Annotated in this window: 245 protein-coding genes, 4 tRNA genes, 1 pseudogene and 1 riboswitch (1 of these 251 running past the window's edge); of the genes and pseudogenes, 204 read left to right on the forward strand and 46 right to left on the reverse strand. The window is 45.1% G+C overall.

All coding sequences use genetic code 11. The features are described 5' to 3' along the window. From PQG66_RS00885 to PQG66_RS00940, 12 genes are all read left to right on the forward strand, one after another. A protein-coding gene (locus tag PQG66_RS00885; RefSeq protein WP_272034091.1) for an aminotransferase class I/II-fold pyridoxal phosphate-dependent enzyme crosses the window boundary here: on the forward strand, window positions 1–128 show its end. It extends 1081 nt beyond the left edge of the window; the window shows 128 of its 1209 coding nt (coding positions 1082–1209); the start codon falls outside the window, past its left edge; the stop codon is at window positions 126–128. Between the two features lie 220 nt (window positions 129–348). Further along, window positions 349–537, forward strand: coding sequence for an aspartyl-phosphate phosphatase Spo0E family protein (locus tag PQG66_RS00890; RefSeq protein WP_308722269.1), 189 nt, complete (start codon window positions 349–351; stop codon window positions 535–537). 184 nt (window positions 538–721) lie between these two features. Continuing rightward, the gene (locus PQG66_RS00895; protein WP_272034094.1) at window positions 722–1273 is read left to right on the forward strand and encodes a hypothetical protein; all 552 of its coding nucleotides are present in this window, start codon (window positions 722–724) and stop codon (window positions 1271–1273) included. A gap of 46 nt (window positions 1274–1319) precedes the next feature. Further along, complete coding sequence (locus PQG66_RS00900; protein WP_272036395.1) at window positions 1320–1847, forward strand: bifunctional adenosylcobinamide kinase/adenosylcobinamide-phosphate guanylyltransferase; 528 nt, start codon at window positions 1320–1322, stop codon at window positions 1845–1847. 83 nt (window positions 1848–1930) lie between these two features. Beyond that, on the forward strand, window positions 1931–2506 hold the full coding sequence (locus tag PQG66_RS00905; RefSeq protein ID WP_272034096.1) for a cob(I)yrinic acid a,c-diamide adenosyltransferase: 576 nt from the start codon (window positions 1931–1933) through the stop codon (window positions 2504–2506). Next, a complete protein-coding gene (locus PQG66_RS00910) occupies window positions 2503–3495 on the forward strand; it encodes an RluA family pseudouridine synthase (RefSeq protein WP_272034098.1) in 993 nt (330 codons plus the stop codon). The genes PQG66_RS00905 and PQG66_RS00910 overlap by 4 nt, the downstream gene beginning before the upstream one ends. Before the next feature lie 788 nt (window positions 3496–4283). Then, window positions 4284–4649 carry an arsenate reductase family protein gene (locus PQG66_RS00915; RefSeq protein WP_272034100.1) on the forward strand — a complete coding sequence of 122 codons (366 nt, stop codon included), beginning with the start codon at window positions 4284–4286 and terminating at the stop codon, window positions 4647–4649. A 175-nt stretch (window positions 4650–4824) separates the two neighbouring features. Continuing rightward, window positions 4825–5718 carry a 5'-3' exonuclease gene (locus PQG66_RS00920; protein ID WP_272034102.1) on the forward strand — a complete coding sequence of 298 codons (894 nt, stop codon included), beginning with the start codon at window positions 4825–4827 and terminating at the stop codon, window positions 5716–5718. Continuing rightward, window positions 5715–6833: a phosphodiester glycosidase family protein gene (locus PQG66_RS00925; protein ID WP_272034104.1), complete on the forward strand. Its 1119-nt coding sequence runs from the start codon at window positions 5715–5717 to the stop codon at window positions 6831–6833. The genes PQG66_RS00920 and PQG66_RS00925 overlap by 4 nt, the downstream gene beginning before the upstream one ends. A gap of 29 nt (window positions 6834–6862) precedes the next feature. Then, window positions 6863–7549, forward strand: coding sequence for an MOSC domain-containing protein (locus tag PQG66_RS00930; RefSeq protein WP_272034106.1), 687 nt, complete (start codon window positions 6863–6865; stop codon window positions 7547–7549). Between the two features lie 75 nt (window positions 7550–7624). Further along, window positions 7625–8503, forward strand: coding sequence for an ROK family protein (locus PQG66_RS00935; protein ID WP_272034108.1), 879 nt, complete (start codon window positions 7625–7627; stop codon window positions 8501–8503). Between the two features lie 181 nt (window positions 8504–8684). Then, the gene (locus PQG66_RS00940) at window positions 8685–9683 is read left to right on the forward strand and encodes an HRDC domain-containing protein (protein WP_272034110.1); all 999 of its coding nucleotides are present in this window, start codon (window positions 8685–8687) and stop codon (window positions 9681–9683) included. Between the two features lie 91 nt (window positions 9684–9774). Here PQG66_RS00940 and corA read toward each other — a convergent pair whose 3' ends face one another. Further along, on the reverse strand, window positions 9775–10710 hold the full coding sequence (gene corA, locus PQG66_RS00945) for a magnesium/cobalt transporter CorA (RefSeq protein WP_272034113.1): 936 nt from the start codon (window positions 10708–10710) through the stop codon (window positions 9775–9777). On the opposite strand from corA, the gene PQG66_RS00950 reads away from it, so the two are divergent. From PQG66_RS00950 to PQG66_RS00980, 7 genes are all read left to right on the forward strand, one after another. After that, the gene (locus PQG66_RS00950) at window positions 10709–10939 is read left to right on the forward strand and encodes a hypothetical protein (RefSeq protein WP_272034115.1); all 231 of its coding nucleotides are present in this window, start codon (window positions 10709–10711) and stop codon (window positions 10937–10939) included. The two genes, corA and PQG66_RS00950, sit on opposite strands and share 2 nt — an antisense overlap. Before the next feature lie 229 nt (window positions 10940–11168). Continuing rightward, window positions 11169–11293: riboswitch (SAM riboswitch) on the forward strand. Window positions 11294–11420: 127 nt separating this feature from the next. Next, window positions 11421–12338 carry a homoserine O-acetyltransferase MetA gene (gene metA / locus PQG66_RS00955; RefSeq protein ID WP_272034117.1) on the forward strand — a complete coding sequence of 306 codons (918 nt, stop codon included), beginning with the start codon at window positions 11421–11423 and terminating at the stop codon, window positions 12336–12338. Between the two features lie 24 nt (window positions 12339–12362). Further along, complete coding sequence (locus PQG66_RS00960; protein WP_272034119.1) at window positions 12363–13547, forward strand: aminotransferase class I/II-fold pyridoxal phosphate-dependent enzyme; 1185 nt, start codon at window positions 12363–12365, stop codon at window positions 13545–13547. Then, window positions 13544–14731: a trans-sulfuration enzyme family protein gene (locus tag PQG66_RS00965; RefSeq protein ID WP_272034121.1), complete on the forward strand. Its 1188-nt coding sequence runs from the start codon at window positions 13544–13546 to the stop codon at window positions 14729–14731. Before PQG66_RS00960 ends, PQG66_RS00965 begins: the two co-directional genes overlap by 4 nt. Before the next feature lie 221 nt (window positions 14732–14952). Further along, window positions 14953–16089 carry a cyclic dehypoxanthinyl futalosine synthase gene (mqnC, locus tag PQG66_RS00970; RefSeq protein WP_272034123.1) on the forward strand — a complete coding sequence of 379 codons (1137 nt, stop codon included), beginning with the start codon at window positions 14953–14955 and terminating at the stop codon, window positions 16087–16089. 245 nt (window positions 16090–16334) lie between these two features. Next, window positions 16335–17321 carry an aldo/keto reductase gene (locus tag PQG66_RS00975; protein WP_272034125.1) on the forward strand — a complete coding sequence of 329 codons (987 nt, stop codon included), beginning with the start codon at window positions 16335–16337 and terminating at the stop codon, window positions 17319–17321. Next, the gene (locus PQG66_RS00980) at window positions 17318–18331 is read left to right on the forward strand and encodes a zinc-binding alcohol dehydrogenase family protein (RefSeq protein WP_272034127.1); all 1014 of its coding nucleotides are present in this window, start codon (window positions 17318–17320) and stop codon (window positions 18329–18331) included. The genes PQG66_RS00975 and PQG66_RS00980 overlap by 4 nt, the downstream gene beginning before the upstream one ends. A 124-nt stretch (window positions 18332–18455) precedes the next feature. Here PQG66_RS00980 and PQG66_RS00985 read toward each other — a convergent pair whose 3' ends face one another. The 4 genes from PQG66_RS00985 to PQG66_RS01000 all read right to left on the reverse strand — a co-directional run bounded on the left by PQG66_RS00985 (window position 18456) and on the right by PQG66_RS01000 (window position 21778). Next, window positions 18456–19358 (reverse strand): YitT family protein, encoded by a 903-nt coding sequence (locus PQG66_RS00985; protein ID WP_272034129.1) that lies wholly within the window; start codon window positions 19356–19358, stop codon window positions 18456–18458. Between the two features lie 119 nt (window positions 19359–19477). Continuing rightward, window positions 19478–20716, reverse strand: a complete 1239-nt coding sequence (locus PQG66_RS00990; RefSeq protein WP_272034131.1) for a cation:proton antiporter — start codon at window positions 20714–20716, stop codon at window positions 19478–19480. A gap of 4 nt (window positions 20717–20720) precedes the next feature. Next, window positions 20721–21215 (reverse strand): cation:proton antiporter regulatory subunit, encoded by a 495-nt coding sequence (locus PQG66_RS00995; RefSeq protein WP_272034133.1) that lies wholly within the window; start codon window positions 21213–21215, stop codon window positions 20721–20723. A 152-nt stretch (window positions 21216–21367) separates the two neighbouring features. Beyond that, window positions 21368–21778, reverse strand: coding sequence for a hypothetical protein (locus tag PQG66_RS01000; RefSeq protein ID WP_272034135.1), 411 nt, complete (start codon window positions 21776–21778; stop codon window positions 21368–21370). 173 nt (window positions 21779–21951) lie between these two features. Between PQG66_RS01000 and ytxC the strand changes: the two genes are divergently transcribed. The 16 genes from ytxC (at window position 21952) to PQG66_RS01080 (ending at window position 40160) form a co-directional block, all read left to right on the forward strand. Continuing rightward, window positions 21952–22896 carry a putative sporulation protein YtxC gene (gene ytxC, locus PQG66_RS01005; RefSeq protein ID WP_272034137.1) on the forward strand — a complete coding sequence of 315 codons (945 nt, stop codon included), beginning with the start codon at window positions 21952–21954 and terminating at the stop codon, window positions 22894–22896. 430 nt (window positions 22897–23326) lie between these two features. Beyond that, a complete protein-coding gene (gene thrS, locus PQG66_RS01010; protein ID WP_272034139.1) occupies window positions 23327–25264 on the forward strand; it encodes a threonine--tRNA ligase in 1938 nt (645 codons plus the stop codon). A 166-nt stretch (window positions 25265–25430) separates the two neighbouring features. Next, a complete protein-coding gene (locus PQG66_RS01015) occupies window positions 25431–26186 on the forward strand; it encodes a 3D domain-containing protein (protein ID WP_272034141.1) in 756 nt (251 codons plus the stop codon). Between the two features lie 113 nt (window positions 26187–26299). Continuing rightward, window positions 26300–26515: a hypothetical protein gene (locus PQG66_RS01020; protein ID WP_272034143.1), complete on the forward strand. Its 216-nt coding sequence runs from the start codon at window positions 26300–26302 to the stop codon at window positions 26513–26515. A gap of 256 nt (window positions 26516–26771) precedes the next feature. Further along, window positions 26772–27812: a cell wall-active antibiotics response protein LiaF gene (liaF, locus tag PQG66_RS01025; protein WP_272034145.1), complete on the forward strand. Its 1041-nt coding sequence runs from the start codon at window positions 26772–26774 to the stop codon at window positions 27810–27812. Window positions 27813–27815: 3 nt separating this feature from the next. Further along, the gene (locus PQG66_RS01030) at window positions 27816–28853 is read left to right on the forward strand and encodes a HAMP domain-containing sensor histidine kinase (protein ID WP_272034146.1); all 1038 of its coding nucleotides are present in this window, start codon (window positions 27816–27818) and stop codon (window positions 28851–28853) included. Then, on the forward strand, window positions 28850–29512 hold the full coding sequence (locus tag PQG66_RS01035; protein WP_272034149.1) for a response regulator: 663 nt from the start codon (window positions 28850–28852) through the stop codon (window positions 29510–29512). Before PQG66_RS01030 ends, PQG66_RS01035 begins: the two co-directional genes overlap by 4 nt. A gap of 149 nt (window positions 29513–29661) precedes the next feature. Then, complete coding sequence (locus tag PQG66_RS01040; RefSeq protein WP_272034151.1) at window positions 29662–31293, forward strand: S1C family serine protease; 1632 nt, start codon at window positions 29662–29664, stop codon at window positions 31291–31293. Between the two features lie 148 nt (window positions 31294–31441). Further along, entirely contained in the window at window positions 31442–32131 is a 690-nt protein-coding gene (locus PQG66_RS01045; protein WP_272034153.1) for a response regulator transcription factor, read from the forward strand. Between the two features lies 1 nt (window position 32132). After that, window positions 32133–33608 carry a sensor histidine kinase gene (locus PQG66_RS01050; protein WP_272034155.1) on the forward strand — a complete coding sequence of 492 codons (1476 nt, stop codon included), beginning with the start codon at window positions 32133–32135 and terminating at the stop codon, window positions 33606–33608. Window positions 33609–33675: 67 nt separating this feature from the next. Continuing rightward, window positions 33676–34629 carry a 4-hydroxy-3-methylbut-2-enyl diphosphate reductase gene (locus PQG66_RS01055; protein ID WP_272034156.1) on the forward strand — a complete coding sequence of 318 codons (954 nt, stop codon included), beginning with the start codon at window positions 33676–33678 and terminating at the stop codon, window positions 34627–34629. 287 nt (window positions 34630–34916) lie between these two features. Beyond that, window positions 34917–35981, forward strand: a complete 1065-nt coding sequence (gene aroF, locus PQG66_RS01060; RefSeq protein ID WP_272034158.1) for a 3-deoxy-7-phosphoheptulonate synthase — start codon at window positions 34917–34919, stop codon at window positions 35979–35981. Window positions 35982–36389: 408 nt separating this feature from the next. Beyond that, entirely contained in the window at window positions 36390–37814 is a 1425-nt protein-coding gene (gene glnA / locus PQG66_RS01065; RefSeq protein WP_272034161.1) for a type I glutamate--ammonia ligase, read from the forward strand. 237 nt (window positions 37815–38051) lie between these two features. Next, window positions 38052–39140: a 3-phosphoserine/phosphohydroxythreonine transaminase gene (serC, locus tag PQG66_RS01070; RefSeq protein ID WP_272034163.1), complete on the forward strand. Its 1089-nt coding sequence runs from the start codon at window positions 38052–38054 to the stop codon at window positions 39138–39140. Window positions 39141–39282: 142 nt separating this feature from the next. Continuing rightward, window positions 39283–39747 carry a tRNA (uridine(34)/cytosine(34)/5-carboxymethylaminomethyluridine(34)-2'-O)-methyltransferase TrmL gene (gene trmL, locus PQG66_RS01075; RefSeq protein WP_272034164.1) on the forward strand — a complete coding sequence of 155 codons (465 nt, stop codon included), beginning with the start codon at window positions 39283–39285 and terminating at the stop codon, window positions 39745–39747. 167 nt (window positions 39748–39914) lie between these two features. Further along, window positions 39915–40160, forward strand: coding sequence for an AbrB/MazE/SpoVT family DNA-binding domain-containing protein (locus PQG66_RS01080; RefSeq protein WP_090919903.1), 246 nt, complete (start codon window positions 39915–39917; stop codon window positions 40158–40160). Between the two features lie 83 nt (window positions 40161–40243). Here PQG66_RS01080 and PQG66_RS01085 read toward each other — a convergent pair whose 3' ends face one another. Continuing rightward, the gene (locus PQG66_RS01085) at window positions 40244–41155 is read right to left on the reverse strand and encodes a serine hydrolase domain-containing protein (protein WP_272034174.1); all 912 of its coding nucleotides are present in this window, start codon (window positions 41153–41155) and stop codon (window positions 40244–40246) included. 519 nt (window positions 41156–41674) lie between these two features. Here PQG66_RS01085 and PQG66_RS01090 point away from each other — a divergent pair. From PQG66_RS01090 to PQG66_RS01110, 5 genes are all read left to right on the forward strand, one after another. Further along, the gene (locus tag PQG66_RS01090) at window positions 41675–42439 is read left to right on the forward strand and encodes an alpha/beta hydrolase (protein WP_272034176.1); all 765 of its coding nucleotides are present in this window, start codon (window positions 41675–41677) and stop codon (window positions 42437–42439) included. Between the two features lie 11 nt (window positions 42440–42450). Then, a complete protein-coding gene (locus PQG66_RS01095) occupies window positions 42451–43410 on the forward strand; it encodes an ABC transporter permease (protein ID WP_272034179.1) in 960 nt (319 codons plus the stop codon). 17 nt (window positions 43411–43427) lie between these two features. Further along, window positions 43428–44330 (forward strand): carbohydrate ABC transporter permease, encoded by a 903-nt coding sequence (locus PQG66_RS01100; protein WP_272034181.1) that lies wholly within the window; start codon window positions 43428–43430, stop codon window positions 44328–44330. A gap of 58 nt (window positions 44331–44388) precedes the next feature. Continuing rightward, window positions 44389–45990 carry an ABC transporter substrate-binding protein gene (locus PQG66_RS01105; protein ID WP_272034183.1) on the forward strand — a complete coding sequence of 534 codons (1602 nt, stop codon included), beginning with the start codon at window positions 44389–44391 and terminating at the stop codon, window positions 45988–45990. Between the two features lie 182 nt (window positions 45991–46172). Beyond that, window positions 46173–47195: a LacI family DNA-binding transcriptional regulator gene (locus PQG66_RS01110; protein ID WP_272034185.1), complete on the forward strand. Its 1023-nt coding sequence runs from the start codon at window positions 46173–46175 to the stop codon at window positions 47193–47195. A gap of 328 nt (window positions 47196–47523) precedes the next feature. Here PQG66_RS01110 and PQG66_RS01115 read toward each other — a convergent pair whose 3' ends face one another. Both PQG66_RS01115 and PQG66_RS01120 read right to left on the reverse strand, forming a co-directional pair. Further along, window positions 47524–48588, reverse strand: coding sequence for a phosphodiester glycosidase family protein (locus tag PQG66_RS01115; RefSeq protein ID WP_272034187.1), 1065 nt, complete (start codon window positions 48586–48588; stop codon window positions 47524–47526). Beyond that, window positions 48585–48995, reverse strand: a complete 411-nt coding sequence (locus PQG66_RS01120) for a hypothetical protein (protein ID WP_272034189.1) — start codon at window positions 48993–48995, stop codon at window positions 48585–48587. The genes PQG66_RS01115 and PQG66_RS01120 overlap by 4 nt, the downstream gene beginning before the upstream one ends. Window positions 48996–49436: 441 nt before the next feature. Between PQG66_RS01120 and PQG66_RS01125 the strand changes: the two genes are divergently transcribed. The 3 genes from PQG66_RS01125 to PQG66_RS01135 all read left to right on the forward strand — a co-directional run bounded on the left by PQG66_RS01125 (window position 49437) and on the right by PQG66_RS01135 (window position 52248). Further along, entirely contained in the window at window positions 49437–50093 is a 657-nt protein-coding gene (locus PQG66_RS01125) for a response regulator (protein ID WP_272034191.1), read from the forward strand. A gap of 117 nt (window positions 50094–50210) precedes the next feature. Further along, complete coding sequence (locus PQG66_RS01130; RefSeq protein ID WP_272034193.1) at window positions 50211–51437, forward strand: aminotransferase-like domain-containing protein; 1227 nt, start codon at window positions 50211–50213, stop codon at window positions 51435–51437. A 184-nt stretch (window positions 51438–51621) separates the two neighbouring features. After that, on the forward strand, window positions 51622–52248 hold the full coding sequence (locus PQG66_RS01135) for an FMN-dependent NADH-azoreductase (protein ID WP_272034195.1): 627 nt from the start codon (window positions 51622–51624) through the stop codon (window positions 52246–52248). A 145-nt stretch (window positions 52249–52393) separates the two neighbouring features. Here PQG66_RS01135 and PQG66_RS01140 read toward each other — a convergent pair whose 3' ends face one another. Continuing rightward, a complete protein-coding gene (locus tag PQG66_RS01140; protein ID WP_272034197.1) occupies window positions 52394–53278 on the reverse strand; it encodes a DUF2161 domain-containing phosphodiesterase in 885 nt (294 codons plus the stop codon). Between the two features lie 358 nt (window positions 53279–53636). On the opposite strand from PQG66_RS01140, the gene PQG66_RS01145 reads away from it, so the two are divergent. The 7 genes from PQG66_RS01145 to PQG66_RS01175 all read left to right on the forward strand — a co-directional run bounded on the left by PQG66_RS01145 (window position 53637) and on the right by PQG66_RS01175 (window position 64562). After that, entirely contained in the window at window positions 53637–55532 is a 1896-nt protein-coding gene (locus PQG66_RS01145) for a PrkA family serine protein kinase (protein ID WP_272034199.1), read from the forward strand. A 219-nt stretch (window positions 55533–55751) separates the two neighbouring features. Further along, the gene (locus PQG66_RS01150) at window positions 55752–56753 is read left to right on the forward strand and encodes a globin-coupled sensor protein (RefSeq protein ID WP_272034201.1); all 1002 of its coding nucleotides are present in this window, start codon (window positions 55752–55754) and stop codon (window positions 56751–56753) included. A 138-nt stretch (window positions 56754–56891) separates the two neighbouring features. Continuing rightward, window positions 56892–57923, forward strand: coding sequence for a LacI family DNA-binding transcriptional regulator (locus PQG66_RS01155; RefSeq protein WP_272034203.1), 1032 nt, complete (start codon window positions 56892–56894; stop codon window positions 57921–57923). 383 nt (window positions 57924–58306) lie between these two features. Continuing rightward, complete coding sequence (locus PQG66_RS01160) at window positions 58307–61075, forward strand: endo-1,4-beta-xylanase (RefSeq protein ID WP_272034206.1); 2769 nt, start codon at window positions 58307–58309, stop codon at window positions 61073–61075. Between the two features lie 293 nt (window positions 61076–61368). After that, window positions 61369–63849 (forward strand): EAL domain-containing protein, encoded by a 2481-nt coding sequence (locus tag PQG66_RS01165; RefSeq protein WP_272034208.1) that lies wholly within the window; start codon window positions 61369–61371, stop codon window positions 63847–63849. A 197-nt stretch (window positions 63850–64046) separates the two neighbouring features. Then, a complete protein-coding gene (locus PQG66_RS01170; protein WP_272034211.1) occupies window positions 64047–64280 on the forward strand; it encodes a hypothetical protein in 234 nt (77 codons plus the stop codon). Further along, complete coding sequence (locus PQG66_RS01175) at window positions 64281–64562, forward strand: type II toxin-antitoxin system RelE/ParE family toxin (RefSeq protein ID WP_272034213.1); 282 nt, start codon at window positions 64281–64283, stop codon at window positions 64560–64562. It begins immediately after the preceding gene. Window positions 64563–64671: 109 nt separating this feature from the next. Here the strand turns inward: PQG66_RS01175 and PQG66_RS01180 are convergent, their stop codons facing one another. Both PQG66_RS01180 and yhbH read right to left on the reverse strand, forming a co-directional pair. Then, window positions 64672–66108: a SpoVR family protein gene (locus PQG66_RS01180; protein ID WP_272034216.1), complete on the reverse strand. Its 1437-nt coding sequence runs from the start codon at window positions 66106–66108 to the stop codon at window positions 64672–64674. Next, the gene (gene yhbH / locus PQG66_RS01185; protein WP_272034218.1) at window positions 66105–67271 is read right to left on the reverse strand and encodes a sporulation protein YhbH; all 1167 of its coding nucleotides are present in this window, start codon (window positions 67269–67271) and stop codon (window positions 66105–66107) included. Before yhbH ends, PQG66_RS01180 begins: the two co-directional genes overlap by 4 nt. 255 nt (window positions 67272–67526) lie before the next feature. Between yhbH and PQG66_RS01190 the strand changes: the two genes are divergently transcribed. From PQG66_RS01190 to PQG66_RS01230, 9 genes are all read left to right on the forward strand, one after another. Beyond that, entirely contained in the window at window positions 67527–68861 is a 1335-nt protein-coding gene (locus PQG66_RS01190; protein ID WP_272034220.1) for an MFS transporter, read from the forward strand. Window positions 68862–69159: 298 nt separating this feature from the next. Next, window positions 69160–70425: a sulfotransferase family protein gene (locus PQG66_RS01195; RefSeq protein WP_272034222.1), complete on the forward strand. Its 1266-nt coding sequence runs from the start codon at window positions 69160–69162 to the stop codon at window positions 70423–70425. Next, entirely contained in the window at window positions 70425–72356 is a 1932-nt protein-coding gene (locus tag PQG66_RS01200) for an asparagine synthase-related protein (RefSeq protein WP_272034224.1), read from the forward strand. The genes PQG66_RS01195 and PQG66_RS01200 overlap by 1 nt, the downstream gene beginning before the upstream one ends. A gap of 36 nt (window positions 72357–72392) precedes the next feature. Then, window positions 72393–72530, forward strand: a complete 138-nt coding sequence (locus PQG66_RS01205) for a paeninodin family lasso peptide (RefSeq protein WP_272034226.1) — start codon at window positions 72393–72395, stop codon at window positions 72528–72530. Window positions 72531–72670: 140 nt separating this feature from the next. Beyond that, window positions 72671–73615, forward strand: coding sequence for an aldolase (locus PQG66_RS01210; RefSeq protein ID WP_272034228.1), 945 nt, complete (start codon window positions 72671–72673; stop codon window positions 73613–73615). Then, the gene (locus tag PQG66_RS01215; RefSeq protein WP_272034230.1) at window positions 73612–73911 is read left to right on the forward strand and encodes a lasso peptide biosynthesis PqqD family chaperone; all 300 of its coding nucleotides are present in this window, start codon (window positions 73612–73614) and stop codon (window positions 73909–73911) included. The genes PQG66_RS01210 and PQG66_RS01215 overlap by 4 nt, the downstream gene beginning before the upstream one ends. Before the next feature lie 4 nt (window positions 73912–73915). Further along, complete coding sequence (locus tag PQG66_RS01220; RefSeq protein WP_272034232.1) at window positions 73916–74398, forward strand: lasso peptide biosynthesis B2 protein; 483 nt, start codon at window positions 73916–73918, stop codon at window positions 74396–74398. Between the two features lie 46 nt (window positions 74399–74444). Continuing rightward, window positions 74445–75584 (forward strand): nucleotidyltransferase domain-containing protein, encoded by a 1140-nt coding sequence (locus tag PQG66_RS01225; RefSeq protein ID WP_272034235.1) that lies wholly within the window; start codon window positions 74445–74447, stop codon window positions 75582–75584. Next, entirely contained in the window at window positions 75581–77422 is a 1842-nt protein-coding gene (locus tag PQG66_RS01230; protein WP_272034237.1) for an ABC transporter ATP-binding protein, read from the forward strand. The genes PQG66_RS01225 and PQG66_RS01230 overlap by 4 nt, the downstream gene beginning before the upstream one ends. A gap of 149 nt (window positions 77423–77571) precedes the next feature. Here PQG66_RS01230 and cysC read toward each other — a convergent pair whose 3' ends face one another. Continuing rightward, window positions 77572–78210, reverse strand: a complete 639-nt coding sequence (cysC, locus tag PQG66_RS01235) for an adenylyl-sulfate kinase (protein WP_272034239.1) — start codon at window positions 78208–78210, stop codon at window positions 77572–77574. 151 nt (window positions 78211–78361) lie between these two features. Between cysC and PQG66_RS01240 the strand changes: the two genes are divergently transcribed. Further along, complete coding sequence (locus tag PQG66_RS01240; RefSeq protein ID WP_272034241.1) at window positions 78362–78775, forward strand: hypothetical protein; 414 nt, start codon at window positions 78362–78364, stop codon at window positions 78773–78775. 95 nt (window positions 78776–78870) lie between these two features. Further along, a complete protein-coding gene (pdaA, locus tag PQG66_RS01245) occupies window positions 78871–79650 on the forward strand; it encodes a delta-lactam-biosynthetic de-N-acetylase (protein WP_272034243.1) in 780 nt (259 codons plus the stop codon). A gap of 222 nt (window positions 79651–79872) precedes the next feature. Here the strand turns inward: pdaA and PQG66_RS01250 are convergent, their stop codons facing one another. Together PQG66_RS01250 and PQG66_RS01255 are read right to left on the reverse strand one after the other, a co-directional pair. Further along, a complete protein-coding gene (locus tag PQG66_RS01250) occupies window positions 79873–80721 on the reverse strand; it encodes a DegV family protein (protein ID WP_272034245.1) in 849 nt (282 codons plus the stop codon). Between the two features lie 109 nt (window positions 80722–80830). After that, window positions 80831–81298 (reverse strand): hypothetical protein, encoded by a 468-nt coding sequence (locus tag PQG66_RS01255; RefSeq protein ID WP_272034246.1) that lies wholly within the window; start codon window positions 81296–81298, stop codon window positions 80831–80833. Window positions 81299–81477: 179 nt separating this feature from the next. Between PQG66_RS01255 and PQG66_RS01260 the strand changes: the two genes are divergently transcribed. Next, the gene (locus PQG66_RS01260; RefSeq protein WP_272034248.1) at window positions 81478–81864 is read left to right on the forward strand and encodes a DUF423 domain-containing protein; all 387 of its coding nucleotides are present in this window, start codon (window positions 81478–81480) and stop codon (window positions 81862–81864) included. 127 nt (window positions 81865–81991) lie between these two features. On the opposite strand, the gene PQG66_RS01265 is transcribed toward PQG66_RS01260, so the two are convergent. Continuing rightward, on the reverse strand, window positions 81992–82537 hold the full coding sequence (locus PQG66_RS01265) for a hypothetical protein (protein WP_272034251.1): 546 nt from the start codon (window positions 82535–82537) through the stop codon (window positions 81992–81994). Between the two features lie 271 nt (window positions 82538–82808). Here PQG66_RS01265 and PQG66_RS01270 point away from each other — a divergent pair, with 271 nt between their 5' ends. Continuing rightward, complete coding sequence (locus tag PQG66_RS01270; RefSeq protein ID WP_272034253.1) at window positions 82809–83111, forward strand: YunC family protein; 303 nt, start codon at window positions 82809–82811, stop codon at window positions 83109–83111. A 109-nt stretch (window positions 83112–83220) separates the two neighbouring features. Here PQG66_RS01270 and mtnA read toward each other — a convergent pair whose 3' ends face one another. Together mtnA and mtnK are read right to left on the reverse strand one after the other, a co-directional pair. Next, complete coding sequence (mtnA, locus tag PQG66_RS01275) at window positions 83221–84282, reverse strand: S-methyl-5-thioribose-1-phosphate isomerase (protein ID WP_272034256.1); 1062 nt, start codon at window positions 84280–84282, stop codon at window positions 83221–83223. A gap of 29 nt (window positions 84283–84311) precedes the next feature. After that, window positions 84312–85523 carry an S-methyl-5-thioribose kinase gene (gene mtnK / locus PQG66_RS01280; protein WP_272034259.1) on the reverse strand — a complete coding sequence of 404 codons (1212 nt, stop codon included), beginning with the start codon at window positions 85521–85523 and terminating at the stop codon, window positions 84312–84314. A 306-nt stretch (window positions 85524–85829) separates the two neighbouring features. Here mtnK and PQG66_RS01285 point away from each other — a divergent pair, with 306 nt between their 5' ends. The 9 genes from PQG66_RS01285 (at window position 85830) to PQG66_RS01325 (ending at window position 93773) form a co-directional block, all read left to right on the forward strand. Continuing rightward, on the forward strand, window positions 85830–86291 hold the full coding sequence (locus tag PQG66_RS01285; RefSeq protein WP_272034261.1) for a Dps family protein: 462 nt from the start codon (window positions 85830–85832) through the stop codon (window positions 86289–86291). 147 nt (window positions 86292–86438) lie between these two features. Next, window positions 86439–87017, forward strand: coding sequence for a DUF1802 family protein (locus PQG66_RS01290; RefSeq protein WP_272034263.1), 579 nt, complete (start codon window positions 86439–86441; stop codon window positions 87015–87017). A gap of 431 nt (window positions 87018–87448) precedes the next feature. Next, window positions 87449–88231 (forward strand): Fe-S cluster assembly ATPase SufC, encoded by a 783-nt coding sequence (gene sufC, locus PQG66_RS01295; RefSeq protein ID WP_272034265.1) that lies wholly within the window; start codon window positions 87449–87451, stop codon window positions 88229–88231. A 26-nt stretch (window positions 88232–88257) separates the two neighbouring features. Then, window positions 88258–89562, forward strand: coding sequence for a Fe-S cluster assembly protein SufD (sufD, locus tag PQG66_RS01300; protein ID WP_272034267.1), 1305 nt, complete (start codon window positions 88258–88260; stop codon window positions 89560–89562). Next, window positions 89559–90779 (forward strand): cysteine desulfurase, encoded by a 1221-nt coding sequence (locus PQG66_RS01305; protein WP_272034269.1) that lies wholly within the window; start codon window positions 89559–89561, stop codon window positions 90777–90779. The genes sufD and PQG66_RS01305 overlap by 4 nt, the downstream gene beginning before the upstream one ends. Then, complete coding sequence (sufU, locus tag PQG66_RS01310; RefSeq protein ID WP_272034271.1) at window positions 90769–91200, forward strand: Fe-S cluster assembly sulfur transfer protein SufU; 432 nt, start codon at window positions 90769–90771, stop codon at window positions 91198–91200. The genes PQG66_RS01305 and sufU overlap by 11 nt, the downstream gene beginning before the upstream one ends. 20 nt (window positions 91201–91220) lie before the next feature. After that, the gene (gene sufB, locus PQG66_RS01315; RefSeq protein WP_272034274.1) at window positions 91221–92618 is read left to right on the forward strand and encodes a Fe-S cluster assembly protein SufB; all 1398 of its coding nucleotides are present in this window, start codon (window positions 91221–91223) and stop codon (window positions 92616–92618) included. Window positions 92619–92788: 170 nt separating this feature from the next. Continuing rightward, window positions 92789–93502 (forward strand): M23 family metallopeptidase, encoded by a 714-nt coding sequence (locus PQG66_RS01320; protein WP_272034275.1) that lies wholly within the window; start codon window positions 92789–92791, stop codon window positions 93500–93502. A gap of 139 nt (window positions 93503–93641) precedes the next feature. Then, window positions 93642–93773 carry a YjcZ family sporulation protein gene (locus PQG66_RS01325; RefSeq protein ID WP_272034277.1) on the forward strand — a complete coding sequence of 44 codons (132 nt, stop codon included), beginning with the start codon at window positions 93642–93644 and terminating at the stop codon, window positions 93771–93773. A gap of 101 nt (window positions 93774–93874) precedes the next feature. Here the strand turns inward: PQG66_RS01325 and PQG66_RS01330 are convergent, their stop codons facing one another. Next, complete coding sequence (locus tag PQG66_RS01330; RefSeq protein WP_272034279.1) at window positions 93875–94918, reverse strand: HD-GYP domain-containing protein; 1044 nt, start codon at window positions 94916–94918, stop codon at window positions 93875–93877. Window positions 94919–95034: 116 nt separating this feature from the next. After that, entirely contained in the window at window positions 95035–95796 is a 762-nt protein-coding gene (locus tag PQG66_RS01335) for a molybdenum cofactor biosynthesis protein (protein ID WP_272034283.1), read from the reverse strand. Between the two features lie 120 nt (window positions 95797–95916). On the opposite strand from PQG66_RS01335, the gene PQG66_RS01340 reads away from it, so the two are divergent. The 7 genes from PQG66_RS01340 to PQG66_RS01370 all read left to right on the forward strand — a co-directional run bounded on the left by PQG66_RS01340 (window position 95917) and on the right by PQG66_RS01370 (window position 102655). Continuing rightward, window positions 95917–97347, forward strand: coding sequence for a bifunctional metallophosphatase/5'-nucleotidase (locus tag PQG66_RS01340; RefSeq protein WP_272034285.1), 1431 nt, complete (start codon window positions 95917–95919; stop codon window positions 97345–97347). A gap of 105 nt (window positions 97348–97452) precedes the next feature. After that, window positions 97453–98538, forward strand: coding sequence for an HD-GYP domain-containing protein (locus tag PQG66_RS01345; RefSeq protein ID WP_272034287.1), 1086 nt, complete (start codon window positions 97453–97455; stop codon window positions 98536–98538). A 217-nt stretch (window positions 98539–98755) separates the two neighbouring features. Then, a complete protein-coding gene (gene yfkAB / locus PQG66_RS01350) occupies window positions 98756–99892 on the forward strand; it encodes a radical SAM/CxCxxxxC motif protein YfkAB (RefSeq protein ID WP_272034289.1) in 1137 nt (378 codons plus the stop codon). Between the two features lie 44 nt (window positions 99893–99936). After that, window positions 99937–101283: a hemolysin family protein gene (locus PQG66_RS01355; RefSeq protein ID WP_272034291.1), complete on the forward strand. Its 1347-nt coding sequence runs from the start codon at window positions 99937–99939 to the stop codon at window positions 101281–101283. Between the two features lie 275 nt (window positions 101284–101558). Further along, window positions 101559–101816, forward strand: a complete 258-nt coding sequence (locus PQG66_RS01360; protein WP_272034293.1) for a spore coat associated protein CotJA — start codon at window positions 101559–101561, stop codon at window positions 101814–101816. Next, a complete protein-coding gene (locus tag PQG66_RS01365) occupies window positions 101788–102063 on the forward strand; it encodes a spore coat protein CotJB (RefSeq protein ID WP_272034295.1) in 276 nt (91 codons plus the stop codon). The genes PQG66_RS01360 and PQG66_RS01365 overlap by 29 nt, the downstream gene beginning before the upstream one ends. Window positions 102064–102085: 22 nt before the next feature. Then, window positions 102086–102655 carry a manganese catalase family protein gene (locus tag PQG66_RS01370; RefSeq protein WP_272034297.1) on the forward strand — a complete coding sequence of 190 codons (570 nt, stop codon included), beginning with the start codon at window positions 102086–102088 and terminating at the stop codon, window positions 102653–102655. A gap of 196 nt (window positions 102656–102851) precedes the next feature. On the opposite strand, the gene PQG66_RS01375 is transcribed toward PQG66_RS01370, so the two are convergent. The 4 genes from PQG66_RS01375 to PQG66_RS01390 form a co-directional block, all read right to left on the reverse strand. Next, entirely contained in the window at window positions 102852–103844 is a 993-nt protein-coding gene (locus PQG66_RS01375; RefSeq protein WP_272034299.1) for a 3-oxoacyl-[acyl-carrier-protein] synthase III C-terminal domain-containing protein, read from the reverse strand. A gap of 62 nt (window positions 103845–103906) precedes the next feature. Continuing rightward, window positions 103907–104257, reverse strand: a complete 351-nt coding sequence (locus PQG66_RS01380; protein ID WP_272034302.1) for a hypothetical protein — start codon at window positions 104255–104257, stop codon at window positions 103907–103909. 189 nt (window positions 104258–104446) lie between these two features. Continuing rightward, window positions 104447–104815: a carboxymuconolactone decarboxylase family protein gene (locus tag PQG66_RS01385; RefSeq protein WP_272034304.1), complete on the reverse strand. Its 369-nt coding sequence runs from the start codon at window positions 104813–104815 to the stop codon at window positions 104447–104449. Between the two features lie 12 nt (window positions 104816–104827). Continuing rightward, a complete protein-coding gene (locus PQG66_RS01390) occupies window positions 104828–106465 on the reverse strand; it encodes a thiamine pyrophosphate-binding protein (RefSeq protein WP_272034306.1) in 1638 nt (545 codons plus the stop codon). A 361-nt stretch (window positions 106466–106826) separates the two neighbouring features. On the opposite strand from PQG66_RS01390, the gene PQG66_RS01395 reads away from it, so the two are divergent. The 4 genes from PQG66_RS01395 (at window position 106827) to PQG66_RS01410 (ending at window position 110144) form a co-directional block, all read left to right on the forward strand. Then, window positions 106827–107807 (forward strand): Gfo/Idh/MocA family protein, encoded by a 981-nt coding sequence (locus PQG66_RS01395; RefSeq protein ID WP_272034308.1) that lies wholly within the window; start codon window positions 106827–106829, stop codon window positions 107805–107807. Window positions 107808–107913: 106 nt separating this feature from the next. Then, window positions 107914–108819 carry a hypothetical protein gene (locus PQG66_RS01400; protein WP_272034310.1) on the forward strand — a complete coding sequence of 302 codons (906 nt, stop codon included), beginning with the start codon at window positions 107914–107916 and terminating at the stop codon, window positions 108817–108819. 20 nt (window positions 108820–108839) lie between these two features. After that, window positions 108840–109289: a hypothetical protein gene (locus PQG66_RS01405; RefSeq protein WP_272034312.1), complete on the forward strand. Its 450-nt coding sequence runs from the start codon at window positions 108840–108842 to the stop codon at window positions 109287–109289. Window positions 109290–109454: 165 nt separating this feature from the next. Next, window positions 109455–110144, forward strand: coding sequence for an HAD family hydrolase (locus tag PQG66_RS01410; RefSeq protein ID WP_442954989.1), 690 nt, complete (start codon window positions 109455–109457; stop codon window positions 110142–110144). A 180-nt stretch (window positions 110145–110324) separates the two neighbouring features. On the opposite strand, the gene PQG66_RS01415 is transcribed toward PQG66_RS01410, so the two are convergent. From PQG66_RS01415 to PQG66_RS01435, 5 genes are all read right to left on the reverse strand, one after another. Further along, window positions 110325–111503: a YheC/YheD family endospore coat-associated protein gene (locus PQG66_RS01415; RefSeq protein WP_272034314.1), complete on the reverse strand. Its 1179-nt coding sequence runs from the start codon at window positions 111501–111503 to the stop codon at window positions 110325–110327. A 37-nt stretch (window positions 111504–111540) separates the two neighbouring features. Further along, complete coding sequence (locus tag PQG66_RS01420; protein WP_272034316.1) at window positions 111541–112647, reverse strand: YheC/YheD family endospore coat-associated protein; 1107 nt, start codon at window positions 112645–112647, stop codon at window positions 111541–111543. Continuing rightward, window positions 112647–114020 carry a YheC/YheD family endospore coat-associated protein gene (locus PQG66_RS01425; RefSeq protein ID WP_272034318.1) on the reverse strand — a complete coding sequence of 458 codons (1374 nt, stop codon included), beginning with the start codon at window positions 114018–114020 and terminating at the stop codon, window positions 112647–112649. The genes PQG66_RS01420 and PQG66_RS01425 overlap by 1 nt, the downstream gene beginning before the upstream one ends. A 66-nt stretch (window positions 114021–114086) precedes the next feature. Further along, window positions 114087–115277: a YheC/YheD family endospore coat-associated protein gene (locus PQG66_RS01430; protein ID WP_272034320.1), complete on the reverse strand. Its 1191-nt coding sequence runs from the start codon at window positions 115275–115277 to the stop codon at window positions 114087–114089. Window positions 115278–115301: 24 nt separating this feature from the next. Then, window positions 115302–116675 (reverse strand): YheC/YheD family endospore coat-associated protein, encoded by a 1374-nt coding sequence (locus PQG66_RS01435; protein WP_272034322.1) that lies wholly within the window; start codon window positions 116673–116675, stop codon window positions 115302–115304. 231 nt (window positions 116676–116906) lie between these two features. Between PQG66_RS01435 and PQG66_RS01440 the strand changes: the two genes are divergently transcribed. The 3 genes from PQG66_RS01440 (at window position 116907) to PQG66_RS01450 (ending at window position 119233) form a co-directional block, all read left to right on the forward strand. After that, window positions 116907–117254: a YlbF family regulator gene (locus tag PQG66_RS01440; RefSeq protein ID WP_272034324.1), complete on the forward strand. Its 348-nt coding sequence runs from the start codon at window positions 116907–116909 to the stop codon at window positions 117252–117254. A gap of 92 nt (window positions 117255–117346) precedes the next feature. Next, window positions 117347–117634: a hypothetical protein gene (locus tag PQG66_RS01445; protein ID WP_440131244.1), complete on the forward strand. Its 288-nt coding sequence runs from the start codon at window positions 117347–117349 to the stop codon at window positions 117632–117634. A gap of 264 nt (window positions 117635–117898) precedes the next feature. Continuing rightward, window positions 117899–119233: a DRTGG domain-containing protein gene (locus PQG66_RS01450; protein ID WP_272034326.1), complete on the forward strand. Its 1335-nt coding sequence runs from the start codon at window positions 117899–117901 to the stop codon at window positions 119231–119233. A 197-nt stretch (window positions 119234–119430) separates the two neighbouring features. Here the strand turns inward: PQG66_RS01450 and PQG66_RS01455 are convergent, their stop codons facing one another. From PQG66_RS01455 to PQG66_RS01465, 3 genes are all read right to left on the reverse strand, one after another. Then, complete coding sequence (locus tag PQG66_RS01455) at window positions 119431–119751, reverse strand: YtpI family protein (protein ID WP_272034328.1); 321 nt, start codon at window positions 119749–119751, stop codon at window positions 119431–119433. Between the two features lie 93 nt (window positions 119752–119844). Further along, complete coding sequence (locus PQG66_RS01460) at window positions 119845–120333, reverse strand: hypothetical protein (protein ID WP_272034331.1); 489 nt, start codon at window positions 120331–120333, stop codon at window positions 119845–119847. 21 nt (window positions 120334–120354) lie between these two features. After that, window positions 120355–120684 carry a YtrH family sporulation protein gene (locus PQG66_RS01465; protein WP_272034333.1) on the reverse strand — a complete coding sequence of 110 codons (330 nt, stop codon included), beginning with the start codon at window positions 120682–120684 and terminating at the stop codon, window positions 120355–120357. 289 nt (window positions 120685–120973) lie between these two features. On the opposite strand from PQG66_RS01465, the gene PQG66_RS01470 reads away from it, so the two are divergent. From PQG66_RS01470 to PQG66_RS01505, 8 genes are all read left to right on the forward strand, one after another. Beyond that, window positions 120974–124927: a DNA polymerase III subunit alpha gene (locus PQG66_RS01470; protein WP_272034339.1), complete on the forward strand. Its 3954-nt coding sequence runs from the start codon at window positions 120974–120976 to the stop codon at window positions 124925–124927. A 253-nt stretch (window positions 124928–125180) separates the two neighbouring features. Continuing rightward, window positions 125181–125672, forward strand: coding sequence for a phosphatidylglycerophosphatase A family protein (locus PQG66_RS01475; protein ID WP_272034346.1), 492 nt, complete (start codon window positions 125181–125183; stop codon window positions 125670–125672). A gap of 280 nt (window positions 125673–125952) precedes the next feature. Then, window positions 125953–126141: a glutamate decarboxylase gene (locus tag PQG66_RS01480; RefSeq protein WP_272034348.1), complete on the forward strand. Its 189-nt coding sequence runs from the start codon at window positions 125953–125955 to the stop codon at window positions 126139–126141. A 338-nt stretch (window positions 126142–126479) separates the two neighbouring features. Continuing rightward, complete coding sequence (gene accD / locus PQG66_RS01485; protein WP_272036400.1) at window positions 126480–127373, forward strand: acetyl-CoA carboxylase, carboxyltransferase subunit beta; 894 nt, start codon at window positions 126480–126482, stop codon at window positions 127371–127373. After that, on the forward strand, window positions 127374–128423 hold the full coding sequence (locus tag PQG66_RS01490; RefSeq protein ID WP_272034350.1) for an acetyl-CoA carboxylase carboxyltransferase subunit alpha: 1050 nt from the start codon (window positions 127374–127376) through the stop codon (window positions 128421–128423). It abuts the gene before it with no gap. Between the two features lie 146 nt (window positions 128424–128569). After that, complete coding sequence (gene pyk, locus PQG66_RS01495; protein ID WP_272034352.1) at window positions 128570–129997, forward strand: pyruvate kinase; 1428 nt, start codon at window positions 128570–128572, stop codon at window positions 129995–129997. Between the two features lie 133 nt (window positions 129998–130130). Then, window positions 130131–130637, forward strand: coding sequence for an acyl-CoA thioesterase (locus PQG66_RS01500; protein WP_272034354.1), 507 nt, complete (start codon window positions 130131–130133; stop codon window positions 130635–130637). A 7-nt stretch (window positions 130638–130644) separates the two neighbouring features. Further along, a complete protein-coding gene (locus PQG66_RS01505) occupies window positions 130645–131043 on the forward strand; it encodes an FxsA family protein (protein ID WP_272034356.1) in 399 nt (132 codons plus the stop codon). A gap of 155 nt (window positions 131044–131198) precedes the next feature. On the opposite strand, the gene ytvI is transcribed toward PQG66_RS01505, so the two are convergent. Continuing rightward, window positions 131199–132317, reverse strand: coding sequence for a sporulation integral membrane protein YtvI (gene ytvI, locus PQG66_RS01510; protein ID WP_272034358.1), 1119 nt, complete (start codon window positions 132315–132317; stop codon window positions 131199–131201). A gap of 468 nt (window positions 132318–132785) precedes the next feature. On the opposite strand from ytvI, the gene citZ reads away from it, so the two are divergent. From citZ to PQG66_RS01590, 16 genes are all read left to right on the forward strand, one after another. After that, on the forward strand, window positions 132786–133898 hold the full coding sequence (gene citZ, locus PQG66_RS01515) for a citrate synthase (RefSeq protein ID WP_272034360.1): 1113 nt from the start codon (window positions 132786–132788) through the stop codon (window positions 133896–133898). Window positions 133899–134046: 148 nt separating this feature from the next. Continuing rightward, complete coding sequence (gene icd, locus PQG66_RS01520) at window positions 134047–135339, forward strand: NADP-dependent isocitrate dehydrogenase (protein ID WP_272034362.1); 1293 nt, start codon at window positions 134047–134049, stop codon at window positions 135337–135339. Window positions 135340–135367: 28 nt separating this feature from the next. After that, entirely contained in the window at window positions 135368–136309 is a 942-nt protein-coding gene (mdh, locus tag PQG66_RS01525) for a malate dehydrogenase (RefSeq protein ID WP_272034364.1), read from the forward strand. Between the two features lie 133 nt (window positions 136310–136442). Next, on the forward strand, window positions 136443–136868 hold the full coding sequence (locus tag PQG66_RS01530; protein ID WP_272034366.1) for a hypothetical protein: 426 nt from the start codon (window positions 136443–136445) through the stop codon (window positions 136866–136868). Between the two features lie 545 nt (window positions 136869–137413). After that, window positions 137414–138286, forward strand: a complete 873-nt coding sequence (locus PQG66_RS01535) for an SDR family oxidoreductase (RefSeq protein WP_272034368.1) — start codon at window positions 137414–137416, stop codon at window positions 138284–138286. 365 nt (window positions 138287–138651) lie between these two features. Then, a complete protein-coding gene (locus PQG66_RS01540; RefSeq protein ID WP_272034371.1) occupies window positions 138652–138996 on the forward strand; it encodes a cupin domain-containing protein in 345 nt (114 codons plus the stop codon). Window positions 138997–139057: 61 nt separating this feature from the next. Next, on the forward strand, window positions 139058–140887 hold the full coding sequence (gene pnpS, locus PQG66_RS01545; protein WP_272034373.1) for a two-component system histidine kinase PnpS: 1830 nt from the start codon (window positions 139058–139060) through the stop codon (window positions 140885–140887). A gap of 116 nt (window positions 140888–141003) precedes the next feature. Next, window positions 141004–141732 carry a response regulator transcription factor gene (locus PQG66_RS01550; protein WP_272034375.1) on the forward strand — a complete coding sequence of 243 codons (729 nt, stop codon included), beginning with the start codon at window positions 141004–141006 and terminating at the stop codon, window positions 141730–141732. 148 nt (window positions 141733–141880) lie between these two features. Continuing rightward, window positions 141881–143107 carry a methyl-accepting chemotaxis protein gene (locus PQG66_RS01555; RefSeq protein WP_272034377.1) on the forward strand — a complete coding sequence of 409 codons (1227 nt, stop codon included), beginning with the start codon at window positions 141881–141883 and terminating at the stop codon, window positions 143105–143107. 219 nt (window positions 143108–143326) lie between these two features. Continuing rightward, the gene (gene pstB / locus PQG66_RS01560; RefSeq protein WP_272034379.1) at window positions 143327–144082 is read left to right on the forward strand and encodes a phosphate ABC transporter ATP-binding protein PstB; all 756 of its coding nucleotides are present in this window, start codon (window positions 143327–143329) and stop codon (window positions 144080–144082) included. Window positions 144083–144146: 64 nt separating this feature from the next. Further along, window positions 144147–144806 (forward strand): phosphate signaling complex protein PhoU, encoded by a 660-nt coding sequence (phoU, locus tag PQG66_RS01565; protein ID WP_272034381.1) that lies wholly within the window; start codon window positions 144147–144149, stop codon window positions 144804–144806. 245 nt (window positions 144807–145051) lie between these two features. Continuing rightward, window positions 145052–147706: a DNA polymerase I gene (polA, locus tag PQG66_RS01570; protein WP_272034383.1), complete on the forward strand. Its 2655-nt coding sequence runs from the start codon at window positions 145052–145054 to the stop codon at window positions 147704–147706. Window positions 147707–147766: 60 nt separating this feature from the next. Next, window positions 147767–148612: a DNA-formamidopyrimidine glycosylase gene (mutM, locus tag PQG66_RS01575; RefSeq protein WP_272034385.1), complete on the forward strand. Its 846-nt coding sequence runs from the start codon at window positions 147767–147769 to the stop codon at window positions 148610–148612. Window positions 148613–148742: 130 nt separating this feature from the next. After that, on the forward strand, window positions 148743–149561 hold the full coding sequence (locus PQG66_RS01580) for a manganese efflux pump (protein WP_272034387.1): 819 nt from the start codon (window positions 148743–148745) through the stop codon (window positions 149559–149561). 30 nt (window positions 149562–149591) lie between these two features. Further along, on the forward strand, window positions 149592–150188 hold the full coding sequence (gene coaE, locus PQG66_RS01585) for a dephospho-CoA kinase (RefSeq protein WP_272036402.1): 597 nt from the start codon (window positions 149592–149594) through the stop codon (window positions 150186–150188). Next, entirely contained in the window at window positions 150185–150748 is a 564-nt protein-coding gene (locus PQG66_RS01590) for a lytic transglycosylase domain-containing protein (protein WP_272034389.1), read from the forward strand. The genes coaE and PQG66_RS01590 overlap by 4 nt, the downstream gene beginning before the upstream one ends. Before the next feature lie 95 nt (window positions 150749–150843). Here PQG66_RS01590 and PQG66_RS01595 read toward each other — a convergent pair whose 3' ends face one another. After that, window positions 150844–151065 (reverse strand): alpha/beta-type small acid-soluble spore protein, encoded by a 222-nt coding sequence (locus PQG66_RS01595; protein WP_017689472.1) that lies wholly within the window; start codon window positions 151063–151065, stop codon window positions 150844–150846. A 116-nt stretch (window positions 151066–151181) separates the two neighbouring features. Here PQG66_RS01595 and nrdR point away from each other — a divergent pair, with 116 nt between their 5' ends. Then, entirely contained in the window at window positions 151182–151649 is a 468-nt protein-coding gene (gene nrdR, locus PQG66_RS01600) for a transcriptional regulator NrdR (RefSeq protein WP_090920285.1), read from the forward strand. Between the two features lie 189 nt (window positions 151650–151838). After that, a tRNA-Ala gene (locus PQG66_RS01605) sits at window positions 151839–151911 on the forward strand. A 48-nt stretch (window positions 151912–151959) separates the two neighbouring features. Here the strand turns inward: PQG66_RS01605 and PQG66_RS01610 are convergent. Both PQG66_RS01610 and PQG66_RS01615 read right to left on the reverse strand, forming a co-directional pair. Next, entirely contained in the window at window positions 151960–153141 is a 1182-nt protein-coding gene (locus PQG66_RS01610) for a site-specific integrase (protein ID WP_272034400.1), read from the reverse strand. Beyond that, window positions 153142–153324, reverse strand: coding sequence for a hypothetical protein (locus tag PQG66_RS01615; protein WP_272034402.1), 183 nt, complete (start codon window positions 153322–153324; stop codon window positions 153142–153144). A gap of 119 nt (window positions 153325–153443) precedes the next feature. On the opposite strand from PQG66_RS01615, the gene PQG66_RS01620 reads away from it, so the two are divergent. From PQG66_RS01620 to PQG66_RS01800, 36 genes are all read left to right on the forward strand, one after another. Then, window positions 153444–154157: a hypothetical protein gene (locus tag PQG66_RS01620; protein WP_272034404.1), complete on the forward strand. Its 714-nt coding sequence runs from the start codon at window positions 153444–153446 to the stop codon at window positions 154155–154157. A gap of 62 nt (window positions 154158–154219) precedes the next feature. Further along, window positions 154220–155077 carry an ATP-dependent DNA ligase gene (locus PQG66_RS01625; protein WP_272034410.1) on the forward strand — a complete coding sequence of 286 codons (858 nt, stop codon included), beginning with the start codon at window positions 154220–154222 and terminating at the stop codon, window positions 155075–155077. Window positions 155078–155104: 27 nt separating this feature from the next. Then, entirely contained in the window at window positions 155105–155776 is a 672-nt protein-coding gene (locus tag PQG66_RS01630) for an SOS response-associated peptidase (protein WP_272034412.1), read from the forward strand. An 839-nt stretch (window positions 155777–156615) separates the two neighbouring features. Further along, entirely contained in the window at window positions 156616–156966 is a 351-nt protein-coding gene (locus PQG66_RS01640; protein WP_272034413.1) for a hypothetical protein, read from the forward strand. Window positions 156967–157001: 35 nt separating this feature from the next. Continuing rightward, window positions 157002–157069 (forward strand) — tRNA-OTHER (locus PQG66_RS01645). Window positions 157070–157176: 107 nt separating this feature from the next. Continuing rightward, entirely contained in the window at window positions 157177–157833 is a 657-nt protein-coding gene (locus PQG66_RS01650) for a hypothetical protein (RefSeq protein WP_272034415.1), read from the forward strand. 71 nt (window positions 157834–157904) lie between these two features. After that, on the forward strand, window positions 157905–160001 hold the full coding sequence (locus tag PQG66_RS01655) for a golvesin C-terminal-like domain-containing protein (protein WP_442955025.1): 2097 nt from the start codon (window positions 157905–157907) through the stop codon (window positions 159999–160001). Then, a complete protein-coding gene (locus PQG66_RS01660) occupies window positions 159938–160600 on the forward strand; it encodes a hypothetical protein (protein ID WP_272034419.1) in 663 nt (220 codons plus the stop codon). The genes PQG66_RS01655 and PQG66_RS01660 overlap by 64 nt, the downstream gene beginning before the upstream one ends. A 1120-nt stretch (window positions 160601–161720) precedes the next feature. Continuing rightward, entirely contained in the window at window positions 161721–162164 is a 444-nt protein-coding gene (locus PQG66_RS01665) for a hypothetical protein (protein ID WP_272034421.1), read from the forward strand. Continuing rightward, window positions 162161–162388 (forward strand): hypothetical protein, encoded by a 228-nt coding sequence (locus PQG66_RS01670; RefSeq protein ID WP_272034423.1) that lies wholly within the window; start codon window positions 162161–162163, stop codon window positions 162386–162388. Before PQG66_RS01665 ends, PQG66_RS01670 begins: the two co-directional genes overlap by 4 nt. Continuing rightward, window positions 162385–162699, forward strand: a complete 315-nt coding sequence (locus PQG66_RS01675; protein ID WP_272034425.1) for an HNH endonuclease — start codon at window positions 162385–162387, stop codon at window positions 162697–162699. The genes PQG66_RS01670 and PQG66_RS01675 overlap by 4 nt, the downstream gene beginning before the upstream one ends. 183 nt (window positions 162700–162882) lie before the next feature. Next, the gene (locus tag PQG66_RS01680) at window positions 162883–163257 is read left to right on the forward strand and encodes a P27 family phage terminase small subunit (protein WP_272034427.1); all 375 of its coding nucleotides are present in this window, start codon (window positions 162883–162885) and stop codon (window positions 163255–163257) included. After that, the gene (locus tag PQG66_RS01685) at window positions 163238–164935 is read left to right on the forward strand and encodes a terminase large subunit (protein ID WP_272034429.1); all 1698 of its coding nucleotides are present in this window, start codon (window positions 163238–163240) and stop codon (window positions 164933–164935) included. Before PQG66_RS01680 ends, PQG66_RS01685 begins: the two co-directional genes overlap by 20 nt. Window positions 164936–164965: 30 nt before the next feature. Then, the gene (locus PQG66_RS01690) at window positions 164966–166204 is read left to right on the forward strand and encodes a phage portal protein (protein WP_272034431.1); all 1239 of its coding nucleotides are present in this window, start codon (window positions 164966–164968) and stop codon (window positions 166202–166204) included. Next, window positions 166204–166974, forward strand: coding sequence for a head maturation protease, ClpP-related (locus tag PQG66_RS01695; protein WP_272034433.1), 771 nt, complete (start codon window positions 166204–166206; stop codon window positions 166972–166974). The genes PQG66_RS01690 and PQG66_RS01695 overlap by 1 nt, the downstream gene beginning before the upstream one ends. Next, window positions 166967–168097: a phage major capsid protein gene (locus PQG66_RS01700; protein WP_272034435.1), complete on the forward strand. Its 1131-nt coding sequence runs from the start codon at window positions 166967–166969 to the stop codon at window positions 168095–168097. The genes PQG66_RS01695 and PQG66_RS01700 overlap by 8 nt, the downstream gene beginning before the upstream one ends. Window positions 168098–168135: 38 nt before the next feature. Next, a complete protein-coding gene (locus tag PQG66_RS01705) occupies window positions 168136–168378 on the forward strand; it encodes a hypothetical protein (protein WP_272034437.1) in 243 nt (80 codons plus the stop codon). 21 nt (window positions 168379–168399) lie between these two features. Beyond that, on the forward strand, window positions 168400–168675 hold the full coding sequence (locus PQG66_RS01710) for a head-tail connector protein (RefSeq protein ID WP_272034438.1): 276 nt from the start codon (window positions 168400–168402) through the stop codon (window positions 168673–168675). After that, entirely contained in the window at window positions 168672–168926 is a 255-nt protein-coding gene (locus tag PQG66_RS01715) for a hypothetical protein (RefSeq protein WP_272034439.1), read from the forward strand. The genes PQG66_RS01710 and PQG66_RS01715 overlap by 4 nt, the downstream gene beginning before the upstream one ends. After that, complete coding sequence (locus PQG66_RS01720) at window positions 168877–169224, forward strand: phage head closure protein (protein ID WP_272034440.1); 348 nt, start codon at window positions 168877–168879, stop codon at window positions 169222–169224. The genes PQG66_RS01715 and PQG66_RS01720 overlap by 50 nt, the downstream gene beginning before the upstream one ends. A gap of 11 nt (window positions 169225–169235) precedes the next feature. Then, window positions 169236–169613, forward strand: a complete 378-nt coding sequence (gene gp17, locus PQG66_RS01725; protein ID WP_272034441.1) for a tail completion protein gp17 — start codon at window positions 169236–169238, stop codon at window positions 169611–169613. A 5-nt stretch (window positions 169614–169618) separates the two neighbouring features. Then, complete coding sequence (locus tag PQG66_RS01730) at window positions 169619–170203, forward strand: major tail protein (protein ID WP_272034442.1); 585 nt, start codon at window positions 169619–169621, stop codon at window positions 170201–170203. Between the two features lie 14 nt (window positions 170204–170217). Then, window positions 170218–170475, forward strand: coding sequence for a hypothetical protein (locus tag PQG66_RS01735; protein WP_272034443.1), 258 nt, complete (start codon window positions 170218–170220; stop codon window positions 170473–170475). Further along, complete coding sequence (locus PQG66_RS01740; RefSeq protein WP_272034444.1) at window positions 170475–170861, forward strand: HK97-gp10 family putative phage morphogenesis protein; 387 nt, start codon at window positions 170475–170477, stop codon at window positions 170859–170861. Before PQG66_RS01735 ends, PQG66_RS01740 begins: the two co-directional genes overlap by 1 nt. Before the next feature lie 47 nt (window positions 170862–170908). Continuing rightward, window positions 170909–171211 carry a hypothetical protein gene (locus PQG66_RS01745; RefSeq protein WP_272034445.1) on the forward strand — a complete coding sequence of 101 codons (303 nt, stop codon included), beginning with the start codon at window positions 170909–170911 and terminating at the stop codon, window positions 171209–171211. A gap of 62 nt (window positions 171212–171273) precedes the next feature. Continuing rightward, window positions 171274–171759: a hypothetical protein gene (locus tag PQG66_RS01750; protein WP_272034446.1), complete on the forward strand. Its 486-nt coding sequence runs from the start codon at window positions 171274–171276 to the stop codon at window positions 171757–171759. 23 nt (window positions 171760–171782) lie between these two features. After that, complete coding sequence (locus PQG66_RS01755) at window positions 171783–176234, forward strand: phage tail tape measure protein (protein WP_272034447.1); 4452 nt, start codon at window positions 171783–171785, stop codon at window positions 176232–176234. Between the two features lie 10 nt (window positions 176235–176244). Further along, a complete protein-coding gene (locus PQG66_RS01760) occupies window positions 176245–177105 on the forward strand; it encodes a phage tail family protein (RefSeq protein ID WP_272034448.1) in 861 nt (286 codons plus the stop codon). Further along, window positions 177106–178194, forward strand: coding sequence for a siphovirus ReqiPepy6 Gp37-like family protein (locus PQG66_RS01765; RefSeq protein ID WP_272034449.1), 1089 nt, complete (start codon window positions 177106–177108; stop codon window positions 178192–178194). Window position 178195: 1 nt separating this feature from the next. Next, window positions 178196–180166, forward strand: coding sequence for a hypothetical protein (locus tag PQG66_RS01770; protein WP_272034450.1), 1971 nt, complete (start codon window positions 178196–178198; stop codon window positions 180164–180166). Between the two features lie 12 nt (window positions 180167–180178). Next, window positions 180179–180466, forward strand: coding sequence for a hypothetical protein (locus tag PQG66_RS01775; RefSeq protein ID WP_272034451.1), 288 nt, complete (start codon window positions 180179–180181; stop codon window positions 180464–180466). A 50-nt stretch (window positions 180467–180516) separates the two neighbouring features. After that, a complete protein-coding gene (locus tag PQG66_RS01780; protein ID WP_272034453.1) occupies window positions 180517–180648 on the forward strand; it encodes a hypothetical protein in 132 nt (43 codons plus the stop codon). A gap of 96 nt (window positions 180649–180744) precedes the next feature. Continuing rightward, window positions 180745–181125, forward strand: coding sequence for a hypothetical protein (locus tag PQG66_RS01785; protein WP_272034454.1), 381 nt, complete (start codon window positions 180745–180747; stop codon window positions 181123–181125). Beyond that, window positions 181122–181841: a M23 family metallopeptidase gene (locus PQG66_RS01790; RefSeq protein WP_272034455.1), complete on the forward strand. Its 720-nt coding sequence runs from the start codon at window positions 181122–181124 to the stop codon at window positions 181839–181841. Before PQG66_RS01785 ends, PQG66_RS01790 begins: the two co-directional genes overlap by 4 nt. Window positions 181842–181855: 14 nt before the next feature. After that, complete coding sequence (locus PQG66_RS01795; RefSeq protein WP_272036406.1) at window positions 181856–182119, forward strand: holin; 264 nt, start codon at window positions 181856–181858, stop codon at window positions 182117–182119. A 106-nt stretch (window positions 182120–182225) separates the two neighbouring features. Beyond that, window positions 182226–182558: a YolD-like family protein gene (locus tag PQG66_RS01800; protein ID WP_272034456.1), complete on the forward strand. Its 333-nt coding sequence runs from the start codon at window positions 182226–182228 to the stop codon at window positions 182556–182558. A 48-nt stretch (window positions 182559–182606) separates the two neighbouring features. Here the strand turns inward: PQG66_RS01800 and PQG66_RS01805 are convergent, their stop codons facing one another. After that, window positions 182607–183059, reverse strand: coding sequence for a hypothetical protein (locus PQG66_RS01805; RefSeq protein ID WP_272034457.1), 453 nt, complete (start codon window positions 183057–183059; stop codon window positions 182607–182609). A gap of 6 nt (window positions 183060–183065) precedes the next feature. Continuing rightward, window positions 183066–183128 (reverse strand): annotated as a pseudogene (locus PQG66_RS25345) (zinc ribbon domain-containing protein); the annotation flags it as partial. Window positions 183129–183294: 166 nt separating this feature from the next. Between PQG66_RS25345 and PQG66_RS01810 the strand changes: the two are divergent. Genes PQG66_RS01810 through PQG66_RS01830 form a run of 5 tightly spaced genes read left to right on the forward strand, consistent with a single transcriptional unit; the run spans window position 183295 to window position 185276 of the window. Further along, a complete protein-coding gene (locus PQG66_RS01810; protein WP_272034458.1) occupies window positions 183295–183609 on the forward strand; it encodes a hypothetical protein in 315 nt (104 codons plus the stop codon). Between the two features lie 15 nt (window positions 183610–183624). Further along, window positions 183625–184206 carry a hypothetical protein gene (locus PQG66_RS01815; protein WP_272034459.1) on the forward strand — a complete coding sequence of 194 codons (582 nt, stop codon included), beginning with the start codon at window positions 183625–183627 and terminating at the stop codon, window positions 184204–184206. Then, the gene (locus tag PQG66_RS01820; protein ID WP_272034460.1) at window positions 184203–184745 is read left to right on the forward strand and encodes an accessory gene regulator ArgB-like protein; all 543 of its coding nucleotides are present in this window, start codon (window positions 184203–184205) and stop codon (window positions 184743–184745) included. The genes PQG66_RS01815 and PQG66_RS01820 overlap by 4 nt, the downstream gene beginning before the upstream one ends. Beyond that, a complete protein-coding gene (locus tag PQG66_RS01825) occupies window positions 184738–184866 on the forward strand; it encodes a cyclic lactone autoinducer peptide (RefSeq protein WP_272034461.1) in 129 nt (42 codons plus the stop codon). Before PQG66_RS01820 ends, PQG66_RS01825 begins: the two co-directional genes overlap by 8 nt. Before the next feature lie 14 nt (window positions 184867–184880). Next, on the forward strand, window positions 184881–185276 hold the full coding sequence (locus PQG66_RS01830) for a LytTR family transcriptional regulator DNA-binding domain-containing protein (protein ID WP_272034463.1): 396 nt from the start codon (window positions 184881–184883) through the stop codon (window positions 185274–185276). A 258-nt stretch (window positions 185277–185534) separates the two neighbouring features. On the opposite strand, the gene PQG66_RS25350 is transcribed toward PQG66_RS01830, so the two are convergent. Together PQG66_RS25350 and PQG66_RS01835 are read right to left on the reverse strand one after the other, a co-directional pair. Beyond that, window positions 185535–185762: a helix-turn-helix domain-containing protein gene (locus tag PQG66_RS25350; RefSeq protein ID WP_442954992.1), complete on the reverse strand. Its 228-nt coding sequence runs from the start codon at window positions 185760–185762 to the stop codon at window positions 185535–185537. Window positions 185763–185936: 174 nt separating this feature from the next. Continuing rightward, window positions 185937–186320, reverse strand: coding sequence for a helix-turn-helix domain-containing protein (locus PQG66_RS01835; protein WP_272034464.1), 384 nt, complete (start codon window positions 186318–186320; stop codon window positions 185937–185939). 185 nt (window positions 186321–186505) lie between these two features. Between PQG66_RS01835 and PQG66_RS01840 the strand changes: the two genes are divergently transcribed. The 43 genes from PQG66_RS01840 to PQG66_RS02050 all read left to right on the forward strand — a co-directional run bounded on the left by PQG66_RS01840 (window position 186506) and on the right by PQG66_RS02050 (window position 216060). Then, entirely contained in the window at window positions 186506–186775 is a 270-nt protein-coding gene (locus PQG66_RS01840) for a helix-turn-helix domain-containing protein (RefSeq protein WP_272034465.1), read from the forward strand. A 77-nt stretch (window positions 186776–186852) separates the two neighbouring features. Further along, window positions 186853–187308 carry a hypothetical protein gene (locus PQG66_RS01845; RefSeq protein ID WP_272034467.1) on the forward strand — a complete coding sequence of 152 codons (456 nt, stop codon included), beginning with the start codon at window positions 186853–186855 and terminating at the stop codon, window positions 187306–187308. Between the two features lie 28 nt (window positions 187309–187336). Next, window positions 187337–187591, forward strand: a complete 255-nt coding sequence (locus PQG66_RS01850) for a DUF7667 family protein (RefSeq protein ID WP_272034469.1) — start codon at window positions 187337–187339, stop codon at window positions 187589–187591. After that, window positions 187588–187962: a type II toxin-antitoxin system PemK/MazF family toxin gene (locus tag PQG66_RS01855; protein WP_272034471.1), complete on the forward strand. Its 375-nt coding sequence runs from the start codon at window positions 187588–187590 to the stop codon at window positions 187960–187962. Before PQG66_RS01850 ends, PQG66_RS01855 begins: the two co-directional genes overlap by 4 nt. Beyond that, on the forward strand, window positions 187959–188105 hold the full coding sequence (locus PQG66_RS01860) for a hypothetical protein (protein ID WP_272034473.1): 147 nt from the start codon (window positions 187959–187961) through the stop codon (window positions 188103–188105). Before PQG66_RS01855 ends, PQG66_RS01860 begins: the two co-directional genes overlap by 4 nt. 452 nt (window positions 188106–188557) lie before the next feature. Next, on the forward strand, window positions 188558–190138 hold the full coding sequence (locus tag PQG66_RS01865) for an ATPase (RefSeq protein ID WP_272034475.1): 1581 nt from the start codon (window positions 188558–188560) through the stop codon (window positions 190136–190138). After that, on the forward strand, window positions 190135–190305 hold the full coding sequence (locus PQG66_RS01870) for a hypothetical protein (RefSeq protein WP_272034477.1): 171 nt from the start codon (window positions 190135–190137) through the stop codon (window positions 190303–190305). The genes PQG66_RS01865 and PQG66_RS01870 overlap by 4 nt, the downstream gene beginning before the upstream one ends. A 37-nt stretch (window positions 190306–190342) precedes the next feature. Beyond that, complete coding sequence (locus PQG66_RS01875; protein ID WP_272034479.1) at window positions 190343–191245, forward strand: RecT family recombinase; 903 nt, start codon at window positions 190343–190345, stop codon at window positions 191243–191245. A 3-nt stretch (window positions 191246–191248) separates the two neighbouring features. After that, complete coding sequence (locus tag PQG66_RS01880; RefSeq protein WP_272034481.1) at window positions 191249–191596, forward strand: hypothetical protein; 348 nt, start codon at window positions 191249–191251, stop codon at window positions 191594–191596. Further along, the gene (locus PQG66_RS01885; protein WP_272034483.1) at window positions 191593–191958 is read left to right on the forward strand and encodes a hypothetical protein; all 366 of its coding nucleotides are present in this window, start codon (window positions 191593–191595) and stop codon (window positions 191956–191958) included. Before PQG66_RS01880 ends, PQG66_RS01885 begins: the two co-directional genes overlap by 4 nt. Before the next feature lie 9 nt (window positions 191959–191967). Then, on the forward strand, window positions 191968–192726 hold the full coding sequence (locus PQG66_RS01890) for an MBL fold metallo-hydrolase (protein WP_272034485.1): 759 nt from the start codon (window positions 191968–191970) through the stop codon (window positions 192724–192726). After that, window positions 192723–193442 (forward strand): hypothetical protein, encoded by a 720-nt coding sequence (locus PQG66_RS01895; RefSeq protein ID WP_272034487.1) that lies wholly within the window; start codon window positions 192723–192725, stop codon window positions 193440–193442. Before PQG66_RS01890 ends, PQG66_RS01895 begins: the two co-directional genes overlap by 4 nt. Window positions 193443–193455: 13 nt before the next feature. Continuing rightward, window positions 193456–194265: a replication protein gene (locus PQG66_RS01900; protein WP_272034489.1), complete on the forward strand. Its 810-nt coding sequence runs from the start codon at window positions 193456–193458 to the stop codon at window positions 194263–194265. Further along, on the forward strand, window positions 194204–194554 hold the full coding sequence (locus PQG66_RS01905; protein WP_272034491.1) for a replicative helicase loader/inhibitor: 351 nt from the start codon (window positions 194204–194206) through the stop codon (window positions 194552–194554). Before PQG66_RS01900 ends, PQG66_RS01905 begins: the two co-directional genes overlap by 62 nt. Next, a complete protein-coding gene (locus PQG66_RS01910; RefSeq protein WP_272034494.1) occupies window positions 194551–195888 on the forward strand; it encodes a replicative DNA helicase in 1338 nt (445 codons plus the stop codon). Before PQG66_RS01905 ends, PQG66_RS01910 begins: the two co-directional genes overlap by 4 nt. Then, complete coding sequence (locus tag PQG66_RS01915; protein WP_272034497.1) at window positions 195863–196234, forward strand: hypothetical protein; 372 nt, start codon at window positions 195863–195865, stop codon at window positions 196232–196234. Before PQG66_RS01910 ends, PQG66_RS01915 begins: the two co-directional genes overlap by 26 nt. Window positions 196235–196246: 12 nt before the next feature. Further along, complete coding sequence (locus tag PQG66_RS01920) at window positions 196247–196813, forward strand: hypothetical protein (protein ID WP_272034501.1); 567 nt, start codon at window positions 196247–196249, stop codon at window positions 196811–196813. Window positions 196814–196904: 91 nt separating this feature from the next. After that, on the forward strand, window positions 196905–197342 hold the full coding sequence (locus PQG66_RS01925) for a hypothetical protein (protein ID WP_272034503.1): 438 nt from the start codon (window positions 196905–196907) through the stop codon (window positions 197340–197342). A gap of 5 nt (window positions 197343–197347) precedes the next feature. Beyond that, complete coding sequence (locus PQG66_RS01930) at window positions 197348–197761, forward strand: hypothetical protein (protein ID WP_272034504.1); 414 nt, start codon at window positions 197348–197350, stop codon at window positions 197759–197761. Next, entirely contained in the window at window positions 197748–198290 is a 543-nt protein-coding gene (locus PQG66_RS01935; protein WP_272034506.1) for a dUTP diphosphatase, read from the forward strand. The genes PQG66_RS01930 and PQG66_RS01935 overlap by 14 nt, the downstream gene beginning before the upstream one ends. A gap of 16 nt (window positions 198291–198306) precedes the next feature. After that, window positions 198307–198621 carry a hypothetical protein gene (locus PQG66_RS01940; protein ID WP_272034509.1) on the forward strand — a complete coding sequence of 105 codons (315 nt, stop codon included), beginning with the start codon at window positions 198307–198309 and terminating at the stop codon, window positions 198619–198621. Beyond that, window positions 198621–199697 carry a hypothetical protein gene (locus tag PQG66_RS01945; protein ID WP_272034511.1) on the forward strand — a complete coding sequence of 359 codons (1077 nt, stop codon included), beginning with the start codon at window positions 198621–198623 and terminating at the stop codon, window positions 199695–199697. The genes PQG66_RS01940 and PQG66_RS01945 overlap by 1 nt, the downstream gene beginning before the upstream one ends. Beyond that, window positions 199678–201357 (forward strand): DNA cytosine methyltransferase, encoded by a 1680-nt coding sequence (locus PQG66_RS01950; RefSeq protein WP_272034513.1) that lies wholly within the window; start codon window positions 199678–199680, stop codon window positions 201355–201357. The genes PQG66_RS01945 and PQG66_RS01950 overlap by 20 nt, the downstream gene beginning before the upstream one ends. A gap of 24 nt (window positions 201358–201381) precedes the next feature. After that, entirely contained in the window at window positions 201382–202554 is a 1173-nt protein-coding gene (locus tag PQG66_RS01955) for a DNA-methyltransferase (protein ID WP_272034529.1), read from the forward strand. A 72-nt stretch (window positions 202555–202626) separates the two neighbouring features. Then, the gene (locus PQG66_RS01960; RefSeq protein ID WP_272034531.1) at window positions 202627–202863 is read left to right on the forward strand and encodes a hypothetical protein; all 237 of its coding nucleotides are present in this window, start codon (window positions 202627–202629) and stop codon (window positions 202861–202863) included. A 41-nt stretch (window positions 202864–202904) separates the two neighbouring features. Continuing rightward, window positions 202905–203147, forward strand: coding sequence for a hypothetical protein (locus PQG66_RS01965; RefSeq protein ID WP_272034533.1), 243 nt, complete (start codon window positions 202905–202907; stop codon window positions 203145–203147). 21 nt (window positions 203148–203168) lie between these two features. Further along, a complete protein-coding gene (locus tag PQG66_RS01970; protein WP_272034538.1) occupies window positions 203169–203594 on the forward strand; it encodes a hypothetical protein in 426 nt (141 codons plus the stop codon). Next, on the forward strand, window positions 203591–204028 hold the full coding sequence (locus PQG66_RS01975; RefSeq protein WP_272034540.1) for an ASCH domain-containing protein: 438 nt from the start codon (window positions 203591–203593) through the stop codon (window positions 204026–204028). Before PQG66_RS01970 ends, PQG66_RS01975 begins: the two co-directional genes overlap by 4 nt. Window positions 204029–204065: 37 nt before the next feature. Beyond that, window positions 204066–204476 (forward strand): beta-sandwich lipoprotein, encoded by a 411-nt coding sequence (locus tag PQG66_RS01980; RefSeq protein ID WP_272034542.1) that lies wholly within the window; start codon window positions 204066–204068, stop codon window positions 204474–204476. A 71-nt stretch (window positions 204477–204547) separates the two neighbouring features. Continuing rightward, window positions 204548–205060, forward strand: a complete 513-nt coding sequence (locus PQG66_RS01985) for a hypothetical protein (protein WP_272034544.1) — start codon at window positions 204548–204550, stop codon at window positions 205058–205060. Between the two features lie 59 nt (window positions 205061–205119). Continuing rightward, window positions 205120–205581 (forward strand): ArpU family phage packaging/lysis transcriptional regulator, encoded by a 462-nt coding sequence (locus PQG66_RS01990; protein WP_272034546.1) that lies wholly within the window; start codon window positions 205120–205122, stop codon window positions 205579–205581. Between the two features lie 7 nt (window positions 205582–205588). Beyond that, entirely contained in the window at window positions 205589–205786 is a 198-nt protein-coding gene (locus PQG66_RS01995; RefSeq protein ID WP_272034548.1) for a helix-turn-helix domain-containing protein, read from the forward strand. A gap of 125 nt (window positions 205787–205911) precedes the next feature. Further along, window positions 205912–205985 (forward strand) — tRNA-OTHER (locus PQG66_RS02000). A gap of 183 nt (window positions 205986–206168) precedes the next feature. After that, window positions 206169–206333, forward strand: coding sequence for a hypothetical protein (locus PQG66_RS02005; protein ID WP_272034550.1), 165 nt, complete (start codon window positions 206169–206171; stop codon window positions 206331–206333). A 487-nt stretch (window positions 206334–206820) separates the two neighbouring features. Continuing rightward, a complete protein-coding gene (locus tag PQG66_RS02010) occupies window positions 206821–207000 on the forward strand; it encodes a plantaricin C family lantibiotic (protein ID WP_272034552.1) in 180 nt (59 codons plus the stop codon). Window positions 207001–207275: 275 nt separating this feature from the next. Continuing rightward, window positions 207276–210344, forward strand: coding sequence for a type 2 lanthipeptide synthetase LanM family protein (locus tag PQG66_RS02015; protein WP_272034554.1), 3069 nt, complete (start codon window positions 207276–207278; stop codon window positions 210342–210344). Between the two features lie 40 nt (window positions 210345–210384). Then, the gene (locus tag PQG66_RS02020; protein ID WP_272034556.1) at window positions 210385–210822 is read left to right on the forward strand and encodes a cysteine peptidase family C39 domain-containing protein; all 438 of its coding nucleotides are present in this window, start codon (window positions 210385–210387) and stop codon (window positions 210820–210822) included. A 935-nt stretch (window positions 210823–211757) separates the two neighbouring features. Beyond that, entirely contained in the window at window positions 211758–212720 is a 963-nt protein-coding gene (locus PQG66_RS02025; protein ID WP_272036408.1) for a helix-turn-helix transcriptional regulator, read from the forward strand. A 107-nt stretch (window positions 212721–212827) separates the two neighbouring features. Beyond that, a complete protein-coding gene (locus PQG66_RS02030) occupies window positions 212828–213454 on the forward strand; it encodes a type 1 glutamine amidotransferase family protein (RefSeq protein ID WP_272034558.1) in 627 nt (208 codons plus the stop codon). A 236-nt stretch (window positions 213455–213690) separates the two neighbouring features. Continuing rightward, window positions 213691–214290, forward strand: coding sequence for a DJ-1/PfpI family protein (locus PQG66_RS02035; protein WP_272034560.1), 600 nt, complete (start codon window positions 213691–213693; stop codon window positions 214288–214290). 91 nt (window positions 214291–214381) lie between these two features. Beyond that, window positions 214382–214588 carry a hypothetical protein gene (locus PQG66_RS02040; RefSeq protein WP_334220747.1) on the forward strand — a complete coding sequence of 69 codons (207 nt, stop codon included), beginning with the start codon at window positions 214382–214384 and terminating at the stop codon, window positions 214586–214588. Window positions 214589–214679: 91 nt separating this feature from the next. Further along, entirely contained in the window at window positions 214680–215492 is an 813-nt protein-coding gene (locus PQG66_RS02045; RefSeq protein ID WP_272034562.1) for an alpha/beta hydrolase, read from the forward strand. A 46-nt stretch (window positions 215493–215538) separates the two neighbouring features. Continuing rightward, entirely contained in the window at window positions 215539–216060 is a 522-nt protein-coding gene (locus PQG66_RS02050) for a MarR family winged helix-turn-helix transcriptional regulator (RefSeq protein WP_272034564.1), read from the forward strand. A 218-nt stretch (window positions 216061–216278) separates the two neighbouring features. On the opposite strand, the gene PQG66_RS02055 is transcribed toward PQG66_RS02050, so the two are convergent. From PQG66_RS02055 to PQG66_RS02070, 4 genes are all read right to left on the reverse strand, one after another. Continuing rightward, window positions 216279–217679 (reverse strand): prolyl oligopeptidase family serine peptidase, encoded by a 1401-nt coding sequence (locus PQG66_RS02055; RefSeq protein WP_272034566.1) that lies wholly within the window; start codon window positions 217677–217679, stop codon window positions 216279–216281. Between the two features lie 201 nt (window positions 217680–217880). After that, window positions 217881–218177: a putative quinol monooxygenase gene (locus PQG66_RS02060; RefSeq protein ID WP_272034568.1), complete on the reverse strand. Its 297-nt coding sequence runs from the start codon at window positions 218175–218177 to the stop codon at window positions 217881–217883. Window positions 218178–218244: 67 nt separating this feature from the next. Then, on the reverse strand, window positions 218245–218919 hold the full coding sequence (locus tag PQG66_RS02065) for a nitroreductase family protein (protein ID WP_442954994.1): 675 nt from the start codon (window positions 218917–218919) through the stop codon (window positions 218245–218247). Then, window positions 218920–219339, reverse strand: coding sequence for a MarR family winged helix-turn-helix transcriptional regulator (locus PQG66_RS02070; RefSeq protein WP_272034571.1), 420 nt, complete (start codon window positions 219337–219339; stop codon window positions 218920–218922). Window positions 219340–219847: 508 nt separating this feature from the next. Between PQG66_RS02070 and PQG66_RS02075 the strand changes: the two genes are divergently transcribed. The 3 genes from PQG66_RS02075 to PQG66_RS02085 all read left to right on the forward strand — a co-directional run bounded on the left by PQG66_RS02075 (window position 219848) and on the right by PQG66_RS02085 (window position 223585). Further along, entirely contained in the window at window positions 219848–220594 is a 747-nt protein-coding gene (locus tag PQG66_RS02075) for a DeoR/GlpR family DNA-binding transcription regulator (protein ID WP_272034573.1), read from the forward strand. Window positions 220595–220596: 2 nt separating this feature from the next. After that, window positions 220597–221508, forward strand: a complete 912-nt coding sequence (gene pfkB, locus PQG66_RS02080; RefSeq protein WP_272034575.1) for a 1-phosphofructokinase — start codon at window positions 220597–220599, stop codon at window positions 221506–221508. A gap of 106 nt (window positions 221509–221614) precedes the next feature. Then, window positions 221615–223585 carry a PTS fructose transporter subunit IIABC gene (locus PQG66_RS02085; protein ID WP_272034577.1) on the forward strand — a complete coding sequence of 657 codons (1971 nt, stop codon included), beginning with the start codon at window positions 221615–221617 and terminating at the stop codon, window positions 223583–223585. 102 nt (window positions 223586–223687) lie between these two features. On the opposite strand, the gene PQG66_RS02090 is transcribed toward PQG66_RS02085, so the two are convergent. Both PQG66_RS02090 and PQG66_RS02095 read right to left on the reverse strand, forming a co-directional pair. Continuing rightward, window positions 223688–224827, reverse strand: a complete 1140-nt coding sequence (locus PQG66_RS02090) for a zinc-dependent alcohol dehydrogenase (protein ID WP_272034579.1) — start codon at window positions 224825–224827, stop codon at window positions 223688–223690. Between the two features lie 181 nt (window positions 224828–225008). After that, window positions 225009–225869 (reverse strand): SDR family NAD(P)-dependent oxidoreductase, encoded by an 861-nt coding sequence (locus tag PQG66_RS02095; protein WP_272036410.1) that lies wholly within the window; start codon window positions 225867–225869, stop codon window positions 225009–225011. Window positions 225870–226072: 203 nt separating this feature from the next. Here PQG66_RS02095 and PQG66_RS02100 point away from each other — a divergent pair, with 203 nt between their 5' ends. The 5 genes from PQG66_RS02100 to PQG66_RS02120 all read left to right on the forward strand — a co-directional run bounded on the left by PQG66_RS02100 (window position 226073) and on the right by PQG66_RS02120 (window position 230294). Further along, window positions 226073–226507 carry a MerR family transcriptional regulator gene (locus PQG66_RS02100; RefSeq protein ID WP_272034581.1) on the forward strand — a complete coding sequence of 145 codons (435 nt, stop codon included), beginning with the start codon at window positions 226073–226075 and terminating at the stop codon, window positions 226505–226507. A 45-nt stretch (window positions 226508–226552) separates the two neighbouring features. After that, window positions 226553–227461 (forward strand): LysR family transcriptional regulator, encoded by a 909-nt coding sequence (locus PQG66_RS02105; RefSeq protein ID WP_272034583.1) that lies wholly within the window; start codon window positions 226553–226555, stop codon window positions 227459–227461. 42 nt (window positions 227462–227503) lie between these two features. Next, window positions 227504–228244: a spermidine synthase gene (locus PQG66_RS02110; RefSeq protein WP_334220760.1), complete on the forward strand. Its 741-nt coding sequence runs from the start codon at window positions 227504–227506 to the stop codon at window positions 228242–228244. Between the two features lie 153 nt (window positions 228245–228397). Further along, window positions 228398–230038, forward strand: coding sequence for a sensor domain-containing diguanylate cyclase (locus PQG66_RS02115; RefSeq protein WP_272034588.1), 1641 nt, complete (start codon window positions 228398–228400; stop codon window positions 230036–230038). 172 nt (window positions 230039–230210) lie between these two features. Next, window positions 230211–230294 (forward strand) — tRNA-Leu (locus PQG66_RS02120). 130 nt (window positions 230295–230424) lie between these two features. Here PQG66_RS02120 and PQG66_RS02125 read toward each other — a convergent pair. Further along, the gene (locus PQG66_RS02125) at window positions 230425–230616 is read right to left on the reverse strand and encodes a hypothetical protein (protein ID WP_272034590.1); all 192 of its coding nucleotides are present in this window, start codon (window positions 230614–230616) and stop codon (window positions 230425–230427) included. Window positions 230617–230686 lie beyond the last annotated feature (70 nt).

Below are 230686 nucleotides of genomic sequence, written 5' to 3' on the forward strand. Positions count from 1 at the left end.
CAGGAAACGTATTTGGTCCGCAAGGTGAGGGCTTTTTACGCTGCTCTTATGCAACCTCAGTTTCTCAGTTGAACGAAGCATTGGAACGAATCGGAAATTTTGTTTACAAAGTTCAAAAAGAGGGTTAAGACTTAAGGAAGAATCATCAATAAAAAAGACATATGGAACTTTTCCAAAAAAATACTTTCTTTTACAAAATATTGTGATATAATTTCAATTTGAAATGAGTTTTCATATATTTGGAAAATATTTTCTGAGGAGGGGTTAGCTTTGTTTTGTGTTGAATATGATTTACCGACAAATCGTGGACACGTTCTTGCAGAAAGCGATCATGGCGACCGATGGTCGGTGAACCCTGATGACGCATCCTTGCATAACATTTCCTTGGAAGATGAGATCCGTATGCTCCGAAGTAAGATGGAACAGATTTTTCTGGAAGAGAAATCATTTACATCGGACATTGTCATTGAGATCAGCAGTTTGCTGGACTTGAAGATTAACGAATATATGAAGGCTAATCCAGTCAAACCCAAGTAATGAGATGTACCGTTGATAAATGCTGAATATTCGCTAGTGAATATCTAAATAACATAGTGAAGAAGGAGATCCGAAAGGATCTCTTTTTTGCTGCATGCATCTATGGGGCTTGTTGATAAGTGTTGTTTTTTTGCGTGGAACAATTGTGATATATTGGACTTAGGAGACTAAAGGGGGAACTGGAATGAAGAGATTTTGGGGATTAGCCGCAATCATTTCATTAATCTTTGTATTAGCTGGGTGTGGCGGCAAAGACGGATTCACAGTGTTTATAATTGATAATCAAGGTAACCCATCCACTATTTCAGAGCAATTGCAAACCAATTTGCAGAAAAAGCTTGGGGAAGAGCCTAAAGTAGAAATCATTACAAGTGCGATGTATGATGTGCAAAAAATAATGGTTGAATACGCTGCAGGCGAACACGACATCTTCATTTTGCCTGAAAATGATATGAAACAGTACGGTCAGAACGGATCGAATATTCCGCTAGACGATGTATTTGATGTGAAGAAATATGAGCGCGGTGTATTCGAAGGCTCGATCTTGGTTGAAGAAGGCAAGGGCGATGATGGCTCGGATATGAAAAAAGAAACCCGTCTGTACGGCATTCCGCTTGAGAGCATGCAAATGTTCAAGGATGTAAACTATGCCCCAAGCAATCTCTTCGCCACCATTCCATTATCTGCGGCCAATTCGGAAGAGTCGAAAAAAGTACTCAAAGCACTGACTGAGTAACCGCTATTTAGAAACAGGTAGGGAAGGAGGGAGCGGATTGCTGATTATGGTCACGGGCGGCATAGGCAGTGGAAAGACGCGCTTTGCGCTAAAATACGCGGCTCAATTGACTAAGGAAGGTGTATATTTATCCACTGGTGATCATGATCCCGTTATTCCCGAATTGCCATCTGCTCACTACCGTGCTATTCAAGTCGGGAAGGGTTCTAAGCTCGCAGATGTTGTGATCCAGATTAACAGAGAATCGAATCTGTTTCTGGCAGATCAGCGCATTTTGATTGTAGACAGTCTTACCTCTTGGATGGCAGCAAGCTTCAGGACGTCCGTAGATTTAGATCAACAACGTATGGAAACGCAACGTTTAATGGATGCGCTGCTGTCCTACCAGGGGAAAATACTTGTTATTACAAACGAGATGCACGCTAGTTTGAATCCGTCAGAAGAGGAACGTATTTTTGCGGCGAGAATGGCTTCAGTTAACCGGATCTTGCAGACGCATGCAGAGAAGATGTTCATGTTGGTATCCGGTCTTGCGATGGATCTGAGAAGTTTGCAATTGCGTTATGAAGACTAAGGATAGACGAGGGTAACAAGGTCAGGTAAGATGATGCTTCAATATGATTGGTAAGGCATAAATATACAATTGGAGGGATTCGGATGGGGATTTATACACGAACCGGTGACGAAGGTCAGACTTCAGTGATTGGAGGCCGGGTTATCAAGGATGATGACCGGGTTGAAGCTTATGGTACGATTGATGAATTGAATTGCTTTGTTGGTCAAGCCATTAGTCTAATTGATTCTGCCAATGGGGATTTCGCAGACCTGCGTGAACATCTGTTGGAAGTGCAACAGGAACTGTTCGACTGCGGATCTGATTTGGCTTTTGTACGGTTAAGTGAAACAAAATACAAAGTGCGCGATGAGATGGTCACACGTCTGGAGGAGTGGATTGATCAATACGATGCCGAGAACCCGAAAGTGGAACGTTTTATTATTCCTGGGGGAAGCCAGCTCTCATCAGCCCTGCACGTGTGCCGTACGGTGTGCCGCCGCGCAGAACGTCGTACCGTTACGCTTGGACAGCATACGGATATTAATCCGTCGGTGCGTCGGTATTTAAACCGTTTATCTGATTATTTCTTTGTTGTTGCACGGACAGCCAATGCGAGACAACAAGTTGCTGATATTGAATATGTGCGGAGCAAAAAAGTATTCCGCCGTAAAGAGTGAGCTTGTATTATGCGCCGATTACCTACAGAGTGACCGAAGCGGAGGACGGCTGGCTGTTGAAAACCGTGCTTCAGAAACGGCTGCAGGTTTCGCGTAAGCTGTTGTCTAAAATTAAGCTCACCGAGCAAGGGGTTATGCTTAATGGTGAACGGGTATACATCAGTGTGAAGGTGTGTACAGGGGATCTGGTGGAAGTTCGGATGGAGCAAGAAGAATCAGATGATATTTTGCCAGAGGATATTCCGTTTACCGTGCTGTATGAAGACGAACATCTGCTGATTGTGAACAAAGATGCAGGAATTATCGTTCATCCCACCCACGGACATTATACAGGTACTTTGGCGAATGGTGTGGTGCATTATTGGCAAAAGAAAGGCGAGAAGTTCCGCTTTCGGCCTATTCACCGATTAGATCAGGAAACTTCCGGCGTACTTGCCATTGCCAAAAATCCTTACGTGCATCAGCATGTGTCGGAGCAGATGATCGCGGGCACAGTGGATAAAAAATATATCGCGCTGGTGCACGGCAGCCCTGTTCCAGAACAGGGAGCAGTTGACGGCCCGATTGACCGTGATCCAGAAGAGCCGCATCGCCGCATTGTTACACCCGACGGGTATGCGGCTAGAACGTTGTATACCACGCTGGCACGCTGGTCGGATGGAAGCGCTAGTGCGGTTAGTTTGAAGCTGGAGAGTGGGAGGACACATCAGATCCGGGTACATATGACATCCATTGGTTGTCCGTTGATTGGTGATCAGATGTATAAGACGTTACCTGTGCATAACGTAGATGAGCAGACAAGGGGTGTTCGAGAGGAACGGGATACATGGATAGCGCGTCAAGCGTTGCATGCATGCGAACTGAGATTTGAACACCCCATTCTTCGGGAACGCATGACGTTCCAAGCACCATTGCCGCCAGATATGGCAGCGCTGGAAAAGCGCTTGGATATTGAAGCAGCACCTAGAGAGACTGTGCAAAAAAGCTAATGGATAGGTGAAAAAAGCTGGAGATGTAATCAGGGTTGAAAAAGATCAGCGAGCAAAGCGTCTGAACAGCACGCCGCAGGCTAAAGAGCCTTTGGAACTTTGAGGTGTCCAGAGGTTGAAAAAGATCAGCGAGCAAAGCGTCTGAACAGCACGCCGCAGGCTAAAGAGCCTTTGGAACTTTGAGGTGTTCAAGGGTTGAAAAAGATCAGCGAGCGGAGCGTTCTGAACAGCACGCCGCAGGCTAAAGAGCCTTTGGAACTTTGAGGTGTTCAAGGGTTGAAAAAGATCAGCGAGCGAAGCGTTCTGAACAGCACGCCGCAGGCTAACGAGTCTTTAGTACTTTGAGTGTGTCCGGGGTTGAAAAAGATCAGCGAGCGAAGCGTTCTGAACAGCACGCCGCAGGCTAACGAGTCTTTAGTACTTTGAGTGTGTCCGGGGTTGAAAAAGATCAGCGAGCGAAGCGTTCTGAACAGCACGCCGCAGGCTAACGAGCCTTTGGAACTTTGAGGTGTCCAGAGGTTGAAAAAGATCAGCGAGCAAAGCGTCTGAACAGCACGCCGCAGGCTAACGAGTCTTTGGAACTTTGAGTATGTAATGTAACGGCTTTAAGGTATTTTAAAGCCACAGGAAATGAGATGATGGCAAGATGGAGGGCGGTAAGCCCGCATCAGCCAAAAAAGAAAACTGCCGGGCGAGGGTATTGGGATGGAGCGACTTTTGGATTTGCGGAGCAAACCAAGGGAAGCGAGAGACCAAAACCCGAGCCCCTATGATAAGGAAGCGATCCCATGACGAAACTAAAAGTATATCAATATGCCAAATGCGGCACATGCCGCAAAGCTGTGAAATGGCTTGAAGCAAAGGGACATGAGCTGGAACTGATCCCTATTTTCGATACACCGCCTTCAAAAGAGGAATTAACCGAGCTGATTCAGAAGAGTGGACTCGAGATCAAAAAGTTTTTTAACACCAGCGGGGAAGTCTATAAGGAGCAAAAGCTCAAGGATAAGCTGCCCGGGATGTCGGCGGAGGAACAGATTGCGTTACTGGCTTCCAATGGCCGTCTCATCAAACGTCCAATCGTAACCGATGGAGAGAAAGTTACCGTGGGTTTTAAGGAAGATACGTATGAGCAGGAATGGAACAAAGCCTGACAAAGTACCAGAACGAAGCCTTGAATTGTTCAAAATTCAGGGCTTTTTTGGTCCGACGAAGGTTGGCGTAACTATGCTATAATGATAGAATGAGTTTCGATATTTTATATACTATTGAAGTTGAATCCAGACATGGGTGTTCGACTTTCATAGATCAAGGAGAGAACAATTTCAAGTGAATCAACGTAATGAACCTACTTTGTTACTGGTAGACGGTATGGCAGTGTTGTTCCGTGCATTTTATGCGACATCTGCGAGCGGATATATCAGACGGACAAAGGCAGGGCTTCCAACCAACGCAGTCTATGGATTTATCCGTTATTTCTGGGATGCGGTTCAGACATTTGCACCAAGTCACGTAATCTGCTGTTGGGATATGGGGGGCAAAACGTTTCGTGGTGAAGAGTACGCAGCTTACAAGGGTAATCGATCCGAAGCACCGGATGATCTCATTCCCCAGTTTGCTCTGATCCGTGAAGTGATGGATAGTCTGAACATTCCGAATATTGGTGCTGAGGGATTTGAAGCCGACGATTGTATCGGAACTCTCGCCAAGTACTACACCGAAGAGACTGATGTGAATGTGATGGTGCTGACGGGTGATCATGATATGCTTCAGCTGATCAATGATCGTACAAGTATCATTATTATGAAAAAAGGCCACGGCAACTACATGGTGTATAATCCGGAAACATTGATGGCCGAGAAACAGCTAACCCCTCGTCAGATCATCGACATGAAGGGTCTGATGGGAGATGCCAGTGATAATTATCCTGGGGTACGAGGCATTGGTGAGAAGACTGCTTTGAAGCTTGTGCAGGAGTATGGCTCGATTGAAGGGATATTAAGCAATCTGGAAAAACTTACTCCATCAGTACGTAAAAAAATTGAGAGTGATCTCGATATGCTGCATCTGTCGCGCAAACTGGCAGAGATTCATTGTGCCGTTCCGGTTGCTTGCAAGCTGGAAGGTTGTGAATTACGTCTGGATCCCGATATGGTGATGGACAAGTTTGAACAACTTGAGATGAAGAGTCTAGGCTCTTGGATGGGAGTGGCAACTGGGTGAGTAGCAATATGACAGCGAATAGATCAAATAAAAAGTGGTGGACTGGGGCGCTGGCCCTCGTCCTTGCATTACCGGTATTACTATCGGGTGCGGTGGGTTCTCCGCAAAAGGTTGATGCAAAAGGAGCAATTACTACAAAGGTACAGAAAGTAAAAGCAGCAGGACGCAGTTTTACGGTTCAGACCGTTTCCATCCCCAAAGGGACACCGGTAACGGTAGGTCTTGCGAAGAAGCAGGTTGGTCAAACAGCAACATTGCCATCCATTGTAAAAGCATATGGCGCACAAGCAGCAATTAACGGAGCTTTTTTTGAAGCATATCAAGGTGCACCTGATCCCTACGGCATGTTAATAGCAAATGGAAAAGTAATACATATAGGAAGATATGGTACATCCATCGGCTTCAAAGCAGATGGATCCGTTCTAATGGATTCACTTCAAGTGAGTTTGACAGGGAAAGTAACTGATCTAAATGGAAAATCACGCAGCTGGTATGCAACATTTGTTAACCGGACACCTTCTGCAGATGCTAGTATCACCATGCTCTATACCCCTGAACGTGGAGCTAACGTAGGTTTTAAAGGAGGTACAGCGGTGGTGATCGAAAAAGGGATCGTCACTAAAAAAGTCCCTAACACCAATGTAACTATCCCCAAAAATGGATCGGTCCTTATCTTCACAGGCAAGGAGAAGTCTACATCAGATCGTTTCACTGTAGGCTCTACTGTAGAGATGAATTACAGATATACGAATGCAGCGGGTCAAGAAATTCCTTGGCAGGATGTTGTGACGGCTGTAGGTGCTGGTCCACGTCTGGTGAAAGACGGCAAGATATCCGTGAATCCCGCAAGTGAAGGGTTTAAAGATCCCAAGATTTTGAATTCATCCGGAGCGAGAAGCGGAATTGCGATTATGGGCGATGGTTCAATTATGCTTGCTACCGTTTCTGGTGCTACAATGAAAGAATGGGCAGCCGTGATGCAGAAGCTGGGGGCCAAACAGGCGATGAATCTGGATGGCGGTGCGTCTTCAGGTATGTATGCGGGCGGCAAGATGCTGACTTCTCCAGGCAGGTTGTTAAGTAATACGCTCGTATTTGGCGGTTCTATTCGATAAAAAGTGATTGCAGGAGGTATGGAGTAACCATGAAACTTATACCTAATCCAATTCCAGAAGAGGTTAATGCGGCTATTCTGGCCATTAATGTAGGGCAGCCGCAACTACTGCCTGGTCAGAAGCAAGAAGTATGGAGTAGTATCGTGAAGCAACCTGTCGCTGTCCCGGTCTTTCTTTCGTTTACTGGACTGACCGGAGATGCTCAGGCGGATCTGGTGAACCATGGGGGGCCTGACAAAGCTCTGTGTGTCTATGATTATAGCCGTTACGAAGCAATAGAGCAGCAGATGAGTCGAAAGTTGCAATGGGGAGCTTTCGGTGAGAATCTAACCGTTGCAGGTTGTACTGAAGAAACCGTGCGCATTGGTGATGTTTTTGAATTCGGCGACGCGCAGGTACAAGTCAGTCAACCAAGACAGCCATGTTTTAAACTGAGTGCAAGGTATAATTACAAGGCGCTTCCTCTTTATTTTCAGGAAAGTGGACATACCGGTTTTTATTTTCGAGTACTAAAAGAGGGAGAGGTCGGGCCTGCATCACGTTTCAGAAAGATTCGCACCGATGATTCATCGATGACGATTCTGGAAGCGAATCGAATTATGTATCAGGAGAAACAGAATGTGGAAGGAATGCGGGCTTTGTTAGCACTTCCTGCCCTTGCGGACAGCTGGAGACAGACATTACTGAAACGACTGAATAAACTCGAGAGCAACTAAGCTATTTCGCATATCCTACATTTTCTGAAGTCAGTAGAGATTCTTATTTTATTTCAACATAGGAGTGATTACAACGTGGCAGTTTTAGGTGCGATTGAAGCAGGTGGTACGAAATTTGTATGTGGTATTGGAACAGAACATGGTGAGGTTTTGGAACGGATCAGCTTTCCAACAACTACACCAGAAGAGACGATGGCTCAGGTGATCTCTTTTTTTGAAGGCAAAGGCATTGAAGCGTTGGGTGTAGGTACATTCGGTCCGATTGATCCGATTGAGGGTAGCCCGACTTATGGTTACATTACGACAACACCGAAACCACATTGGGGACAGTACAACATGATTGGCAAGCTTAAGGAACACTTTGATGTACCTATGACGTTTGATACCGATGTGAATGGTGCTGCCTTGGGTGAAGCTACCTGGGGAGCTGCCAAGGGGCTGGATAGTTGTCTATATATAACCGTAGGTACAGGCATTGGTGCTGGAGCTGTAGTTGGCGGAAAAATGGTTCATGGATTGTCTCATCCGGAGATGGGCCATATCATGGTACGTAGACATCCAGAAGATACCTACGAAGGATTTTGCCCGTATCATGGGGACTGCCTCGAAGGACTCGCAGCAGGACCTGCTATTAACAAGCGTTGGGAGAAGCCTGCTTATGAACTGCCGGCTGACCACAAAGCCTGGGAGATTGAAGCGCATTATCTCGCACACGCATTGATGAATTATGTATTGATTCTGTCTCCTCAGAAAATTGTGATGGGTGGAGGCGTAATGAAGCAAGAGCATCTGTTCCCGATGGTTCGCCGCAAATTGCAAGAACTGCTGGCAGAATATGTTCAGCATCCGTCCCTTCAATCCGAGATGGATCAGTACGTAGTTTCACCAGGCCTTGGGGATAATGCAGGATTGTGTGGTTCGTTAGCGTTAGCGAAATTGGCCTTGACCAAATAAAGACGCCCATTGACGGATTTTACCATTGTGGTATAATACATCCAACAGCATAGTACGGTTAATGAGGAAGCACCTCTCTTGCAATGATATTTGCAGGAGGGGTGCTTTTTTTGTGCGATCTGGAGACAGGAAGTACCTTGGTTCATTAGCCAGCTGTAACGTTATAAGGAGGGGAACAGCGATGGAAGTGATATTCATGAATAAGTTGTCTAGAATGTCAGATCAGAATGAGGAAATAGCTCAGCTGTGGATTGGGGAGGAGGACAACGCCTGGCATTTAGGATGGAGTCGATATGAAGCAGGCGACCGAGAGGATAAGATCTGGTATGAGGGAACTTCCTGGGAGGAATTACTGCATATTTATCGTCATCAGCTTGCCATGCAGATGAGCGAAGGATACCGTCCATTGTTGCATGGTTTGTATCATGAGAATGAGGATCTGAAGCTGCGCAGTTATGCAGGACAACGTCTGCATTGTTTTAGTGAATTATATGGGAATGAGTCGTTGTACGAAGAACTGTGTGTTTGGCGCAGACAAAAAGCCGCCTCAGATCGAAAAGCCCCTTACTTTGTGGCCACTAATCGACTTTTGCGCATGATCAGTGCTTTTGTTCCACATACGATGGATGAGTTGATGCAGCTACCAGGAGTTGGTGAGAGTAAAGCATCGGAGTATGGGATGGAATGGCTGGAGATGACGAACGGAGTTGAGCGCTCAAGCTCTTTCCCGCTGGATTGGGTATATACGGTGCTGAAAGAAGAAGAGTACGAGAGCTGGTTATACAAGCAGAAAGAGCAGAAATTCAAACAGGAACTGGACAAATTTCTGACTCGTAAAAATGTACTTGAAGGAATGAAAGAAGGACAAACGTTAGAAGAAATCGTCAATCGATCAGGGTTATCTCGCCGGGAATTGATCGAGCTACTGGAAACACTGGATCTGGAAGGATATGATACGGACTCACTGCTTGATGTAGAACTGGCCGTTATGCCTGAAACAGAACAAGAGGCGGTATGGCAGGCATATGAGGAATTGGGAGATACATTCTTGAAGCCTGTGTTACATAAAGTATATGGAGAAGAACGTCCTGAAGGCGGACTGGAGCAAGTATATGAACGATTACGTATGATACGTATCCGTTTTCGCAGACATGTAGAAACCGAACGTAACGCAGGTTAGCCCAGAAAAGACATCAATCAAAAAGACGAAGCCATTCCGGGAGAAGGAGTGCTTCGTCTTATTTTAATTTGCAGCAGGCGTACAGGTGATTTCAGATCCAGTCTTTTTTGCGGAAAATGAAAAACATGCTCAAGCCCAGTGTAACCATCAGGCCGATCACAGCATAATATCCGTATTTCCAGTGCAACTCGGGCATGTTATCAAAGTTCATTCCGTATATTCCAGTAATAACTGTCAGCGGCATGAACACCGTCGTAATTGCGGTAAATACCCGCATGATCTCATTCGCACGGTTCGCTATACTGGATTGATAAGCTTCTCGCAAGTTGCCCATCAGATCGCGATATGTTTCGAACGTTTCCGATATTTTTACGGCGTTCTCATAGATGTCACTGAAATATTTTTGCAACTGATCATCGATGAGACGCAGATCTTTTTTATTCAACGTGTTGATGACCTCTTTTTGAGGTCCCAGCACTTTCTTCAACCATAGAATTTCACTTCGCAGACCGATGATTTCATTCAGATGTGACTTTTTGGTATGCATTAGAATGTCTTCCTCAAGCTTCTCGATCCGCACTTCAATTCGATCACCGACGGTGAAATAATTATCAACAATCAGGTCCACTAAGAGGTAGAGAAAACGATCAGGGGTGCTGATCTCCTGTTCCCAGAGAATCGGCTTCAAAGTACGCAATTCGCTGACTTTTTGTTTCGTTACACTGATGATATAGTGTCTGCCAAGAAATAGATTGACTGCTCGTAGAAAAATCTCTTCATCATCAAAACGAATGCTATTGATTACGATAAAATAATGGTTCTCATAAATCTCGATCTTTGGACGCTGCTCCTCATCACTCAGACAGTCCTCCACAGCCAGATCATGTATGGAGAACAGTGGCTGAAGTACAGCGAGATCGTCCACGTCCGCATCAATCCAGTAGAATCCTTCCGCGGGTGGGGTCAATGCTTGCTGAATGTCATCCACAGGGATAAATACACCATTGTTAACCAACCGGATTTTCATGTTATCTACTCCTTCTGCACCCGCCGTTATGGCGGATTTCATCATTAATATGGGCGCAAAAGAACAGATCAGCCGGTCGGCAGCAGGCCTGAAAATCATGTGTGTACTGCGTACATCATTCTATAATCAAAGGGAAGAAACGTCCCGCTGCCGACATGCTGATGTCAATTCTCTATGCAGTTGTTCGGAATTCGACTGCCAGTTAGGCCTCGGGTCGCCATCCATTTAATATGTCACCTCTCACATAAGGGCTGATAAACACTTGTCTAGTATACCGCTGGTCCAGAGTGCTTTCAAGCGCAAAAATGTGTCTATTTCGCTCTAAGGCAGTGTATGATTGTGAACAATAAACCGTTCCAAAATCTATCCCCAGACCGCTCAACTAACATCTTGACGTGAGAGCAGGAATGTTTTAAAGTAAAAGTTAATATATTTGAACTATAATTGAATACAGCGAAATCTTATCAAGAGTAGGTGGAGGGACTAGCCCGATGAAACCCGGCAACCGGCGATATACCGCACGGTGCTAATTCTTGCAGCGACCAAGCACTCCCGTAGTGCTGTTGTAACTGAGAGATGAGAGAGGCGAATATCTTGTTTACATATGACCTTTCTCGGAATACGAGAGAGGTCTTTGTTATATGCCCCAACTTCTCAACAGTGAATTTCGCGGCAAATGTGATCTATGAACAAGGAGGAGTTAACTTACCATGCCAATTAAAATTCCGGATACCTTACCAGCCAAAGAAGTGCTTGAAGGGGAGAATATTTTCGTCATGGACGAATCGTCTGCATACAAGCAGGATATCCGCCCACTCCGTATCGCGATCTTGAATCTGATGCCTACCAAAGAGACAACCGAAACGCAATTGCTGCGATTGGTGGGTAACACTCCACTTCAGGTCGATGTGGTACTGGTACATCCCAAGTCCCATACTTCCAAGAATACGTCCCAGGAATATCTGGACCTGTTCTATAAAACATTTGATGAGATCCAGCATCGCCGTTTTGATGGTATGATCATTACAGGAGCTCCGGTGGAGCAAATGGATTTTGAAGACGTGAATTATTGGGAAGAAATACAGGAAATCTTCGAATGGACTAAAACCAATGTGACTTCGACAATGCATATATGTTGGGCATCTCAGGCAGGTTTATACCATCATTTTGATGTACCCAAAGTTGCGTTAGATGAAAAGTGTTTTGGCGTATTTCCACATACAATTAACAAGTCTCACGTACCCTTGCTGCGTGGATTTGATGAAGTTTTCAACATCCCACATTCTAGACATACAGAAGTTAGACGCGAGGATATCGAGAAAATCGACAACTTGGAAATTTTGGCTGAGTCAGAGGAAGCAGGCGTATTCCTAGTGGCAACCAAAGACGGGAAACAAATCTTTGCCACAGGCCACGCCGAATATGATCCTTTCTCATTAAAATGGGAGTATGACCGTGATGTCGCCAAAGGTTTAGATATTGTACTCCCGAAACACTATTATCCTAATGACGACCCATCCCGTGTACCTCCAGCTACATGGCGTGCGCATGCTAATTTATTATTCTCTAACTGGCTCAATTACTATGTGTATCAGGAAACACCTTACGATATTGGTCCGCAAATTTAATCGAGATTACAGGAGGATGCAGTAATGGAAGATAACAAGTTGAAAATTGAAAGCCGTTTAGCTCAGATTGGATCCATCAATGAACCGGTTACAGGAGCCGTTAACTTTCCGATCTATCAATCCACTGCGTTCCGCCATCCGAAGCTGGGACAAAGTACTGGATTCGATTACATTCGTACGACGAATCCAACACGTAAAGTACTGGAGGAAGCTGCAGCAGCGCTGGAGTCCGGTGATGCAGGTTTTGCTTGTAGTTCAGGTATGGCAGCACTCCAAACGATCTTTGCGATGTTCGGTCAAGGGGATCACCTAATTGTTTCTCTCGACCTCTACGGAGGTACATATCGGTTGCTGGAACGCATTTTATCACGATTCGGTGTAACGGCAAGTTATGTGGATACGAACGATCTTGAAGCACTGGAGAACATCCGTCAGCCAAATACGAAGGCCGTATTTATCGAGACTCCAACGAATCCGCTGATGATGATTACTGACATTCAAGCGGTAGCTACTTGGGCTAAAAATCACGGGTTACTCACTATTGTGGACAACACACTGCTAACACCGTTCTTCCAGCGTCCAATCGAACTCGGTGCAGATATCATTGTACACAGTGCCACTAAATATCTAGGTGGACACAATGATGTGCTTGCTGGACTGATTATCACCAAGGGTGAGGCTTTATCTGAAGAGATCGCATTTCTCCATAACTCCATTGGAGCTGTGTTATCGCCTAGTGATTCGTACCAATTGATGAAAGGCATGAAAACACTAGCTCTCCGTATGGAACGTCATGAATATAACGCGCTTACCATTGCAAAATTCCTGCTTGAGCATCCGGCCGTTACGGATGTGTTCCATCCGGGATTATCCGATCACCCGGGATATGAAATTCAGAAGAAGCAGTCTTCGGGAAATACAGGTATTTTCTCTTTCAAAGTGAAAGATGCACGCTACGTCGAGCCAATACTGCGTCATATCAAATTGATTGCATTTGCCGAGAGTCTCGGGGGTGTAGAATCACTGATGACGTATCCTGCTGTGCAAACGCATGCGGATATTCCGCTTGAAATTCGTGACGCTGTAGGGGTGGATGATCGTCTGCTTCGATTCTCGGTAGGGATCGAACATGCGGAGGATTTGATCGCTGATCTCAATGCTGCACTACTGGCAGCACAGCAGGAAGTGGAAGGAGGCGTAACTTCATGAGTGAGTCGAGCAACAATAAACCCAATAGGTCAGAACTGAAGTTTGATACGAAATTGCTTCATTTCGGGGATGAGATTGATAAGACAACGGGCGCTTCCAGTGTGCCGATCTACCAAGCTTCCACGTTTCATCATTTTGATATCTTTAATCCACCTCAGCATGATTACAGCCGTTCCGGCAACCCTACACGTCAAGCACTGGAAGATTACATTGCCCTGCTTGAAGGCGGGGTACGTGGATTTGCTTATTCATCAGGAATGTCGGCTATATCCAGTGTGTTCATGATGTTCTCTGCGGGCGATCATCTGATTGTAACGGAGGATGTTTACGGAGGAACTTATCGACTTCTGACGACCATATTAAGCCGGTTGCAGATTGAGACTACTTTTGTGGATATGACCGACCTGGATAAAGTCAAAGCAGCACTTAAGCCGAATACCAAGGCCGTTTATATGGAGACACCTTCCAATCCAACCTTGAAGATTACGGATATTGCAGCTGTGACGTCCTGGTCCAAAGAGCATGAATTGATCACCATTCTGGATAACACGTTCATGACACCGTACTATCAACGTCCGATTGAGCTTGGGGTAGATATCGTTGTACATAGTGCTACGAAATTTCTCGGCGGTCACAGTGATGTGTTGGCAGGTCTGGCTGTTGCGCGTACAGATGAATTGGGTGTGCAGCTAAAACAGCTACAAAATGGGCTAGGCACTGTTCTGGGTGCCCAAGAATCCTGGCTTTTGATGCGCGGCATGAAGACACTGGGCGCACGGATGGCTCACAGTGAACAGAGCACAGCCAAATTGGCTGCGTGGCTCAACGATCGCCAAGATATATCCGCTGTGTATTACCCAGGTTTGAAGGATCATCCTGGCCGAGAAGCACATGAGCGTCAGTCTACAGGCTACGGAGCGGTGGTATCGTTTGACGTAGGTTCAGGTGAACGCGCAAAAGCGGTTCTGAATCAAGTCACACTGCCCATTGTAGCTGTAAGTCTAGGAGCGGTAGAGAGCATTCTTTCGTACCCGGCGATGATGTCTCATGCGGCTATGCCAGCAGAGGTTCGTCATGAGCGTGGCATTACAGATGGCCTTCTTCGTTTCTCTGTAGGACTTGAAGATATAGATGATCTGATTGCAGATCTTGAGCAAGCGTTGCAGTCTAATCCGTTGCGTTAAAGGAATTAGATAAGAATTGGATAAGCACAGTGACCACTGGATATGTAAAAATTTAAACTTATTTTTTAAGCACCTTTTCATAAGGTGCTTTTTTTCACATGTAACCTGTGTTACGATATGTGGAGTACTGAAATGCGATGTTACAGTCAGAACTTGCTTTTTTAACAAGTCAGGACGGTTCGTCGTATTTATTTTCTCTTTACGAGGGAGGCTTTTTTACGATGAGTACGGTAGACCGTATCTTAGATAAAGCCCTTCGGGGCGAGCGTTTAGACCTGGAAGACACGATTCAGTTATTTGAATCCAACGAAGTGGACAAGATCGGTGCTGCTGCTAATGTCATTATGAAACGTATGCACCCTGAGCCATACCGGACATTTGTTATTGGGCGTAACGTCAACTACACGAATGTGTGCGACGTCTACTGCCGTTTTTGTGCTTTTTACCGCAGACCTGGTTCAGAAGAAGGGTATGTTCTGCCAGATGAAGTGATTTTTCAGAAGATTAAAGAAACCGAAGATGTGAACGGAACTGAAATTCTGATGCAGGGTGGAACGAATCCGAACCTGCCTTTTAGCTATTATACGGACCTGCTCAAAGCAATTAAGGAGCGCTTCCCGAATATTACGATGCACTCCTTCTCGCCAGCTGAAATCATGAAAATGGTTGAAGTATCTGACGGTCTGACGTTGGAAGAGGTTGTACGTGCTATTCATGAAGCTGGACTGGATTCCCTGCCTGGTGGCGGAGCTGAGATTCTCGATGACCGTACGCGCCGCAAAATTAGCCGCCTGAAAGGCTCATGGCGTGACTGGATGGATGTTATGCAGACCGCTCACCGGATCGGGATGAATACAACGGCAACGATGGTTATTGGTTTGGGTGAATCGATGGAAGAGCGTGCGTTGCATTTGATGCGTGTACGTGACGCGCAGGATGAGTGCATTGCCAATAAGTATGACTCCGAAGGCTTCCTGGCGTTTATTCCGTGGACATTCCAGCCGGATAATACCAATCTTAAGCTGGAGCGTCAGACACCTGAAGAGTACCTGAAAACGGTAGCGATTAGCCGTCTGGTGCTCGATAATATTAAAAATATCCAATCTTCTTGGGTAACGATGGGGCCTGAGATTGGTAAAAAATCGCTTGAATTCGGTTGTAACGACTTCGGAAGTACAATGATTGAAGAGAACGTGGTATCCTCCGCAGGTGCAACGTACAAAGTGAACATTGAATCCATTCTTCGCCTGATTCGAGAGTCCGGTTATATTCCGGCGCAGCGCAATACTCGATATGAAATTTTGCGTATGTTTGATGATGAGAGTAGTGTGCCAAAAGACTTTGTCATGCAGAACTAACATTTACGTATAGCACTTATAAGTACGTCATTCATATCATTTTTCCTACTAAATGAATGTAGGTCCGTTACAAATAGAAGGGATGAAACAGATCAAACTGTTTTGTCCCTTTTTTATTGTTGTCCACCCATCAAAAAGATCATCAAACAGTACATATTACGCATTTCACGATATGTTATATGGATTTTTAACTGATACAATGGAGGGACAGTTGTCTATTCAACCGTGCTGGGAGGAACAAATCGATGAAAACAAGAAAACTTGGAAAGACAGCACTAGATGTACCTGTTCTAAGCTTCGGTGCATCCTCACTGGGTTCTGTGTTTCGTGATATTGACCGGAATGAAGGTATTCGTACCGTTCATGCAGCGATGGATGCAGGCATGAATTATATAGACGTCTCGCCGTACTACGGATTAACCAAGGCGGAAGCTGTATTAGGTGAAGCGATCCGCAGTTTACCCCGTAGCTCTTATACGTTATCCACCAAAGCTGGACGTTATGGTGAACATGAGTTTGATTTTTCTCGCAAGCGTATTCTATCTAGTGTACAAGAAAGTATGACAAGGCTGCATACAGACTATTTAGATATTCTATTTCTGCATGATATCGAGTTTGTGGCCCCTGAGATCATTATTGAAGAAGCTTTTCCAACGCTGTTAGAACTTAAAGAGCAGGGGGTCATTCGTTACGCGGGGATCTGTGGCCTGCCACTACTTCTGTTTGAAAAAATGTTACCCCAGCTGAATGCGGATGCCATTATCTCATATTGTCATTATGCTTTAAATGATACGTCGTTGTTATCGCTCCTGCCCCTACTGGAGGAAAAAGGGGTTGGACTTGTAAACGCTTCCCCTCTCTCGATGGGATTATTGAGCACCCGCGGAACACCAGCTTGGCATCCGGCAAGTGACCAGGTAAAAGAGCTTTGTCTCCAGGCAGCACAATTCTGTAAGGAGCAGGGCAGTGATATTGCCAAGCTGGCTGTGCAATTCTCCACAGCGAATGAGCAGATTCCGACAACCCTCGTGAGCAGTGCAAGCCAGCGCAACATTGTCAATAATGCGGCCTGGATTGAAGAGCCGATAGATCAGCAGTTGTTAACGGAGGTGCTGCGCATTCTAGCTCCACTACTCAACGAATCATGGCCAAGCGGACTGGATGAATATAACGTAAACGTAAACGCGAACTACAATATAACCTCGAATGCATCAGAGGAGGAACAGCGATGAGAGCTATTGTATGTGAAGAAATGGATCGGTTGGTGCTGAAGGAACTGCCACAGCCCGAAAGAGCAGAGGAAGAAGCATTGGTTGCCATTCGGCGGATTGGTATCTGCGGTACAGATTTGCATGCGTACAAAGGTAATCAGCCGTTTTTTACGTATCCTCGTGTACTTGGTCATGAACTTGCAGGCATCATTGAAGAAATCGGCCCTAATGAGGCTGGTTTAAAGTCTGGGGATCAGGTAAGCATTATCCCTTATCTGCATTGCGGACATTGTGTTGCTTGTCGTTCGGGCAAAACAAACTGTTGTGCTTCCATGCAAGTAATGGGTGTACATGTAGATGGGGGGATGAGGGAACGAATTACAGTGCCCGTCTCTCATCTGCTAAAAGCAGAGGGGTTAACGCTGGATGAGACAGCCATGGTTGAACCACTTAGCATTGGGGCTCATGCTGTACGCAGAGCTGCATTACAACCGGGGGAGCGAGTCGTGGTTATTGGGGCGGGGCCCATCGGACTTGGTGTTATGGCTTTTGCCAAACAAGCAGGTGCTTACGTCATCGCAGTGGATCGTAACCTGGACAGGCTGGAACTAAGCCGAAGCTGGGCTGGGGTAGATGAGATTGTACAAGCAGATGACACGGCGATCCAACGAGTTTCCGAGATTACAGGCGGTGATTATGCGACTGCTGTATTTGATGCGACAGGTAATGTGCATTCTATGAATGGAGCCATCTCGTATGTGGCGCACGGCGGACAGTTAATCTTTGTTGGACTGGTAAAAGCGGATATTACGTTCCATGACCCGGAATTTCACAAGCGTGAGATGAGTATACTGGGGAGCCGGAATGCTACGCGTCAGGATTTTGAACAGGTGTTAACGACGTTGCGTGACAAAAGATTAACGATGGATGGTTATATTACACATAGAACGCCTTTTGATGAACTGCCAAATGCAATAGACATTTGGCTATTACCCGAATCACAAGTGGTTAAGGCAATTGTAGAACTATAATTGTTCATAATCTGAAGGTTAAACGAAAAAAACGCTCGCTTCCGAGTGTTGAACAATGGAGAATCTCCATACAGTTCATCAGGGAAGTGAGCGTTTTATTATGGTCTATACGTATCTAGTTGTTTTATTTCTCTGGATTCGAAACAATGCCTGCATGTGGATCGACATGCCTGACGATCGATTTTAACCAAATCATCTCTAGGAAGTGAACTTCGTAGTACAGTGTCCCTGGAATCTGTCCCATCCAAGCTTCCGTTCCAGCGATGGACGAAGACTCCTTGGCTTCCAGTCTTTTTGGTTCACGACGCAGGCGATTACGTATAGCCTTTTCGATTTGAACGCTTTGTGTAGTCAGAATGCATACTCTGCGCTTTGGAGAGAACCCCCGGAAGGCAAGGTACACCATTTCATAAGCAATCAGATAAGCGATGACAGAATACATAGCCTGATCCCAGCCAAAAACAACACCAGCAGCTGTCAATATGATCAAGTTAAGCAGCATGATTATTTTTTCGATAAGCATCCGTTTTCCGCTAAATACACGTTCAGGCGGCCGAGAGGACGGATCACCGATTTCCAGCGTATCCAGTGTTCCGCCATATCGAACAACAAGCCCGATTCCGAGCCCCAAGCATAATCCTCCAAACATAGCAGCAGCCAGAGGGTGCTCGACGAGTGGCGGCATGGGATGTAACACAATAGCACCGATCGAAAAGACAACCAGACCCAGAACAGTAACTAGTACAAACTTTTTCTTCACTATCTTGTAGGATAGAAATATAAATGGAACATTGAATAAGAACAGAAACAAACCAATTCGAAGCTCAGTCCAATGTGCAAAAAGGGAAGAAATTCCCGTTACACCGCCAATAATTATTTTGTTAGGGTGCAAAAATAACTCAAGTCCCACGGAGGCCAGTACTCCGCCAATGATGACCAAAAAGAGGTTCAACCAGCGACGAGAGGTCGATATGTTACTTTTGGCTGTGCGTGGCATTGGACTAGCCGATATCAGAGGTGCTTTCATAGGTCACCCTCCTTATGTGCGGCGTCGCGAGCCATTCTCCCTGGGGTCTTCACAGAAAGTTCGGCATGTAGCCGCTCAGTTGCTAGGTACAATCATTCGTCTATTGTACATAGACTTGTTTATCCTTCATTTTGTAGAACTCGAGGTTCCTCTTTCTTCTTGCGATGATCTTTGAACTTGAATATTTTATCCAAAATACGGAATACGTGTTTGGACTCTTTCGTTAATAATGGCCCAAGGATCGCTAGAATCAGTACGTACAGTGCAGCGAAAGGTTGAAGCAATGGCAACAGTCCACCAGCCTTACCCATGTTGGCCATAATTATAGAAAATTCACCACGAGATACAATGGTTAATCCGATATTAGCGGATGCCTTTGGTGAAAGACCCGCACTTCGTCCAGCAATCATACCTGCAAGGAAGTTACCAAACAACGTAAGCAGAACGGCAATGATTGCTAGCCATACGGCTTCACCGCCAAGGGACAACGGATCGATAGACAGTCCAAAGCTGAAGAAGAAAATCGCTCCAAAGAAATCACGGAAAGGTAAAATGAGATGTTCAATCCGTTTGGCATGTTCTGTCTCGGCAAGGACAAGACCGACAAGCAACGCCCCAATCGCTTCAGCGACATGGATCGTTTCGGAGAATCCTGCGACAAGGAACAAAGCGCCAAAAACAACAAGAGAGAATAATTCATTGGAACGAATTTTGAGTAATTTATTCAGTAACGGTGTAGCTTTGCGTCCGATAATGATGACAATTAGCATAAAGCCAAGAGCAATCAATGCCGACATGATCACGCCACCGATGGTGGATGAATCACTGAGCACTAGTCCGGAGAGGATGGAGATATATACAGCGAGGAAAACGTCCTCAAACATGATAATACCCAGAATCATTTCTGTCTCCGGATTGGCTGTTCGCTTCAGATCAACGAGTACCTTGGCCACAATAGCACTGGATGAAATCGTAGTAATACCTGCGATAACGAGTGCCTCAGCCGCCGGGAAGCCGGATGCAAAACCGAACACTAATCCTAATGTAAAGTTAATCCCGATATAGATCGAGCCTCCAACAACAATGGAGCGGCCCGATTTAACTAAACGGCCTACTGAAAATTCCAGACCTAGATAAAATAAAAGGAACAGAATACCGATTCGACCCATAAAGTCGATGAACGGCTGGCTTTCAATAAATCGGAAGTCCAAATGCCAGATCTGCATGGCATGTGGTCCCACAGCCATTCCGATAAGAATATAAAACGGAACAACCGAGAATCTCAGTTTTGCGGATAAAAGGCCGGCTGCTGCAATGAGCACCAGCGCCAGACCTACTTCAAAAATCAAATGATCCATCGAATTACCCCCTTCCTGTCATGAGGAGGGACTTGAAAAGCTTCTGTTGGTTCCGTTCGCCAACAGCGACTACCGTAGATTCTGCAGTGATCACAACTTCCGGACCCGGGCTAATGTGTTTCTTGTGGTTTTTCTCCACAACAGCAATGACCGTTGCGCCAGAGTTTTGACGTACATTCAATTCCCCGATGGACTTGCCAATGCATCCAAAGGATGCTTCGATTTTGTACCACTCGATAATCAGATCGTCAAAAGTCACTTCAATATTTTCAAGTTGTTTTGGTTTGTAAGTCAATCCACCAACAATTGCAGCAATCTGTCTTGCCTCATTGTCATCGAGTGTAATCATGGAGATGCTTTGATCTGGATCATCATATTCAAAATGGTACATCTCCCGGCGGCCGTCATCGTGAATAATAATGACGATTTTATCACCGCTGCTTGTTTCAATCTGAAATTTTTTGCCGATTCCAGGCAGGTCTGTTTCGCGTACATCCATGGATAGTATGCCTCCTTAGTAATTGAGGCTGGCCATAGAAGGAAGGCTGATCATTCCCTAGTCAGTCATCTGCTGCTCAAGCGGAACATTCAAACGGCGCAAGGAAACAAGAGCCAGTAATTCCTGACACAGCCGAATATATGATGTGACTCTTATAGAGCGATAGCGTATTTGGGTGCCGCTGGAGAGAGGGATATATACGTGCTGGTACATTTGATGGGTAGCAGAAATAATCTGCGTTTTAACAGACAATACCTCGGTTTGAATGACAGACCTGTTGTGGGTATTCGCAACACAATGAATAGTGCGAGGACAAGAAATACGGGTTTGGTTTGCTTCACGGCGACCAGCTTAGACATCGCTTGTGAGCTTTTGCGAATAACAGGTTTCTGTTGATTCTCGGGTATTTGAGGCAGAATCTCTAGCACTTCTTTATTCGAAGTGGCATCAACGGATACACCAACGGCAGACTCGGTCTGCATTGGGACGGGGAAACACAGCGCCTGAAAGACGCACAAAATAATGATAACCATGTGATGAAGCAGTCTACGATATTGTCTCATGCTTGGCTTCCCCCCTTTCCGTAAAAGATACTGTTATAAAAATAATAACACATTTTTGCGAGATCTCCAAAATTATATACTGAGAAATCATGACACTCTTTCCATCAAACCGCTTCGTATATCCCTATGGGCCTTGCCATATACTTTGAAGAGGAAGGAAAGGAGTGATTCGAATGGAACTATTTGCAGTATGGACGAATGTGTCCGGACAAGACGAGGCAGATTGCTTTTATCAGTGCATCAAGGATAAATTCAAAGGTTTACATATAAGTAAAAGAGGATTTCGGCTTGTCTTTAAACATAAGGATAGCCGGGCAGTCTGGATATGCAGAGGGAATGAGAATCACGAGGATTTCCAGCAATGGCTACCGCAGATTAGTGATTTGCTATCCTTAGGTATTGCTGATTTTATTATGGAGACAAAAGAAAGTAGCATTGTAGAGGGTATGATTGCCAAATCATGTTCCGTGATGGATGAGCATGAGCTTGAGAAAATTCATCGAATCTGTATGCCACTGTTGAGAAACAGTGATATGGATCAGCTAAGCCTTCGCGAACGCCGTCGTACCACATTAGCCAAAGGTTTGCGGCAGGATCTGGAAGAGGTACATTTTTTCCATCTCGAAGGGATCATGAATTTTCGCATAAGGTCTTACAAACAAGAATTGCAGGAATTAGTGGAGTATGCACTTGATGAGTTCTGGATGGATCGCCAGTATGAGGAGTTTATGGGGCTGCTGAAGTACTTTGTTTTTTTTCAGGAGGCGAAAGTTCCTTTGATTCATCTGATTCACATAGGCAAACATGAATTTCAGGTGCTTGATGCGGGGCTTAACGTGCTGCCTGTACAGAAGGATGAGCAGGTGGTTGTTGAGATGCCAGGACTCGAACTGGAAATGGATATTGAAGATATGATTGTGAGTACGCTCATCTCCATATCACCGGAAAAAGTGATGCTGCATACGAGTACACCAGAGCTTCCTATCATCTCAACCATATGCCAGATCTTCGAAGATAAAGTGCAGATATGCCATCAATGTCCTGAATGTGAAGTGTTGCGCTCAGGATTGCTCTCGGGTATTGACGCAGGCGATCTCGGCAATTATAATAACTGTTGATCAAGAATAATTGGAAAAACAAAAGCGTTGATAAAGACATGAACCACACGTTTGATCGGTGCAGAGAGAGGAACCTGGGCTGAAATTTCCTCCGGATATCACGTATGGTTTACCCCTTTGAAGCTGCAATTTTGAAAATAAAGCCTGAACAACCCTACTGTTTAGACGATGGGCGGTTTTATGAGTAAGGATCTGCCGGGTCATGCCCGTTACCGACATGCCAATGAGGGCTGAATTCCTAAAATCAAGGATGATCAGCTGAATTAGGGTGGAACCACGAGATTATTTAACACAACACTCGTCCCTTGCCGGGACGGGTGTTTTTTGCGTGCTTTCCGTTAATCCACAGTGTTGCGGAAGTAAGCTTTAAAGAAGTGTTTATTCAAGAGGCTGGAATGTAACATGTTTATTTACAGGAGGAATGAGACAAATGGCAGTTAACATTAAATTACCGGATGGTTCGGTACGTGAGTATGCAGATGGCAGTAGTATTGAGGATGTAGCCGCTTCGATCAGCAGCGGACTTCGTAAAAATGCGGCAGCAGGTAAGCTGGACGGCATCGTGGTCGACCTATCCACTCCACTTCATGAAGGAGCTTTGGTGGAGATCGTAACGCTGGATTCCCCAGAAGGTCTCGAAGTCATGCGTCACAGTACAGCACACTTGCTGGCTCAAGCGGTTAAACGTTTGTATGGAAACAAAGAAGTACACTTGGGTGTAGGACCAGTTATTGAGGATGGTTTCTACTATGATATGGATCTGGAACACGCGCTGAATCCGGAAGATCTCCAGAAGATCGAGAAGGAAATGGAGCGCATCGTCAACGAAAATCTGCCAATCGTGCGCAAGGAAGTTAGCCGCGAGGAAGCCATTAACATTTTCAATGAAGTTGGCGACCCATACAAACTTGAGTTGATCAATGCTTTGCCGGAAGATAGCGTAATTACGATCTATGAGCAAGGTGAATTTTTCGACCTGTGCCGTGGACCACACTTGCCGTCTACAAGCAAGATTAAAGTATTCAAACTGATGAACGTAGCGGGCGCTTACTGGCGCGGAGACAGCAAAAACAAAATGCTGCAACGGGTGTACGGTACTGCATTTGTGAAAAAAGCACAGCTGGACGAGCATCTGCACTTCCTTGAGGAAGCGCGCAAGCGTGACCACCGTAAACTTGGTAAGGAATTGGAAATGTTCACGTTCTCCCAGTTGGTTGGTCAAGGTTTGCCAATCTGGCTGCCGAATGGAGCCAAGCTTCGTCGTACATTGGAGCGTTACATTGTAGATTTGGAAGAAAGTTTGGGTTACCAGCATGTGTACACACCCGTACTCGGTAATGTGGAATTGTATAAAACATCCGGACACTGGGAGCACTATCAAGAGGACATGTTCCCTAAAATGGTAATGGACAACGAGGAGCTGGTTCTGCGTCCGATGAACTGTCCTCACCATATGATGGTGTACAAATCCAGTATGCACAGCTACCGTGATCTGCCAATCCGTATTGCTGAACTGGGCATGATGCACCGTTATGAAATGTCTGGCGCCCTGACTGGTCTGCATCGTGTTCGTGCGATGACGTTGAATGACTCACACATTTTTGCGCGTCCAGACCAGATTAAAGAAGAGTTCGCTCGCGTTATTGAATTGATTCAGACCGTATATAAAGACTTTGGTATCCACGAATACCGTTTCCGTCTGTCTTACCGTGATCCAGAGGACACCGAGAAATACTTCCAGAACGACGAGATGTGGGAAATGTCCCAGCGTATGCTGCGTGAAGTTGTGGAAGAGCTTGACCTCCCGTTCTATGAAGCAGAAGGCGAAGCGGCGTTCTATGGTCCGAAGCTGGATGTGCAGATTAAAACAGCTCTAGGAAAAGAAGAAACATTGTCGACGGTTCAGCTGGACTTCCTGCTGCCTGAGCGTTTCGAACTTGAATATGTCGGTGATGACGGACAGAAACATCGTCCAGTTGTTATTCACCGTGGCGTAATTAGTACAATGGAGCGTTTTACTGCATTTTTGTTAGAAAACTTCGCAGGAGCATTCCCGCTCTGGTTGTCTCCTGTACAAGCCAAAGTCATTCCGGTATCTGGAAACTACGACGACTATGCCCGTGAAGTAGAGGCGAAGTTGAAACGTGCAGGAATCGCAGCGGAAGCGGATCTTCGCAACGAGAAGCTCGGTTACAAAATCCGTGAGGCACAGCTCGAGAAAATGCCATATATGTTCGTTGTAGGGGAGAATGAGAAAAATGCTGCCTCGGTATCTGTACGTAAACGTGGCGAAGGCGATCTGGGCGTGAAGCTGGTCGATGAGGTTGTTGCCCAGTTAAAAGAGGAAATTGCATCAAGACAGGTTTAACTTAGAACTGTACTCGGTAAAATATGAATCAAAACCGTCAGAGCCCAGGGGTGAATCCATGGGGTTCTGGCGGTTTTTTGTGCTTGTTTTTGCTATGCGTAGCTGGGGGGAGGTATAGAATGATTGGTATTTGGTAACCCTTTGCATGTGAGGGGGAGGTTATACCATGAATAAAAAAAATCCAAAATTCAAAACAAGCCTGAAGTTAATCATCATGTGCAGCTTTATTTTTGCCGGGATGTTGATCAGTTTCAATGAGGCCGAAGCCTATATATTCGAAGAAGAAAGCACAGTGCTTCATATTCAGGATAAAAACGTTCAGGAAAAAACCGAGTTCAATCCGGTTAAGCCACTTTATACGGACAAGGCTGAATTAACGACTCTCGTTTATTTGGGGTTTCTGTGGTCTCCGCAGCCTGTTGTGCTGCCTAAACCTGAATTGCCAGCAAAGCGGGTAATGGATCCGGCTATGCCCGTGTTAGCACCTCGTACAGAACAAATTCTTGAGACTCAAAAGGTGACTGCAACGGGATATACAGCAGGAGTCGAATCTACAGGTAAAACACCTAAACATCCTCAATACGGTATAACGTATTCTGGAGTGAAGGTTCGTCGTGATAAAGAAACGGTTTCTACCATTGCTGCTGATCCGAAACTGTTTCCCATGGGTTCTATTTTGTATATTCCCGGGTATGGTTACGGTATCGTTGCTGACACAGGTTCAGCCATCAAAGGAAATAAGATTGACCTTTATTTTCCGACGACAAAGCAGGTGTACAAAGAATGGGGCAAAAAAGATGTTGAGGTACATGTCATCAAACAGGGCGCTGGAAAATGTACTGAACAGATGCTGACGGAGTTATCTAAAGCGATTGATGTTTATAAAATGGTTCCTGATTCCTGGCTGGATAAAGCCATCTGATAATGGAATGTTATGCCTGAATAACAAAAAGTCTCTCTTCACATAATATTGACTGGGGACGAACCCCGCACTGCAAAAAAGCAGTGTAAATATGAAGAGAGAGGTGATTCGTTGTGGCAAAGAAATCCCAAGGTTACCAAACGCCGAACGAGAAGTACAATGCAGAGTTCGCTGAGGAAAATGGAACGGGCAGTGCTGCTTCTAAAGTGAAGCAATCCGCTCAAAACAAAGTACAAGACAATTACCAAACACCTGACGAAAAATATAACGCCGAGTTTGGTGTAGAGAACACAGGTCAAACGGGCCGTGCAGGTAAAATGAATAAATAAGTTTGTGAACTGCATAAGGAGATAGCTTAGGAATAGGTTAATCTCTGCACAAACAAACAAGAATGAAATACAGATGAGAACACCTTGGAGCGTCATGCTTCAGGGTGTTTTCGTTTATATTTTTAGAATCAAACTTTACATAATTATCCTTAGAACTCGGTCTCGAGACTGAGACAACTTCAACCTGTCGGCGCTGTTAACCTTGTCATGTCTGAGGTACACTGGATATAGAATAAAGTCAAAGGAGACATGAGTGATGAAACGATCTACGCGAGACCGCTGGTGGGTTGGTATACCTCTTATTGCTATCGGCGCATTGATCTTGTTCAGACAATTAGGATATGACATTGATATAGGATACCTGTTCAGAACATATTGGCCCGTCTTTTTAATCTGGTGGGGAATTAAAGGATTAACGGAGATCCGCCGTAACGGAGGATATGCTGCGATTGGGCCGGTGATTGTACTCGCCCTTGGTGGTTTCTTCCTTGCACGTAACATGGGGTTAATCGATTATTCGCTAGGAGGATTCATCCGTTATCTGATTCCAATTCTGCTCATTGGCGGCGGGTTATACGTATTAATTGGACCAGGACATCGGGATCGGAAGCGTCATGATGACGTAACCCCGCCACCACCTGAGAAGCCATATGAGCCGTTATCACCGCAGGACTTGGAGATGCCCTCTTCATTTGATGAAGAATTCGAGAAAACGTTTGGCAAACCTAAACAATCATCAGAGCCAGTCTCCGGAAAGTATTCATCCATGCAGTCCCAAAAGGGATGGCATCAGAGTGCAAACGGTGAAAATTACGGTCATTCTCAACAAAATCACAATCAACAATCAGGTGATCAGAAGTTCGAAGACTTTGGACAATATCATCAAAAGTATGGATATGAGGAAGGGTACGGCAACAAAACGTATAATAAATCGACGTTTATCGGCGACTTTTATATGGGCAAGGAAGTGTTTACGCTGAAACCGATGAATATCTCTGCGTTTGTAGGAGATACGGTGATTGATTTGACCAAGGCTCAAATTCCATATGGTGAGACCAAAATTGTCATTTCACATTTCATTGGTGATGTTAAGGTGTTCGTTCCGGAGGATATGGATCTTGGAATTTCTTTGACGACGAGTTCATTTATCGGGGATATGAAGCTCCTCGATCACAAACGTGGCGGATTTATGGGTAGTGCTCAAGAAGAGACAGCTCATTATCGGGAGGCAGGCAAAAAAGTGCGAATTATTATCAGTGTGTTTATTGGCGATGTCAAAGTAAATAAGGTGGGTTAACGCATGATTCGAACAATTCTCAAAGCAAACAAATGGGAACTGATGACGTATTTTGTGTTAACCGGATTGATCACACTGGGTGGATTCTATATATTGTACGGCAATATGCTTACGGGTGAGGAGCGCACTCGGGCATGGACGTACATTAGCATTGTCGTTGTCGGAACGATCGTCACAGGATATGTAGCAGCACTGCGTCTTCAACGCAAGATTGATCTGCTGGATCTTAACATGCTCAAGGTGTCCAAAGGTAATTTATCGGTTCGTATGCCCGAAGCGGACGATGCTTCTTTTGGCCGGGTGTATCAGGAATTTAATGTGATGATGGAGTCGATAGAGAAAAAAATGAGGCTGCTCCAGCGGCTTGGCGAGCAGGAAGTGATTGAGCAAGAGCAAGCTTCCGAGCGTGCTGTTATCGAAGAACGTAAACGGATGGCCAGAGATCTGCATGATACAGTAAGTCAGCAACTGTTCGCCATGCATATGTCAGCTTCGTCCTTGCCACGCCTGCTGGAGATGAATCCTGAACAGGGGCGTAAGGTGCTGGATCAGTTAATCCAGATGTCTCATATCGCGCAGCGTCAGATGCGAGGGCTGATCGCTCAGCTTCGGCCTGTTGAACTGGAAGGACGTGACCTGGCTGCTGCACTGGATAGCTGGTTTCCGGATTATTGCCGGCAAAATGGTCTAAAGGGTGTAAAAGAGCTGGAACTGGATGGCGGAGTCTCAGATGCCATTGAGCACCAGCTGTTTCTCATTATCCAGGAGGCTGTAGCGAATGTCGTCAAGCACGCTGAAGCTGGGCTAGTCAGCCTGGCCATCCGTGAATCGGAACATCAGATCAGTATGAGTATCAGTGATGACGGGCAGGGTTTCTTGCAGCAGCCTGAACGTCCCGGTTCTTACGGATTGTCCACGATGCGTGAGCGTGCGGAGAAGCTTGGGGGACAGGTGCAGATTATATCCAAGCCTGGAGCGGGAACGACAGTACGTGTGCTCATTCCGAAATTTCAGAACGTGTTAGAGGGGGAGACGGTATGAACGACATAGTAAAGGTAATGATCGTGGATGACCATGATATGGTTCGAATGGGATTGAAGACTTATCTCATGTTAGAGCCTACGTTTCATGTGATCGCTGAAGCGGGGAACGGACAACATGCACTGGACCAGCTTCGTCAGATGAAAGATACAGATATGCCGAATCTGATTCTGATGGATCTGATGATGCCGGTGATGAATGGAGCAGAAGCTACAAAAGCGATTATGTCTGAATTCCCGGGCATGAAAATTGTGATGCTAACGAGTTTTCTTGAAGACGATCTCGTGGTTCAAGCTATTGAGGCAGGGGCGGTAAGTTATGTGCTGAAAACAGTGTCAGCGGAAGAGCTTATCTATGCTCTTCAAGGAGCTCATAGAGGAATGCCAGTGATGACGGGAGATGTTTCTCAGGCTTTAACACGGGGAATTCGGCAGCGGACGGCAAGGGAGAGTGAGTCCGGACTTACAGAACGGGAAAAGGAAGTTCTTTTACTAGTTGCCGAAGGGAAGACCAACAAAGAAATCGGAGAAGAATTACATATTAGTATCAAAACGGTCAAAACACACGTCAGCAACCTGTTGATGAAGTGTGATCTGGATGATCGAACACAGCTGGCGATTTATGCACACCGTCAGGGATGGGTCAAACATAAGAGCTAAAAGTGCTGTTATGACGGGAGTAAGGAGCCATATTGAATGGCTTTTATCTCCTTTTTAATTGTTTTTAAGGTACAGTTAAGGTTTAAAGTACAAAATAAAGACAGTTAAAGAATATCTCTTGCAAATAAGAGATTGGGAGGTAGAGAGGCATGGACGAACGTAATTATAAATCGAATCGACAAGATGAAGAAAAAGAGACCTATCAAAATGAGAATCGTAATCCTGCCGGAAATGATGATTCCTCGTATTATTATTCTTATGGACCATTCCAGTCCGTGAATCAAGAAGATACAGCAAGCCGTCAAGAAGGTAATGTAGAGATTACAAGGCCTGATCCTGTAAAACCTGTACCTGTACACTACAACAGTGAGACCTCTGATTCAACTGGAAGGGGAGCCGGGGGCAGTGGCTCCGGCCATGCAGGACAAGGCAGTGGAAACAATCAAGGCAATTGGAACTATAACAGCCGCAAACCCCGGTCTTCTGTAAGATCGCTGTTGTTTTCTTTTATAGCCGGGATGCTGGTGATTACCGTATTGATGTATACCGCTGACAGAACGAATTTGTTCACGCCAGAAGCTGCATTAGTGAATAATAATGAAACGGCAGCTGAAGCTGCTGCACCGAGCAATACAGGCGGTAGTAATAATGTGACGGCGTCCTTACTGCCAACAGGTAAAGAGGATGTGTCATCCGTGGTGAAGCAAGCCAGTCCGGCCGTTGTTAAAATTGACACCCTTGCCAAACAGTCTTCACGCAGCGGTATTGGACGGGGCGGTGCAAACACGAATGATCCACTTTATCAATATTTCTTTGGTGGTGGATTCGGCGGACCAAGTGGAAATCAGGAACCAGACCAAGGTCAACAGCCTCAAGCAAGTAATCAGCTCGTACCGATGGGGATTGGCTCTGGATTTATTTTTGACAAAGAAGGATATATTCTGACGAACCAACACGTTGTTCAAGGTGCGGATGTCATTCAAGTAACACTTGAGAATCATAGCAAACCTTATGAAGCTAAACTGCTAGGAAGCAGTTTTGATCTAGACCTTGCAGTTTTGAAAATTGAAAAAAATAGTGGAGATAAAGATTTCCCTGTTGCGCCGCTGGGTGACTCTAACAATACACAAGTTGGTGAATGGCTTGTAGCGATCGGTAACCCGGAAGGTTTCGAGCATACGGTAACCGCAGGGGTCCTCAGTGCTAAAGAACGCACGATTAGTATCCCGGACCAAGAAACAGGCAAAACACGTGAGTACAGCCATTTGCTGCAGACAGATGCTTCCATTAACCCAGGTAACTCGGGCGGTCCGTTGCTGAATCTGAATGGTGAAGTCATCGGCATGAACGTTGCCGTAAGTGCGGATGCGCAAGGTATCGGTTTTGCAATTCCGTCGAGTGTCATGTCTGAGGCAGTGAAGTATTTGAAGGAGAATAAAGACGTTCCTAAAGAACCTGTGCCGTTTATCGGAGCTTCTCTTATGAACCTCACACCCGAAGTTGCAAAACAAATGGGAACGGATATTACCGAAGGTTCTGTGGTAGCAAGCACCGTGTACCAATCACCGGCATATATGGCTGACCTGAGACCATACGACATTATTACAGGTGCAAATGGTACACCTTACGCAACAAGTCAAGATTTGATTGACTTTATTAAAACACAAAAAGTCGGCGGAGAAATTACCCTGAATGTTCTTCGTGATGGCAAAAAAATAGACTTAAAAGTGAAGATTGGTAATAAGAATGATTTCAATACGGAACAAACACAGCAGCAATAATTGTCCGAGGAAACGCTTGGAGTAGAGAACGGAAGGGCTTGGCCCTTCCGTTTTTTGCACTGTGTCCCAATCCCAATGTGAGGAAGATGCGAATTGAGCTTTGGCCTGTTACAATGGGAGTACAACGATATGGTAAAGGAGAAAGACCATGCGCTCAACGATTTTAATTGTAGATGACGATGAAAAGATTGTGTCTATGCTGCGACGCGGCTTGGCATTTGAAGGATATGAGGTACAGACCGCTTCTAACGGAGCAGAAGGTCTTAGCAAGTTGATGGACAAGGAGCCAGATCTCGTGGTGCTCGATGTCATGATGCCACAAATTGACGGCTTCGAGGTGTGCCGCAGACTGAGAGAAGCCGGGAGCAAAGTTCCGGTATTGATGTTGACAGCTAAAGATGAAGTGCAGAGCAGGGTGACCGGATTGGATACGGGGGCTGACGATTATTTGGTGAAGCCGTTTGCGTTAGAAGAACTCTTCGCTCGGGTGCGTGCTTTACTGCGCCGCAAAGCAGATGTGGGTAGTGAACCGGATAACCGTCTGGTGTATGAAGATATTATTCTAGATAATGACTCACGTGAAGTGCTTCGGGATGGCAAACGTCTGGAACTGACGGCGAAAGAGTTCGAATTGCTTAATCTGTTCATGCAAAATCCGAGACGGGTATTGTCCCGTGACCTGATTATGGATAAAATCTGGGGATACGACTATAGCGGAGAGTCCAATGTCCTAGAGGTCTATATCGCGATGCTCAGACAAAAAACAGAAGAACATGGCGGCAAACGTGTCATTCAGACCATCCGGGGAGCCGGCTACATTTTGAGAGGTGACTCGTAACATGTCCATCCGGTTAAAACTAACCGCATGGTATTCAGGGATTTTGGCAGCCGTGCTGATTTTTTGGGGTGTTGTCATTTACGCGTTTGTATATTTTAATTCTTATCAGGAAGTTGAACATCAACTGTCGCAAAAAAGCAATAAAATTCTAAGTCAGATCAATCTGAACTTCTTTAATCAGCTGAATCTAAATCTAGATCCATTTACAGAGATTGAATTGCAAGGTTCCCAGATCTATATTCAGTTATCAGATTATGAGACAGGAAACAATAATCGCTCCAACAATATGGAGAAGGTAAATCTGCATTTCCCAGTTATGAGTGCCGAACAGTTGCTTCGTGAACCGGGAATAACAAAACTATATGTGAATGGAACACCATTTATGGTCAAACAAGATCCTATCATTATTAAAATCAATGGTGTTTCGAGCGTCAAAGGTGTTCTTCAAGTAGGGACTGTTGTGAATTCGCAAGAAAGTTTGTTTGAATCGTTACGAAACATTCTTGTATTTGGATGGCTTGTAGCTATGGCACTTGCGATTACCTCGGGCTTGATCCTTGCCCGTAAGTCTATGCGTCCTTTGGTTAATGTGATTGACGCAGCGAATAAGATACAGTCCGGGGATGATCTCAGTGTACGTATTCAATACACAGGACCGAAAGATGAGATTGGACGTCTAATTGAGACAGTGAATAACATGCTGGAGCGTACCGAGCTGTCCTTCCGAGGTCTGGAGGAAACCAATGCAGCACAGCGTCGATTCGTATCTGACGCTTCCCATGAGCTGCGGACGCCATTGACTACAATTCGGGGGAATGTCGATTTTCTCAAGAAGCTGTGGGATCAAGAGCAAGAGGGAGATGACAGGCCAAACCTGGATGAAGAAACGATTAAGCAGATGTCTCTGGAAGCAATAGAAGATATGGCCGATGAGGGCAAACGCATGAGCCGACTGATCAGTGATATGTTGTCACTTGCCAGAGCAGATACCGGACAGAGAATAGAGCTTAATCCCATTCCGCTTCAGATTCTGGTGCAGGAAGTGGCGCGCAGAGCGCAATTCCTAGATCGTCAAGCAGAATGGCTTCCGGGAAATCTATCGATCCTGAATGGCATTTATGTGAATGGAAGCAAGGATTATTTGCAACAGATGCTGTTCATTTTTATCGAAAATGCCTTTAAATACACCCCAGAGGGATCGGTTACACTGGATGCTATATTATACAAAGGGCAGGTTGGAATACGGATCAGTGATACGGGAATTGGCATGGAACGAGATGAGGTACCATTTATATTTGATCGTTTCTACCGGGCCGATGAGTCCCGCGGGGCAACGCCAGGTATCGGATTAGGATTATCCATTGCGAAATGGATTATCGAGGAGCATAACGGGTCTGTTGAAGTTGTAACAAAACGTGGAGAAGGGACCACCTTTATCGTATGGCTGCCGGTTGTCTTTGCTCCGCCTATTGAATAAAGGTATAATAGAAACGACTGCAATTACATCGGCTGTGTAGCCGAAAAAGAAAGCGGGTGGCAACCAAGTGGAAGTATTGCGAATTTCGCCGCGAGGATATTGTTACGGAGTTGTGGACGCCATGGTGCTTGCGCGTCAGGCGGCGCGTAATCTGGATTTACCACGTCCCATTTATATATTAGGCATGATTGTGCATAACAAACATGTGACCGATTCTTTTGAGGAAGAGGGCATTATTACACTTGACGGTCCGAATCGGATGGAGATTCTAAGTCAGGTGGAGAGCGGTACAATTATATTTACTGCTCATGGTGTATCACCAGAGGTACGGAAGATGGCTCGGGAGAAAGGACTCACTACAGTGGATGCGACATGTCCCGATGTGACCAAGACCCATGATCTGATTCGGGAGAAAACGGCTGAAGGATATGAGATTATCTATATCGGCAAGAAGAATCATCCTGAACCGGAAGGTGCAATTGGTGTTGCACCGGACCATGTCCATCTGATTGAAAAGGAAGAAGAGATTGAGGGACTGCAAGTGCCTGCGGGCAAAATTTTGATCACCAACCAGACAACGATGAGCCAGTGGGATATTAAACATATCATGAGCAAGCTGCTGGAGAAGTTTCCTGGGGCCGAGATTCATAATGAGATCTGTCTTGCTACACAGGTGCGTCAGGAGGCAGTTGCTGAACAGGCTGGCCAGTCTGACCTTGTGATTGTTGTGGGTGATCCGCGCAGCAATAACTCCAATCGTCTGGCACAGGTGTCAGAGGAGATCGCGGGTGTGACCGCCTACCGGGTGTCGGATGTCTCCGAGATCCAGCAGGAGTGGTTGAAAGGTGTTAAGAAGGTAGCTGTGACGTCAGGCGCATCAACACCAACACCTATTACGAAGGAAGTTATCCAGTATCTGGAGCAGTATGAGCATGATCAGCCAGAGACTTGGGAAATCAAGCGTACGGTGAACATGAGTAAATTGCTGCCTCCGGTTAGAGAGAAGACACGTACGACTTAATTTCAAAAGGGAACAGAAACATTCCAGTGTGCAGAACTTTCGGGTAATGCACGTTGGAATGTTTTTTTTTTGTCTATATTTTTCGTCTAGATTGAGCCCGATAGAATATCACTTCTTGACGTGAGGGATTAAATATGGTAAATTTGCTTTAGTGATTAAAAGCTTAAAAGCGAACAAGCGTTTAAGTGACACAGAGACGACCGTTCTAAAAGTGATATTTAAAATGAATAAACAATTCAGATGCATAGCGTAAAAAATGCTCTTATACAAGGAAGGATGGGAAAGTTATGATCGTAATTGCTGGCAAGAATACCTCGGAGGATCAGATCCAAGATATCGTTAATGTTATTGAAAAGGAAGGGCTTCAAGCACATGTATCTCGCGGAGAGGATCGCACTATCATTGGTCTAATCGGTAAAGTAGAACCGAAAATGCAGGAGCATCTGCGTCAGATGAAGGGTGTCGAGAATGTGGTGAAGATTTCGAAATCATACAAACTGGCAAGTCGTGACTTCCATCCCGAAGACACAGTGATTTCGATTAAAGGTGTAGATATTGGCGGCAAAGAGCTTGTCGTTATGGGCGGACCTTGCGCGGTTGAATCCGCAGCACAGATTGATGAGATTGCAGGACTTGTTAAAGCTGCAGGTGGGCAAGTACTTCGCGGAGGTGCTTTCAAACCTCGCACAGGTCCTTATAGCTTCCAGGGAACGGGTGTGGAAGGGTTGATCATGATGGCAGAAGCGGGTCAAAAACATGACCTGTTAACGATCACTGAAGTAATGACGCCTGAATATGTAGATATCTGTGCAGAGTATGCAGATATTTTGCAGGTGGGTACACGCAACATGCAGAACTTTGACTTGCTGCGCAAGTTGGGTGAATGCGGCAAACCGGTACTGCTGAAGCGTGGGTTCAGTGCGACATATGATGAATTGCTTAATGCGGCCGAGTACATTCTTGCAGGTGGCAATCCAAACGTCATGTTGTGTGAACGAGGTATCCGTACATTTGAATCTTACACACGTAACACACTCGATTTATCGGCCATCCCTGTATTGCAATCTCTGAGCCATCTGCCAGTTATCTCTGACCCAAGCCATGGTACAGGGCGTCGTGAATTGGTCGAGCCAATGACTAAAGCTTCGGTAGCTGCTGGAGCGAATGGTCTGATCATTGAAATGCATACAGATCCTGATAACTCTATGACGGGAGATGGCGTGCAGTCCTTGTTCCCTGATCAGTTTGCAAACTTGCTGCAAGATCTGGAGAAACTTGCTCCAATTGTGGGTAAAACATTCAATACAGCGAAACAGCCTGCTGCTTTCTTCCCGTCACGTGCAGGTGTATAAAGTAATCATGTCATTCTAAGGTTATACAGATTTGAACCGTACATCTTTTTATTGTTCGCCTTGAACAATTGGAAAGATGTACGGTTTTTCGTCTATTTTGAAGTTGTGAACATAATTATTAACCAAAGGCAAAAAAACATTTGTGATGTTATGTTTTTCAGAAATTCAGGTGATTATTAAGTTTGCTTCACCGCTTTGAACCGATCAAGTGTTAATATAAAACGTTGTTATATGAAATTTTAAATAATTCCAATGTAAGTATATCTAACATGGTTTTAAAAAATACCTTACATAAGTATTGACGATGTTATGTTTTGAATTTTATAATGACGACAGAAAAAATTCGAATATATAGACATTTTCTTCGTGGGGTTGTTTAATGTTCGGAATATTTGGGAGGACGAATACATGTCGGTTGAAAACGTATTGAAGTCAATTCAAGATAACAACATCGAGTGGGTAGATTTTCGTTTTGTAGATTTGGTTGGACGTGTGCATCACATCTCTTTGCCAGCTTCGGCTGTTGATGCAGACACGTTCGTAAATGGAGTAGCGTTTGATGGTTCTTCGATCCAAGGTTTTCGCGGTATTGAAGAGTCCGATATGGTTATGATGCCTGACCCTGAAGCGACTTATGTCGATCCGTTCACTGCACACCCTACACTGAATATTATGTGTGACATTTTTACGCCGGATGGGGAGCGTTATGAGCGTGACCCGCGCAGCATCGCAGTTAAAGCTGAAGCTTTCCTGCAAGAAAGTGGCGTAGGTACTACAGCGTTCTTCGCACCAGAGTCCGAGTTCTTCATCTTCGATGATGTTCGTTATGAGAGTGGCACGAACAGCTCTTCTTATTACGTAGATTCTGAAGAAGCAGCTTGGAACACCAACCGAAAAGAAGAAGGCGGTAATCTTGGCTTCAAAATCCGTACAAAGGGCGGATATGTTCCAGTAGCTCCTATAGATACCCAACAAGATATCCGCAGCGAAATGTGTCGTTTGCTTGAGGAAGCTGGTCTGTCCGTTGAGCGTCACCATCATGAAGTTGCAACAGCGGGTCAGGCTGAAATCAACTTTCGCTTTGATACGTTGAAGAAGACAGCAGATAACTTGCTTGTATATAAATACATTGTGCATAATACAGCACGTCAATATGGCAAAGCAGCAACGTTCATGCCAAAACCATTGTTCGGTGACAACGGTAGCGGAATGCACGTTCACCAATCTATCTTTGATGGGGATTCCCCACTGTTCTATGACAAAGGCGGATATGCTAACCTGAGTGAAATGGCTCTGCACTACATCGGAGGTATTCTGTACCACGCTCCAGCGCTCATTGCTCTAACAAATCCAAGTACAAACTCGTTCAAACGTCTTGTACCTGGTTACGAAGCACCGGTCAACTTGGTATACTCCAAAGGTAACCGTTCTGCAGCTGTACGTATCCCTGTAGCGGCTGTAACTCCTAAAGGCTGCCGGATTGAGTTCCGTACACCGGACTCCACAGCGAACCCTTACTTGGCCTTCTCCGCAATGCTGATGGCGGGTCTGGACGGAATCAAGCGTAAAATTAACCCGACTGAACTTGGGTATGGTCCACTCGACAAGAATATCTATGATTTGTCTGATGCAGACAAGGAAAACATCCGCAGTGTACCCGCTTCCCTCGAAGAAGCGCTGGATGCACTCGCAGCTGACCATGAGTTCTTGACTGAAGGCGACGTGTTTACGAAAGAGTTTATCGAAAATTACATCAATCTCAAACGTGATGAAGCTAAAGCTGTTGCGATTCGTATTCATCCGCATGAGTACAGCCTCTACTTCGACTGTTAATCAGTCGGATTCGGAACTAAAGTGGTTCCAGATCAAAGCCTCCGGGATTCGTTCTTGGAGGCTTTTCCTTGAATTAAACCGTTTATTGCTTTAACTTTGTAGGGTGATAAAGTAATTTGATGATCTGTATTGATAATTCAGTGCATATTGCCCTTGAAGCGGTTAGGGAATACTGATATCATAGCGATAATATTTACTTCATATGTCAGTTAAGGATGGAAAGGGTGGGCGATTTTTTTGACAAAGAGAGCGTATAATTTTAATGCAGGACCAGCGGCACTGCCACTAGAAGTGTTGGAGCGTGCTCAGGCGGAATTTGTAGATTTTCGTAATACAGGCATGTCTATTATGGAGATGTCCCATCGCGGGGCAGTATACGAGTCTGTACATAATGAAGCTCAGGAGCGTATTTTGTCTCTATTGGGAAGTCCAAAAGGTTATAAAGTGCTGTTCTTACAGGGCGGTGCAAGCACACAGTTCGCCATGGTGCCGATGAATCTGCTTGGTGCAGGTCAGACCGCAAGTTATATCATGACAGGCAGTTGGGCTAAAAAGGCTTTGTCTGAAGCGAAGCTGATCGGTGAGACACAGATTGCTGCTTCATCTGAAGCAGACAAATTCATGAAATTGCCGGATGTGTCAAACCTGGAATTGCCTGAACGTACGGCTTATGTTCACATCACTTCTAACGAAACGATTGAAGGCACACAGTTCAAGTCATTCCCTGATACTGGATCAGTACCATTGATTGCAGACATGTCGAGTGATATCTTCTGCAAACCGATTGACCTCAATCAGTTTGACATGATCTATGCCGGAGCGCAGAAAAATCTAGGTCCATCCGGAATTACAGTAGTGATCGCGCGAGAAGAACTGGTGAGTGAATCTCCTAAAACGATTCCGACCATGTTCCGATACAGTACTCACGTTGATAACAACTCCTTATATAACACACCACCGTCCTTTTCCGTATACATGGTTAATGAAGTGTTGAAGTGGATTGAAGAACAAGGTGGCCTAGCCGGTGTAGAGCAAAAGAATATTAAAAAAGCAGAGTTGCTCTACAATACAATCGATTCTTCCGGGGATTTCTTCCGTGGTTGCGTGGCATCAGAAGACCGCTCCTTAATGAATGTGACCTTCCGACTGGCTTCTGAAGAACTGGAAAAGAAATTTATTACAGCTTCGGAGCAAGAAGGTTTTGTCGGTCTGAAAGGGCATCGCAGTGTTGGGGGTCTTCGTGCATCCATCTATAACGCAGCTCCGTATGAGAGCGTAAAAGCTCTCACTGATTTTATGAAGCATTTTCAGCAGACGAACGGATAATGCTATACTGAGTAGAAGTGAGACTTCGAGACCTCAGCTATAGCGGGGTTGAGCCTTCCACATTGACGTGTGGAGGGCTTTTCTTTAGAATTAGAGGATTGTTGTACACTTGAATGTGAGATGAAAAGGGGATAAAACACATATGGCATTACACATCGTACTTGTTGAACCTGAGATTCCTGCCAATACAGGCAATATTTCTCGGACTTGTGCCGCGACTGGTACCCATCTGCATCTCGTACGTCCACTGGGATTCCGGACAGATGATGCAACTCTGAAACGCGCAGGACTGGACTACTGGCATGCAGTTCATATTGAGTATCATGATTCATTCGCAGAGCTTCAGGAAAAGTTCCCTGAGGGACGCTTTTTCTACGCAACCACGAAAGCTAAAAATCGTTATACGGATTTTGAATTTAAGGATGGCGATTTTCTTGTGTTTGGTAAAGAGACAAAAGGACTTCCTCCTGAACTCATTGCTGCCAACCCGGACACTTGTATGAAAATGCCAATGAGCGGTGATGTCCGTTCGTTAAATCTCTCCAATTCAGCGGCTATTATAGTCTATGAAGCGCTCCGTCAGCTCCAATTCCCAGGATTGGATTAGAGAAAACACGTCCAAAACCTTTCGAATCTGCTGAAAAAAACAATTTTCAAAAAAAGGACAAAAATTGTTTATTTACAGCAGGATTCGACAAAAATTTGGCGAATCTATAGATATAGTACTAATGTACCTAGAAATTCAGAGTGAGATAGGAGAGGTGTGCCGTAGCTATGAAGCCAGCCGGAGTAGTTCGCAAAGTTGACCAATTGGGTAGGATCGTATTGCCTAAATCTTTGCGTAAAAGGTATCAAATGAACGAGGGGGATCCTGTAGAAATTTTAGTTCAAGGGGATCATATTATCTTGGAAAGATACCGTCCAAAATGTATTTTTTGCGGATCAATGGAAGATGTCAATGATTTTAAAGAGCGTTACATATGCGCACAATGCTTAGAAGAAATGACTCAGCTTTCATAAAAAGTAAGAACAAAATCGCCATGGAATCTGAGGTTCCTTGGCTTTTTTGTTTTTGCTTACGTTAAGTACTGCACTGTTCCACACTAACATAGCATAGGTAAAATATGCTCCCAGACAGCATTCAGAATTCCTTGCATGTTCTCTTCCTCGCTGTTAATACTGATGACAGCCTGTATGGAAGGGAGGATAATACAGAATTGACCATAAGCTCCATCCGCTCGATAAGCATTATGGGAACAGATCCAGAACTGGTAACCATAGCCTTGTCCCCAATCCCCATCCCCGGTTGTCTCGATCTGTCTACTCGTAGCTTCTCGAATCCACTCAGAAGGAACCAGTTGTCTGCCATTCCAGCGGCCTTCCTGAAGAAGAAACTGTCCAAATCTACTTAATTCCTCATTATTCAACCACAACCCGGCACATCCGAGGGTAATTCCTAAGGGGGAAGTCTCCCATTCGATATTATCCAGACCTAGTGGTTCAAATAGACGTGGAATGAGGTAATCTTTTACTGTTTGACCTACAGCGGCTTGCAGCATGGCCGAAATCATAAACGTATCCCCACTGCTATATGTGAAATGCTCTCCTGGCATTCGGTCTAGTGATAAAGACATATAATGCTTCACCCAGTCCTTTTCTTGTAGCGAGGCTCGTTCGTCCGACCAAAGAGGCGGAGAGTCGTGACCAGAAGTCATACGAAGGAGGTCCCGGAGTTTGATTTCTCGTGGAGAGGGAAGCTCCAACGGACTTGGCTGGGCTTGATCATGCGGGAAGTAATCACCCAATGTGTTATCAAGATTAATCAGTCCTTCCTGAACTGCGAGCCCAACAGCCATGCAGGTAAAAGACTTGCTGACAGAATGCTGTAAACGTCGGTAATCTCCATTCTGATGCCATTCGTCCAGAAGCTGTCCATGCTGTAATACGCGTACAGATTGAACATTGAGCACTTGAGCTGTAATTATGTCGATGAAATCTGTTAGCTTGTTGGACATGATAACCCTCCAGTTTCAGGTGTTCACCTGAAGAAATTCAATCTGGTGAAACGTTTCCGTTAATCTATCGCAAAATTAGAATCCATGTTAGTACATTCTTAGATTGATGTCAATTTTGATTGAATAACACATATGTAATCCTAAATTTCATCACAAAAAATGTTCCTTTTGAGTTTAAAACACAAAAAAAGCCTGTTTTTCGATAATGTGACGCAGAAATTGTAAAAAGGTTATTGACAGGATTTACTGATCGGGATTATGATTTACTCGAAACGATTCGAAGAAATCGCTTCCAAGTTAATAGTTTGTAATCTTAACATGATTAAATCAGCGTTAAACACTTTTGAAACGATTCGAAAGAATCGTTTCGATATTCAAAGTGCACAACATTAGCAGAAAAAAGTAAAAGAACGAAAAGAACTAAATGAACAAAAAGAACCAAAGAAAGAAGAAAAGGGCTAAAAGAAAAAGAGGAAGCCATCCGCAGTAAAAAGCAGCAAGATGAAAGGGGTTACGATCATGGCACACATAACGATTGAAACCGGATCGTCCACACTATGCATGAATACGAGCATCCACGTGGTGTCCAGTGACTCCAGAGAGACTTCAGGCGGTACACTTTATCTGCTTCACGGGGCAGGTGACAATGCGAGTACTTGGCAGCGTCTGACCACCATTGAGATGTACGCAGCCCAGTATGGCTGCACCGTTATCATGCCAGAAGCCAATCGCAGTTATTACACGGATATGGAGTACGGCCTGAATTACTTCCACTACATCACGAAGGAATTACCCGACTTGTGTGGGAGATTACTACGACTGAATTCCGATCCAGCCCAAACGTATGTTGCCGGTTTGTCCATGGGTGGATATGGTGCACTGAAATGTGGGCTTACTTATCCGGAGCAGTACAGTAAAGTGGTGTCTTTATCCGGTGTAACGGACATACAAGCCCGTCTTCGTGATCCTCTTATGCCCGAAGGCATGATCAAAGAAATGAAAGCGGTTTTTGGAGAACGGTTACAGGTGAAGGCTGATCAGGATATCTATGCATTGTCAGCGGGTCTGCTGAAGAAAGGAAAACCTTTGCCTAAAGTGTTAACCTGTTGCGGGGACCATGATCCTTTTGTAGACATGAACCGGGACTATGCCAAGTACATGCAGGAAACCGCATTTGATTTTCGATATGTAGAGACTCCTGGTACGCATGAATGGAGATTTTGGGAGCAACATCTGAAAACGATGTTCGATTTTCTTTATAACGACAACACCATAGTAGAGTGAGGAGATGCGAATTGAAACCTGCAGCCGAAGGACCTAGCAAAAAGCTGAGGGCAAACATGCGTAGCAAGTCCATCTGGACTGAAATCTGGAAACACCGAATGACATACACCCTGTTGATTCCGGGAATGGTCTGGTTGATCCTGTTTGCCTATATGCCAATGGGAGGCCTATCACTTGCGTTCAAAGATTACAAGGCTAACCTTGGAATCTGGGGGAGTCCGTGGAGCGGATTTGAAAATTTTAAATACGTTTTCCGTGATCCAACTTTTATTGATGCCGTATGGCGGACGTTGTACATTAACATTCTGAAATTGATTATTCAGTTCCCATTCCCGATTATTCTGGCACTACTGCTGAACGAGTTGCGGATGCGCAGAGGGAAAAAGTGGTTCCAGACGGTTCTGACGTTCCCGCATTTCCTGTCCTGGATTATCGTATCTGGCGTAGTTATTAATGTGCTTGCGTATGACGGATTAGTAAACAGTGCGCTTGGATTGCTTGGACTGCCAACAATTAATTTCCTTGGATCCGAATCCAATTTTGTTCCCATGTTGCTGCTGACCGACATCTGGAAATCAAGCGGCTGGGGCGCAATTATTTTCCTGGCAGCGATATCCGGTATCGATCAGGACCAGTATGAATCTGCACAGATCGACGGGGCATCCCGAATGCAGCAGATGTTTCGAATTACGTTGCCCAATATTCTTCCAACGATCACCGTCATGTTTATTTTGTCCGTAGGCGGATTGATGTCTTCCGGTTTTGACCAGATCTTTAACTTGGCGAATGCGGCGACGAAAAATGTATCTGAAGTACTCGATGTGTATATTTATCGGATTACGTTCCAGTCATCCACCGACTTTTCATTCTCGACAGCGGTCAGCTTGTTCCGTTCCTTGGTGAACATGGTGCTGTTGCTTCTAGCTGACAGGTTTGCCAAGTGGCTTGGCGGTGACGGTTTGTTCCGATAAGAGAGGAGGAGAATGAGATGAGCAAAAAATCCGGAAGAAAACCGAAAATCGGTACCGAACGAATGACGATTCTGGATTACGTGATATTTGCTATTTTGCTAGTGCTTGCACTGATGATCCTGATTCCGTTCTGGAATGTCATTATGATCTCGTTCGCAACGCAAAAAGAGTATGCTGAAAATCCGTTTCTAATGTTTCCAAAAGAGTTCACGCTAGATTCCTACAAAGCCCTGTTCGCTGATGGAAGCATCCTGTCTGGTTACAAAAATACATTGATTTTGCTAGTTGTTGGTTTGCCTCTTAGCTTATTCCTGACAACAAGCATGGCATACGGTCTAAGTCGTGGCAATTTTCCATTCAAAAAAATACTTTTTTTCCTGGTCCTGTTCACCATGATCTTTAATGGAGGTATTGTTCCTCTGTATCTGATTATGAAATCACTGCACCTTACAGGAACGCTATGGTCCGTCATTCTGGCGGGAAGCTTCAGTGCCTTTAATATGATTCTGATGATGAATTACTTCTACACATTGCCTGAATCGCTGATGGAATCTGCACGGTTAGATGGTGCCGGAGAGTGGAGAATTCTCTTCTCAGTTGTGCTTCCACTGGCAACGCCGATTATGGCAACGATCACACTATTCTACGGCGTGGCTTACTGGAACAGTTGGTATGATGCGATGATCTTCCTGCGAAAAGCAGACCAGTTACCGCTGCAAAACGTGCTAAGAAACATCATTGTAACCTCCACAACGAATGCATCCAATGCATCGAGTGTAGACGCTGTGAAACTGAGCAGTTTCTCGATGGGGATGAAGATGGCTGCGGTATTTGTCACAATGGTACCCATTATGTGTTTCTTCCCAATGCTGCAGAAGCATTTTGCCAAAGGGGTATTAACAGGGGCTATCAAGACCTGATCATACACATAGGTTTTTAATGAAAAAGAAATTCGACTAAAAACATGGGGGTAAAAGCATGCAAACGGGCAAAAAGTTGTCAGTCAAATCGTTATTTGCGATCACACTCTGTCTCTTGATGTTGGTCGTATCCGCTTGTTCCAACAGCAGCAGTACAGAGGGTGGAAACGAGAAGGATGCAGATGGAAATTACAAAGATAACCTGACCATTTCTGTAGCGAATCTGACCGAAGTGAAAAATGGCAATATGGACAATGAGTTCCACAAATTCTGGGAAGACAAATTCAACATCAAATGGGATTACAACTATATTGACTGGGATTCATGGGGGGAAAAGCTTCGCTTGTGGATCAACTCTGGTGACCTGCCGGATGTAGCGGTATGGAACTATGTTCACGGGGATGCAATGAACAACATCGATCAAGGTCTGTTCTACAAGTTCCCCGATGATTGGAAAGAACGCTGGCCAAATGTTGCTGCGGCTTACAAGTTGACAGGGCTCGGTGATAAGTTGGAAGAACTGACAGGCGGAACGTATCTACTGCCAAGACCAATCTACTTTGAAAACAAACCAGCCGATCCGCTAACGAACCAAATTGGGGTTATCGCACTACGTAAAGACTGGGCAAAAGCGGTTGGCTTTGAACTGAAAGATGCCTACACGACATCTGAATTGAATCAGTTCGCTGAACTGGTGAAAGAAAAAGACCCAGGCAAGGTAGGGAATAAGCTGGTGCCATTGTCTTATAACGCTGCCGATGCAATGACCAACATCATTATGCCAAATAGCGTGCATGCAATGACAGATGTTCCTTTCTACAAAGGTGAAGATGGTCAGTTCCACTGGGGTCCAGCAGACCCGGAAACACTGACTGGTTTGAAATTGATGCAAAAAGCGTACAAGGATGGACTGCTTAACCCAGAGTTCTACACATGGAAAAACAATGAAGGACAAAATAACTTCAAAGTAACAGGTACTGCGGCTGTCACCAGCCTGGGTGGACTGGCTTCTTACAGACAAGGTCTGGATTCTGATATAAGGAAAAACCTTGGAGTGAGCAGTGATGATCTTGTTCACACAGCCATTGTTCTTGGTGACGACGGCAAATACCGCAACATGGAGCAAGCCAACTTCTGGTCCGCTCTGATCTTCAATCCGGAGATTAGTGATGAGAAATTCGAACGGATCATGGATCTGATTGATTACTCTGCAACTCAAGAGGGACAATTGCTCATTAACATGGGCTTCGAAGGTACAGATTGGAAATACGATGAGAACAAAGAATTGGTAAGTTTGTTGCCAGAGGGAACTGTATTGGAAGACAAGTATCCTGCTCGTTTTGAAGGACTTTACCTTCTGGGTGATGACTTCAGTGTAGTAAACCCGGCAATCAAAAAAGAGTATCGTGAAAGAGCAGTGGAATTGTTCAAGGAAAAAGCAAAACGGGGTACTGAAAGTAAATCACTTGCTCCATACGATTGGGAAGTTAATTTATACGATTCCAAAGCGAAAAACCAAGCTTCATTCGACTATCCAAGTGAATATGCCAACTTGATTCTCAAAGGCGGAGACTTAGAAGCCAACTGGAAAGAGTGGGTAAATAGCAAAATGTCTCTGGTTCAGCCTTATCTTGACGAATTGAACGAGAAATTCAAGTAAACATAATATTATGAACAGAGTGGGGATGGCAGTAGCGTTCTGCCCCCTCAGTCCATATGAACCCGGTGCGCGGTCTCTCCCCGAACGCAGCCGGGTTCTTTGTTTCAAATGATTTTCAAATAATCTAATGTTGGGTCTTTCGCTAGGGAGGGCCCGACCAACATAATAGAGGAGCGAAAAAGATGGTCAGTATCAAAGATATCGCCAAGAAAGCTGGAGTTTCCATCTCGACCGTATCATACGCGCTGAATGGAAACAACAAAGTGACCGATGAGACCCGTTCTAAAATATTGGCCATTGCTAAAGAGATGAATTATGTTCCTAATGCGGCAGCCAGAACATTAAAGAAGAGAGAGTCACGGATTCTCGGCGTATTTCTCACAGATTTCAGTGGGGATGTATACGGAGATTTGTTAAGCGGGATGAAGGCGGTATGTAATACACACGGATATGATCTCATTGTGTGCAGTGGTAAACAGTCCCATCGCATGCTGCCAGAAAGAATGATTGATGGTGCTATAATTCTAGATCATACATTTGCAAGTGAAGAGCTTATACAGTATGCCGATTGGGGACATAAAATTGTTGTGCTTGACCGGGAGCTGAAACATCCTAACATCAATCAGGTGCTACTGGATAACAAGGCTGGTGCCACACTGGCGATGGAATATTTAATTGAACATGGGCATAAAAAGATTTATGTTGTCACAGGTCCAGAAGGTTCGTTTGACTCCGTACAGCGATTGAAGGCTGTAAGACAGGTTGCGGAGCGTGAGGCCGATGTGGAATGGATAGAAATCACAGGGGATTTCGAGAAAAGCGGAGGGGAGCAAGCGGCAGAGCAGATTTTAGAGACGTATAATGAACCGGCAGCTGTCTTTTGTCTTAATGATGAGATGGCTATCGGTTTATGCGATCGTCTTGCACAGAGTGAACTCCAGGTGGGCCAGCATATTGATGTCATTGGCTTCGATCATATTGAACTTAGTAATTATGTACAGCCTAAGCTCGCAAGCATCGATTACTCCAAACGGAAGTGGGGCGCCCTTGCAGCTGAACAATTAATTAAAATTATCGCTGGAGAACCCGTTGATCACGAGCGAATATATGTCACTTTAATAGAAGGAGAGTCTGTGACAGGACCCAATCAGGTTGATGCAGACGACGTGAAATCCGTGCCACAAGAGCGTGCTGTCAACTATTGAACACGATTTCCAATGGAAGGACCACAGTTTCAATATCCAATGTTAGAACAGGAGGCAGGCTTTAGAGGAATGGCGTATTATTCCTATAAGACTTGTCTTCTTCTGTGTGTAAAAACAAAAAAAGCCTCTCCGAGGAGAGGCTTGCCCTTAAAGGCCTTTTGTTTTGTCGTGGTTGTAGGATGCAGTGAGAATGCCTGTAATAAAGAGCGCTAATACAACAGCGATAATCCAGAACGTCAGTGAAAACGACATACACTTCGCACCTCCTGCACAAACTCATTTACTTCTATTATAACCATATTAATTAGAAAAGGAATGCCTCATCCCATCATTTGTAAAATAAAAAATGAGTCGGCACCGGTCTTAGGTTTCCATCCGAAGGATTATTGATGACACGGTTATTCAGGATTAATGACGAAGATCCACCGCCATCAAGATTGTAGGCATCGACGACCCCGAGTTTGAGCAATCGGCCTTGCATCTCTTCAAGGGTAGCTCCGGAGCTTCCATTCTCGTTATATCCGTCAACAACGATAATGAGTAATTGATCATCCTTATAGTTACCAATAACCGTTCGTGGTGCTCGCTTCGGTGATACTTTCCATTTGTCCGGAATAGTTGTCTTCTTCCCGTTTTTCATAAGAACGGGGACAAAGGTCGCTCCGAACTGTGGTTTTAAACGATCCAGGGAACTTTTATCGAAAAACTTGCCTCCGACCAGCTTGCCTGCATCGTTCAGTCCAACAAAGAACAGGTCTTTAAAACTGGCTTGAAAACCGTTCACGTATTGACCGTTCATGACGGTTGTACTGAGCGGGTAACGCTTGCCGCCACTGTCAGCAAAGCCGCCAGCATTAATACCGGCAATAGCCCCACTACGTTTCACGGCCTGCAGTGTTGTTTCCGATTTGCCAAGTTCACTACTTAAGGCCATTTGCATTGCGCTAGGATCTTTCAGCTTGATCTTCATGGCATACCCTGTATAAGTACCTGGGTTAACCCGATATAATTCAATAGTGATTCGATCACTGTTCACTCGTTCCAGAGGAATGCCGAGTTTGGATGTAATCCGTTTGTTATATATGGTTTCCGGACGAGCGGCTTGAACGGTAGCCTTCTGTACAATGGTTGACATGGTGCTCGTCGTTTTATTGTAGAGTTGGGTCGTTTTTTTAATAGAAGAAGAAGTTTGAACAGCAGCATCCTTTGCTCCCGCAAGTTCTTTGCTGATTGCCTGGGTTCGAGAAGTTACAGGGTCTTCAGGCAAGTTAGCTGGAATGATCGGTTTGGCTTCAAGCTCAGGACGAAAAAACAGCAAGCATAGGACTAATCCTATAAAAGGAGCTAGTGCAAGCATAAAAAAACGATTAACCTGTTTGACGGGTGTAATCATTTGAGCAAGTCCATCTTTTTCTGGAGAGCATCCAGCTGTTTCTTCACTTCACTCAACTGTGTGTACAATTTGTTGCTGTTGTCTGTTTTATTGCTTGCATTATCCTTAGTGAAAGTCAGCAATTCATTAAAGGACTGAACTTGTTCCTGTAATGCCGCTACCTCCGATGAAATCGTTGTTAGCTGCTTTTCGTAGTCGGTTTTCAGCGTGTCAATCTGATGTTGTGTATGGGCCTGAAGCTGGTTGATCATCTGTTGCTGGAGATGGTTACTATAATAGTAGGTACCCACGACTCCTAATGCAATGAGAAGAATCCACATGACCATAAACCATCGAACGGATGACCTTGTCTTGTCTTTGCCGCTCCGGGTGTGATGGATGTCAGAAGACGAGTCGGATAGTTTCATAACATCACTCCTGGTTCGATTTATTGAAGGCTAAAAAATATCAATCCTCATTCTACCACGCTGCTATTGATTACGCAAAAATGAAATTCTTTAAATAATAGAGTAAAAAGAGATTGCATCGGATGGAAGTCCTAGGATACAATTTCTTATAGATGCAATATGTAGGAACTTTGGGTTAGTTTTTCGACTTTTTTTGATAGAAATACAGGAATATAATACTATGTTTTTATCATTTCTGGTATGAAAGGATAGACAACCTGGTGATTTTGTATGAGAAATCGTCAGAAAATAGGTCTTTGTGGAACTTTATTCCTGTGGTTTCTAATTATTCGACATATCCTGACGTTAGCTTCGTCTATACGGGAACTGTCGCATAAACTGCCTATGAGACATAGATGAAAGTAGAATTCAATTGTTTAATACATAACAGGGGGAAATACAATGGAAAAAATATGGCAGGTGGTCATCGTAGATATCCACCCTACCAGTATGTTGGGGACAAAGTTAATTTTGGAAGAGCAACAGGATCTGACGGTTCGGGGCATGACTTCGACAGGTACAGAAGGTCTTGAATTGGTAAGTATGCACAAGCCTGATCTTATCCTGATGGATTATCGTCTTCCAGAGGGACAGGCGGATCAATACATAGCGCAAATGAAAATGTTGTCGAATCACACCCACATCATTATTCTGACAGATGAAGAAAATGTGAAGCTGTTTCGCCATTTGATGAGTATTGGAGCAAGCGGCATGTTATCCAAGCAGGCCTCGCCAAGCCAATTGATTCATCTGATCTCTGGACTAAGAGAGGGGTATGTTTCTATACCTATGGCTTGGTTAAATAGTGAAGATTGGGGGCAACCTGTCGATTCTAAGACAGAACCTTATTTTATTGAACTTACAGAGACAGAAACTTTTATTATGGAAAGAATTGTTCAAGGGGTAACCTATGATAAAATAGCGAGTGAGATTAATGTGAGCAGACGCTCCATTGACAATTATTTGCGTAAAATCTATGTGAAGCTGGAAGTAAGCAGTAGAGCACAGGCGATCGAACGTTATGCTTTATATGCGAGGCAGTCTAAAACATTATCTTGATTGTGTTCTTATCGAACTATTCATGGAATCGTCCGGTTATATTTGGGTTCCAGATGGAATAGGTTGTAGGGCGGCTGCGAGAACAGTTTCGGATTTGGGATGAAGGGGGATCTATCTATGAAATATTTCTTTGCTTCCCGTACCAACAGGCTTTTGTCTTCACCGCTGAGGGATATAAGTGAGATGTCTGGCAAGGAGTATTTCATTTCACTCGCTGAAGAGTTGCCTGCGGAGGAACTTTTTCCGTTCAAACTGTTGGAAGAAGCAGCATTGTCCGTGTTTAGTTCGGGTCCTTCTGCTCTGCAGTATGGTGAGCCAGCAGGTTATGCACCGTTAAGGGAATGGCTGAACAACGATTGGAATAAGCGTAAAGGTATACGGACTGTCTCTGATCAAATTCTGTTAACGACAGGCACACAGCAGGCAATTGATCTCGTGATGCGTCTGCTATTGGAGCCGGGGGACCCTGTGCTTGTTGAACATCCTACTTCTCCCGGTTGTCTTGAAGTACTTGAAATGCAAGGCGCAGCGATTGTACCCGTCCCAGGAGATCAGGACGGCATCCTGCCAGACGTATTGGAACAGCACATGCAGCAGGTGAGACCGAAGCTGCTATTTGCTGCACCCAGCTTTTCTAACCCCACGGGAGTTCTATGGAGTATGGAGCGTAGAGAAGCTGTGCTTGATCTCTGTTCTCGTTATGGAGTACTGCTTGTAGAAGATGACTCTTATGGAGAGCTTCATTTTGATGGTCTGGAGCCAGGCGTGTTCTATCGCAAGTATCCTTCACTCTTCGCTCTGGATACGGCGGATCAAGGTGGACATGTCCTTCACATTGGCTCTTTCAGCAAAACGGTTGCACCTGCACTCCGCACGGGATGGGCCGCCGGACATCCAGCATTGATCCAGGCTATGACATCCGTGAAGCGCATTGCGGATGGACAGTCCAGCCCGATGAATCAGCGTCTATTGTATCAGTTACTTGCACAGTCTCCTTTTCGGTGGATGGATCATTTGTCTATGCTGAACAAGGAGTATAAAACAAGGCTTAAGTTGATGCTTGAATTATTGAAAAGACCTGGATGGAGAGGTTGTAGCTATAATATTCCTCAGGGGGGAATGTATTTATGGGTACAACTGCCTGAAGGACTGAGCAGTGAGGCGTTGCTCAAAGCAGCTTTACGGAAGGGCGTTTCCTTTCTCCCAGGAACGTTATGCTCTACAGGTACGTTGGATCAACAATTCATCAGATTAAACTTCAGTCGCCCGGGCCGTGATGAGTTGCTGCTTGGCATGAATCTGATCAGCGAAGCCATTTCAGAATTCACCGCGCGTAGCTCGTAGACAATGCTAAATGATGGACGTTAAATGATCGGTTACAAATTGATGTGGATTACGTTATTGCATCCACTAACATTTTTATATATAATGTGAATTAATGAGTTGTTGGTTTCTTTATACTGAGCAAGCACGGTTGCGAGTTCAGGATACACACTCATATATTTTAATTAATGGGGGAAATTTCATTATGTCTAATGTTCTTTTTATTAAAGCGAATGACCGTCCTGCGGATCAAGCAATCAGTGTTCAATTGTACGATGCATTCCTGAGCGCATACAAAGAGTCCCACCCAGGTGATACCATCACTGAGCTGGATCTTTACAATACAGATCTTCCATACTACGGTAACACTGTAATTACTGGTGGCTACAAAGCAGCTAACGGTATCGAAGCAACTCCGGAAGAGCAAAAAGCAGCAGCACTTGCTGCACAATTGCAAGATCAATTCCTGGCAGCTGATAAAGTAGTATTTGCTTTCCCATTGTGGAACTTCACTGTGCCAGCACCACTTGTGAACTACATCTCTTACCTGAGCCAAGCAGGAAAAATGTTCAAATACACTGCTGAAGGCCCTGTAGGTCTGGTAGGCGACAAAAAAGTGGCTTTGTTGAACGCACGTGGTAGCGTATATTCCGCAGAGCCTATGGCATCTGCTGAAATGTCCGTTCGTTATGTAACTAACGTACTTAACTTCTGGGGCATCCAAAACCCTGAGTTGGTAATTGTTGAAGGACACAATGCTGCTCCTGATCGTTCCCAAGAGATCGTAGAAGCTGGTTTGAGATTGGCTAAAGAAGTAGCAGCACGCTTCTAAGTTGATCCAATACTGCTCTAAATCAAACGCCCGTCGTTTCCGAATGGAGATGACGGGCGTTTTTTGTTGTGCTGTTTGGAGTGACAGGGAAGCCGAATTCTATTTATGTTTCACGAATGTAAATATAACGCAAGCTCCGTATCGTTCAGTTTTTGGTTGTGTTCAGGAGGTAACGTTCAGTGACCTCGGCAACTTCAGCTATATCAGCAATCTCATCGATTGAATTCAATAATAGTTCCTCCGAGTCGATATAGAATGTCCCATCTGGATGTTGATCTGTCGAGTTATCAGTTTCTCCATCTGTCAGACCATAATCATGCATCATAAGCGCATGTTCCGTCAGTGCCTCTATACCTTTGGTGCTTAGGATATATTTCCCACGAGAAAGACGTTCAAACCAGCCGTAATAGTTTTTCTGCAGAATCGATGCCGCTGAACCTACACCGGTCTGCCGTGCCAGTACAGCGGGTGAAGATTCACCACTGGATCTCAGCGCAGTTGCGACACGTATAGCTTTTTCCCGGTAAGCTGTCATCAACTGCCGGCCTGTACTGCCGCCTGTATTATAGTCTCCGCTCCGTTCACCAAATTCCTTAAGGAGACGCTGGCGGCGTATCCCTCCTTTGCGTGTAGGCTGGGGAAGTCTGCCCGTGCCGGAGTTCATAGCTGGCTCACATAAAACATCGATGAGAGGTGCTTTGGTTTTGTAAAAAGTAACGGTCATTAGCCCCAGGCCAAGCTGACTGCACAGTGCGGTTAGCTCGCCCCAGCGCTGGTTGACAGCTCCGCGCTTACTACGATTGCGCTCCACCGCCAGATAAACAAGCGGGCTGAGTTTCAGGCGTTGCATCCCCTGCAATAGCAGAGACAGGTTAAATGTCTTTTTCATCTCTACAATAAGAGGTTCATCTTGATCTGCTCTAACTCCAACCAGGTCACAATGCTTGACTTCGGCCTTGACATTGAAACCACGTTGCTCAAAAAAAGCTTTGACAGGGGAATAGAGCTCCGTTTCGTATTGTACAGCCATGTATTTACTCCTTCCTGGATCATTTATCCGCATTCATTTCATGGTCCGTTATCCTTGATTAGAACCCTCATTATAGCATAATCATTCTTTTTTTTCTGAGGTCATAAGATGTCTGATAGATCAACAAAAACGTAAATTTCAAGGTGAAGGTTTGAAAAAAAAGAGGTCAACTTATCCTCATCGCCGCATAGGTATGTAATACACTTTTCACATTCATACAAGAGTTTTGGAACAAGGATAGCGGGACTATGCCGGACCGCAGAAGGGTATTCAAGCAGGAGCTGTAATTCTATTGATATCTTCATACCATTCGGAATGGTTGACAATCACACTAAAGGAGCCATGGGAGGTACCGAGCATGAATATTTTTGAACGCGTTGCGGAATATCGGGCAGAGAGTGACCGTTTGTCATGGAACGGAACATTTGAAGATTATATTGCACTGCTGAGAGAGGACCCGACTCCTGCGATGACGGCTCACGCACGAGTATATCAGATGATTGAATCATTTGGGGTAGAAGAGGTCGGAGGGCACAAGCGCTACAAATTTTTCGAGCAGGAAATCTTTGGACTGGATCGTTCCATTGAGAAGCTGGTAGAGGAATATTTTCATTCGGCCGCACGCCGTCTGGATGTACGTAAGCGGATTTTGCTTCTGATGGGACCGGTCAGTGGAGGGAAATCTACACTGGTGACGTTGCTGAAGCGAGGGCTGGAACAATTTTCACGTACAGAAAAAGGAGCAGTCTATGCTATAGAAGGATGCCCGATGCATGAAGAGCCACTGCATCTCATTCCGCTTGAACTTCGGCCTGATGTAGAAAAAGAGATTGGTGTGCGGATCGAGGGCAACCTGTGCCCGTCGTGCCAGATGCGACTTCGCACTGAGTATGATGGAGATATCAGCAAGGTCCGAGTGGAACGGGTTATTATCTCGGAAGATAATCGGGTCGGTATTGGTACGTTTAGCCCTTCAGATCCGAAATCACAAGATATCGCGGACCTTACAGGCAGTATTGACTTCTCTACCATTACCGAATTTGGATCGGAATCTGATCCACGAGCATATCGTTTTGACGGGGAACTGAATAAGGCGAACCGTGGTCTGATGGAGTTTCAGGAGATGCTGAAATGTGATGAGAAGTTTCTGTGGAATCTGCTTTCCCTGACGCAGGAAGGGAACTTTAAGGCTGGTCGGTTCGCGTTGATCAGTGCGGATGAGATGATTGTGGCTCACACAAACGAGTCTGAGTATAAGTCCTTTATTTCTAATAAGAAAAATGAGGCTCTGCAGTCACGGATGATTGTCATGCCGATTCCATATAACCTGAAGGTGTCAGAGGAAGAGAAAATCTACGCCAAGCTCATTCAGCAAAGTGATATGAAACATGTGCATATTGCACCGCATGCGTTGCGAACGGCTGCAATCTTTTCTATACTCACCCGCTTGAAAGAAACCAAGAAACAGGGCATGGATCTGGTGAAAAAAATGCGGATGTACGACGGGCAAGAGGTCGAAGGGTACAAGGAAGCTGATCTGCGTGAAATGCAAAATGAATATTTGGACGAGGGCATGTCTGGTATTGATCCACGGTACGTCATTAACCGGATATCCAGTGCTTTGATTAAGCAGAATCTTCAATGCATTAACGCGCTGGATATCCTGCGTGCAATCAAGGATGGGCTGGACCAGCACGCTTCCATAACGAAGGAAGAACGCGAGCGTTATTTGAATTTTATCGCACTGGCACGTAAAGAGTATGATGAGCTTGCGAAAAAAGAAGTACAGAAGGCCTTTGTATACTCGTTCGAAGAGTCCGCCAAAACATTGTTTGAGAATTATCTGGATAACATCGAAGCTTTCTGCAATTGGTCCAAAATCCGTGATCCGCTCACAGATGAAGAGATGGACCCCGATGAGAGATTAATGCGCTCCATTGAAGAGCAGATCGGTATCTCTGAGAATGCGAAAAAAGCGTTCAGGGAAGAGATTCTGATTCGAATTTCGGCATATTCCCGCAAGGAGCGCAAGTTCGAATATAGCAGTCATGATCGGCTGCGAGAAGCTATTGAAAAGAAACTGTTTGCTGACCTTAAGGACATTGTTAAAATAACGACTTCTACAAAAACGCCAGATGCTGCACAGTTGAAACGGATGAACGAAGTGATCAAACGTCTTATTGAAGAACATGGATATACGGCTGCTAGCGCTAATGAATTGTTAAGATACGTGGGTAGTTTGCTCAACCGCTAAACAGCGGCACCATTCCGAATTAGGTCCTGAAGATTTGTTGTGAGGCTCCTTCGCAACCCATTCAGGACCTTTTTATTTTTAGAAACTTCATTACATAAATATAACAATTTTCAAATTAAATAGTTCTTAAGATATATGTTTGTTTAGGTAGTTTAGTCTATAATCAATTAAATCTTATTAATTAAGAAGAACTTTGATGAGGAGCTGAATTGATCTGATATGGGTAACATTTCAGTAGAAAGACAGAAACAACTGGATTATGTAGGATTAACGGAACAAGATTTTAAACTGCTTGCGGAACATCGCCCTGTTTTCGAGAGGGTTGTTGACGAAGTGGTCGATCATTTTTATAAACATATCGGGAAGTATCCAGAATTGATGGAGCTGATCTCCCGTTTCTCCAATATTGACCGATTGAAGGAAACGCAGCGGATGTACTGGTTATCCATGACAGATGGCAATGTAGATGATGATTATATTGAACAACGTATCACAATTGGACTCGTTCACTCACGCATTGGACTGACGAGCAACTATTATTTGGGCGCCTACATGGCCTATCTGGATATAGCTACCAACGTATTTCAACGGCTTATCCCGGAGTCATGGCATCTCGTCATCCATGCACTGAGCAAAATGTTCAATCTGGATTCACAACTCGTTTTGGAAGCATACGAAAAGAAAGAAAAAGGACAGTTACAGCAGCTTACTGCGGATCAGGACCATACCCTGCAAGCCATTACGAAAATTACTCAGGAGCTCACAGGCATGATTACGGAGTTAAACCAAAATGCAATGTCTATCTCCGCTGTAGCGAATGAAACGGTGGCTTCCCAGGATCAAGCCCATGAGTTACTGGATGAATTGACTGGTGAAATGCAGCAGATTGAGAAGATGGGCGAGCTGATCCGTGAAATATCCGATCAAAGTCACTTAGTCGGGTTGAACGCTGCAATAGAGGCAGCACATGCCGGAGAGTTTGGACGGGGATTTGAAGTGGTTGCGAGCGAAGTGCGCAAGCTGGCAGCGAGCTCCAAAGATGCACAAGGAACGATCCAATCCAATCTGGATCAGATCATGGCAAAATTAAAAAAAGTGCAGCAGGAGTCTGACCGTACATCGATCGGAGCACGGAGCCAAGCGTCACGTTCATCCGAGCTTGCGGTTTTTGCCACAGCCATGGAGAGACTTGCAACAGACTTGAGAAAATTGGAAAATTAGCATCATAAGCCTCGGTTACGCATGGAACCTTTCATACCGTTTTGGGCAATAATAAGCTATAATGGGTAGACAAACCTGCCGATGTTATAGATCATATAGCCGGAGCCAGGAGATTTGAAAAGAGGTCGAGGTGATTAAATGGCTTCCATCCATGATGTGGCCAAAGAGGCGGGGGTTTCCGTTGCAACCGTTTCCAAAGTATTGAATGACTATCCTGATGTTAGCGAAAAAACACGAAAAAAAGTGAACTTAGCCATTGAACTATTAAAATATCAACCGAATGTGGTCGCACGTGGACTGGTTAAACGCCGTTCTTGGACAGTGGGTGTACTGCTAACGGTTCCATTTACTAACCCATTTGTATCCGAATTACTTGAAGGTATCAAAACAGCATTAGAAAACAGCGGCTATGATCTAGTTCGATTATCAACCCGGTTTGATGACCCTACATATTCATTCATTAAGCACTGCCGTAGTCGCAATGTCGATGGCGTTGTCGTTTTCGGTGAGGGCCGTGAAAATAAAAGCATTCAGGAACTGGTCACTGCAGAGATTCCGACCATGTTCATCGACACAGACTTATTTGGCAAACGCGCGGGCTACATTACGACAGACAATGTGAATGGGATTGCAATGGCGGTTAAGCATCTTCATGAGCTTGGGCATCGCAAGATTGCCTATATCTCAGGTACGCTAGGGCCTGCTGTGGCCAATCTTCGTTTAGACGGATATAAGGAAGGGCTTCGTTTGTGTGGCATTCCTTATGCAACGATATATCTGGAAGTCTGTGACTATTCATTTGATGGTGGCGCCAAGGCAGCTCGGCGATTACTGGCTCTTCGGGAACAGCCCACAGGCATTATCTGTGCCTCTGATATGTCTGCTTTTGGTGCCATCCATGAGATTGAGAAGCATGGGTTCAGTGTGCCAGAGGATATTTCCGTCGTTGGATTTGACAATACGTATTATGCTGAAGTGTTTAAGCCCGGATTAACAACGGTGAATCAGAATATCTACACGATCGGCATTCGAGCTATTGAGAATCTGATCGCGATGATTGAAAATTCATCCTTTACCCCTCCTGTATTGACGGAACCAGCAAATTTAATTATTCGACAGACGACAGCACCAGTGAATGAAACATATCCAGAAACATCTGCACAGCCCTAGGCTGTGCTTTTTTATATACGGGATAAGATGATAATAGAGAAGTCGCAACCATGTGGACGATAAGGATCATGGGATTATAAGTATAAAAATAGGGGGTTGAACACTAAATTTCTATATTTACAATAAAAGAGGCAATGACATAAATTTAAAAATGTAACCGCTTACTTTAAATAGAAAGTAGGTTCTCCAAGGCATAATCATGCTCACTTGAGGAGGTTATGGACCGTGCATTGTATGTTTCTGATCCCATCCGTGCGGCAGCTTAAGCTGTCGTCTGTGAACAGACCAGCAGAGGAAATCCATGCATGCAGAAGTGTGTCGTGAAATGCCTATGTTTGACCGCGTTACAGGATGGATGATCAAATTCATAAGGAGGAATGGATGTGCGGGGAAGATGGTTGAGGTTATGCTTGGCGACCGTGCTGATCTTTAGCTTGTTACCAAGTATCGGAGTCAGAGAAGGGAAGGCTAGCGCAGCTAATACAGGGGATATTTTGTTATCTCATTCGTTTGAGGATGGAAATCTCGGAGACTGGCGTGCTCGTGGTACGGAAAAGCTAGATGTTGTCAGCGGTATTGGGCATGATAGTAATCGCAGTTTGAAAACTTCTTCTCGGACGGAGACATACCATGGACCGCTATTAGAAGTGTTGCCGTACCTGCAAAAAGGAAGTACCGTCCATGTCTCCTTCTGGGCGATGTATGACGAAGGACCTGCAACACAGGTTATTAATGGCTCTTTGGAAAAGGAGTTTAACGGTGATGCATCTAAGCTTGAATATGCGACCTTTGCTTCTACGACACTGAACAAAGGGCAATGGAAGAAGATCGAAGCAGATATCATTGTACCTGCTGAGAGTACAGGCGTAAGCGGATTTCGTATATACGCCGAGACACCATGGAAGCAATCTTCCGAAGTGACGGAGACAGACACGATTCCTTTCTACGTGGATGATGTACAGATTACAGCGACAGAAGCGATCGGAATCGAGAAGGACATACCGGACTTGGGCAAAACGCTGGGTACATCCTATGCTCTTGGGGCAGCTATTGATCAGACAGCTCTGAACGAACAGGACCCACACTCTGATCTGCTTAAGAAACATTTTAAAAGTATTACAGCAGGCAACTTCATGAAAATGGATGCGATGCAGCCGACAGAAGGCAATTTCGTCTGGTCGGAGGCGGATCGACTGGTCAACTTTGCTGCAGCGAATAATATGGAGATTAGAGGCCATACGTTGCTCTGGCACAGTCAAGTGCCGGACTGGTTTTTTACCGATCCTAATGACTCATCGAAGCCAGCTACGCGGGAGCAACTACTGCAACGCATGAAAACACATATTCAAACGATTGTAAGTCGGTATAAAGGCAAGGTGCATACGTGGGACGTTGTCAATGAAGTTATCTCGGACGGTGGCGGTTTGCGTAATCAGGCGAGCGGTTCCAAATGGAGAGATATCATCGGCGATGTAGACGGCGATGGAGATGACAGTGACTATATTGAACTGGCTTTCCGTTATGCACGTGAGGCTGATCCTGACGCAGTGCTGGTCATTAATGATTATGGCATTGAAGGCAGTGTCAATAAAATGAACGATATGGTCAAGCTTGTGGAGAAACTGCTGGCTAAAGGTACGCCGATTGATGCGATCGGTTTTCAGATGCACGTGTCCATGTATGGACCAGATATAAAACAGATTCGTGAAGCATTCAACCGCGCTGTTGCTCTTGGTGTTCACATTCAAGTGACAGAGCTGGATATGTCGATTTACTCCGGTAACTCTGAGCAGGAGAAACCTGTAACGAACGAGATGATGCTGGAGCAGGCTTATCGTTACCGTGCCTTGTTTGATCTGTTCAAGGAATTCGATGATCGAGGTGTCATGGACAGTGTGACGTTATGGGGACTTGCAGATGACGGCACATGGCTAGATGATTTTCCTGTCAAAGGCAGAAAGGATGCACCGTTGCTGTTTGACCGTAAGCTGAAGGCCAAACCGGCATATTGGGCATTGGTAGATCCGGCATCGCTGCCTGTATATCGAAATGAATGGACCGCCGCCCAGTCGAAGGTGTCCTTGCCTGACCGTAAAGGACAGGAGGATATCCTCTGGGGAGCAGTGAAGTCGCAGATATTCTCTCATGTCATTGAAGGTACTTCAGGCACGACAGGCGAAGTGAAGATGTTATGGGATGGAAAAAAATTAAATCTGCGTATTGAAGTAAAAGACGCTACACGCTTTAAGGGTGATCAGGTCGAGGTCTTTGTAAGTTCCGAAGATCTGACAGCCAGCAAGAAAAACAGCACACCGAGAGATGGACAATATCTCTTCAATCGGGATGGCAGCAAAGGCAAAGACCAAAAGCTCTACCAGGTAAAAGAGAATAAATCGGAATATATTGTGTATGCTTCGCTCCCATTAGAAGACTTGAAAGAAGGTAATGTGCTATCTCTGGATTTCCGTATTACGGATAAACAGGCTGATGGTAAATCCTCGATTATTGTCTGGAACGATACAAATAATGAGCAGCCACAGAAGAAAGAAAGTCGAGGCAAGCTCAAGTTAGGCCCTGAGTTGAAACAAGTTAAAGTCACGTACGGAACTCCTGTGGTGGATGGCAAGGAAGATAAGCTATGGAAAAAAGCTGCATCCATCACAACGGATGTAACTGTTGTGGGCAATTCCGGTGCCAAGGCTAAGGCGAAGCTGCTGTGGGATGAAAAGTATCTCTACGTGCTCGCTAATGTCAATGATCCTCTACTCAGTAAAAAAAGCGCTAATGCCCATGAACAAGACTCCATTGAGTTATTCATTGATCTGAACAAGAATCAGACGAGTAGCTATGAGGATGATGATGCGCAGTACCGAATTAATTTCGACAATGAAGCTTCTTTTGGAGGTAACGCCCGCAAAGAGCAGTTCAAATCGACCGCCCTTCTGACCAAAGATGGGTATATGATCGAGGCTGCCATTCCACTTGAGAATGTGAACTCCAAGCAGAGCAAATGGATTGGTTTCGATCTTCAGGTGAATGATGACGGTGCGGGGGATGGCAAACGAAGCAGTGTCTTCATGTGGAGTGATCCTTCAGGCAATTCGTACCGCGACACGTCCGGATTTGGTAGCCTGTTTCTGGTGAAAAAATAGGTCTGCGGATAGAACTATGAACCCGTTATATGATGAAGAGTTGCAGCGGAGAAGCCAGGTACAGCTGAGTTATGCTTCTGGAAATAAGTGTTGATTTTCGCAGCTGGGACGTTTAGACTATATACATCGATTATATGCGGGTTTCAAATGTATGCCAAACGGTTTATGACTGAGTCGCTAATCTCGAAGTCAAATGATACGGAGCGAGTGCCTGTCATCCAGACAGTGCGCTCGCTTCTTTTTCATATTTTACAACATACATATGAGATCTCCCGGCTGAAAGGACAGAGTGAGTGGAGCACATACATGGCACCTATAATCTACAACTTGTTATTTTATCCTATATTATTGCGTCGTTATCCTCTTATGTAGCACTTGATCTTGCAGGTCGTGTATCACTGACAAGCGGAAGAGCCCGTCACTGGTGGATTGCTTGCGGGGCTGTTTCTATGGGGCTAGGCATATGGTCAATGCACTTTGTCGGCATGCTTGCGTTTGTTCTGCCTATTCACGTCTCTTATTCTACAGATATAATCATGGTATCTGTTCTTCTGGCGATTGCCGCATCAGGAGTTGCACTGAACTTTGCGAGACGCGAGTCCCATAAAATCGCCAGACTGGTGCTTGCAGGGCTATTGATGACGATCGGTATTACCTCTATGCATTACGTGGGGATGGAAGCGATGTCCATTCCAGTGACATACAAACCGACACTTGTGTCTTTATCGGTTCTGGTTGCAGCGGTGGCTTCCTTTGCGGCGCTGTGGCTTATGTTTTATTTTAACCGACGGGATTCTAAACTGAGCTGGGTTTATAAAATGGGTAGTGGCTTCATTATGGGGTTGGGCATTGCAGGTATGCATTACACCGGCATGGAGGCGGCCCGTTTCCACCAAGCGAGAATCATTCCTGACCATTTAAGCAGACAAGTTGAACCAGAGATGCTTGCTTATCTGATTACAGCAGGCTCATTTGTGACGATTGGCCTCACATTGTTTGGTAATTTTATTAATCAGCGGATGTCCCTGAAGGATCAGCGTATTCGCGAGAGTGAACAATGGTATCAAGCGTTGTATCATAATCATTCAGATGCCATTATCTCTGTGGACAGAGCAGGTGTTATTAAAGGGATCAACGCAGCTGTAACTACGATTACGGGATATACGGAGAAAAGGGTGATTGACTATCCGGTCGAACAAATTCTTAAGCATTTGGATCCCCAGTGTGAGAGTATTCATAATGCTTGCAAATGGGACGATCAGGAAGTGGAGCAACAGTTATTCATGGCCAAGATGAGAAATGGTCGCGATGAACTCCTTGACTTAAGTATTGCTGTCATTCCAGTTATCATAGATGAAACTCATGTAGGCAGTCATATTCTCATTAAAGATATAACGGAGGAGACGCAGGCTCAGGAGATAATACGCCATCAAGCGCTGCAAGATCCACTCACAGGGTTGTATAATCGGCGCAAGTTGGATGAAGTGCTGGCGAATACCATACATATTTGTAAAGAAAACGAAGCCCGATTTGCTGTGATGGTTATGGACATAGACCGCTTCAAAATGATTAACGACTCATTGGGTCATTCTATCGGTGATATATTCCTTAAGGAAGTTAGTAGCCGAATTACAAGTACCATTGAAGCTTCTTATCCACAAGCGGCTTCTAATGTGACGCTCGCCCGAATGGGCGGGGACGAGTTTACCATGGTAGTCACTGGTGAACAGGCGACGGAGAAGCACATAGTTCAACTTGCAGAACAGATTGTCGAAGCGATCCAGCAACCTTATCGTCTACAGGAAAATGATTTTTACGTTACAACCAGTATCGGTATTGCCATGTATCCTGAGCATGGGGACGTAGCGGATGATCTGATTAAACATGCGGATTCTGCCATGTATGAAGTGAAGAAAAATGGAAAGAACGGCTACCAGTTCTATACGGCTCAGCTGGACTCTGAGCTCTACGAACGAATTGAGCTGGAAGGTTATCTGCGAAAAGCGCTGGAACGGAATGAAATGGTGCTGTATTATCAGCCGCAGATCAGGACACAGGATGGCCAGATGATTGGAGTTGAAGCTCTGATCCGTTGGCAGCATCCCATTAAAGGATTGTTAGCACCTGATGTATTTATTCCACTGGCCGAGGAGACGGGTCTGATCTATGAGATTGGCAACTGGACGCTTCGTGAAGCCTGCAGGCAGATGAAGGCCTGGCATGCTAGCGATGGCCCACGTATCCCGGTGTCTGTGAACTTATCCAGCCAGCAATTTCACCAACCTAACCTGGTGGAGCAAGTTCAGAATGCATTAAGCGAGACAGGACTGGAAGCCAAATATCTGGAACTGGAAATTACCGAAAGTATGATGATGGATGCAGCGGTATCCACAGCTATTCTGAACGAGCTTTCCGCTCTGGGTGTGAAGATCAGTCTGGATGATTTCGGTACGGGATACAGTTCACTAAGCTATCTGAAACACTTCCCGATCCACAAATTGAAGATCGATCGTTCCTTTGTCACGGATATTACCGAGAGTCATAGCGATCAAGCGATCGTGGCAACCATTATTTCGATGGCACAGAATCTTCAGATGGAAGTGATCGCAGAAGGCATTGAAACGAAGGGACAGCTGGATATTCTGATGCAAAATGAATGCAAGGAAATCCAAGGTTATTATTTCAGCCGGCCTCTACCGGCAAGTGAAGTGGAAAACAGTTTCTTTGTACCCTGGCGTTTGTTTGAAGAAAGTAATTCTGTTGTACATTCCTAAAAAGGCTAAGCGGCAAGTTCTCGATTTGTATCGCGAACTTGCCGCTTTATTTTGTGGTATACGCTCTTCTTTCAATATTTGTAAATTGTCCGAAAGTCATTATTTCATGGCTGAGTTGCAACACGGTTGTATGCTATAATTCAGATTAAGGTTCTTATTAGCAGGTGTAGCGATATCATCGAAGGAGGTTGCAAGGAATGAACTTTAGTCTGAAAGCTCCTGATGGCACCGTCATTGAATCCTATGAGAAAGATCATAAGGAATTCATTCGAATTGCCGGCTTGGAATATGAAGTGTATAATCCGGTGGATGAGTTGGATTCCGATCCGGAAATAAGACAAATGATTGAAGCATCCGAGAAAGACATCGAGCAAGGTGAACTGTATTCAACAGATGACCTGATTCAACGGGTGAAGCGTGGTGAGCTGTAATTGAAGGTTCAATGGACCGCAACGGCGATGAACCGACTTCGTCAGATCAAAAGTGAGCATTTTTCAGAGCAAGAAACGATGGAGTACAAAATCAATCTGATTCGACGTATAGAACAAAAAGTGGTAACGATGGGGACAATGATGCCTTCCCGTGAGTACCACAATACATATTACTGTATCGTGGATCGTTATGTTGTCTCTTATAAAGTCATGGACAGCGGCGAATACTATGTGATCACTTCATTTAAGCATAGTGCGATGAATCGTAAATATAGATTTTAATCTCTGACGAACTTATATATAACATGCCAAAGCGGCAAGTTCTCGAATTGTATCGGGAACTTGCCGTTTTTTGTTTTTCCAACCTATATCCGTACTGCATCACTCCAGCTTACAAAAACTTGCGGTGATGCTTTTTGCCATCATAGGTGAACCAGATTGGTTTTTCTTCTACACGAGTCTCCACGTGAACAGTACGCCCCCAGAGTCGATACAGGTACGGAAGGGTGCGTTCCATGTATTTTAGATCTAGCTCAATGCCCTCATATTGATGTTTCAACACGAGTTCGCCCGTGCGCAGATAGTCCGCGTCCTGCACGACCAGATATGGGGAGCCCCCATTGATACGCGAAAATACAAGCTGGTCGCGGATGTTCTCCCACGACTTGTCGGTGATTTTCCAGTCCGGTCCCTTTTTCTCGAACACATAGAGATCGAGGTCCTCGGTTAACTTCTTGGTCATGTAGTTCCGGATGAAGGAAGTATCCGAGTCGAATTCGCGCACCTCGAACATTTTGGCTCTACCCTGACCTGGCTGCCGCCCCCAACGTTCCTGCTCCTCACGTGTGGGCTGATCCCAGCGGCGTTCGATATCTTCGAAGATTTTCAGTCCTAGGTAATATGGATTCAGACTCTGTCTGGAGGGTTGCACAACGGAAGAATTCAGCTTGGCAAATTCTATCGTATCCTCACTACTCAGGTCTAGCTCGCGTATAATACGTTGATGCCAGTAGGAGGCCCAGCCTTCGTTCATAATTTTCGTTTCCATCTGTGGCCAGAAATAGAGCATTTCCTCCCGCATCATACTCATAATGTCCCGCTGCCAGTCGGTGAGCACCTCGGAGAACTCCTGGATAAACCACATAATATCTTTCTCTGGTTCCGGCGGGAAATGATGCACCTGTATGCTGTCCGCAGGCTTTTCTTCGATCTGCAGATTATCGAGGGACCACAGGTCATCGTATTGACCTTCCGGTTTAGGCGCTTTTTCACCACGCTGTTCGCGAATTTTCATCTCCATGTACCGCTGTTTGTCTAGGCGCCGCGGTTTGATAAGCTGCGGGTCCACATGTTCTTGAATGGCGAGTACCGCGTCGATGAAGGATTCGACCGCCTCTGTACCATACTCCATCTCATAGTTGCTGATTCGATCCGCCGTAGCGGCCATGCTATCGACCATGTTGCGGTTGGATTTGGAGAAGCGGGCATTGTTTTTGAAAAAGTCGCAGTGCGCAAGAACGTGCGCTACGATTAATTTGTTCTGAATTAGAGAGTTGCCATCCAACAGGAAGGCGTAGCAAGGATTAGAGTTGATTACGAGTTCATAAATTTTGCTAAGTCCAAAATCATATTGCATTTTCATTTTGTGAAATGTTTTACCAAAGCTCCAATGGCTGAACCTCGTGGGCATGCCGTAAGCGCCAAAGGTGTAGATAATATCCGACGGGCAGATCTCGTAGCGCATCGGGTAATAGTCGAGGCCGAATCCATCGGCAATCTCCATAATTTCAGCAATAGCGTATTCCAGTTCGCGGATCTCATCGGTCATCCCAGGCTGCCTCCTTCTCTTTTTTGAAAAAAGCTGCGGAGCGCTTTGTACACTTCTCCTTTTTCCTTGATGACGTAATACATAAACTGATCCATCTTAATATGGCGGTAGGCAGACATCAGTGTACTGCTGCGGTTGTACTGATTCACTTCACCGTATCCAAACATGTTGCTGCGCTTCATAAGTTCACCAATCAATTTCACGCAACGCTCATTATCCGAGGTCAGGTTATCGCCATCCGAGAAATGGAACGGATAAATATTGTAGCTGGAAGGCGGATAACGTTGATCAATAATCTCCAGTGCCTTCATATATACAGAGGAGCAGATCGTGCCGCCGCTCTCGCCGCGAGTGAAAAATTCCTCTTCCGTCACTTCTTTGGCCTCCGTGTGGTGAGCCAGGAACACAATGTCGACTTTTTCATACTGACGCCGTAGGAAACGGGTCATCCAGAAGAAAAAGCTACGCGCGCAGTATTTTTCAAACGATCCCATCGACCCGGATGTATCCATCATGGCGATAATAACCGCATTGGACTGAGGAATGATCTTATCTTCCCAGGTCTTGTAACGGAGATCGTCCGGACTGATGTGATGGATGCCTGGATTGCCTGTTGTGGCATTGCGGCGCAGGTTCTCCAGTATTGTACGTTTCTTGTCGATGTTGGACTGCATGCCCTTTTTGCGAATATCGTTGAAGACCACGGTATGTGTCTCGATCAGATCTTTATCCTTCTGTTTCAGATCAGGCAGTTCCAATTCGGCAAACAGAATATCTTCTAATTCCTCAATACTGATCTCCGCTTCAACAATATCGTGACCGGGCTGATCGCCGGCTTTTTCGCCCTTTCCTGGCTTCTGAGATGCCGGATCACGGCCAATGACGTCGCCAACCTGGCTATCCCCGTCTCCTTGGCCAACATGTTTTTGCTTCTGGTAGTTATACACAAAACGGTACTCATCCAGACTGCGGATTGGTACCTTAATGATTTGTTGTCCATCGGACATGATAATATTTTCTTCGGTAATCAGATCAGGCAGATTTTGCTTAATGACATCTTTCACCTTTTGCTGATGGCGCTGCTGGTCCTGGTACCCTTTGCGGTGAAGCGACCAATCTTCCCGGGATACGACGAACGAGTAAGGCTGGTGTGAATTTGACATGTAGGCACCCCCCATTGATTACGCGGCACAGTTTGGCCTGTCGGTAATTAAGTATATTCACGGGCTGGGGCGATATGTGATGCGATCTCAACTAAAATGAATGAATTGCGTGGATTCGCATCGGGATTAGCTGGAGAAAGTACATGCCGAAATTTTACAAAAATGATGATCAACTGTGAGCAATTTCCTTTACAATAGAGAAAATAGACTCATTTTGAACATCGAACCCTGATGTGTGTAAAGGACGGATGAAGTGTGGATAAACGTGCAGTAAAAGCCTGGATTATGTATGACTGGGCCAATTCGGCTTATGCAACAACGGTGCTGGCAGCTGTGCTGCCTGTATTCTATGCTTCTATAGCTGCGGCAACCTTGGATAAGGATACTGCGGCTTCCTACCTCGCCTATACACATTCCGTCGGAATGTTGTGTGTCGCGCTATTAACACCGCTGCTGGGAACTTTAGCGGACCTGTCTGGGCGAAAAGGAGATTTCCTGCGCGTATTTGCGATAACGGGGATCATGGCAACTCTGGGATTCAGCGTCATTGGAGAAGGGGATTGGCTACTTGCATCTGTCCTGCTGGTGTTATCCACGATTGGGTTTGCTGGCGGGAATACGTTCTATGATGCCATGCTACCGGATCTGGTTCCTGCGGAGCGAAGGGATATGGTATCTTCCAAAGGGTACGCCTATGGTTATATCGGCGGAGGGCTGCTGCTGGCCATCAATCTGTTAATGATTCAGCAGCCGGGCTGGTTTGGCATGTCAAGTACACTTGCAGGCACGAGGCTTGCATTCATTTCGGTTTCGCTGTGGTGGCTGTTGTTTTCCCTCCCGATCTTCCGGCATGCACCGAGAAGACCGGCTTCCGCTGAACTGCCAGCTTCCTGGATAGGTTATACGAAGGTTGGTATACATAGATTAAGGCAGACCTTCGGACAGATCAGACGTTTTCCGCAGCTGCTTCGAATGCTGCTTGCTTTCTGGTTTTTCAACGACGGAATCAATACGATTATTCTGATGGCAACCATCTACGGAACCAGCATCGGTATTGGCACGTCGGATCTGATGCTCGCGCTGCTGCTCACGCAGTTCATCGGATTTCCGTGTACACTGCTTCTGGGCGCGTGGGCACAGCGGTGGGGAGCGAAGCAAGTTCTGCTGGTGAGTCTAAGTATCTACATCTGTATCGTTATTCTTGGATATTTTATGACGCAAGCTCTTCATTTTTATATCCTCGCAGGATTAGTTGGCGTTGTGCAGGGGATAAGTCAATCGACGGCACGTTCGCTGTTCAGCAATCTGATGCCATCTGGACGAACCGGTGAGTACTTTGGATTTGTAAATATTACTGGCAAGTTCGCCTCGATCTTTGGACCATTTGTATTCGGTTATGTGGGACAGATCACGGGTTCTTCCCGTTGGGGTATTCTGTCGCTGATCTTCTTTTTTGTAGCAGGTATTGTTTTTTTATTGACAGTGAATGTACAAAAAGGCATACATGATGCCCGATTGGCCGACCAGGAAGAGCTGGAGCGTGGCATGGAAATGCTGGGGAAAGGGAAAGGCGTTCATTTTACTGGTTAAGTATTCTTTCGTTATCGTTGTTCATCAAATCATACTCCTCGCTTCAGGTACTGTTCATGACAGAGCAGATCCCTGGAGCTTTTTTACGTTGAGCCGTATTCCGCAAGAGGTGAGCAAATAAATTATGAAAAGGTGAAAATAAAAGATTGACATGATACATTTTGTATCATAGAGTAAAGATGTAAATACATATTGTATCTTAGAGTGTCGAAATGACCTGTCATATGCAGGCCTATGTTACTCCGGTCGATCCGATCCCACATCTTATTCTTATAAATATACAGAGGAGAGGCTGCCATTGATAGATACGCAAGGAAACGGACTTGTCTTTTTGTTATGCATCCCCCGCAGTGGCAGTTCGTTATCCACCGTTATGCTGCAAAACCATAGTCGTATATTCGCTACGCAAGAGATGTGGTTTCTGATGAATCTCGTCGATTTGTCCAAGGCTGACTCTCGCGCTTACGGTGGTAGTTCTATCATCCGTCAATTTTATCAAGCGATGGTGTCCGAAGATGTTTTCGAAAAGGCATGTAGAAGCTTTGCTCTTGAAATATACAATGGATTCCTGGAAGGGAGCGGAGCAGACTTCATCGTAGATAAATCTCCGCGTTATTATTATATGCTTGAATGGCTGGATCGGTTGTTTCCGCAGTCCAGACGCATTCATCTTCAGCGTAATCCCCTTTCTATAGCGGCATCCTTTAAAAAAGTAGATCGCCATACCGGCGAAAGTTTTGATCTCATTCAGAGTCTGAATCATCCGAAGCTCCATATGAAAGCTATTGATCTGACGTTAGGCTTAACTCGTCTAAATGATTATTTCGCAGAGCCTCATCCACTTGCATATGAACTCAAGTATGAGCAGCTGGTCATGAAACCACAGGAGGAAATGGAGAAGTTATGTGGCTTCCTAGGACTTTCTTATGAACAAGGTATGGAGCAGTATGGACAGTTTGTTCACAGTACGAAAGCTGACATGTTCTACAGCATGGGTGTTGGGGATCCTTTCCTTTCATCTCATCAGGAAGCCCACCAAGGTTCTGTTAACAACTGGAAAAATATACTAGATCGGCAAGAGGTTGAATGGTATTGTCGTGTCCTGGGAGCCGATCTGTTCGAACGTATGGGATACGGTGAACAGCTGCAAGAAGCCGAACGATGGACGGGAGTCCAGTTCCAAGCTGAGCCAGATCAGGAAGTGCTGGAGCGACTTCAGCAGCAGCTGACGGCGGCAACAGATTGTCGTTGGCAGCAGAACTACCGACTAAGAGCGCCAATAGATGGCGTGGAGAATCGTGCTTCACTTCAGAGCAGTCCAGATAGCCAGGAAGCTGCAAAGATCGACCCAACACTAGCAGCGATGGCTACGATCCGGCAGTTGCAGGCAGCTCTTCGTGCAGCGGATCAGCGGCTGGAACGAGGGTATTCGGAACGAGAGCGTTTGAAGAAGCAACTTGATTCCGCCCAAAGCAAGCTTAAGCGGATCAAATCATGGATACCATTCGGTCATCAAATCAGCGCATGGGCATCTCAACGCAAAATCGTTCGAGGAGGAAAGTAATGAGTGCCATAGCCGGAATTGTACATAGGGATGGTCAGCAGGCGCTATGGGAGGACAGCTGGCGGTTATACGCAAGTCTTGGACATATCCCAGCAGATACAACGGGGGTATGGAAAGGGGATGAAGCCTTCCTTAGCTGCCATGCCCAGTGGATTACGCTAGAGTCTGTCAACGAAAAATTGCCTTTACATGATGAAGATAGTCGATTAATCATCACTGCCGATGCCATTCTGGATAACCGGGAGCAACTGGCAGATCAGTTGCAGATTTCAAGAGCTGAGCTGTCTACGCTGGCAGACAGTCAGCTGATTCTACGGGCATATCAGCGCTGGGGAGAACAGGTGGCTGGTCATCTGTTAGGCGATTTTGTATTTGCAATCTGGGATGAACGGCGCCATACCTTGTTTGCCGCAAGGGATATCACAGGCATGAGGGCGTTCTACTATCGTCATGATGGTTCACGGTTTGCCTTTTGTACGTTGATGAAGCCATTGCTTGAGCTTGAAGGTGTCCAGAAATCACTCGACGAAAGCTGGTTATCCGAATTCCTGGCTATTCCGGATATGCATGACTCGGTAGATATTCATTCCACGGTTTATCGTGGCGTAAATCAGCTTCCATCTGCACACACATTGACGTTTCGGAACGGGAAGATCGAACTGAAGCATTACCATCGCTGGGATGACGTTGAACCGCTTCGGCTCAAATCGGATGATGAATATGTGGAAGCTTTTCGCGATGTGTTCAGTCAAGCTGTAGGTTCGCGCCTGCGAACCCACAGACAAGTGGCGGCGGCATTAAGTGGTGGATTGGATTCTGGAGCCGTTGCCGGTTTTGCATCTGGAACGCTCCGTAATCAGGGGAAACAGCTTCATGCTTACAGCTATGTACCTGTTCCCGACTTTACGGATTACACGCCCAAGACGTTACTTGCTGACGAGCGGCCATTCATTCGTTCCACGATCAGTCACGTAGGTAATATCGCGGAGAACTATCTGGATTTCGAAGGACGCAGCCCGCTCAGTGAAGTGGATACATGGCTCAATATGATGGAGATGCCTTATAAATACTTTGAAAATTCATTCTGGATCCGTGGATTCTATGAGAAAGCGAGTGAGCAGGATGCAGGTATTCTGCTCACAGGCGCCCGTGGTAATTTTACGATCTCGTGGGGACCTGCGCTTGACTATTATGCCAGTTTGCTGAAAAGCGGAAGGTATTTCCGCTGGTTCCGGGAGATGCAGCAGTACAGCGAGCGTACAGGAATGGCATTCTCAAGAATTGCCCGCATCACAGGACGTAAAGCCTTCCCTGACTGGTTTAAAGGGAACAACAAGGCGACAGTACAGCCTGCAGGCGCGCAATTAATTCATCCTGAATTAGCCCAAAGAACAGGGGTAATGGAGCGACTCAAATCTATTCTGGTGTTGCAGGGTGGAGCACGAGCCGATGCCCTTCAGGTACGAGCTGACAAGTTCAACAATTTGGCGATAGCCAATAAGAATGGGGCTGTCGCTACAAAATGTTCTCTTCGCTATCGGGTATGGGAACGTGACCCGACGAGTGATCCAAGAGTCATCCGATTTTGTCTCTCTGTACCGATTGAGCAGTATGTCAGACATGGCACGGATCGATCTCTGATTCGCCGAGCTACTTCACCGGAATTGCCCGATAAGGTAAGGCTGAACCAGCGTGTTCGGGGCGTACAGCCTGCGGACTGGCTGCATCGTATTTTGCCTGACTGGCAAGCATTTACCTCAGAGATGCAGGCCTTGTGTTCTGACAGCCGGGTTGCCGGCATATTAAACACGGATCGCATTAGAACAGCCCTAGCTAATTTTCCAAGTCCTAAGGCCGAACTGGCGTCACACCCGGATTTGCGCCTAATGATGCACAGTTTGATTGTATACCGATTTATTCAGAAATTTTAACCTGCAGCAGAGCTCATATGAAAGGAGGTGAAAACAATGCAAAACGAAAAAAAGGAATGGCAAGCACCTGTACTTGAGGTATTGGATGTGAACGAAACAATGGCAGGGGTAGGGTACAGACAAATCGACTGGATTACTGCACACGATGCCGATATGTACGATCCAACGTCTTAATTCTGTTCATATTCCAAGCATGTCCATACTTAAAGGGCGGAAATGCAGACATCTCAGCTTTTTCGCCTCCGCCCTAATATTGAGCAAATGAATATCAGGGCTTTTTTTCATATCTAAAAACGAAGGAGGCCCCCTTATTGTTGCCTGTGCACTATGAAGCTTACGGTTTGCGCTGGTTGAGTCAGATCCCGATGCCCGAGTTGCAAAGTGCACCTCTGGATGCCGAAACGGAGCAGGGTGCAGTTGATGTACGGATCGAAACGTTCGATCTGACGGGACTGTGGAAGAGCTGGGATGTGGGCAACGACAACTTTGTAGCGCGGGACGGTTGTCTTTTTTTCAGAATCGAAGATACAGGATTATTTTTAATGGAACAGGGTCAACGCATCGTAATCTCGCCAATATCGGGAGCTGATCCGAAAAAAGTAAGGCTGTTTATCCTCGGGACATGCATGTCCGTGATTATGATGCAGCGCGGCATTCTTCCACTGCACGGGAGTGCAGTAGTTATTGATCAAAGGGCTTACGCGTTCGTCGGGCATTCTGGCGCAGGAAAGTCTACATTATCTGCAGCGCTCGCATCTCGTGGATATCCTCTTCTCACCGATGATGTGGTGGCCTTGACTTGGGATGCCGAAGGAAGAGCCATCGTGTCACCGGGATATCCACAGCAGAAATTATGGCAGCCCAGTCTGGATGGTTTTGGTATGGATCAACAGAACTACGCCACGGTGCACGCTGAAATCACGAAATATGCCATTCCCGTTCAACACTATTTTCATGAGAGAGCGGTGCCTTTAGCTGGAATCTATGAGCTTGTACCCCGGCCAGATCACGGATCGGGATCGGTTCATCTGGAAGAGGTTATCGGTCTCGAACGTCTTCACGTGCTGTGCTCTCATACCTTTCGTGCTGGACTGGTGACACGGCAGGGACTTGCTCAATGGTTGTTCGAAACGGTATCCAAACTCTCAGCTAGTGTGGAGATCAGCAGGATCAGCAGAACAGGGCAAGACTTTACAGCATTTGAGATGGTGGAACGAATCATCAATCATATACGCAAAGGAGTGCAAGTAGGAATATGACAGCTATTACACCCATCCATGCGAATGACGTGATATCACGGAAGGAAGGTAATCTGGTTAGTGATATGGGCGGCGAGAAGGTGATGATGAGCATTGCCTCCGGTAAATATTACAATCTGGGCAGCACCGGTGGACGCATCTGGGAACTCATCGCAGAGCAGCGTAAGCTGGAGGAATTGATTGAGGCGCTTGCTGTAGAATACGATATCCAACCGGAGCAATGCCGTGAACAGGTTGTGCCTTTTTTGGAGCACCTCTCACGTGAAGGATTAATCGATATTTCCCGCGGAGTCTAGGAAGATGTTTCGGAAAATAAAAGCGTATTTCTCGCTTCCAGCTCCGGTAAGGCAATTGATGTGGGAAGCTTACATCCTGCTGGGATGGGCACGAATTCAGAAGGCAAGGTCGTTTGCCAAGATTGCTCCGGGACTCGGAACGCCTATGGTGGAAACACCTATGACTGGTTTGAATCGAACTCAAGTGGTGGAGATCAGAAATATCTCAAAAGCAGTTATGCTTGCCAGCAAATATACGTTATGGGAAAGCCAGTGTCTTGTCATGGCTATAGCTGCGATGAAAATGTTGGAGCGTCGTCATATCGCAAGTACGTTATATATGGGCACGGCACGGAATAAGCAAGGACAACTGATGGCACACGCCTGGCTACGAAGTGGCAAGCTGATCGTAACTGGAGCAGATACGATGGATCAATATACGGTCGTCGGCGTGTTTGGTAAAGGGTGTCCTGAGAAGGGATCTGGAGAGATTGTCTATGACGCATGAAACTGAACTGTATTCTACAAGGTTTCCGAAGGAGCTTAAGTTCATCTTGAGCCTGCTTAGAGATGATCTGACGGATCTAACTTCTAAGGAGATGACGAGCCGGCTGCACGATATGGATTGGCCACTGTTTGTACAGCTTGTGTACCACCATCGTCTGTATTCGGTCATCTATGTGAGATTAAAACAGATGAATCTTCCGTCTGTTCCCCAGACGGTAATGGAGAGCTTGAAACAGCAGTATACGATCAACACGTTTCGTATGTTGCAACTCACAGCTGAAATGGAGCAAGTATGCGGGGCGTTTCGGGAACGGGGGATCCGCACGATTACACTAAAAGGGCCTGCTCTGGCGCATGACCTGTACGGTGATGTTTCTATGCGAACCTCCAAAGATCTGGATATTTTGATTCCAGTCCAAGAGGTCGAGGCAGCAGAACGTATTCTCATCGGGCTTGGTTACCAGTGCAAGGAGGGTGAGAGATCACTTACCGTTCGCAGTTGGAAGTGGCGGGAGCATCACATTTGTTATATTCATCCCGAGAAACGGACTCAAGTGGAGATCCATTGGAGGCTTAATCCCGACTCCGGCCGAGAAACAGACTTTGAGTTATTATGGAAACGCAGTCGCTTCAGCTCTTATACCCAGACACCTGTACGTATGCTCGAAAGAGAGGATCTATGGGTGTATTTAGTGACACATGGTGCAAGGCATGGATGGTTCAGATTGCGGTGGTTACTGGACATGGATCAGATGATTCGTACGATGCCACTGGATACAAAAAAGATAGAGCGACGTCTGAAAGCAGAGGGACGTTTATCCATTGGTTCCCAGACATTGCATCTTGCTTCGGGCCTGCTGCATACGCCGCTGAGTGACGATTACCTCTCCATCATGGCTATGAGTAACCGTGCTGGTCAGCGATTAGCGAGAGCCGGTGCGCTGTTTATGAATGACATGCTGGATAGTCCAGCAGAGTTGCCGAATTATCAATCGTATTTGTTTTCTCTTCGAAGTGTTAGGCAGAAATGGTTTTTCTTTATTGAGCGTTTATATCCGAGTACTTGGGACGTGCATCAACTGCCGCTTCCTCGCTCTCTGTACTTTCTATATTTCCCGTTACGTCCGTTTCTCTGGTTCTGGCGGCGCTTCAAAAAAAGCACGATGACAGAGAGGGGAAAAGTATGATCTCAGAACTGAAATATTTTATGCAAAAGCTGCATCATGTCTCGGGGCCCATTTTATATTGGAATCTGCTGGCTATGATCTCGATCGGTCTAATGGAAGGAATCGGCATCTACATGCTTGTTCCGATGCTGAGCTTAATCGGTGTTTTTGAGATGGGATCGACAGGTCTACATCTATCTTGGTTAAGCTCTATACTTCGCCAATTCTCAGAAAATAGTCAATTAATACTTGTTCTGTTCGCCTTTGTATTCATCCTCTCTGGACAGGCGTGGATGCAACGTCTCCAGACGATCCGCAATACCCGTATTCAGCAGCAATTCATACGAACGCTGCGTATGGAAACCTATAGCGCGATCCTTAGAGCGCAGTGGTCTTTTTTTCTCCAAAAACGAAAATCCGATTTTAATCATATATTAACGACTGAACTTGCCCGAGTAAGTCAGGGAACCAATCTCATTCTGCAGACGGTGGCCTCACTGATTTTTACAACCATTCAGATCGGTCTTGCTTTCTGGTTATCTGCCAGATTAACAACACTTGTGCTGATCTGTGGAGTGTTGCTATTTATCCTCCTGCGCAAGTTTGTTAGACGCGCTAAACAGATTGGGGATCAGACTTCGGAATATTCACAACATTATTATAATGGCATTACCGAGCATTTTAACGGAATCAAAGATATCAAAAGTAATATGCTGGAACACTCCCATATCCGCTGGTTTGAGCGCTTGTGCAGACAGATTGAATATAATGTGGTGCAGTTTAGTCAGCTAAATACAGGTACACAGCTCATTCATAGGATGTCAGCTGCGTTAATTATTGCGACGTTTATTTATCTATCTCTACAGGTAATGTCCGTGCCTCCAGCAAGTCTGCTATTGATTATATTAATTTTTTCACGATTATGGCCGAGGTTTACCGCCATTCAGTCCAATCTGGAGTACATAAGCTCGATGCTGCCTGCATTTCGGATGGTGAGAGAGCTGCAATTACAGACGGAGAAGAGCCGCGAGATCAATGAAGAATTCTCAATCGACCCAGAACCAGAACCGAAAAGAGGTGCGTCCGTTGCTCCCCCCATCGTTCCAATGGATCCCGTGGAAGCCATCACCTGCGAAAATGTTTATTTTCGTTATGAAGACAGCGACACTTACGCATTGAAGAACGTACAATCATCGATTCCAGCTCGGGGTATGACAGCGATTGTTGGTAAATCAGGGGCAGGTAAAAGCACATTAATTGATCTGATTATGGGTCTAATAAAGCCTGAGAGCGGACAGATCTTGATCGACGGAAAAGCCTTGTCAGAGGAGCAACTGTTAAATTGGCGTAGTTCTATCGGATACGTGTCGCAAGATCCCTTTTTGTTTCATACAAGTATTCGTGAAAATCTGCGGCTGGTTGACCCTAATGCAAGTGAGGAACAGATGTGGCGGGCACTTCAATTTTCTTCTTCAGCCTCATTTGTACAGAGACTTCCTCAAGGTCTGGATACGATTATCGGCGATCGGGGCATACGTCTTTCCGGCGGTGAGCGTCAGCGTCTGGTGCTAGCTCGGACCATGCTGCGCAATCCTTCCGTGCTGGTACTGGATGAAGCAACAAGTGCACTGGACAGTGAAAATGAACAGCACATTCATGAAGCGCTCGAACGACTGAAAGGACACGTCACTATTATTGTCATTGCCCATCGATTATCTACCATTCGAACCGCAGATCGAGTCATCGTTCTGGAAGAAGGGCGTGTCATTCAAGAGGGTGGATATCAGCAGTTATCATCCGACTCATCTGGGACGTTTAGCAAGCTGCTTCATATGCAGGCAGGTGCAGCAGGGCAATAGAAGACATATGAGCTTAAGAAAGGAGTGAAGAGTGAAGTAAAACAACAAAGGAGTAAAATAAAACAAGAAAGGCGTACCGCAAAGGGACGCCTTTTCTATCATTCATTTTTAGTAGATTGTAATTTGTAGATTAGTAGCTCTGAGGTCTACTAATATGTCAGGGCAGAATCGGTCTGTACAGGAAGATTTAAAGCGCCGATGTGTTGCAGATGTTCTACGATCTGTTGAACAGCTTCTGCAATGTTATATTGCTCTGTATCGATGATGAGTGAAGGGGACTTCGGTATGTCATAAGGGGCGGAGATTCCTGTAAAGTGAGGGATCTCACCATTGCGTGCCTTTTTGTAGAGACCTTTCGGATCACGCCGTTCACATTCCTCAATAGAACAGCGCACATAGATTTCGATGAAATCTTCTGGTTCGAATAATTGCTTAACCATCTCCCGGTCTTCTTCATGAGGAGAGATAAACGCCGAGAGTACAAGCAGTCCAGCGTCGACCATCAACTTGGACACTTCTCCAATGCGCCGTAGATTTTCTTGCCGATCCGACGAAGTAAACCCAAGATCGCGATTCAACCCATGACGGACATTATCACCATCAAGCACATAACAACGAACACCTTGTTCAGACAAGTAACTCTCCAGTGCAAAAGCAATAGATGACTTACCCGCGCCGGATAAACCAGTAAACCACACTGTGCGGCTGCGATGTCCGTTGAATCTTTCCCGATCCTGTCTACTTAAACTCGATGTTTGCCAGGTAATATTGCGTTCTTCATTTGACATGTCATCCCGCCTCTTCTAACCTCATGATTTGTATAATATTTTAACATATTTACTAGATTGTAGCATATAGAAATGTTCTGCAAAGATACAGCTTGAATGTTCTGTATATCGGGTATAGATGTGTATACATAGAGAGCAGGAGGGCAATACGATGAGTGATAACATTACCAATATACAAGTGGGCTTCAAATGCCCTGATTGCGGGCAGGAAGTAAGTTTATATTTTATACAGGAACAAGTGAATACGGTTCGCTGTGGTGGATGTCAGCGTGCTTATACACTCATGAAACCAACGATAGGCGATGAGATTTTGCTGAATTGGGAGCAGGAGGCACTGTACCATAAGCTGCGTGCAGAACGTTCTGAGCAGGATAATCACAGTATGTCGGCACTCATCATTAAAGTGATTGAGCTCTTGACCTGGCGGGATCAAGGAGATGGGCAGACCCGCGCAATCCAGACAGTCAAAGAATGGCTGGCTGACAGCGGCAAACCGCTGACTTTGCTGGAGCTTTTTCATCAACCGACATCCATCAAACACGAAAATAAACGGAACTCGCGCTAAATAATTACATAACATATACGTTCCTGTGGCATATTACCTGAAGGTGTTTGTGAACCTTGAAACAAACCGAATATTCAGGAACAGGAGCGGATAACATGAAGCGGTTGGTTCTATATCTGCTGCTCGGCTTGTTAATGATTAGCACGCTGGCATCTCAGGCAGAGGCATCTCCTATTAACGGAGCTTATCACTTTGGCTTCAAAAAAAGTCAAAATGGTCAGCTACCTTCCATTGATCAGGAAGGATTCAAGTCCATATTGGAACATAATCAAGCCATATTTTTGGGAGATACCAAACAAAAAGAACTGTATTTAACTTTTGATAATGGCTATGAGAATGGATTCACCCCTGCAATATTGGATGTGTTACGAACAAAAAAAGTGCCTGCTGCTTTCTTTGTCACGGGACATTATTTGAAGGATCAGCCTGAGCTAGTTAAACGGATGGCTGCCGAAGGGCACATCGTGGGTAACCATTCATGGAGCCACCCTGATATGACCCGAATTTCCAACGGACAAATCAAAGAGGAACTGGAAAAGGTGAAATCCGAAGTGAACCGCCTTACGGGACAACAAGCTACTTTTTTACGTCCCCCTCGAGGTATTTTTAACAATCGTACACTCGCTGAGAGTTATGCCCAAGGATATATTAATGTGTTCTGGTCTGTAGCCTATAAGGATTGGGACACCAATGTTCAGCGAGGTCCACAATATGCTCATCAGCAAGTGTTGAAACAACTTCATCCGGGAGCTGTCATTTTGCTGCATTCTGTATCCAAAGATAATACGGACGCACTTGGCTCTATTATCGATGAGGCTCGCAAGCAAGGTTATGTATTCAAAAGCCTCGAAGAGTTGAAAACAAAAACCTATTAATTCGGACAAGTTATTCGATTAATGGATCAGACAGGTGAATGTACCAAATGAGCTAAAGTCTTTTACAGGTACAGATACAGGTACGGAACAGGTAAAGTTCAACATAATCAGAAGGGCATGCCAAGCGAATCTGCTTAGCATGCCCTTTATGAGTTTGACACAGTCATCAAAGTATACATAGATTGCAGTTGATGGCCTGATTCAATATATACAATGTCACATCTAGTGTGTGGTGCTATAAATAATGCCCGTTGTTTTCGGACCACAATGACTGCAAATGACGCAGCCCGCCGTGGTTAATTCAACGCGTGCCCCGGTCTGTTCTTGCAATGTTTTTTGTAAGTTAAGCGCGTCTTCCTCAGCCATAGTGTGAACGACAATCACTAGGTCACGATCAATCTGTTCCTTATTACTGAGTGTGTTTTGTAACATCTGCTCCAGTGCCTTCTCCCGCTTACCTCGTACTTTATAAGCAGGGGTCATTTTACCATCAGCTACTCGAATGACAGGACGAATCTTAAGCAGACTGCCAATCAGGTTTTGCATCCCGGAGCAGCGTCCACCTTTATATAAGTATTCGAGAGTATCGATGACAAATTCTGTACGAACGTTCGATTTCATGGCTTCGATACGCTCTGTAATCTGAACCAGAGTCTGCCCCTGTTCTGCAGCGTGAACAGCTTTCATTACCATCAGGCCAATACCGGAGGAGAGGTTTTTGGAATCTACAACGGAGATGCGTCCCTCCGGAAATTCAGAACTGGCGAGCAGGGCATTCTGGTATGTTGAAGAAAGTTCAGATGATAAGGAGATATACAGAATATCGTCCCCTTGTTCTATGTAAGGTTGAAATGCGGTCATGAAATCTGCTGGCGAAGGTGCAGCTGTCTTGGGTAGAGAACCATCGCGGCTTACACGTTCGTACAATTGCTCTGGTTTAATCTCTTCTCCGTCCTTCAGGGATTCATCACCAAATACCACATACAATGGAACGATGCCGATGTCGTATTGCTGGATCCATTCAGGGGCCAGATCACTAGTACTGTCCGCAAAAATTTTGATTCGTGCCATCTTAATCTCCTTTAGAAAACAAATATTTGTCAGTTACACATAACGTGTAATAGGCAAGTATAGGCCGCCTGAGTTTTATTATAAAGAACCTTGCCTGTTATGCAAAGCATTACGTCAAGTAGATTTCTCTAAGTATGAGTCCGACGAACAGCAGAATAAATAGTGCATTCAGAATCAAGCCAATGATCGCGAATACCTTCCGGCGATTTTTGAGCACTAATCCAATGATACCGAGGATAACTCCAGACAGATTAAGAACCAGACAGACGAGAAAAGCTAGAGAGGACAGGACAACTGCCGGATGAAAAGCGAGATCCTCGCGGCTGAGTGACGAGCCCAGAAGTTGGAGAGTGTTGTTCAGAGCTAGAAAAAGTAAAACAAAGGTCGTGATATGCCCTAAAAGTGCTACCAACCCTACGATAAAACTGGATATTCCCGGTCCTGAATGCTTGAGTCGCTCAGCAGGTGTGCCGGGTAAGTCTGGCGGAAACGTGTTGCCAAGGGCATTAGGATCTGAATAACCGGAATGTGATGAGGTGTTGTTCATTTCTGAGTTGTTCGTGTTTTGATGGTCCATAGATGAGGACTCCTCCTTCTAAATATTGTGATATTCTGCGGTGGAATAAAAGCTATTACCCGATTTACCGTCCAGTGATAGATTGCGAAAGTAGATATCCATACGATGTTTCTTTTACTTTGGGTAGTGAATTCGCTACAATACATAGTATCAGAAACCTTTAAAGGGAGAGAGTGAACATGCAGCGTAGATGGATGATGGTTGGAGCCATATTAACCATGCTATCGGTGGCGATTGGTGCATTTGGCGCACATATGCTTAAGGACAGAATTGGCGCAAGTGCAATAGCTACATATGAAACAGGAGTGCAATACCATATGATTCATGCTCTGGGCTTGCTCATTATTGGATTAACGGCAGGCCAACTGGGAGCTTCGATGAAGCTGAGATGGGCAGCACGTCTCCTGTTTGCAGGAATTATCATCTTCTCAGGAAGCCTGTATATTCTTAGCATCTCAGGTATTAAGATCCTGGGAGCTATTACACCCATCGGCGGCGTAGCGTTTATCATTGGCTGGTTGTTATTCGCGCTGGATGTCTGGCAACGAGGCAAAAACAGTTTCTAACCGCATTCTTATTTATAATGAAAGAATAGCATAATAAAAGCAACCTGTGTCGAATGTCCAGCATTCTAGAACAGGTTGCTTTTTGAGTTGAATTATAAACTTGCATTGCCATTGCTAGATATAAGGGCTATGTCAAGAACTCATCAATTTCGTTGGTACGGAAAGTGTACACTTGTTTCTCGTCCACGTGATAGATGGTTACCACACTGTTATCCCGATCAAAGTTAAGAATACGACAAGGAATGCTTTGATGTTTGCCATTTTTGTTGTTCACAACAATTCGCGTGAGCCGATTTTCTTTGATTAATGATTCTATCCAGGCATCAAACGAACTAGCGTCAGCAACATGTGAAGTGTCGGAAGTTGTTTTTTTCTTAGAAGCAGAATCAACTGCTTTGTTTGGCTTAGTGGAGGTTAACTTTTCACCAGGTGATGGTGAGGACTCTTGTTTTTTTGGATCAGAGTCAGAGGTGATTTTCCTTGTCTCAAGCATCGTTTCAATGATTTTGCCGAGCTCTATTCCGGAGTGAATCCGAAAGTCCGCAACTTGTTCTTCTTTGTTAATGAACTCGATCAGGGACTGTAGTGCCAATGCATTTGAACGGCTCTTAATAAGTATATCGACATTAAATAAATAGCCGATTTCATCTTGATTGGATAAGGTTTGTTTCATTCATCCCAGCCCCGTTAAATAATGTATAAGTACCAACGTACTCTAGTATACTATAGCATTAATATACTGGAAATCATAGACCAAAGGGGGGGGATGTGTATTAAAATTAAAGGATTTTAATATTTCCAAAATGGGCCATCAGAGGATGATGTTGCAGCGATGTCTGTTTTTTATACATACTTTTGATTATGCACGGCAGGTGTCCACACAGTGTTTCGTCAAAAGGCATACAAATATCGGGATCTGTTGAATAGGAGGGAATCTCGATATTATGGTGACGATGGAACCCATTGTGGTGGGAGAGCATGTGCTCGTTGGGGTAGAGGTTAAACTTCCCAAGACGACATTGTTAACAATTAATACATCTAAGGGGTATATCATGTGCGGCGCTCTTGATGTGGGGTTGCTGAATGAGAAACTGGGTGACCGCAAAATTGTGGCTGCGCGGGCTGTCGGTGTGCGAACACTGGAGCAATTGCTTCATGCACCAATGGAATCAGTGACAACTGAGGCGCAGGCTATGGGCATTACAGTAGGAATGACAGGCGTAGAAGCGTTGTTAAAAATGATCTAAATCAAGTTTCAGGTTACACATGTCACAGTACGAAGAAGAACAAAAAAGGGACGAAGTCGGATGCGTCCGTCTTGTCCCTTCTTACTAACCCCCAAAGAAGGCCCCGGCTTTACGTAAATAAAGCGGCAAGGTTCTCCTGAAAAGGTGCACGAACGATGCCCTTTTCTGTAATAATCGCGGTCACGTACTCATTCGGCGTTACATCAAAGGCTGGATTAAATACCTTGATACCTTGTGGTGCTGTGCGTTTCCCGAATCCTTCGGTCACTTCTTCCGCAGCACGTTCCTCGATCGGAATCAAATCTCCGGAAGAGGTGGACAAGTCTATCGTTGATAATGGACTTGCTACATAGAACGGAATGTTGTGGGCTTTAGCGAGTACAGCGAGGCTGTAAGTACCAATTTTGTTAGCTACATCGCCATTCGCGGCTACCCGATCCGTACCGACGATAACAGCTTGTACCCACCCTTTGGACATGACCATTCCAGCCATGTTGTCACACAGCAGAGTTACATCTATTCCAGCTTGTTGCAACTCAAATGCTGTTAAGCGGGCCCCTTGCAGGACAGGGCGCGTTTCATCAGCGAATACTTTTAGATGAATCCCGCGTTCCTGAGCGAGATACATCGGAGCGGTTGCCGTACCGTATTTGGCTGTAGCCAGTCCCCCTGCATTGCAGTGAGTCAGCACACCCATCCCATCCTCAAACAAAGGCAGAGCATGTTCTCCGATCATGCGGCACACTTCTTCATCTTCCTTCTGAATCAGCAATGCTTCCACTTCAAGCGCATCCGTGCCTTCTTGCAGACTCAGGCCAGATTCAGCTGCTTGGTTAGCCTTTTGCATCATGCGATCTAGTGCCCAGAACAGATTAACCGCTGTTGGACGGGAGGTCGCCAGATGTGCACATACGGACTTAACGTGATCCAGCCAGCCTTGGATGGCTATACCATCATAAGCTTTGGCGCCCAGTACAACACCAAATGCTGCGGCAATACCAATGGCAGGTGCACCACGTACTTTCATCGAATGGATCGCTTCCCACACTTCTTCAGGCGTATATAGTTTCAGCATCAGAATGGTTTCTGGCAGTAGTCGCTGATCGAGCATTTCTAGCTTGTCCTTTTTCCAGTTAAGCGAAGACAGAGGCTGATGTTCTGGGGTTGTCATGGGTGTTCCTCCGTTCAATAATATTAGATTTAGACTGTGGTAAGAGTAGTAGATACTAGATCAAGCACCTCATTGATCGTGTTTACTTGGCGATTATTCTTGATAAGTGCTTTACCCACGGCCAGTGCCTTGCGCTGCGCGCGTTCACGTTCCGATGCATCTTCAATCGTATCAATATCAGCTACATGAGCAAGTCCTACGATACGGCGTACCATTTTGGTTCCAGCGAACCCGGTAGCATCTCGAAATAGTTGCTGTACATACATGTTTTGATATCCTGGCGTTTTAGCCATAGGATCTATGAGGCTGGAATCCCACAGGGCACGAAAACGGGTTTCGAATTCGTTCCAGACATCCTCTACCATGTGCAGTAACTCTGACTCACGTTCGCGCCGTGCGGATGGTTCTTTGATACGACCGGACAGCGAAACATAATGAAGCAGCAGGTTGGCCAATACGGCACCTACGTCAAACCCCATCGGACCGTAGAAAGCAAATTCGGGATCGATCACTTTCGTGGATTGAGGTGTGACAAAAATACTGCCTGTATGTAGATCGCCATGAAGCAGTGCTTGTCCATGAGTTAGAAACTTTTCTCGTAGCAAAGCAATCTCTAGATGCAGTTGTTCATCCGTACGAAGTGCTTCGGCTTCATCTTCTATAGCTGCATCATAGTTATTATTTATTGCAATACGATAAGGCTCATCGAAGATCAGATCTTCTGTTATTTTACATTGATCAGGATTAATGAATTTTCCCAGTTGCTCTTTCTTCTGCTGTTGGTTCATACCGAGATCTGAAGTGAAGAAGAGTGTTCTAGCCATAAATTCCCCGATGTGCTGAGCAAAAAGAGGATACGAAGCTCCATCGATTAGGCCTTTACGCATTATGACATGATCACTTAAATCCTCCATCACCGTTAGGGCGAGGTCATCATCATAATGATACACTTCAGGCACCATTCCAGGACATAAGCGGTATTCTTCCTGTAGAATTTCACGTTCAATTCGAGCTCGTACGAGCGAAAGAGGCCATGACTCACCAACTACTTTCGCATAAGGAAGCGCCTGTTTGATAATGATACTTTTATCGGAGTTCTGATCCGTGATGTGGAAAACGAGATTCAGGTTGCCGTCACCAATCTCACGACAATCCAGATTCGCATCTGCCGTAAATGGACCCGGTAATGTTTTGGATAATTCGATTGCTTCTTGGGGGGTTAAAGGATGATATTGAGTCAAAGATGCCACCTCCATATAAATGAAGAAACAGGAAAACCTACTTCTTTACTTGGTTTATGACAGTATATCGGATATGACGCGGTTTTTGAACTATTATTTGAGACAAGTTAGCATTGATGTGATTCGAAATACGGGCTTACGGGTAAAAATGAATAAGCCGGACGGTGAAATAATACCGTGCTGTATAAGACTTTTGTGAACTTTGCGCTAACTAAACATTTACTCTCTGACGTGCATACAAGAGACTTTAAATCCGGCGCTTAAAAGAAAAAAAACTAAAATTTTATGATAAGGATGGGATGAATAATGGCTACAAAAAACAAAACAGATCAAGCAAAATCGATAGAACAAGTACTTAATCGTCAGGTGGCGAACCTGAACGTATTGTATGTCAAAATCCATAATTATCACTGGTATGTAAAAGGACCTAACTTCTTCACATTGCACGTTAAATTTGAAGAGTTTTATAACGAAGTTACAGCTCAAATGGACGAAATCGCTGAGCGTATGCTCACATTGAAAGGTAGCCCAGCAGCGACAATGAAAGAGTATTTGGAGATAGCTTCCATTCAAGAAGCTTCTGGCAAGGAAGACGCCAATACTATGGTGCAAAACCTGATTGAAGACTTCGCGACTCTGTCTAATGAGTATCAGGAAGGGATTGATCTTGCCGAAGAAGCGGAGGATCAACCAACTGCCGATATGCTGACAGGCTTTAAAGCGGATCTGGAGAAACACATGTGGATGTTGCGCGCATACTTAGGCTAAGACCTCTAAGGTCTGCTGCTTGCCCTTCATGTCATTTCTTAATGTAACGAAGACGTCTCTCTAATGTAGGGTTTGCCGCTACAAGTTGTCAGAAACGCTTCTAGCGTCTATACTGCTGACAAGAGTGACGTGGGGGTGAAGAGAGCCATGTTAGAAAGAACAATGATACCTGCATTAAAAGAATGGGCTTCCGCCATCAAGGCGCTGGAAAATGGCCGACAGGTTATCGTGATGCGCAAAGGCGGAATAGTTGAGGAAACGAAACATTTTGAGTTGAAAAGTCCAGCATTTTACCTGTATCCGACTTATGAACATCAGCGTAAAGAACTGATCAAGTCCTCGGAGCAAACCTATGTTGAAGAGTCGCTGGCCGAATGGGTGCCTGATTCTTCAACAATCCGTATCACGGCGTATGCCGAAGTGACACAGGATTTGGAGATCCGAGATCAGGAGATGTTGGATCGACTTCTGGAATATCATATGTGGACGGCGGACTTTGCTGAATCCCGTTTGAAGTGGAAAAAGAAAGATCCGCTCCACGTCTTGATTTTACGTGTATATCGTTTGCAAGAACCGATGGAGATTCCAATTTTGCCTGAGTATAATGGCTGCCGTTCATGGATTTCCATACCGAATGGTCCAGTGACGCGCGAAATGACGCCGGTATTGGACGTTGCGGATTTTGCAGAACAGGTTCGGAAGATCAACGAAGCACTCAAAATGTAATATGCCTGTTCAAAAATTTAATGAAGAAATAGGGAGGACTTGTCCAGTTAATGGATAAGTCCTTTTTTAATTCAGTCCACATGCTAACAATTTGTGAATTTTGTGATTTATATCACTGTCTGGCATGAGAGGAGGTGCTTTCTCATTTGATTCAAACCAGCATTTATTATAGAATCAATAGGAATGATGTTTTCTATAAAGGACAAGTACTTATAGGAAATGACTTGATAATCAGTGAGAATCAGTTTAGAATTATTCTAAACTGATTACAACTCTGCAGCGCATGAAGAAGGGTTGTGATAGAGTTGTATGAAGTAAGAATGAACAAGAAGCAGAGAAAGTCAGGGGAAGCCCTGTTCAGATATAATAGGCGCTTTTTCGTTTTTCAACAGTAAAACATCAAAATTAATCAATGGAGGGAAACATTACACATGACTACGAATTTCGTCATTGAAGGTCTGAAAGCGACCATTGAAGGTAAGGAAATCCTGAAAGGCATTAACCTGGAAATGAAAGGTGGAGAAATCCACGCAATCATGGGACCGAACGGAACAGGTAAATCCACGTTGGCTTCTGCTCTGATGGGGCATCCTAAATATGAAGTAACAGACGGGACTGTTACACTCGATGGTGAAGATGTTCTCGATATGGCTGTAGATGAGCGCGCACGCGCAGGTCTATTTCTGGCTATGCAATACCCGAGCGAAATCGCAGGTGTAACGAATTCCGACTTCCTACGCAGTGCAATTAATGCTCGCCGTGGCGAAGGTAATGAAATCTCCCTCATCAAGTTCATTCGTCAAATGGAAGGCAAAATGAAAGAACTTGAAATGAACCCTGAGTTCGCACACCGTTACCTGAACGAAGGATTCTCCGGCGGTGAGAAAAAGCGGAACGAAATTCTGCAAATGATGTTGCTTGATCCTAAAATCGTAGTACTTGACGAGATCGACTCCGGTCTGGACATCGATGCTCTGAAAATTGTTGCAGAAGGTGTAAATGCAATGAAGAGCGAAGATCGCGGCTTCTTGATCATTACGCACTATCAACGCCTGCTTAACTACATCACTCCGGACTATGTACACGTGATGATGCAAGGACGCATCGTGAAGTCTGGCGGACCTGAGTTGGCTCAACGTCTGGAAGCTGAAGGTTATGAATGGATAAAAGCAGAACTGGGAATTACAGATGAAACTGTAGGTCAAGACGCGTAAAGACAAAAACGGAGGAGGGTAATACCATGACTACACAAACAATTCTTCCGGTTGAATCTGAAGCGCTTCGGGCCTTGTCGGAAAGTAATAATGAACCCGGCTGGTTGACTGAACAGCGGCTCGAAGCTTTGAAGCTTGCGAGTGAGCTGGCGCTTCCCAAACTGGAAAAACAAAAAATCGAACGCTGGAATATCAGCGAGTACGGCACATATAAAGCAGGCGAAGTGATTTCTTCCCTGGAAGAAGTACCTGCATCAATCAAAGAGTTGGTTCAAGAGCAAGCAGAAGGCAGCCTGGTGATCCAGCGCAACTCTGGCGCAGTATATTCCAAGGTATCTGCTGATCTGGCAGCCCAAGGCGTTATCTTCACGGATCTGGCTACAGCTGTTCGTGAGCACGGCGATTTGGTTAAACCTTACTTGAACACGGCGGTTAAAGCTGACGAACATTCCATTGCTGCGTTGCATGCAGCTTTGTGGAATGGCGGGGTGTTCTTATACGTTCCGAAAAACGTGAACATTGAAGTTCCGCTGCAAGCGGTACTTCTAACGGACGATGCTACGGCAACTTTTGCACCTCACGTTCTGGTTGTTGCTGAAGCGAACAGCTCCGTTACTTACGTAGATAACTACGTGTCTGGTGAGTTGTCTGCGCCGGTATTCCATAACGGCGTTGTGGAAGTATTCGTTAAACCGGGTGCAAAAGTACGTTTTGCAACGGTGCATCAGTTGAATGTGAACGTAACGGATGTATCTTTCCGCCGTGCTGTTCTGGAAAACGATGGCTCCATTGAGTGGATTGTTGGTGAGATGAACGACGGTGATACTGCAAGCAACACAATGAGTATCCTGAAAGGGAACGGATCGACTTCTGATTCGAAAGTTATTGCAGTCGGTTCTGGTTCACAGAAGATTAACTATACAACCGAAGCACGTCACTTCGGTAAAAATACGCCGAGTCAGATGATTACACGTGCAGTTATGCGTGAAGAGGCATCGGCAATCATCAACGGCATTACGAAGATCGAGAAAGGCGCAACAAGAGCGGATGGACAGCAAACCGAGAAGGTATTGATGCTGAGCCCTAAAGCTCGCGGAGATGCCAACCCGATTCTCTTGATCGACGAGGATGATGTAACAGCAGGTCACGCGGCTTCTGTGGGTCAAGTGAATGCGGAGCAAATCTATTACTTGATGTCACGCGGGATTAACCGTACGGATGCGGAACGTCTGATCATTTATGGCTTCCTCGCTCCGGTGGTGGCGGATATTCCTTTGGAAGCACTGCGTACCCAATTGCAGTCACTGATTGAGAAGAAGCTGGGACAATGAATCCATCTATTCGCGAGCAGTTCCCGATCCTCCACCAGGAAATCAACGGACACCCGCTCGTATATTTAGATAGCGCTGCGACTTCACAGAAGCCACGTGCTGTGATTGACGCGGTTAAACATTATTATGAATATGAAAACTCCAATGTGCATCGTGGTGTGCACACATTAGGTAGCCGTGCAACGGATGCCTACGAAGGTGCTCGGGAGAAGGTAGCCAAGTTTATCAACGCTCGTCGCACGCAGGAGATCATCTTCACACGTGGCACAACGACTGCACTTAATCTGGTGGCTTCGTCCTATGCCCGTGCCAACTGTAAAGAGGGCGACGAAATTGTCATCACCCAAATGGAGCACCACAGTAACCTGATTCCTTGGCAGCAAGTGGCCAAGGAGACAGGTGCCACATTGAAATACATTCCGCTTCAACCAGACGGTCATATTGAACTGGCTGATGTGGAGCAGACGATCACGAACAAGACTAAAATTGTCGCGATCGCATATGTATCCAATGTGATGGGTATCGTTCATCCGGTTAAACAAATTGCTGAAATTGCCCACCGCAACGGTGCTGTCATCGTTGTGGATGGTGCACAAAGCACTCCGCATATGAAGATCGACGTGCAGGATCTCGACTGTGATTTCTACGCGTTGTCCGGTCATAAAATGTGCGGTCCGACCGGTATCGGTGCACTCTACGGCAAAAAGGCGCTGCTGGAGTCCATGGAACCGATCGAATTTGGCGGTGAGATGATTAATGATGTAGGACTGTACGATTCCAACTGGAAAGAGCTACCGTGGAAATTCGAAGGTGGAACCCCGATTATTGCTGGAGCAGTAGGGTTGGGCGCTGCCATTGATTTTCTTGAACAGATCGGCATGGATGAAATCGCTCATCATGAAGGTGTACTGGCGGCTTATGCCACAGAACGTCTGTCGGAGATTGAAGGATTAACGATTTATGGTCCGGCTAAGCGTCATGTTGGCGTCGTTACGTTTAACCTGGGAGATGTCCATCCCCATGATGTGGCTACTGTGCTGGATGCGAGCGGCATTGCGATTCGTGCAGGACATCACTGCTGTCAGCCGCTTATGCGCTGGCTGGAAGTAAGTTCAACGGCTCGTGCGAGCTTTTATCTATACAACAATGAACAAGACGTAGATCGGCTAGTTAGCGCCTTAATCCAGACAAAGGAGTATTTTGGCGATGCAACTTGATGATCTGTACCGACGTGTTATAATGGACCATTACAAAAATCCGCGTAACCGCGGATCGTTTGACAATGATGTCGTCACGGTGAATTTAAACAATCCAACGTGCGGCGACCGGATTTCACTGCAGCTGATGTTAGATGACGGAATCGTTCAAGAGGCCATGTATACGGGGGAAGGCTGTTCGATCAGCATGTCTTCGGCATCGATGATGACGGAGGCTGTCAAAGGCAAGACGATTGAGCAGGCACTCGATCTGGCTAACCGTTTCTCCTCATTGATGAAAGGGGAAGAAGTCGATTTCGACGAGTATGAAGATCTCGAAGCCCTATCCGGTGTGAACAAGTTCCCTGCACGTATCAAATGTGCCACTCTGGCCTGGAATGCATTACGCAAAGGGATTGACGAAGAGGACAATGTACAATAACGATAGGGAGGTCGAGTAAGATGGCTAAAAAAGCACCAGAAATGGAAGAGTATAAATATGGTTTCCGCGATGAACATAAATCCATCTTTCAAACCGGTAAAGGTCTGACGGCGGAAGTCGTAACTGAAATTTCCCGGATTAAGAACGAACCGGAGTGGATGTTGGAATTCCGTTTGAAATCCTTGAAACAATTCGAAAAGATGGCTATGCCTAAATGGGGCGGCGATCTGGATGAACTGGATTTCAATGATATTCAATACTATGTTCGTCCTTCGGAAAAGCAAGGGAAAACATGGGAAGAAGTTCCTTCCGAAATCAAAGAAACGTTTGACAAACTAGGTATTCCTGAAGCGGAGCAAAAGTTCTTGGCTGGGGTATCGGCTCAGTATGAGTCCGAGGTAGTATACCACAACATGCAAAAGGAACTGGAAGACCAAGGCGTTATCTTCATGGATACGGATACGGCACTGAGAGAGCACCCGGAAATTCTGCGTGAATATTTCGCTACGGTGGTTCCGCCAGCAGATAATAAATTTGCTGCTTTGAACAGTGCGGTATGGTCTGGCGGAAGCTTCATCTACGTACCAAAAGGCGTAAAATGTGAAGTGCCTCTGCAGGCATATTTCCGGATTAACTCCGAAAATATGGGTCAATTTGAGCGTACACTGATCATTGCTGACGAAGACAGCTTCGTTCACTATGTTGAAGGCTGTACAGCTCCAATTTACAGCACAAACTCCCTGCACAGTGCGGTGGTTGAGATCATTTGTAAGAAAAATGCTCGTGTTCGTTACACAACGATCCAAAACTGGGCACCAAACATCTACAACCTTGTAACCAAACGTGCGGTTGCTGAAGAAAATGCAACGATGGAATGGGTCGATGGTAACATCGGTTCCAAACTGACGATGAAATATCCAGCGGTTGTACTGAAAGGCCGTGGAGCGAAAGGTTCCGTACTGTCCATTGCTGTTGCAGGTAAAAACCAGCACCAGGATGCAGGCGCGAAAATGATTCACTTGGCTCCAGATACAACTTCAACCATCGTATCCAAGTCGATTAGTAAACATGGTGGTAAAGTAACGTATCGTGGTCTGGCTTCCTTTGGACGACAAGCCGAGGGCGCGAAATCCAACATCAAGTGTGATACACTCATTCTGGACAATGAGTCCACATCGGATACGATTCCGTACAACGAAATCATGAATGATAATATCATGTTGGAGCATGAAGCAACGGTATCTAAAGTATCCGAGGATCAGCTCTTCTACCTGATGAGCCGTGGATTGACCGAAGCGGAAGCAACACAGATGATCATCATGGGCTTCATTGAGCCATTCACAAAAGAGTTGCCAATGGAGTACGCGGTTGAAATGAACAGACTGATCAAGTTCGAGATGGAAGGTTCCATCGGTTAATAAATATGTTAAGAAGGAAGATGAACTGTCATAGTTCGTCTTCCTTCTTTTTTTGTTTTGCTTTTGCAGATTAATTCATTCAATTCATTACATATCATAGTAAAATAAGACGAAAAGCACAGGCGATTTCATAGAGTCATGCATTATATGATAGAAAAGGATGTGATGCTATGAATGCAACCCCTTTCAAAGGATATCGCATTACCAGTTCATTCGGCTATCGAATTCATCCTATACATGGGGGTCAGACATTTCATCGTGGGATTGATCTGGTCACCGAGCCTTGGAATGGGCCAGTGTACGCCTTTCTTGAAGGGACAGTAGATTTTGCAGATGAAGGGCGCACTGGCTCAGGATTCGGGGGATACGGTCTTACAGTGGCGATGAGAGATCATCGTGGATACCTGCATTGTTATGCTCATCTTTCTCGCATGGCTGTCCGTGTAGGACAACGAGTGAAACGAGGACAGCTTATTGGGTATCAAGGAAGTACGGGACAGAGCACTGCTCCGCATGTACACTATGAGATTCGCAAAACAAGCTCACCTTCATATGGATTTACTGCAAGTGAAGATGGAGTTGTCGAGCCAGAAGCATATTTAATCAAAGAGTACGGAATGATCTCCCAGCAAGAGGAGGATCCGCCAATGACAAGTGAAGAAAAGCAACGGTTTACACTTATGCAGAAACAATTGGAACTTCAAGAGAGCTGGATTCAAGAGCAAAAACGACTATCACATATGAGTTGTCCTGTCTGGGCTCAGGAAGCGTTGAATTATTATCGTCCTTTTATTCAGGAGGACACAGGAAGTTATGACTTCTGGAGAATACTTGTGATCATGTATCGGAAAGAGAAGGGAATCCAAGTGCAAGAAAAGGATTGAAGCCAGAGAGCACGATTTAAAGAATAACATGCACCTTGTATGGGCGATGGACCAAATCCGGAAGATTACCGTTTTGCCCGTTCATTCGATGGAGGTGCAACATATGTTAGGGTATACCTGATAAAGAGGAGGCAATGACATGAGCGAAGTAGGATATGGCTGTGGAAATAATGTTGGTGGTGTAGGTGGATACAATCCATTTACTTCCGTTGGCGCGATCTTGGTACTATTCATCCTGTTGGTAATCATCACAAAAGCATTCTGTGTATAATACCATCGACTGAATATACGTATGACAGGTAATCGAAGGGAAGCTCATGTGAGCTTCCCTTTTGCTTTTTTTATATTATTTTTCTACAGGTAAGACAATGCTCATACGTAAATCTCAACAATCGCGATATCTCTTTCTTTGGCTAAATTGATAAAGGATCCAGAGGTCTGTATAAGTGGACGGAAGTAGTCAGTAGAATTGTTCATGACAATGACACCCGTTTCTCCTGTGGTGAGGAGCACTTTTTTACCAATAAAATTAGGAAGCATGTGTTTGATTAGTTCTTGGGTGGCTTCGCCATTTAATTGACCAAAACTGAGGCTGTACAGTTCACATAAGACGGAGATTAGCTCTTGCTTGGTTTGATAGACCCGATTAGTCGTCATCGCACTGTATACGTCAGCGACGGCAGTTATACGAGCGTAAGGATGAATCTCATCCCTGCGTAATCCGTATGGATAGCCGCTGCCATCTTCACGTTCATGATGCTGAAGAGCAACCGTTGCGAAAATTTCATTTTGCGTAGAGGCTTTGATAATTTCGTAACCGTATAAGGTATGTTTTTTCATTTCAGCAAACTCTTCTGTAGTTAATTTACCTGGTTTATGTAAGATTTCAGGAGGGATTCTAGACTTGCCAATGTCATGAAGATATCCTGCCTTAGCTACCGTGAGACATTCTTCAGGGGCGTAGCCCATCCAGTTGGCAATATAAAAAGCAAGCATGCCAACCTGCAAGGAGTGATTGAACGTGTAGTCATTGTCTCCATTAAGTAGGAGCAGCAAGGAGACGACATCTTTTTGTTTTTCGAGCTGCCCGGTTAAGTTGACCAACATTTCATCAACCTGGAACTCATCAATAAATCCTTTCTCCATCGCTTGTTGGAACAGAGACTCGGTACCTTTGATCGTGTCGTTAAACAAATTGGTTAACAGCCTGTGCTGGTCGGAATGCAAGTTTGGATGATCGGAGTGTAGGTTGGATGTAAGTTCGACATCTGCAAAATCAATTCCGTGCTGCAGTAGTTTGGATATATCTTCTTCACTGACAATGGAACCTTTCATGAGCATGTGAAGCCCTGAGCTATTGTAGATATCGTTTTTTAATAGGTCACCTGGTTTAAGATCTGTAACATGCACTCTCACGTATAAACCACCTTCTTCCTCGACTTATATCGACATATAGCACTATAATAACAAGAAAAAAATGGGTTGACAACGACTTGTTTACTACTATAAATTCTAGTAATCCGTGAAAAGACTCATTTTTTAGAATCCATAGGGTTCCAAGGTCCTAGTTGATGTCCCTTCCATTCCGACCCATCTTCCCAAATTTCCTTTTTCCAAATTGGCACGGTTTGCTTAAGGCGTTCAATGGCATAACGGCTTGCATCATAACAGTCGCTTCGATGAGGTGAAGACACAGCGATAACCACACTGATTTCGGCCACGTCAACTTTACCGATTCGATGACTGATGGCACATCGTACGCCTGGCCAGCGTTCTGCTATTTCAGTGCCAATCGCAGCCATTTGAGACAGGGCCATAGGAATGTACGCTTCATACTCTAAATATACGGTGCGTTGTTCACCGGTCATTTCACGTGTTGTACCTACAAAAGTGAGTGAAGCCCCATGATTTGCGGTAATAACCAAATTGGTGGTTGCCTCCACAGACAGGGGAGCATCCGTAATTAGGAAAAGACCGTCTTCTGTGCAATGCTCTTGTATATTCGGCTTATCCTCTTCCTGGTTAGAAGTACTATTTGTCGTGCCGTCCCCACCGGATACGGGAGGAATTAATGCAAGTTCGTCCTCAGTTGTGAGAATCGTATCGGCAGGAGCATATTGCTGGTTTACTGCCAGAAAAGAGGACTGAATCTGTGAAGCAGCCTCAGGATAAGCCAGAGCTAGTTGTTCTTTAAGCGCAGATGCGGTAGGTGTATCTCCATCAAACTCAAATTCCAATAGAGATGTATGTAAACGTTCAGCGATACCTGCAAATAATTGAATAGATAATTTCATAAAGCGCACCACTCCTTTTTGATCTCCAAACCCTATAAATATATCATAACGACGTAGAAAATGTTATGCTTATCCACTAGAATAATGTACGTTTGATAAATCGCAAGGGGAGGCAGTATAATGCATAGCGGCGCGAAAGAAACATTAACCATCTTGCATACCAATGATATCCATAGTCACTTTGGCTCGATGAGCGCGATTGCTGCCATGATCAGTGAGGAACGTGAACGGGGAGGGAATCTCCTTGTTCTTGATATAGGCGACCATATGGACCGCATGGCTGTAGAAACAGAAGGAACGTTGGGTATGGCCAACGTCGATGTCCTTAATCTGACGGGCTATGACGCGATTACCATTGGAAATAATGAGGGGCTGACATTTACGCCAGACCAACTGGCTCAGTCCTACACGGGACTACGTTGTCCAATTGTATGCGGGAATGTGGTGGAACAGGATACCGGTCGCATTCCAGCCTGGATGAAACCTTGGCATATCATAAAAAAGGGCTCTTTTCATATTGGTTTGCTGGGAGCAACGGCCCCGTTTAACTCCTTTTATGAGCTGCTGGGCTGGAAAGTGACAGACCCCATAGAGACATTAAGGAAGCAGGTTATGATGCTGCGGGAGCAAGTGGATGTAGTCGTTGTTTTATCCCATCTTGGTCTGGCAACAGATCAAAAACTGGCAGAGCAGGTAGCAGGTATTGATGTTATCCTCGGCGGACACACCCATCATGTTCTGGAAGAGCCTTTGATCGTAGGCCAAACTGTGCTGGGAGCCGCGGGGAAATTCGGACAATGGCTTGGAAAGGTTGTGCTGGAACGAACAGATGAGGAGAAGTCAGTGCGGGTGGTGAGTAGTGGTTGTGTACCCGTACAACATACGATGTTACATGAGCAAGTGTCTTTGGCTATTGCTGCGAATGTTCAGGAAAGTGAAAGGAAGCTAGGTCAGACAGCGGTAATGACGGACCGCACGTTGAAGATCAACTATGAGCAAGAATCACCTTTTGCGAACTTGCTTGCACAAGCCGTCCGACACTTTACACGCGCAGAGCTATCCGTTGTGAACGCAGGGCAGTTACTTGGAAATCTCCCGCAAGGGGAAATTAGCAAAGGAATGTTACATTCCCTATGTCCATCTCCTATAAATGCTTGTACAATATGCTTGAAAGGTTTTCAGCTTCGTGAAGCGCTGGAGCAGTCATTGCTCGAAGAATTCATTCATAAACCAATCACGGGATTTGGATTTCGAGGGGAAATTCTCGGAACGTTATGTATGGACGGAATGGAAGTTCATTATGATCCTGATGCGCCAGCTTATGACAAAATTCGATCCATTCATGTGAATGGTATACCTATGGATGAGCAACGTCAGTATGTTATTGGAACACTCGACATGTTTACCTTTAATGTGGGTTACCCTTCTCTGGCTCAAGGTAGCAATATACAATATTACCTGCCGGAATTTATACGTGATTTGCTGGAACAAGAATTAAAACGACCAGGGGCGTTAGAGGAAAGTCTGCATACCCGCTGGTTACAAAGCTAGAACAGAACTGCCTTCTGCTAATGCGGTGGCTAGTGTTGATTACATCTAAGGAGCGGGAGAGGATAGGCTGTGCGTTTAGTTCATATAAACTTATTGCAGCCTGGCATGAAGCTGGGGAAACGAATTTTTAGTGAGGAAGGTCTGGTTTTACTCAGTGAGGATGTAGAGCTGACGAGCCGATTGATTACACGTTTGAAAGATCTCGGGATTGGATACGTATACATTCAGGATGCTGCGACAGAAGATATTGTTGTGCCCGATATGCTACAGGAAGAAACGAAGCGAAGAGCTCTTGTGGAGATCAAAAAGCAATTTCAACATATGTCTGGCTTCAAAAGCAAAAACCAGATCACGCATTTCGGTAAAGCGCTGTGCGGTGTCATGAACAGCATTCTGGAGGATATCGGCAGTCAGCAAGAAGCGATGATCATGTTAATGGACATGAACTCCAGCGATTTTGACCTCTATAATCACTCGCTCAACGTGTGCGTGTACACTCTAGTATTAGGTGTAGCATCAGGTTACACACGCCAGCAGCTTATGGAGATTGGTCTTGGAGCTTTATTGCATGACATCGGAAAAACACAGATTTCAACTGAAATTTTACATAAACCTTCACGTCTCAGTGATGAAGAATACAAGATTATTCAGCAGCACACTACATATGGACATCGGATTCTCAAGGATGAACCAGGCATCCCTTTACTTTCAGCACATTGCGCACTTCAGCACCATGAACGGATTGATGGTAGCGGCTATCCGTTCGGTTTAAAAGGAAATGAAATCCATGAATATGCGAAGTGGATAGCCCTTGCCGATTCTTATGATGCTATGACAACGAATCGAGTCTATCGTCAAGCCTTATTGCCACATCAAGCCGTGGAAGTGTTATATACAGGTTCTGGGACATTATATGAACAGTGGATGCTTGAAAAATTCAGAGACTGCGTTGCCATCTATCCTGTAGGCCTTTCCGTCACGCTCAGTACTGGAGAGGTTGGGGTGGTCGCTGGAATTCAACCACGTGTACCACAACGACCTCAGATCCGTGTTCTCAAGGATGCAAAAGGACAACCGCTCAGCGTACCATACGAAATCAATCTGGCTACCGAGCTTTCGATTATGATTACCGGGGTGGAGGGTGTAGAAGATTCAGCAGCACTCCTGAAAGAAGAACACTTGAAAAGTTAAACAAGAGAAGGAAAGGGCAGACGCTCAGTAGCAATCGGAAACTTGAAAGTGAGTTTTCTTGAATGCACGAGCGTTTTTTGTCATGCAATGGACAGGCTTTGGCTGTGCAGGATGATTCGTAATTGTGCTATGATAAAAGATAGCTCCCAAAAAAGGTATCTAAGATATGATGTAAATAAAACTTTTTAGGTTAATAAAAGGAATAAGGTGAAGAACAATGACCATGCTAAACTCAGGATCGGTGCAACCGATGCCTTTATCGCCAACCAATGATCCGTGGGATCCGATTGGCTCTCTGCGTACATATGGCCGGCATGTGCTGACCAGTGTAGAAATGACAGTGACACATCTCTGCAATATGCGGTGTGAACACTGTGCCGTAGGGGATATGCTTACCATGCAAGAGGCGCCAGCTATTCCACTCTCATTGATGTTAAAACGCCTGGATGAAGTCGAGCACTTACAGACCATTAGTCTGACAGGCGGCGAACCTAGTTTCAGCCAGAAAACGGTGGACGAGATGATTATTCCTCTACTCAAATATGCCAAAGAACGGGGAATACGCTCGCAGATCAATTCTAATCTTACGTTGGATATTAGTCGATACGAGAAGTTGCTTCCCTATCTCGATGTAATGCACATCTCCTTCAACTATTTGAACGCGGATGATTTTCATCAGGTTGGGTTCGCTAATAGCGGTAGACCGGTGAAACGTGAAGTTGCCGTGAAAATGTATGAAAAAATGATTGAAAACTCTCGTAAGCTGAGTGAAGCAGGGATGTTTATTTCTGCTGAGACGATGATTAACTATCGTACACATGACAAGCTTGAAGGTATTCATCAATTAATCCGGGAGATGGGATGCGTTCGGCACGAGGTACATCCGATGTATAATTCTAACTTTGCATCCTCTCTGCCTGTGCTGTCGCTGGATCACATGAGAACGGCCATACATCAATTGCTCGATGTGCGTGACAAAGAGATGTGGATGCTCTTCGGAACGTTACCATTCTTCGCGTGCAGTGCAGCCGAGCAGGATCGTGAACTGATTAACCGGCTATATAGTGAACCTAATGTGACCGTCCGCAACGATCCGGATGGACGCAACCGGGTTAATGTTAACATGTTTACCGGGAACGTATACGTGACCGATTTTGCTGATATCCCTGCATTTGGGAATATTCACGATCGGAAATTAGACGATGTATTCCACGAATGGTCGGCGGAGCATCCGCTCAATCAGACGGTCAATTGCCATTGTGATGCAGCATCATGTTGCGGACCGAACCTGCTTGTAGCCGACATGTATTATAAAGGTGTGGACTTCAAATCGAGAAGAGCCATTACACGTTAATATTCCCGAGCTTTCTGAAATAGACAGAGAAAGGGAGTTGCATCTTGGACATTCATACCGAATTTCATCTTGGACAGCTTGTATTTAATCTGGTCTGTGTCTTTTTACTCGTATTTTTGAATGGCGTATTTGTGGCAGCGGAGTTCTCTCTTGTCAAAGTAAGACAGACACGCCTAACACAATTGCAGAGTGAAGGAAACCGTCTAGCTGGTTATGCGTTGAAGGTGAACGGTAAACTGGATGCTTATCTGTCGGCAACGCAGTTTGGAATTACGTTGACTTCCCTAGGGTTAGGTTGGTTAGGTGAGCCGGCGATCTCCAAACTACTTGTGGAACCGCTGATGTTCAAGCTGGGCGTTGCAGATACAGCTCTGATTACAACCGTATCTGTAATTATTGGTTTTTGTATTATAACGTTTCTGCACATCGTACTCGGTGAACTGGCTCCCAAATCCCTGGCCATTCAAAAAACAGATGGTGTAGCACTGTTTCTATCCGCACCGTTACTGTTGTTTTATAAAGTCTTTTTTCCGTTCATCTGGGTTCTTAACGCATCGGCCAATGCTTTGTTGCGTCTGGCTGGTATCAAACCAGCTAGTGAGAGTGAAGCCCATTCGGAAGATGAGCTTCGAATTCTGATGAAACAGAGTGCCAAGAGCGGGGTCATCGACAAAGATGAGATCACGCTGATGGATAATATCTTTGATTTCTCCGACATGTTGGCTCGCGAGGTCATGCTGCCTCGAACGGATATGGATTGTTTATACACCCATCTGTCGCTGGAAGAAAATTTAAAGATCATCAATGAAACGAAACACTCCCGATACCCAGTAGCTATGGAGGATAAGGATGAAATCATTGGTTTTATCCATATTGCCGATCTGTTGCTGGCGGAACCGGAGCATCAGCAGGATCTAGCTTCATTAGTGCGCCCCATTCTGAACGTACCGGAATCGATGGAGATTAGCCATGTGTTGCGCCTAATGCAGAAGAAACATGCACAGATGACTCTTGTAGTCGATGAATATGGAGGTACTGCAGGTCTGTTGACAATTGAAGTGATCTTGGAAGAGATCGTCGGAGATCTTTATGATGAGTTTGAGGATGAACGTCCGCATATGGAACGCATCGATGACGCTTTTTCGATTGATGGACGCTCGTTGATTGAAGAAGTTCACGAATGGACCGGAGCTGTTATTGAGGACGAAGAAGTAGACACGATAGGCGGTTGGCTTTTTAAGGAATTGGAAGGCAGTCCGACTGTAGGCAAAACACGTGAAGCGAATGGTTATGTGTTTGAAGTGGAGGAATCCACACGATTACGAATCAACCGGGTTAAAGTGTATAAGAAAGATAAAGAACAAGATGTCGATTCAGAAGAGGGACAGTGAGCTGTAGTTTCTTCTGGATGATCGATCTAATACAGGAATTAAGCAAGATCTTTGGAAGCCGTGCTCCGTCACCTTTCAAAGGTCTTTTTTTGCTGTTTTGAATGAATAATATTCAAAGTTAGATGTCAAAGTTTCTTGTTCGGGTTTCTGTAAAAAAGGGATGATCTCGCTCAACCCGACATATGGTTATAAGGACAGGAAATGATGGGGTTGTCATGTATGACATGAAGGAATGCCAGAAAGAGTATGATTACACGATAAAGGAGGCGCTTCGATTGAAAGACCCTCAGGTTCGGGCTTATTTTCCTTTTGTAGGTCCATTTGATCCATGTAAACCTATAGGTATCCGTACGTATCTCGTTCCACCGCAATTATTTATTCCTTTTCAGCCGATGGGGTGGCCCCAATTCAGCCCGGCTGAAGCGTTAAGACTCGGCACATTGTGGCCAGCATTATACAGTCCATATGTCTCGAAAAAAACGAAGGAAAGGGCGGTGGAGAAGGATGGAGAAGGAACAGCCGAAAGTTTGTGATGCCCAATATTACGAAATGCTGGAAGAGCTGCAGGCGCTGGATTTTGTCTTAGTTGAGCTGAATCTGTATCTCGATACTCATCCTGGTGATTTTCAGGCCATCGAGCAGTATAACAAATTCAGTCAGGAACGTATGCGTGTTGCACATGAGTTTCAACAATTATACGGCCCGTTAATGAACTTTGGCCATGCGTTCTCCAAGTATCCATGGGAATGGTCCCAGACCCCTTGGCCTTGGCAAGTATAAAATTGAAGGAGGCTTCCTGTACATGTGGGTATATGAAAAAAAATTGCAATATCCGGTTCGAGTGAGTAAATGTGATCCTCATATGGCAAAGCTTCTGATGGAACAGTATGGTGGTGCCGATGGAGAGCTCGCAGCAGCCCTTCGGTATCTGAATCAGCGTTATACCATTCCCGATAAAATCATCGGTCTGCTGAATGATATCGCGACGGAGGAGTTCGCACACTTAGAGATGATTGCAACGATGATCTACAAACTCACAAAGGATGCGACGATAGAACAGCTGGAGCAAGCGGGGCTGGATGCTCATTATGCAGCACATGACAAGGCACTATTTTACAATAACGCTGCTGGGGTACCTTTCACTGCTACCTACATACAGGCCAAAGGCGACCCAATTGCGGATCTGTACGAGGATATCGCAGCCGAAGAGAAGGCTCGAGCGACATATCAATGGTTAATTGATCTGACAGATGATGTGGACTTGCAGGATAGTCTGAAATTTTTGCGAGAACGGGAGATTGTGCACTCGCTTCGGTTCCGGGAGGCGGTCGAGATTCTGAAGGATGATCGAGAGACCAAAAAAATATATTAAAGCAGAAGTCACATGAATAGATTAAGATAAGAAGAGATCACAGCAGTCCGCAAGGGCTGCTTTTTCTGTTAGGGCAATATGGCCAAAACGAATTCAATTAAAAAAGGACGAGTGATAGAGGTGTTGTCCTCCAATCGTCCTTTGAATGAATAATAAATGCATTATAAATAAATGCTTGTGCTTAGAACTTGTACTACTAGTACTCAACGATCATGGCAACATTTTGCCACCCGGCGCCTACAGTCCAGAACAACACCTTGTCACCGCGCTGAATCTGACCGGAATGAATCGCTCGATGCAATGCAATAAAAGGACTGCTTGTAGACGTATAACCGAATTCATCTCCAATATAGACGGCAATGTCATCATGGATGCCAATATTATCGGATACTGCACGGATGTTGGCGATAGACAATTGTGAGAAACAGGCAGCCTTGATCTCATCTGGCCTGATTTCATTTCGTGTCAGCAAAGTTCGAATAGACTCTGAAGCAGCGTCGACACAGATTGAATCGTCAAACGGAGTGAATTTCACATGAAAAGCTCCTGCATCTACACCGGTGCTTCCCAGCTTGGCCAGCCCTTCCGCAGGAAATAGGGAATTTTGATACACACAGGGATCCGTCTGATAGATGGAATCGATAAAACCGATGGCATGCTCATCTCGCTCGACAATAACGGCCGCGGCTGCATCTCCAAAACAGGCGAAATATACAGGATCATCCGGACTGGCGTGAGGGGCGATATAATCGGAACCGATAATCAAAGCCCGCCTGATCCTTGGATTACCAAGCATCTGACGACTGACCTGTTCAAAAGCTGCGGTCATGCCTGCACAGTTGGCGTTACTATCAATACAGATGGTGTGAGATGCACCGCTGATTAGCTGATGAATCATCAAGGAATTCGTAGGGAAAAGATACTCCGGTGTTTGGCTTGCATAGGCAATCAAGTCGATATCTTGACCGGTGAGTCCGGTTTTAGCCAGCAGATTTCGAGTAGCCGCGAAGGCCATCGTTAGTGAGTTCTCGTCATCCTGCTGAATTTGGTAGCGGGAATCACGGCCAAGTGCTTTCAACAAACCACGAATATCCACCCCTCTTGCATCAAAATGGTTAATATAAAATTCATTGTGTACTTTGGTTTCAGGGTGATATATATCAATATCTACAATCCGAATTCCAGCCATCCTCATCCTCCTCATAAGTGGCAAAACAGACCTGAACCCAAAAAAATACGGATCCCTGCATATTAAGCCGTAATGTTCGAAACAATCTGGAGATTGTCGAGCCCTACGGTTCGACCAAGTCTGGCAAGTTGCATTTTCAAAATTGTATTGTTATCGAGTATTAACACCACTTTTTTGAATTCGCTCTTTTTTAACATAGCCAGACATCCCTCAAGGAGCGGTACAATTTCAGGGGCAGTGACATTCAGCTTTTTGCAGTCAATGTGCAGGTTGAACTCCTTGGTATTCATTGAAGCAATGGCATCCTGATATGCCGCGATTGAACGTAGACCATCCTCTTGAGAAAAGGAACCTGCCAACTCAATGTGAAGCACTTTGTTTGAAGCATCCGTTTTTAGATTGAATGTTCCCATTATGCACGCTCTCCCTTTGTAAAATGAATGAAAGCTATCCTCTATAGAGGTTGCGGTCCTTAGACCCTCATCGAGGCGGGGAATCAGGCTGTATGAAACAGAAGGATGTTTTTACCCACAGTATAAAGGGGATAATGTAAAAATATCAATAAAAAGGTCGAATGATGTATAAAAGTGCTGAACAAAGAATTACTGGATTTCTTCCAGTGTAGCAAGCAATACATTAAATGCACTGATAATCCGCGGAGCCCCAACACAAGGTGCCAAGTGAAGCAGAATTCCCTTTATCTCTTCTACCGTAACGCCTACACTTAGAGCCATCGCATAGTGGACACCGAGTTGCTCGAATTGTCCTTGCGTAATCAATGACGAAATAATAGCGACTTCTTTCCATTGATCCGTAATGGTAGTTCGCTGAAAAATATCCCCATAAGCCGTTCCCATAATAAACTCGGACAGCTCAGGAAAATGCTCTTTAATCGGTGCAAGTGCCTTCGCACCATACTCTCCAGAAAGATTGGCAAAACGCTCTAATCCTTGTGTTACTTGTTCAGTCATAATTTGCGCCTCCTAATCCAAATTGACAACCCGGTGAGCCGTTGGGGGAATCTCGTCCCGATCGGTCAGCAGCTCAATAACAGTGACTTGTTTTAGCTCCAAAGCGGTCTCTAACGAGGCAGAAAACTGTGATAGAGTCTCTGCGCGGAAGGCTGTAGCTCCTAAAGATTCAGCAAATTGAACAGCATCCATCGGCACTTCAAAGAGTGTACCATCGATGCGTCCAGTCGTTTTTTTCATCCCCTTCAGTGCCATGTCTAATTGCTTGTTATTTACAACGATAAAAATGACAGGTAGATCCTTGCAGACGGCCGTATTGATTTCAGTGCCTAACATCATAAAACATCCGTCCCCGGTGATACATACAATCGTCTCCTCCGGTGAAGCGGCCTTGGCACCGATGGCCATGCCGATGGCATTTCCCATGCAGGCAAAGTAGGCGTCAAATATGAAGCTGCCGGGTTTCTTCACTTTGTATCGCTGTACAGCATGGAAGCCATGACTGCCATCGTCCACGAACAGCTTGTGGTTGTAAGGTAGCATGTCACTTAGTTGATCCAGCACAGAAGCGAGAGACAGATGCGGTAGATTCGGTAATGGAACTTCGTAATCTGACGGTTTAATGTCATCTCCAGTACTACATGCTGGAGTAGTAGGTATGCTACTTAGCAGATATTGTAAACTTTCTTTGATATCGCCTGTAATATGTAAGGTCTGAGATTGAAGGATTTTACCTACGAATGTTGGATCGGTGTCGAATTGAATGAGCTGTGCCGGATGATTTTCTGGCTTAAGATTACATAACGTCATATCGCTCAGTCTGGAGCCGAGTACAACATACAGGTCACTCTGATTCAACATTTCGTCACCATGTGGGAAGCCACCTACGCCGCAAGGGCCGTGGTACAGAGGATGATCCCATGCAATCGCTCCTTTGCCGCCAGGAGTTGTTATGACAGGAAGGTTTAACGTTTCAGCGAACTGTTGAAGTTCCTCATGTGCCCTCGAACGAGTTACCCCTTTGCCTGCAATAATCAAAGGATGCTGTGCTTGCTCAATTAGTGGCAGGATTCGATTCAGATTCGAAATGCTGAGTAATGACTCTGGTTTAGGAAGAACGATACGGCATTCGGGAAGCTGTTCTGTTTGCACGTCAAAAGGAAGACACAGGTGAACAGGCCCTTTGTTTGGGCCAAGCGCAATGGAAATGGCATGATTCAGAAGGGTTCCAAAGTGATCACCACGCTCTACCAGTTTGCTGAACAGGGTGGCAGGTCGGAACATTTCGGCCAGATCAGCCAGATAAGAAGAAGAATCCTGACACTGAGGAACACCCAGTTCTTGAATCGATTGATGGCCGGTAAGAAATAAAACAGGGAGATTATTTGCTTTGGCATGAGCTGCTGCCGTGAGCAAATTGGTTCCCCCGGGACCGGAGGTGGCTAAGGCTACTCCCAAGCGGCCTGTCTGAAGTGCGTAGCCCGAGGCAGCAAAGCCGGAACTAGCTTCGTGGCGGCCTGGTATGAATTCCAGGCCGTAATCGACCATTTTCAGAAGAGCAGGACAGATTGATTTTCCGATAATTCCAAATACATGAGTGACACCCAGATTCCGCAGCGTTTCAGCTAGATAGTCCGCAACAGTTCTCACATGGACACCTCGTTTCGAGTATTGGGTTATTAGAACCAGGCGGATTATTCCGATTGTGTATGTTGGAACTTGTCTAAAGATGTAATAGGAATAATTCCTTGTTATTAGAAATCCTATCTTTTTTTGTGTTTTCTTGTCAACCGTATTCCTGAATCCAATTTCCTGCGTCTTAGGTTGTGTGCATCCATGATTTATAAATCTGTTTGCATAAATGCGATCTCTATTCTATACCTAATTACCTACTTGCATTAACGCAATAGTACAACAATGGAATGCTGCAATGACGGGATAATGTGATGCATGATGAGCGTAACAACCCACTGATTTCTGCTATACTGAAAATGGAATGGGAGGAAATGTGATGAACACGTTGAGAATGGGTGTAATCGGCTTGGGGAAAATGGGGTTACATATGATTAAACAGGCGATGGATATTCAGATGGATCGACCTGTGGAAATTGCTGCGGTGTGTGATACGAATGAGGAAGGTTTGAAAGCCTTTGCCGAAGCATATCCTTCCATCAAAACATATCTTGACTACCAGCATCTGCTGGACGAGCAACAGATGGATCTGGTGTACATTGCTGTGCCACCGAAATACCATTATCCAGTCGTAATGGAAGTGCTGAAGCGCAACATCCATGTGTTCTGTGAGAAGCCGCTTGCGAACAGCCTGGAAGAAGCAAGCCGAATGGTGGAAGCGGCGGAACAAGCAGCGGAGCGGGCTGGAGTAGTTCATGCTGTTCATTTTTCCATGCCGCATGAGCCTGCGGTATTGAAGCTGCAGGAGATGGTTAAACAGCATGCTGTGGGCCATATTCGCAGAATTGATCTAATACTGCAATTCCCGCAGTGGCCACGTTCCTGGCAGCAGAATGAATGGATCACGAGTCGTGAGCAGGGAGGTTTCATCCTGGAAGTGGGCATTCACTGGATTCATATGATTCAGCACGTGTTTGGACCGCTCGAGGTGGTGGAAGCGCAAGTGACTTATCCGGCAGATCAGCCGAATGTGTGTGAGCAGGAAGTGCAGGCTGTACTTGAGTTACCGGGTGGTACGCGCATTTATATGCAAGGCATCTCTCACTTTGCTGGTGAGGAACGGGTATCCATGGTTGTGTATGGAACAGAGGGTACAATAGCGCTGGAAAACTGGGAGGAGCTTATGAGTGGCCCCATCGGCCAACCGCTGTCTCCAGTGGAAGTGTTGGAATCCTCTAGCGAGCTGCCTGTTCTGAAACATGTGATTAACCGGATTGAAGGTAAACCGGGTAAGATCTACACCTTCCAAGATGGGTATGAGGCACAAATGATACTGGAAAAGTTGCGAGAAAATAATTAATAGAAATCATAGGGAATGTGATGAGAATAATGTAACCATAAACAGATTTAATGTTTAGACTCTCCTAATTTGTGGTAATCAATTTTCATAAAAAAGGAGGGGTATTATGGTAAAAGTGAAAATGTTAATACTTGTTTTGTGTTTATTTGCACTCTCTTCTGCATCTGTTTTTGCAGAAGAAAGTAATCGTATTGAGAAAGAAAAAAAAGTTGTGCAAAGTTACGGGATCTCGTCAGAATTTGCAAAGGACTTAACCGATCAAGACTTAGAGAGATTTCTTGCACAAGAGCCGCGAATTAAATTAAACAGAGATGAATATTTTAAATTTGTACACACAGTTAATAAAAATCCTCAAATGAAAACTCAAATGAGAGATAGTGAGGACAACATTAGTACCACTGTAACCAAGGTATCAAAAGAAGAAGCTCTTGAGGAAATTGCTAATGAGATACAGAATGAAATTTCGACACTGAGTGTGGGTGACGCTAAAACTACAACAACGTCATGGCTGAGACTTGAGACAAATATGACTTATTACAATAATAACGGACAAGTTTCAGTACGATTTCAATGGCTCAAAAATGCAAATTATAAAAGAGAAGATATTCTTGCTATAGGGCTCAGCAACAATGTTGCACCTCTTAACAATACAGCTAGTTTCGTTCATAAAACGGATACTTATAATCCGCTAAATATGGATTGGCGTGAATATTCTGAAAATAACGCTACTTTACGCTACCATCCTGGCGGTGTAACTGCACAATTTAATCTATTTTCTCCTGCAATGAATTACAAAGATGAGAGAGGCTATCTAAGCTTTACTGTCAAGCCGAGAGAGGGCGGTAAGTGGAATTTAAATTCCTTTTATGACACTTTAGGCTACTACAGACACCAAGAAAAAGTTTTTTCAGTTTCTCCAAGTGTATCTATTCCTATCGGTGGTTCATTATCTTTAAGTCAGCAAGATAAATTTTCGGAAGTCGATAGTTTCGCTCAGATACAATATAAATAATTTTTAAGGAAGTGATACAGTTGAGAGCGAAAAAGTGGCTTTGGTCTATCATTATCTTACTGTTTCTCTCCAATTCGGTAGTGGTCTATATGCTTTTCAATACAAATACTCAATTTGGTCGTTTGCAGGATAAAATAAATCAATCTTTTACTATGCATGCAGAAAACATTCAAAAACAATTAGGGGAGAACACAAGACAGGGACTTGAAGAGAATATTCTTCAGTATCAGAATGCTTCGTCTAAATTAAGTGCGTTAGCTTCGGGTACAACATATTTTCAAAAAGAGCCTATGGTGGGTAATGTGACTCTGAACCTAGAGCGTTTTTTCAGAGATTATCCTGAATATTCTCATAAACTATCTGCTGAGGAGATAAAGACGTTGCAGCAATTGATGACTCAGTGGCTCAAAGATCCTGCCGATGTAGATACCAATAACAAGCTCAATGATTTTTTGGTGTTACAACAATAATTTTAAGAACACTCTCAGCTTCAAGTTTTTGAATGTTGGGAGTGTTTTCGCGTGATCTTTAACAATCCCAAGGTTTACACGTTTTGATGTTATGTTTATCATGGAATGGGAGACATCTCCGAGAATTACGAATACACCAATGCCACTCCGAAAGGAATTATGGATATGACGAAAAAAACGGGATTACGCAAGCCGGAAGCGATGATTTTTGATATGGACGGCACGTTGTTTCAGACGGAGACGTTACTATTGCCTGCCTACCATCAATTATTTGATACATTACGTGCAGAAGGCCATTTTGCAGGTGAGACGCCTCCCGAAGAGCGGATGCTTGGCAGTCTGGGTATGCTTCTTGAGGACATCTGGAAGATTGTTATGCCAGAAGCTTCGGAAGCAGCTCATCGCCGGGCAGATGAGTTGTTGCTGCAACTGGAGATTGAGGGGCTAGATGGAGGCAACTCCAAGCTGTATCCTGGTGTTAAAGAAACGCTGGAAGCACTTAAAGCTCAAGGGATTCGTCTGTTTGTTGCCAGTAACGGTCTGGAGGATTATGTCAAGGGGGTTGCGTTCGCTCACGAGATCATGCCTTTGTTTGAAGGGGTATATAGTGCGGGCCAGTATAAGACACCTTCCAAAATTAACCTCGTACAGATTCTGCTCCAGAAACACCGGATTCAGGATGCTTGGATGGTAGGGGATCGTTCTTCCGACGTCGAGGCGGGCAAAATGAACAACCAGACCGTCATTGGCTGTGCCTATGCCGGATTTGGTCGAGACGAAGAACTGGCCGGATCGGATGCACTGATTTCGGATTTCACGGAACTGCTTCGCCTGTATGAAGAGGCAGAAGAATAAAGATCAGACCGAATCATCCACAGCTAGTGTCAGAACAATGGACTGGTAGATGCTGAGAATACACCATTATGATATACAATAATGATCACGATAAAAAGAGGATTAGAGGGTTGAATACACGGCACCTCTAGTCCTCTTCTGTTTCATTTGTTCCCATCCCATCACTCGTGATTTGGAAGTCTATTTTACCCTTCGATTCCGCCTCACTTTTGCGGATTTATTAGTAGCAGGCCTGGGCAAAGTCTTTTTTCTGACTTCTTGTGGAGAACGGTTGCGGTACACCCATAGGGCATACTCCAAGGGTTGGGTGATCGCTTTGTAATAGATGCTCCGTTCACCGATTCGGGCGAAGACTTCACGGGCAGGTTTGGGGTTAACCTCCAGCAGATAGATGTGTCCGTTCTTGTCGATCGCCAGATCCAGTGCAAGTTCGCAGAGATCTCCATACGTATCCTCCAAGAATGTAGCCACGTTAATTCCGAACTTCTCGGCAGTAGCAATGACTTCTTCCCGAAGCTCCTCTTCAGGAATCCACTGTTGCATTAATCGCTGCATTGCAACAGCCTGACCGCCGCCGTGAAGGTTCGAAGTCACACTCTTCTCTGCCCCCATACGTCCTGCACATCCTGTAAGCTCCCAGACCCCTTCGCCATTTTTTTGAACTAACATCCGGTAGTCATGGACTCTTCCGTTAGGCAGTTGAAGCTGAATTCCTTTTTGCACAAGATATTTATCTTTCATATTCCAGTGCTGGAGCAGGGAACCGAGCCTCGACAAATGAACCTTGCGCGGTGTAATAATACGACGTTTCTGATCCCTGCCCTGAACGAGAACCGTACTTGCCTCCTTATTACTGCGCTCGACACGCAGAATACCACGTCCACCAGTGCCGTTGATTGGCTTCAGGTAGACGAGGGGGGAAGCCTTCAGCATACGATTCACATCGGACATATCCTGATACAGTACTGTCTCGGGTAGATGTTGCCGAAATGCCGCTTTTTCGGAAAGTGTCTGGTGTATTGTCCATTTATTGCGAAGCGGTCGGTTCAGAAAGAGCAGGTGTCCGTATTTTTCACGAAAAGCAAGCAACTGCTTGAAGCGATGATTCCGCTGAATACGGCATCGGTCAAAGATAAGATCCGGGAATGCACGCCACTCTCGGGACCAGCCTTTGGTTTCATCATAGACCATCGCTTCAATCTTCCTGCCCGAAGGATGAACATCGGCAGGTGTGAATACGTAAATATCCAGTCCCCGTTTGCGCCCTTCAAGAATCATTCGGCGATAGATGCTTCGTTCTTCCAGAGCGCGGTGTTCATTTAAGTACAACGTCATAATGCCCAGAACAGGTGAGGACACAAGTAATCACCTTCTTTGTATACAGTATTTCTGTTCTTCATCGTACAGACTGGCGGGCAAGATAAGCGCTGTACTGGAAAATACGTTCCAGTGAACGTCGTCTGATCTGAGGTTCATCGAATTTCATCGGTTTGGCATTGGCTTCAAAGAACCAGATCTCGCCCAGATCGTCTACGCCAAGATCCATAGACATTTCACCAAGCGTATGTCCCGATCCACGCTCAACCTGTCTTGCAATCATTAACGAGGTCGACTTCACCCGTTTCATGAGAACCGTTGTCATTTCTTCCCCAAACAGATCCGTGAGCAGTTTTTCGGGGTCCTCTACAGTACCCCCGCGAGGCACATGAGTTGTGATGCTGCGTGAGCCTGCGAGTCTTGCACCGACTCCGGTAACACTCCACTGTCCTTTGCCATTCTTCTGCACAAGCACACGAAGATCGAAAGGCCGTTTGCGGGAGGAAGCCAGTTCAATGCCTTGTTGCATAATATAAGGCGTATGTCCGGTTTCTTTACGAATTCGTGCCCATAATCGGGATAACGTGGCTGCTTTATAGGTCATACTTTTTCGGGTGTTTTGTACTTTAAGCCGATAAGGCAGTCTGTCTTTTTCTTGAAACTTGAGCATCATGATCCCCTTACCTGCCTTGCCACTCTCTGGCTTAAGGTACAGATAAGGATAGGTTTGTAGCACTTTGCCAAGGGTCGTTGCACTTCGCATCCGCCGGGTATGTGGAATCAGTTTCTGAGTAGACTTCGATTTCTTCAGCCACTCAAACAGATTCCATTTATTGAAAAAGAACGGGTTGTAGAGCTCGATCCCGGATTGAAGACATTCTTCAATTTTCCGCTGGACCGAAGGTTTGCACTCGTCTTCCCGGCTAGGAATACGGTTATATAACACATGAGGGAGGGGGAACGACTGTGAAGTCCATTTGCCGCTCCCTTTGTTGTACGTATATCCTTTCACTGTTGATCCAGTCACATTAAGGTCACGGACTGTTACAATATAAACGGTGTAGCCCATACTTTCGCCTGTTTGCAAAATATCTTGGAAATTTTGATGATTCCCTCTGAATAGGCGCTGTTGATCATGCATGGTGAGCACAGCGATTACAGGTTTGAAATCATCATGAAGGCTCATCAAATGCCTTCCTTCTTCCGGAATTTGCTCAAATACAGGCAATGCTCCAAAATGTGTTCCACCGACGATTTTCCCTCCAACCGGAGTGAAGGGTGACGGAAGATGGAGCGCCCGGGTTTGGCGTTCGCTTCGAACATCCATACATGTTCCTCCTGATCAATGCCCAGGTCAAAGCCAATCTCACCAATTAGATGCTGGTGCTGGGATTCAATTGCCTGGGCCAGTGTAATAGCGACGGATTTCGCCTGCTGGAGAACCTCGCCCGCACGTTCCCCGAAATTGCGGCTGAGCGCATATTCAGGGGTCATTAGAGAGCCGCCATTTTTAATGTGGGTCGTAACACTTCCTCGTCCCGCCTTTTTGGCGCCAATGCCGACAACAACCCACTGATTGTTTCCGTTTTTGTGCATGTGGAAACGAAAATCAATAGGACAGTCATCAATCTCGATCAGTCGTATTCCCTGTTGAACAACATAGCCGCGCAGCTGTTTCCCGTGTCGGCCTTGCAGCATGCGCATCAAACTATTAAACGAACCGAAGCGCAGGAGAGCATTTCCGCTTTTTTTGCGATAACGTGCAAAATATCCACGTTTGGGTGAATAGGTTAAACGATATATTCCATTACCGAGGCTTCCTGCGGTTGGTTTGTAATAAACAAACTGATGCCGTTCCAGCATTTCTTTCATCTGTTCGACAGTGGGATTGGTGATGGATTCAGGAATATAACGCCCTGCGGTCGGCTCATTCTCCAGCAATTTGTAAATATCTGATTTGTTGAAGAAACTCCAGTTGAAAAAAGGAATTTTGCGGCGGATAAACCGTTCCCGTAGTTGATTAATCGCCGGTGAAAAGTCAGAACGACGGCTTGGTAAACGATTGTAGACTACATCGGGCAGTGGCACCGTTCTACGCATGAAGTTGCCACTCTCATTGAGAAAGTAACCGGAAACCGTCTCGTTCTGCCAATTGATATCCCGCGGAGTGAAGGCATAAATATAAGATTTACGGCTCCCTTCACGGAGCAACTGTTTGATAAATCCGGTGCGGGAACCAAATGGATTTGAAAGTGAAGCGGAACCGTCGGATAACACACCGATGAGCGGGCCTAGCTGTACTTCATCATTCTGAAGGTTGCGAAGATAAATACTACCGCGTTTCGGAACGTTCATTAAATTACGGATGCCTGATGCTAGATACAAATGTTTCCCGGCTTTGCGGATAGGTTTGATGGTGGCAGGCACGCGATCACGTCCAAAACGCAGGTGTATGGTCTTTTTGCCGGATAGGTTCAGACTTTTCATTAAAGCATTCGATACGTACACTACTTTTTCGGGTTTTTGGGTGAAATGCAGATTACAAAAGGTCAAACTCATGATTTATCCTCCTATCCTGAAAAAATCCTTGTGTTCCATGGCAAGCAGGCATTGGCATTGCAGAGCTCAGCCGCCTGGAATCAGGATGCGTTTCAGGCCAGCTTTGCTGGACGAATTCGGCATTTTCATTGGACGTGAGACGTCCGCGAGAATATGTTGTTGCAGCAGATAACGGGCGTAAGCAAGCGGCTGTGTATATGTCAGGGCATGCATGCGTTCGTCTTCCGCATTCGCAAATGAGGTGCGGCCTGGTCTGGAGTTCACTTCAATTAGCCACAACTGGCCGTGTACATCTGCTCCAAAATCAAGTCCAAGTTCTCCAAGTCTTCCGAAGCGGCTTTCCAGCAGCGTTGGAATGAGAGAAGCAGTATGGCTAATCTGTTTTAGGAGCGACGCAGCCAGATCTTCGCCGTAACGTTCATTAAGATATGCATCTGCAGGATAGGCTGTGCCCCCGCCGTGAAGATTTGAGGTGAGTGAATTGTCAGGACCTTCCCGAACCATGCAACCGGTCAGTGTCCAGCGGCCTTGCCCGTTTTTTTGCACCAGCGCCCTTATGTCAAACGCCCTTCCATAATGGCTAAGCTCCAGATAAGGCTGCACAATCATCTTTTGTACAGCCTGATGTGATTCCAGCCAGGAAGATACGTCCGATGCTTGTTGAAATGTCAGATGAAAAGGTTCGTTGGTTGTATTACGACCTTCGGCGCACCAGACAGATGGGGGATCTGCCACAGATAAGCGAAAGGTGTTCTTGCCATGAGTTCCTGATTCGGGTTTGAAAAATAAACCTTTGGGCCACCGAGCAAGCCATATTTCCCAGGGAATAGGTGACTTTGCACGGGATGTTGGAACAAGTAGTTTACGAAGTATGCTACATCTGGACAACGTGCGATGAACTTCCCATTTGCCAGGAAGGGCGGCTGACCAGCTGCGCTGCCGTAGACTGTATCCAGGAGGTAGATATTGTTCCAGCTGTTGCTTTACGTTTTTGGAGAGAGGTCCGAGGCAACGGTTCATCATCAGAGCCATTGGTCGAAGAGGAACGGATCTCCATTGCTTCTGTTCATAGGTGTATCCTCTGCTAAGACTTCTCCCCGTTAATTTGGACGGAATCGGGATGACGATGATTCGCAGCCCGTATCGCGGACCTTCTACACTGAGCCGACGGCAGAAGCGTTCATCTGTGAAGGGAGGTGAGCCTGGTGCTTCGCGGACTAAAATAGCTATGGTGTTGTTATGGGATAATGTCAACATGATGCTGTACCTCCTTCATGAGAATTAACTTCGGAATCCGGCCAGGTAAGTGGAGTACTCCAGCATAGCTTTGACTGAAGGACGAATTTTGCTCTCGCTCAGTGGTGTATTGTCATTTTTAGAAGGTTTGGAGTTCACTTCAAGCAGCCATACACGGCCACTGGTGTCCAGCGCCAGATCAATGCCCAGTTCACCGAAATGGGCAGGAATCGCACTCTCGATACCTTTGGCGATATCCAGCGCAGCCGTATGCAACCCTGCATACGCCGAAGCTCTGGCGGCGGCAGATAGTTGTGTTTTGGCTACGGCTTCTTTGACGGTGCTGAGACTTCCGCCTCGCGCCAGATTGGAGACGTAATGACTGCCGCCTGCAATACGGGCAACGATGGACGTTACGCTCCATTTGCCTGTTTTGTTTTTCTGCACCAGTGCGCGAAAATCAACGGGTCTACCACTGTTATCAATGAGCGTCAGCCCTTGCTGGATCTGATAACGTGTTGTTTTCATTTTTCCAGACATACTGGCATACAGTTTATCCAAAGAAGCATACGTTTGTTTGCGAGTACCTCCGACACTTGTCGCTAGAGTCAGATAACCTCCGTCAGGCTGGCGTGACACACGGATAATACCTTTACCCAGTGAACCACGCACCGGTTTTAGAAAAATGACGGGATGACGTTGGCACATCGTTTTGAGGATGGCCGACGATTTGAGGAGGTGAGACTCGGGCAGCACCCGTTTAAGTGTCGGGATAGATTTAAGTGCGTCAAACACCTCATTTTTGTCGAGAAACTTTTCATTAAAGGTGTGTGTGCCATAGAGTGATTTTACTTCTTTCATAAAATGCTGTACGCTAGGTTTGTTCTCGAGTTTGCGAGACGTGAGCCGGTTATTGACCACATCTGCTATAGGCAGAACGGTCTTTTTCCAGCCGTCATCATAGATCCAACCTTTCATGGAGTCGGATACTGTTCCGATGTCCTCCGGTGTGAAAAAGGATACATAGGCGCCCTGTTTTCGGCAGGCATGCACTAATTCTTGGCAGAACATCGTTATCGAGCCAAAGGGCCGATCAGGCTGATCGGGATAATCTCGGCTAATCATGACGCTGATGTAAGGGCCAAGGCGAAGCGTATGGCTGGAAGCACGGTATGATACCCTCAGGACCGAACGGGGGACAAGGCCGGTTTTGCTGGCTACCGTTTGATTGAGTCGTAGTCCGTCATACCGAGGAACCGGAATAACAGTAACTTCCCGGCGGTAAGAACCGAATTGCAGCTGAAGAGGTCTTCCCGAAGGAATTTTAAGCGTTTTAAGCACCCCTTCGCCCAGCATGATGACGTCGTCCTGCAGGATGCCCGAGCCGGTAACCTGTATCGTTACTTTTTTAGTGGACATCACGGATCTCCTTCCGGGCGGCAGCTTGATGTCTGATCTTGAAGTTGAACGGCATCTGAACATGGCATGTGCTTCATCATATGAGGACATATACCCCTTGGTGATTGACCCAACCGGAATTAATGTGTTTGATTCGGGGCGTTTTCGAGCCACATGATCCAGTACCTTTTGTTTGAAAGCATAAATGCGTGTTCTGACACGGATGAACAACCAATTAGAGGAGGAATAATAATGAATATTTATGACAAAGCGAATGATCTGGCAAAAGCAATGAGAGAAAGCAGTGAGGTAGAAGAGATTACTTCTGCGATGAAATTGATTGAGGCTGATCCGGAGGCAAAAGCGATGCTGGACAACTTCCGTAATCAGCAGATGGAATTGCAACAGCGCATGATGAGTGGAGATATGCCGGCACCGGACGAGATGGAAAAAATGGAGAAACTCTTCGAGGTGTTGAGTCTGAACCTGAATATTCGTCGCCTGTTTGATGCCGAGCGCCGCCTCAGTGTGATCATCGAAGATGTGAACAAAATTATCGCAGACAGCTTGGCTCATCTGTATGGTGGAGCACAAGCTTAATCAGAAATACTTGTCCCGTTTTTTCTCCAAACCTCTCATATTGGCTCTGAATCGTTCATAGACTAGCTATATATGGAACGAAGGAGCTGTGAATGGTGAAGAGGTTGAAAAAAACAAAACATGTCATCTATCTGCTGATCGCACTGTCGATGCTAGTTATTGCACTTCCGCGCATTTCCTTTGCCGGTGGAATGGATTGGGTTAATATTTTTGGCATCGTATGGGTGCTGTTTTCCCTGTTAATCGTAGGTGCTCACCTGCATTTCATTCTTGGCGTGGATGAAGAGAAGAAACGTGCGCTGGAGGCTGTACGCCGCGCGAAATTGCGGCAGTGGGAGATGAAACTGCTGGATAAGCAGGAGAGAAGCAAATCCGTATAAGTAGGCATAGGTAGACCGAAATCCTGGAGTTCACGGGGGTTCGGTCTTATTTCTATATTCAGCCCTGAAAGTGAGAATACGATTATCTTGCACCATATAACCAAAATGATCTTAGGCGTTATCCAGGGCTAATGACTTCCAACACGAAGTCAATTAGCCTTTTATTTTTGCATAATAGGTTCGGATGCCAGATGGGGTTATTTACCTTGTGACGTGTTATAATAGGTACAGTATAGTACAGATGAAACCTTAGGGGTGGTACAGATGGACGGACAGGAAGAAAATGTAACGAAGCATGAGCAGCTTTTACAGCATATCGAACAGTTGAAGGTAGGTAGCAAAATCTCGGTACGCGGGCTCGCGCGTGAATTGGGAGTAAGTGAAGGAACAGCTTACCGTGCGGTAAAAGAAGCGGAGAACTTCGGACTGGTCGTGACAAAAGAGCGAATTGGGACCGTGCGAATCGAGAAAAGACCTCGAGGAATGTCGGAGCAGCTAACCTTTGCTGATGTTGTCACCATAGTGGAGGGACATGTGCTGGGTGGTAATGAAGGACTGACCAAACCATTGCATAAGTATGTGATTGGGGCGATGAAGGAACAAGCGATGGCCCGTTACATTGATGCTGGCAGCTTACTGATTGTCGGTAACAGGGAAGATGCGCACGCTCTCGCGCTGGAACAGGGTGCGGGGGTATTGATTACCGGTGGCTTCGGTACAAGCAGAGACGTGAGGATTAAAGCCGATGAACTTGGTCTACCGATTATATCGTCCAGACATGACACCTTTACGGTGGCCTCCATGATTAATCGTGCGATCTTTGACAGGCTGATCAAGAAAAAAATCATGCTGGTTGAAGATATTATCGGGCAGAAACCCCGTCTTCAGATGCTCAAAGTGACAAGTTCTGCCGCAGATTTCCATATGTTGGTGTCGGAGACAGGAGAGCACCGTTTTCCCGTCGTAGATGAATGGAATCGGGTCATTGGTATCGTAAGTCTGAAGGATGTCAGTGAATTGCAGCCGGATCAGAACATTGAAAAATGTGTTGTTCGCCGTCCAATTACAGCTTCGCTGCAAACGTCTCTTGCTTCGGCTGCTCAGATTATGACTTGGGAAGGGATCGACTTTTTGCCCATAGTGGATCGTAACCGCAAGCTTATAGCATCCGTTACACGTAAAGACGTGCTGCAGGCGATGCGAGATGCACAGAAGCAGCCCCAGCTTGGCGAGACCTTTGATCATCTGATCTGGAACGGATTTGCGGAGGAACGCGGAGAACAGAATGAACTGCTGTTCCATGGCTTCATTATTCCTCAGATGGCCACAGATTTGGGTACGATCTCGGAAGGCGTACTGTTGAATGTGATGACACAGGCTGCACGAAGAGCGGCTTGGGATGTTACCGGCAACGACCATATGGTTGACAATGTAACGACTTATTTTGTGCGCCCCGTTCAGATCGAAGACCAAATTATGGTACGTCCAATGATTCTGGAGACGAGCCGCCGGACATGCAAAATGGACATCGTCATCACGCGTGAAGGCAGTGTCGTTTGCAAAGCAGTCATGACTCTGCAATCGATCGATCACACGTAATGCTCGAAAAAGAAAAGAACCCGAATAGGGGATAAGGTAACCGTTATCTGCTATATCACATGTTAAGATCACCATGCTTAGGTAACGGATATGCTGAGACGTGTATACGGTCTACCTTATTCACCCCGGATCTTCGGGCATACTCTCTTTTTTGTCGAAATCTGATTCGTACCGAAATCTTTCGAATGGTACAAAGGTTAAGCTGTTGCATCGCTGGAGCGTTGCTTGAGTCTGGCATAATAACTGCGATTACGAATCCCCGCAAATACATTATAGGCACCCATCACCAGAAAGAGCGCTTCCACAACAACAGATAATGTGGAACCAGTGAAAACAAACATCAGAATCAGGGCGAGAACGATGAGCATACATCCCATCCAGATATTCGTCCAGGAACGATACAAACCCGCAGCATTAGGGTCAGGAGTCCGGCGTGAACGAATACTGTTCAGCGCAGAACAGATCATAGTGATTGCGAAGAGGGCGATCAGCAGATACTTGAATACTTCGATCAACACGCAGAAGCAGCTCCTTTTCTGAAAAACATATACTGCCCTTATTGTATCACGTGCACATACAGACAAGGGCAGTTTTTTGCAGTTTTCCTAAGTTTAAGCTGGTACATGCACGCGAATCTGTACCCAGACTTGCAAGACACCTTCCATGACAAGCATCGTTTTGACCTGAACAGAATACTCTTTTTCTCGAACTCTATAAATCTTCTGATGAAGCATGATGCGTGTCATTTTGCTATACTCGTCGATGTTAAATACATCTCTTCCCCGCAGGACTTCCAGCTCATCTCCAAGTTTTTGCAGCATCAATTTTAGTGAGGCCTCATCAGGTCCTTTATCGGAATCTTCGGCACGAACCTTGATTTCTTTAATAACAGTTTGACGTTTGCTGTATTTTTTCAGCGTTTTGATATCCTCTTGATGCTGATGTAGCTGAAGCTGCAGCTCCTGATTGTTCAGCCATAACTTGTTGTAGCTTAGATGAAAAACACTGTTATACACGACACATCCAGCGATCATTCCCAGCACGAATACGGCAGTCATGCGCATGAGCGGACGGTAACGGGAAAAAGGGGGCAGTCTCATGCAGGATCATCACAGATCATATTAACCCCGACCTCCACCGCACACCCATTTCACAAGTTCAGTTCCCATATGAGCACCCATAAAAGCTGAAATGAGATAAAGAATTTGTTTGACCGCCGGAGACAGGTTACCATCCAGAAAATTGCTCTCGATCACACGCATGGGATCAATGGTACCGCCTACAGCGGCAGCAAGGGCCCAAATCTTGATCTTGCTGGAAATGTCGAGCATGGTCTGTGTGGGAGGCTGCAGCGAAATCACCGCACCTATGCCGCCAATCATCGCGCCGCCCAGCACGATTCCGAATGCGATAAAAAAGTCAAGAATGGCTTTGGATAAAAAAGTGCTCACCCGCAACACCCCTTTCAAACCCAGCAGCATACCTCCTGTCTTTGGTTCGCAACAGGGGAGCAGCTTGTACTTCTATTGTATGGGCGAGCCCCCTGACGTTATGATAAAATAGAATAATAAACTCTTTTTCATTTATATAGAGAATTCGATTTTTAATGCAATCATATATAAGTGCATGATTCAACGAATCTGGATGGTTCGGATGATGGACATTCTGAGATACATTAAGGCGGCACAGAACACAACCGTGTAGAACTGCCGCTGTAATCGGGGAAAGGAAGTAAAAAACATGAGTTCTTTTGTGCATTTGCATGTTCACAGTGAATATAGTTTGCTGGACGGCGCTGCGCGCATTCCGGATCTCGTGGATAAAGCCGCTGATCTCGGAATGACGACACTAGCGCTGACCGATCATGGCGTGATGTACGGTGCAATTCCATTTTATAAAGCCTGCGTGGAACGTGGAATTAAACCGATTATTGGTTGCGAGGCATATATGACGGCCGGTTCCCGGAAAGAACGGGGAAGCCGCAAGGACCAGCCCATTTACCATTTAATTTTGCTGGCCAAAAATATGACAGGTTATCGTAACTTAATGAAGTTATGCTCCATTGGACATCTTGAGGGCTTTCATTATAAACCGCGGATTGATATGGAAAGTCTGGCTGCGCATCATGAAGGCATTATCTGCCTAAGCGCCTGTCTGGGTGGGGAAGTGCCTCAGCATCTGCTACACGGACGTGAAGAAGAGGCACGGCGAGCTGCGATGCGTTACAAACAGATTTTTGGACCCGACTTTTATCTGGAACTGCAGGATCATGGATTGGCTGAGCAAAAAAGAGTTAACCCGCAGCTAATCAAACTGGCTGCAGAACTGGAGATTCCACTGGTGGCAACCAATGATGCTCATTATCTGTCGGAAGAGGATGCAGAACTACAGGATGTACTGATTTGTATCGGGACAGGCAAAACGGTAGACGACGAAACACGGTTGCGGATCGGAACGAACCAGCTATTTCTGAAGAGCGGGGAGCAAATGGCCCGTTTATTCCCCCACGTGCCGGAGGCTGTTGCCAATACGCTGCGCATTGCGGAAGCCTGTGAACTGGAGCTGGAATTTGGCAAATCCATCTTGCCAGAATACCGTCCGCTGCCTGAAGGGCTGAGCCCTTCAGCGTATCTGCGTCAGCTGTGTGAGGAAGGAATGCAATCGCGATATGCCGACTCTGAGCGTTGGAATGATCCTGTGCTTCGAGCAGAACTTGAACAACGATTAGACTATGAGCTGAGTGTTATCGATAGTATGGGATTCTCTGATTATTTCTTGATCGTATGGGATTTTATCGCTTATGCACACAAGCAGGGCATTGTTACTGGCCCGGGTCGGGGATCTTCTGCGGGAAGTCTCGTTGCGTATACACTGCGTATTACGGATGTAGATCCGATAAAATATAATCTACTCTTTGAGCGGTTCTTGAATCCCGAGCGGATATCCATGCCCGATATCGATATCGATTTCAGTGATGAGCGGCGTGATGAGGTTATTGATTACGTAGCAGAGAAATATGGAAAAGCCCACGTTGCGCAGATTATTACGTTTGGAACGATGGCGGCTAGGGCTGCCGTTCGTGATGTTGGACGGGCACTGAATGTGCCATATGGTGAAGTGGACAAAGCTGCGAAGCTGATTCCTGCGCAGCTTGGTATTAACATCGAACGCGCAATGGAAGCATCACCTGAACTGAAGGCATTGTACGAAACGAAGCCGAAGACACGTGAGCTTCTTGATATGGCGATGAAAGTTGAGGGTATGCCCCGCCATGCATCTACACACGCCGCAGGAGTAGTTATATCTCGCGATCTGTTAACGGATGCAGTTCCTCTCCAGGAGGGTAGCGAAGGGACAGCACTGACCCAGTATTCTATGGAAAATCTGGAATCCATCGGGTTGCTCAAAATGGATTTCCTTGGTCTTCGTACGCTTTCTATTATTGAACGATGCCTGAATTGGATCGGAGAACGTGCAGCGGTTCCTGATTTCACGCGAATTCCCGATGATGATCCCACCACGTATGAGATGCTTGGGCGTGGGGATACGATGGGCGTTTTCCAGTTAGAGTCTGCAGGGATGCGCCGGGTTTTGAAAGAGATGAAGCCAAGTGTATTTGAAGATATTATCTCTGTATTGGCATTGTATCGTCCAGGTCCAATGGAGTTCATCTCCAAATATGTTCAAGGTAAACACGGTCAGATCGAAATCGATTATCCACATCATGATCTGGAACCGATTCTGAAAGATACGTATGGCATTATTGTCTATCAGGAGCAGATCATGCAGATTGCTTCCCGAATGGCAGGTTTCTCTTTGGGAGAAGCGGACTTGCTTCGCAGAGCTGTGTCGAAAAAGAAGAGAGAAGTTCTCGATCTGGAACGAGGTCACTTTGTACAGGGCAGTCTGAAGCAAGGGTACAGCGAAGCTGAAGCAGATCTTGTCTACGATATGATCGTTAAATTTGCCAACTACGGTTTCCCGCGTGCTCACGCAGCTGCGTATGGTGTACTTGCCTTCCAAACGGCATATCTCAAGGCGCATTACCCGGTGGAATTCATGGCCTCCATGCTTACGGCCGTTATGGGCAGTCACCGCAAAGTTGCAGAATATGTAGTCGAATGCCGTCATATGCAGATTGATGTGCTTCCACCTGATGTGAACGAGAGCGGGATTTTGTTTACGCCTGTGTTTGCCTCCTCTGGTATGGAGGTAACGCATGAAAATGGTGATCCAGGCGCTCACGGGGAGGTAGTCGAAGACAAACTTAAGGATGTGCAGGCAGGGACGATAGAAGGGTCAGAGGGAGTAGATGACGCTCGTTATGATGCGCTCCATGATCATTATGGCGAACATGAGAACAGTGAGGTTCCGTTGCCGGATGATCCAGGACCTATGCCCGAAGAAGAGGGGAGCGGGTATGGTTGGCAGGGGGCGTCTGCCATGCCTGACCCCGAAGCATCTGGACGACATCTCGGCCCTGAGCAATGGAGAACAGTTAAAGCCTCTTCTGCTGGAGCGATTCGTTTTGGACTCGCTGCCGTGAAAAATGTCGGTACGCAGGCCATGGAGAGCATTATGGCTGTGAGACAAGAAAGACCGTTCGACAGTCTGCTCGATTTTTGTCGCCGTGTTGACCTGAGGGTGTGCAATAAAAGAGTCATTGAATCACTGATTCAGGCTGGAGCGTTCGACAGCTTGCCCGGACACCGCGCTCAATTGCTCGCCATGTTAGACGAGACGGTGGAGGCTGCACTGAAATGGCGTAAAGAACGTGAAGACTTGCAGATTCAGCTCTTTGACTTTGTCGAGACACCAAACTGGGAGATCGAGTATCCTGAAATTCCCCCGTTCTCGGCGAGTCAACAATTGGAGCTGGAGCGAGAATTGCTTGGCCTGTACCTGTCTGGTCACCCTTTGGATGATTTCGAAGATATTCTGTTATCCAGTGGCGCTGATCGAATCATGGAGTTGACGGAAGCGGCTGACGATACGATGGCTGTCGCCGCAGGAATGGTGGTGTCTGTGAAGTCGATTACGACGAAACAAGGCAAGGCTATGGCGTTCATGGAGCTGGAAGACCAGGTCGAACGCTGTGAAGTGGTTCTCTTTCCCGAGGTATGGCGGCGAAGCCAGCAGCATGTCGGGAAAGGGGAACTGCTCGTCGTGCGTGCCAAGGTGCAGCAGCAGGACGAAGGGTTTAAGCTGCTGGCTGAGGAAGTGGCGCCGCTGACACCGGCGGCACTGGAACAGCAGCTGCGCAGCCGCGACCGGCGCAGTAAGCCCGGCAGCGGCAGCGCTCCGCGCCCGGCGCAGGCGGCTTCGCCGCAGCGGCCGGTAGGCGCGGGAGCCGCAGCGCAGCGCAGCAGCGCAGGCGATGATGCTTCCGCTGCGCGTGCTAGCGGAAGCCGCGGGCCTGCTGCGGCTGGCAGCGCAGCGGGGGCGAGCCGCACGCCACGCGGGGCCGAGCAGCGGGTGTTCGTGAAGCTCACCCCACAGGCCGAGAAGCCCGAACTGCTGGTGCGACTCAAAGAGCTGCTCCAGCAGCACCCCGGCCCGGTGGCGACGGTGCTCTTCTACGAGCAGCATCAGAAGCTGCTCGCCCTGAGCGATGCCTACCGGATCAAACCTTCACCGGCTCTGTTCTCCGAAATGGAGAAAATGCTTGGTGAAGGCACAGTCAAAATTAAATAAAAGCTGAAGGAGACAGACCAACTTCAGCGAAGATGTCCGCAGCTCACAGAAGAGGTTGCCGGACATCTTTTTTTTCTGTACATTATCTAGCGGTATCTGGCGATATCTGCGATCTTATCTGGCTTGATCTGGTCGTAGCGACCTTGCTCCATTACATTCGTACATTTTATGAACATTTTGGTAGTTTGTTGCATACACTTGAGAACACCGGAGGCCTTGAGATCCTCGGGCGATTGATGCGGGAGGTCGAGATATGTCCTATGAAATCGTGGAAGCTATGCTGGCCCGGCGGGGGGTACAGATTGATGCCATCGCTGAAATTGTATATCGTCTGCAAAAAAAGTACCATCCGGAATTGACTATGGACGACTGCGTAACTAGCGTGAAATCCGTTTTGCAAAAAAGAGAAGTTCAGTATACACTCTACACCGGTATTGCGCTTGATGAGTTAGCGGAGAAGAAATTGTTGCCTCAACCACTGCAAGCGATTATGGAAGCAGATGAGTCCTTGTACGGGGTGGACGAGACTCTGGCTTTAGGTATAACGCATGTGTATGGCATGATTGGTTTAACCAGTTTCGGCTATCTTGATAAAGAGAAGATCGGAGTAATTCATGATCTCAATGAACAAAAAGCAGCTGTTCATGTTTTTCTGGATGATCTGGTCGCGGGTCTTGCGGCTGCAGCTTCTGCCCGGATTGCACATAAAAATATTAAAGCCAAACAATATCTTTCGGAACGATAAGACCGCGCTTTTTATGTGAGTTTACAGTGTTAATTCGTAACTTGTTTAATAAATTCAGGGCAGCTGTAGCTGCCCTGAAAAGTTTTTAACTACCTGATGATGTCTGCGAATGTAATCAGATAACCATGACCAATTGGCTCACTACGCAGGTAGCAATGTCCCGAATAATCCGATTTTCTCCCGTAAGGTCTCTAACCCTTTCTTGCAGAAAAAAACGGAGGTATGGTATCATTAGTCCAATATACGGGCTCTGAACATTAGCTTAGGGGGCGGACAAGGCATGTGGACGGTGATTTACATTGCGCCGACAGCAAAGGTTGCGGACAAAATCAAGACCAAGCTTTCGGAAGAAGGTTTTCTGGTACAGACCCGTCCCATCAGTTTATCCAAGCAGCAATATGAGATCCGCGTCCCTTCTGGGGAGTTGGAAGAGGTTCAGGAAGTGCTGAATAACATTTTACATTCCTGATTCACTGATATTGAAGTGCCTTGGCGGATGACAAAAAAGTACCATGGGTACATAAGGGACTAACCGCGTAAGCGGAGAGAGGAATCGACTTGCATGTGTATGTGCTGCTGTCCTTCCTTCTTTTTTTGTTAAACGGTTATCGCAGTTAATATTATTCGAGCAGTAGACCTGATTCTTCCCTAATCCTCAGTGGATGTTTAGTTATGAATGCTGGACAAGGTCTACGGCATTGCATAAGTTATTATCGTAAACGGTTCACCGCAGCATGCAGATCCAGCTGGATTTCACAGTGGACAGCAGACTGCGGCCATCAAATCAATGGCTGGAGAGGTGTAGTTGTGTTCAAAGATATATTCCAGAAGAAACGGAAGTACGCTACCATACCTTCCGAGCGTGCAATTCCAGGTGAGCGTCAGGAAGCAGTAGAGCGTCCAAAACGAGAAATACCTGAAGGACTTATGAACAAGTGCAGTAAGTGTGGCACGATTCAATATAGCAAGGAATTAGAGAAAAACCTGAAAGTATGTCCTGCTTGTGGCTACCATATGCGCCTCAACGCCATGGAGCGTATTGCGATGGTGCTGGATGAAGAAGGTTTTGTTGAGCATGATGCCGATATGGTTTCGGTTGATCCTCTTGGCTTTCCGGGATATAGTAGCAAGCTAGAGCAGCAGCGACTGAAATCAGGTCTGAAGGAAGCGGTTATTACCGGAGAAGGCACCATTGAAGGGCTGCCTGTTGTAGTCGCTGTAATGAGCTTTGATTTCTTCACAGGTAGTATGGGTTCCGTTGTAGGGGAAAAAATTACTCGTGCGGTTGAACATGCCATTGAGAAGAAACTACCTTTGATTATCTTTTCGACTTCAGGTGGTGCACGGATGCAGGAGAGCATTCTGAGCCTGATGCAAATGGCCAAGACAAGTGCAGCTTTAGCTCGGTTGGACGAGCAAGGTGGATTATATATCTCTGTGATCACCGACCCGACAACAGGAGGCGTATCGGCTAGTTTCGCGAGTCTGGGCGATATTAATATCGCTGAGCCTGGTGCTGTTTTTGGTTTTGCAGGGAGAATTGTTATTGAGCAAACAATCCGTCAGAAGTTGCCTGATGATTTCCAGACCGCAGAATTCAACCTTCAGCATGGTCAGCTGGATATGGTTGTTCACCGGAAAGAACTTCGGGCAACCCTTGGCAAGCTTCTCGATATGCATAGTGAAAAGGGAGGGGTCTAGATGGCGGGGAGTTTGCCATATGAAGCGCCTCTAATTGAGATGCGCAAAAAAATTGAGGAACTCGTTCAGTTCGGACAAGAAAAGGGAATTGACTTCACCGAAGAGATTGCCCGTCTGGAAGAACGGTATCATAGACTGGAAGAAGAGATTTACACCGGCATTACGGCAGCTCAGAAGATGCATCTGGCTCGTCACCAGCAACGGCCTACAGCGCTGGATTTGATTGAGCTAATTTTTACAGACTTCATCGAACTGCATGGTGATCGTATGTTTGGCGATGATCTTGCTGTTGTGGGTGGACTTGCTAAGTTGAATGGACAAACGGTAACGGTTATCGGACAACAGCGCGGGAAGGATACTAAGGATAACATCGCTCGTTTTTTTGGGAGTGCTCACCCCGAAGGGTTCCGTAAAGGATTGCGTTTGATGAAGCAGGCTGATAAATTTGGCCGCCCAATAATTACGTTTATTGATACTAAAGGAGCGTATCCGGGTAATACTGCAGAAGAGAGAGGTCAATCGGAAGCGATTGCTCGTAACCTGTTGGAAATGGCTAAACTCTCGGTTCCTGTCATTGTTGTTGTTATCGGTGAAGGTGGAAGTGGTGGTGCACTGGCTATGGCTGTAGGTAATCGTGTGCTTATGCTTGAGCATGCCATCTACTCGGCGATCTCTCCTAACGGTGCCGCTTCAATTCTTTGGAAAGATGCATCCAAGGCGGATCAAGCGGCTGAAGCGATGAAAATTACGGCAAAAGATCTGTTGGAGATGGAAGTGATTGAAGAGATCATTCCTGAACCGCGTGGTGGAGCTCACCGGGATTATAATGAAGCTGCGGCAGCGATTTCCGAAGCTCTGATTCGTCATTTGCATGAGATGAAAGGGTGGAGCGCGGATCAGCTTAAGCAAGACCGTTATGAAAAGTTCCGTAAGATCGGATCAGTGACATTCGAAGCACCAATGACGGATTCAGAACCTGTAGAAGAAGTATCGGCGCCAAAAGCAGAGCCAGAATCCGTTCAGGTCGAAGCTTCGGAACAGCCACTTTAAACAACGATAACGAGAAAAATGTCGGGAAATGCAGAAATGTGTGACGAATTTCCTATACAAATGATCAAAAGTATAGTAAATTAAGTAGTTGGAAAAAGAAAAATAGAGATATAAAGTTAGACCTTTAAAATCGGAGGAAACCCAAAATGCGCAAAACGAAAATTGTATGTACGATTGGTCCATCCAGTGAATCCCTGGAGAATACCAAGAAACTGATTATGGCAGGCATGAACGTAGCCCGTCTGAACTTCTCCCACGGTGATTTCGATGAGCACGGCGGACGAATCAAAGCGATTCGCCAAGCATGTGAAGAGCTGAACAAAACCGTAGCAATCCTGCTGGACACCAAAGGACCGGAAATTCGGACAGGTAAACTCGAAGTGGAACCGATTGAACTGGTTCAGGACGAGTACATCACTTTGACTACAGAAGAAATTCTGGGAACCAAAGATCGTCTTTCCATTACGTATGCTGATCTTCCTAAAGATGTGCAAGTAGGATCTACAATTCTGATCGACGACGGTCTGATCGGACTAACTGTGGTGGAAGTACAGGGCACTGAGATCAAATGCCGCATCGTTAACGGTGGTACGATCAAAAGCAAAAAAGGTGTTAACGTTCCAGGTGTTGCGATCTCCCTGCCAGGTATCACTGAAAAAGACGCTAACGATATCGTGTTTGGTATCGAGCAAGGTGTAGACTTCATCGCAGCTTCTTTCGTACGTAAAGCAAGCGACGTGCTTGAAATTCGTGAATTGCTGGAGAAACATAATGCAGGTCACATCCAAATCATCTCCAAAATCGAAAACCAGCAAGGTGTGGACAACCTGGACGAAATTCTTGAAGTGTCTGACGGCCTGATGGTTGCTCGTGGAGACCTTGGTGTAGAGATTCCTGCAGAAGAAGTACCACTGGTACAAAAACGCATGATTGAAAAATGTAATGTTGCTGGTAAACCAGTTATCACAGCTACTCAAATGTTGGATTCTATGCAGCGTAACCCGCGTCCGACTCGTGCGGAAGCCAGTGACGTAGCAAACGCAATCTTTGATGGTACAGATGCAATCATGTTGTCTGGTGAGACTGCAGCTGGTAAATATCCAGTAGAGTCCGTGCTGACGATGTCCCGTATCGCAGAAAAAGCAGAATCTGCTCTGCCTTACCAAGAACTGTATCTGAAACAACGTGTTGCACAACAAACTACGGTTACTGAAGCAATCAGTCAATCTGTTGCTCTGTCCGCTCAAGATTTGAACGCGAAAGCGATCATCACATCCACGGAATCCGGACATACAGCACGCATGGTCTCCAAGTACCGTCCAGAAGCTCCAATCATCGCAGTGACGACTGAAGACAGAACATCCCGTCGTCTGGCTCTGGCATGGGGTGTAACTCCAGTCAAAGGCAGATTGGTTGATTCTACGGATGCTTTGTTCGAGAATGCCATTGAAGGCGGCATCAAAACGGGTCTGGTTAAAGAAGGAGATTTGGTTGTGATTACAGCCGGTATCCCTCTGGGCCGTTCCGGTTCTACGAACTTGATTAAGGTTAGCCAGATCCCTAACAAGGCTTAATCTAGGTGGACCATTTAGAAAGTAACAGGAAAAAAGCAATGGGGCTTTATGAACCCGTTGCTTTTTTTTCCATCTTCATGACACATTTACGTCATTGATTGCGTATCATTGGTAAAGCCAAGGAGGGAAGTACATGCAAAAAGAGGGTAATAGTAACTGGTACACAGCTTGTCTTCGTGTGCGTTATCAGGAGAGTGACCAGATGGGTGTCGTTTATCATGCAAACTACCTAAACTGGTTTGAGATCGGACGTACTGAGATGATTCGCCAAATGGGGTATACATATCGTAAAATGGAAGAGCAGGGACTGCTTCTTCCTGTAACTGGTCTGGATGTGAAGTATCACAAACCGGCAAGGTACGATGATGAGATTATGGTCTTTACTCGAATCACTGCTTTCAGCGGTCTACGTCTGAGTTACGAGTACGACATACGACGCATGTTTGAAGCACCTGAAGTTTCACTTGGGATGGAAAAACAGTTGTGGACACAAGACGAATCACTCCCTGGTGAACGATTGGTAACAGGCTCTACCCAGCATGTATGGGTGAATGCAGACTGGAAGCCGGTCAGACTGGATAAGACAGCCTCTGAACTATACGACATACTTGAAAAGGTGTGGCTTTCAGGAAAGGAGTAACAGATCAATGCGGAAATGGATGTGGGCTTTACTATTAATCATTCCAGTTATCGAGTTGTTCGGTTTCATTTTGATAAGTGACCGGATCGGGGCTGGAAAAACCTTGCTTCTCATGATTCTCACGTCCTTAATTGGTATAGCCATGTTGCAATTCGAAGGGCGAAAAGTGTTACTGGATGCCAAGCAGGAAATGGAACGCGGTAAAGTACCTGGGCGGAAAATGGTTGATGGTCTTTTTGTTTTTGTCGGTGGTTTTCTTCTCTTAATACCTGGTTTCGTAACCGACCTGATCGGTTTTACGCTTGTATTCCCGTTAACACGTCCGGTATATCGATTGTTTTTCTTAGGCTGGCTAGAGAAAAAAATGAGAAACGGCAGCATTACATTTTATCGCCGTCCGAAATAAAGAACATATAACTTCACACAAAAGCTCCGTTCTGCAGACTATCCTGCTTGAACGGAGCTTTTGTGTGGAGAAATAAAACGCAAGAACAAAATGAGAAGAATGAAGACCCGACTCATTACTGGTTCAAACAACGGAAGAACTCGGTGTTTCAACACTCATCGGACTCTTCCGTTGATTATATATGTCCTCAAGTCACGTAGTACATTAGCCCGATTAAAGGCATCAAGAATAACGAGACTGACCGGACCGATAATGAGTCCAAGTACTCCAAACAGTTTCAAACCAACGAACATACCAACCAAGGTAGCGAGAGGGTCGAGCCCTACGCTGCTCGCAAGTACTTTTGGTTCAATAATCTGACGAGCGACAAGTAAGATGAGATAAATGACACTAATGCCGATACCCAGATAGAGATCTCCATTCATGAATAAATACGCTGCCCAAGGAACCATAACCAGACCGACACCGAGGTAAGGGAGCAGGTCGACAAGCCCGATGATTAGAGCGATTGTAAAGGCTGATTTGACTTGAAGAATCAATAATCCGATCATCACGAACAGAGCAGTTATCGAGATCATGATCAGCTGCGCCCGTACATAACCGAACAGAGCTTTCTTGAGATCATTCCATATGTCAGAGATCGGCTTGCGAACTGAGGAAGGAACCCAGCCAGAGACCGTGATGCTGTGACGCGTCCAGCCTTTGCTAATGAAAAAGGTAGATAGCAACACGACTATTAGAACAGCCCCCATATTGGGCAGTGAAGTCAGAAAATTCAGAATAAAATTGAAAAACCCTGTTACAAGGTCAGTTACAGCCGTTCCTACAGTTTCGGTTGTTTTACTAATGTTGCTGTTGATGGTTTCCTGATAATTAGGATTTTCTTTGTAAAAATCATTAATCTGTGTGATCAGACTCTGAATCGTATCGTTCTGCGTCCAGCGTACGAATGTTTCTTTGATTTCATCGACATGCAGATCAAAGCTGGTTGTCAGTGAAATGACTTCCTTCACCATGCGGGTGACGGCCGCAGACAAGATGACTACAATTGCGCCAAAATATAATATGAGGGACAAGGTCACTGCCAGCCAGCGCGGAAAACGGAGTCTGTTTTGCAACAGTTTCACGAGAGGATTCATCGCATAAGCGATGATCCAGGCAATCACAAATGGGTACAACAGCGGAAACAGCAGATATATCGCAACAGTAATCAGAATGGCACAGATCATAACCCACAGACCCCGAAGCAGACGTTTAAGGATGATTCTATCCAAATATCAACTCTCCTTTATTCAAGAGCTTATCTTAATTAATATAGAGCAATTAAAAGCTTTTGAAACGTAAAGGAGTATACTTGATACGGCGTGCCAGGCCACAGCGTGGTTCGCATCATCTAGCTAGAGTATGCCTGAGGTTGATAAATTAGAGCGATCATTTATGGTTACCCTGAATTGTGTAATACACATTAAATGTCAACCATGTTTTTGTAAAGGTTTTCAAAAATGCTTTATCGGTCTGATAAATATGTTTGATGTGTGAATGAACTCTCATCGTGTTCACATAAACGACAAAATCCAGTATGATGTTATAAGTAAATACCGATTGACAGATACGAAAACCGAATTTTGTCGACTTAGGCCATTTTCAAAATGAAACGGTTTACAAAAAGAGGTTAGGTGCATTTCGGCACTGATATGACTTTGAATGATTCCTGATTTCGCTTATTAAAGGAGAGATGTAATATGACAGCTACCAAAGGTCTGGAAGGCATCGTTGCAACAACCTCTTCGATCAGCTCTATTGTGGACGGTGTACTTACATACCGTGGATACAATATCGATGATTTGGCAGAACATGCGAGTTTTGAAGAAGTTGCCTATCTGCTCTGGTTTGGCAAGTTGCCAACAGTAGATGAATTGAAGTCACTTCGTAAAAGTCTTAGCGATTACGCGCCGATTCCACAAGAGTTGATCGCGCAAATTAAATTGTATCCCAAAAACATCAGCACGATGGCAGCCCTTCGTTCCGCAGTGTCTGCGCTAGCTCTGTATGATGACCAAGCAGACGAGATGACAGAGGAAGCGAACGAGAACAAAGCGGTCAAGTTACAAGCACAATTGCCAACAATTGTGGCGGCGATCTCCCGCATTCGTAAGGGACAGGAGCCTGTGTCACCAAAAGAAGGCGCTTCCATCGCTGAAAACTTCTTATACATGATGACAGGTGAAGAGCCATCGGAAACTGCGGTGAAAGCTCTGGACCAAGCCCTCGTTCTGCATGCAGATCACGAACTTAACGCTTCAACTTTTGCTGCCCGGGTAACTGTAGCTACTCTGTCTGATATTTATTCAGGTGTTACTTCAGCGATTGGTGCACTTAAAGGTCCGCTGCACGGTGGTGCAAACGAAGCGGTGATGAAAATGCTGAATGAAATCGGTACACCAGATCGTTTGGAAGCAGCTATTCTGGAGAAACTGAATAACCGCGAAAAGATCATGGGTTTTGGACACCGCGTCTACAAGAATGGTGATCCACGTGCGAAACATCTACAGAAGATGTCCAAAGAACTTGGTGAGATGAACAATGATACACGTTTGTATGACATGTCCGTGAAAATTGAAGAAATCGTCACAGGTCAAAAAGGGTTGAAACCGAATGTCGATTTTTATTCCGCATCGGTATACACTCAACTGAAGATTGATCAGGAGTTGTTTACACCGATCTTTGCGATCAGTCGTGTGTCTGGCTGGACAGCTCATATCCTTGAGCAACTGGCAGACAACCGCATTATTCGTCCGCGTGCCGAGTACACTGGTCCTGCGGATCAAAAGTACGTTTCCATTGATCTTCGCTAAACTCTAGCAAAAACAGTATAATCATATAGATGAGGTGAGGGGCATGTTAAATATGAGGCAGTATTGCCGAGTGATAACAGCCCTTCCTTCCTGCAAAAATGTGGTATGCTTCATACTGTGAAACCAAAACTTAGGAGGAATTGTAATTATGAAATTGGAAAAATTTGCACTCCCAACTGAAGGCGAAAAAATTCAAATTGATAACGGTACACTTCAAGTACCTAATAATCCAATCATTCCATTCATCGAAGGTGACGGTACAGGCCGTGACATCTGGAAAGCTTCAGTACGCGTTCTGGATGCAGCGGTAGAAAAAGCATACAATGGCACTAAAAAAATCGCTTGGTATGAAGTGTTTGCTGGTGAAAAAGCATTCAATACATACGGTGAGTGGTTGCCGAATGATACGCTCGAAGCAATTCGTGAGTACATCGTAGCAATCAAAGGACCTCTGACTACGCCAATCGGCGGTGGTATCCGTTCCCTGAACGTGGCACTTCGTCAAGAACTTGACCTGTACACTTGCCTGCGTCCTGTACGTTATTTCAACGGTGTACCTTCCCCGGTTAAACGTCCTGAGCTGGTTGATATGGTTATTTTCCGTGAAAACACAGAGGATATCTATGCAGGTATCGAGTACGCTGAAGGTTCCGCAGAAGTGAAAAAAGTGATCCAGTTCCTGCAACAAGAAATGGGCGCTAACAAAATTCGTTTCCCTGAAACGTCCGGAATCGGAATTAAGCCGGTATCTTCCGAAGGTTCCAAACGTTTGGTTCGTGCTGCGGTTCAATACGCAATCGATCACAACCGTAAGAGCGTTACACTGGTACACAAAGGTAACATCATGAAGTTCACCGAAGGTGCCTTCAAAAACTGGGGTTACGAAGTGGCTGAAGAGGAATTTGGCGACAAAGTGTTCACTTGGGCGCAATACGATGTAATCAAAGAAAAAGATGGCACAGATGCAGCAAATGCGGCTCAAAAAGCAGCTGAAGATGCTGGCAAAATCATCGTAAAAGATGCGATTGCCGATATCGCTTTGCAACAAGTATTGACTCGTCCAGCTGAATTCGATGTGATCGCAACATTGAACCTGAACGGTGACTATCTGTCCGATGCCCTTGCAGCGCAAGTTGGCGGAATTGGTATCGCACCAGGTGCGAACATCAACTATGTAACAGGACATGCTATCTTCGAAGCAACACATGGTACTGCACCGAAATATGCGGATAAAGACGTTGTGAACCCAGGTTCCGTAATCCTGTCCGGCGTAATGTTGCTTGAGCACTTGGGATGGCAAGAAGCGGCTAATCTGATTTACAAAGGGATGGAAACATCCATTAACAATAAAACCGTAACGTATGACTTCGCACGTCTGATGGACGGAGCAACTGAAGTGAAATGTTCCGAATTCGCTGATCAAATCATTAAAAACCTGTAACAAAAACCTGTAAGGGGAGATGTGAATCGTGACTATTCAGCGCAAAAAAATCACAGTCGTTGGCGCCGGTTTTACCGGTGCTACAACTGCACTGATGCTTGCCCAGAAAGAACTTGGTGATGTGGTACTGGTTGATATTCCTCAACTGGAGAACCCGACCAAGGGCAAAGCACTCGATATGCTGGAGGCTAGCCCTGTGCAAGGTTTCGACAGTCATATCGTGGGAACTTCCAACTATGAGGATACTGCAGGTTCGGAGATTGTGATTATCACTGCTGGAATTGCTCGCAAACCGGGCATGAGCCGTGACGATCTGGTGAATACGAACGCAGGTATCGTGAAGTCCGTGTGTGAAAATGTGAAAAAATATTGCCCTGATTCTATTGTCATTATTCTAAGTAACCCGGTGGATGCTATGACCTATGCGGCTTACCAAACCCTCGGTTTTCCGAAAAATCGTGTAATTGGTCAGTCGGGTGTCCTTGACACTGCTCGCTACTGTACATTTATTGCGCAGGAGTTAAACGTGTCCGTAGAGGATGTACGCGGCTTTGTGCTGGGAGGTCACGGTGACGATATGGTACCACTTGTTCGCTATTCAAGTGTAGGCGGTATTCCAATCGATACCTTGATCCCTCCAGATCGTATTGACGCAATTGTGCAACGGACGCGTGTAGGCGGCGGTGAGATTGTAAACCTGCTCGGCAACGGCAGTGCCTATTATGCACCTGCAGCTTCACTGGTTCAGATGACTGAGGCCATTTTGAAGGACAAAAAACGTATTATTCCGGTTATCGCTTATCTTGAAGGTGAGTATGGATATCACGATTTGTTCCTTGGTGTGCCAACCATTTTGGGTGGCAACGGCATTGAGAAGATCTTCGAACTGGAGTTGACTGCGGAAGAAAAAGCAGCGCTGGATACGTCTGCAGATTCGGTACGTAATGTCATTTCAATCGTTAATATTTAACTATGAAGACTTTTTGAACAACATTATTAAGAAAACCTCCCTAAACGCGGAGGTTTTCTTTTCTTTGGATAAGTTCCCCAGTATAATGAAGTGTGATATATCGCACAATGAATAGATGAGGAGGATGAAAATTTTGACAATGATTATGTATCTGCTCCATATCGTTGGAGCACTGGCTATGGGATTTTACCTGATCCTGCCATTCGTGGTTGGTAAAATTCGTACATTGAGTTTGCCAGCACAGGAGGGAGCATTTGCGTCACTTCGTTCGCTAAACAGAATTGCGCAGTATGCACTTGTTATCCAGCTTCTTACTGGTGGTTATCTGATGACCAAGGGAGATTATTCTCACATCTGGATGGCTGTAGTGGTTGTAGACCTTCTGGCCATTGCTGCTATTGGCGGAATTATGGGTAAACCGCTGCGCCTTGCAGCAGAAGGTGTGAAAAATAATCGGGATGTTACACCAGAGCAAAGTAAAATTCGTATGTTTAGTAGCTTGCTTGCCGTCTTCTTGCTCATCATGGTGTACCTGATGGTGGACAGACAAATTTTCTAAGAAATTTAAGGCAGCTAACATGCTGTTTTCTGGACTGTACGTTGCGTTAAAGGTGAAGCGTTTGCACCTAGTCAGGACAAGCAGTGTGAATAAGAATAAGGAAGTACCGGAGGATATTCAGCATTGGAGTATGCCTTCAACACTGGCGAATCCAGCAATAGGAATGCAATTGAACCTAATATTACAGTACAAAATAATTGAGACCAAATAGACAGCCCTGAAGGGCTGTCTGTTGTTTTTTTGTTTAATACATAACATTCCCTGGTTACGACTAGCTTTCACACGGGTTCGACCATTTACTTATGTATACATTTTGAATGGTGACCTCTTAAAGATATGTGGATGTGTTTGTTTACATTTCCATATAAGTGGTAAATAAAGATAAGTAGAAACGGTTCATACTCATTACCCCCAGCCCAGAATAATCTGGTCGGTTCATGCCATCCTACAGAATGTGACTACTGTTGATTGAAAGACAAGGAAAGACGTTGTATAACGTCGGAGTCTTGCTATTCCATCTGTTCATTTTGAAAGGAGAATGTATAATGTCTAGCACTACATCCCAGAATCAAAAAACAATGCCTGCACAACATCAAGACCAGCGTCCAGGAATTGAATCTGAAATGACTCCTAAACCGGAATTTGAGAAACCGCAGTACAAGGCTGCTGGCAAATTACTGGACAAGGTAGCTCTGATTACAGGAGGGGACAGCGGTATTGGACGGGCTGTCGCTGTGACCTATGCGAAGGAAGGCGCCGATGTGGCGATTGTATACTTGAGCGAGCATGAGGATGCCAAGGAAACGAAGCGTCAGGTGGAACAAGAAGGACGCAAGTGTATACTTATTGCAGGTGATATCGGTGATGTGAACTTTGCCAAGAAGAGTGTGCAACAGACGATCGATGAGCTTGGTAAACTCGACATCGTTGTTAATAATGCCGCTGAGCAGCATCCACAGCAGAATCTGGAGGATATCACACCAGAGCAATTGGAAAAAACATTCCGTACCAATATTTTTGGTATGTTTTATGTCACACAGGCAGCATTACCACATCTGAAACAAGGTAGCACGATCATTAACACGACGTCGATTACGGCCTATCGAGGAAGCCCGACGTTGCTTGATTATTCGTCTACTAAAGGCGCAATTACCTCATTTACCCGTTCTTTGTCCATGAATTTGATAGAGAAGGGTATCCGTGTAAATGCTGTGGCTCCCGGCCCGATCTGGACCCCGTTGATTCCTTCGACATTCGATGAGAAAAAAGTGAGTGAATTCGGAGCGACTCAGCCGATGAAACGTCCAGGTCAGCCGGATGAACTGGCACCTGCCTATGTATATCTTGCTTCTGACGATTCCTCTTATGTTAGCGGACAGGTTATGCATGTGAACGGTGGCGAAGTCGTTAACGGATAAGTGGTTAATCTGTACAAGTGCACTTACAGGACGTACAACAATAAGCTAGCTAAAAATATTTAGGAAGACGGGACGCCTATAGGATCGGCGTCCTGTTTTTTGTCTTCCTAAAGAGAGAATGGAGAGCAGAGAGATGTAGCGTAAAAAAGCAATTTACAAAAATCTGTATCTGCGCTGATACATCTATGATATTTTATACAAGGTCTGACCTTGGATGAATTAAGTTTAAGACTATCAATTACAATTAAGGAAGAGTAGAGATGAAGCCATGCTTTTGTTGATTACATGGGAAGATATCTGACTATATGTGATATGATAATTCGGATAGCATATTCGGATAGCGCACTCGGTCAGGGGGATCTCATATGAAGATAAGCAAACAAGAGGCAGCTCATTATATATGGGGAGCACAGTGTGATGGCTGGCATCTAGTACAAGGTGAGACACTTAGTGTGATTCATGAGCGAATGCCTGCAGGTACGACAGAAACAAGACATATACATACAAAGAGTCGCCAATTCTTTTTTGTCCTCAGTGGTGAGGCTTGTATGGAGCTGGATGGAGAGACGTATGTGCTGGAGACACATGAAGGGATAGAAATCCCGCCTGGAGCGCCGCATCAGATGCAAAACCGAAGTAGTGCAGACGTGGAATTTCTGGTCATCTCACATCCAACAACACGCGGTGACCGGACAGAGTTGAATGAATGAACGAACGAATATATTCTTATTACTTTTCAACAAATTTAAATATAGTAGAGGGAAGAGATAAATGAGACCGTTTCGTATTCGCCTGGCTTTAATTATGATGGTGTTAATCGGTGTGTCCGTGATTGTAGCCGGATATACCATGGGAAGAGTGTTCAAAACCACCCATATTGATGCATTAGAACAAACGATGGTGCGTGAGATTAATTTACTTAAAGCGACCTTCCCATTTCATGATGCATCCAATCCGACATCCGTGGAGACGCGAAAATACTACTCGGATCGGGCGGTGGAACTGGATCGTCTGACAGACTCGAGGGTAACCTTTATTAATAAAGACGGTATCGTGATTGGTGATTCTGAGAGTGATCCTGCAATGATGGATAATCATTTGAATCGTGAAGAGATTCGCACGGCTGTTGAAGGAACGTTTGGCCGTTCCATTCGATACAGTAAGACGTTGGGACAGCATATGCTGTATGTGGCACTGCCAGTCAATTCGGAACACAGTGACATGATCGAGATGCCAAGCGGCAAATTCGATGGTTATATACGGCTGTCCATGAGTTTACAAGCGGTGGATCAAGGGCTACAGCGCGGGTGGGTGATTATGTTTGCGGCGCTGGGACTACTCTTCCTGATTGTAGCATTTGTCAGTTACCGGGTTGCTCGTAGCTTAACATCACCAATCGAACATATTACCAAAGTCGCACATCAAATTACAAAGCTTGATTACGATGCGAGAGTGAACGTTACACGTAAGGACGAGATAGGTCAACTGGGCCTTGCAATTAACGGAATGGCGGATAGTTTGCAGTCCCAACTCCAAACGATTCGAGACAATGAAGCACTGCTTCAAAGTGTCTTGGCTAATATGACCGGTGGAATTGTGATGATCGATGCTGCGCAATCGATTGCTCTGGTTAATCGGGAAGCAGAACGTATGCTTGGTATCGAGGCAGCGAAGCTTACAGGTAAGCCTTATACTGAATTGAAACGTCATTATGAGCTAACACACACGATTGAAGAGAGTGTAGCTAATCAAGTACGTATGCATGAAGAAGTCAGTGTATTTAACCCCGAAGAACGTTTGATCCGACTGGATGGCGTGCCAATGTCCGGAGAAAGCGGGGAGTATCGCGGAATGATTTTCCTGCTTCAAGATGTAACAGCGATTCGCAGATTGGAGTCGATGCGTAGCGAATTTGTTGCAAACGTCTCTCATGAGCTCAAAACTCCGGTAGCGGCAGTCAAGGGATTCGCCGAAACCCTTCTTAGCGGTGGGGTGCAGGATAAGGAGACAGAACGTTCTTTTCTGCAGATTATTTATGATGAAGGGGACAGGCTGAACCGGTTGATCGGAGACATTCTGGATTTGTCCAAGATTGAATCCAAACGGGCAGCTCTGGAATGTTCTCCGGTGCATGTGCATTCCTTCTTTGATATGGTAATGGGCACGTTGTCCAAGGTTGCAGAGAAAAAGCAGATTCGTCTAGAAATGAATGTACCAGAAGAGCTGTATATTGAAGCAGATGAGGACAAAATGAAGCAAATTTTCATTAATTTGTTATCCAATGGTATTAGCTACACACCAGAGGGCGGAAGAGTGAGACTTCAAGTGAAGATGGATCAGATGAGCGGGGAGGAACAGGTTATTTTCTCCGTGTCTGATACAGGAATTGGCATACCGAAGAAAGATTTGCCGCGAATTTTTGAACGATTTTACCGGGTAGACAAAGGGAGATCACGTAATTCCGGAGGCACGGGTCTCGGACTGTCCATTGTAAAACACTTGGTCGAATTACACCGCGGAAAATTATCTGTTGAAAGTGAACTGGGTATGGGGAGCACCTTTCATGTCATTCTGCCATTAATCCAAGAAGAAGAGATGTAGGCGTATAGGAGCAATTTGTAAAATGAGTATTTTGCTTTACACAGCGTTAACAAATCAATGCTATGATAGGAAAAGTGTTGTGGCAACAGACAACCTATGAAGAGAGAAGGGGTATCATGGCACAGCGTTTGCTGGTTATTGAAGATGAACCGACATTATCGAGATTACTTACGTACAACCTGACACAGGAAGGATATGACGTAACGGCAGAGGACCATGGGTCAGCAGGATATGACCGGGCATTGTCACAGGATTTCGATTTAATTTTACTGGATCTGATGCTTCCGGGCATGAATGGTCTGGATATTCTGAACAAACTGCGAATTCAAGGTGTGAGTACACCTGTTATTATTCTTACCGCCAAGAACGGAGAAGCTGAGGTAGTGCAAGGGCTGAAATCCGGTGCGGATGATTACATTACTAAACCTTTTGGTGTATCCGAACTTTTGGCAAGGGTAGATGCGGTACTCAGACGTTATTCAAACGGTGAAGATCTGCCACAATCGGAGGACAAAGATGGCTCACGCATTATTCTTGGAGAGCTTGAAATCTATCCGCTCAAATATGAAGTTACTTTGGGGGGCCAATCCATTAGCCTTCGTCCAAAGGAGTTCGAAGTCCTCTTGTATCTGGCCAAAAAACCAGGTGTTGTACTGACCCGGGATGACCTGATGAATGCAGTCTGGGGCTTTGATTATATTGGAGGCCAACGGACCGTAGATGTACATGTGAGTTCATTACGTAAAAAGCTGGAGCTTGATCCCGAGTCCGTTCATATCGATTCGATTCGTGGTGTAGGTTATAAATTGGTTGTCAAAAGAAAAACTCCCCATCATTCAAGTTAAATGTTGGGGAGTTTTATTTTACTCTCATTTTACACAAAGGGAGATTCTTCTTTATTTTTAGGGTTTAGGATGAAGTTGTCCGAGTGATACTTTGTACCTATAAACCCACCTTAGGGCGGAGTTAACACGTAAAGGAGAATAAGTACATATGCCCATGTTATTAGAGGAGAGACCTGAGAGCCAGGTTAATCATTTACAAATAGAAAACGAATCATCTGTCTTGCCTGAGTTGGATCGTGAGCAGACAGGTAAACCGATTGTTAATTTTCAAAAAGATTATGCTGTGTCTCTCGTGGAATATTGTCGTCAGGTACCTATAGCAAAAATAGACACGACATGCGGAGAAGCTGCAGCCATGTTGAATGATGGCAAAGAGCATCCTTGCATTGTTCTATGTGATGATCAGATGAGGCCTACAGGATTGTTGATGCGGGATACGTTATATCGTTTATTAAACGGAAGATTCGCTGCGGACTTATTTTATCGTAAACCAATCGTGAAAACAGTTGATGCGTCACCGGTTATTGTAGATATACATATGGAACCCGCTGCTATCATTGATGCTGCCCTGAGGCGGGATGAGGATCACTTCTATGACTGCCTGCTCGTAACGGAGGAAGAACGCTTGTGTGGTGTGCTTACCATACGTGATGTGATGTCTCTTTCTCAGAAGCTGCAGCAAGCAGCTTCAGCAGATCGTATACGGACGGTAATGGAGAGTGGGCAGGAAATATCCCGAATACATTCCGCTGTAACCAAGCTGGTTCAAGCCGCGAATCAGACTGCACAAGAGGCTGAACAGGTGATCCAGTTATCTAATGACGGAGAAGGTCGTTTACGGCAAGTGGAATCTTCCTATTCCCAGGTTCATGAGCATATGGGAACTCAGAGGGAACATGCCTGTGAAATGCTCGAATCCATTACAACAGGTGCAGACATGGCACGTTCCATTCGAACGCTTGCTGATCAGAGTGAGTTGCTGGCATTGAATGCATCGATTGAAGCTGCTCATGCCGGAGAATATGGGCGAGGCTTCCAGATTGTTGCCGGGGAGATCCGCGCACTTGCCAAGCAGACACGTGAAGTAGCTGGAAATATGTCCACTCTGCTTCAGGAGATCGAAAGCTTAACTCAACAGACAGTATCTCTCATTCAGGCAAGTGGGACGGAGATTAATGACAGTGCAATACATGTACAAGAAGGAGCGGCTGCGTTCAGAAAATTAAACGAGGGAGTCAATGGCCTGTCCTCTATTGTAGAAAACATGGCTACGGAAGGTGGAGAAGCGGGCAGAGTCGCGGAGAATATTCAGTTGAAGCTGAAAGCAATGATTGCAGATGATCCCGAGGTAGGAACGAATCACGCAGCGCAATAAAAAGGCCAGTAAAGCCCCACAACGGAGACCTTGGACTTGATCTGTCCGCTTAGGTCTTCTTCGGGTGTTTTTACATTCCGTTAACATGAAGGTGGTATTGTTTTAACAATATTGAGTTAGGATATTATAGATGGCCAAGATAGTGCATAATAACATGGACAACGGTCGGAACGTAAAGGGGATCGAAGGATTCCTGCAACGAAGGAGAAGTGAACATCTATGAAAGACCTCATTCACATTGATGGACTTAATTTATACTATGACACGCATCAGGCGCTTAAAAATATATCGATGGACCTACCGGAGAAAACGGTTACGGCATTTATTGGACCGTCAGGCTGCGGTAAATCGACACTGCTTCGCACACTGAACCGGATGAATGACATGATTCCGGGGGTTCGTGTGGAAGGACAAGTTCTGCTGAACGGTTCCAATATCTATAGCAATGAGATTGAAGTTGAAACGCTACGCAAGCGGGTAGGGATGGTATTTCAACAGCCCAATCCTTTTCCCAAATCAATCTATGATAACGTGGCTTACGGGCCTCGGCTGCACGGGGTAACCCAGAAGGCAGAGCTGGATCAACTGGTAGAGCAAAGTCTGGTTCATGCTGCACTGTGGGATGAAGTAAAGGATGTACTGAAGAAATCAGCATTAAGTTTGTCTGGCGGACAGCAGCAACGTCTCTGCATTGCACGCGCACTGGCTGTACAGCCGGATGTGCTTCTGATGGACGAAGCAACTTCGGCTCTAGACCCGATCTCGACGCTTAAAATTGAGGAATTGGTGAAAGAGCTGCATCATAAATATACTATCGTTATGGTTACTCACAACATGCACCAAGCAGCGCGAGTATCCGGACGAACTGTATTCTTCCTGAATGGGGAAGTGGTGGAGGCAGCTGATACGGAGACGTTATTCTCCACACCGCAAGATTCACGGACCGAGGATTATATATCCGGAAGGTTCGGTTAAGGCGAGCTGAACAGGAACGATCCCGGGATACCCGGAGATGATGGAGAGGGAGGACATGAAATCTATGATTCGCAGAAAAGAATTTGATCAGGAGCTGGACGAGCTGCGCACCCTGCTCAAACAAATGGGTGATCATGTAGGAAAAGCACTGGACGGTGCTATTGACAGTTTGCAGACACTAGATACAGAGAAAGCCCAGGTCATCATCAAAAATGATGCGAATCTCAATGCCCTTGAAGACAAAATTATGGAGCTGGGTTCGAAGCTGATCATCACACAGCAACCCGTAGCCAAAGATTTAAGGCGCATTATTGTGGCATTCAAAATCTCCAGCGATTTGGAGCGTATGGGGGATCTGGCTCTGGACGTGGCCAAAGTAACGCTTCGGATGGAAGGACAAGAGTTGATTAAACCGCTTGTAGACATTCCACGCATGGCAGAAATTGTGAAGTCCATGATTGATGAGTCTATTGAGTCCTATCTGAAGGAGAATACGGATTTGGCCTATAAAATGGCTCAGACAGATGATCAGGTCGATCAGCTATACAGCAATATGATTCGAGATCTCTATACGTTAATGATTGAGCACTCGACTCAGGCTTCCCAAGCCATGTTGCTGATGATGGTGGGACGTTACATTGAACGAATTGGTGATCATGCGACGAACATTGGTGAGAGCACGGTGTATCTGGTGACGGGTCATCGTCCAGACTTGAATCAGTAAGGGGTGTTGGGCAGGCTCTGCTGTCCAATACATAACGGATATATGACATAAGATGTGAATAATAAAATGAGTAGAACTTTCTTCCGACTAGCTTGTGCACAGGCTAATCAGGAAGGAGGTTCTTTTTTTGCCGAAGAAATGTCTTGAAAAGGGGATGTACTTTTTTTGAAGTAGGTGGCAGGTATGGTATCATGAGAACAGATATGATAAGTGCAATCTGACCATATGATATGCGGGGTGCTGGAATGGACAAGTTTATTCTTATAGATGGCAATAGCATTATTTACCGGGCATTTTTTGCGATGCCTCCTCTGACGAATTCGAAGGGTCTGCATACGAATGCGGTATATGGCTTCACGACGATGCTATTAAGGCTGTTGGAAGAGCATAAGCCGACGCATGTGATGGTGGCGTTTGATGCAGGTAAAGTTACATTCCGCCATGAAGGCTACCAGGAATACAAGGGTGGACGGGAGAAAACACCGCCAGAGCTGTCAGAGCAATTCCCACTCCTCAAAGAGTTGCTACAAGGACTCGGGATTGCCCAGTTTGAACTGGCTGGTTACGAAGCGGACGATATTATCGGAACGTTAACCAAACGCGCGGATGAAGCAGGTAGACAGGTGCTGGTCGTATCGGGTGACAAAGATATGTTGCAGCTTGCTTCGGACAACGTACATATCGGGCTAACGCGTAAAGGCGTCACGGATATTGAACTGTATGATCCTAATCAGATTAAGGAACGTTATGGCCTCTCACCACTTCAGATTATTGATCTGAAGGGTCTCATGGGTGATGCTTCGGATAATATTCCCGGTATTCCGGGAGTAGGGGAGAAGACAGCGCTGAAGTTGCTGCACCAGTTCGGATCGGTGGAAGAGGTATTGAATGGTACTGGCGAACTGAAAGGCAAGATGAAGGAGAAGATCGAAGCTCACGCTGATGATGCGAGAATGAGTAAAGAGCTGGCGACGATTCACCGGGAAGTTCCGCTAGAGCAGACCTGGGAAGATATGCAATTTGATGGATTGAAGGAAGCGAGTGCGGGACCGGCCCTTGCGAAGCTGGAGTTCAAGTCCTTGCTAGAACGTTTGTCCTTCAGTGGAAGCATCGGCTCTGAACAGGAGGCTGTTCCGGCTGCAGAAGTGGAATCCACAATAGTAACAGAAGACAATCTGGCTGAATGGATTGATGTGTTGGATTCAATCGATGTGCTTCATGTGGAAACGCATGGAGATAATCCACATCAGGCGAAGATCATCGGCCTTGCTATAGGCACTGGGGAAAAGTATGCTTTCGTATCTCCGGAGTTATTACAATCTGATGCAGCGGCTCCTGTACGGGAATGGCTTGCAGATGCTAATAAGCCAAAGCGTGGATATGATCTGCATCGCGTCGATCTGGCTTTGCATGCACACGGGATTGCGTTTGCCGGTGCAGCATTTGATGTGCAATTGGCTGCATACTTGCTTGACCCTACAGAGTCCAATCAGACGATTAGCGGTTTAACATCTAAGTATGGGCTGCCTTCGCTGGTGGAAGATGATACTGTCATGGGCAAAGGCGCTAAATATAAAGTGCCAGAGGTGGAAGTTCTGGGTGATTTCCTATGTCGAAAAGCAGCTGCGCTAGCAGCGATTATCCCGCTTCAGGAGCAGGCACTCGAGAACGATGAGATGAATTCGTTGTTCCATGAGCTGGAAATGCCGTTATCCCGTATCCTTGCGGATATGGAGAAACAGGGGATTAAGGCGAATACATCCGATCTACAAGCACTTGGTAGTGAATTTGAAGAACAGATCGGCAGATTAATGGCCGAAATCTACAAGCTCTCTGGTACGGAGTTTAACCTGAATTCACCAAGGCAACTGGGTGAAATTCTGTTCGACAAGCTCGGACTTCCTGTCGTGAAGAAGACAAAAACAGGGTACTCCACGGATGCGGAGGTACTTGAGAAGCTGGCTCCTTATAACGATGTTGTTCAACATATTCTGCAATATCGTCAGCTTGCCAAGTTGCAATCGACTTATGTGGAAGGTTTGCTCAAAGAAATCTCCGACAAGGATGGCAAGGTGCATACGTTCTATCGGCAGACGATCGCAGCAACTGGACGTCTCAGCAGTCAGTTCCCGAACTTGCAGAACATTCCGATTCGTATGGAAGAAGGCCGTAAGATTCGGAAAGTGTTTGTACCATCCGAGCCCGGCTGGTCTATTCTCGCAGCAGACTATTCCCAGATTGAGCTGCGCGTACTTGCTCACATATCAGATGATGAGCGGTTGAAAGAAGCTTTTGTGCATGATATGGATATCCATACGAAGACAGCATCCGATGTATTTGGCGTGAAGCCAGAGGAAGTCGACAGCGACATGCGACGTTCTGCCAAGGCGGTTAATTTCGGGATCGTATACGGAATTAGTGATTACGGTCTCTCCCAAAATTTAAACATTACGCGGAAAGAAGCGGCACAGTTCATAGATCAGTATTTTGATATATTCCAGGGTGTACGCCGATATATGGATGATATTGTGAAAGACGCTCGACGGGACGGTTATGTAAAGACGTTGCTGGAACGCCGCCGTTATCTACCGGAAATCAACGCAAGCAATTTCAATCTGCGTTCTTTCGCGGAGCGTACGGCTATGAATACACCGATTCAGGGTACAGCTGCCGATATCATCAAACTGGCTATGGTACAGATGGACGAGGCACTGCGGGAACGCAAGCTTCAGAGTCGTATGCTGCTACAAGTACACGATGAACTTGTGTTTGAAGTGCCTGCGGATGAACTGGAACTGATGAAGGAGCTTGTGCCATCCGTGATGGAGAAGGCTCTTCCGTTGTCCGTACCACTAAAAGCCGAAGTCAGCTTTGGTGAGAACTGGTACGAGGCGAAATAGATAAGAAGGGGTCCCGCTGAGCCTCATCTTCCGGTATAATATAAGGGAGGTGAGAACATCATGCCGGAACTACCGGAAGTCGAGACAGTCAAAAGAACTTTGAATCAACTCATTGTTGGTAAAACGATTGATCATGTTACTGTTAATTTGCCGCGAATTATTCAGCGGCCGGACGATATAGAAGCATTTGCACTAGAACTGGCGGGACACACCGTCATTGGCGTAGAGCGTCGAGGCAAGTTTTTACGTATTTTGCTGGACGGGCTTGTGCTGGTCTCTCATCTGCGGATGGAGGGGCGGTACGGTGTGTACAACCAGGATGAAGAGGTCGAGAAGCATACTCATGTGATCTTCCACTTCAATGATGGTACCGAGCTGCGTTATAAGGATGTTCGTCAGTTTGGAACGATGCATCTGTTCAATGCAGGGGAAGAGCTGGTATCGAAACCGCTTATGAAGCTTGGACTCGAGCCATTGGATGAGGCTTTTACCGTGGATGCGTTCCGCGAAGCGGTAGGGAAACGTACAACGAAAATTAAAGCGGTTCTGCTCAATCAGGCATATGTTGTAGGGATCGGGAATATTTATGTGGACGAGGCACTCTTTCGCGCAGGAATTCATCCCGAGACCATAGCGAAGACATTAACCGAAGCACAGCTAACTGTGCTCCATGAAGCGATCGTAGCTACGTTACAGGATGCTGTCAATGCGGGAGGATCTTCCATCAAGTCGTATGTCAATGGACAAGGCGAGATGGGGATGTTCCAGCATCAACTGAAAATCTATGGCCGAAAAGCAGAGCCTTGTGTGACTTGTGGTACGTTGATTGAAAAAAGTGTCGTTGGCGGCCGGGGGACGCATTTTTGCCCGAATTGCCAGCCATTGCCTCTCCCTAACTTGAACTGAATAACCGAAATGATGAAATCATAGCACCCTTGGATTCCTCCCTCCATATACTGATATGGCAGAAATAAGCGGGCATATACCCATACTGACATCATCAGTTGGCACATACCGCACAGGGGAGGAATCCGGGGTGCTGCATCATTTTATTTCATTGCTGGCGCTTGCGTTTGCGCTGAGTCTGGACGGTTTCGGAGTTGGCATTACATATGGACTTCGGAGGACGCGAATTCCGTTCTTATCCATTGCCGTCATTTCGTTATGCTCGGGACTGGTTATCGCATTGTCCATGCAGGTTGGTGTGCTCTTATCTCATATCGTGTCTCCAGATATAGCTTCGATTGTAGGAGCTGTCATTCTGATCATCATTGGAGGTTGGTCACTTCTTCAACTGATCCTTAGACGTCGCAAAGAGCTTGAGGAAGCTGAAAATCGAGAGGTGATCAGGACAGCGCAAACGGAAGGTGTAGCGGCATCCGTACAAGCAGGAGTGTTGCAGGGGATGCAGACACAGGATAGCCGGTTGAACGATAATTCTCCAAGCTCTAATGGCAGCAATCCGTTAATGGCTCTGGAAATGCAGCCTTCACCAACGGATGGATCAGTAGAACGGATGGTATTCACACTGGAGCTGCGTAAGCTCGGTGTGGTGATTCAAATATTACGGAGCCCATCCAAGGCAGATATGGATAATTCGGGTAGCATCTCTGCACAGGAAGCCATGTGGCTCGGTATTGCCTTGTCACTGGACGCCTTTGGGGCGGGACTTGGTGCAGCATTACTCGGATTTCCTACGCTGTGGACTGCACTCATCATTGCGTTGTTCAGTGGAACATTCCTGTTGCTTGGCATGAAGGTAGGGTTGCGTTTTGCTGCACAGCGGTGGATGCAGAAGTTATCGATTCTTCCAGCTCTGCTGTTGATGATTATGGGTCTAATGAAGTTGTTATGAGGGATAATGAAGCTGTTATGAGGTGAAATGATGAATATAGGCTTAACTGGCGGAATCGCAACAGGCAAAAGCAGTGTTTCCGCCTATCTCGCCAGTAAGGGAGCGCTGCTTATTGATGCAGATGTTATTGCCCGGGAAGTCATGATGCCTGGGCATCCCGTTTCGCTTGCCGCTGTTCAGCGGTTTGGACAAGCAATACTGAACGAGGACGGAACACTGGATCGGAAGAAGTTGGGGAGTATTGTGTTTCAGCAGCCCGAGGAGCGAAAAGCCCTAGAGGCCATTACTCATCCGGCTATTCGGAAAGAGATGCGTGCAAGGGCAGCTGAATATGAATTAAAGCATCCGGACAAGCTGGTGGTATCGGACATTCCGTTGCTTTATGAGTCAGGTCTTGAGAAGGGGTTTGCTGAAGTCATGGTCGTATATGTACCCAGAGAGGTGCAGTTGGAACGGCTGATGAGCCGTGATCAGATGACTCGGGCGGATGCAGAAGCACGTATTGCCGCACAGATGGATATTGAACGCAAGAAAGAACGGGCAGATATCGTTATTGATAACAGCGGGTCATGGGTTCAGACGGAGAAGCAGCTTGATTTATTTTTAACACGTAAGGGTTTATTATGAGAATATTGCGTAAAAAACGTGTATTGCTGATTATGTTTGTGTCGTTTGTGCTCGTGTTATTTTTAAATACGAACTGGATGGCTTGGTTCTACCCGATTGAGTATAAGGAAGAGATTCGAGTGCAGTCTCAAAATTATGAGGTTGATCCTTTTCTGATAGCTTCCATTATCAAGGTGGAGACCAATTTCAAGACAAGCAAGGAATCTAAACGCGGTGCAATTGGGCTCATGCAGCTTATGCCGGATACGGCCAATTGGATTTTGGAGCAGGCCCAGATTCCTCATACTTCACTGGAGGAGTTAAAGCATGAACCTGAGCGAAACATTCAGCTGGGAACATGGTATTTGAAGAATCTGTCCGAGCAGTTTAATGGCAACGAAATTATGATGATCGCTGCGTATAATGCAGGACCCGGTAAAGTTAACAGCTGGCTGAGAGACGGTGTATGGGATGGCACATTGGAAACGGTAAAAGATATTCCTTTTGGGGAAACACGTCACTATGTACAACGAGTAATTTACTATTATAATCAGTATGTGAAGATCTATGATACGTTCTGAATGCATGACGACCGTAATATAGACAGAAGCACGGAGCAGACCGGTGTGAACCGGCCGCCCCATGCTCCTCTGTAAACGTATTACGATGCAGATAATTATTGGTATTGACCTGCCAATTGCTGTTCTGCAATTGTTACCAGACGCTTCGTGATGTATCCACCGATCGAACCGTTCTCGTAAGAAGTCATGTTACCTTGGTATCCATCTTGTGGGATGCTGATTCCGAGTTCTTGAGCTACCTCATATTTCATTTGCTCCAGAGCTGCGGAAGCTTTAGTTACTACCAAGTTGTTGGAGTTACCGTTGCTTTGTGCCATTGCTGTTCACCTCCTCGCGGGTTGGTAAAAGTATTATGTGTCGCAGATGCGATTTTCATAACAAGATATGCTCAGGGAATATGTGGTAAAAAGTAAAACGTGGGAAGTGATCTGATTTGAAATGTCCTTATTGTGGTTATCTCGGTACGAAAGTGCTGGACTCTAGACCAGCCAATGAATCCAAATCGATTCGCCGTCGTCGTGAATGCGAGCAGTGTGCCAGAAGGTTCACAACATTTGAAATGATTGAAGAAACACCGTTGATTGTCATTAAGAAGGATGGCAGCCGGGAAGAGTTCAGCCGTGACAAAATTCTTCGCGGATTGATTCGTGCCTGTGAGAAGCGTCCTGTATCGGTAGAAACACTGGAGATGATGGTATCTGAAGTGGAGAAGTCTCTGCGGAACACAGCGGAAGCTGAGGTGGAGAGCCGCCAGATTGGTGAGTTGTTGATGGAGCAACTGTTCCCGGTAGATGAAGTGGCCTATGTACGATTTGCTTCAGTATATCGCCAGTTCAAAGACATCAATATGTTTATGAAGGAATTGAAATCGCTCCTGTCCAAAGAAGATTTAGAGGACTAGGGTAGTGGGGGAAAGGAGAAGAGCAAACTGGGGATATTTGATATGTGCCCGTATTATGAATGTTCTTCTCCATATGATTTCAACGCTTGAAAAGGGGATTGACAGCCCAGATTGAATTTTATATGATATAGGAGTCGCCTGTAAAAATGGATTATAACAGTGCTGGACAAGTTCTAAACTTTATATCATGGGGCCTTAGCTCAGCTGGGAGAGCGCATCGCTGGCAGCGATGAGGTCAGGGGTTCGATCCCCCTAGGCTCCATACTTAAAGAACTCTTGGTACACAAGGGTTTTTTGCTTTTTATGGGGGTTAAACGAGGTCTACTTTTTTGGTGTCTGGTGCCGAAATGGTGCCATTCGTATTTTTGGTGCCAGAATTGGTACCAAATAAGAAGTTCCCAAATTGTTCTGCTGTTTCCTTTTGCATATTAGGCAATACGTGACTGTAAAGATCGATGGTAATCTTGACGCTGGCATGTCCAAGGCGTTCTTGAACGATTTTAGGATGCACTCCTTGCTTAAGCAGAAGGGTGGCATGTGTATGCCTCAGATCGTGTACTGTTATCTTTGGAATGTCCAGCTTTTCCATATATCTATAGAACGTCCTGAGCAGGTTCCTTGGGGTTACAGGTGTGCCTACAGAAGTTGCTACAATAAGATCGTTGTCCTGATATACTCCCCCAGCTTTTAACTTCTCAGCAGCAATGACGCGTTTCCTCTTTTGAATCTCTTTTATGATCGTTTCATCCACAGATACCAATCTTGTTCCCGAGGCAGTCTTTGCACCTGTTCTGATCTTTTTGCCGTCATGTGATAATGTTTGAACAATGGATATAGTACTGCTTTCGTAATTAACATCTTTTAATCTTACCGCTAATGCCTCTGATTGTCTCAGGCCAGCTCCATATGCCAGAAGGAATGCAATATAATCATGATGTTCACGAATATTTTTATCGAATTCCCTTACCTGATCAGCGTCCCAAACCATTATCTCTTGACGCTCAACGGCTGGCATATCAATAAGGCGTGTAACGTTACGCTGAAGCTTTCCCTTCAACACAGCCCAATCCAGAGCCGAACGCAGCACTTTAAATACATCCTTAATGGATCGAGAAGCAAGCTCTTTTTCGACTCGCAGGTACTTAATGAAATCAAGACAATCTTCATCGGTTAAATCCATGGCTTGGAATTCCGCGAAATACTCATTGATATGCAAATTAATGTGCCGGCCATAAGTTTTGTATGTGACCTCCGCGATAGAGTGTTCTTTGGTTTTGAGCCATAAATTCAATAGATCCGGAAGGAGAGTCTTTTCCCGCTTAATGAAAGTGCCGTTATTAAAATTGTTTTCAGCTTCTACAAGAGCAGCCTGGGCTTCCTTCTTTGTTTTGAATCCACGCTTCTTTGACCGCTTTCTGTTTTTACCTTTACCGATCTCAAGAACGTAAAACCACGGGTTTTTCTTAACATTCTCATCCTTGTAGACAGGCATTTACTCAGCCGCCTTTCTTTTGACATCAATGTACCTCTTTAATACCTCATTACGGTTGTCGGCAATAAACATCTGACATAAAAACTTAATTGCCTGGTCGTCGGACTTGAAATCAAATTCGTCTTTTACTTGATTCAATAGTGCCCGCGTATCTTCGTACACATTCGCTACCTTTCGCTCCATAGAATTCACCTCTTTGTTTTATGAAATCATTATATCAATATTTGAAATCAAAATAAAGATTTATTGTTCCTGAACTTTGCATTATAATGGAATCGTGAGATAGAAGAGGAGGGGGTTAAATGCTTCAAGCAATCTTTGAATATGCTAAAACGAATTTTGGGGGATTTATAAGTGACGCCATAATATTAGGAGCTATTGCATTCCTGTTAAAGCTGTACTTTACTAACTCTTTTCAGAAGAAGCTAGAGTCACATAAGGGTGAGGTCAACAGTCAGCTCGAGGAAGTTAAACACAAGCAACAAAGAGTGTTCAAAGAATTTGATCTATACACAACTAAGCGTCATGAAATTTATCCTGAGTTACATAAGAAAGTTGAGTTAGCAATTGGACATATCTTGACAAATGTCAGGCATTACCCTGACTTCACTACATTCCATACAGGTGAGTTGGAAGATTATATGGAGGATAATAATTTTAGTCAAATGGATAGGCATCTCATTTTAGAAACGCACACAAATAACAGAGAAGGTGCAGCGCAATTAATAAGGGATGTTATGCGTGTTGTAGATTATAATGAAGCTAGATCTACGTGGGATGATGCGAATGCATATTTCATTCTTAATGAACTATACTTAACTGAACAAGTATCGGAACTAACCAGAAGTTTTTTATCAAACTTATTTGATTATTGGACAGCAAATGACCCCCGATATGGATTTGATCTTGAATTGAACCGAGAAAAAAGAGTTTTGAGAGAGGAAACCTTACCAAAACAAAGAGTTGAGTTTAAAAAAATTCTAAAAAAGGGTCTGAGTGAATCGTTCTCGGAATAAATCCATAACTTACCGCCTCAATCCTTTATAGCTAACCGCTATAATTAGGTTGAGGTGTTTTTATGTTTATAAGCCCAATGTTATTAGAAACAGCACCGGGTCCCTTCTCGCATTCGAATTACATCTTTGAACCTAAGGTTGATGGACACCGGTTGATATATTCGCAACAGTCCGGATCCGTCCGGTTATATACACGTCACAACAACGATTGTACCCAGCAGTACCCTGAACTTCAGTTACCTTTTGACGCTGACATCATTCTGGACGGAGAGGTGGCTTGCACCGATCCTATGACGAGCATAAATGACTTTGAAGGTGTAATGAGTCGTTTCAGTACACGGCAAGCCAACAAGATAGCTCAGCTCACCAAAACACTACCTGCCACGTTTGCGATATTTGATATCCTGCATTACAAAGGTCAGGATTTGCGCAAGCTGTCTCTTACTGAGCGTAAAGCGATCCTCCACAGCCTTGTACTGCCATCCAGCAGTTTCGGTATTGTCCCACACATTGAGGGCGCAGGAGAGGCGCTGTATGAGCAAATAGAGGCTATGGGTATGGAAGGTGTAGTTGGCAAAAGAAAGGACAGCAAGTACGTCAGCAGGAGGTCTAAAGATTGGGTGAAAGTCATTAACTGGTCCTACGCTGATGTATTCATCACGGGATACAAAAAGGCTGAATTCGGCTGGCTTGCTGCCGTACCAGATTCGTCTGGTAAGCTCCGGCCAGCAGGAATAATAGAGCATGGGGCGAATCAAAAACATAAGCAGGCATTCCGTGGTGTATGTCAGCAGCTTGTGACTGGAGAAGACAAGAATCATGTTTACCTGCAGCCCCGAATTCAAGTGAGGGTGAGAATGCGCAACTGGACCAAGAGTGGTTTACTGCGCACACCTGTGTTTGAACAGTTCATTGTTTGATTATAGATTAACAGGAGGTGCATTCGCGTGTGTGGTAGATTTACAATTACCGATCCTTTAGATGCGATTATGGACAGGTATTATGCTACTGTAGCTGATGGATTTGAATATAAGCCCAATTACAATGCAGCACCTATGCAATATATTCCCACTGTCGTTGAAGGTAAGGACGGAAATAAATTGGGTTCTCTCAGATGGGGGCTCGTTCCTTCATGGGCAAAGGATGATAAGATCGGGAACAAGATGATTAACGCTCGAGCGGAGACATTGACAGAGAAGGCATCATTCAAACGCCTGATCAGCTCCAAGCGCTGTATCATACCATGCAGCGGATTCTATGAGTGGAAAAAAGAAGGGACAGACAAGCAGCCGATGCGCATCATTATGAAAGATGAAAGCATCTTTTCTTTGGCTGGCTTATATGATACTTGGACAGACCCGGACGGAAACAAGCTAAGCACTTGCACCATAATTACTACAGAGCCGAATAGTCTTATGGAGGAAATACACAATCGAATGCCCGTTATCTTACGCCCAGAGGATGAGGATGAATGGCTCGGACGAGATAATGATGATGTCCAGTCGCTGCTCGGACTACTCAAGCCATATAAAGCAGTTGAAATGAGAGCTTATGAGGTGCCAAAAGAGGTTGGTAACGTTCGAAACAACAATAAGGAAATGATACAAGAGGTAGGATAAGGAAAAAGAGCAGGAGGGGTATCCTCACTGCTCTTTTATTTATGTATCTATGGCGCTACGTTGCTGATATCCATTGGATTATTGGCAATAAACATATATATAATTCCGAATATTACTGGGATCAACGCTATCAAGGATCCAGCTAAAATTAATTTCCTATCCATCTCACACCTCCTCCTTCTATTACGCTTTATCGATTACTCGGTGTCAATCTAAACTCGAACACACTACGGAAGTACCTCTCACCCATGATCTTAATGGAAAATGGGCTATACTCTTCTATCGGTCCACCATAGTCCATGAGTTGTTCCCCTTCTTCTAGTACTTGCCAAACCGAGACCCTCTCTTGACTCAATGCAGCTGCAAAGAAATCCATATCTTCTCGTAAAACCCTATATGTATAGCTCATACTATCCACCTCAAATTCATATTTCCATAAAGCGATCCTATATCCTGCATTCATTCGTGAAAAATCGCTTTAACAAAGTTTTAAGAAAGTTTTACGAATTATTTAAAAATCCTATAAGTCATTAGCTTTTTTATAGTTTATAGTTATAGCATGGAACAAAAAGAGAACAGCACCCGACACTAACCAATACCTTTTTGACGGTGGTAGGCGTAAGACGAGCGGCGACAGTTAGCCCCTTGCAATAAGACCTGCATTGGAGCCGCAAGGGTAGAACAAGCGGGCAAGCTGTTCTTTTTGTTTCCGAAATTTGTCATAACCGTTTTATGGTTACGCTCAGTCGCGTAGCTTGAGGTTATGAGGGGCTGTCGAAGATAAAAGGAAAAACCTCCCTTTCTGTCGAATTATGCTGTTGAGGGAGGTGACAAAAGACATGGAAAATGATTGGCGTGACGAATTAACATCATGTATTGGAGAGCACAAGAAAGAGAAAATGGAATTCACTGAAAATATTAATAAGGTGATCCAAGAACTTTCCCCTTCCAAGTATGGTGTGAGAGCTAAGTTTGACCAAGGTAGTAGCTTCGAGATTGAAGCGAGGTTAAGCCTTAACTTCGCCGGAGTTGGAAATATAGAATTTACTATCAAGAAAAGTGATATTTTTATGGAGTCAGTAAGTGAAAGTGGCGAAACACTGCAAGTAAAACCATCTACTCCAGAGGAATATCAGACTGCCATAAAACAGTTGATTGTAGATAACGTCAAAATAAAATTAAACAAGTAAAATTTAAGCACCCACTGCGGTGCTTTTTTTATTGCGCTCCCTTAACTCAACGGTAGAGTCCGGAGAGATCTGGAAAGTGGCGGTTCGATTCCGTCAGGGAGCTTACTCGATGAAAATCACAGGAAAGGAGTGATGCTCAATTCAAAGATACTACTTACAGCCAGAATTCACGAAAAGAGGCGATAATCTCAATATTAAAGGAGTGAGGAAATGTTCATTCATTTGGCGGATGGATCAATGCTCGATGTGAATACCTTGTTATCTATGAAATTAGCAGCATCGGACATCGCTATACCAATTGATATTCAAGGTATTAGTTTGAAAAACGATGGAGAATTTTTAAAAGTGTCTTTGGTTGATCAGGCTGGCAACCCTGTGGCAATAGGTGGAGGTGCTACCGACAGCGGTGGTGTAATGGACTTCCAAACGATTGTGAATAAAGAAGTAATCAGAGACGGGGGAGTTAAAGTTGTTAATTTCCCAGACCTCTCCAAATATGTGCGGTACAACATTTATGTACTAAGCACACTAGACAAAGCAGTTAAAATTGCCCCCTGGCAAGGCACGCATATCATATTGGATGATGGGACGATTGGACGTTGGGCAGTAACCGCCGATGCAACAAACAAACTGAATTATTCCTATGTAATTCCTCCGAAAGATTCTATTGGAAATGGTGTATTCTGGCTTAATGAAATGACACCAAAATCTATTGATGGTGGATCAGTACTTGCTCCTAAAACTACTGGGTCGCTGTTCACTAGAGTTAATACTTCTGGCGTGGGGGCATTGAAAATTAATTACCAAACAGACGGATCGCCTACAACTGGTGATTTGACTATTCGCATAATCGGGTATCTAAAATGAGATTTACGCCGGTTAGAAGTTTAAAGACGCATCGGAATATGTATGTCGAGAGTTCGAGAATGCCTTACAGAATGGGTGTATCAGTGGACAATAGGCGAGCATCAGTAACGGGATCATGGAGCACGGGAGCTACTGGTTCAGCGGGGTTTATAGGGGATAACTACATCTATACAACATCGGACCCTAATGGCGGCAAAAAGGTGCGTTGGTCACCGAAATTTCTTATGGAGGGTTATTACTCCGTTTACGCTAACCTACCTGATGGCTCCCCAGGTCGCGACCCTGAAGCAATGTACACCATCCATCATGCTGATGGTGTGTTCGTTGCACTTGCGGATCAAAGAACAAGATCTAAGGGTGCATATCTTGGAACCTTCCGCTTTGAAATAGAGGGAGAACAATATGTGGAACTGGATAATAAGCGCAATTCAACAAGTCTCTTGGTAAACGCCGATGCTATGATTTTCGTTCTGGAACTCGGTCCTTCTAAGCAGTCGAATATACGTATCAAGGCAACTAGTGTCAGTCGGGGTATAAATCGCATTGAATTAACTGGAGAACTTGATTTCCCTCTATATATTCAGAGGTTGTCAAACGGTAAATCATTCGGTGTGGAGGTCCTGCCAGGAACAGATGTTTATTATGATTACTTTGCAGCAAATGCTGATGATGAACAAATAACCTATCGGGTCGGCGTTATTGGAAGGCCTGGGTATGCCGCATCCACGACATTGACAAAACTCACATCAGTACCTGTTTCGTCAGAAATACAAATCACTGCATTGGGGTACAAGCCAAGTCAGCAAAAAGAGGTGTTGGTCAAACCCATATCTGGCGCGACTAGGTTTAGTGTAATAAACGCAGTGGATGGAAGCACGGTTCAGCACATGCGCAATCTGGAAGCCGTCAACGATCCTATGATGACAAGTGTATTGAAAGGTGATTTCACCGGGATCATAAAGCCTGGCCATTATCGAATAAAGACAGACAATGGCTTGTTCTCAACGGTCTTTCCAATCGGCGATAATATCTATGATGATTTCCTCAGAGCCTCGCTCAGGAACTTGAGACTCACAAGATGGCCCGAAACAAAAATAGCCACGCGTGAGGATACTAAATTTCCAATCGACATTGGAGGCGGATGGGAAGACGCCATTGATTACAAGCATTGGACAAGTTACAACGACACCATACAGCCGTTTGCTCTAATGGAACTGATGTCCAGTGGGGTGAAGATACCTGGAATTGAAGAAGAGTTGCGGTATGGGTTATCCTATCTCATGAAAATTCAGGAACGAAGTCCTAACGGATCCGGCGTAATGAAGTTTGGTCAGCTGGCCGCTGCCTATTCTGACATAGAATCGAGTGACAGCACGCCGTATATTCTCCGGGTCGAGAATATAGACTTGGATGACCTCGGTGGGTACAACAAGCGCTGTGAGCATGTCATAGCACATTATTTGTATGCCTTGGTATTATCAAAGGCCGCTGCATACTTTTCTAGAGACAGGGAGTATTCTGACCAACTGAAAACACAGGCTATTGATGCCTTCGCTTACATGGACAAATACGATGAACAAGCAAACGTCAAGTATGCCGAGTTTTTCACAACAAAAGATTACTTCCGGGCACTGCCTGTAATCAACTATGCATACAAGGCCCTGGCTGCGTATGAGCTTCATAAATTGACGGGGAAAACCAGTTATAGGGATAAAGCAAAACAGGCGTTAAATAAGGTTGTGCAGTCTCAAAAGAGGGATCACAAAAAGACTGCAGCTAAAATAACAGGCTTTTTTTCCAGAGACGTAGGAAGTTCTGATATCATGCGTAGCCGAATTCATGCAGGGATACCACTCTATGCTTTATCGCTGTTATCGAGGGAAATAACGGACGCGACGGAATCTGAATGGTTCTCCTGGCATGCTACAGCCAAAACGTTCGTGGATGGTTTTATTAAGAGATTTGTCCCTACTACACCATACGGAATTATTCCTTACGGTTTTGGAATCGGACCGAGAAAATTAAGTCCCTCGGATTCAATGAATTATCGGTTTTTCCAAGGTTCAGAATCTGAAGCGAACAGTTACTCTGATGGAACACCAAGATGCTGGCTCTGTATGCAGGTGCGTTATATGAATATGCAATTTCATTCGGAGACACTGAGGTAATCAAGATAGCTGACGATCAGTTGGAATGGATCGGGGGAAAGAATGTTTTCGGAACGCCAGCCATTGCCGGAATTGGTGAGGTTAAATTGGATTCAACCAAACTTACATCACACGGATACTCAGCTAACGGATATGCGCTGGTAGGTACAATGGTGAATGGCATAGACGGTGGGTTGGGATCGGATTACCCGAACTGGACCAACAGTTGGCAGACCGGAGAAACATGGGGCGTTAACCGATCGTGGATGCAATTCGCAGTCGCTCAGTTAACAAAGCTGGAGAACCGGAAGAAGAAAAAAGAAGATGTATATATTGAATCTATCAAACTTTCAACTGAGGTTATTACTTCTGGAGGCGCCGTAACAGCTACAGTCAAGATTGTAAATACATCTGATTTGAGCAAGAAGGTTACGGTCCGTCTATTAGGTGACAATGTAAGCATTGATAATCCTGAGCGCATCATCAAGATAAAGTCTGGAAGTATTAACGAACTGGTATTGGAAGTCAAAGGATTGGTCGCTGATAAGACGGTGGTCATCGCTGCTATGCTTGATGGGAAGCGTCAAACAGCTAAATCTGTGTTAGGGTTTGTCCAGTGAAATAAGGGTAAATCTATGCCTGAAAAGCTGCAGGAGGTGGCGGTGAAGTAGGGCGTACCCATGTTAATGCAATAACAAAACCCGAGAGGAAGGTGCTCCGCTCGGGCAATGTTTCACGCTTGTATACTTTAACGTCTTTGCAGATCAAGGTCTCGATTGTATTCGATACCCCGAGTTTGGTTGCTCGGTTCCCGAGTATGGGAGCCCAGGACATGACCACTGAAAGCACCTTTTCAGCTTCTATGGAGACGACCACGACTTAAGCAGATGTGACCCTGCTCACTTATGAATCCCCTTATAGCTCGTGGTAATACAGGGCAGTAACGTAGTCCTATGTACCGTTTTACGCTCGTCAGCGAAGAGGTCGGCGACACCTCTCGAAAATCAACGCCCGTTATAGTCCGCCGTTACGCTTGTCTGTATCCTAAAGAACAAGGGGAGAACAAAAATTGGCCCAAGAAGCGACACTCCTTTCGACTCCCCTCTTTTTCAGAGGGATAATCATATTATAATTCCAGATGTTGGATAAGACAACGGGTTTTTATTAACTTAACTAGTAGAGAATTGTTATACACAATATTCATCGTTATACATAAATAATGAATGCTAGTGGTGGAGAATCATACACCACTAAAAAACACCATCAAAATGTAATTTGTGGTGGAGAGTTATACCCCATTAGTGGTGGAGAGTTATACCCCCAAGAAAGAAAAAAGAAATAAAAGAATAAAAGATATAAAGATATATATAAGAGCATCAGCTCTGCATAACAAATTCCATGCATAAACACTCGTATAAAAAGCGGGTGTATTTTTTATTCCAGAGAAAGAGGTGAGTATATGTCCATACCAACGATCTGTAATGCCGGATGTAATAAACAGTTTACGATAGAGAAATTCGAAATAGAGCAGATGAATGACGGAGTAGAGCAAACATACTTCGAATGTCCACATTGCAAGAACAGGTACGTTGCTTTCTATACAGATCCAGAGATACGAAAGCTTCAGGTGAACATCAGGAATATGGGAAAGAGTTCACAGACTGCTAAAGGCGTAAAGTTGATAGAAAAGAATAAGCGGTTGATGAACGATCTGAGAAAGAAAATGGAGGGAGGACAACCATGACAGAAGACAAGCGTACGGCATTGACCGTTGATGTGAGTATCACAGATACAGAGGTATTCAAAGAATTCCTTGGTGTGATATCCAAGATCGTAATGGACCAACGTATGCCTTCCGGATTAAGAGACGACGCATTGACATGGTTGAATGACATCGGAGCTTCTGCTGGAACAGTGATTTATGCAGGTCACCCATATGAATTGATTGTTGTGCTTTGCGAAAATGTATCACTTGGCAAGCTCTACTGGCAGCAGATTAAGCACAAGTACAGTCCGTACGCTCGTATCAGGTTTATCGGACAAGGAGGGAATCCTGACGGACTAAGACCAGACAAGGTTGTTCTTGTTGGAGACTATCAGGAGAGTGCAGGATACCGGATGAATTGGATCAATTTGAAAGGTGAGTTCACACAAGTTATAGACGAAACAGGTGATATCAAATGATTGAACTATTGTCACAACAAAGAGAAGAACAGGATGGATACAGCCTGCCATTCATTAAGCTTGATGAGATGTCAGCAGATATGATGGGCAAATATCATCCTGCACTCAATGCTAAACCACTATCCAAGACGCTCATCGTTGATGGTGTTCTGTACAAGGATGGGAAGAGACTGGATTACGGAGAACAGATAGAGCCATTGAACGAACGGCCTGATTGCTTATGAAAAATAAAAAAGTAAATCCTTTTTATAAATCAACTGCTTGGAAGAAATGCAGACTCGTGATCCTTGAGCGTGATCATTACCTCTGTCAGCCTTGCTTTAGAGCAGAGAGGATGACCACAGCCAACACAGTCCACCATATTAAACCGCTGGAGGACTTCCCAGAGCTTGCTCTAAGCGATGAGAACCTTGAGAGCATCTGTCCTACCTGTCACAACCAAGAACACCCTGAGAAGGGCAGGAGGAAGCCTGAGAAGGCAAAGAAGAGACGAGCGACAGTCATGAAGAGTCCGGCAAACCCTATTGAATTTTGACACACCCTCTCAGACGAACTAGAAGGGTGTTTTAAGAGACTTTATATTCAGGACAAATAAATGTAGCTGAAAGATAATAGAAGCCCCCCCTGCCCTCGAAAATTCGTCGAGAGGACGGACGGGACCGGGGAGGGACCTTCGTTTTCGGCGCGGACAAAAAATCTATTACGAGGGGGGGGTGCAATGAATAAGCCAAAATCAAATATTACACTGAAGGCGGCCAAAGATTTATTCGATATTCTGGTCGAAGAACTTCGAGTAGATAGCAACTTGTCTGAACGGACGATAATGATCGTGGACAACTTTGTATTGCTGGAACAGTTGAAACAGGAAGCGATCAAGGACGTGAAAAAAAGGGGCAGTATGGAGTTTTTTCGCAATGGATCGCAGGAAATGTACCGAGAGAACAAATCTGTAGACCGAATAATTAAGATTGTGGAACAGCAGAGAAAGTTGCAAGCTGAGTTGAAATTGACCCCTGCCTCGGATAGAAAGGTTGCCGCGGTTGTTGAGCCGCTTGAGGGTAGCAGCGGAGGCGATGAATTTGAACGCTTCTGATACAAACGCAACAGGTTTGAGGCTGAATGAGTACGTTATAGGCGTCACTTCACACCTTATTATTGCTTCAAAAAAGGTGTTTTTAGCATGTAAAAGGCACTTGGAGGACCTTGAAAGGCAAGGAACAAAGGGTTTCCCGTTCGTTTTTGACGAGGAAAAGGCGTTCCGACCAGTTGATTATATTCAGCGGTTTTGCAAGCCGTCACAGGGTGATTATGATCGTCTTGAGTTGCAACCATGGCAGCACTTCATCATCGGTTCTCTATACGGATGGGTACACATGAAAACGGGGCTCCGGCGCTTTCGCGAGGGGCTTATTTTTGTTGGTCGTAAAAATGGTAAAACAACGAAAATATCCGGTTTATCACTGTACGCTGCATCCAAAGATGGTGAAAATGGTGCTCGTGTTTTCCAACTTGCCAACTCAAAGGAGCAAGCGAGGGAGTTGTTCGATGAGTGCAAAGCGATGGTTAATGCATCGACGGTACTTAACAGGCACTTTGACATGACATTACATGAGATACGTTATGGCCGGACGATGTCCAAAGTTTTACCTTTGGCCACAGACAGTAAGAAGCTGGACGGTAAGAACTGCTCTTTTGGTGTATTCGATGAAATACATGAATACAAAAATTACAAACTAATAAACGTCATAAAAAACAGTACCGGGGCACGGCAGCAGCCGTTACTACTCTACATCACAACAGCTGGTTATCAGCTTGACGGGCCGCTCATGGATTACTACGAAAAAGCTTCTGACATCTTGGAAGGCGTCATAACCGATGAGCGGACATTTTATTACATGGCTGAACTGGACCCAGAGGACGACATTGAGGACCCATCAAACTGGATTAAAGCAAATCCGAACCTTGGCGTCACACTGAAACTCGAAACGTTAATCGAAGAATGGGAATCTCGCAAACATGTGCCGGCTGAACGAAACGACTTTATCACCAAGCGTTTGAACCGGTTTGTCCAGTCTGACGAACAGTCTTTCATTGACTTCGAAATAATTAAAAAGAACGACAGGGTGATTAACCCAATTGAACTAAAAGGGATGAGCTGCGTTGGCGGATTTGACCTTTCGGAAACAGAGGATTTCACTTCTGCATGTTTGGAGTTTATTTTGCCAGACGGTGGTGTCTTCGTTTTGTCTCACTCTTTCGTACCGAGGAAGAAAGTTGAATTGGACAATGAGAAGCTACCATGGAGTGAATGGGAAGAAGAAGGGCTGCTCACGATCTGCCCTGGTGAATATGTTGATTACAAAAAGGTGTTCGAATGGTTCGTGGATCAAGCCAAACTATACAACATCGAATTAATCACGTATGACAGAGCAAATGCTTTCAGACTTGTCGAAGAATTAAAGACATTCGGTTTCAATACGCTGATGGTCCGTCAAGGCTATGAATCTCTTAATCAAGGGATGAAGGATATTAAGGAGATGTTGTTAGACGGCCATGTTGTTTTCAACAAGAACAAGCTTTTCCGCTGGTACATGAACAACGTCAAATTGATAAAAGATCGTAATAATAATTGGATGCCTACAAAACAAGGTCGCTACCGTAAAATTGACGGGTTTGCGGCCTTTTTGAATGCCCACACAGAAACAATGAAACGCATGGTTACACCGGTTGGTGGCGGGGACATTCAGTTTATATCTATTAATGATTTGTGAAGGTAATGAGTTTGGGAAGGGGGTGAGAATTTGAAATGGCATCAACGAATAAGAGGTGCTGTGAGGGGCGCTGTCAAAGCTGCTGCTGCGGGATGGAAAGGCGCTGGGTTTAACTTTTCCTCGTGGGCAGGACGGACGTTCTGGGGTATTGATAACAGCAGGCTCGCATCAAATGAGAACATATTCAGTGTTGTAACCAAACTCGCCAATACAGTATCCTCATTGCCTCTAAAGCTGTATCGGGATTATGAAATTGTAACAGATCACCCGGTGTCTGATTTACTAATACACAATCCGAATCCCAATATGGGCGGATCCGAATTGATAAACAAACTGGAAGTGGCTCGGAATGAGTCAGGTAATGGGTATGCGATCATTGGGCGGGATGTTAGGTTTCAGCCGTTATCTATAACGCCAATCGAGTCGGGGGCGGTTACACCAGTTATTAATTCGGACGACAATGTGCTTTGGTACGAAGTCCGGGGATTGAAGAACACCTATTACGTCCATAACATGGACATGATTCATGTCAAACACATAACCGGCACATCAAGGTGGCAGGGAATTAGCCCGCTTGATGTTCTAAAAAATACAATTGAATATGACAAAGCAGTACAGGAATTTTCTTTGTCAGAGATGCAAAAGAAAGACAGCTTCATCTTGTCATATCAGGCGAATGTTGATACTGACAAACGCCAAAAAATTGTTGATGACTTTAAACGCTTCTATGCTGATAACGGTGGGATCTTATTCAAGGAACCAGGCGTAGAGATCAAAGAAATCGACAAAAAATACTTTTCTTCCGATACGTTGGCATCCGAGCGAATTACTCGCTCAAGGGTGGCCAACGTTTTTAATGTTCCAGTGAGTTTTCTCAATGACAGTGAGGGTCAAAGTTATGCATCAAATGAACAGATGCAGCTCCAATTTGTTCAGATGAAACTTACACCCGACGTCCGCCAGTATGAACAAGAATTCAACCGTAAATTGTTGCGGCCTGAAGAGAGAAGACACGGCTTCTATTGGAAACTGAATATGGGCGCTCTATTGCGAGGGGATAGTGCTGCAAGAGCAGCATTGTACCATAGTGGTCTTCGTGATGGGTGGCTAAGTCGTGATGAGGTTCGTGTTTCAGAAGATAAACCGCCGAGAGGTGGGGCGGCTGACCAGTTGTGGATTTCTGGTGATATGTATCCGCTGGATATGGATCCGACGCTTCGAAGATCGTCCGCTTCTGGAACTACAACGAAAGGGGGTGAGAATGAATAATGAGCGAAAAACGGAAGAAGTATTGGGATTTTAAAGCTGCTGTTAATGGCGTTGGTGAGTTGTATATCTATGGAGACATCGTTTCTTGGAAAACTGATGACGGAGACACGAGTGCTAAGAGTTTCAAGAGTGATCTGGATGCTCTTGGTGATATAAGCAGATTGAACTTATACATCAATTCTCCAGGAGGTTCCGTTTTCGAAGGGGTTGCCATTGGAACTATGCTAAAGCGTCATAAGGCGCATATTACAGTCTTTATTGATGCTTTAGCCGCTTCAATCGCATCGGTTATAGCGATGGCAGGTGATATTATTCGGATGCCACGAAATGCAATGATGATGATTCATAATCCGTGGGATTTTGTGATTGGAAATGCTATGGAGTTGCGAAAGGCAGCTGACGACCTTGATCGGATCGGCATTTCTGTGAAGGAAAGTTATCTCGCTAAGACAGGTGACAAGTTGGAAGACCCGAAGTTGACGGAGTTGCTTGATGCCGAAACTTGGTTGTCTGCTCAAGAGTGTCTGGATTACGGCTTGTGTGACGTTATAGAGGCTGCAAATCAAACCGCTGCATCTGTTAGCCAAGAGTTATTTGCCAAGTACCGTAACGTACCGAAGGATATCGCCGCAAAGTTGAAGGAACCGGAAGCGCCGGAGGCAAGTGGAAACGACGAAGAAACCACAGCTTATCTTCAGCAAATCAAAGATACAGCTGGATTGGAATTACAAAATATTAACTCATACCTGGGAGGTATTATTAATGGCTAAAACACTTTTTGATGTAAAGAACGATCTGGTAACAATCGGTGCGTCTCTTGCCGCAACTAAGCAAGATATTCTTGCCAAAGCATCGCAACCGGATGCGTCCATTGATGATATTAAAGCTCTTGAAACAAAAGCATCCAACTTGCAGGCTCGATTCGATATTCTGCAAAAAGAGCATGACCAAATGGAAGCTGATCAAAAGGCAACCTTAGACCGTGACCGCAGTCCGGTTGACGGCGTTAGTGATCCTAAAGCAAAAGTAACGGCTGCAAAAGCTGCCTTGGTGCGTGCAACGGTGCGTGGGCAACGTGTACCTGATGAAGTCCGGGCAGCCCTCGGTGATGGGAACAACACTGGTGGCGAAAAAATCCTACCAAAAACAATGACGAACGAATTGTTGCATGAACCGTTTGTCAGAAACCCATTGCGGGATTCCTCAACTTACACAAGTGTGACGAACCTTGAGATTCCGCGAATCAACTTTACATTGGATGATGATGACTTTATTGCGGACACTGAAACTGCGAAGGAAATGAAAGCAGTGGGTGATGTTGTTACGTTTGGACGACACAAATTCAAAGTTTTGGTGCCAGTTTCGGAAACAATCCTTGCTGCCACAGATACCAACCTGGTCCAAACTATCGATCGTGGCCTGGAAAGTGGACTGGCTGCTAAAGAGAAGAAAGTTGCTTTCGCGGCTATCCCTAAAACAGGTGAAGAACATATGTCCTTCTATGGCGCTGGCATAAAAGAAGTTACTGCTGCCAGCAAATACTTGGCTATCAAAAAAGCTATTGCAGATTTGCATGAGGATTATCGTGAAAACGCAACGATCTACATGACATACTCGGACTACATGGATATTATCGAAATCCTGTCTAACGGTACCACAAACCTCTACACTGCTCAGCCAGAACAGGTGTTAGGTAAGCCGGTTGAGTTTTGCGATTCTGCGGTTGATCCGGTTGTTGGTGACTTCCAATACTCGCACTTCAACTACGATCCTGAGGTCATCTACGACCGTGACAAAAATGTTCGTACTGGCGTGTGGGATTTCGTCCTGACTGCGTGGTTTGACCACCAAATCAAACTGAAATCTGCTTTCCGTATCGCAAAAAAGTCCTAACCCCAACCGCTACACTTGATCCAACAGGTCAAGAGGGATTGAACAACGGCATAATGTACGCTGAGTTCGAGCTGTTGGATAAGGACGGGGTTAGAGTATCCCTTGCAGCGGATAACGTCGAGTATATTAAACAGGACGGAGTTACTTTAACACCAGACGATCAGGAAACACTCTGGTTCAATGTTGTTAAGTCTGCCGGACAGTATGTATTCGAGGTCAAGACGAAGGCAGGAGGGCAATATCTGGCGATATTAGATTGGAAACCAATCCCTATGCCTTAAGGCAGGAAGGGGCTATTTGTCATGCTTGTTTTACCACTTGAAACACTAAAAAAATATTTGCGAATTGATGGGAGTGAGGATGATGATATCCTCACTCTTTTAATTGAGGCGTCCAAAGAGTTTTTGACTGGTGCAGGTGTGCCGGAGTCAAATACAGCTCTCTATCGTCTAGCTGTGATGATGCATGTTGCTCTCAACTACGAAAATCGCAATCCGGCGATCAAGATTGAGAGCATCAACTTTGCACTGCAATCCATCATTTTGCAGATTAAAGATTGGAGGGTGGCCGAAAAATGAAATATCCAGTGACGCGGACATTCCGGGACAAGTCGAATTACATCCGTTATGACCAAGGTTCTGTTTACGAGACAGAAGACCTTGAACGGGCTGAACATCTCCAAAAACTCGAATTTATCGGTCCTGAACTCAAGGAAAAGACGAAAACGCGAGGGAAAACGGCAGTAAAAGGAAAGTCGGTAGAACCGGGCGGTGATGCTGATGAACCCGGCAAAGTTAAATCGAAGGATACTCCTGCAAAAGAAGAGTAACGGAACTGAGGACGATTCTGGATATCCCACAGACCCGACAGATGCTTGGGATGACGTTATGTCCTTGTACGCTTCAAGAGAGCCGCTGAGAGGCCGTGAGTTCTTCACGGCAGCGGCTGCAAATGCGGAACTAACCCTGAGGTACAAAATTCGCTATCGGGATGGAATCACACCGGATATGAGATTTATAGACCTGAACAACGGTCGTATTTGCAATATCACTGCGGTTTTGGATGATCCCTATGGAGATAGGACTGAAACACATTTAATGGTCCTGGAGGAACACATGAATGGTTAGGGTGTGGTTTCATGCTCATTGATCTTGAACCGGTTGTCATTTCGGCATTGCGATCTGACCCGGAGTTAAGTTCTCTTCTTGGAAAAGACGCCAAAGGGAACGTGAAAGTATACCCACTTGCGGCGCCAGATATATCGAATCCAAAGATTACATTTTTCGAGCTTACCAATTTTGATAATAAGTATGCTGGCGATCAGGCAGTGAGCAGTTCAATTCATTTTCAAATTGATCTTTGGCACAGCAGCAACACTTCCAAAATCTCCATCGCGGCTAATCGCGTTATGGAGTCTTTGGGCTTTGTTCGCAGCGGGACAAACAGTATGTATGAGTCAGATACAAAGACATACCACAAGGTTTTGCGATACAAAAAAACACATTTAGGGAGTTGATCTACTTGGCTGACAAAATCGCTGTACCTGTAGGTTTACAAGATATCTATTACGCTAAATTGCTTTCTGGGGACACAGCAACGGAAGCGCCTGTTTACGAGACGCCAAAGCCGCTACTTCCAGCCATTACTGCTAACATGACGCCTAATGTCGAATCTAATACCCTGCATGGTAATGACGGTCCTATCGTCACTGCTAACGCCTTGGACAGCATTGAGGTTGAGATCGGTGTAGCGGCACTTACCTTGGAACAACAAGCTGACTTACTTGGATCGACAATTGATGCCAACGGTTTGCTTTGGGACAACTCGGACGATCAGGCTCCAGAAGTGGCATTGGGATACCGTCGATCGATGTCTGATGGATCGTTTGTATACACTTGGTTGCTCAAAGGTAAATTTGCGCTTCCAGCGGAAGAGGCTACTACCAAACAGGGTGAGGTTGAGTTCCAAACGCCAACTATCACGGGTACGTTCCTGAAACGCATCTATGATAATGAGTGGAGAGTTAGAGCGGATAGCAATAACACAGCCAGTGCGGCAGCAATCACAACGTGGTTTACGGCGGTGCCAGATAGCCCAAAGCCGTAACCCCTCTGCCTGGTGTGTTTTATCGAACTGGGCAAGAAGATGACCGAAACGGTGTTATCTTTGTGGAGTTCGAATTATTGGACGAGCAGGGTGGGGTTATTTCGCTTGCCGCTGGAGACGTTGAGTATATTCGGAGGGATGGCGTTGTCGTCACACCAAACACTCAAAGTTCGGTGTGGATCGAAGAGACTACACCAGCCGCAAATTATGTTTACGTTGTTAAAACTACTTCAGGGGACATTTACAGAGCTGTCCTTAACTGGACGCCATAATGGCTGGCAGAGTTGAACTGCAAGGTGTTGATCAGATGCTTGCGGTAATCCGCCAGAAGTTGGGTGATGGGGCCGAAAAGTTGGAGAAGAAAACCTTGCGAGAGGGCGGCGAGATATTCGCTGCTGCTCAAAGGGAGTCTGTGGCAGTCAGTAACATCGACCATCTCCATATTAGAGATGACATTAAAGTGAGCGGAGTCCGTTCCGAGGACGGTGATAAGTATGTTGCCGTTGGTCCAGGTAAGGCTACGGGCTGGAGAGCGCACTTCTTGGAATTTGGAACCTCTAAAATGCCAGCTCAGCCGTTCATCTACCCTTCATTTCACGAACAAAAAGACCGTGTAGCCCGGTTTATGGCTGCCGAGCTAAGAAACGCAATGACATGAGAGGGGAATCCCTCTCTTTTTGTCGTTCAAAACAAAAGGAGGAATTGATGATGAGTAACCAAGTAACTAGCGTCACATACACCTTGGACAGACCTCGCAACTTTATTTTTGACTTGAACGCGATGGTGGAACTGGAGGGTGTTTACGGTTCATACCAGGAAGCATTGGACGTACTCAAAGGTGGCAAGATCAAAGATGTCATTACATGGTTATGGGCTGGATTCGTCCACGAAGAACAGACACTCACCATTCAGGAAATGGGCAGAATTCTTTCTGCTACTGATCCTGACATAGTTGCCAAACTGGGAGATGAATTGCTTAATGTAGCTTCCAGAGGTCGATTGCTATGAATGACGTGAGGATATTTCGTTCTCCTATCATGCTAGATAGGTTGAGGTATTTGGCCTTTACGATGAGCTCTTTCGCCGATCTTGATGATATATACGGCTCAAAATCAGAAGCGTTGGAAGCTATGCAAAGTGGAGGGTTGAAACATATACGTACATGGCTATGGGCTGGACTGACTCATGAGGACGAATCCTTGACAGTCGAAGATGTAGGGAGCCTCATCGGAAATTTATCTCCTGAAGAACTGGTTCAGATGCAAAGCAAAATACTCACGGCAGCCAGTAAGAATCTACCCCAAGCCAAAGACGATGGTGTCTTGGAGAAACAACCATCTCCAGAAGCGATCGAACAAGGATGGGATTGGACGTGGATGTACTACATCGGAACAACGGTTCTCAGGATGTCGGAGAACGATTTTTGGCGTTGTACTATGCGTAGGTTTTATGCGCTTTGGGACATGCATGTAAAGATGAACACCCTCGAAACGGAAGAAGGTAAGGTGCCTAAAAGCTCGCCTGAATTAGACGCATATATCGACCGGTACATTTAACAGAAAGCGTGGTGAGGTAGTGGATGGCAGATGAAATCGAAGTTGCTCACCTAGTCACCAAGTTATCGCTTAGTGACTCAGGTGTAGAGAAGTCACTTGCACAATTGGGTCGGCAAATGCGTGTGGTGCAGTCCGAGTTTAACGCAGCATCATCCAAGCTAGACGCATACGGCAGCTCCGAGGATAAATTGCGCCTCAAGTCCGAAAACTTGAATAAGCAGATGGAGATTCAGGGGCAACGTGTCCTGCAACTTAAACAGAAGTACGAAGAGTCGGTCGCGGCAAAAGGAAAGGATGCTAAAGCGACAGAAATACTTCAAAATAGGCTCAACAAGGCCGTATCTGAATACAACAAAATGGATGCGGCTTTAAAAAGCACAGAGGCTGAGCTGGAGAAGCAAGTATCTGCTTGGAACAAGGTGTCAGGTGCGCTGGACAAGGTTGCCAGCAAGATGGAGTCGGCTGGTAACACCATGCGCAATGCCGGGGCAAGTTTGACAACGATGATGACTGCTCCACTCGCTGCTGTAGCTGGTTTGGCGACTAAAGCATCGATAGGGTATGAGACTGCATTTGCAGGAGTCAAAAAGACCGTAGATGCCACAGAAGCCGAATTAAAAGGTTTCAGTGACGAGATCAGGAAGATGAGTCGTGAAATCCCTCAATCAGCATCAGCGATTGCGGAGGTAGCAGAGGCCGCTGGTCAATTAGGTATCAAAAACGAAGCACTTATCAGCTTTACTCGCACTATGTCCGACTTAGGCGTAGCTACTAACATGGCAAGCACCGAGGCAGCTACAAGTTTGGCCCGTCTCGCTAACATAACGCAAATGCCACAGAAGAACTTTGATCGACTCGGAGCAACAATCGTAGGATTAGGTAACAACTTGGCGACAACTGAATCAGAGATCGTAGATATGTCGTTGCGGTTAGCTGGCGCGGGTAAACAGATAGGGTTAACAGAGGCGCAGATACTTGCATTCGGCGGATCGTTATCCTCTGTGGGTATCGAAGCTGAGGCCGGAGGTTCGGCGTTTTCGCGAGTCATGATTGACATGGCTCAAGCGGTGGCTACTGGTAGTAAGGACTTGAATAACTTTGCAATGGTTGCAGGGATAAGTGCGCAAGAACTCCAAGAAAAGTTTAAAACAGATGCTGCAGGGGCGCTGCTTGATTTTATCGATGGTTTAGGACGCATGTCGGCAGCAGGTGAAAACACGTTTGCTGTTCTGGATGCACTAGGGTTGTCAGAGATACGGGTAAGGGATGCGTTGTTGCGCGCCTCTGGTGCAGGAGATCTGTTCCGGAATTCACTGGAACTTGGTACGAAAGCATGGGAAGAAAATACGGCACTGACTAAAGAGGCCACAACAAGGTATGAAACAACTGCTTCACAGATTGAAATCACAAAAAACAAAATCGTTGACGCTGCAATCACGTTGGGCGATTCTCTTAAACCGGCTTTACTTGCGGTGTTCGCTGCCTTGGAGCCTGTCATCCAAAAAGGTACGGAACTTGCTAACATGTTCTCTGTCCTCGATCAGTCCACACAGACGACCATCATCGTTGTTGCAGCAGTGGTGGCGGCCCTCGGACCGGTTCTACTCATTGTGGGTCAACTTAGCATGTCTATAGCGGCTCTAATTCCTGTTGTGCAGGCCTTAGGGAGCGCCTTAATTTATTTGTCTACCAATCCAGTCGGACTGGCTATAACGGCGCTTATATCCACACTAGCGATCCTTACAATAGGGTTTGTTAATGCGAAGGTGGCGGCCCGGGAATTGGCAGAGGCGCAGTCAGAATTAAACAGGATCGCTGAAGAAGGAATAACTCGTGAAGAGATTCCAGCTATTCAGGAGAAAGAAAAAAGTTTGCAAGACTTAATCAAATCATACGAGGAATTGATCAAGGTCACGAACGAATCGTACTCCACGATCAAAACTGATAGTTTCGTTGGTTTGAACAGAGCGGCTGACGATCTTGGGATAAGTATTAAGGAGTTAAGCAAACAAGCAAGAGAATTCGGGGTGGACCTCAAGTTCTTTGACGCTAACGGAAAAGTTGCGGCTACTTCACTTAATAACCTTAAGTCGGTAACGAACACTTATACTAGTGCTGTTAAGAACGCCCAAAAAGCTACAGCGGCAGAAGTACACGAATTGGCTCGTTCAGCGGCGGTCAAACAACAGCAAATCAATAGCACTCTTAACATGATCAAGACGTACAACACCGCCAAACAAGGTACAGACGCTTGGAAAGTTGCTCAAAAGGGTCTGCTTGATCAGTTCCCCCAGTTTGCTACAGCTACAGGAGTCAACACTGAGGCTATAAAGGGTCTGATCCTTGTTAAACAACGCGAAGTCGAACTGGAATGGCAAAGCGTCCAAGCTAAGGCCGCAGAAGCTCTGCAAGAAAAGCAGACTGCCATCGCTAAACAAGAAGCTGCGATTACCATCGTTAACGGCATCAACAAAATTGCTGGTTCCAGTGGTATAGCAGAGGGTGCATTGAACCGAATGAATGCCGAGTTAGCTCGTTTACGCGGAGAGGCTGCATCTCTTCAGGCACTGCTCAACATGCAACCTGGAGACATTAAGATACCTAAAATCACTGTTCCAACAGTTAGTACAGGTAAGGTTGCTGGCTTGGATCTCGGGGACAAGTCGAAAGGCAAGGGCGGAGGCTCCAAGAAGGAAAAAACACCGAAGGAAAAAGCATACGAGAACAAGGCTTTGGACGATGCTTACAAGCAAATGGAACACAAGAAAAAGATGGATCAACTCACACTGGAAAGTGAGTTGAAAACCCTTGAAACTATCCGGGCCAAGTACGTTAAAACTGCTGATGAACGCATGGAGATCGAGGAAAGGATCTATGCAGTTAAGAAAGCTCTTGGTGACAAGTCGCTGGAAGTAGCGATGAAGGACTACGAGAGGGCTAAGTCTCTTGGTAAACTAAATGAGGACGATGAGATTAAACGTCTTCAACGGATTCGCAAACTTTACGCTGACTCAGCTGATGAGCGCGAACGCATCGACGACATGATTTTTGAGGCAACACGCCGGAAGGTTGAGAAGGAAAAGGAACTGCGCGAGAAGACAACCGAGGATGTGAGCAAGTCGCTCAAGGCCGCTTACGAAGACAGGCTCGCTCGAGAAGAACTGGATGCGGAACAGAAGTACAAACTGGAAGACAAACTGCTAAACGATCAAATATATCTAAACAAAAACTATCTGGAAAAGGTTATGAAGGATAGACGGTACTCTGCTGCTGAGAAAAAGCAAATTGAAAAAGAAATCACTGAGGCGATCCGGGTACAGACAAACGAACGCCTCTTACTTGCGCGCAAATATGCTGAAGACCAAAAGAAGATATTGGAGGACCAGAAGAAAGATCAGATCGAAAATATCAACAATCTTTCCAAAGGAATTCAGGATGCACTCAAGGCCAAGTACACCGAAGAGAAACGAGTAGCAGAGGAAGGAATCAAATCGCAGATCGAAGCGAATGAGTCTTGGAAGAAGTCGCAACTCGACTCTATCAAGGCTGTTTATGATGCCCGTGTGTCCGCTGCTCAAAAGGCTGCCGATGAAGAGATTGCTCAGATTACAGCTGTTACAAACGCGCAGATAGAAGCTATACAGGCGCGACTAGATGCCCTGAACAAAGGGGAACAACAACGCAGTCGAGCTGAACTTGATGCAGCTGACCAAAAGAAAATTGATCGTCTGACAGGCATGATTGATTATGAGCATGACGCATTTAATCGTGAACAACTCACCAAAGAGTTGAACAAGGTTATCGCCGAGCAGAATGAACGTCACAGACAGGAGCAGCTTGCTGACACGAAGGAAGCTCTCACCAAAGAGCAACAGGAACTTAAGAACAAACTTTCTGCTGAAACGCAGATAATTAAGGACAACCTCGCAATCAAGAAAGAAATGATGCAGGCAGACTACAACGCTGATGTTGAGCGGATCAACTCGATGTACGAGTACAGGAAGAGCTCTCTTAATAGTGAGTTGGCAGCAGTTCAAGATACGTACAATAAAATGCTTGAATCCAAGAACTTGCAAGCAGAAGCAGAGAAAATGATTGTTAACAATCAACAAAAAGATATCATCAAGCTACTAGAAACATTTGGAGAATCCTATAACAAAACAGGTAAAACGTTGGGTGAAGAAATGTACCAAGGGTTTAAATCACAGGTGGATCAAATACAATCCCTGATATCATCAATAAACTCTCAGATAAATGCAGCTCGTAGCTCAGCATTATCAGCAATGGAAACTGTCTCATTCGCTGCTGGGGCTTCTTCAGGAGGAGGTAAATCCTCATCTGGTTCAAGTTCAAGCGGAATCGATACGAGACAAGCAGTTAAAGTTGAAGTCGTGAATAATTTCAACACTAAAGTAACATCACCGAGCGATATTGCTCGTGCTACAACACAAGCTGCTCAGAAATTGGCATATTAGGAGGTGCATAATGGAGACAGTCACATTTACCAACTCACGAGGAGAGAGTCTTTATTTAGGCACCTCCAAACCGTTTTATCTCAGAAAGATAACAGGCACTGGTGGTGTCCCAGGCGCCCTGCAATCTACAAAGTCGCCTTATCAAGATGGGTCATCATTTGTAAGCATTCAATTGGCCGAGAGGCCGATTGGAGTTGAAGGCGGGATTATTGCAAATTCTCGTCAACAAATGTATCAGTATCGCAGGGACTTTATGCGTATTCTCAACTCTAAACTTGGTCTGGGTAAACTGGTTTACACCAACTCAGCACGAAGTTATGCAATTGGAGCTGTAGTTGAAAACACACCAGACTTTGATGATGATCGAATTGTTAACAACCAACCTTACAAAATTAACTTTGTATGCCCGGACCCATACTTCACGGACGAGACACAGATATCAAAGGGGTTGCGGTTCGAATCCGGGGGGCTTACGTTTCCATTGCGCTTACCGACTCAATTTGCATATAGCGCCTACCGTGGACTATTTCAAAACGATGGTGACGTTGAGACTCCAGTAGAGATCCATTATAAAGGGCCTGCGCTAAATCCAGTGGTCATAAATGAGACCACAGGGGAGTTTATTCAGGTCAATTATGATTTAAGTGAGGACGACGTCCTGGTTATAAACACAGCTTTTGGTCAAAAGAGGGTTGAGGTAGTCAATACGGATGGGACAAGGACAAACGTCTTTCACTGGATCGATCTCGGCAGTACCTTCTTTCAACTCCAACCAGGCCGTAACATGTTGAGATATGACAGCGACCGTGAAGGTGACCGGGCAGTGGCCACAGTCACCGTATATTGGTACAACCGATATGGAGGTGGTTAAATGAAAATTCCATCCGTCCGTATTATTGACCGTAATTTCAATTTACTTGGCGAGATAGATGATTACGAGAGTTTGCAATGTACCCGGAGGTTTTACAGGGCCGGAGAGTTCGAATTGCACATTGCTCTCCATAAGCAACATGCAGACAAGCTGCAGAAAGAAAACATTATCATTATCGATAATAAAGGGCACAAGTCTGGAATCATCCAGTACCGTGAGATTAGCCAAAATGATAAAGGTATCGAAACCTTGATTGTAAAAGGGCCATCGCTGGGTGGCGCGCTTGATCGACGGATCACGGTTACTGACAATTTTGACCGGGTACGTGGTCCAGCGGAAACGGTGATGAAACACTATATTAATAATCATTTGATTAACGGGGACTTTCCAGACAGGAGAGTTCCTTTTTTTGCGAACGCATCTGATCAGGGTCGAGGAAAAGTCACACCGTGGCAAACAAGATTTGAACCACTCAATATGGTCATTCAGGAGATAGCGGAATGGTGTGATATTGGTTGGTTTGTCTCATTGGATTACTCGTCCCGAAAATGGGTGTTCGAAGTGCTAGAGGGACGAAACCTGACCGCCGGGCAAACGACCAGACCGCCTGTGATATTCTCCCACGAATTCGACAACATTGAATCACAATCTTTCATTGATTCTGATCAGCAATATAAAAATATCGGTTATGCAGGCGGCAAAGGAGAATATGAGGATCGACTAATACAAATGGTTGGATCTGGTACGGGTTTGGATAGACGAGAGGTGTTTTTGGATTGTTCAGGTGCAGAGGATGCTACCGAACTGGTGGATATGGGCAATCAGAAATTGGCCGAACAAAAACGCCTATTGACCTTTGATGGCAAGATACTGGATACCCGGAGTTTTGTCTTTGAACAGGACTGGGATTTAGGCGATATCGTTACCGTTCAGAATAAAAAATGGGGGCTCACTTTGGACAGTCGAATCACCGAGGTCAAAGAAATATACGAGCCAGTGTCCAAAATTGAAATCTCTCTTGGTGATGAAATTCCGACAATAACCCATTTTGTTAAGCAGCTTAAATCAGATGTAAAAAGGAGCGGATGAAATGCCTCAGAAATCAGGTTTTTTCGATACAACCGCAGACGATCCACGGGATTATCCTGCCCGTGAGTTTGCAGAATATTTTTCCCGGTTTGTTGGGAATGGCATTTTTAGTGGTGGAACTAAATTGAAAGTATCCGCAACCGGTACGAATTCCAACGTTAAAATTGAAACGGGATTCGGCTGGATTAACGGCTACCTTTACAGTGTCTATGACGAGCCGCTGACACTTACTGTGCAGCCTGCCACGAACGCTGACAGGATTGATAGAGTAATCCTCCGTTTAGACACTAGCACTCCTGTACGGGCAATTAGAGCGCTGATACTGCAGGGCAACCCGGCAGCTACTCCTACTGTCCCAGCCATTACACGCTCAGGTGACGTGTACGACCTCAGTTTGGCTCAGATCCTAGTAAAAGCTAATACCTCGGTTGTCCTCCCGGAGAATATTACTGATGAGCGGCTGAACAGCGCAGTGTGTGGGATTGTAACTGGATTGATCCAGCAAGCTGATACCACTTCAATCTTTAATCAGTTTCAGGCTTGGCTCAATACAAAAACGGCAGAATACCGAAAACAATGGGAAGATTTCTTAAAGACTGTACAAGACGAAGGATTTGCCACCACACAATATGTAGATGATGCGAAGCAGGCGGCAATTGATGCCAGTGTGCCTCGCTCAGGCGGCGTCAACATGACAGGAAGATTAATCAATGGTAGGTGGGGTACTTTTTCATCATCGTCCAATGGGTCGACTTTGTACGGCAGTAACTGCTTTTTGGATGGCGACACGTTTAAGTTTGAGAACACGCACGCAAATCTAGGAGCACGTGGCATTTACATGCGTTATACAGGCGGGGCAGGCCCAGAGGTTTACATGTTTGATACAGGCGCAAGGGTGACCACGGCGGGCGAAGCGTTTACTCCCGATTTGCGTAGGATATTAAACTTTACTGATGTGGTGGTTCCTGACGATGCCCCTACAACCAATTTGATTTGGAATTCGACTGGTCTATTTGGTACGGAGGGGTGGACTAATGGAGGGGGAGTTTCGTGGCTTACATCATCCAGCCCTGACGTTACCGGACTTTTTTACACTAACGCTGAAATTCCGTCTAATCAATATGCTGTTTTGGACAGTGCGCCTATATCTGTGTATCCCGGAGCGAATTACGAATTACAAGCCCTTTTCCATACATCGCTTGTCACTACAGGCATCGTGGCTATTGAAGTTAAAAACGTTGCAAATGACGCTACTTTACTCTCGCTTGCGGCTGACAATAACAAGTGGTGGCATCGCAAAAGGGTGTCGTTAACAGGCCCGGCCGGGGTCAATCAAATAAAGTTAAGACTCGTTGCTACTAACGTACCAGCTAATGCAACGAAGGGCATTGCCCGTATCAAATTTAACTTACGTAATGTGCCTACTAAAGACGTGCCTTATGACTTTACTGGAGACATGGCGAATATGGCGAACCAATTAATGCAAGTAAAGCAATCTGGCGTTGATGCCAAAAACGGCATTGTGGGTGCTATCAACGCCAACGGAGGAAGTGCATCCACATCTGATACATGGGCAGTACTTGCCCAAAAGGTACAGAGCGTATCCGGCTTTAAACCAGGCACATATGATTTATATACCTATGATAGCGTAGTTGGTGGGACGAGCAGTACAGGTTGGGCCAAGATCAGGAGTTTCCAGCCGAGCATCGGAGGGACATACCGGGTATCTCACAGATTTTCTATTGATTCATCCATCACCGGAGCTAGTGGGTACTGTAGGTGGTACGTAAACGATGTCCCGGTTGGGGTGGAAAGATACGTCAACAACAATGGTTCGACCACATTTGAAGAGGATATAACGCTGAAACAGGGAGATGTGTTGCAACTTTTTATGAGGTCTACCAATAGCCAAAATAACGTTTATGGAGGTAATGTACGTTTTAAAATCGCATTTGGTGTAACTGTATCTTAGGAGGGGATTGTTTTGGAATGGCGCTATCAGTATGAGTCAGATGCCGAAAGAGAAGAATTAATCGATGAACATAAGTCACTCTATTTAATTCGAGAAGAAAACATATCGGAGGGCAACTTTCTTACATTCTCCGATAAACCTTTATCTGAACCTGTGGTTTATGTGAGTGTGCCGCAGGAAGATTTTGAATCTTTGAAGCATGAAAGCATACTCTTGAAAGCACAGAGCAAGGCACTTGCAGAACGAGCTTCCTTTACTGATGATGTAATCGCAGAGATTGCGTTAAAGGTTTATGAATGATAAGGCGTATATTATTCTGGCTTCTTCTTCGTACGGAAGGAGGTGATACCATGGTAGCCATGTTCTTTGCGCAACGTATTATTTTTGGCATTACTGAGTACAAGGTAGTTCCCGCTACTCTTCGTGAACAAGTTGACGCTATTTTGACCGAAAGTGGAGTCGAATTTCTGATTGAGAAGTAACAAGCGTTCCGATATCGGTGCGCTATTTTTATGCCCTCTGGAGTAGTCAGGGGGCTTTTTATATACCCGAAAATAGAGATGGAGGGGGAGAAGACAGTGAATGAGAGGGTGAGTGAGGTGCCAGATGAAAATTCGAAATTGCTAGTAGACATTCAGATTCAACTTGCTCGAATTGAAAAAACTCTGGAGGTAGTGCCGACATTAGCGGCTGCAGTAGAGACAGTCCGCGAAATCGCCCGTAATGCAGACCAATCCTCGAAGTCTGCCCACCATCGTGTGGATATGCTTCAGTCTGCAAAGGAAATTGCTGACGATGCTCTCCGGAAAGCAGAGGCGGCCTTGGCTACTCAAAAAGCTCAGGCCGAGGACCAGAAGTGGTTTAAACGGACATTTTACGGCGCGGTCATTGTTGGTATTGCTGGAGGTATAGTAGCTGCTGTATGGGCTGCAATCAAGTTAGGAGGTGTATCTTCATGAATCCATTCGAAGGATATCGTTTGACCAGTCCATTTGGCTGGCGTATTCATCCCGTGTACAAGACACGGAAATACCATAAAGGTGTGGATCTTGTTGTGAGCCCATCTAATGGCCCTCTGTACGCGTTTGTTGGCGGAGAGGTCTTACACGCTAAGATGGGTGTTACAGGCTCAGGATTCGGTGGCTACGGGATCACAGTGGCTATCAAAGACGATAAAGGTTATTTGCATGTATATGCTCACTTGTCGTCAGCATCTGTTGCTGTGGGGCAGCATGTGAAGCAGGGTGAAAAGGTAGGTCATCAGGGCAACACCGGAGTTAGTACTGGAGCGCATTTGCACTATGAGATCAGGAAGAAATCCAGTCCATCATTCGGCTTCACTGTTGATGAATCTGGAGTAGTCGAACCCACGCAGTACCTGATTAATTACTACGGACAACAGCAACCTGCTGTTGATAAGGGGGAAGAGCCGATGACGGCGGAAGAAAAGAAACGGGTCGAGGAACTCGAGTCCACAGTAAAGGCGCAGGCAGAGTGGATTAAAACAGAGAAAGCAAAGTCCAGCATGCCATGCCCAGATTGGGCAAAGTCTGCATATGAGTATTACAAGGATTATATCGCAGATGAGACAGGCAGCTACGACTTCTGGCGGCAACTCGTTATTAATTATCGCAAGGAAAAAGGTATCAAGGTCGGCAAGGAGGCGGGGAAGTGATGGAGAATCAAACTTTGGAAGTTGTGCTTACATTCGCATCTGTACTGGCTGTGTTCGTGCTGGCAGGCGTACAATTCGTGAAGAAGACTATTAACATCCCTACAAATATTGTGCCTGCAGTCGGTCTTGTGTTGGGTCTTTTAATTGGAATGGCATCCTACCCGTTCACTACATTGGACTTAACATTGAGGTTATGGGCTGGTGGTCTAGCAGGATTATCAGCGACAGGGTTGTTTGAACTAGCATTTAGTAAGCGACCAGGAACCACTAAGGATTAGAAACCTGCTCTACTTGTTACTAACTGGTGGAGTTTTTTTCTTCTTGAATACAGAACAATTGTTCGCATATAATACAAACAGTTGTTCTTATTCAGGAGGGATACATATGTCAGGGAAATTATTTGACAACGGGTTATTTGAATCTTCGAGGATGATCTTACCGGAACACAGAGAGGCTTGGCTTGAACAAGAAGCGAAGGCGATGGAGAAGGGAAAGCCGATTTTAGACGAGCAGGAACTGCAGCTAATACACGGCAAATTAAATGATTCCTTTCACCAACATATCCGAGTCAGGATAACAGAGTTTGATCCGATTGAAGATAATGTGTACGAGGGTATTGTGACGGTCGTTAACACATTCCGTAAAGAGATTAAGCTGGTTTTTCCTGATGGAGATTGGAAATATATTTATCTAGCGGATATCATGTCAGTGAATTAAAAGCAAAATGAGCAGGGGATAATTCCACCTGCTTTTTTTATATATTCTTTATTTTTTTGTAACGAACTCATAAGGCAGCCAGCCAGATCCTCCGCTGTAACTTACTTGAACAGTGGCAAATGTTCGTTTAACGACATTGACCTCAGTACCTTTTTCCACAGTAAACACCTTGCCTGTCAGTATCATTTCGTTAAGACCGCTGTCATTTTTGGCATTCATGTAATTAAGCATTAAGTCAAGGTTTTCCTTCGTAGATGCTGCATAAGCATTTGTATTTATGTACGCTCGATCCCCAGTGGTTACTGTCTTAGATGTTGCTGTCGATGTAGAACTAGAGGTATTGCTGTTGCAGAAAGTAAGGCCAAAAAAGAATACGAGAACGATAAGACCTATACACCCTATAGCTAAAGAATTAGGCTTTTTTTCATGTTGAGGCGGTTTAGGTGGCGCAGATACAACTGGTTCTGGTTCTACTTTTGTGCTTACATTCTCAGATAACATACTTCCACAATGCTTGCACTTAATTGCTTCGTCTTGGATTTCTTCGGCGCAGTAAGGACACTTTTTCAATGTTCATCACCTTTCAGGAAAGAATTTTGTACATTTAGTCTAACAGACCTATTCGGGTATTTCTATAAATTCCCTATAAAAAAGGAAAATACTTCTTGTAATATATACGGCTTTACCGTATATTTATTGCAGACAAGTCATCATGAAAATTAAGGAGGAATACGCATTGACCTTGAATCAGTATAGAGAACTAGCAGATAAGCTGGGAGGAGAGGTCGGAGAGCAGATCACTGCACTGCTAGATGAACTGGAAGAAGCTCGGAAAATTATACGTGGTAAAAAGTACCCACCACTCCTTGGTAGCAAGGAGGTTGCGGAACAGATCGGCGTTGACCCTAAGAATATGCATCATGTCCGTAAAAACAAACTCTTCCCAGAGCCTGATGTAATGGTGGGAAATAGGCCATTTTGGTTTAAACCAACTATTGATGAATATCAGGAACGAATGGAAGAATGGCGGGGTAGAGATAAGCCAGAATAAAGGGGATTAGAAACGATGGAGCTGGTCACGTTTTTGTTGTTTTCAACGCTTGAGGTATTAGCGGTCTTTGTTTTTATGATGGTGTTTTTTCGCGAAAACCCAATGGACTATATCTGGCAGGCGGTATCTATATCAGTGCTTATGGGGTTGCAGAGTTATTTCCTTAGAGAGTTGGAGCTGGGTTACGTCGCAACGGTAATCAACCTGATGTTCTATGTGTTAATCTTGGCCGCTATAGTCCGGCTGCCACTAATTTGGGCGGCTATTATATCCGGTGTTGGATTCTTCAGCTATGGGATCGTACAGGCTTTAATGCTGGCTATTGTTGGGGGAGAACTGTTGCAGCTCATTTCAAGCATTCTATTCCTTGTTATTTCGTACGCGCTATATAAATTCGGTCTTGGTTTTGAAGCACCATATGACTTGTTTAGGTTGCCTGGGGAAAAGAACGTAGTGGTATCTGTCATTCTTGTATCATTCGTGCTGATGACAATAGCGATGTACGTGCAACTGTCCTGGGTAAACATCATGTTCTTTGGGGCAGCGTCAGCACTGTTCATATATTATGCAGTCCGCAAGGAGAGAGAAGACAAATGATCGAGGTAGCGGCCGGGAGAATCGCCCGGCATATTAAGTCAGTTGTTCCCAATCATCCAGTACCAGAAGACAGCATGAGGCATTCACTGATCATTATTCTTAATTTTGTTTCAGTGGTCGTTTTAACAGTGTTGGCAGGTTTGGCAACTGGTCGTTTGGATGAAGCGGTAATGCTGCTCAAATGCTTTGCTTTTCTACGATTGTTTTCAGGGGGTCTACATCTGCAAACAAGCATGGGGTGCGCCATCATTACGGCCGGTACAGCAACCGCACTGTCTATGTTGAGTATTGGTACAGGTTTCTCTGGTACACTCACGGTGATCAGTATGCTGATCATGTTAATCTATGCACCTTCAGGAATCGAGAACCAGACACGTATACCTGAACGTTTTTACCCTGCACTAAAAGTTATCTCGTTCCTAGTCGTTGCATCAAATCTATGGTTTGGATCGTCTATGGCAGCAATAGCATTTTTTGTGCAGGCTTTGACGTTAGTAATTAATGAGCATTTCACGAAAGGGGGTGACAAACATGTTTAAAACAGCTATCTATGGTGCAATCGCAACTGGACTGGGTGCAATAGCAGCTCTGTCTGTAATGCCAGCAAGCCTGATTTTTGTCAACAACCCAAAGCCACCACAACATTTGCTTAAAAAATAATGGAGGGCACATACATGGAACACATAACACTTCTGGTAGATCACAAGGGGAAGAATGGTGTTACCCCTGTAAAGATCGCTGACATACTGTATCTGTCGTATATAAAAGCATACCGAAAGGTCGCTTTTTACACTGCGGATGCCACATATTATTTTATGGGCAGCAAAGAACACTGGACAGAGGTTCTCAACAACAGCGGTGGTAATTTTCTGGATGTTGACCGGCATAACTCTGTTAATGTTTCGAAGGTGAAGAGGACTGAAACTATGCCGTATTACGCCTGCTTTGAGAAGTTTCGTACAGTAAAAGAATTAAAGTGTTCTATGTCTGCAAGAGGGTACAACGATCTGGTCAAAAGGCTCTCATCACGAATCGAACAACCCAAAAAAGTTGTACCAATATTTCAATGAAAAGAGGGGCCACCGTCAATGTGCGGTGGCCCCTCTTTTTTGCGTTCGACAATTCACTATATCATATGTGTATGTAATATGTTGTCGAATGATTGTGTCGAATGCGATAAATTCAGACGCCCGATTTTAATTTACAAATCTTGTGATATGGGGCAAAATGGTAAACAGGAACAAGATTTCCCATTGACTTAAAGTAAACTTTACAACGGGGTAAAAATAGACCTCCGGGTGGAGCAGTAATTGCTCCGGCCTGATGCGCTATCGCGGCCACTCATAAATGTCAGTCTCAGAACAACCGAGAATAATGCAAATCCCACGCATAGTAAGGGCTGGGATGGGTCTCTTATCATTCTCGTAGAGCGACAGTAGGGTGGTGGATACACTCAATCCCAGTTCCTTTTGCAGCCTCTCAGATAGCTCCACCTGAGTGACATTCGCACGGATTCTGCAATCGCGCAACAGGCACTTCCCGAAGGTAAGCGCCATATTATGTAATCCTCCATATTAAGTTTTTTAGCCTTTCATAGGAACAGTCGTTCGTATATAATTGCAATAATACATACCGGAGGTCATGCCACATGAATAGCATTGATGCAGAACAGTTCTTGATTTCCATTGCAGCCGATACGCCAGAAAACCAAGAATTGATTAAAGAATTTTTTAATTCCCTTGTTGATCCTGACTCAGAAGAAGACGAGCCATAGCTTGCAGCTTTCTCTTCTGATCCTCTGTTAATTCCACTCCGTCAAAAGTGAAATCTCCCTTGATGAATGAATCATCGTTCAATTCTACTTTTTCAACCATATCCCTCTCAGCTTCGGTTAACTTGCTGTGGGGGTTGTTTGTGTGTCCAAGAACCCAATCCATTGTTACCCCATAGTAGTCACAAAGGACTTTCAAAGTATCATAATCAGGTTTATTTCTTCCAGCCTCATAACCACTCAAGGTCTTATTATTTATCCCCGTATGATCCCTCACTTGAAGCTGTGAGAGCTTCAAATCCTTTCTAATCTTTTTCAATCTTTCAGCGTAAATTGCAGCCATTTTTCTGCTCACCTCTCCTAATCGATATTAGCATATTGTCCACTTTAAGAGAAATTATTATACGATACAGAGAATTAATTTTAAAAAAGGTGTTGACTTCTTTGATACAGAGAATTATATTGGGGATACGAAATTTCTCTGATACAGAGAATTATCACCCCAAAATGGAGAAAGGAGGACGGGGGATGAATTCGAGTGAAATCGCCATCCATCCAGTTGAAGATGAGTTTATTGGAATTCCGATACGTGTACGGCTTCTTCAGTACATTAAGTCTAAAGGTTATGTATTAAGGGTTATTGCTGAAAAGTCTGGGATCGGTGAAAAAAAGTTCTACAAAATTATGAATGGAGATTGCCGATTGACAGCCGATGATTTAGAAAAGATTTGCACGAAAGGCTTGGCAATAGAACCAGCATATTTTTTTGAGAATAAATTCTCTGAAATGGAGAATTGATACTAGAGAAAGTATACGGTAAAACCGTATACCCGTCAATAGAAATGTTACTTATTTTAGTGAAAGTTGGTGGTTAAATGAATCGATCAGCAGAAGCATTGAATGATTGGCAGGTTGCAATGTTTGTACAACGAGGCGACTCTAACATTCTCACGCTGCTACAAGAAGAGGAGAAAGATTTAGAACAGGGATTTGCATTACCGGCTAAATCGTTCAGTATCGCTGATACGCAGGGAATCATCACTCTTCGAAATATGCTCAACAGTTTGGATCTGGGGGGAGAAGAGGAAACCGAAGTCGAAGAGCCCTTGTCCGGGAAGGGAGCGCTGTGGATCGGAATAAGAAAGAGAGCTTTGCAGCGACTAAACCTCGAAGATTCGCCCTTAAGGCACCAAGTAAAGATTGTTCTATCAACGTTAGTTCGCGCAACACTCGGAATAAAAACAATCTTGGTTATGACGGAAGAGGAGGCTGTGGTCGCTGAACAGATCGTGAACGAAGTGGTCGAAACAATGCTGAAATTCGAAAAATAACAAACCGAATTGAAAGGGGCACACACACATGTCTATCGCAATTCACAAGATTCACCGGGCAATGGCACAAATCACAATGATGAACACGGATAAGCAAGGCAATCTGATTCTCGGAGAACTGGAGTTGAAATTGATATTCGGATTGCTCAGAAAAAATCTTGAGCTGGTTTACGAGATTGATGGTCTGAAAGAAATCGCCTTTGCTGCTCAATCACTTAACCAAATGGATTTAGTGCAGCATGTATGCGCAAGGCTCGATGAACTGGAGGTGCAATTGACATGATCCGGCGTGGTGATATCTACAAGATTCAATACGGAGACGGCGAAGGAAGCGAACAACAGGGGTATCGTCCGGGCCTGATCATTCAAAACGATGTGGGCAATAAATACTCAACCACAGTAGTAGTTGCGGCAATTTCTGATGCTAAAGATAAACGCTTGATGCCAACACACTTTCCAATTGGAACAGTATCCGGCTTATGCAAACCATCGGTTGTAATGTTCGAGCAGTTGAGGACGATTGATAAATCTCGTTTAGATAAAAAGGTTGGCATGCTTACACCGGAACAACTTAAGCGGGCAGAGATTCCCTTAATGATAAGCCTGGGATTGATGTCGCCCCCAGTACCTAAAAGAGAGATGGTGATCAAATGAAAACTGAACAACAGTTAAAGGCTCTGTGCTCATTCTTCGAATCATTTGAGGGTCGGATGTACCAGCAAGGTCGCCTGATGATTGCGTTGCATGCACGAGGCCAGTTCGACAAGTACAACCGGCTGCTTGCCAGCAAGCGGTGATGATCATGAGTAATCCATCCAATCCAATGCACTTATCAATCCGAATCAAAGCAAGTGATGATCCGTTGGACCTGAAAGCATTGGCTCAATCAGGAGGACAACATTTATGCAATCTGCGGTATCCGAAATTCGCTTTTCCGAGCGAAGCAAATCGCGTTAAGTACAACCGAATCAGGAAGGAACTGAGAGGGGGTGAGGTGAGCAGTGATAGTTAAGTGCGGGTGCGGTAAAAAAGATGCTGAGTATGCAGTTTATGAATCGGCAAAACCGCATTGCAAGAAGTGTATGTTGGACGCAGTCAATTGCACTATAGCAATTCCAGTTCGCAGACTTGATCCGTGGGAAATGGAAAAAGTCGAAGGACCACAACAAACAAAAAAAGCCGCCCATTAGAGAGCGGTCCATAAGAAAACTATTCGCAATCATCATATCACAGGAAGCGAGGAAAGCAAGTGGCAAACCATGTTCGATTATTGGAAACAGAGGTCATCAACTTCACTGAATTACGATCCAAGAAAGTAGAGTACGGAGATATCACCCGCTTGTCGGGAAGGAACGGACAGGGGAAAACCTCACTCGGAACTGCTCCAATTTGGGTGCTGTACGGCACAGATTTATTCGGAAACAAGTACAATCCATCACCAACAAATTATGAGTTTGACCGGGTATTTGCTTCTACCCTCCTGCAATTGGACGGTATGCCGATGAAGTTTGCTCGAGAGATAGTAAACGGGAGTAATTCATTTTACATCAATGACGTTCCAACGAAGGCCAAAGAGTTTGAAGCGGCGGTTGCTGAACTGTTTGACAAAGATGAATTCCTGTCCTTTTACAACCCAATCTACTTTTTCGGTCGGCACTGGACGAAGCAGCGGGAACAAATCATGAAATATACCACACCGCCTGCAAAGAAAGAAGTCTTTCAGGAAATGAGCCGCACTGATCCAGAACAGAAGTCGAAGGACATCACACTGAACCCTGCTGCCGTCAAGTTGGATGAACTGATGAAGAAACACACCCTTGATGACCTACAGAAGATTCACGGCGGAACCGGGGGGCAAAAGTCGAAGCTGGAGAAACAGCACATTGCTGCTCAAAGCCGGACGAAGACGCTGCAGGAACAACTTGATAAATTGCCCGCGAGTTCAGGTGAAAATATTGAGTCATTGCAAGCTTTGGAAGCTGAATTGCGAAAGCAGATCAAAGCGGCAGATGAACTGCCTGCGAGATCCTACCAGGTTGAAAAGAAGCAACAAGAAGTTGCATATAGGCTCCAAGCTCAACGTGATCAAATCGCACAAAGCAAGGAACGGTTCCTAGTACTTCACGGGGAAGAGATTGAAGATAAGTGCCCTATATGTAATCAGGCATTAGATGAAAAGGCAGTAATCAAAGCACAAGAAAACAAGGACGCTCGGATAACTAAAGCCCGTGAAGCACACCAAGAGTTAATTGATAAACGCAATGAATTAGAAGCAGAGCTCGCCTCTATTGTTCCTATAGATGTTGGAGACCTTCCAAAACAAGTTCGAGAGTTAGAGGATCAGTTGGATGTTGTTCTGGCTGATATCCGAAATCAGAATGCTCGGGCTCAACTTGAGGCAGATGTTGAAGCAGCGCGGCAGGCTGAGTCTGACACTCTCACCAGCCTGAAAGAATCGGTATTTATCCTGGATGCAATCAAGTCATACCGAGCCAAGGAAGCTGAACTGCAAGCCAACAAGGTGCAGTCACTGTTCACTAGTCTTTCAATCCGCCTGTTCAAATACGTGAAGACAAAGGGTGAATATGAGCCTGATTTCAGCATCCAGATGGACGGAAAGGATTACCTGGCATTGTCCACCGGAGAACGTATCTCGGCAGGGCTGGAACTGACAGATGTGTTGTTCAAACAATCCGAGTTAATATGTCCTACCTTCATCGACAACATTGAGAGTTACACGGGCCGTGTGGCAGTATACGACCAACTCATTACGGGCCGAGTAGTGGAAGGGCAGGAACTGAAAATAGAAGTGGAGGTAGCGTTGCGATGAGAAAAGGACATCCATTTCTGATAGAAGTGCCGCTGCTGGGAGTAGCCAGCATCCAAGTAGGAAAGGAGCTTCATTTTCCAAACTCCGAAAAGATCATTGTTCATAGCATCGACACTATTGAGATCAAGGACACCAAAGCAAGAATTATCGGTTTCACAGCAAAGTAACATTTCTATCTATTAAATCATAGGAGGCTACAAGCCCATGTCAAATAAATCAACTGCACTTACACTAACCCCTGAAATTCAGGAAGCTTTCCAGCCTGCGGTGCTGGAGGTAATCCGCACATCTCTTTGCCCGACTGCATCAGATGCTGAATTCCTCTTATTCGCTCATAAAGCTGCTTCATACGGGCTCGATCCTTTTAAAAATGAAATCTTCTTCATTAAATACGGACAGCAAGCACGTATCCAATTTGCAGCAGAAGCATACCTGTCCAAAGCCCGGGAAAAAGAAGGGTTCCAGCCGCCCGATACCCAGACAGTTTGCGCTAATGACACATTCCGAGCGAAGAAGTACAAGAATGAAAAAGGGGAAGACGAATGGGAAGTTATAGAGCACGAAGTAACCTTCCCACGCGGTGCAATCGTTGGTGCCTACTCCATCGCTTATCGAGACGGTAAACGCCCAGTAACTGTATTCGTCGATAAAGAGCACATCGCCCACATGTACACAGGCCAGAACAAGGACAACTGGAACAAATGGGAACCGGACATGATCGGAAAGCATGCCGAGCAGCGCGCTTTGAAAAAACAGTATGGTCTTGAATTCGGAGACGATCAATTAAACCAGCAGCCTGAATATGTGACTAATCCCTATGAACGGCGGGATGTTACAGCCGAATCTACTGAGTCTGAACCATTGAAAACTATCGCTCCAGATAAGGGTGACAAAGAAGAAACTCCTGTTGACCGCACCAAAGCACTCAAAACCCAAATCAAAGCCAAATATCAAGCTTTGGGTCTAAAAGACAAATCAGAATTTGACGCACACGCTGCTGAGTTCTTCCAAGTCAAAGGCGAAATACCAACTGAACCGGAGATCATCGCTTATCTGAAAATCATGGACCAACAAATCCAAGCTGCCGCAGATGACCTTCCCGTGTAAGCCATGGTCGAAATATACCGATTGAGCCCGGACTGCCAGGTATGCGGCAGAGAAATAACCGCAGGACGTGAGCAGTACAACAGGGGTCGCAGAGTATGCGATGACTGCAAGACATCACTGGAGGCGATAGCCGATGAAAGACGGCAAGCCCGTGCAGCTCGACTTGTTCAGCAGCTTGACCGAGCCAAAGGGGCCGCCTCCGGCCCCAGTTCTAAACGGCATGTACTACGAAAAGCCCCTGACAAATTTGTATCCTACATGCTGGGGGAACGTCATTACGAAGAACCTGCCCGGGGGTGCAAACACCCCAAGGCTTGGCAGGAACGAATTAAGAGGGAGCGGAGCATATGAAATCCACCAATTATAAAAGACATTTGAAATACTACTTCCAGCATTCAGACGAGATTAAATGTGTATCACGAAAAACCAAGAAATTCATCCTTGGTAAGAAATTGAACAAACGCAAGCTGAAAGAAAGATTAGCTGATGTTGTGATTACTGAAAATCCATACCCTGAACCAGCGACAATCTCAGACGACTTTTGTCCAAAATGCGGTTGTGAATCAGCTAAACACACAGGAAACATGTCTTCTTATCCAGAGGTTTGGTCTCAGAGTTATTGCATTCGATGTGGCTTCCTTTTAGGCGAAGCGGACAATAGTCGCTGGTACAGCGCGCTTGAGTTTCCAGAACACAATTATGAGTTGCATTGAGGCGATTATATGAAGGTTGACATTATAGCTTCCGGCTCAGGCGGCAACTGCATCGCACTCACCTACGAAAGCCGCACGATCCTGATTGACGCAGGCGTTGCCAAGACGAAGATTGCAAAGCGGCTGCTTGAATGCGGAATCCGTCCTGACCAGGTAACAGACATTTTCATAACACATGCACACGGCGACCACATCAAAGGGCTACCGCTGGCGAACCAGTACCGTATCGATGTTTGGGCGACAGACGGAGAATGGAAAGGCATATCTGGTGTGGACGATGAGTTGCGTTGGGTAGTTGAAACCAAGTTCGGAGAGTACGAGGTCATCGAATTAAATGGAATCTTCATTTACCCTTTCAAAACTCATCACGATGCATATGAACCGGTTGGTTACACGGTTGAAGCATATGACGGAAGTCGTGCCTGCGTGGTCTTTGATACAGGCAAGGTTGATGAAGAAATGCTGGCTCTCATGGAGGCTCAGGTATACATCATCGAAGCCAATCACGATCCGGACATGGTAGAGGCATCAAATTACCCTATCAGCGTCCAGTCTCGTATCCTCAGCGACTTGGGACACCTGAGCAATCAGCAGACAGCGGAAGCTCTCCAGAAGCTGATCAGGGGCAAAGGAGAACGCATTTATCTTACTCACTTATCCAGTAACAATAACAGCCCGATCCTGGCAGAAATGACTGTTAAGGCGGCGCTCCGGCAAAAAGGATTTATCGCAGGAACACATTATGAAATCGAGGTGGTCAGCAAATGAACAACGTTCAGATAAAGATTGTCGCTCCATTTAAGGCCAAGGACAAAACAGTATTCACCCCAGGCGAGAAGTACACGGCGCGCCGCATCACTCTTGGGGTACTTGATATTAAAACACCTTTTCAAATTGTTGATGGGACTCAATCCGGCTACGAAATTCCTTATAAAAACGCCATTGTCCTGAAAGAAGAAAAAACGTACACCCATAAGCAGTATGACGAAATCCTTGCTCAACGTGACGAAGCGCTCGCGCAACTGGAGACAGTATTATCCGATCTAGCGAAGCACGGTCAGACAATCGTGGAGCTTCAGGACGAGAGGCTTTTGTTGCTTAACACCATTGAACGTGCTGTCACTCATAACGAAATTCAGCCTTTACCCCGCGAGGTAGTGCAGGCGCTGGAAACACTCAAGCGTGACGGTGAGAACTTGGACACGGTTATCGGGTGGATGCTCATACCCAGCTATCAAGGATGCGTCAATATTATCAGTGAAATTTCCACACTTCGAAACTATGCTTTCGAAAACGGCTGGAAACTTATCAACGGTATGATTAACGGCTACGTGGTTGAGCCGCAGCTGGAAGACCCTGCAGGGATTGCGGAAACAGTTCTGGAGTGGTGGAAGGAACGCGACATAGATGCAAAGGAGTCAGATTTGGATAACTTGGTGGATCGGTTGAAAGGACGCATAGCAGAACAGCAAACAGTACAGTAAGCAGGTGAAGTGAATGGTCAGCCCACAAACCGAAAATGGTTACACAAGGCTTGCCAATGAGATTCTTGAGCATGTGGCGCGGCAAAGATTTAATGGAATTCAACGATCAATTATAGATACAGTCTGGCGGTACACGTACGGATTCCAACGCAAGTCACACTACCTAGCAACTACTTTTATAGCTGTTGCTATAGAGGCGGATTTAAAGGGTGTGAAGGTAGAGATGCAAAGGCTGATTGACTGGAAGGTGATACAGGTGGTCAAGGAAGGTCACGGTGCCCGTCCCAGAAAAATTGCTTTCAATAAGAATTACGATGAATGGATTGTGGGGGAGAATCCTCCACCGAAAATCAAAAAAGTTACTGGTGGAGAGTCGTCCACCGCCGTGGTGGAGAGTAGTCCACCAGTAATAGGGGAGAGTTCTCCACCTAAGAAAGAAAGAAAGAAAGTATTAAAGAAAGAGGATATAGATATGAAAATTCCAGAAGGAAAACAGGCTTATGCAGATACGGTGTTCCTAACACCAGATCAATATGAAAAACTGTGTACTGACTTCGGAACAACGAAAGTGAATGACACCATAGAGGCTCTGGACGAATGGCAAACGAACAAAAAGCCAAGTCAGCATAAGAAGGATCACAACAAAACACTGCGGGTTTGGATTAAGCGTGATATGGCAAAGGCTCCTCTCAAAAACAAACAACAGAAGCGAGACGAAGAAAATGCCATCCTTAATCAATTCTACGAGGAGGGAGCAGCCCGTGAAGCAAACGGAAACAGCCAGCTTCCTGGCAGTGATCAAGACCGCTTATCCCTTCTTTGAAATCTCTGTTCCGGTAACCAAGTTGTGGCATCAAATGCTGCAGGATATGGACTACGAGGTTGCCAAAGAACGTCTCGGTCATCACATTCGAACTAGCCGTTTTGCTCCAGCCATTTCAGACATTGTTAATCAGGAAGGAACGGAGCAAACATTCTACCAAATTCAGAGGGCTGAGGAAGAGAAATACGCTCTTGAATTGAAAGAGTACAACGAGAAGGCAGTACCGATGCCATCACATCTGAGAGAACGTTTTGAAAGGCTGGCGAAAGAGCGCCGGGTGAATGAATGAGCATCGAGGCAGAACGCGCCACCCTAGGGTCACTACTCAAGCAACCTGAACTGATGGACGAATGTTACTTGACCCCTGATGATTTCAAGGCCGATGATCGGCACCAGGTTTTAATGAAAACACTCAGGTATGCGTATGAACAATTCAACGACAAACCTAACCCATTTGATCCGCTGGTGATGGCGAACCATTGGGGTAATGACATCATGAAAATCGGCGGAATCACTTATATCATGCAGCTTCGTGAATCGGCTGTGGGATCGAACTTTAATGAATATCAACGTATTGTACGGAATGCATCCATACAGCGTCAGGCAGTCGAGGCTATGGCTGGAGCGCTGGACGGCGGACTGGTAGACATATCTGCTATCAAGGAACAAATGGAGCAATTGGAAGAACAGCAGGGCGCTGACAAAGCGGATGGTATGCAGAAGATGGCTGACACTCTGGAAGGTCACTACAAGGAGATTACGAAACGCGCTACAAGAGCCGGATTGACCGGAGTAAAAAGCGCGAGTAAAGACTTCAATGACATGTCAGGTGGTCATCAAAAGCAGGATGTCACCATTGTTGCTGCAAGACCCAGCATAGGAAAGACAGCTTATATCGTGAATGATGCTACTGCTGCCGCTCAAGCCGGATACACACCAGCTCTGTTCTCGGCTGAAATGCCCAGCACTGATGTGGCTGAACGTTTCGTTTGTTCGATAGGAGGCATCGACAGCAAGAAGGTTAGGAACGGAATGCTTACGGAGAATGACTGGGATTCCTACGGAAAAGCAATGGACATTATCGAGAGCCTGCCGCTGTATATTGACGACACCCCGGGGATGACCATTGAATACATCTGGCGGCAGACCAAGTCTCTCAAAAAGCGGTTCCCGAATCTAATTATTTATATCGATTATCTCCAGCTGATAGAGAGCGAGAAGAAATTTACGAACACAGCAGATCGGGTCAATTATGTTTCAAAGCAGCTTAAAAAAATAGCCAGGACATTTGATATCCCGGTGGTTGCAATATCCTCTGTAGGTCGTAAATGCGAGGAGCGACAGGACAAACGACCAATGATGTCAGATCTGCGGGAATCAGGCAACATTGAATTCGATGCTGACGTAATCATCTTCCTTTATCGTGACGATTATTATTATCCGGAAACGGTTCTCAAAGGAATTATTGAATTGATTATTGCGAAGGGTCGTAAAATCGGAACTGGCACGGTTCAAATGTTTTTTAATCGTAGAAACGGACGCTTTACCGATCTGGACCAAGAAATGAAATATGAGTTGCAAAAGAAGGTGAGAGAGCATGCAAGGCCGGCTCATAAAAAATGATGCAGAGTATGAACGGGCTCGGGTTGCGCTGCTGGAAATGGCTGCCCGTCTGGATGATCCACTGAAAGACATGGAGCCCGATGAACGCATAAAAACTCATAAGATTTACGACCGGACAGCGGACCTTATGAAGTATTACAGCAGAGGCCGGGATGTGGAACGCGAACCGAGATTGAGAGGTCAGTATGAAGCTGCGGGATGGGCTTATCAGGACTTCTCAAGCCCCGCTGATACGCCTCGAATGTCACCTGAAACAAAGACATCACCAAAGACAGAAGAGGCTGCAAAACAGACGCCAGAGCCGCCAAAGACGGCATCCAAAGTGTCGTCATGGCTGGATGATTAAGGAGGAGAAGCGATGCGCTTCATTGGAATAGACCCTGCTACCAAAACAGGATTCGTAGCACTGGACATTGACGGGAACATCTTGGAACAGATCGAGCTGAAAGGTAAGGGACCCACCGTGAAGGGCGGCATATCAGTAGAGCAGCTTGTATCACTTGAAAATCAATTATTTAAGATGCTGGAGCCGGGCGATGAAATCATGATCGAGCAACCAGCAATGGGTACTCAAAAGGGAGTAACAACGGGGATGATACACGGTGGACTCAGAACAATTATTCATCGAAAAGGCATGGCCTTTAATGAGATTAACCCGATCCAGACCAAGAAATATGTTTCGGTAACCGGATGGACTGGAGAGGTCGGAAGTAAACGGCGTTTGAAAGATAAAGAGAAGAAAGCAGCAGTTGCGGAAGCAGCCAAGTCACTGTTCGGTTTCACCCACAAAAGCGATAACGTCACGGACGCGTACATTATCGCCAGAGCAGCGGTCAACCTTTACCGGATGCGCGAGTATATGCCGCTGCTGGACACTGAAATATACCAAGTAGAAGTCATTGAATCGATCCTGAATAAAGAATAACACCCGGGGCTTGTGTGGTCCTGCGGCGGACAGTCACGCCCAAAATACGGAACAGACGTGCTTATTTTAGTCAGAAAGGAGCGAATCACCCTTGGGAACACCAATTCCAAATCGAAGAATTGAAGCTATGTCATCGGGATCTAGTGAGGTCAGACCATACAAATTGAGCCCGGAAGAGATAGCAGCATTACCTGCTACTCAGCCAATTAAACCAAACCGTAAAAAGCAGATCGGACTCGGAAATCGAGACTATATCCCAGGTCAAAGGCAGAAAGGCCGGACGATCAAAGATGAACGGATGATCAAGCACACCCCGGTCGGCAAGGGGGTCACTGTGACGGCAAAACAGGCCAAAGCAATCATGTATCTCCTGCAACCGATTGAGGGCGGCTGGAAAGAGGATGAACTGATTGGCGAACACGCGAACGCTCCGAATGATTGGCGGGATGAAGCAACGGCGTTGAATGGAATGCCGCTCGGAGATTTAATAAATGCCTTGTACGTAGGCATGGACATTAAGGAGGAATAGCGAGTATGGATGATGATCAAAAACGTCGGACTTTCCAGAAGGTCAAAGCCATGTCAAAGGATACGTTTTGGTCGTGGATGAACCAGCTACACACCCGAGCTTATGCGCTTGGGATTGAGCACATGACCGATGCCATGAGCTGCCATAAGCGGATCACTAAACCCATGATCAATGAAGTGCTTCACAAAGCAGAAGAGATCCGGGAAGTGTGGGACGGACTCAAGATGGTCACGGTCGATGGCACCGAAGGGACAGAATACAAGACGGCTGACCAGATCGCACAAGGCTTCGATTCTACAGAAGCAGCTATTTACAAGCTGACTGAACCACACATTCTGCACATTGGAGATAAAAAATTTGTAGTCCGGCCTGCGACAGAGGCTGAGATTCAGGAGGCCGAAACGAATGAACATCGCTAAATTGTATGAAATGCAAAAGAATCTAGATGCACGAATCATCGAGGAAAAGAATCTACGAGGCCAAGACTTGCTACCGAACACGATCCTTGCACTTCAAGTTGAGCTGGGCGAGATGGCGAACGAATGGCGCGGGTTCAAACATTGGTCTAAAGATCAGGAACCAAGGGTGAAGGTACCCGCAACAGCATGGGGAGCACCTTACAGAAACTTGCTCCTTGAGGAATACGTTGATTGCGTCCACTTCTTCCTCAGCATCGCCCGGCAGCTTGGCCTGGATGAAACAGACCTTACTATCATTGACGACTACTTGGAAGGCAGCACAACGAATGTGCTCACTCGATTGATCTACCACACAAGTTGTCTAGGTATAGAGTTCGGCCCTTATTCAACAATCGCTTCATTCCGCATGGCCTTCAATATGTTTTTCGCTATTGGTCAGCAGCGGTTTGGGTTCACGCTTGAACAGATCGAGGCGGCATATTTGGATAAGAACAAAGTTAACCATGAGCGGCAGGCTAACGGATATTAAAGGGGGGCATTGGTTCATGAAACTCACTAAAGAGCAGGCAGACACGATTCAGCTTATCAAGGATGAAAGAGTAAACAGAGCATGGATCCTTGAGCAGCACGTGAAAGAACCAAGAGGTTGGGTGATTTACAGCGCACTTAATGGAATGGATCTTCACACTTTAGGCAGTGCTCTTTATGGGCTGAGTGAGGATTGGGACACATACGAATGCGAATGCGGTTTTGGTTACGCGATCCGTCAGATACCAGACGATGAAATCGAAGAACCTGCTTGCCCACATTGTGGTGGAACGAATGCCGAGTTGCAGTTGACGCCAGAAGGATACTTGTAATGGCCGCACCCAGGCAGCTTGCACTGTTTCAAATGCAGGACTACCGACAGCACAAGAAATACCTAGACGGCGTGTTCAAGACAAAATGGGAACTAATCCGAGACCTTCATTCAGAGGGAAGAACCAAGGTATACCAGATACTTTCCTTCGGAGGCGGCACGCAGTCCTCACACCTTCTTGAAATGCACTTCCGGGGTGAGATCCATTACGACTACATCATATTTTCGGACACCGGAGCCGAGCCGGAATTCATCCACGAGCAAATCTGGTGGTGGCAGCATCGTCAACGTCAGGTGGGCAACACAACGCCATTCCTAGTCACACATCACAACAGCATGGAGCGAGGCTTGGAAGAAATGCTCATGCGGTACATCTACACCGATTACCAGCGGTTTCAAATGCCTGTGTACTGCAACTCAGTGAACGAGGATGGCGAGATCAAAGCAGGCGGCATGCTGCCGAGGCAATGCACCGTGGATTTTAAAATAGTTCCCGTTAAGCAGATGGCCCGGCAGATGATTTTGAAAGAGCACGGACTTGGACCAAAACAAATGATACCAAACAATGTTGGCATCATCATGGATATTGGGTTCAGCTATGACGAGATACGCCGTATCAACACGTTCCAGTCGCCGCAATACGATTACATCAAACTGTCTTACCCACTTGTCGAAGCCGACGAGAGCACGGAGGCAAGCATTCAGTTTCTGGAGAAAAACGGATTCCCTACACGCCGAAGCCGCTGCTACCTTTGTCCGTTCAATTGTGCGGCAGAACGGGACATCGGCATGGATTGGGAAGAGATAATCGAATCAGAGCCATGGAGTTTTATAAAAGCTTGTTGGTTCGATGCTAGGCTACGAGAGGTACAGGCAACAGGGTCGAAGATCATGCGAAGTATTCCATATTTGCATTACAGCCGCAGACCGTTATCAGAGGTGTTCGTTGAAGAGTATACGATCCTTATCGATGCATATAAGTCCACGTTGTCGCAATGGGAAGAAGAGTGGAAGCAATACATTTTCGCTAAATGGTGCGAAGGAAAGGAAGGTATGAATGCAGGAAATCATCGTTGATAATTTCGCAGGAGGCGGCGGTGCCAGTACGGGAATTGAGTTGGCGACAGGCCGAAGCGTAGATATAGCAATCAACCACGACCCGGCAGCTATCGCAATGCACGAGGTAAACCATCCGGAGACAGAACACTATTGCGAATCGGTTTGGGAAGTGAATCCGGTTGAGGCTGTCAAAGGTCGTCCGGTAGGGCTCGCTTGGTTCAGTCCGGACTGCAAACACTTCTCTAAGGCCAAAGGCGGCAAGCCTGTAGCGAAAGAAATACGGGGTCTGGCATGGGTGGCAGTACGTTGGGCGGCAACGGTTAAGCCGAGAGTAATCATGTTGGAAAATGTAGAGGAATTCACGACCTGGGGACCGCTAACGGCGGACGGATATCCTGACAAGAAGCAAAAAGGACGGACGTTCCGTACATTCGTGAATGCCCTGCGGCAGCAAGGATACAAGGTTGAATGGAAAGAGCTAAGGGCATGTGATTACGGAGCCCCTACGATCCGCAAACGGTTGTTTATGGTGGCTCGAAGAGATGGCAAACCGATTGTCTGGCCCGAACCAACACACGGCGCACCGGACAGCCCGGAAGTAAAGGCAGGGAAGCGACTTCCATGGAGAACAGCAGCAGAAATCATTGATTGGTCTATCCCTTGCCCTTCAATATTTGAACGGAAAAAGCCTCTTGCTGAAAACACAAAGCGCCGTATCGCTCGGGGCATGCAAAAGTTTGTTATCGACAACCCGGAGCCGTTCGTCATGCGTGTCAACTTTTCTGGCAGTAATCATCATTACTGTGATCCTATTGAGGAACCGTTGAAGACGATCACGGCCAAGAATGGATGGAGTTTGGTAACGCCATACATTGCACGAATTGGACAGACTGGATATGCCGGGGATCGGCTGCAATACAAAGCTACCGACCCACTGACAACTATTACAACTAAGGCAGAACACTTGCTAGTAAGCCCAACCCTCATACAGATGGGTTACGGAGACCCAGAAGGACGCCGGGTGCTAGATTTGGATAAACCCCTTGGGACTGTGACGGCAGGTGGAAACAAATTCGCTATCGCTTCAGCATTTATTGCTCGGCACTTCGGCGAATCGGTTGGCAGTTCTATAGAAGATCCTATCGGTACGGTTACGGCTGGCGGGGGTGGGAAGAGCGCGCTGGTAACAAGTCACTTGGTCAAGATGCGCGGAACCAACACAGGACAGCCGGTTACAGATCCGCTTCAAACGATTACGGCAGGCGGATTGCACTTTGGAGAGGTTCGCGCCTTCTTGCTCAAGTATTACGGCAGTGCAGATAACGGTCAGACTTTGGATAAGCCGTTGCACACCATTACAACCAAGGATCGGTTCGGATTGGTCACAATCCAAGGCGTGGATTACCAAATCATCGACATAGGAATGCGAATGCTGGAGCCGCATGAATTATTCGCCGCTCAGGGATTCCCAAGTAACTACACGATTGCAGTTGATGCGAACGGTCAGAAGTATTCAAAGAGTGCTCAGGTTGCACGCTGTGGTAATGCAGTACCGCCGCCGTTTGCTCAAGCGCTGGTTCGAGCCAATCTGCCTGAACTATGCACTGGATCAGGAAACAACCTTACGCTGGAACGCTATGCAGAACAGGAAATCGGGCAGATGGCTTTCAGCATGTGATACCAAAGAGGAAGGGGCAGAGACATGATCATCACAGGAAATTGCATCGAAGTGATGCCACAGCTCGAGGCCGAGTCATTTCACACCTGCGTAACGTCTCCACCGTATTGGGGCCTGCGTGACTACGGTGTGGAGCCATCGTACTGGCCCGAGACAACGTATACGCCTATGCCCGGCCTGCCGCCGATTACGATACCAGAATGGACTGGATGCCTTGGTCTGGAGCCTACGCCGGAAATGTTTGTTGCTCATACGGTACTGGTGTTCCGCGAAGTATGGCGCGTACTGCGACCTGACGGAACGGCTTGGGTGAATTTTGGTGACAGTTACGCCAGTTCAGGCATTAAACGCGATGAAGGATTGAATGAACGTTGGCACGGTAAACAGTATTTATCCAACAAGCAAGGGGATTCAGACCGTCACCGTCCAGCCCGGCAGCAGCCAGCTGATTTAAAGGCAAAGGATCTCATTGGTATTCCGTGGCGAGTAGCCTTCGCGCTGCAGGCAGACGGTTGGTATCTCCGAATGGACAACATCTGGCACAAACCTAACCCTATGCCGGAGAGTGTGGGAGATCGGCCGACAAAGGCTCATGAATATATGTTCCTGTTGAGCAAGTCAGAGCGGTATTACTACGATAAGGAAGCCATCAAGGAACAGGGTATGCAAGATGAATGGGCGAACGGATTCCGCGGCGGAAGCTACACAGGAAATGAAACCTTTGATAATCAGGATGGTGGAAAACGTAAGACAAAAGGAAATTTCAAGGTTCCTGCTGGATGGGATACAGATCCCGGGGCGCATGGAACGATTCACAGAACCGGACGGAGTAAATCGAATTCATTTGCTCGAGCTGTGAACGAGTCACCGCCGCCAGGACAACCTCAGCAGCACCGACCGGATCGTGAAGACGTGGAATACAGCGGCATGCGTAACAAGCGAAGTGTTTGGACAGTGGCCACTCAAGCATTCCCGGAAGCTCACTATGCTACATTCCCTGAAAAACTGATTGAACCTTGCATACTAGCAGGTGCACCAGTGGGGGGGCGTGTACTTGATCCGTTTGGGGGATCTGGAACAACTCTCAAAGTCGCCATGGAGAACAACCGGGAATGCACAATCATTGAAATGGGACCACATAACGTTGAGATAGCAGAGCGGCGTACTGCAGTTGTACAGCCAACATTGATTTTTTGAGGAAGGGGCATAGCCTCTTCCCACCACATACCACATATCTGGGCTAGGCCCACCAAAGGAGAGATAACACACATGTACAAGGACATTGTAATAGAACTAACTCCTGAACAGCGTTTCTGGATTGAAAGTAAGGTAGATGGAAGTTTGTTTCTTGTGAAGTCACTAACAATAATACCTGTTGCGAACCAAATTACTTTCACGGGTAAGTCGTTCGGTATTGACTATGAAGATATGAAAGTAGAATCCGAAACAGCTGCCCACATGAGTCTCGATTACGAGGAACGCGCTCTTTACAGCGATGATGATTAATAGCGTGAGGCTACGGCCTCTTACCAAGGAGGGATATACAGATGATGGTTATTGAGGACGTCACATACCAACCTTACTTTCACGCTTTCATTCTCCATATGGGGCTAGAAATTGGTGATGAAACTAGGACGGTCGATTACATGTTGTGGAACTCGGAGAAATGGCGTGAATGGCGATTGATGAATGGTGTTGGACCTTGCGAGAATTTAACATCAGATAACCATAAATCGTTCGAAAAATGGTTGATGGATACGATTCCACAGGGACAAATAAATCTATTCTGAATTAGGGGAGGGAGAACAATTATGAGAACACCCATGGAGATTAAACGTATATTGGCAGCTGCACGTGTACCGTATCCGCACATTTTGATGGACGAATTGGAAGAGGCGCAGGTAGAAATTGAGCGTCTTAAGTCTGAAAAAGTTGAGCTGTGGGAGTGCCCGGGATGTGGTTTCACTTATGCTGCTGAACACGAGGATATTGACCCAGCAACGGGTGAGGGGAACGGTAATCACACTTGCCCAGTCTGCGAGGATGTTGATCTTGTACGGGAAAACGAGCGGCTCCGCAAGGAGCTTGAAGAGGAACGAAAGCAAGCTGAAGTGGTTCGGAAAGCTATGCAAGACGTGCTTTATTATCTCCAACGCGACTCCTACATTCCGGCTCAGGACATTCTAGAACAGTATTTAGCTATGTCGGTGGGTCAGGAAGGAGAGGGGAACCAATGAAGGCTATAACAATTATTCAACCGTGGGCGACACTGATCGCCATTGGAGCAAAACAATACGAGACACGCAGCTGGGCCACTAAACATCGGGGCGAGATTGCAATTCACGCTGGGAAGAAGATTGACGCGGAAGCATGCAAGGAGCCTGAAATCCGAAAAGTATTGGAAGAGTACGGATATAGGATAGACAACTTACCAACGGGTGCGGTTGTGGCGACAGCTCAATTAACCAACTGCCTTAAATCGGTGGATACATGGACGGACGGGTACGTGTTGGAGGGCAACAGATTGGTTTACTCTCCAGAATACGAATTTGGAGACTTTGAACCCGGTCGGTATGCGTGGGAAATGTCAGATGTAGAGATGCTTGATAAGCCTCTACCAGCTAAAGGTCGGCAAGGATTGTGGAATTTTGCGAATCAATTTAAGGATTGAGGCTTTGGGCCCCTCCCTACCAAGGAGGATACAAAGGATGGAGGAAACCAACTTGAAAAAAACTAAACTAATAACCGTCTTGCTAAGCATAATGTTACTTCTGACAGCATGCACAGACGCGGATATTGCATCGTCAAATCTATCCAAGGCGGCGGACAACTTCGAGATCGACCGCAGGATCGTATTCTATAACGGCATTACAGACAAATACATGCTTACCGTAGAGGGTCGTTGTTCATTGGGCAACGCAGATAACCGGGATCAGCAACTAACGGTCACATGCAAAGTCGGTGACGACCAGTACAAGAAACATTTCTTAGGTTTATCAGACAACGTGACGTACTTCGCAGAGCAGTTGGAGCCAGCAAAAGTAAGTGCATATCATTATCGCGTCACATTCAAACCGCAGACGATCTTGCCAGACATTGATTTTAGAAGCGGACAATAACACTGGGCAGACATAACTCATGTCCTAATTCTATTAATCTAATAAAACCAAATTGAGAGGGGAAACAACCCATGAATATCACAGTAAAAGCACATTTCAACAAGCAAACGAAAGATTCCAAGAAAGAACTTGTTCAGTTCTATGTGACAGGTGAAGATGAGCGCCGTCCGGAACTGAATCAAATGACTCGGGAGGTTGTTATACTCGCCATTGATGGTCTGGATGGAGTGGAGTTAACAGCGGAATTCAAGAAATCGGCTAAAGATTCAAAAAAGACGATTCTAGAATTTGAAGTAAAAGGTGACTCATCTGCTGCTCAGACCTTTGAATTTTACAAATTAGCTGGCACGGATGTTGAACTAAGCATCACTGAATCTCAAATGGACCTAGAAGAATTCCAAGAGCAGCAGAAGCAATACCGTGAAGGTGTCAAAGGGAATATCAACCAGGACGGCACAGTGGAAGTCGATCCGAATCAGGCTGAGATGCCACTTGATGAAAAAGGGGCAGCAGACGAAATCATCGCTTCAACACAAGATGGTGAAACAAAGCCGCCAGTAAGTGACGATGATCTGCCGTTCTAATATAGCTTCACTCCCCGGCTCCGGTCGGGGAACCATCCTTACATTGAGGTGATACAAAGGTGGGTCAACAAAGCTTTTTACCGGAGATTGACCGCAAACGGACACAGGCTGCAGTAGAGGCCGCGTTGGAGAAATACCGGATATTTAAGTACATGACGTTCGAGGCACGCGAGGCCAGCACTACAGCCGGTTATACCGAGCGGTTTCACGGACCTACAAACCAAACCAGCGACCAGACAGCGAGCATTGCCATATACAACGCGGATCAGGAAATATACCGTCAAGACTATTGCGACCGGGTGGAACGGGCTGTAAAACGCATGCCTCGAATGGAAAGGTTCTTGATCGAGGCGCGATACATGACAACTGAGCATGACTATATCACAGATCAGAAAGTATACAGTTTTGAGTTCAAACCTCCGATCAGTGCGCCGAAATACATTGAGATTCGCTGGAGGGCGTTTTATAAGTTGGCATTGGATTTACGGATTGTGGTTGAAAAACCAGCGGAAGGAGAATAAAATACCTATGAGCACTCAGACGAAGAAACGTTCATTAGATGACTATGATGAGGTCATGGAAACAAAGGATGTAAGAGAGTATTTGAACTTGAGTAGAGATAAGGCATATGAACTTATGAACTCAGGCCAATTCCATGTGGTTAAATCGGGGAGAAGTAAGCTTGTAGCAAGAGAAGTCTTTCGCTCTTGGCTTCATGGAGAGTAATGGTTAATGAAAACTAAATCTGGTGCCAAAAATGGTGCCAGATTATCAAGTTTTACTCAGAATGAGTACGGAATAGTAAGTGCACGACAATTAAAAAACCCTGCTGTATCAAAGTTTTTAAGTACGGGGCCGTATTACTAAGTAAGTAATCCCATCGCTGGCAGCGATGAGGTCAGGGGTTCGATCCCCCTAGGCTCCATACTCGTAGAGAATCCGCTAATTTAGCGGGTTTTTTCGTTTGTCTAGATGGTGACTGTTAACGTGGACAACTCGCAGATATGCGCTCCACGCATCGCAGATATACGGCTGTTCGCACTGTAGGCTACTAACGTCAAGCAGATTTCGCTGCAGGCCGAGAAGCAGTGAAATAAGTCTGCGACAGATGGCAGAACTAAGTATATATGATAAAACATCGAAAACCACTAAAATATCTAATGACATAAAAGTGGGTATATTTAATAAAGCAAAAAGCCTGATTTATAGGGCTTTTTTTTATGTTGCCAAAATTGTGTTATTAAAAAATGAACAAAAATCTCAAACTTTATAGTTTTACATAAATTGCATACAGTGTATCAAGAAAACTTTAGAGGAATTTTTAATGTTTTTAAAGATTTGAGTGCACAAAAGGAAGGTGCCACCTGAGATGTGGGCAATTAAGTAATCGATGATCATTATCATCGTGATAAAGGTTTTCTGAGTTTTCATTCGACAAACTTATTTTTCAAAGAGAAGTGACTATTCTGTTGCGACATATTATGACGTAATCATACAAATCCCCCCCCTTTACTTTGTGAAATATTCCGTGTTAAATTTTTTGGTAGATATTAATTTTTTCCATAAATATAAAATATTATGTGTATCTGTTGAGAAACGTATATGAACAATTAGTTTATAATGAAAAATTCGGACTTTTTTAAAATTATTATTGTGAATATCAAGTGGGTAATTAGTGCGTTATTATTCAGACTCTCTTATTGAAGGAGAACAATGATATCCTGCTCGGCAGGATAAAGTTATGAAAGGAGGTGAAAATCATGCAATGGAAAAATCAGGTGGAAAATCTCAAGCTAGATACGAGTAATCCGGTGGGGAGTGTATTGTCTGAATTGACAGATACTGAAATGGAGACAGTGGCTGGTGGTGACTATCCTCATCTGCCTAGCCTTACGAAGAACTGTAGTATCTTTACGATTCTATCGGGTTGCAGTTGGTAGTTCTTTATAATGCTGAAATTAGATATCAGTGCAATCACTAGGAATGATATTATTTTATAGCTAGTTGAGTCATGGTAGTAACAAAGTGATGAGTCAATTAGTCTTGACATGGATTCTATTAAGAGGGTGTTTCTTGTACTTAGGAGCATGATAGATATCATGCTTACCGAGCGTACAGTATGAAATACCCTCCGCTCCATGTAGGGAAGACTGTCATCTGTTTCTAGATTCGTTTCAGTAATTCACTTATATTATTGAAAGGGTGTTATTATACAGTGATAATTACTGGTGAAAAGGTAGATTACTGGACGAAATTTTTCTATGACAAAGAAGAGTATTTAATAAGGAGCCTTAAAGAAGTATCAAGTGTTGAAGTTGAGACCATTTTTAATTTGCAGAAAAATGACTTAATGTGGAGATGTCAGTGGGAAGAGTTATTGAATCGCTCAATGGAAGACTCCTTTTATAAACCACCTTTTTTTTCGGGATTCGTTGAACGTTTCTTTTTACTGGCTTTTGATTTATTGGAAAAGCAGGCGACACTTCGTAATGTAGATTTACATATAAATGTTGCTGTTTTCAAAAGTGCACTGCCGTCTTTGTTCGAGAGAATCATGGGTTGTAGTTATAAAACTCTGATTTTGGAAATGAATGTATTAAGGGATCAAGGGCTACTACACGGAGAAAATGAAGAAGAAAGGTATCAGTACTTTGAAGGTCTGCTGCGTGATAAAGGGTTTTTAAACCAATTGGCGTTTGAATACCCTGTGTTAATTCGTTCATTGCTTCGTACAACTGAAAAATGGGCAGTTCATATTAGTGAAGTGTTAAATAGGTTTGAGGATGACTATTCGAGGATTGTTTCACATATGCCTGAGGTCGAGCAGTTCGGCAAGCTTGTTCGACTTCATATTGGTGCAGGGGACACTCATGCTGGACGAAGTGTGACGATTTTAGAGTTTACGACGGGGGCTAAATTGGTTTATAAACCCCGTTCATTAAAGGTTGATGATGGTTACTATCGAATATTGTCGCAGATGATAGAGTTTGGTGTTCCACATATTAAAATGATAGAAATTATAGATTGTGAAAGTTACGGCTGGACAGAGTTTATAGATTTCTCTGAGTGTATCTCAATGGATCAAGTTAACAAATTCTATCATAATATGGGGGTCCAATTAGCAATCATGTATATGTTTAATGCTACAGACTTCCATTACGAGAATATTATTGCACATGGATCTAGCCCTGTTGTCATTGATCTAGAATCCCTGTTTCACCGTTCTATAAGTATTGAAATATATGAAAACAATGCAAAAGGTCGTGCCTGTGAAATGCTGGCAAGTTCTGTCATGTCTTCTGGCATGTTACCACAGTATATGTTCGAAACGAAAACATTCTCAGGTTTAGACGTTAGCGGTATTTTTGGATACGGCGGAAAAGAAATACCTGATGTTATGCGTGTCGCTCACAAAGGAACGGACCGAATGAGGTTAGAAAGAGGGATGGCTAAAGTAGGAGGAAGTAATAATCTTCCACGTTATAATGATGAAGTTATCGATAGTTATCGATATGTCAATGAAATTGAACAAGGTTTTTCTCAAGCTTACAAGATCATAATGGGGAACAAGAACAAACTGAAAGAAATGATTCGGGAGTTTGATTACGTTAGAGTTAGAATGATTGTGCGAAGTACTGAATCGTATGGTGAATTAATGCGTACACTCTATCATCCTGACTTATTGCGAGATGAATTAGATCGCAAAGTTGTTGTACATCGATTATGGTTGAAATGCCTAGCTGATCCTAAGCAACTAATATTAGTTCCTCACGAGATGCGCGATATTGAAGACGGGGATATCCCTATCTTTTATACCAGTCCGTCTGAAATAGATGTTTGGGCATCAAATGGTGAACGAATTCCTCAGTTATTCGAACAATCAGGGATAGATGTTGTAATAAACAAAATCGAAAGAATGGACGAGAAGGATCTAAGGGATCAGTTACAATTATTACATATGTCTGTCTTGGCGTCTAAGCCTGACCTTTACTCTTATCGTATTCCTGAACTTCGATTAAATGATTCAATCGATGCGTTAGACTCTAACTGGAAAGCAGAGTATGTTCGATTAGCTACTTCCATTGGAGAAAGTCTAGTTCAATCCGCAGTTGTATCTTCGAATACTGCAGTTTGCGATATAACATGGATTGGTTTAGTTTCCAGTCATGAGGAGAGGAATCTCAGGCTATCTCCAGTAGGATATGACCTATACAGTGGAAATAGTGGAATTGCTTTGTTCTTAGGCTATCTATCTGAACTGACTGCAAATAACCAATACAAATGTATGGCTCGAAGAGCATTGCAACCGTTGCTAGAAATCATGAGAGATAAGGGTAGATCAAGTAAAGTATCGTTAAGCGTTGGAGCGTTTGAAAATGGCAACATTGGTGGTGGCCTATTTGTTGCCTATCAGTTATCACGCTTATGGAATGATGAACAGTTACTACAAATGGTTAAGGAATACCTTCCTTATTATAGTCAACTCGTTAATAAGGACACTGAATTCGATTATATAAGTGGTGCAGCTGGAGCTATTGATATACTCCTGCATATATATCACGGAACGGGCTGGACAGATGCGTTGCAAGGCGCCGAGAAATGCGCGGAGCATGTGCTTCAGAATGCTCAAACACTGCCAGATGGCAGCATAGCTTGGTTGACGAAAACGCATGATGAGCCCTTTGTGGGGTATTCTCATGGTGTTTCTGGAATTATTGCTCCATTATCGGCGTTATATAGGGTAACTCAGCGTGCTGCGTACATTGAATATATCGAAAAAGGATTAAAGTATGAGCGCGCAAACTATCATGCCGAATTAAAAAATTGGATAACTCTTAACGATACACCAAAGGTGACATGGTGTCATGGAGCACCGGGCGTATTGTTATCTCGACTCCGCTTGGTGGAAAATGGATATTGGGATGATCATATAGATCAAGAGATTAATAATGCTCTTGAAACAACTATACAATTAGGGTTTGGGACAGATCCTGTTTATTGTCACGGTGATTTTGGACAATTGGAAATATTACTTTATGCTAATAAAATTCTTGATCGGTTAGATATTCGTGATACTATCAATGTAGTCAGAGCACATCTGCTTAGATTTTTAAAAGATCAACCATGGACTACCACGGGTGTCCATCGTACTTTTGATATCAAAGGACTAATGGCTGGTTTGACGGGGACTGGATTTGGTCTATTAAAGCAGGCATTTCCGAATAAAGTTCCTAACGTTTTGAATTTGGAGAATGATAAATTCTTCTCTTCCACTTATGGATAAATTGTGTAATCTTAAATCTAAGTATAAGGGAGAGAATGTAATGGCTCGTCGGCGTGTACCATATGTTGCGCAGATGCATCAGTCGGAGTGTGGACTTTGTTGCCTTGCTATGATATCAGCGTACTATCAGAAGGAAGTTTCATTATATAGTTTACGTGAACGGGCGGACTTTGGACCGGATGGTCTAACGTTATTGCAATTAAAGAAAATTGCGGAGAGTCTGGGCTTTGATGTTAAAGGTTACCGCATTGAGAGTATTAATCAATTTAAGCAGGTTACTCTACCAGCAATTTTACATTGGAAGCAAGAGCATTTTGTGGTTCTTGAAAAGATAGATAGGAATTATGCTCTTATTGTTGACCCACCCTTCGGGAGGATTAGGCTGTCATTAAAGAACTTCAGCGAGAAATTTACTGGATTTTTGATGACAGTGAGTTTAACAGAACAATTTGGCGCAGAGAAGAGTCATAATATTTAGTTAGTTTGTTCCCGCTGACGTACGAAGTAAAGTAATCTAGTTACAGTGATAATAGCAAAATGACTTTTACTGATTCTATAGAGGAAAGCTATAAAGTGTTATATGAGTTATTGACGATAGTTACTACAGATTTGTGTCAAAGGACAAGAAAAGGGTCCATTGAAAGTCGCTATTCAGCGGCTTTTTTGCATTATCGGTACAAGTTTTTATACCGAGCCAGAGACAAGAACATGACCGATTACCGATTATATAAGCACCTAACTATGTTTCCAAGCTTCTTATTTCCAATTTAACATGCAATGGGCTATTTATGTTCAGTGTAAGATACTGGTCACCGCATTGAAGGTGGTCTAAAAAAAAATATCATTTCTGCCCGACAATAAGTCCTAGGGGTAATAAGATTGCATCTGTTTACAAACATACGGCTACCGTAACGAATAACACGGACGCGACAGTAACCCTGTCGTATTCAAGTGAAATTAGTACGACAGCGCAAGCAGGCATCGTACATGGCAAAGAAAATGATCGCTTCGATCCTAAAGGCTAAAGGCAATAGGCACTCGTGCAGAATCGCTCCAGATCATTTTGAACGCACTGAGTCTTGATCCCAAGGTGAAGTCGTTGTTGGATTCACTAAGTTAATGGATTGCAGTACTTCATACTCCGTCTGAATAGATCGGAAATGAAATGGCAAAAACCTAGTCAGGACAAAGCTTCCACGGTTTTAATAGGACCACGTCGGACAGCCATTTCATCGCTGGCGGCGATGAGGTCAGGGGTTCTATTTCCTTAGGACAAAAAAAGAAGAGATGCCGTTTTTCGTTGAATCAATTGTTTTTGATGTCACAGAAGAAAAATTTGTTGTGGCTAACAACGAATGTAGGCAATTGACGCATGTGGAATTCTTATATGATGATATGGGCGAGGGTTATGTTATGCCAAAAAATGATAATATGTTAACCATTCTATGGATGTTGAATTCGGGAGGGAAATGGACTGCAAAACAAATATCCGAAAAGTTAGAAGTAAATATAAGAACAGTTTATCGCTACATTGATGCACTATGTTCTAGTGGAGTGCCTATCATATCCGATTCAGGTCATCATGGTGGCTATAGCCTGCTGAATCAATTTATCAGAGCACCACTGCTATTTGATATGGAAGAAAAAAAGACACTCCTTCATGCAACTGTTTTTGCAAAAGAAGCTGGGTACCCATTGAGTGAGACATTAGACAATGCGGCATCCAAGTTGAAAATGTATTCGAATCAGGAACAGGAAAGCACACTTAATCACCATCTGGCTGGATTTGAAGTGATTAGCCGTCTGGTCACCCCTTCGAGTCAGCTCGTATTAGCAGAATTGGAGCATGCTGTAGAAAAGGAAATCTCTGTAGAGATTGATTATCGCACAAACCATGAAGAGAGACCTAAGAACAGGACGATAGATCCGTATGGGATCGTTTACTGGAACAATAAATGGTATACGGTTGCACATTGCCACCTAAGGAATGAAATACGAAGTTTTCGGGTAGATCGGATTTTACTAATCAAGCGTACTCAAATGATATTTAAGCGTCCTGAAGCTTTCTCTAGCCGTGAATTTTTTATGAAAAACCTGTTACCTGATCTTGTAGGGAAGGAAGGGTTAGTTTCTTTAAAGATTGAAGGTAGGCCAGAGGCTTTAGATGAACTAAGCATGCACTGGTTTTTAGGGCATCATCTGCAAGAGCGAACATCGAATCAAGCTATCTTTTCATTCGAAGAAAAATCAATACATACTTCTGTTCCTTATTTTCTCCTATCCTATGGTAAATCCATTCGAATAATCGAACCCCAGAGTGTGAAAGACAAACTTGTTGCTATTGCATCAGAGTTAATGGAATATTATCAACATTAATAGCTTCACTGACAGCAGATGTCAGTGAAGCTGTTTTATAATGAGGTAAGTCAGTGATTATCGATGGATTGTAGTCTTTGATAGATAAGTAAAGGGAGAAATTCAAAATGAACAATACAGTATATCTTTATGTTTTTGACAGCATGTCCGATTGGGAAATAGGTTATTTAACGGCCGAGCTAAACTCAGGAAGATACTTTAGAAAGGGTCTGGCTCCAGCACAAATCGTTACTGTTGGGATCGACAAGACGCCAGTAACTACAATGGGCGGATTGAAAATAATGCCTGACATTACAGTGGATGAGTGCAACATTACAAGCGTAGATGCGCTGATTTTACCTGGAGGAAACACATGGACAGAGGCTGTTCACAGTCCCATATTACATATTGCAGACATGTGTTTACAGGAAGGGATCGTAGTTGGCGCAATCTGCGGCGCTTCCATAGGACTTGCTCAAGCAGGATTGTTAGATTCCCGCTTTCATACAAGCAATGATCTGTCCTACCTTAAAATGATTTGTCAGTCTTACACGGGCGAAAAATATTACAAGTTGGAATCTGCTGTTACTGATGGGAAATTGGTTACCGCATCTGGAGTAGCTCCACTAGAATTTTCTGTTTATGTTTTAAGAGCGCTAGACGTATTCACTCCAGAAACATTAGACGCATGGTATCATCTTAATAAAACGAATGAACCTAAGTATTTCTACGAGTTAATGAATTCCATCCAATAGCAGATTAGGGTAAACGTCATCATATTATGTGATGGCGTTTTTTTGTTTTGAATTGACCTCAGGGGAACACCCTGTTCTGTCCGCATTGAGGAAGTAAAGTAGAACCCGCCTTCAGCTTTGGGATCAAGGATCGGATAATTTAAAAATCTTGTAGTCATCTAAATCCTCAGACTATAATGGAGTAAATATTTGGAATTAGATCGAATGCTTTTATTTATTATGGGGAGTTGGAGATTATGGAACAGGTACGGCGTGCAAGAAATGTAGCAGTATTTATTTTCGAACAAGTTGAACCTTTGGATTTTGCAGGACCATTCGAAGTCTTCATCTCAGGAAGTAACAGGGGGCAGGACTTCAATGTGTACACTGTGGCAGAAACGGAAAATGCGATCAAAGCATTGGGTGGGCTGAGCATCAATCCAGCTTATACGATCCATAATTGCCCTAATCCTGATATATTAGTGATCCCTGGAGGGTGGGGTTCAAGAACAGAAATGAACAATGAAACGATTACCAGTTGGATTCGAGAAGTATCCAATGAAGTAGAGATCATCCTGTCGGTCTGCACTGGAGCCTTAATTTTAGCTAAAGCCCAATTATTAGATGGTTTAAAAGTAACAACAAATCGCTTGGCTGTTAAGGAATTAAAAGATGTTGTACCTGCTTCTACCGAAATAATTGAAGATATTCGTTATGTGGATAATGGGAAAATGATCTTGTCCGCGGGCATATCAGCTGGTATGGATGCTGCGTTGTACGTTGTAGAAAGATTGCTAGGCGAAGATCGAGCTCGAAAAACGGCAGAACTAATGGAATATGATTGGAAGCAGGCCTGAAAAAAAGGAGGGGCTTGTAAGTAATGCACTTCATTATCAACGGTGAGTAAAGAATAGTAGCATGTAATTTATACATATGGAGGTCATTCGTTTGAGCACACACTACTACTTCAGTTGGTTTAGTCATTTTTTTCCAGAGAAGCTGGTCCAATGGTTGCAGGGGGATATCAAAGACAGAAAATCACTTGTAATGATCAGTGGTGAACCGTCTGCTTACGAAGATGATCAAGTGAACTTTGATGATGTTACGGAATGGACATGGTTAACTCAGGCTTGTAAACGCTTCAGAAAATCGTAGACAAACAGATCAGATGGGTGATATATTGTTTCTGTAAGAAACAATATTATTTATAGTGAATACTAAAATGTGAAAAGGGATGGGATAACCTATGAGCAACAGCATCGAAACAACGATCAAATCTTTTGATGGCACACAGTTATACTTCAGTAAAAACCCAGTGGATCATGCGAAGGCAGCCGTAGTTATCGTACACGGATTAGCTGAGCATGCCAGCCGCTATGATTATTTAACGGAGAAGCTGAACGATCGTGGATTCAATGTATATCGTTTTGACCATCGGGGTCATGCCAGATCCGAAGGACAGCGCACATTTTACAGTGACTTTCATCATCTGATCGATGATGTGAACGTCGTAGTTGAGACGGCACTGCAGGAGAGCGGCGATATTCCGCTCTATATCATTGGACATAGTATGGGCGGATTTGCTTCTTCAGCATTTGGAACGAAATATCCGGGTAAAGTGAAAGGTATCATTTTATCGGGGGCGCTGACCCGCTTTAATACGAAGGTTGCAGGAGAACTTCCGATGGCTCTTCCTCCAGGTACGTATTTCCCGAATGAACTCGGCAGTGGCGTATGTAGTGTTCCTGAAGTTGTATCCGCTTACGCTAATGATCCGCTGGTAGAAAAACAGATCTCTGTCGATCTATTTAACAGTCTGGGATACGGAGTGGAATGGCTCAAAGAACGTGCGAAGCAATTCGTTGATCCGGTGCTGGTATTACATGGAGCGGATGATGGACTAGTCAGCGAAAAGGATTCCCGTGATTTTTACGGCGATATCGCCTCAACGGATAAAACGCTGAAAATCTATGCACATCTCATGCATGAAATTTTTAATGAAACGGCTCGGGATGAAGTGATTGAAGAAGCCATTTCGTGGATTGAAAAACGAATCTGATTTCAGTAAAGTTATAGAGAGAATTCGAAGACGAAAGGGATTTTACATGAAATTAGATTGGATGGGTGAACATCGAGAGCTTGTCGAAAAGATTATCAAGTACGGCAATGCTTATTCCAACACCTATAAGCTGCAACGAAGCTATGGAACGAATATGACGTTTTCCGCTTCTCAGATCCAGACACTGGAGTATATTTTGGAAGCAGAGGATCAGGAAGAGAAGATGTCCGAGATGGCTGCGCGTTTGGGCGTTAGCCGGAGTACATTTTCCAAAAACGTGAAAAATCTGACCGATAAAGGACTGCTTGAAAAATATCATTTAAGTGGTAATCGCAAAGATATTTATGTTAAACCTTCGGCGAAAGGCCGTGAGGTATACACTCAGTATACCGCTTTTGTTCGTGAGCTTTGTTTTGATGATATTTTCAAACTGGCAGATCAGATCACAGAAGCGGACAAAAAAAACTTCATTCGCATCATGGATCTGTTTGCAGATGTGCTTGTCTGGTATGGTGAAAAAGAACAAGAACCACGCAAGCTCGTCAAAATTGAGCCAGGCAGTGAGTAGTTTGCAATAAAATACACAGTATGAGCCGCACGGCTGAGCATCTTGATGCGCCAATCTCATTACACCGCGCGCCGATCACTACGCTGCACTTTTGAAAATGAATTAAAAGAAAAGGAGCCACAATATGTGGCTCCAGAACTTACTTCGATACTTTTACTCCTCAGAATTACTCCTCAATTCATGTGAGCTAATCCTTTCTTGTCTTTTCATTTTGGATGTTATTTCTTTTGATTCGCTAACCACTCCATAAGAGTGACAGCTTTGCCTTTAACCTTCACCGGTTTGCCATTAAAGTCTTTGGAAATATCATTATTCAAAACATAAATCCACGACCAGTGTGCATTGTATTCATATGGGGCATTATCTCCATTTCCTTTGGTATACAAGCCACTAGTATCCAGTACTTTGTCGAAATAGGAATAATGAGCCTGTTTGGCACCTGCCGCAATGAGTCGTTTATAAGTAGCCGTTGAGGTCTTCGATGTATCTACTGTTGGATCTTCTCCTGCAGCTGTGAACCAGATCGGAATGTTCTTCAGCTTGGCAATATCCTTTTGAGTTAACAAGGAATCCTCATAAGCTTCTGCGGAAGGATAAGCAGCTGCAAAATAATCCGGGTTCGCAAGCAACATGTTCAGCGTCATGAACCCACCATTCGAGCATCCACCGATATATATCCGGTCTGTATCAATATCGGACGAATGTTGCTTCACGTATTCTTTGATCAATGCAGTTAATGATCTGGTATACATGCTCTTTCCATCTTTTGTATACTGACCTGTTCCATCATTCATCCAAAACGTAGGTGTCTGAGGCACAAGTACGGCAGCATCTCCAAAGTGCTTTTGGATGGATTCATCCGCTAAGGCGGTTACTTTGTTACCCAGCAGCGCAATTCTCGGATCAGTTCCTCCCTCACCGGCACCGTGAAGCCATATGATCAGAGGTTTTTTCTTACCCTTTTCAGGCATATATGAGGCGTAGGTCAGGTCAATCTGACCGAACTTAGAATCTTTATAACTGAACTTTCCTGACGTATCGAACACGTCCACACCTTCTTCGATCGTGGTATATGGAGTGTCTGGTCGTGTGGTCAAATGATCAACAGCGTTCCCCGTGCTGTCCTGAAGGGACTTTTGCTGGATAATTGTATATTGAAGATCTATGTATCGATTGGTAAACGATTGCAGATCAAACATAAATGGACTGGACGTCATCAGATCTGGATGAACTTTCATCTCGATCGTAATATATTGTCCTGTGGACAGAGAGGTTTTATTACCATCTTTGTCTGAAAGATAAACTTTCTCAATGGTTCTACTACTGCTGTCCGACCCGTCATATTTTTGTTTGGTTTGGAAATTAAACATCGGGTAACTTCGTTCGGCAAGAACTTTAAACGTGTCTTTCTCAAGGGAGCTTCCTTGAATAGCCACACCTGTGTCCAGAATAATTTTGTAGATCCCGGGACCCCAATCATAACCTTTGGTGACGAGGGAATAGGATAGAGGTGATCCTGTGTCTTTAGAGTTGTTTGCGCTTACATTTGTAGATACGAGAAGAGAGGAAGTTAAAGCTAGAGCCAAAAATCCCGAAAGTAACCCTTTTTTCATATTCATAGTGGTGTATACCTCCAAACGTGTGATGTATGTAGCCAAAGTCATTGTACCATTTTTAATGATATTATGGGAAATAATGCTGAATATTCTGATCTTTTCTCTTAGGGCATTAACGAGAGTATATTTGTATGGAATGAAAAAGAACCGTTCGCTAATCATTGCTGGATGATTACCGAACGGTTCTTCTTTGTGCTAAGCGTATTATTGCTTCACAGCTTCTCCAGCAAAAACTTCAACGTTCATGGGTGCAGCCATGAATGCTGGAGCTTGTTGAACAAAGGCCTGGAAGTGAGCACTTGTGTTGTGAGCGGCCGTTGCAGCTTCATCTTTCCACAACTCGATCATCGTGTAACTGTGCTCCCGTTCTGTGCTTTTAGCCAGATCATAGCTGATGTTGCCTTCTTCCTGACGTGTTGCAGCGATCAGCTCTTTGGCAGCAGCCAGAAAAGCCTGTTCTTGAGCGGCTTGTATTTGCAGATGAGCGTGAATGATAATCATAGTGAGAACCTCCATGTTGGTGTAGTTGATATAACGAATGTATAAATAAGACAGTTATCTTCTAACCTTAAGCCCAAGTTGTAATCGTATCAACCGGCAGACGGTAGGAAGGGTGTCCCTCTTTTGCAGATTTACCAATCGAGATCAACATAACTGGCTGATACCGATCTTTATCCATACCAAACGTTTCAGCGATCTGATCTTTTTCGTAACCGCCAATTGGATTGGTGTCATAACCATGAGCACGTGCAACAAGCATCAATTGCATGGAAACGAGGCCGGCATCAATCAGGTTAACGTCACGCAGATCAGAAACAGGCATATTGTCATAGTAAGGTTTAACAAACTTTAGTTGTTGCTCAGCAATTTCTTGCGGCATAAATCCATGTTCCACAGCTTTGCCAAAAATCTCCTCCAAATACTCGGCATTGTTCATGTCGATGAATACGCCGATCACAGCAGCAGAAGTCAGCACTTGATTCTGGTTAAACTTTGCCAGTGGAGCGAGTTTTTCTTTGCCTTCCGGTGTATCTACAACCAGAAAGCGCCAAGGCTGCATGTTTACCGAAGATGGAGCACGAGAAGCTTCGGCCAAAATTTCAGTCATTTCTTCACGGCTGATTTTCACTTCAGGGTCATACAATTTGACGGAGCGGCGACCGTAAGTAATTTCGCTAAAATCATTGTTTTTTTGGAATTTGCTTTGCACGGTATTCAATGAAATCTCTCCCTTACATATCATTTAAAAATTGTTTTGCATACGTTCCAAGAAATCGGCGAGCGCATGAATCTCTTGTTCACTGAAACCATTGAGAATCTGATGGATATAATTTGTTTTCTCTGTTTTATATCCTTCAATCTGTTTGCGCCCATGATCTGTCAGACGAACAAAGGTTACCCGATTATCGTCGGGATTTTTGCGTCTTGTAACCATCTGATCGGCCTCAAGTTGTTTCAAGTGGCGAGTGATTGCAGCACTATCAATGTTAATGATTTTCTGAAGCATGGACTGGTTAATCTCATCTACCTGATCCAGCTCATGTAAAATCTCAAATCGAGAGGAACTGATCCCTGTGCAACGTTCAAACTTGGGACTGATTTTATTCCCTAGCACATTTAACAGATTAATGATCTGCTCTTCTTTGGAAAGCATACGTGTCATGATTAGACCTCCCGGGTGAATCCAAATCAACAACGGCGTATGTTAACAAATAATTAAAGTTGCCACGATACATTGCCATTGCCGCATGATTCTGTGACTGCTCTCAATCGTTGATAGATCAATAGTTGATGCGTCAATTATTGATGGCTCAAATAATATAACATGTCATTTATGATATTGCAACAGGTTAGAAAAAAAATGAAAATTAGAGTTTTTTTGTTCATTAAAGTTCAGCTTACACTTGATGATCATTGGTTATAGAAGGTCGGTTGGAGCATGCTAAGGCAGAGATTGAAGAATGAAATCAACATTGCTTGCAGCTTTTACATCGTTGAGCAGTTGGCTAAAATTCGTGGCTACTGCGGAGGTTGAATCAAACTAGTTTAGACAAAATGAGACAAATATATTAGGAGTATGAAATGTTTTGAATGTTTTTTGATTATTTTGAAGGAAAATGATTGTTTTTTGCGGATATTATGATATTATAAAAGCAGTTGGAGGTATGAATATGCTGACTGAAGAACGATATGCTGCAATTGTAGAGCGCTTACATTTACAGGGAATTGTGAAATTGCAAGAGCTGGTTGATGTGCTAGGCGTCTCTGAATCAACGATTAGAAGAGATTTAATTGATCTGGAAAGTCGTCAGATGCTCAAACGTATTCATGGTGGTGCTTCACTGGTGAATGAAAAAACACTGGAGCCAGGCATGGAAGAAAAAACGTTCAAAAACATTCAACAAAAAACAGTAATTGCCCGTTTGGCAGCCCAGGAGATTCAGAATGGTGAATGTATTTACCTGGATGCTGGCACGACAACACTGGCGATGATTCCTTTTATCGAAGCCAGAGATGTTACGGTGGTCACCAACGGACTTTCCCATGTAGAGGCACTGGTGAGCAAGCGAATTCGCAGCTACCTGCTGGGCGGTATGATGAAAATGCATACGAAAGCAGTCATCGGCAGCATTGCGTTGCAGAACATGGATAACTTCCGGTTTGATAAGTGTTTTCTGGGTAGTAACGGTGTAGATCCTGAGATGGGGTATACAACACCGGATCCGGAGGAAGCTTTAATTAAAAGGCGTGCACATCAATTGTCGGGAAAATCTTATGTACTGGCTGATTCCAGCAAAATTGGGGAAATTACGTTTGCCAAATTGTTTGATTTGGAGGAGGCGGATTTGATTACGGAACGGATGCCTGAACATTGGCGGACGGTAATCACCCAGAAAACTAAAATAATTGAGGGATAGCGATGATATATACGATTACACTCAATCCATCCATTGATTACATTGTAGAAGTGGATGATTTGAAACTTGGCGGATTAAACCGCATGAATCGGGATTTGAAACTGCCAGGAGGTAAGGGCATTAACGTTTCACGTATTCTGAATCAACTTGGAGCTGCCAATACGGCCATCGGATTTTTGGGTGGTTTCACTGGTCGCTTTATTAACGACAAGCTGTTAGAAGAGTCCATTCAAACGGATTTTGTTCATATTGCAGACGATACGCGTATTAATATCAAGCTGAAGCATGGAGATGAGACTGAGATTAACGGTCTTGGACCAGCTATAAAAGCAGAAGAGGCTGAAGAGCTGCTGAATAAATTGTCTTCACTGCAAGAAGGAAATATTGTCATTCTCTCTGGAAGCGTTCCACCATCACTCGGATCAGATTTTTATGATCGTCTCATTCGTGTATGTAAGCAGACAAAAGCTGAATTTGTTATCGATACGACGGGTCCTGCATTAATGGAAGCACTTGTGCATCAGCCATTGCTCGTGAAGCCGAACCATCATGAATTGGCCGAGTTGTTCGGCGTAACCATCGAGACACGTGAGGAACTGGTGTCGTATGGACGGAAATTGCTCGAGGCGGGTGCAAAACATGTATTAATCTCGATGGCTGGAGAGGGTGCATTGTTTATCACAGGAACAGAAGTGTATCATGCAAACGTACCTAAAGGTATGGTGAAAAACTCAGTGGGTGCGGGTGATTCCATGATTGGTGGATTTGTAGGCACGTACGTGCTGCATCAAGACCTGCTTGAGGCGTTCCGCACAGGGGTTGCGTCCGGTAGTGCGACAGCCTTCTCGGATGATCTCGCTACACGTAAGTATATTGATGAATTGCGCAATCAGGTGACGATTACGAAGCTTTGAGTAAAATGACATATGTCTCTCTCAGAACATATGTCTCTCTCAAATAAATTGAAGAATATGAGGTCTGCATTATGCAGACCGACCGAACTTAAGGGAGTGTTCTAAGATGAAAATCACTGACTTAATGATCCAGGAAACGATGATCATGGATCTGCAAGCAACAACCAAAGATGAAGCAATCGATGAATTGATTGCTAGCCTGAACCGGAGTGGACGTATTAATGATCCGATCCTGTTCAAGGAAATGATCTATAAAAGAGAAGCTGAATCCAGTACTGGTATCGGTGGTGGGATCGCTATGCCACACGCCAAAACGAAAGCGGTCAATGAACCGACGGTTGTTTTTGCAAAAAGTAAAAAAGGTTTGGATTTTGAAGCTTTGGATGATGAGCCCGCTCATATCTTTTTCATGATCGCAGCACCTGAAGGCGCAGGTAACACGCATCTTCGTACGCTGGCGGCTCTTTCGAGGCTGCTAGTTGATAGCGATTTCATCTCTGAGCTGATGAATACGAATACGCCTCAAGAAGTGAGTGCTTTATTTGATGCGAAGCAGGCAGAAGCTGCTGCGAAAGAGGCTGAAAAAGAGAAAGCCAAAGCGGAGAAAGCAAAACAGGCGTCTGCGGCTACGAGTAGCACAAACAATATAAAAAATAGCTCTGGAGTTATTGAGGGCAATGCCAATTCTGAAGATTTTGTTGTCGCTGTTACAGCATGTCCTACAGGGATTGCCCACACGTTTATGGCGGAAGATGCACTGAAGAAAAAGGCGCAGGAAATGGGCATCAATATTCGGGTGGAGACAAACGGCTCCGAAGGAGCGCAAAACGTACTAACAGCCGATGAGATTGCGCGTGCGAAAGGGGTCATCATTGCAGCAGATAAAAATGTTGAAATGGCTCGTTTTGATGGCAAACCTGTGTTACAGAGACCGGTTAGTGATGGTATCCGCAAATCCGAAGAACTGATCCGTAAGGCAGTGAGCGGAGACGCACCAATCTATCGCAGTCAAGGTAGCGCTTCGAAGGATGAGGGCGATAACGCTGGCAAAATGAGTGTAGGAAGCAAAATTTATAAGGATTTGATGAACGGTATTTCTCACATGCTGCCATTCGTTGTCGGCGGTGGTATCTTACTTGCTATCTCCTTCCTGATTGAACAGCTTGCAGGTGCTGACAATCCGATGTTCAAACTGTTGCAAACCATTGGCGGTGGGGACGGAGCGTTCCATTTCCTCATTCCTGTACTCGCTGGATTTATTGCGATGAGTATTGGTGATCGTCCAGCCCTCATGCCAGGTATGGTTGGTGGATTGATGGCTGTGAATTCCAACGCAGGTTTCCTTGGCGGTCTGGCTGCCGGTTTCCTTGCAGGTTACGTTGTTATTGGTCTGCGTAAAGCATTGAAAGGTCTGCCAAAAGCGATCGACGGGTTGAAGCCGATTCTGCTCTATCCCGTACTTGGTCTGTTAATCGTTGGTGCTATTGCTTATTACGTATTTGATCCGGTATTCGGCTCTCTGAACACATGGCTTGTAGAGGCGCTTGGTAATTTGGGTACAGGTAATAAAGTATTGCTTGGCTTGCTGCTCGGCGGCATGATGGCGATCGATATGGGTGGTCCTTTTAACAAAGCAGCATATACATTTGCTATTGGTGTATTTACATCCAGCGGCAACACAGATGGCGCATGGATGGCAGCGGTTATGGCGGGCGGTATGGCACCTCCACTGGCGATTGCACTTGCAACGACGTTCTTCAAATCCAAGTTTACGGAGCAAGAACGCAAATCGGGTGTGACGAACTATGTACTTGGTCTGTCGTTTATTACAGAAGGAGCTATTCCATTTGCAGCAGCTGACCCACTCCGGGTTCTGACATCTTGTATTATTGGTTCTGCGGTAGCAGGTGGGCTTACACAGCTCTGGAGCATTAACGTACCGGCTCCCCATGGTGGTATTTTCGTAGCTGCACTGGCTAACCATGCGTTGCTCTTCCTGCTTGCTGTTGCGATTGGTTCTGTGATCTCTGCTCTGATTCTGGGATTGTGGAAGAAGTCACCTGCGTTTGTAAAATAATAAAATATGAGAAAGGCAGACCACCTGTTAAAGGTAAGTCTGCCTTTTTCGTCTATTTGGGTTCACAGATTAAACCATCGTTTTAGGTTAATGACTCTCGGCTCAAGGTTTTAAAATAACCTTGGTGCATTCATCTTCATGGTCGTTAAAAATACGGTAAGCTTCGCTTGCGTTATCTAGTGATATCCGGTGGGAGATAATCTCGGTAGGATCGAATTCACCAGCGGTTATTTTGCGGAACAGTTCAGGCATGTAATGAATGACTGGGGCTTGTCCCATTTTCAAGTTGATGTTACGTTCAAACAGGTTACCCAGAGGAAACATATTATAGGAAGAGCCATATACACCTGTAAGCTGGAGTGTACCAAACTTCCGTATTGCTTTCATACCGATCTCAATGGCACTCAGTGATCCGCCATGAAGTTTTAGCTTCTGTCCGATCTCTTCCAGCGTTGTTTTTTTGCCATCCATGCCAACGCAGTCAATGACGATATCCGTTCCGCCGTTCGTTATTTCGCGGATGTGTTCACCCATATCATCGTATTCTTCAAAATTGAAGGTCTCTACATCATTGATGCGTTTGGCCTTCTCCAACCGATAAGGTAGACGATCCACAGCAATAACCCGCTTGGCACCTTTCATCCATGCAAACTTCTGTGTCATCAGTCCAATGGGGCCACTACCAAGCACAGTGACGGTATCGCCGGGTTTAACACCAGCATTCTCGACGCTCCAATAAGCCGTCGGCAGGACATCAGAAAGAAATAGCAGCGCCTCGTCCTCCAGCTCGCAGGATTCGGGGATGACAAACGGGGTGAAGTTGCCATAAGGGACTCGTAACAGCTCAGCCTGCCCACCCGGGTGACCACCGTATCGTTCTGTGAAGCCGAAATAGCCTCCCGTATGAATATCGGGATTACCATTCGAATTGTCGCACTGACTCTCCATATCGTGATTACAATAGAAACATTGACCGCAAGCAATGTTAAAAGGGAGAACGACACGGTCCCCTTTTTTCACCCGTGTAACTTCTGGGCCAACCTCTTCCACAATACCCATTGGCTCGTGCCCGATGACATAGTCTTTGGCGGCGGGAAGCGCTCCCTGATAAATATGCAAATCTGAACCACAGATCGCCGTCGAAGTAATTCGAACGATAATATCATCGTTTTGCTGCAGTGTTGGATCTTCGACTTCTTTCACTTGAATGTCTTTGATGCCCTGGAACGTAACGGCTTTCATCTTTAGATTCCTCCCTGCTTATTGTAGGTTTCTCTCATCTTTACCCTATTTTGGACTAAATGATATAGGTTTATATTATTTAATACGACAAGCATTTCACTTTGTTAGGGTTTTTAAACACGTAATTTATCGGTCGAGTCTGACATCTGACAAAATCATCAAGGATCAGGTGAGCTGCTTTCTATAGAAGACTTTTGTTAGCCATATAATTCTGCTCATAGATTCCATGCACTCGCTGAAGTACAGCAGAGCCATGCTCGCTAAAGCGAAGGCGTTTTGCCTTATTGTTAACCAGAAACGAACCAGTTTCATGATTCACGGTCCCGAGTGCGGCATCATGAAGCAATGAGGCCCCGCGACTTGGGGGAGAAAAGAAGAGTTTCATGACAGGTTTGATATAGAAGGGCAAACCAGAGGCTTTGTTACTTTTTAGCGTATTGTTTCCACCGGGATCCACACTAAGAAGCCGAATACCATCTGACTTACCATTCATTGCAGCCTCACGTGTCCATAACGAGAGAGCAAGTTTGGATGCTGCGTACGGGCCAAATAACTTTTTAAACGTGGTAGGTCGTTCCAGTGAATGGAGATCGAACGTCTTGATCATGCCAAAAGCGCTTGAGGAGGTGTTCACCACGGTTTTCAATCTCCCTTGACGGAGCAGATCGTACAGCTCACGATAAATGATATAAGGAACCACCGTCTGAAGCTCAAAATGCAGCTCACGTCCCTGGTCTGAATATTGCAGGGTAGGTGTGCTTCCACCCGCGTTGTTGAAGAGAACGTCGACTGTATCCGTCTGTGATCGAATCTGCTCCAGCGCAGAGCGAAGGCTTGTGTAATTCGTTAGATTGGCTTGAACGGAGCGCAGTTGACCAGTGTTTAATGCGGCCTGAATATCGGTATCATCTGCTGGAAAGGAAGAACGGTTAAGAGCGATGATCTGCCATTGATTCGATAGAAGTTTTCGGGTGAGTTCAAGGCCAATTCCTGAAGTGGAGCCTGTAATTACAGCTGTGCGAAGCGTGTTAATAGGGTTCATCATGATGACCTCCCAGTGGTTTTAGTCATATCAGAATCCATCGGCATGAGGAAATAAAACATGTGACTTTTGCCGATTCATCTGTAGGAGAGCTCATTCTACAATTTGGAGTCGACTCCAAGTCAAATGGGAGATTCCGGCTTGACTTAGAGCTGGCTCCAAGTTATATGATAGAGAGAACTATGTGACAGGGAGGGCTATTGATGAGTGAGCGAACCCTATTCTCTATCCATGAAACTTCAGAACGCTCGGGGTTATCCAAGGATACCATTCGCTACTATGAGAAGATTGGTCTGCTTCCCCGTGCGGAGCGTAAAGCCAGTCGCCATCGGGTGTATTCCGAGCAGGACATTCAGACGATGATTCTGATTACTTGTATGAAAAAAACGGGCATGTCCCTTGAGGAAATAAAGCCATTTTTGCAGATGTCGCTCGAATCGGATCTGAATGATTTTCCGGAGGAACGGAACAAGTTGATTGATTACCAGAAAAAGGTAGAAGAGCAGATTACCTCTCTGCAACAGGTTATTAATTTTATTCAGAGTAAGCTCGAGCAGCGCAGCATGTTTCCTGAACGTTGTTCGCTGGAAGGGGAGAATCTAATAACGGGGCTTGCCAAAAGGAACAAATTCTCTTAATCTAGTGCGCTATGTACGATGGAATATGGAAAAAAGGAGTAAGTCATGACATTACAACAACTTAAATATGTGATTGAGGTGGCTACACGAGGCTCTATGAATGAAGCTGCGAAGCGGCTTTTTATCTCTCAGCCAAGCTTGTCCAATGCGATTCGTGATCTGGAGCAAGAACTTGGCATTACTATTTTTGAACGAACGAACAAAGGGATCACTCTCTCTAAGGAGGGGGTAGAGTTCCTGAGCTATGCCCGGCAGGTTGTGGAGCAAGCAGAACTGCTCGAAAACAGGTACTTGAATGCCAAACCGTCCCCGCAGCATTTCTCGGTATCAACACAACACTATGCGTTTGCTGTGAATGCCTTTGTAAAGCTTGTTCAGCAGTATGGTCATGATGAATATGAGCTTGCTTTACGCGAGACTAAAACATATGAGATTATTCAGGATGTCAAAAGCCTTCGCAGTGAGATTGGCATACTGTATCTGAACGAGTTCAACTCCAAAGTTATTAATAAATTGCTAAAGGACGCCGGTCTTGTGTTTACGAGCCTGTTTACGGCTAAACCACATATCTTTATCAGTGTCAACAATCCACTCGCCAAACAAGAGTCCGTAGCCATCGAGCAGCTTCAGGATTATCCTTACCTTTCATTTGATCAAGGGGAGTATAACTCTTTTCATTTTTCTGAAGAAATTCTGAGCACATTATCCCATCCGAAAAGTATTCAAGTGAATGACCGGGCAACGTTATTTAACCTGCTTATTGGTCTCAATGGATATACAATTTCTACAGGGGTGCTCAGTGCTGATCTGAATGGTAATGAGATCATTCCTGTGCCACTTGAATGTGAGGAGTCTATTAACGTAGGGTGGATATGTCATAAAAGTACGTCACTTTCGAATCTTGGTGTTGCTTATGTACAAGCTTTATATGAAGCGATTGGGTCACCTGAATGATATATAATGTTACGTGTTATAGAGAGGGGCAAGGCGTTGAGAGTGTTATATCGTAATAAAAGTGAACAGCATGAGTTAACCGTATATGAGACAGGGAAGCTTTATGAAGAGAAGGGTCATTTCCGCGTATTACAGTTCTCCGATGAAGCTGTCCAAGGGGTAATGGATCTGGAAGAACCTTCAAGAATTGTATTGGAGTATCCCCGAGCTATGTTGCATTTGATGGAACGAAATAATCCTGATTATAACTGTGTTTTTCTAGTGGGGCATGGTATTGGTACATTGTCTTCTCATCTCTCTGATCGACAAATCAAGGTGGCCGAGCTGGATGAGGAAGTTGTAGAAATAAGTCAGCACTTCTTTGGTTATGATGGCCCTTCTGTCTTCGTGGGGGACGGTCGAGCGTTGCTGGAACGTGAAAAGAATGGAATATACGACTACATTGTCATTGATGCATTTACAGCGAAGGGAACGCCAGAACAGTTTACAAATAGCTCCTTTTTTAACGTGGTGAAACAAAAGCTGCATACAGGTGGAGCTGTGATGCTCAATGTGTTTGGACGGTCTGGAAACGATTATCTTGTTAATGCAATCTTCACCACGCTTTCGAAGGCGTTTCCTTATACACGGGCCTTTGCTCTCCCGGCAGAGCCGAATGAGATTCAGAATCGTATTTTAGTGGGGAGCCTTCACCCGATTGATGCACAGGTTAAGCAGATGGCAGGTTTCATAGAACAATTCCTGGAAGAAGGTTATATCATTCACGGTGCAGTAGACGCCTAAGGAATTGCAGATTTCATGTGCCGTTAGATTGTCATGGAATTGTCAAATCTATTAATTATATGTGAAGATATCATTTTCTTTTCATCGATTCTTAACATCTTTATTATAGAATAGAATGGATATGCCTTTTTATGAGAATCCGGGGGAAGTAAAATGATTGCAAAAGAAGAAATATCCAGATTACGTAGAAAAGTCAAGGAATTCAAGAAGATCAGTCTTACAGCACTACTGGGCGGATTCGTTACGATCTCGGTTTTGATGACATTGACTATTATGGTGATTACATCATATACCACACAGAAACAGGCACTGATTGATAACACCCTTAAGCTTAACAACGCAAGTGCAGTGCAGATGAGCCAAATGCTTGAATCCTTGTTCGAATCCATGCAAAAAAGCTTGAAATATGGAGCGGAGTATTTTGAAAATGACGATTTCAAAGACAAGGGGAAACTCAACTCTACAATGGATTTAATCCGTAATAGCAGCAATTATTTTAATACTCTGGTTCTGACTGACGAGACGGGGCTTGTACTGTCGAGGTCACCTTATTCGGAGGAGAATGTCGGAAAATATATTAGCTCTGATGCGGCCAAAGCGGCGATTCAAGCTAGAACCTCATACATATCGGATGCTTATCTGACACCGCGATCCAAGCGCAAAATCGCCTTTATCAGTGAACCGATTATTGATGCTGAGGGAGAGTTTAAAGGATTAATTAGCGGAAGCATCTACTTGCAGGAAAATAATATACTGGATTTATCATTTGGAAGTCAACTTAAAGCCAGTAATGGAACGTATTTTTATATTATTGACCATAATGGGGCGATACTCTTTCATCCAGATGTTAACCGAATTGGACAAAATTTAAGCCAGAACACAGTCGTTCAAAAAATGATGAAAAATCAGACAGGACAAGAAAAATATACGAACCTGGACGGGGTAAGCACCCTTGCAGGGTATTCCAAAGTTTCGGCTACCGATTGGGGGGTTGTTGTCGTATCCCCAACGCAAATTGTGTATGATCAATTAAATCTTCAGATCGGCATGCTGCTGCTTTACACAGCGATACCGTTTATTCTGTTGACCCTGATTGTATTGAGGGTTGCCCGCAAACTTGTGCACCCGTTTGTATTTCTAGCTGATCTTGTGCAACAAGTGGACAAAGGGCGGGTAGATCTTCCTGCCGTGAAACCACACTGGAACAGAGAAGCTGACTTGCTTACGCGTACGATGCTTGGGGCCATGGCAAGTTTCAGGAATAAGACGGATCAATTGGTGTACGATGCGAGAACAGACGTCTTAACCGGTTTGAATAATCGCAGGACCTTCGAGGAAGTTATACAGGAATGGATACATGATGAGACTCCGTTTGCCATTATTGTTCTGGATATTGACCGATTCAAGTTAATTAATGATACCTATGGTCATTCTACCGGAGATGAGGTATTAAAACAGATTGCTAAACGCATACAGGCGTCTGTTCAACCTGTAGATATTTGTTTCCGCTTTGGTGGGGAAGAGTTTGTGGTGTTGCTGCGTAATCATGATTCCAAAATGGCGTATGACGTGGCGGAGCGAATACGCATTTCCGTTGAAGAAAGTGTACTGGTTGTCGATCGTTCGATTACGATCTCGGCTGGTATAGCTGAGTTTCCAATGCACTCCCAGTCCGAATCCGAACTATTTCATTTGGCGGACAATGCGTTATATCTGGCCAAGGAAGAGGGACGCAATCGGACGGTTGTGATTCAGACGGTGGATAAACAAAATAATAGAAACAGCTTCCTATGAATAGAGGCTGTTTCTTTTTTATTGATCCAAATGCTCTGGAATTAGCTAGGCGAAGGAGGAATCAAAAGTTGTTGCATTATATATTCGAAACATGTATACTCTGAATTACGGTAAAACAAGGAATTTTTTCACCGTATACGCTTTTCATCGATGATGAGAAGATACATCATATGCGGTCGTGGCGGAATTGGCAGACGCGCACGGTTCAGGTCCGTGTGGGCTAACCCCCGTGGAGGTTCGAGTCCTCTCGACCGCATCCAATAGAAAGGCTTGTACTTGCTCCAAGTGGGCAAAAGTACAAGCCTTTTTTAAATCTCTAACTGAGCGCATAGCACCACCAGGAGATGTGACTGTAACTTCTCTGAGCCAGTGATCATATCGGGGTGTTAACGCTCCTGCATGCGGCTATGCCATGCTGAGATGACAAGCAGACCAGCCAGTATGCCACCCAAACCACACAAGGTCACGCAGAACATCAACTGGACTGGCTCCAAGCGGAACAAAAAAGAGATGCCACTACCCAAGGTTGTTCCCCCAAGAAAGCCGAGGGCGATTCCCAAATGTCTATACGAACGCATTGCTTCACCTGCTTTTTTATAAATGAAGTATCGTGCTTTCAGATTATTTCTGAATTAGTCCTACATGTTG

Origin of the sequence: Paenibacillus sp. JJ-100 (assembly GCF_948329825.1) — a bacterium.
In the GTDB taxonomy this organism is placed as follows: domain Bacteria; phylum Bacillota; class Bacilli; order Paenibacillales; family Paenibacillaceae; genus Paenibacillus.

What these genes read in the sequence shown, in the direction of transcription:
- PQG66_RS02060 (WP_272034568.1), bottom strand. Translation starts at nt 218,177, where the DNA reads ATGATTATCATTCACGCTCATCTGCAAATACAAGCCGCTCAAGAACAG.
- PQG66_RS01500 (WP_272034354.1), top strand. Translation starts at nt 130,131, where the DNA reads ATGCAAAAAGAGGGTAATAGTAACTGGTACACAGCTTGTCTTCGTGTG.
- PQG66_RS01475 (WP_272034346.1), top strand. Translation starts at nt 125,181, where the DNA reads ATGTCCTATGAAATCGTGGAAGCTATGCTGGCCCGGCGGGGGGTACAG.
- PQG66_RS01125 (WP_272034191.1), top strand. Translation starts at nt 49,437, where the DNA reads ATGGAAAAAATATGGCAGGTGGTCATCGTAGATATCCACCCTACCAGT.
- PQG66_RS25350 (WP_442954992.1), bottom strand. Translation starts at nt 185,762, where the DNA reads ATGGCGCTTACCTTCGGGAAGTGCCTGTTGCGCGATTGCAGAATCCGT.
- PQG66_RS02115 (WP_272034588.1), top strand. Translation starts at nt 228,398, where the DNA reads ATGATTGCAAAAGAAGAAATATCCAGATTACGTAGAAAAGTCAAGGAA.
- PQG66_RS01155 (WP_272034203.1), top strand. Translation starts at nt 56,892, where the DNA reads ATGGCTTCCATCCATGATGTGGCCAAAGAGGCGGGGGTTTCCGTTGCA.
- PQG66_RS01410 (WP_442954989.1), top strand. Translation starts at nt 109,455, where the DNA reads ATGACGAAAAAAACGGGATTACGCAAGCCGGAAGCGATGATTTTTGAT.
- PQG66_RS02075 (WP_272034573.1), top strand. Translation starts at nt 219,848, where the DNA reads ATGCTGACTGAAGAACGATATGCTGCAATTGTAGAGCGCTTACATTTA.
- PQG66_RS01930 (WP_272034504.1), top strand. Translation starts at nt 197,348, where the DNA reads ATGGATGATGATCAAAAACGTCGGACTTTCCAGAAGGTCAAAGCCATG.
- PQG66_RS01815 (WP_272034459.1), top strand. Translation starts at nt 183,625, where the DNA reads ATGGAGCTGGTCACGTTTTTGTTGTTTTCAACGCTTGAGGTATTAGCG.
- citZ (WP_272034360.1), top strand. Translation starts at nt 132,786, where the DNA reads ATGACAGCTACCAAAGGTCTGGAAGGCATCGTTGCAACAACCTCTTCG.
- PQG66_RS02050 (WP_272034564.1), top strand. Translation starts at nt 215,539, where the DNA reads ATGAAATTAGATTGGATGGGTGAACATCGAGAGCTTGTCGAAAAGATT.
- PQG66_RS01700 (WP_272034435.1), top strand. Translation starts at nt 166,967, where the DNA reads ATGGCTAAAACACTTTTTGATGTAAAGAACGATCTGGTAACAATCGGT.
- PQG66_RS02005 (WP_272034550.1), top strand. Translation starts at nt 206,169, where the DNA reads ATGGCAGAACTAAGTATATATGATAAAACATCGAAAACCACTAAAATA.
- PQG66_RS01145 (WP_272034199.1), top strand. Translation starts at nt 53,637, where the DNA reads ATGAATATTTTTGAACGCGTTGCGGAATATCGGGCAGAGAGTGACCGT.
- icd (WP_272034362.1), top strand. Translation starts at nt 134,047, where the DNA reads ATGAAATTGGAAAAATTTGCACTCCCAACTGAAGGCGAAAAAATTCAA.
- PQG66_RS01835 (WP_272034464.1), bottom strand. Translation starts at nt 186,320, where the DNA reads ATGGCTGCAATTTACGCTGAAAGATTGAAAAAGATTAGAAAGGATTTG.
- aroF (WP_272034158.1), top strand. Translation starts at nt 34,917, where the DNA reads ATGATCGTAATTGCTGGCAAGAATACCTCGGAGGATCAGATCCAAGAT.
- PQG66_RS00965 (WP_272034121.1), top strand. Translation starts at nt 13,544, where the DNA reads ATGAGTGAGTCGAGCAACAATAAACCCAATAGGTCAGAACTGAAGTTT.
- sufU (WP_272034271.1), top strand. Translation starts at nt 90,769, where the DNA reads ATGCAACTTGATGATCTGTACCGACGTGTTATAATGGACCATTACAAA.
- PQG66_RS01170 (WP_272034211.1), top strand. Translation starts at nt 64,047, where the DNA reads ATGAACTTTAGTCTGAAAGCTCCTGATGGCACCGTCATTGAATCCTAT.
- PQG66_RS01120 (WP_272034189.1), bottom strand. Translation starts at nt 48,995, where the DNA reads ATGAAACTATCCGACTCGTCTTCTGACATCCATCACACCCGGAGCGGC.
- polA (WP_272034383.1), top strand. Translation starts at nt 145,052, where the DNA reads ATGGACAAGTTTATTCTTATAGATGGCAATAGCATTATTTACCGGGCA.
- pfkB (WP_272034575.1), top strand. Translation starts at nt 220,597, where the DNA reads ATGATATATACGATTACACTCAATCCATCCATTGATTACATTGTAGAA.
- PQG66_RS01950 (WP_272034513.1), top strand. Translation starts at nt 199,678, where the DNA reads ATGCAGGAAATCATCGTTGATAATTTCGCAGGAGGCGGCGGTGCCAGT.
- PQG66_RS01550 (WP_272034375.1), top strand. Translation starts at nt 141,004, where the DNA reads ATGGCACAGCGTTTGCTGGTTATTGAAGATGAACCGACATTATCGAGA.
- PQG66_RS01625 (WP_272034410.1), top strand. Translation starts at nt 154,220, where the DNA reads ATGTTTATAAGCCCAATGTTATTAGAAACAGCACCGGGTCCCTTCTCG.
- PQG66_RS00895 (WP_272034094.1), top strand. Translation starts at nt 722, where the DNA reads ATGAAGAGATTTTGGGGATTAGCCGCAATCATTTCATTAATCTTTGTA.
- PQG66_RS01765 (WP_272034449.1), top strand. Translation starts at nt 177,106, where the DNA reads ATGAAAATTCCATCCGTCCGTATTATTGACCGTAATTTCAATTTACTT.
- PQG66_RS00960 (WP_272034119.1), top strand. Translation starts at nt 12,363, where the DNA reads ATGGAAGATAACAAGTTGAAAATTGAAAGCCGTTTAGCTCAGATTGGA.
- corA (WP_272034113.1), bottom strand. Translation starts at nt 10,710, where the DNA reads ATGAAAATCCGGTTGGTTAACAATGGTGTATTTATCCCTGTGGATGAC.
- PQG66_RS01820 (WP_272034460.1), top strand. Translation starts at nt 184,203, where the DNA reads ATGATCGAGGTAGCGGCCGGGAGAATCGCCCGGCATATTAAGTCAGTT.
- PQG66_RS01850 (WP_272034469.1), top strand. Translation starts at nt 187,337, where the DNA reads ATGTCTATCGCAATTCACAAGATTCACCGGGCAATGGCACAAATCACA.
- PQG66_RS01985 (WP_272034544.1), top strand. Translation starts at nt 204,548, where the DNA reads ATGAATATCACAGTAAAAGCACATTTCAACAAGCAAACGAAAGATTCC.
- PQG66_RS01370 (WP_272034297.1), top strand. Translation starts at nt 102,086, where the DNA reads ATGTGGGTATATGAAAAAAAATTGCAATATCCGGTTCGAGTGAGTAAA.
- PQG66_RS01595 (WP_017689472.1), bottom strand. Translation starts at nt 151,065, where the DNA reads ATGGCACAAAGCAACGGTAACTCCAACAACTTGGTAGTAACTAAAGCT.
- PQG66_RS01945 (WP_272034511.1), top strand. Translation starts at nt 198,621, where the DNA reads ATGGCCGCACCCAGGCAGCTTGCACTGTTTCAAATGCAGGACTACCGA.
- PQG66_RS01790 (WP_272034455.1), top strand. Translation starts at nt 181,122, where the DNA reads ATGAATCCATTCGAAGGATATCGTTTGACCAGTCCATTTGGCTGGCGT.
- PQG66_RS01285 (WP_272034261.1), top strand. Translation starts at nt 85,830, where the DNA reads ATGGCTACAAAAAACAAAACAGATCAAGCAAAATCGATAGAACAAGTA.
- PQG66_RS01780 (WP_272034453.1), top strand. Translation starts at nt 180,517, where the DNA reads ATGGTAGCCATGTTCTTTGCGCAACGTATTATTTTTGGCATTACTGAG.
- PQG66_RS01620 (WP_272034404.1), top strand. Translation starts at nt 153,444, where the DNA reads ATGCTTCAAGCAATCTTTGAATATGCTAAAACGAATTTTGGGGGATTT.
- PQG66_RS01870 (WP_272034477.1), top strand. Translation starts at nt 190,135, where the DNA reads ATGAGAAAAGGACATCCATTTCTGATAGAAGTGCCGCTGCTGGGAGTA.
- PQG66_RS01490 (WP_272034350.1), top strand. Translation starts at nt 127,374, where the DNA reads ATGGCGGGGAGTTTGCCATATGAAGCGCCTCTAATTGAGATGCGCAAA.
- PQG66_RS00900 (WP_272036395.1), top strand. Translation starts at nt 1,320, where the DNA reads ATGGTCACGGGCGGCATAGGCAGTGGAAAGACGCGCTTTGCGCTAAAA.
- PQG66_RS01655 (WP_442955025.1), top strand. Translation starts at nt 157,905, where the DNA reads ATGGGTGTATCAGTGGACAATAGGCGAGCATCAGTAACGGGATCATGG.
- PQG66_RS02030 (WP_272034558.1), top strand. Translation starts at nt 212,828, where the DNA reads ATGAACAATACAGTATATCTTTATGTTTTTGACAGCATGTCCGATTGG.
- PQG66_RS01555 (WP_272034377.1), top strand. Translation starts at nt 141,881, where the DNA reads ATGCCCATGTTATTAGAGGAGAGACCTGAGAGCCAGGTTAATCATTTA.
- PQG66_RS02090 (WP_272034579.1), bottom strand. Translation starts at nt 224,827, where the DNA reads ATGAAAGCCGTTACGTTCCAGGGCATCAAAGACATTCAAGTGAAAGAA.
- pstB (WP_272034379.1), top strand. Translation starts at nt 143,327, where the DNA reads ATGAAAGACCTCATTCACATTGATGGACTTAATTTATACTATGACACG.
- PQG66_RS01380 (WP_272034302.1), bottom strand. Translation starts at nt 104,257, where the DNA reads ATGGGAACATTCAATCTAAAAACGGATGCTTCAAACAAAGTGCTTCAC.
- PQG66_RS01365 (WP_272034295.1), top strand. Translation starts at nt 101,788, where the DNA reads ATGGAGAAGGAACAGCCGAAAGTTTGTGATGCCCAATATTACGAAATG.
- PQG66_RS01030 (WP_272034146.1), top strand. Translation starts at nt 27,816, where the DNA reads ATGATTCGAACAATTCTCAAAGCAAACAAATGGGAACTGATGACGTAT.
- PQG66_RS01265 (WP_272034251.1), bottom strand. Translation starts at nt 82,537, where the DNA reads ATGAAACAAACCTTATCCAATCAAGATGAAATCGGCTATTTATTTAAT.
- PQG66_RS01740 (WP_272034444.1), top strand. Translation starts at nt 170,475, where the DNA reads ATGGCTGGCAGAGTTGAACTGCAAGGTGTTGATCAGATGCTTGCGGTA.
- PQG66_RS01110 (WP_272034185.1), top strand. Translation starts at nt 46,173, where the DNA reads ATGGTCAGTATCAAAGATATCGCCAAGAAAGCTGGAGTTTCCATCTCG.
- PQG66_RS01240 (WP_272034241.1), top strand. Translation starts at nt 78,362, where the DNA reads ATGAGTGATAACATTACCAATATACAAGTGGGCTTCAAATGCCCTGAT.
- PQG66_RS01435 (WP_272034322.1), bottom strand. Translation starts at nt 116,675, where the DNA reads ATGTCCACTAAAAAAGTAACGATACAGGTTACCGGCTCGGGCATCCTG.
- PQG66_RS01860 (WP_272034473.1), top strand. Translation starts at nt 187,959, where the DNA reads ATGAAAACTGAACAACAGTTAAAGGCTCTGTGCTCATTCTTCGAATCA.
- PQG66_RS01050 (WP_272034155.1), top strand. Translation starts at nt 32,133, where the DNA reads ATGTCCATCCGGTTAAAACTAACCGCATGGTATTCAGGGATTTTGGCA.
- PQG66_RS01345 (WP_272034287.1), top strand. Translation starts at nt 97,453, where the DNA reads ATGAAGCTGGGGAAACGAATTTTTAGTGAGGAAGGTCTGGTTTTACTC.
- PQG66_RS01150 (WP_272034201.1), top strand. Translation starts at nt 55,752, where the DNA reads ATGGGTAACATTTCAGTAGAAAGACAGAAACAACTGGATTATGTAGGA.
- PQG66_RS01885 (WP_272034483.1), top strand. Translation starts at nt 191,593, where the DNA reads ATGAAATCCACCAATTATAAAAGACATTTGAAATACTACTTCCAGCAT.
- PQG66_RS01675 (WP_272034425.1), top strand. Translation starts at nt 162,385, where the DNA reads ATGAAAAATAAAAAAGTAAATCCTTTTTATAAATCAACTGCTTGGAAG.
- PQG66_RS01840 (WP_272034465.1), top strand. Translation starts at nt 186,506, where the DNA reads ATGAATTCGAGTGAAATCGCCATCCATCCAGTTGAAGATGAGTTTATT.
- PQG66_RS01470 (WP_272034339.1), top strand. Translation starts at nt 120,974, where the DNA reads ATGAGTTCTTTTGTGCATTTGCATGTTCACAGTGAATATAGTTTGCTG.
- PQG66_RS00950 (WP_272034115.1), top strand. Translation starts at nt 10,709, where the DNA reads ATGTTATCTACTCCTTCTGCACCCGCCGTTATGGCGGATTTCATCATT.
- PQG66_RS01480 (WP_272034348.1), top strand. Translation starts at nt 125,953, where the DNA reads ATGTGGACGGTGATTTACATTGCGCCGACAGCAAAGGTTGCGGACAAA.
- PQG66_RS00915 (WP_272034100.1), top strand. Translation starts at nt 4,284, where the DNA reads ATGACGAAACTAAAAGTATATCAATATGCCAAATGCGGCACATGCCGC.
- PQG66_RS00905 (WP_272034096.1), top strand. Translation starts at nt 1,931, where the DNA reads ATGGGGATTTATACACGAACCGGTGACGAAGGTCAGACTTCAGTGATT.
- PQG66_RS01650 (WP_272034415.1), top strand. Translation starts at nt 157,177, where the DNA reads ATGTTCATTCATTTGGCGGATGGATCAATGCTCGATGTGAATACCTTG.
- PQG66_RS01335 (WP_272034283.1), bottom strand. Translation starts at nt 95,796, where the DNA reads ATGAAATTATCTATTCAATTATTTGCAGGTATCGCTGAACGTTTACAT.
- mtnA (WP_272034256.1), bottom strand. Translation starts at nt 84,282, where the DNA reads ATGACAACCCCAGAACATCAGCCTCTGTCTTCGCTTAACTGGAAAAAG.
- mutM (WP_272034385.1), top strand. Translation starts at nt 147,767, where the DNA reads ATGCCGGAACTACCGGAAGTCGAGACAGTCAAAAGAACTTTGAATCAA.
- PQG66_RS01505 (WP_272034356.1), top strand. Translation starts at nt 130,645, where the DNA reads ATGCGGAAATGGATGTGGGCTTTACTATTAATCATTCCAGTTATCGAG.
- PQG66_RS01685 (WP_272034429.1), top strand. Translation starts at nt 163,238, where the DNA reads ATGAATTTGAACGCTTCTGATACAAACGCAACAGGTTTGAGGCTGAAT.
- PQG66_RS01960 (WP_272034531.1), top strand. Translation starts at nt 202,627, where the DNA reads ATGTACAAGGACATTGTAATAGAACTAACTCCTGAACAGCGTTTCTGG.
- PQG66_RS01710 (WP_272034438.1), top strand. Translation starts at nt 168,400, where the DNA reads ATGCTTGTTTTACCACTTGAAACACTAAAAAAATATTTGCGAATTGAT.
- PQG66_RS01460 (WP_272034331.1), bottom strand. Translation starts at nt 120,333, where the DNA reads ATGAGACTGCCCCCTTTTTCCCGTTACCGTCCGCTCATGCGCATGACT.
- PQG66_RS01715 (WP_272034439.1), top strand. Translation starts at nt 168,672, where the DNA reads ATGAAATATCCAGTGACGCGGACATTCCGGGACAAGTCGAATTACATC.
- pnpS (WP_272034373.1), top strand. Translation starts at nt 139,058, where the DNA reads ATGAGACCGTTTCGTATTCGCCTGGCTTTAATTATGATGGTGTTAATC.
- PQG66_RS01750 (WP_272034446.1), top strand. Translation starts at nt 171,274, where the DNA reads ATGAGCTCTTTCGCCGATCTTGATGATATATACGGCTCAAAATCAGAA.
- PQG66_RS01200 (WP_272034224.1), top strand. Translation starts at nt 70,425, where the DNA reads ATGAGTGCCATAGCCGGAATTGTACATAGGGATGGTCAGCAGGCGCTA.
- yfkAB (WP_272034289.1), top strand. Translation starts at nt 98,756, where the DNA reads ATGACCATGCTAAACTCAGGATCGGTGCAACCGATGCCTTTATCGCCA.
- PQG66_RS01890 (WP_272034485.1), top strand. Translation starts at nt 191,968, where the DNA reads ATGAAGGTTGACATTATAGCTTCCGGCTCAGGCGGCAACTGCATCGCA.
- PQG66_RS00985 (WP_272034129.1), bottom strand. Translation starts at nt 19,358, where the DNA reads ATGAAAGCACCTCTGATATCGGCTAGTCCAATGCCACGCACAGCCAAA.
- PQG66_RS01695 (WP_272034433.1), top strand. Translation starts at nt 166,204, where the DNA reads ATGAGCGAAAAACGGAAGAAGTATTGGGATTTTAAAGCTGCTGTTAAT.
- PQG66_RS01100 (WP_272034181.1), top strand. Translation starts at nt 43,428, where the DNA reads ATGAGCAAAAAATCCGGAAGAAAACCGAAAATCGGTACCGAACGAATG.
- PQG66_RS01915 (WP_272034497.1), top strand. Translation starts at nt 195,863, where the DNA reads ATGCAAGGCCGGCTCATAAAAAATGATGCAGAGTATGAACGGGCTCGG.
- PQG66_RS01880 (WP_272034481.1), top strand. Translation starts at nt 191,249, where the DNA reads ATGGTCGAAATATACCGATTGAGCCCGGACTGCCAGGTATGCGGCAGA.
- PQG66_RS01540 (WP_272034371.1), top strand. Translation starts at nt 138,652, where the DNA reads ATGAAGATAAGCAAACAAGAGGCAGCTCATTATATATGGGGAGCACAG.
- PQG66_RS02070 (WP_272034571.1), bottom strand. Translation starts at nt 219,339, where the DNA reads ATGACACGTATGCTTTCCAAAGAAGAGCAGATCATTAATCTGTTAAAT.
- PQG66_RS01875 (WP_272034479.1), top strand. Translation starts at nt 190,343, where the DNA reads ATGTCAAATAAATCAACTGCACTTACACTAACCCCTGAAATTCAGGAA.
- PQG66_RS01090 (WP_272034176.1), top strand. Translation starts at nt 41,675, where the DNA reads ATGGCACACATAACGATTGAAACCGGATCGTCCACACTATGCATGAAT.
- PQG66_RS01845 (WP_272034467.1), top strand. Translation starts at nt 186,853, where the DNA reads ATGAATCGATCAGCAGAAGCATTGAATGATTGGCAGGTTGCAATGTTT.
- PQG66_RS01425 (WP_272034318.1), bottom strand. Translation starts at nt 114,020, where the DNA reads ATGAGTTTGACCTTTTGTAATCTGCATTTCACCCAAAAACCCGAAAAA.
- PQG66_RS01800 (WP_272034456.1), top strand. Translation starts at nt 182,226, where the DNA reads ATGTCAGGGAAATTATTTGACAACGGGTTATTTGAATCTTCGAGGATG.
- PQG66_RS02045 (WP_272034562.1), top strand. Translation starts at nt 214,680, where the DNA reads ATGAGCAACAGCATCGAAACAACGATCAAATCTTTTGATGGCACACAG.
- pyk (WP_272034352.1), top strand. Translation starts at nt 128,570, where the DNA reads ATGCGCAAAACGAAAATTGTATGTACGATTGGTCCATCCAGTGAATCC.
- metA (WP_272034117.1), top strand. Translation starts at nt 11,421, where the DNA reads ATGCCAATTAAAATTCCGGATACCTTACCAGCCAAAGAAGTGCTTGAA.
- PQG66_RS01115 (WP_272034187.1), bottom strand. Translation starts at nt 48,588, where the DNA reads ATGATTACACCCGTCAAACAGGTTAATCGTTTTTTTATGCTTGCACTA.
- PQG66_RS01440 (WP_272034324.1), top strand. Translation starts at nt 116,907, where the DNA reads ATGAATATTTATGACAAAGCGAATGATCTGGCAAAAGCAATGAGAGAA.
- PQG66_RS02095 (WP_272036410.1), bottom strand. Translation starts at nt 225,869, where the DNA reads ATGAACCCTATTAACACGCTTCGCACAGCTGTAATTACAGGCTCCACT.
- PQG66_RS02105 (WP_272034583.1), top strand. Translation starts at nt 226,553, where the DNA reads ATGACATTACAACAACTTAAATATGTGATTGAGGTGGCTACACGAGGC.
- PQG66_RS01970 (WP_272034538.1), top strand. Translation starts at nt 203,169, where the DNA reads ATGAGAACACCCATGGAGATTAAACGTATATTGGCAGCTGCACGTGTA.
- PQG66_RS01340 (WP_272034285.1), top strand. Translation starts at nt 95,917, where the DNA reads ATGCATAGCGGCGCGAAAGAAACATTAACCATCTTGCATACCAATGAT.
- PQG66_RS01260 (WP_272034248.1), top strand. Translation starts at nt 81,478, where the DNA reads ATGCAGCGTAGATGGATGATGGTTGGAGCCATATTAACCATGCTATCG.
- PQG66_RS02055 (WP_272034566.1), bottom strand. Translation starts at nt 217,679, where the DNA reads ATGAATATGAAAAAAGGGTTACTTTCGGGATTTTTGGCTCTAGCTTTA.
- PQG66_RS01080 (WP_090919903.1), top strand. Translation starts at nt 39,915, where the DNA reads ATGAAGCCAGCCGGAGTAGTTCGCAAAGTTGACCAATTGGGTAGGATC.
- PQG66_RS01325 (WP_272034277.1), top strand. Translation starts at nt 93,642, where the DNA reads ATGAGCGAAGTAGGATATGGCTGTGGAAATAATGTTGGTGGTGTAGGT.
- PQG66_RS01965 (WP_272034533.1), top strand. Translation starts at nt 202,905, where the DNA reads ATGATGGTTATTGAGGACGTCACATACCAACCTTACTTTCACGCTTTC.
- PQG66_RS01385 (WP_272034304.1), bottom strand. Translation starts at nt 104,815, where the DNA reads ATGACTGAACAAGTAACACAAGGATTAGAGCGTTTTGCCAATCTTTCT.
- PQG66_RS01250 (WP_272034245.1), bottom strand. Translation starts at nt 80,721, where the DNA reads ATGGCACGAATCAAAATTTTTGCGGACAGTACTAGTGATCTGGCCCCT.
- ytxC (WP_272034137.1), top strand. Translation starts at nt 21,952, where the DNA reads ATGGAACTATTTGCAGTATGGACGAATGTGTCCGGACAAGACGAGGCA.
- PQG66_RS01105 (WP_272034183.1), top strand. Translation starts at nt 44,389, where the DNA reads ATGCAAACGGGCAAAAAGTTGTCAGTCAAATCGTTATTTGCGATCACA.
- PQG66_RS00975 (WP_272034125.1), top strand. Translation starts at nt 16,335, where the DNA reads ATGAAAACAAGAAAACTTGGAAAGACAGCACTAGATGTACCTGTTCTA.
- PQG66_RS01995 (WP_272034548.1), top strand. Translation starts at nt 205,589, where the DNA reads ATGAGCACTCAGACGAAGAAACGTTCATTAGATGACTATGATGAGGTC.
- PQG66_RS01955 (WP_272034529.1), top strand. Translation starts at nt 201,382, where the DNA reads ATGATCATCACAGGAAATTGCATCGAAGTGATGCCACAGCTCGAGGCC.
- PQG66_RS01420 (WP_272034316.1), bottom strand. Translation starts at nt 112,647, where the DNA reads ATGAGCCTTCATGATGATTTCAAACCTGTAATCGCTGTGCTCACCATG.
- PQG66_RS01085 (WP_272034174.1), bottom strand. Translation starts at nt 41,155, where the DNA reads ATGTCCAACAAGCTAACAGATTTCATCGACATAATTACAGCTCAAGTG.
- PQG66_RS01215 (WP_272034230.1), top strand. Translation starts at nt 73,612, where the DNA reads ATGACAGCTATTACACCCATCCATGCGAATGACGTGATATCACGGAAG.
- PQG66_RS01305 (WP_272034269.1), top strand. Translation starts at nt 89,559, where the DNA reads ATGAATCCATCTATTCGCGAGCAGTTCCCGATCCTCCACCAGGAAATC.
- PQG66_RS01220 (WP_272034232.1), top strand. Translation starts at nt 73,916, where the DNA reads ATGTTTCGGAAAATAAAAGCGTATTTCTCGCTTCCAGCTCCGGTAAGG.
- PQG66_RS01135 (WP_272034195.1), top strand. Translation starts at nt 51,622, where the DNA reads ATGTCTAATGTTCTTTTTATTAAAGCGAATGACCGTCCTGCGGATCAA.
- PQG66_RS00940 (WP_272034110.1), top strand. Translation starts at nt 8,685, where the DNA reads ATGGAAGTGATATTCATGAATAAGTTGTCTAGAATGTCAGATCAGAAT.
- PQG66_RS01745 (WP_272034445.1), top strand. Translation starts at nt 170,909, where the DNA reads ATGATGAGTAACCAAGTAACTAGCGTCACATACACCTTGGACAGACCT.
- liaF (WP_272034145.1), top strand. Translation starts at nt 26,772, where the DNA reads ATGAAACGATCTACGCGAGACCGCTGGTGGGTTGGTATACCTCTTATT.
- PQG66_RS01830 (WP_272034463.1), top strand. Translation starts at nt 184,881, where the DNA reads ATGGAACACATAACACTTCTGGTAGATCACAAGGGGAAGAATGGTGTT.
- PQG66_RS01535 (WP_272034368.1), top strand. Translation starts at nt 137,414, where the DNA reads ATGTCTAGCACTACATCCCAGAATCAAAAAACAATGCCTGCACAACAT.
- PQG66_RS01180 (WP_272034216.1), bottom strand. Translation starts at nt 66,108, where the DNA reads ATGACCGATGAGATCCGCGAACTGGAATACGCTATTGCTGAAATTATG.
- PQG66_RS02085 (WP_272034577.1), top strand. Translation starts at nt 221,615, where the DNA reads ATGAAAATCACTGACTTAATGATCCAGGAAACGATGATCATGGATCTG.
- PQG66_RS01910 (WP_272034494.1), top strand. Translation starts at nt 194,551, where the DNA reads ATGAGCATCGAGGCAGAACGCGCCACCCTAGGGTCACTACTCAAGCAA.
- PQG66_RS00930 (WP_272034106.1), top strand. Translation starts at nt 6,863, where the DNA reads ATGAAACTTATACCTAATCCAATTCCAGAAGAGGTTAATGCGGCTATT.
- PQG66_RS01935 (WP_272034506.1), top strand. Translation starts at nt 197,748, where the DNA reads ATGAACATCGCTAAATTGTATGAAATGCAAAAGAATCTAGATGCACGA.
- PQG66_RS01000 (WP_272034135.1), bottom strand. Translation starts at nt 21,778, where the DNA reads ATGAGACAATATCGTAGACTGCTTCATCACATGGTTATCATTATTTTG.
- PQG66_RS01720 (WP_272034440.1), top strand. Translation starts at nt 168,877, where the DNA reads ATGAACCCGGCAAAGTTAAATCGAAGGATACTCCTGCAAAAGAAGAGT.
- PQG66_RS02020 (WP_272034556.1), top strand. Translation starts at nt 210,385, where the DNA reads ATGGCTCGTCGGCGTGTACCATATGTTGCGCAGATGCATCAGTCGGAG.
- PQG66_RS01045 (WP_272034153.1), top strand. Translation starts at nt 31,442, where the DNA reads ATGCGCTCAACGATTTTAATTGTAGATGACGATGAAAAGATTGTGTCT.
- PQG66_RS01665 (WP_272034421.1), top strand. Translation starts at nt 161,721, where the DNA reads ATGACAGAAGACAAGCGTACGGCATTGACCGTTGATGTGAGTATCACA.
- PQG66_RS01445 (WP_440131244.1), top strand. Translation starts at nt 117,347, where the DNA reads ATGGTGAAGAGGTTGAAAAAAACAAAACATGTCATCTATCTGCTGATC.
- PQG66_RS02065 (WP_442954994.1), bottom strand. Translation starts at nt 218,919, where the DNA reads ATGATATGTAAGGGAGAGATTTCATTGAATACCGTGCAAAGCAAATTC.
- PQG66_RS01430 (WP_272034320.1), bottom strand. Translation starts at nt 115,277, where the DNA reads ATGTTGACATTATCCCATAACAACACCATAGCTATTTTAGTCCGCGAA.
- sufD (WP_272034267.1), top strand. Translation starts at nt 88,258, where the DNA reads ATGACTACACAAACAATTCTTCCGGTTGAATCTGAAGCGCTTCGGGCC.
- PQG66_RS01610 (WP_272034400.1), bottom strand. Translation starts at nt 153,141, where the DNA reads ATGCCTGTCTACAAGGATGAGAATGTTAAGAAAAACCCGTGGTTTTAC.
- PQG66_RS01205 (WP_272034226.1), top strand. Translation starts at nt 72,393, where the DNA reads ATGCAAAACGAAAAAAAGGAATGGCAAGCACCTGTACTTGAGGTATTG.
- PQG66_RS02125 (WP_272034590.1), bottom strand. Translation starts at nt 230,616, where the DNA reads ATGCGTTCGTATAGACATTTGGGAATCGCCCTCGGCTTTCTTGGGGGA.
- thrS (WP_272034139.1), top strand. Translation starts at nt 23,327, where the DNA reads ATGGCAGTTAACATTAAATTACCGGATGGTTCGGTACGTGAGTATGCA.
- PQG66_RS01140 (WP_272034197.1), bottom strand. Translation starts at nt 53,278, where the DNA reads ATGGCTGTACAATACGAAACGGAGCTCTATTCCCCTGTCAAAGCTTTT.
- PQG66_RS00995 (WP_272034133.1), bottom strand. Translation starts at nt 21,215, where the DNA reads ATGGATGTACGCGAAACAGACCTGCCTGGAATCGGCAAAAAATTTCAG.
- PQG66_RS01040 (WP_272034151.1), top strand. Translation starts at nt 29,662, where the DNA reads ATGGACGAACGTAATTATAAATCGAATCGACAAGATGAAGAAAAAGAG.
- PQG66_RS01755 (WP_272034447.1), top strand. Translation starts at nt 171,783, where the DNA reads ATGGCAGATGAAATCGAAGTTGCTCACCTAGTCACCAAGTTATCGCTT.
- yhbH (WP_272034218.1), bottom strand. Translation starts at nt 67,271, where the DNA reads ATGTCAAATTCACACCAGCCTTACTCGTTCGTCGTATCCCGGGAAGAT.
- PQG66_RS01255 (WP_272034246.1), bottom strand. Translation starts at nt 81,298, where the DNA reads ATGGACCATCAAAACACGAACAACTCAGAAATGAACAACACCTCATCA.
- phoU (WP_272034381.1), top strand. Translation starts at nt 144,147, where the DNA reads ATGATTCGCAGAAAAGAATTTGATCAGGAGCTGGACGAGCTGCGCACC.
- PQG66_RS01895 (WP_272034487.1), top strand. Translation starts at nt 192,723, where the DNA reads ATGAACAACGTTCAGATAAAGATTGTCGCTCCATTTAAGGCCAAGGAC.
- PQG66_RS00990 (WP_272034131.1), bottom strand. Translation starts at nt 20,716, where the DNA reads ATGGATCATTTGATTTTTGAAGTAGGTCTGGCGCTGGTGCTCATTGCA.
- PQG66_RS01680 (WP_272034427.1), top strand. Translation starts at nt 162,883, where the DNA reads ATGAATAAGCCAAAATCAAATATTACACTGAAGGCGGCCAAAGATTTA.
- PQG66_RS01825 (WP_272034461.1), top strand. Translation starts at nt 184,738, where the DNA reads ATGTTTAAAACAGCTATCTATGGTGCAATCGCAACTGGACTGGGTGCA.
- glnA (WP_272034161.1), top strand. Translation starts at nt 36,390, where the DNA reads ATGTCGGTTGAAAACGTATTGAAGTCAATTCAAGATAACAACATCGAG.
- trmL (WP_272034164.1), top strand. Translation starts at nt 39,283, where the DNA reads ATGGCATTACACATCGTACTTGTTGAACCTGAGATTCCTGCCAATACA.
- PQG66_RS01900 (WP_272034489.1), top strand. Translation starts at nt 193,456, where the DNA reads ATGGTCAGCCCACAAACCGAAAATGGTTACACAAGGCTTGCCAATGAG.
- PQG66_RS01590 (WP_272034389.1), top strand. Translation starts at nt 150,185, where the DNA reads ATGAGAATATTGCGTAAAAAACGTGTATTGCTGATTATGTTTGTGTCG.
- PQG66_RS01290 (WP_272034263.1), top strand. Translation starts at nt 86,439, where the DNA reads ATGTTAGAAAGAACAATGATACCTGCATTAAAAGAATGGGCTTCCGCC.
- sufB (WP_272034274.1), top strand. Translation starts at nt 91,221, where the DNA reads ATGGCTAAAAAAGCACCAGAAATGGAAGAGTATAAATATGGTTTCCGC.
- PQG66_RS02100 (WP_272034581.1), top strand. Translation starts at nt 226,073, where the DNA reads ATGAGTGAGCGAACCCTATTCTCTATCCATGAAACTTCAGAACGCTCG.
- PQG66_RS01940 (WP_272034509.1), top strand. Translation starts at nt 198,307, where the DNA reads ATGAAACTCACTAAAGAGCAGGCAGACACGATTCAGCTTATCAAGGAT.
- PQG66_RS00980 (WP_272034127.1), top strand. Translation starts at nt 17,318, where the DNA reads ATGAGAGCTATTGTATGTGAAGAAATGGATCGGTTGGTGCTGAAGGAA.
- PQG66_RS02035 (WP_272034560.1), top strand. Translation starts at nt 213,691, where the DNA reads ATGGAACAGGTACGGCGTGCAAGAAATGTAGCAGTATTTATTTTCGAA.
- PQG66_RS01035 (WP_272034149.1), top strand. Translation starts at nt 28,850, where the DNA reads ATGAACGACATAGTAAAGGTAATGATCGTGGATGACCATGATATGGTT.
- PQG66_RS01660 (WP_272034419.1), top strand. Translation starts at nt 159,938, where the DNA reads ATGCTGGCTCTGTATGCAGGTGCGTTATATGAATATGCAATTTCATTC.
- PQG66_RS01805 (WP_272034457.1), bottom strand. Translation starts at nt 183,059, where the DNA reads ATGTTATCTGAGAATGTAAGCACAAAAGTAGAACCAGAACCAGTTGTA.
- PQG66_RS01640 (WP_272034413.1), top strand. Translation starts at nt 156,616, where the DNA reads ATGGAAAATGATTGGCGTGACGAATTAACATCATGTATTGGAGAGCAC.
- PQG66_RS01855 (WP_272034471.1), top strand. Translation starts at nt 187,588, where the DNA reads ATGATCCGGCGTGGTGATATCTACAAGATTCAATACGGAGACGGCGAA.
- PQG66_RS01400 (WP_272034310.1), top strand. Translation starts at nt 107,914, where the DNA reads ATGGTAAAAGTGAAAATGTTAATACTTGTTTTGTGTTTATTTGCACTC.
- PQG66_RS01450 (WP_272034326.1), top strand. Translation starts at nt 117,899, where the DNA reads ATGGACGGACAGGAAGAAAATGTAACGAAGCATGAGCAGCTTTTACAG.
- PQG66_RS02025 (WP_272036408.1), top strand. Translation starts at nt 211,758, where the DNA reads ATGCCAAAAAATGATAATATGTTAACCATTCTATGGATGTTGAATTCG.
- PQG66_RS01670 (WP_272034423.1), top strand. Translation starts at nt 162,161, where the DNA reads ATGATTGAACTATTGTCACAACAAAGAGAAGAACAGGATGGATACAGC.
- PQG66_RS01770 (WP_272034450.1), top strand. Translation starts at nt 178,196, where the DNA reads ATGCCTCAGAAATCAGGTTTTTTCGATACAACCGCAGACGATCCACGG.
- coaE (WP_272036402.1), top strand. Translation starts at nt 149,592, where the DNA reads ATGAATATAGGCTTAACTGGCGGAATCGCAACAGGCAAAAGCAGTGTT.
- PQG66_RS01975 (WP_272034540.1), top strand. Translation starts at nt 203,591, where the DNA reads ATGAAGGCTATAACAATTATTCAACCGTGGGCGACACTGATCGCCATT.
- PQG66_RS01320 (WP_272034275.1), top strand. Translation starts at nt 92,789, where the DNA reads ATGAATGCAACCCCTTTCAAAGGATATCGCATTACCAGTTCATTCGGC.
- mqnC (WP_272034123.1), top strand. Translation starts at nt 14,953, where the DNA reads ATGAGTACGGTAGACCGTATCTTAGATAAAGCCCTTCGGGGCGAGCGT.
- gp17 (WP_272034441.1), top strand. Translation starts at nt 169,236, where the DNA reads ATGCTCATTGATCTTGAACCGGTTGTCATTTCGGCATTGCGATCTGAC.
- pdaA (WP_272034243.1), top strand. Translation starts at nt 78,871, where the DNA reads ATGAAGCGGTTGGTTCTATATCTGCTGCTCGGCTTGTTAATGATTAGC.
- PQG66_RS01270 (WP_272034253.1), top strand. Translation starts at nt 82,809, where the DNA reads ATGGTGACGATGGAACCCATTGTGGTGGGAGAGCATGTGCTCGTTGGG.
- PQG66_RS02010 (WP_272034552.1), top strand. Translation starts at nt 206,821, where the DNA reads ATGCAATGGAAAAATCAGGTGGAAAATCTCAAGCTAGATACGAGTAAT.
- PQG66_RS01920 (WP_272034501.1), top strand. Translation starts at nt 196,247, where the DNA reads ATGCGCTTCATTGGAATAGACCCTGCTACCAAAACAGGATTCGTAGCA.
- PQG66_RS01760 (WP_272034448.1), top strand. Translation starts at nt 176,245, where the DNA reads ATGGAGACAGTCACATTTACCAACTCACGAGGAGAGAGTCTTTATTTA.
- PQG66_RS01980 (WP_272034542.1), top strand. Translation starts at nt 204,066, where the DNA reads ATGGAGGAAACCAACTTGAAAAAAACTAAACTAATAACCGTCTTGCTA.
- PQG66_RS01230 (WP_272034237.1), top strand. Translation starts at nt 75,581, where the DNA reads ATGATCTCAGAACTGAAATATTTTATGCAAAAGCTGCATCATGTCTCG.
- PQG66_RS01615 (WP_272034402.1), bottom strand. Translation starts at nt 153,324, where the DNA reads ATGGAGCGAAAGGTAGCGAATGTGTACGAAGATACGCGGGCACTATTG.
- PQG66_RS01015 (WP_272034141.1), top strand. Translation starts at nt 25,431, where the DNA reads ATGAATAAAAAAAATCCAAAATTCAAAACAAGCCTGAAGTTAATCATC.
- sufC (WP_272034265.1), top strand. Translation starts at nt 87,449, where the DNA reads ATGACTACGAATTTCGTCATTGAAGGTCTGAAAGCGACCATTGAAGGT.
- PQG66_RS01395 (WP_272034308.1), top strand. Translation starts at nt 106,827, where the DNA reads ATGAACACGTTGAGAATGGGTGTAATCGGCTTGGGGAAAATGGGGTTA.
- cysC (WP_272034239.1), bottom strand. Translation starts at nt 78,210, where the DNA reads ATGTCAAATGAAGAACGCAATATTACCTGGCAAACATCGAGTTTAAGT.
- PQG66_RS01130 (WP_272034193.1), top strand. Translation starts at nt 50,211, where the DNA reads ATGAAATATTTCTTTGCTTCCCGTACCAACAGGCTTTTGTCTTCACCG.
- PQG66_RS01375 (WP_272034299.1), bottom strand. Translation starts at nt 103,844, where the DNA reads ATGGCTGGAATTCGGATTGTAGATATTGATATATATCACCCTGAAACC.